Consider the following 225,153-nt stretch of genomic DNA (forward strand, 5'->3'; position numbering starts at 1 on the left):
GATCACCGAGAGCATGCTCATCAGAGACGTGGCGAGCACCCGGGCCACCCTGAGCGCACTGACCGACCTCGGGATCGACATCGCCATCGACGACTTCGGCACCGGGTTCAGCGGGATGGGCCTGCTGCGGACCTTGCCGGTGAGCACCCTGAAGATCGATCGCGGATTCGTCGAAGATCTCGATGTCAGCGCCGACGATCTGGCCATCGTCCGCGCCGTCATGGGACTGGCCGCGGCGCTCGATCTGAACGTTGTCGCCGAGGGCGTGGAGAGCGAAGGCGCGGCCCGGACGCTGCTGAAGGAGGGATGCGTGCGCGCCCAGGGCTTTCTGTTCTGCCGGCCGCTGTCCGCGTCGGCGACCAGGAAGCTGCTCGCCGACGGTGCCATCGACACCGGATTACATTAGCGCGCTTGGGGTTTCACCACGTCGTCGTCGTCCTCCCACAGCAGCAGCTGACGGACGGCAGACCGTGGGCCATAGGGGCGCAGCATCTGACTGGCCGGGCGCGGTCGTACCCGTTGCGGCCACCAGAACCAGCGCCCCAGCAGGGCCGCGATTGATGGCGTCATGAACGACCGCACGATCAAGGTATCGAACAGCAGGCCCAGCCCGATGGTCGTCCCGATCTGACCCAGCACTTGGAAACCACTGAACAGGAAGGCGCACATGGTGACCGCGAAAACGAGACCCGCCGAGGTGACCACGGAACCGGATCCGGCCATCGCCCGGATGATTCCCGTGTTGAGCCCGGCGCCGATCTCTTCGCGGAAGCGGGATATCAACAGCAGGTTGTAGTCCGAGCCGACGGCCAACAGCAGGATCACCGCCAGCGCGAGCACCACCCAGTAGAGCTTGATCCCGAACATGTACTGCCACACCAACACTGACAACCCGAACGACGCGCCGAGGGACAGCGCCACCGTGCCGACGATCACCAGCGCGGCGACCAGGCTGCGGGTCAGCGTCATCATGATCAACAGGATCAGGCTCAGTGCCGCGATTCCGGCGATCATCAGGTCGTACTTGGCACCGTCCTGGATGTCGGCGTAGGTGGCGGCGGTGCCGCCGAGGTAGAACTTCGCCTCGGCCATGGGCGTGCCCTTCACGGCTTCGTGCGCGGCTCTTCTGATCGGCTCGATGTGGGAGATGCCTTCCGGGGTGGCCGGATCGCCTTCGTGCGTGATGATCATCCGGGCGGCCTTGCCGTCGGGTGACAGGAACAACTTCAGCCCGCGCTTGAAGTCGGGGTTGTTGAAGACTTCCGGCGGCAGGTAGAAGGTGTCGTCGTTCTTGGCGGTGTCGAAGGCGCGGCCCAGGGCCGTCGAGTTCTCGATGGCCGCGGCGGTCTGTGCGTAGATCCCGGAAAGGGTGGCGTAATTCGCCATCGTCAGGTCGTGATTGGTTTCCTGACTGGCGATCTGCTGGGGTATGAGGGCCACCAGCTTCGGCTGCAGCGCGTCGAGCTTTTCGAGCGTGGCTGTCAGGTCTTCGAATCGTGACGTGAGTTGATCGATTCCATCCAACGCATCGAGCACCGACCTGATCGCAAAGCAGGCCGGGATATCGAAACAGTGCTTCTCCCAGTAGAAGTAGCTCCGGATGGGCCGGAAGAAGTCGTCGAAGTTGGCGATCTTGTCGCGCAGGTCGTTCATGATGGCGACGGTGTCCCGGAAGCTCTGGGCCTCGCTGTGGGTGGTCGTCGCAAGTTCCTGCTGCAGGGTGTACTGCTGGCGCAGGATGTCGATGCCCTTGGACAGCTCACCGGCCTGCCTGAGCAGGTCGTCCGCGCGGTCACGTTGATAACGCAGGTTTTCGGTCTGGTTGGCGCTCTGCGCGCTGATCTGGAACGCGAGCGAGGTGTGGTTGAGCGGAGTGCCCAGCGGCCTGGTGATCGACTGCACCTGCGCGATGCCGGGCAGATGGAACACCGCTTTGGCGACCCGGTCCAGGATCAGCATGTCGGCCGGGGTGCGCATGTCGTGGTCTGACTCGAGCATCAGGAGTTCGGGTTCCAGGCGCGCGCGGGAGAAGTGCCGCTCGGCGGCGGCGTATCCGACGTTGGCCGCCGCGCTTTCGGGCATGTAAGGACGGGTGTCGTAACTCGTCTTGTATCCGGGCAGGGTGAGCAGGCCGATGAAGGCCAGGGCGCACGCCACCGTCAGCACCGGGCCCGGCCAGCGGACGATCGCCGTGCCGATACGCCGCCAGCCGCGGGTCCGCATCGCGCGTTTGGGTTCGAAGATGCCGACCAGGGCACCCAGGGACACCACGGCCGGCGCCAGGGTGAGCGCGGCCACCAGCGCGACGAGGATGCCCAGTGCGGCCGGAATGCCAAGGCTCTGGAAGTACGGCAGCCGGGTAAAGCTCAGACAGGCCACCGCACCGGCAACGGTCAGGCCCGATCCCAGCACGATGTGGGCGGTGCCGCGAAACATGGTGTAGTACGCCGTATCTCGATCCTCGCCGGCACTGCGGGCTTCCTGGTAGCGGCCCACGACGAAGATCGCGTAGTCGGTACCGGCGGCGATCACCAGCAGAGTGAGCAAATTCGTCGCATAGGTCGACAACCCGATGATGCCCGCGTTGCCGAGGAAGGCGACGATGCCACGGGCGGCCGCCATCTCGATGAGGACGGTCACCAGAACCAGCAGCATGGTCAGGAAGGAGCGGTAGACGAAGAGCAGCATCAACGCGATCACGCCGACGGTGATGCCGGTGACCTTCGCCGTTCCCTTGCTGCCCACGTCGAACTGATCGGCGATCAGCGGAGCCGCACCGGTGACGTAGGCCTTGACGCCGGTCGGCGGCGGTGTGTGCTCGACGACTTCCCGGACCGCGCCCACGGATTCGTTGGCGAGCGCGGACCCCTGATTGCCCGCGAGGTTGAGCTGCACGTAGGCGGCCTTGCCGTCGGTGCTCTGCGATCCGGCGGCGGTCAGGGTGTCACCCCAGAAGTCCTGGACGTGCTCGACGTGCTTGCGGTCGGCTTCGAGCCGGTGGATCAAGGTGTCGTAATAGCGATGTGCGTCGGCACCGAGGGGCTGATCGCCTTCCAGAACCACCATGGCCGTGCTGTCGGTGTCGAACTCGTGAAACTTCTGACCGATGCGCTTGGTCGCCTGCAACGACGGAGCGTCGGCCATGATCAGCGCGACGTTGTGGGTCTTGCCGACCTCTTCCAACTGCGGCACCAGGGCGTTGGAGACTCCCGCCAGCAGCACCCAGAAGATCAGAATCGGCACCGAGAGCCGGCGGATGGTGTGCGGGATTCGCGGCAGTTGTTCGTTGCTCATCCGGACTTGTCCAAACAGAAGGTGTAGGCGTAGGGCGTGTTGACCGTTCGTTCGTCTTTCACGTCGCCGTTGACGGTGATCCGGCACCCGATCGTGTCACCGCTGCCCTGTGCCACAACGTTTCCCAGGACCGCGGGCTCGGTGGTGGTGATGGTGAACGACCACGGCAGCGCGGCATCGACGACCTGCTGCGGCTGCGCGTTGACGTCGAGGTAGTTGATGGTGGCCGTCGCGCCCGGCACGCCGAAGACCTCCAGGACGACATGCTTGGGGTTGAACGGGACGATCTCGTTCGAGACGCCCTGGCCCCTCGACGCATTCTTCCCGGAGTCGAACAGGCCGTGCAGGCGGTAGATGGCAAATCCCGCGGTCACTGCGACCACCAGCGCGACCAGCACCATCCACCCCCTCCTGACCAAGGAGATTCGCGAACTACCCTGCACCCGTTGACCTTTCGATGATCGGGCGATTCCACCGCGACACCGGCGCGCTCCTTGAATATGACAGTACGGTACTGGACCGTACTGCACAAGAGACGCGAGCGTGCACTTTCCAACCCGGCCGCAACGGCGGGCGCAGTCAGCCGGAGCGGGTCAGGCCCGGCAGGAGGAAGCCGTCCACCAGCGCCCGTACCGTGCGACTGTCCGGGGGCCGGCCCGGAATGATGGAGCGGTAGATCAGGTACCCCGGCAGCACGTCCCACAACTCGTCGGCGATCGCGTCCTCGCTGATCTCGCCCCGGTCCACGGCCTGCCGTAACACGTGCCGGATCAATGCTTTTCGCTGATCGAGAAACTGCAGTTGCATGGCTTCACCGAGGGCGGGGTGGCGCGACACCTCCACGAGCACGGCCCGGATGGTGCTGGCCTGCTCGGCGGCATGCTCGCAGATGGTCTCCCCGATCTTGACGAGATCGCCGCGCAGCGAGCCGGTATTGGGCACCACCGCGACCTGGCACACCCCCTCGATGAAGGCGGCCAGCACCAGTTCGGCCTTCGACGGCCATCGGCGGTAGACGGTGGCCTTGCTGGCCCGGGCGGTGGTGGCCACGGCGTCCACCGTCAGCCCGTCATACCCGTGTTCGGCCAGCAGATCCAGCGTCACCGCCAGCAACTCGGACTCGCGCGGCGACCATGGCGAGGTATCCGCGGGAGGTTCGGCCGTGTGGACCATAGCGCCCACGATAGGACGCAGGCATTAGTACGGTCCAGTACCGTACCGACTCGCGGCCCGGCCGTGTCACTGCGCGGCAGGTTCGGCTTCCGGCGGCCCCTCGGCAAGGAGCGTCCGGAACCCGTCCTCGTCGAGGATCGGCACACCGAGTTCGACCGCTTTGTCGTACTTCGAGCCGGGCGAATCCCCGACCACGACGAAAGACGTCTTCTTCGACACCGACCCCGCCGCCTTGCCGCCGCGGCTGACGATGGCCTCTTTGGCGTCGTCACGGGAGAAGCCGGTGAGCGAGCCGGTCACCACGATGCTCAGCCCGGCCAGGGTGCGGGGCACGCTGTCGTCGCGCTCGTCGGCCATCCGCACACCGGCGGCGCGCCACTTCTCGACGATGTCGCGGTGCCAGTCGACGGTGAACCAGTCGGTGACCGCGGCCGCGATCGTGGCGCCCACCCCTTCCACGGCAGCCAGCTGCTCGGTCGTCGCCTCGGCGATCGCATCGAGAGTGCCGAAGGCGGCTGCCAGCGCGCGCGCCGCCGTCGGCCCCACATGACGAATCGACAACGCCACCAGGACACGCCACAGCGGCGCAGACTTGGCATTGTCCAGATTGGCCAGCAGGCGCCTGCCGTTGGCGGACAGGCAGCCGGCCTTGGTCCGGAACAACTCCGTGCCCAGCAGCTTGTCCTCGGTGAGGCTGAACAGGTCGCCTTCGTCGGCGATTGCCCCGGCCTGCAACAGCGCGGCCCCGGCCTCGTAGCCGAGCACCTCGATGTCCAGGGCGTTGCGGCTGGCCACATGGAAAACCCGCTCACGCAGCTGCGCCGGGCAGCCCCGGGAGTTGGGGCAGCGGATGTCGGCGTCGCCCTCTTTCTCCGGCGCGAGAGGCGTGCCGCACTCGGGACATGTTGTGGGCATGACGAATTCGTGTTCGGAGCCGTCGCGCAGATCGACGACGGGGCCCAGCACCTCGGGAATGACGTCGCCGGCCTTGCGGATCACCACCGTGTCGCCGATCAGCACACCTTTGCGCTTGACCTCCGAGGCGTTGTGCAGCGTGGCCTGCGCCACGGTCGAGCCGGCCACCTTGACCGGCGTCATGAACGCGAACGGAGTGACCCGCCCGGTGCGCCCGACGTTGACCCGGATGTCGAGCAGCTTGGTCTGGGCCTCCTCCGGCGGGTACTTGTAGGCGATCGCCCAGCGCGGGGCACGCGAGGTGGAACCCAGCCGGCGCTGCAGCGCGAACTCGTCGACCTTGACCACCACGCCATCGATCTCGTGGTCCACCTCGTGGCGGTGCTCACCCCAGTAGTCGATGCGTTCCTGCACCGAGGCCAGTCCGTTGACGACGGTGGTGTGGGTGGAGACCGGCAGCCCCCACTCCTGCAGCGCGAGGTAGGCCGCGTGCTGGCTGGCCGGCCGAAAACCTTCGGTGTGCCCCAGCCCGTGGCAGATCATCCGCAGCTTGCGGCGGGCGGTCACGGCGGGATCCTTCTGGCGCAGCGAGCCCGCGGCGCTGTTGCGGGGATTGGCGAACGGCGCCTTGCCCTCCTCCACCAGGCTCGCGTTGAGGGCGGCGAAATCGTCCACCCGGAAGAAGACCTCGCCGCGCACCTCGAGAACCGCGGGCACCGGGTACTCCTCGCTGGCGGACAATCGCAGCGGCACGTCGTCGATGGTGCGCGCGTTGAGTGTGACGTCTTCACCGGTGCGACCGTCGCCCCGGGTCGCCGCGCGGGTCAGTCGCCCGTCCCGGTACACCAACGACAGCGCGACGCCGTCGATCTTGAGTTCGCACAGGTAATGCGCCTCAATACTCGAGTCGCCGATCTCGGCTTCAACCCTGGCCGCCCAGGCGTTCAACTCGTCGGCGCTGAACGCGTTGTCCAGGCTCAGCATCCGCTCGAGATGCTCGGCGGCCTCGAACTCCGTCGCGAATCCGGCGCCGCCGACCAGCTGGGTGGGTGAGTCGGGTGTGCGCAGCTCCGGATACTCGGCCTCCAGCGCCTCCAGCTTGCGCAGCAGGCGGTCGAATTCGGCATCGGTGATGATCGGCGCATCGCGCACGTAGTAGCGGAACTGGTGCTCGCGTACCTCCTCGGCCAGGTCCTGCCACTCGTGCAGGACTTCCGGGCGTAGCCCCTCGGGAGACGTCACCTTGGCAGGCTATCGAAGGGGGCCGACGAGGCCTCGCCGAGATTGCCGCAGCGGTCGTGACCACCCGCCGGAACACAGCCGCCACGGCCATCTCGTCCAAACCCGGGTCTCACTCCTCCACGAACGCGCGCAGCCGATCCACCGCAGCGTCCCAGCGGCGGGACAACTGAGCGAGGTAGTCGCCGGCTTGGGCCAGCGGTTCGGCCTGCACCATCCACAGCCGTTCCCGGCCGCGCCGGCTGCTGGTCACCAGCCCCGCGGACTCCAGCAGCAGCAGGTGCTTGGTGGCCGCTTGCCGGGTCACCGGAATGACCTGTGTGACTTGGGTTGTCGAACTCGGACCCGCCTCGCACAGAAGCACCACGATGCGCAGGCGATTGGCATCGCCGAGAGCGTCGAACACGCGGGCGCCGACCGTCTTCACAGGAGTTCCAGATAGCGGCGCACCAGGTCGGTCTGAATGGCCCAGCCCTCGGCGTTCGCCTCGAAGGAACTACCGCGGCGGGGTTCGGGTATCGCGTCGAAGCCCGATTCGACGATGGTGAGCAGCACCCCGTCGAAGACCTCGTCGAGCGTGAACTCCACCAGCGTGGTGGCATTTGCATTTCCCGGGTCGATCGGCCAGCGGTAGGCGAAGCGTCGCGGCGGTTCCACCGCGACGATCTGCCAGCGACTGGTCACACCGACATGGGGTTGCTGACGCTTGGCGACCTCGGCGTCGACCTCGGTGGGGGTGATGGTCGCGGTGACGGTCTTCCCTTCGGCGAAGGGCCCGTCGAAGCGGACGCCGAACCAGCGTCCGAACTGCTCCGCGTCGCTGATCGCCGCCCACACGCGCTGCAGCGGAGCCCGCAACAGCACCTGCTTCTCGATCCGGTCGGTATTCATGCGCAACCTCCTGGTTGCTTATTACGACAGCACAGCGAGCACAGAACCGCAACCAAAAGGTTGCGAATCCTCAGATCGCGTCGGGGTCCGCAGCGAATGCATCCGCGGCGTCGCGGGCCAGACTGACCGCGGTGCGCGCCCACTGCGGGGTCGCGACGGCCAAGCCGCATGCCGGGGTGACACCGACGCGGCCCCGCAGGGGCGAACGCCCGAATCCGAGACGGTCGGTTACCGCGACGACTCTGGTGGCCACCTCTTCGACCGACGGCCGACGGTCGGGGGCACTGCTGTCGACCACGCCCAGCACGAGGGTGCGCCCCGACTCCACAAATGCCGCGACAGCGTCCAAGTCGGCGGCCCGCAGCGTGTTCACATCGACCGAAACCGCCGCAATTCCGCTGCGTGCCAACAACTCCCAGGGAACATCGGGAGCGCAGCTGTGCACCGCGACGTCCACTCCCACCACCTCGACACACATCGCCAGCAAGGCCTCGGCGACCGCCTCGTCGAGCGCGGGCACCGGACTCAGGGCGGTGACCCCGGTCAGTCGGCCGCCGAGGGCGGCCGGCAGCGTCGGCTCGTCGAACTGCACCACAACCGGCGTATCCAGACGGCGGGACAGCGCGGCGCGGTGGGCGGCGACGCCTTCGGCCAGCGAGGCGGTCAGGTCGCGCAGTGCGCCCGCATCGGTGATCGCGCGGTGGCCGTTGCCCAACTCCAGCCCCGCCGCCAGGGTGACCGGCCCGGGCGCCTGCACCTTGACCACCCGGTCGCCGCCGCGCAGGCCCGCGGTCTCCCACGCCTCCTCGAGCGCGTCCATGTCCTCGTCGAGCATGCTGGTGGCCCGGCGCGTCACGACCCCGGGACGAGAGACCAGGCGGTAGCCGCGCGGGACAGTGTCCAGGGCCACGTCGACCAGCAGTGCCGCGGCGCGCCCGAGCATGTCGGCACCCACTCCCCTGGCCGGTAACTCCACGAGATGGGCCAACGCGCCGGCCAACTCGCCGACGACGACTTCGGCGGCCTGGCGCGCCGAGGTGCCGGGCCACGATCCGACGCCGCTGCCCTGTGCGAAAACACTCACCCGGCAACCGTATTCGACATCACAACGGGAGCCACCGGCCAGGGGTGTTTAGCGCTGCCGGACCCGGGTAAGTTCGAGCCGGAAGGGCGGCTCATGGCGAGAAAAACACGGTTGCTCCTGTCGTGTTGCGCGATGCTGCTGGCAACGGCGTGCACTCGCGTGGTCGACGGCGAAGCGTTGCCGGCCTTCGGCGCCCTACCACTGGACGTGCTCGACGTCAGCACGGTGCTGCTGGACCAGTCGAGGATGCGCTCGATCACCGGTTCCGGCGAGCATCTGACGATCATTCCCTCGATGGACGGCCGGTACCCCGTCGACATCGAAGACCTCGCCGCGACCGCCCCGGCGGAATGCCGGTTCGTGTTCGCCGAGACGGCGACGTTCGGCCCCGAGGTGAAGTCGTTCCACAAGACGACGTTTCAGGACCCACCCGGTGGCCGGCTGATTTCCGAGGGCGCCGCGAGCTACCACGACGCCGACATCGCGCGGCGCGCGTTCGAGGGGCTGGTGTCAACGGTGAAGGACTGTGCGGACAGTTCGATGGGCTGGCTGTTCGTCAACTCGTGGGAGACCGGCCCTGACTCGCTGCGCATGCGACCGGGTTCGTGTGGCCGCGATTACCGGGTGCTCTCGGTGGCTCTGCTGGAAGTCACCTTCTGCGGCTTCCCCGAATCGGTGTCGGAGATCGTGATGACGAACATCGCCAAAAATGTGCCGGGAGGCTAGGCCCGCCCGGTGCCGGCGATGGTAGCGCTGCCGATCACCTCGTCACCGTCAGGATCGGGGCGGTACAGCACGAGCGTCTGACCACGGGCCACCCCGCGAAGCGGTGCCCGCAACTGCACGACCAGCTCGCCGTCAACCAATTCGGCTACGCCGTCTGCGATTTCGCCGTGTGCGCGCACCTGCACCGCGCATTCGATCGGACCGGAGGGCGCGGTTCCCGCGGTGAAGACCGGCGCGCGTCCGCGAAGCGTGTGAACGTCGAGTTCGGCCGCACTCCCGACATGAACGGTGGCGGTGTCGGCGTCGATCGCCGTCACATACCGTGGCAGACCGTCCGCCCCCGGACCGGCGATGCCCAGGCCCTTGCGCTGACCGATGGTGAAGCCGTGCACACCGTCATGTTCGGCGAGTACGGCACCGTCCTTGTCGACGACCGCCCCGCGACGGACGCCGATGCGCGCGCCGAGGAACGCCTGGGTGTTGCCGGACGGGATGAAGCAGATGTCATGACTGTCCGGCTTGTCCGCGACCGCCAGGCCACGGCGGGCCGCCTCGGCGCGGATCTGCGGCTTGGGGGTGTCGCCGATCGGGAAGGCGGCGTGGCGCAACTGCTCGGCGGTGAGCACGGCCAGCACGTAGGACTGGTCCTTGTCCCGGTCGACGGCGCGCCGCAACCGTCCCCCGGACAGTCGCGCGTAGTGCCCGGTGACCACCTGGTCGAAACCGAGCGCCAGCGCGCGCGCCGACAATGCGGAGAACTTGATCTGCTGATTGCAGCGCACACAGGGATTCGGCGTCTCGCCGCGCGCATAGGACGACACGAAATCGTCGATCACGTCCGCTTGGAACTTTTCCGCGAAATCCCATACATAGAACGGTATTCCGAGGACATCGGCCACCCGCCGGGCGTCGGACGCGTCCTCCTTGGAGCAGCAGCCACGCGATCCGGTGCGCAGGGTGCCCGGAGCGGTCGACAGCGCCAGATGCACTCCCACCACGTCGTGCCCCGCGTCCACCATGCGGGCCGCGGCCACCGACGAATCCACCCCACCGCTCATCGCGGCGAGAACCTTCACTGGGCCAACCCCGCGGCGGCCAGGGCAGCCCGCCGGGCGCGCGCCACCGCACCGGGAAGCACCTCTAACGCCGCGTCCACGTCGGAGTCGACGCTGTTGTGTCCGAACGAGAGCCGCAACGATCCGCGGGCGCTGGCCGGATCGGCGCCCATCGCGATCAGCACGTGCGACGGTTGCGCCACCCCGGCGGTGCAGGCCGATCCGGTCGAACACTCGATTCCGTTGGCGTCCAGCAGCATCAACAACGCATCGCCTTCACAGCCGCGGAAGGTGAAGTGGGCGTTGCCCGGAAGCCGCAGCGGGTCGCGGGCCCCGTTGACCCGGACGTCGTCGATCTGGGCGAGCACGCCGTCGACCAACCGGTCCCGCAGTTGCCGCAGCCGCGCGCTGTTGGCCTCCAGGCCGTCCACCGCGATGCCGGCTGCGGTGGCCATGCCCACCGCGCCGGCGACATCGGGTGTCCCGGAACGGATATCGCGCTCCTGACCGCCGCCGTGCAGCAGCGGCACACACGCGACATTGCGGCGCACCACCAGTGCGCCCACCCCGGGCGGGCCACCGAACTTGTGCCCGGCCACACTCATCGCCGAGAGCCCGCTGGCACCGAAGTCGACCGGCAGCTGCCCGACCGCCTGCACGGCGTCGCAGTGCATCGGAACGCCGAACTCGGCTGCGACGGAGGCTAATTCAGCGATCGGCATGATGGTGCCGACCTCGTTGTTGGCCCACATCACCGATACGAGCGCGACGTCGTCACCGCCGTCGAGCGCCTCCCGCAGCGCGGCGGCCGACACCGAGCCGTCGGAGTCGGTGGGCATCCAGGTGACTTCGGCGCCTTCGTGCTCGACGAGCCAGTTGACGCTGTCTAGCACCGCGTGGTGTTCCACTTCGCTGGTGACGATGCGCCGGCGGTTCTCGTTCTCGTCGCGGCGGGCCCAGTACAGGCCCTTGACGGCCAGGTTGTCGCTCTCGGTGCCGCCCGCGGTGAAGATGACCTCCGAGGGGCGCGCGCCGAGCTTGTCGGCGATGAGCTCCCGGGACTCCTCGATTCGCCGGCGCGCCGTGCGACCGGTGGTGTGCAGTGACGACGCATTGCCCACGGTGCCGAGCACAGCGGTCATCGCCTCGATGGCAGCGGGGTGCATCGGGGTGGTGGCGGCGTGATCGAGGTAGACCATGACCCGCCCCACGATACCGGCCCGTCCTGCGACGATTCCGGCCGGAACGGCCGGATGAGGAGCCGGACCATCCGGCACCGCCTGCGACGATTGGTGCCCCGAACGGTGGAGCTGCCCCCGATCAATCGCTAAGTTGGTGAACAAAGTGTTCAGTAATTTGCGTGGGGGACGATGACTGCACCGACGACACAGCCGCAAATCGCATGAGCGCCGAGACCCGGCGATGGTGCTTCGCCGATCAGCTCGGCCCCCACTTCCTCGACGATCCCGCCCAGCCGGTGCTGCTGATCGAGTCACGGGCGGTGTTCCAACGCCGCCGCTTCCACCGGCGCAAGGCTCATCTGGTGCTCTCGGCGTTGCGCCACCGGGCGGCTGAACTCGGTGAGCAGGCGGTGTTTCTGCAGACCCGCAGCTACGGTGAAGCGCTCGATCAACTCGACGAACCGCTCAGCGTGTGCCAGCCCACCTCGTGGGCGGCTGACCGATTCGTGCGGTCGCTGCCGTCGGTAGAGGTCCTGCCCGCCCGGGGTTTCTGCACGAGCCGGGAGGATTTCGACGAGTGGGCGAAATCACAGCGCACGCTGCGGATGGAGAACTTCTACCGCACCGCGCGCCGCCGGTTCGATCTGCTGATGGACGGTGACCAGCCGGTCGAGGGACGGTGGAACTTCGACGCCGACAATCGCGAACCCGCGCCCAAGAACACGGCCGATCTGGGCGTTCCACCGCCCTGGCAGGCCGAAGAAGACGAGATCGACGAACAGGTCCGCGCCGATCTGGACCGCTGGGAACGCGACGGCGATGTGTCGTTTGTCGGGCGCGACGGCCCACGCGAGTTCGCCGTCACCGCCGCAGAAGCGCAACAGGCGCTGAAAGTCTTTCTGCGGGACCGGCTGGCGCACTTCGGCCCTCATGAAGACGCGATGCTGACCGGCGACCGGTTCATGGCCCACAGTCTGCTGTCGGCGCCGATGAACCTGGGCCTGCTGGATCCGCTGGACTGCGCCTACGCCGCCGAAGACGCCTACCGCAGCAAGAAGGCACCTATCAGCAGCGTGGAGGGATACATCCGGCAGCTGATCGGGTGGCGGGACTACATCTGGCACGTCTACTGGCACTTCGGCCGGAAGTATCGTCACCGCAACGCATTACACGCGACCAACAGCCTGCCGTCCTGGTTCACCGAGCTGGACGCCGATGCGCTGGAGGCCAACTGCCTCAAGGACGTCCTGGCACAGGTACGCGACCACGGCTGGGTTCATCACATCCCCCGGCTGATGGTGCTGTCCAACTTCGCGTTGCAACGCGGTTGGGATCCGGCCGAGGTCACCGACTGGTTCCACCGATCCTTCGTCGACGGCTACGACTGGGTGATGGTCGCCAATGTGGTTGGCATGTCGCTGCATGCCGATGGCGGGCTGATGGCGACCAAGCCGTACGCGTCCGGCGGCGCCTACATCAATCGCATGAGCGACTACTGCGGATCCTGCCGGTACCAGCCGAGCAAACGGGTCGGTGAGCAGGGGTGTCCGTTCACCGGCGGCTACTGGTGGTTTCTGGCGCGCAACCGAGAAGAGCTGGGACGCAACCGGCGGATGGCTCAACCGATGGCCGGGCTGGGCAGGCTGAAGGACCTCGACGAGGTGGTGGCCCAGCAACGCCGCCTCGGTGACAGCCCCCCGTAAGACCGCTAGGTCAGCAGCTTCTCCATCCGGCGCAACGCGATCTCACACACCGCCAGATAGGCGGGTGCCCACCGCGGCACGCCGAAGGTGATCCGTGCGCCGCCGTCTGCGGGATCCACCCGGTGCCAGGTGGCGGGGATCCCGGCCACCTTCCATGCCCAGCATCGGCCCGGCTCGAACTCGGTGACGACGAACGGCAGCCGCACCAGCAGCGCGGTCTGGACCGTCCCCTTCGCGCCCGCGGTCAGTCGTCTACCCGGCTGGTCGAGTTCGGCGCCGGTGATCGAAGGCCCCCATTGCGGCCAGGCGTCGAGGTCGACGAGAAGATCCCACGCGGCCTGCGGTGGCGCGGCAACGAGCCGACTCACACTGAACGTCATCGCCCTAGTGTTCCCGCTCGCCGGCTACCAACCCATCGATCCCGGAATTCCCTTGAACGGGCCCACGATCCAGCTGTTGATCCAGCCGCCGTAGAAGCCGCCGGGTTGCGGAATGACCTCTTCACCGTTGACCGTGCACCGGTCCACCTCGGCGGCCATCACGGCGATCGCATTCGCGATCGGTGCGAAACCGGCGGTGGGCCGCTCGTAAGTCCAGGCCGCGCGCGAAGCCACCCGCGCCGGCGTTATTAGATCGAAGTAGCTCGCCTGTCCCTTCCATTCGCACCAGGACGAACCGGCAGCGGGCCGCAGCACCCCCTCCGCGAACGCATCACGCGGCAGGTAGTACGTGGGCGGGTGGCTGGTCTCCAGCACCCGCCAGGCGCGCTGCGTCGATGCGATCTGCTGACCGCCCAATTCGATGGTGATCGAACCGGCGAAGTCTTCCAGCCGCGGCGGGCGGGGATAGTCCCACACGGATTCCTGCCCTGGACCGGCAACGTCCGGCTTCGGCCAACGACTCATAGTCACCTCTCCGCACTCGGCTGACGCCCGACGAACGCCATTGTCCCCCGAGGCGGGAGCAGTCAGGCCACCAGCGCGTGATCCAGGTTCACCGGCGCACCCGAGCGCACCGCCGTCTGGCACCGGCGGGCCAGGGCCCGCCGGTCGGCTCCCGGTAGCTGCAGCGACTCGACCCGGACCCGGGCCACGGTGCGGCGTGCGCAGACCACCCGGTAGACCGACCGCAGCAACGGGTCGCAGCCCACGTACGCCGGGTCGGTCGACATCCGCCCGTCCACGTGGTGATAGGTCAGGCGCAACGGCTGCACCGGACGGCCCGCATCGATCGCAGCCTGGAACATGGCCGGGTAGAAGCTGCCGAAGGCCGCGCCGCACCAGGTGGTGCCCTCCGGGAAGGCCACCACCGTCTGGCCGGCACGCAACCGCGCCGCGACCGCGGCCACCACGGCGGGCAGCCGCCGCAGACTGGCGCGCTCGATCGGGATGATCTTCAGGATCCGCGCCACCACTCCGATGGCCGGGCCGCTGAACATGTCGGCCCGCGCGACGAACGAGCCGGGCAGCACCGCCCCGATCGCGAAGACGTCCAGCCAGGAGACGTGACTGCTCACCACCAGGACCCCGCTCAGATTCCGAATCGGGTTGCCCGACACTGAGATTCGCACTCCCAGGCTACGCAGCACCAGCCGGCAGTAGGCGCGCTGAAGATGGCTGGAACCCGGTAGCGGAATGCCCAGTAACGGCAGCCCGGGGGCCAGCAGCAGCACCAGGCCGATGCGCAGGGCGGCCCGCAACCGCACCGGCAGCCGCCGCGCCTGTACCACCTCGTCGAGGCAGCCGATGTCACACGATGCCCGGGGCAGCCACGGGTGCGCGGCCGTCGTGTTCACCGGGCTGCACCGCCCATGTCGGCGGCGGCCGACACCGACCGCAGCCGCTTGAGGTAGCGGGTGTCGGCGTCGCTCTTGCTCAGCAGCACGCAGAAATCGCCCACCCCGAAGTCCGGGTCGTGGGCAGGCTCGCCGCACGCCCGGGCGCCGAGCCGCAGGTAGCCCCGCAGCAACGGCGGGATGACAGGCCGGCCGGGCGGTGCGATGTCGTCGAGCGCCGTGCCGTCGATGCAGACCGGCCGATACGGCCGGACCCGGTAGCGCGCAGGGTGCCGTTGCAGGACGAAGTCACGCACACCGCGGATCTGACGTCCCGGAACGTCGCCCTCGGTTTCGATCGGAACCGACACGCAGCCGGTCACGTAGTCGTAGTCGCAGCGGTCCAGGTAGGCCAGGATGCCCGCCCACATCAGCAGCACCACCCCGCCGTTGCGATGGCCCTCGCGCACCACTGCGCGCCCCATCTCGACCAGCGACGGCCGCAGGGCGTCGAAGTCGCGGACGTCGAATTCGGTTGCGGTATAGAGACCTCCGGCGGCGATCGCGCCGGATGGCGGCAGCATGCGGTAGCAGCCGACCAATTCGCCGGTGTCGTCGTCGCGGACGAGGAGGTGGTCGCAGTATTCGTCGAACCGGTCGACGTCCAGACCCTCGCGGCCGTCGGCCGCGGGGGGCAGCGCGAAGCCGGGTGTGCTGCTGAACACGTCGTGGCGCAGGCGCTGCGCTGCTTCGATCAGGCCGGGGTCGGTGGACAGCAGCAGGGAGTAGTGCGGACCGGATGACGACCGTGTCACCGGACCGCGTGGCTTGTCGCTGGGTATGAGAACGGATGCGATGCTCATGGCACCAACATGAAGCAGGCGTTCAGCTAGCCGGCATCGGCCCGCTGACATGTCGATGCACGTCAGATGAAGCATTCGGCAACGCAAAAGCCCCCGCACGCGGCGGGGGCTTTCACGGATACCGGTCGATCAGCCCTTGCGGGCCTTGACCCCCTCGGTCACCTGCGGGGTGACCTTGAACAGGTCTCCGACCACGCCGTAGTCGGCGATCTCGAAGATCGGCGCCTCTTCGTCCTTGTTGACGGCGACGATGGTCTTCGAGGTCTGCATACCGGCCCGGTGCTGGATCGCCCCGGAGATGCCCAGCGCGATGTACAGCTGCGGCGAGACGGTCTTGCCGGTCTGGCCCACCTGGAACTGGCCCGGGTAGTAGCCGGAGTCGACGGCGGCACGCGAGGCGCCGACGGCACCGCCCAGCGAGTCGGCGAGTTCCTCGACGACGGTGAAGTTCTCCGCGCTGCCCACACCGCGGCCACCGGAGACCACGACGCTGGCCTCCGTCAGCTCGGGGCGGTCGCCGGCCACGGCCGGCTCGCGGGAGGTGATCTTGGTCGCGTTCTCGGCCGGAGCCGGCACCTCGACGTTGACCTGCTCGCCGGCGCCGGCCTTCGGCTCGGCGTCGATGGCACCACCGCGCACGGTGATCACCGGGGTGTCGCCATTGACCTGCGACTCGACGGTGTAGGCGCCACCGAAGATCGAGTGCAGGGCCTTGTTGCCTTCCCGCACCTCGACCACGTCGACCAGCAGACCGGAGCCGATGCGGGCGGCCAGGCGCCCCGCGATCTCCTTGCCGTCGGCGTTGGCGGCCAGCAGCACCGCCGCGGGCGCGTTGGACTCGGCGAGCGAGGCCAGCACGTCGACGAACGGGGTGATGAGGTAGTTTGCCGCCACGTCGGACTCGGCGACGTAGATCTTCTCGGCGCCTGCCTCCTTGAGGCCGTCGACCAGCGGAGCGGCGGTACCCGGCGCACCGACGACGACGGCGGCCGGCTCGCCAAGGGCACGGGCCGCGGTGATCAACTCGGAAGTGACCTTCTTGAGGGCCCCTTCGGCGTGCTCTACAAGCACCAGAACTTCAGCCATGGTTTATTCGCTCTCTACGTGGGGTGGGCTCAGATGATCTTCTGGCCGACCAGGTACTTGACGATCTCGGTGCCGCCCTCGCCCTCGTCGGTGACCTTCTCGCCTGCGGTCTTCGGCGGCTTCGGTGTCGACGAGAGCACCGTCGACCCGGCGTTGGCCAGGCCCACCTCGTCGGGCTCGACGCCGATCTCGGCCAGCGTCAGGACGGTCACTTCCTTCTTCTTGGCGGCCATGATGCCTTTGAAGGACGGGAAGCGAGGCTCGTTGATCTTCTCGTTGACGCTCACCACGGCGGGCAAGCTCGCCTCGAGGCTGAACAGGCCGTCGTCGGTCTCCCGCTCGGCCGTGATCTTGCCGCCCTCGACGGACAGCTTGCGCACGTGGGTGAGCTGCGGCAGGCCCAGGTACTCGGCGATGATCGCCGGCACCGCACCGCCCGAGCCGTCCGTGGACTCGTTTCCGGCGATCACCAGCTCGGTGCCCTCGATGGTGCCCAGCGCGCGGGCCAGCGCCCACGCCGTCTGCACCACGCAGGACCCGTGCAGGCCGTCGTCCTTGAGGTGGACGGCCTTGTCGGCGCCCATGGACAGGGCTTTGCGGATCGCCTCGGTGGCGCGCTCGGGGCCGGCGGTCAGCACGGTGACCGACCCTTCGCCACCCTCCCGTTCCCGGATCTGCAGCGCTTCTTCGACGGCGCGCTCGTTGATCTCGTCCAGGACCGCGTCAGCGGCCTCGCGGTCGAGCGTCCAGTCGCCGTCGGAGAGCTTGCGCTCCGACCAGGTGTCCGGAACCTGCTTAATCAGGACCACGATGTTCGTCATGAGTGTGGTTCGTCCTCCTCGAAGGAGTCCCGCAGCGGTCGACTGCAGGACCTCGGTCACGCGTTTCGCAACCGCTTACGCCATGTTACTAGTGGGTAACTTCTCACGGTCTGCCAACCCACCATAGCGGGTGCTTCCTGGGCAGATCGCCCTGGGCTGCCCCCTTGATCCCCCGTCCGGTTCGCGAATCAGAGGCCAGGCATTAGCCTGCCTTAACAATGAGTGCAATCGTCCCCAATACACCGGACCGGATCGAACACCCGGTCGATCCGGGGTTGCCGCTGACAGGCGAGCGCACCATCCCCGATCTCGACATCGAGAACTACTGGTTCCGCCGCCACGAAGTGGTCTACGAGCGCCTCGCACCCCGCTGCGCGGGACGTGACGTGCTGGAAGCGGGTTGCGGAGAGGGCTACGGCGCCGACCTGATCGCCGGTGTCGCACGAGGGGTGGTAGCCGTCGACTACGACCAATCCACCGTCGCGCACGTCCGGCACCGCTACCCCCGGGTGCAGGTGCTGCACGCCAACCTGAGTGAGTTGCCGCTTCCCGACGCGAGTGTGGACGTCGTGGTGAACTTCCAGGTCATCGAGCATCTGTGGGACCAGGGCCAGTTCGTCCGCGAGTGCGCGCGGGTACTGCGACCGGCGGGCCTGCTGATGATGTCGACGCCCAACCGGATCACCTTCTCCCCCGGCCGTGACACCCCGATCAACCCGTTTCACACCCGCGAACTCAACGCCGACGAACTCACCGAACTGCTGCTGGAAGGCGGGTTCGCCGACGTGTCGATGAGCGGGTTGTTCCACGGGCCGCGACTGCGGGCGATGGATGAGCGGCACGGCGGTTCCATCATCGAGGCGCAGATCGCGCGGGCGGTGGCCGATGCGCCCTGGTCACCGGAGTTGGTGGCCGATGTCGCGGCGGTGGCCACCGCCGACTTCGACCTGCTGGACCGGGCCGAATGTGATATCGACGACAGCCTGGATCTCGTCGCGATCGCGGTGCGCAATTGACCACATCGTCCGGCCGGGTGCCCGGCATGTTCACGTTGGTGCTGCACACCCATCTGCCCTGGCTCGCCCATCACGGTCGGTGGCCGGTCGGGGAGGAATGGCTCTACCAGTCGTGGGCGGCGGCCTACCTGCCGCTGTTCCGGGTGCTGCGCGCGCTGGCCGATGAGGACCGCGGCGGCCTGATCACCCTCGGCATGACGCCGGTGGTCAACGCCCAGCTCGACGACCCGTACTGCCTGAACGGGATGTACCACTGGCTGGCCAACTGGCGGTTGCGCGCCTTCGAAGCGACCACAGTGGCCGCCAGCGTGCGGTCGCTGCCGCGGTCGAAGTCCGCCGGGTATCTGTCGTGCACCCCGGAAGCGTTGCGCGCGTTCGGCATTCGCGAGTGCCAGGAAGCCGATCAGGCGCTCGAGGACTTCGCGACACTGTGGCGGCACGGTGGCAGCCCGCTATTGCGCGGCCTGATCGAAGCCGGCACGGTCGAGCTGCTCGGCGGGCCGCTCGCCCATCCCTTCCAGCCGCTGCTGGCGCCGCGGCTGCGGGAGTTCGCCCTGCGCGAGGGCCTGGCGGACGCGCGACTGCGGCTGTCGCACGATCCGAAGGGGATCTGGGCACCCGAGTGCGCGTACGCCCCCGGCATGGAGCACGACTACGCCGCGGCCGGGGTCAGCCACTTCATGGTCGACGGACCGTCGCTGCACGGCGACACCGCGCTGGGCCGTCCGGTCGGCACCAGCGGTGTGGTCGCGTTCGGGCGTGACCTGCAGGTCAGCTACCGGGTGTGGTCACCGAAGTCGGGCTACCCCGGGCACGCCGCCTACCGCGACTTCCACACGTACGACCACCTGACCGGGCTGAAGCCGGCCCGGGTCACCGGGCGCAACGTGGGCTCGGAGGGTAAGGCCCCGTACGACGCCGAGCGCGCCGACCGCGCCGTCGACGTGCACGTCGCCGACTTCGTCGAGCTGGTGCGCAACCGTCTGGTATCCGAGTCAGAGCGGATCGGCCGTCCCGCCCATGTGGTCGCCGCATTCGACACCGAGCTGTTCGGGCACTGGTGGTACGAGGGCCCGACGTGGCTGGCGCGCATGCTGCGCGCACTGCCCGAAGCCGGGGTCCAGGTGGGCACGCTGCGCGACGCGATGTCGGCCGGATTCGTCGGCTCCCCGGTCGAATTGCCGCCCAGCTCTTGGGGTTCCGGTAAGGACTGGCAGGTATGGAACGGTGAGCAGGTGGCCGACCTGGTCCAGCTCAACGCCGAAGTGGTCGACACGGCGCTGACCACGGTGGACAAAGCACTGGCCCAGACGGCCTCGCTGGACGGCCCCATACCCCGCGATCACGTCGCCGACCAGATCCTGCGCGAGACGCTGCTGACGGTGTCCAGCGACTGGCCGTTCATGGTCAGCAAGGACTCCGCCGCCGACTACGCGCGCTACCGCGCACATCTGCACGCGCACGCCACCCGGGAGATCGCCGGCGCACTGGCGTCGGGCCGCCGCGACTCCGCGCAGCGACTGGCGCAGGGCTGGAACGCGGCCGACGGGCTGTTCGGCGCGCTGGACGCCCGGAGGCTCCCGAAGTGACGTGTCCCGTATGAAGATCCTGATGATCTCGTGGGAATACCCGCCGGTCGTCATCGGCGGCCTCGGCCGGCACGTCCACCACCTGTCTACCGCCCTCGCCCAGGCCGGCCACGACGTAGTCGTGTTGTCCCGCCGGCCCACCGGCACCGACCCGAGTACCCACCCGACCTCGGACGAAGTCCACGACGGGGTGCGGGTGATCGCCGCGGCGCAGGACCCGCACGAGTTCACGTTCAGCACCGACATGATGGCCTGGACGCTGGCCATGGGCCACGCCATGATTCGCGCCGGGCTGTCCCTCGGCACCGGCCGCCGGCCGTGGCGCCCCGACGTGGTGCACGCACACGACTGGCTGGTCGCACACCCCGCCATCGCGCTGGCCGAATTCTACGACGTACCAATGATTTCCACGATTCACGCGACGGAGGCCGGCCGGCATTCCGGCTGGGTCAGCGGAGCGATCAGCCGGCAGGTGCACGCGGTGGAATCCTGGCTGGTGCGCGAATCCGATTCGCTCATCACGTGTTCGGCGTCGATGCGCGAGGAGATCACCGAACTGTTCGGGCCCGGCCTGTCCGAGACCACGGTGATCCGCAACGGAATCGATGCGGCACGCTGGCCCTTCGCGGCCCGCCGACGGCGCACCGGCCCGGCTGAACTGCTCTACGTCGGACGGCTGGAGTACGAGAAGGGCGTGCACGACGCCATCGCCGCACTGCCCCGGATCAGGCGGGCCCATCCCGGCACCACCCTGACCATCGCCGGCGACGGCACCCAGCAGGACTGGCTCATCGAGCAGGCGCGAAAACACAAGGTGCGCAAGGCGACCCATTTCGTCGGGCACCTCCATCACGACGAGCTGCTGGCCGCGCTGCACCGGGCCGATGCCGCGGTGCTGCCCAGCCATTACGAGCCGTTCGGACTGGCCGCGCTGGAGGCCGCCGCGGCCGGTATTCCGCTGGTGACCTCCAACACCGGTGGCCTGGGTGAGGCCGTGATCGACGGCGTCACCGGCAGGTCGTTCGCCCCTCGCGATGTCGCCGGGCTGGCCGCGGCGGTTGGCGCGGTCCTCGACGACCCGGCGGCGGCCCAGCGCCGGGCCCGGGCCGCCCGCGAGCGGCTGACGTCAGACTTCGACTGGAAGACCGTGGCACACGAGACAGCCCAGGTCTATCTGGCCGCCAAACGCCGTGAGCGCCAACCGCACCCGCGGCGGCCGGTCGTCGAGCACGCGCTGCCCGATCGTTAGTCCAGGCCGGTCGCGTCGGCACAGTAGCGCCACATCCGCTGCAGGTCGTCGTCGGTGTACCAGGTAGTGGGCAGGTAGTGCTGCGGCCGGGGCCGCCGGTCATGCCAGAACAGCCCGGTCGGCGGGGCCGGTTTGGTCGCGGCCAGCCAGATCGCGGTGTCGGCGCCCTCCTCTGCGGTGCGCAGCAACGGGCCGGTGAGGCGCCGAAAGCCCGGCAGGGAGGACGCCACCCCGGGCGTGTCGGCCCAGCCGGGATGCATCGAGTACACCCGGATGCCGGCCCAGCGGCGGGCCAGGATCGACGTGAACGCCACCTGGATGCGCTTGCTGCGGGCGTAGGCGATGGCGCCGCGGTAGCGGCCCGTGCGGTATTCGGGGTCATCGACCGGCAACTGCTGGGTGTACATCCCGCCGGAGGACATCAGGATCACCCGCGGATCGCTGGACGCGCGCAGCAACGGCAACAGGCCCTCGGTCAACAACAGCGGACCCAATACGTGAGTGGCCAAGGTGATCTCGTGCCCGTCCGCGGTCTCCGTGCGCTCGGCCGGCAGCAGTCCTGCGTTATGGATCAGCACGTCCAGGCCGGCCATCCGCCGGGCCAGGTCCTTGGCGAACGCACGCACGGCGGCCAGGTCCGACATGTCGCACACTTCGACGCGGAGGTCTGCGTCGGGGTGCTCGGCGAGGATCTCCGCCCGCGCCTGCTCCCCCTTCGCCCCGTCGCGCACCGTCAGCAGCACGGTTGCCCCCAGCCCGGCCAGGCCGGCGGCAATGGCTTTACCGAGGCCCCGGTTGGAGCCGGTGACCAGCGCGGTGCGGCCACGCAGTGCGTCCGCCGGCGGGTCGTCCGCCCACTCGAGGGTTCGAAGCCGGTAGCCGATCCGGGTGTAGCCGGGAACTACGGCCCGGTCCAACACGGCGTCGAGCAGCGAAACGATTCCGTCGCGAACACCCATGCTGACAAGAATGCCGCACGCGCATGCCGTCGCATTCGTCGGTAACGTCACACTCATGGGCCTGATCTATTCGAGCGTGATTGACGCGCCGCGCGACGAAGTGTTCGCCTGGCACACCCGCCCCGGAGCCTTCGCCAGGCTTTCGCCGCCCTGGTCGCCGATGCGGCTCATCAGCGAAGCCGCATCGCTGAAGGACGGCCGCGCCATCCTCGGCCTGCCCGGCGGGTTGCGCTGGGTGGCCCAGCACCAGGCGGATTCCTACGATCCGCCAAGGCGTTTCGTCGACGTTCTCAGCAGCGACGGACTGGCTTCGCTGCCCCCGCGCATTATCGGGCAGTGGCGGCACACCCACGATTTCGAAGAAGTCGGCGCGGGGCAGACCCGCGTCATCGACCGTGTCGAGACGCCGGTGCCCGAGCGGGCGCTGCACCCCATGTTCGTGTACCGGCACCGGCAGTTGGCCGACGATCTGGCCGCGCACAAGCGGGCGGCCCAGCACGGTCTGGAGCCCTCGACCGTGGCCGTCACGGGCTCGTCGGGCTTGGTCGGCACCGCTCTCGCGGCATTTCTGAGCACCGGAGGCCACCGCGTGATCCGGTTGGTTCGCGGCACTGCGCACGGCCCCGACGAGCGGACCTGGAATACCGATGACCCCGATCCCGACCTGCTGGCCGGTGTGGACGCGGTCATTCACCTCGCGGGCGCCTCGATCGCCGGCCGGTTCACCGAGAAGCACCGAAAAGCGATCCGGGACAGCCGGATCGGACCCACACGCCGGCTGGCCGAACTGGTCGCCAGGACCGGAACGCCCGTGTTGATCTCCGCCTCGGCCATCGGGTTTTACGGATACGACCGCGGCGAAGAGCCGCTCACCGAAGACAGCGCGCGCGGCGACGGCTTCCTCGCCGATGTCGTGACCGACTGGGAAGACGCTACCGGCGCGGCCGAGCAGGCCGGAGCCCGCGTGGTGAAGGTGCGCACCGGTATCGTCCAGTCCCCCGCCGGAGGCACATTACAACTGATGCGGCCGCTGTTCAGCGCCGGACTTGGCGGCCGCCTCGGCGACGGGCAGCAGTGGTTCTCCTGGATCGGGATCGACGACCTGATCGACATCTACCACCGTGCGTGGTGGGACAGCGAATTGTCCGGTCCGGTCAATGCCGTTGCGCCGCAACCTGTCCGGAATTCCGAGTACACCCGCACCCTGGCGCATGTGCTGCACCGTCCCGCGGTGCTGCCGGTGCCGTCGTTGGGACCGCGCGTGCTACTCGGGGCGCAGGGCGCGCGCGAACTCGCACTGGCCAACCAGCGGGTCACACCCTCGCGCCTGAGCCTGGCGGGCCACCACTTCCGTCAGCCGGACCTCGAATCCGCCTTGCGGCACCTGTTGGGTCGCAGCGGGTAGCGCGCTCGATCGGGCCACGGCACCGGTCGGGTGGTGAACGAAGGGTCGGACACATCGCGCGACAGCGCGGTGCGCAACGACCGCGGCCCGCCTGGTCACTCGCGCGACTCCCTCCCGTTCCGGCTGCGCGCATACGTACTTGCCCGCAGATCGGCCAGCCACCCGGGATAGAGCGTCACGCCGGGCGCGGTATTGAGCACCGGATCGAACGAAACATCCTGTCCCGGTTGCAATTCGACCACCCCCGTCAACGAAAGGCGGCCTAGTTCCCGGAAGTCGGAGCTACCACAGGCCTGATCGAGCACCACCCGGACACCGGCGCTGTCGATACACCGCCGGATGTCGCCGAGCGAGAGGCCGGCCCCGTCGACGCCGCTGTCGATCCGCGCCCGCAGCCACCACTTTCTGTCGCCGTAACTCAGGGGCATCAGGGTGGTCATGTCATGCCCTGACCATGAGGAGACCGGCCGCAACGCCACCGCGCGGGTCAGCACTCCGGATCCGGCGGAGACCAGCAGGATGTCCCACGGCCCGGCTCCGGAGTCGACGCGCAGCGCGAGTCCGATGAAATCGGGCAGTCCCCCTGGTGTGCCGGTCGCTTTGGAGAAACGCGCAACCACGTCGCAGGAAGGAATCGGTAACCCGTCACCGTCTGGGGCGACTCGTTCGAAAGAGCCGTGGGCCACCACCCCGAGTGGATGAAAGAAACGCTTGCCCCGAACGGCGGAACCCCACTGGAACGGCAGAGCAACAAGATCAGAAACGTTCACCGGCGGCGGGTTCCCCGTCCCTAGGGAGGAAAACCCGCTTGAACCTAAACAGGCTCTGCTACGTGTGCTCAATAGTCGGCGGCCGACCCGCACGACTGGCGGACCTGAGAGTCATTCATTAAGTTAACGATTAAATAAGTGAAGATAATTATCCGACCCGGCCACCGCGACCAGCCCGTGGTTTGGCATCTCGTCAAGGGGGTACCAGCGCGTGAATCTGAGCCGTCCGGTATCAGCGGCTGACAGTGTCGAGGGAGTCGCTGTGGGAGATGTACGAGAATTTCCGCGGGTGGCGCTCGCGGAAGCCCGTCAGGGTGCGGCGGGCCTGTCTGCAGCCGACCAGTTCGACGATTGGCGGAAAAACCTGCGCCAGGCGGTCCTGGACCAGGTCGAGACGTTCGTCGCGGCCCGCTGCACCGACACCCTGGTTGATTGCGGCGTCGATTCCGCTGGTGAGGTCCTGCTGGAGTTCGTCCGCGGCGGCAAATGCCTGCGGTCGACCTTTATGTACCTGGGCTGGCTGTCCGGTGCCCCGGCCAGCGAAGCGGCCCTTTCGGCGACCGCGAGCTTAGAATTGCTACACGCTTTTGCTCTGCTGCAGGACGATGTGATGGATGACTCACCGTCGCGGCGCGGGCTGCCGGCCGCACACATCCAGTTCGAGCGCTGGCACCGCCAGCGCGGGATGTCCGGCTCGTCTCGCCGGTTCGGCGAGTCCGCGGCGGTGCTCCTCGGTGACCTGTGCCTGATCTGGGCCGAACAGATGCTGCGTGACTGCGGGCTGAGCCGCCACCAGCTGCAGCGGGCCTGGCCGCGCTACGACGCGATGCGCACCGAGCTGGCGGTCGGCCAGTTCGCGGACCTGACCCTGGACATCCGCAGACTCCCCACCTTGGATGCAGTGCTGAACGTCGCGCGGCTGAAATCCGGCAATTACACCGTGCGCCGGCCACTGGAGATCGGGGCCGCCATGGCCGGCTGCAGTGAGCACACCCTGGCACGGCTGGGCGAATACGGCAGCGCCGTCGGCGAAGCGTTCCAACTGCGCGACGACATCCTCGGCGTCTTCGGCGCGCCGGACACCACCGGCAAGCCCAACGGCGGTGATCTGCTCGAACGCAAGGCCACCAGCCTGATGGTCGCGGCCTATGAACTCGCCGATGCCTCGACGCGACGGCAATTCGGGGAGCTGGTGGAAAGCAACCACCTCACCGACGCGGACCTCGAGCATTGGCGCTCCCTGATCTTCGCGACCGGAGCGGTGCAGCGCATCGAGGAACTCATCAGCGATCGCGTGGAGATAGCTCAGAAGGCGTTGGACAGCAGCGGAATCGACGGCCCGATCAACGGAGCGCTGGCCAGCATGGCCGGCGTCTGCACGAGGCGTGCCGCATGATCCCAGGGAAGGGGTGCTGATGCGTACGGTGCGAGGCCGGACCGATCGGGTCGTGGTGGTGGGAGCGGGACTTTCCGGACTTTCGGCCGCATTGCATCTAGCGGGCCGGGGCCGTGACGTCACCGTGGTCGAGCGCGAGCCGTGGCCCGGCGGGCGAGCCGGTCGCCGCGATATCGGCGGCTACCTGATCGACACCGGTCCAACGGTGCTGACCATGCCCGACCTCATCGACGAGGCCTTCGCCGCCGTCGGGGAATCCCTGTCGCAGCGTCTTGACCTGCTGCCTGTCGACCCGGCCTATCGGTCCATTTTCGCCGACGGCGCCGCCCTCGACGTCCACACAGACGCCGAGCGGATGACCGCTTCGGTCCGGGAATTCGCCGGGCCGCAGGAAGCCGCCGGCTACCGGGCGCTGCGGGACTGGCTGGACCGCCTCTACCGGACGGAGTTCGACGGTTTCATCGCCTCCAACTTCGATTCGCCGTTGTCGATGGTGACGCCGCAGCTGGCCCGGCTCGCCGGACTCGGCGGCTTCCGCCGCTGGGAGACGATGGTCAAGCGCTACATCAGCGACCCCAGGCTGCGGCGGGTGTTCACCTTCCAAGCCCTGTACGCGGGCGTCGCGCCAAAGGACGCGCTGGCCGTGTATGCGGTGATCGCCTACATGGACACGGTGTCGGGAGTGTTCTTCCCGCGTGGCGGCGTGCGGGCCCTGCCCGACGCGCTTGCCGCCGCAGCCCAGGACGCCGGGGTGCAATTCCGGTACGGGTCCCCCGTCACCTCCCTGGAGCGCAACGGTGACCGCGTCAACGCGGTGATCACCGCTGAGGGCGACCGGATCGCCTGCGACGCGGTGGTGCTGACCACCGAGCTACCGCTGACGTACGAGTTGCTGGGCCGGCGGCCCAGGCGCCCGCTGAAGTTCCGCGCGGCGCCGTCGGCCGTGGTGATGCACGTGGGTTGCCGCGCCATCGAACCGCCTCCGGCGCACCACACCATCCTGTTCGGCGACTCGTGGGACCAGACGTTCACCGACATCATCGACGACGGCCGCCTGATGCGGGATCCGTCGCTGCTGGTGACGCGGCCGACGGCCAGCGATCCCGGCCTGGCACCGCCGGGTCGCGATCTGCTCTACATCCTCGCGCCGGCGCCCAACCTGGACCGGGGACGCGTGGACTGGTCGAACACCGCCGGCCCCTACGCTCAGACCATGCTGGATGCGGTGGAGCAGCGACTGTTACCGGGGCTGCGCGAGGATGCCGAGGTGCTGCACGTGGACACTCCCGCCGACTGGGCACGCGCCGGCATGTTGGCGGGCACCCCGTTCGCGCTGGCGCACACGTTCGCTCAGACCGGACCGTTCCGGCCCTCGAACATGGTGCGCGGTATCGACAACGCGGTGCTGGCCGGTTCGTCGACCACCCCAGGTGTGGGGGTGCCGACCACCTTGATATCCGGACGATTGGCGGCCGACCGCGTCACCGGGGTGGCGGACCGGGATTCGACGCACCTGGATCTGAAAGCCCGGTCGCGATGATCCGCACCGAGCTCGACGCGGCGGGCATCGACGACCCCGGATTGCGCGCGGCGTATCGCAGTTGCCGCAAGATCGCGGCGCAGAACGGCCGCACCTATTTCCTGGCGACCCGCTTGCTGGCTCCCGACCAGCGTCCGGCGATCCACGCGCTGTACGCCTTCGCCCGCCTGGCCGACGACATTCTCGATGAGTTCAATCCGAACCTCGACGCGGCGGCACGGGCGGCCCGGCTGCAGCTGCTGTCGGACCGGTTCTTCGCCGGCGGCGAGCAGCGCGACGAGCCGGTGCTCACAGCGGTCGACCACACGGTGAACCGCTACCGGATTCCGGCCGAGCTGTTCGTGGACTTCCTCGACTCCATGCGCATGGACCTCACCGTCACCGCCTATCCGGATCGCGACGCGCTCAACCGCTATATGCGCGGTTCGGCAGAAGTCATTGGCCTGCAAGTGCTTCCGGTCCTGGGAACGGTCACCGACACCGACGAGGCGGCACCGTACGCCGAAGCATTGGGGCGCGCCTTCCAGTTGACGAACTTCCTGCGGGACGTCGACGAAGATCTGTTGCGCGACCGGATCTATCTGCCCGCCGACGAACTGGCCGCTCACGGAGTAGACCGCGAGTTGATGCTGTGGTGTCACATGCACCGCCGCACCGATGCGCGGGTTCGGGACGCGCTGGCCGAGCAGCACAAGATCACCCGAGAGATCTACAGCTTTGCCGCGCAGGGCATTCCGTTGCTGGCACCACGTTCACGTCCGTGTGTGGCAACGGCGTTGACGCTCTATTCGGAGATTCTGGACCGTATCGAAGACAGCGACTTCGCCGTGTTCACCCACCGCGCCACCGTGGGCAAGGCGCGCCGCATCCAGGTGGCCGGCGGTGCGCTGTTCCAGTCCTGGCGTATCCGTCGATCTCTGCCCGAAAGCCGGAAGCCCGGTGCCGCGTGAGCGACCATTGGCAGTACCTGATCGTGCTGGGCCTGTGTCTGCTGATCACGTTGCCGCTGGAAGTGTTCGGCAAGGGCGTGTACCGCCAGCCCGGCCGCCTGTTGCGCGCGCTGGTGCCGTTCGCGGCGGTGTTCCTGGTGTGGGACGCCATCGCGATCGCCGCCGGAATATGGTGGTACAACGGCGAATACATCACGGGCATCGAGATGCCGCCTCGCATACCCATCGAGGAGGTGCTGTTCTTCGTGGTGATTCCGATCTGCGGGTTGCTCACCTACAGCGCGGTGAGCACCATCCTCGCCTGGAGCAGACGCCGATGACCGGACTGGGTTACACCGTTCCGGCCGTGGTGTCTGTGCTGGCGGTGTGCGCACTGGAATTCACGGTGTTGCGTACCGGCCTGTTCCGGAAACTGGCCTACTGGTTGTCGATGGTGATCGTGCTGGGCTTCCAGGTTCCGGTCGACGGCTGGTTGACAAAGCTCAGCGCGCCGGTGGTCATCTACGACGAACGGCAGACCAGCGGCCTGAGATTTCCCTTCGACATTCCGGTCGAGGACTTCCTGTTCGGCTTCGCGCTCGTCACTGGGGTGTTGCTGCTGTGGGAGTATCAACGTGTACGGCGGTGATGATGGATAAAGCAGGTCTTGCCCGCGGCGACGTCCCAGACGCGTTCGACGTCGGCGCCGACGCCTACGACCGGCTGGTCGGGGCCAACCCCGGCTACCACAGCAACCTGCGGCGTTCAGCGCAGCGCATGGGCCTACCGGACAACGGCCGCGGTCTGCGACTGCTCGATGCCGGGTGCGGCACCGGAGCGTCGACGGCCGCCCTGCTCTCGGTGGCGCCGGAAGCCGAGATCGTCGCCGTCGACGCCTCGGCCGGCATGCTCGAGGCGGCGCGCGCCAAGTCGTGGCCGGCGTCGGTTCGGTTCGTGCACACCCCCATCGAGGAACTCGGCGACCACGGAATCACCGGCCCGTTCGACGGCATCCTGGCGGCCTACCTGCTGCGCAACCTCGCCGACCCGGACAGCCAGTTGCGCGCCTTCGCCGAAATGTTGCGGCCGGGCGGGACATTGGCGGTGCACGAGTACTCGGTGCGCGATTCCCGCGCCGCCATCAGGATCTGGCACGCGGTGTGCTGGGGCATCATCATCCCGTCGGGCTGGTTGCGGACCCGCAGCACCACCCTGTATCGGCACCTGTGGCGCAGCGTCCTGAGTTTCGACGGGGCGCAGCGTTTCCGGCAGCGGATGTCCGATGCAGGTTTCACTGCAGTCCGCGGCGAAACCATGCCAGGCTGGGAACGCAACATCGTCCATACCTTTATCGGGGAGGTGCCGCTGTGACCGACCGACGCCGCGAACGACACTCGGCAACGCCCGGGCTGGCCGACGCCACCTCGCTGGCGTCGCGCCCGCGCGTCGTTGTCGTCGGAGCCGGGATCGCCGGCCTGGCCGCTGCCACCGGACTGGCCGAGCGCGGCGTCGACGTCGAGGTGGTGGAGAAGGAGTCCTATCTCGGCGGGCGGGTCGGCGGCTGGACCGAACAGACCGACGGCACCGAAACCCCGATGAACCGGGGATTCCACGCCTTCTTCCGCCAGTACTACAACTTGCGGGCGCTGCTGAGCAGGGTGGACCCCCAGCTGCGCATGCTCACACCGGTCACCGACTACCCGTTGATCGATGGCGCGGGCCGGCGCGACACCTTTCGCGGACTGCCCCGCACACCGCCCTGGAACGCACTCGTGTTCGCGCTGCGCAGCCCGACGTTCCGGCTCTCCGACCTCGCGCGCATCGACGCCCGCGCGTCGGCGCCGCTGGCCGCGGTATCGGTTCCCGAGATCTATCACCAGCTGGATCACCTCGACGCCGAGACATTCCTGAAAAGCATCAACTTTCCGGAGTCGGCGCGCCACCTCGCCTTCGAGGTGTTCTCGCGCAGCTTCTTCGCCGAGCCGACGCAACTCTCGGCCGGGGAACTGGCGACCATGTTCCACATCTACTTCCTGGGCTCCAGCGAGGGCCTGATCTTCGACGTCGCGAACGCCAATTTCGATGTCGGCCTGTGGAATCCGTTGCGGAAGTATCTCGAAGGACGCGGTGCCCGCTTCCGGGTCGGCGCGCCGGTGCAGCGCGTCGAGACCGTCGACGGCGGTTTCCGGGTGCACACCGCCGACGATTCCCTGGCCGCCGACGCGGTGGTGCTCGCGCTCGATGTTGCTGGCCTGCAACAGATTGTCGCCACCTCGCCCGACCTCGGGAACGACCTGTGGCGAGCGCAGATACGGCGGCTGCGCACCGCGCCTTCGTTTGTGGTTCACCGGCTGTGGCTCGACCGCCCGGTCAGGCCGGACCGGGCTCCGTTCCTGGGTACGGCCGGCCATCCCCCACTCGACAACATCAGCGTGCTGGACCGCTACGAGGCCGAGGCCGCCGCCTGGGCCCGCCGTACCGGTGGCTCTGTCGTTGAATTGCACTCCTATGCAATGGATTCCGCGACTCCCAGCGAAGCGGCGATCGAGCAGTTGCACAAGCTCTACCCGGAGACCGCCGGTGCCACGGTGGTGGAGGAACGCGTGCTGCGCCGAAGCGACTGCCCGTTGTTCACCCCGGGCACCTACACCCGCCGCCCCACTGTGGCCACACCGCAACCCAATTTGGTGCTGGCCGGCGACGGCATCCGGGTGGACCTGCCGGTGGCGCTGATGGAGCGTGCCGCCACCACCGGCTGGGTCGCCGCCAACCAACTGCTGGCGCGGTGGGGTGTGTCCGGTCACGACCTGCTCACCGTTCCCACCCGGGGCCGGTCGGCATTGCTGAGATCGCTGGCGCTGCGCCAAATTAGAGGGCGCGCATGAGCGTCGGCGATCAGTTCCGCGACCGGTGGCCCAAAGACTGGCCGCTGCAGCTGGTTCCACGTGCGGCGTGGACGCAGCAGCGTCCGACCTACGGCCAGGCCCAACCGTCGATCATCAATGCCGCCCTGGAACGGTCGCAGCGCCGGCCCACCGGGAACTGGTACGTGTTCGCGGCCAGCACTGACGTGCGCAGCACTCGTCCACTCGGCGCGCGCGTGGCCGGCGTCGAACTCGTCGCCTGGCGCGATCGGCTCGGTCATCTGACGGTGGGTCCGGCGAGCTGTCCGCATCTGGGCGCAGATTTGGCCACCGGCACGGTCGCCGACGGGGTGTTGTTCTGCCGCTGGCATGGGCTGGCGCTGGAAGGCAATTCGTGCAAGTTGGGCTGGGCACCACTGCCGAGTTACGACGACGGCGTGCTGGCCTGGGTGCGGCTGGACGCTGTCGGCGGGGAAACACCGCGGGACGTGCCGGTCATCCCGGAACGGCCCACCGGAACCACGCTGCCCGCCGTCGCCCGCGTCGACGGCACCTGCGAACCGCAGGACATCATCGCCAACCGCCTCGACCCCTGGCACGGCAGCTGGTTCCACCCCTACTCGTTCACCCGGCTCGAGGTGCTCACCACCCCGACCGAGGAGGACGACCGATTCGTCGTCTCGGTCACCTTCCGGGTCGGGCGCTTCGGTGTGCCGACCATCGCCGAATTCACCTGCCCCGATGCGCGCACCATCGTGATGCGCATCGTCGAAGGCGAGGGCGCCGGCAGCGTCGTCGAAACTCACGCCACCCCAATCGGTCCGGGGCCCGACGGGCATCCCCGCGTCGCCGTGATCGAAGCGGTCGTCGCACATTCGCAGCGCCCGGGGTTCAAAGCGGCTCTTTCGGTGGCGCCCCTGGTGGCACCGCTGATGCGCTACGCGGCCAACCGCCTGTGGCGCGACGACCTGGCCTACGCCGAACGCCGGTACCGGCTGCGAAGCGGCGACTGACCCGCGCACCGCTGCCCAGTCATCTAGGCTGAATCAGCGATGAAGAGAAGATATTTCGCCCTTGTGATCGCCACCGCAGCCGCGCACTTCGCCTACCTCGCCTACCTGCCGAGCGGCGGCTTCCTGGCATTGCGCTGGCGGCGCACCTTCTGGCTGCACCTTCCGACCGTCTGCTGGGGAGTCGCGGTGGTCACGCTGGATCTTCGGTGCCCGTTGACCACCCTGGAAGACTGGGCGCGCGCCCGGGCCGGCATGGGCGCCTTGCCGGAGAACGGCTTCATCGGCCGCTACGTAGACGGTGCCGTCCTGCCTTCCAACCGCACCGGCATTGCGCAAGGACTGGCGTTCGCCGCGGCCGCGCTCTCCTGGATCGCGTTACTGATCCAGGGCCGGCGGGTACCCGCCTGAGAAACGACGGAAGCGAGCTCAGGTGAGCGACGACAATCTGCGCAAGGGCGACAAGGTCGAATGGAAGAGCCACGGCAACACCGTCGAAGGCACCGTGGAACGGAAGATCACCTCGGACACCGAGGCGGCGGGCCGCACCGTGCGGGCCTCCAAGGACGACCCGCAGTACCAGGTGCGCAGCGACAAGACCGGTAAAGACGCGGTGCACAAGCCGGATGCGCTGAAGAAAAGCTGACGATCGCGCGCGACGACCACTGCACGCGGCACCGCTCGAACGCCCTTCGCGGAACCACGACCCGACCCCGAGCTAAAGCCGGGGGTACCGGCTAACGCACCATCGGGCGGGAACGCCGTACTCTGAGTGGTTGATGAAGGGGTGCGGGTAGGTGACCAAGCGCGGCGCAACTGAGCCGCCGCCGAGGCGGGCGGAGCTGGAGAGGCAGCTCTCGGCCGACATTCGCGCGATCACCGCCCGTTCTGATCGGGTCGGACGGCACTACGCCCGCGTCAACGCCGTCAGCAATAGCGATTTCCACGCCCTGCTGCACATCATGGTGGCCGAAACCGCGGGTAAGCCGCTCACCCTGGCGGAATTGCGGCAGCGGATGGACGTATCGCCACCGGCCATCACCTACCTGGTCGACCGGATGATCGAGGCCGGCCACATCCGGCGCGAGCCCGACCCCGACGACCGCCGCAAGTGGCTCTTGCGCTACGAGACGCGCGGCATGAGTCTGGCCCACACGTTCTTCAGCCCCCTCGGCGCACACATCAGGGCGGCCCTGGCCGACATGCCGGACAAGGACCTGGTGGCAGCGCACCGGGTGTTCCTGGCGATGATCGACGCGATGGCCACGTTCGAGGACGAACTAGCCGACGTGGAGCACCACGAGGAATCAGCGGAACTCGGACGAAGCGCTTCGACCGCCCGCCGGCGGCAGGGGGCCGCCCGGTCCGACGTGCCGCGACGCTGAGAGCAACCGCTGCTCGATCAGATCGGCGCCCCGCGCCACGCCCCCGGTCGCGGCGAACCCGGCGGCCACCCGCCGCGCCCCGTCCGTCATCGTCGCCGCTCTGAGCACCGCGGCCCGCAGTCGTGCCGGTGTCAGCCGCTTGGGTGGTAGCCGGGTGCCACATCCGGCCATCTGCACGCGACGCGCGACCTCGCCCTGGTCCCGGGCGAAGGGCACCACGCAGACCGGTACACCCCGGTTCAGCGCCTTCACGGTGGTCCCCATGCCGCCATGTGTGACGACACACGCGGCCCGCTCGAGCACCGGCCCGTGCGGCACGAACTGACACACCGTCGCGTTCGACGTCCGGGGAAGGCCCGCCGGCACGCCGGCCGGGAAGGTCGCTACGACGTGAACGGGTTCGTCGGCCAGTGCCTTCAGCGCGACGTGACCCAACTTCGCGTCGGCCTGGGCGATCGAGGAGGTACTCACCAGCACGATGGGCCGCTCGACCGCATCCAGCCAGTCCGGAGCAGCCGACACCGTCTGCTCGAACACGCACGCACCGATGAAGTGCACCGTGTCGGACCAGTCCGGGTGTGGATACTCGAACGGCTCGCCTCCGACCGCCAACAGCAGCGGCGCCCGCCTCATCAAGGCGTCCACCGAATTGATCAGCGGCGCGCCCAGTTCGGCGCGGAGCGCGTTGATCCGCGGCAACATCGGGCGATCGAACAGGTACCTGACGAAGGGCCGCATCGAGGCGTCCCGGACCCGCCCGATCACTCCCGGCAGCGGTCGCAGGCCGGGTCCGAACGGTGGCGCCGTCCGCGAATGGAGATAGGGCGTGAACGGTGAGAACACCGCCCACGGCAACCCACTGACGTCGGCCGCCGACATCGCGCCCCAGCAATTCGCATCGACGATCACCGCATCGGGCGCTGTCTCGGCGATCGCGCATCTGAGATCGTCCACCTCGAAAACGGCCCGTCGGCAGAGCACGTCGATCGACCGCTTGAGAACTCCTAAAGCGTTGTGCGCCAGCCAATCATCGCCCACGATGGCTTCGATTCGCGGATCCACCGGATCGGTCTTCACGCCAAGCGCCCGCATGGCGACGACTTCGCTGCTCATGGTGCGCAGATGCACCTGGTGCCCGCGGGCACTCAACTCCTGCAGCAGTGCGGCCATCGGATAGAGATGACCCAGCGCGGGCGAACCGTAAGCCAGAATGATGGCCATGCGTGAGCCTAGCTGACAGGCAGCGCGCCGAGCGTGCGCAGCGAAGGCAGATCGGCCGCACCACATCCGTGCAGGCAGACGCGCAGTTCGTCGATGAAGCTCTGCAGCCACGCGGTTGCCGCATCGGCCGACTCGATCGCGGAGGTGAGCAGGGGGCGGGCGACCGCCACCACGTCGGCGCCCAGGGCGAGCGCTTTCGCCGCGTCCATACCGGTCCGGATACCACCCGAGGCGACCAGCGGGATGCGCGGAAGCGCCGCACGCACCTCCAGCAGCGCTTGCGCCGTGGGTATACCCCAGTCGGCCAGATCCGGGTAGCGCAGTTCGCCATAGCGGACCAGCTGCTCAACCCGCGACCACGACGTCCCGCCGGCCCCTGCCACGTCGATGGCCGCCACCGGCGGTTCTCCGGTCGAGCGCAGCAGTTCGGCAACCGCGGTGGCGCCGAGGCCATGGCCGACTTCCTTCAACAACACCGGGTAATCCAGCATCGGGATCAGGTCGTGCAGCCGGTCCAGAGATCCCGCAAAGTCGGTGTCGCCGTTGTGCTGCATCGCCTCTTGCAGTGGATTGGTATGCACCGCAAGTGCATTGGCACCCACCCGGTGGAGCGCCGCATTGATCTCCGGTATCGCGTCCTTGACGAACTGGGACAGTCCGATGTTCCCCACCAACAACACATCTGGGGCCACGTCGCGCACGGCGAAGCTCGGCGCGGCCTGCTCGCCCAGGGCACTTTCCAACATCACCCGCTGAGAGCCGAGCATCATTCCGATGCCCAGCCGCTGCGCGGCGGTCGCCAGATTCCGGTTGATGGTGCCCGACAGCTCGGCACCTCCGGTCATGGCGCCCACCAGCACCGGCGCACGCAACGGGCACCCGAGGAACTGCGCCGACAAGTCGATGTCGGCCAGATTGGTCTGTGTCAGCGCGTTGTAGGGAAGCCGATACCGTTCCAGGCCCGTAGTGACCCCGTGATAGTTCACGTCCCCGTCCAGGCACACGTCGATGTGACGCAGCTTGCGGGTCGCCATCTCGCGCGGCTGCGCCATCACGGAACTCCGGCCCTAGCGGTCAGCAACACTCAGACCTCACTCCTGGGTTTGACCGGTACGGCGATCTCGTTGCGGCGCAAGGCAGGAACCGTCCACGGCGGGTCGTAGAACCAGGCCGCCGGGGAGTCCGTCGCCTCGAATCCCAACTCCCCCAAGGTGTTCATCAGCTGTTTGGTGTGGGACTCGACGGAGCGCTTGGTGGGGATGCCGCTGAATTTGTGCACCGCGACGGTCGCGGGCGGCACGTTCACCAACTTGACGTCGCCTTCGTCCGGCGCGGGAAGGGTGTCCATGGTTTTGTGCGACGGCATGAAGAATTGAATCACCCATTCGCCCTTGGTGCGGGATTCCTGCGCCACCGGCGCGGTCATCGCGATCTTGTCGCGATTGTTGTTCGCGCCGAAGATATAGCGCGCGAGCCGGCGGAACCCGACATTGCGTGCCGACTCCTCGTCGGCCACAACGGTCGTCTGAGCCGCGATCCGATCGCCGTAATGACGGATCTCCACGTCGCGGGTGAGCTTCTCGGTGGTGTGAGCAGGCTCCTCAATGCCGTGCCGGTAGCCCACGACCATGCCGGCGGCTTCGGCGAATTGCCCCACCACTGCACCAATCGATTTCAACAAGGTGGCCTCTTTCCCCTATCAGTCCATGGTGTCGCGATTTTCCGGCGCCCACAACTGAGCCAGTGCTCAGACCGGCGTCGTCGTTGCTGAACCACCACCCGGGCAGTACGCCTCGGCAGTCTCGAGCATACGCGCGATCCACGATTTTGTTAAGTTACTGAATGTTTAAATCAATTAAGCTATCCCCCCTTGAGCTGTGCCCGCGTCAGCCGGAAAACGAAGACGTCCCGCCACTCGTTCACCCTTCCTGCTTGCGGAATACCCGGCCCAGGTGGCCCGATGACCGGCAAGCCTCGTGTTGCCATGGTCACTCACCGAAACCCACGGGCCGGATTGCGTCTAGGCTGGTGTCAGTTGAGTCCGCAGCTACATTCCTGAGCTCTGGAACCGCTCATCCGCTGGTTCCGCCCACAACTTGATAGGCAACACCGATGCACGCTGTAGATTCACCAGACCAACGCCGCCCCCGCTACCGCTACGTGGTCAATTGCGATGGGGCACAAATGTTCGTATACGCCCGCCGGCTGGCCACCGTGGTCCGTGTGGACGGCGGCGTCGACGCCGCCAACGCCGCGCGGATCGCCGCGGAGATCCGACGATTCACCAGAGCACGCACGCCGCTGATCGTCGATCTCAGCCACCTCGATTTCCTAGGTATCGAAGGATTCCAGCAACTGCTCGCCCTCAACCATCAGCATCGCGCCGCCGGCCTGTACTGCTCCGTGGTGAGCGGTCCCGCATTGGGCCCGCTCCTTCGAGTGGTCAAGGACCACGGCCTTGCCCTGGTCCGATCCGTACCGGAGGCACTGCAGATGATCGAGGACGCCGTCGCCATCCGACGATCGGCTCCGGGGTTGGTGCGGTAGCGCGATGGCCTCGAAACGGCACCTGGACCGTACGTTCCCGTATGAATACGACCTACGCCTGGTGCCGTTCTGGCTGCCCTTCCGCTGGCCCGGCGAGCAAGGTGTGACGCTGACTCAAGACGGCCGCTTCGTCGCCCGCTACGGCCCGTTGCGTGCCGAAGCGCCGCTGTCCCACGTGGTGGAAGCGCATATCACCGGTCCGTACCGCTGGTGGACTGCCGTCGGCCCGCGCCTGTCGATGGCCGATGACGGGCTGACCTTCGGAACCAATGCCGACGCCGGGGTATGCATTCATTTCCAGCCACCGCTGCGCAGGGTCATCGGATTCCGGGACCATTCGGCACTAACGGTGACCGTAGCTGATTCGCGCGGTTTGGTAGCAGCACTAATCTCCGGGTAGTGAATTCCACGGCAACTTCGTTGTCGCACATGGCAAGTAACGCAACCTTATTTCTCGCTCGGCTGGCAACCAACGCTTCATTGGATTAATGTTTAATAAACTGAACTGTCGTTTCGGTTGGTAGCGAAAGTTCGAGGGACGGAACATGTTGTCGGGACTTGTCCGAGCCTGCGTCGCCGCGCCGCGACGGGTGATCGCCGGCGCGATTCTGGTGATGATTGCGGCCGCCGTTTTCGGCATACCCGCTGCCGGCAGTCTGTCTGGGGGTGGATTCCTCGATCCCAACTCTGAATCGGCCCGGGCATCGGCCATGCTCACCAACACCTTTCACCAAGGTGACATGGAACTGGTGTTGCTCGTCAGCGCGGAAAACGGCGTGAAGACCGGCAATGGCCACCTGGTCGGCACCGAGCTGGCACGACAGCTTGCTGAATCGCCGTTCGTCTCTCAAGTGGCCTCACCCTGGCAACCGCAACCCACCCCCGGAACGGTCAGTGGTGACGGCAAGTCCGCGATGATCATCGCCGCACTCAAGGGTGACGAGAACACCGCCGCCAAACACGCCCAGACGCTGGCGGACCGTTTTGCCGGAGAACACGACGGCGTCACGGTACAAGCCGGTGGGTCGGCCATGGTCTATGCGCAAATCAACCAGCAGACCGAAAAAGATTTGCTCCGAATGGAAGTCATCGCCATTCCGTTGAGTTTCCTCGCCCTGGTCTGGGTCTTCGGCGGTGTGCTGGCGGCCGCGCTGCCGGTGGCGGTGGGCGGTTTCGCAATCCTGGGCTCACTCGCCGTCCTGCGCGGGATCGCATTGGTCACCGACGTGTCAATCTTCGCACTCAACGTCGCGGTCGCACTGGGATTCGCTCTGGCCATCGACTACACCCTGCTGATTATCAGCCGCTACCGCGACGAACTTGCCGACGGAGTACCACCTACAGAAGCGGTGGTGCGAACCATGTCGACGGCCGGGCGAACCGTCCTGTTCTCGGCGATGACGGTGGCACTGGCGCTGCTCGGAATGATCTTCTTCCCGATGTACTTCCTCAAGTCTTTCGCCTATGCCGGCATCGCGGTGGTCGCTTTCGCCGCTGCCGCTGCCGTGTCGGTCACACCGGCCGTGCTGCTGTTGCTCGGCAACCGGATCGACGCGTTCGACGTACGGCACCTGGTACGTCGCCTGCTGCGCCGGCCGACACCTTCTCCGCGGCCGATAGAGCAGACCTTCTGGTACCGATTGGCGAAATTCGTTATCAGACAAGCGATACCGCTGGGGCTACTGCTGGTTATCGTGCTGCTTGCGCTGGGCACGCCCTTCCTCGGGGTCAAATGGGGCTATGCCGACGACCGCGTCCTGCCCGACACGTCGTCCGCGCGATTGGCCAACGAACGGATCCGAGCGCAATTTCCGTCCAACTCGGCCACCCGCCTCAAGGCGGTCATTCCCGACACCACCGGGTTGAGCCGCCCGGATCTCGACACCTACGCCGCCGCGTTGTCCCGGGTGCCGGATGTGTCGTCGGTGTCCTCACCAACCGGGACCTTCGTCGCCGGCGAGCCCAAGGGACCACCCTCAGCGCCAGCCGGAATGGCCGACGGCGCAGCGTTTCTCACGATTGACAGCACCGCCCCGCTGTACACCGAGGCATCCGAGCAGCAACTGGCCCGGGTTCACCAGATCGCACTGCCCGCGGACAAGCAAGTCCTGATCACCGGTCTGGCGCAGACAAATCAGGACTGCGTGCGCGGCATCACCTCGCGCTTGCCCCTGGTGTTCGGCTTCATTGCGATTGTCATGCTGGTGCTGCTGTTCCTGCTGTCCGGCAGTGTGGTGCTGCCGATCAAGGCGGTGCTGCTCAACATCTTGTCGCTTACGGCGACGTTCGGTGCGCTGGTGTGGATCTTCCAGGAAGGCCACCTCGGCGCGGCCGGCACGACTCCCACCGGGACCTTGGCGGTTAATGTCCCGGTGCTGATGTTCTGCATCGCGTTCGGGCTGTCGATGGATTACGAGGTGTTCCTGCTGTCCCGCATCCGCGAATACTGGCTCGCCTCATCGCAGACCCATGCCGACAACGACGAAAGCGTCGCGCTGGGCATCGCTCGCACCGGTCGGGTCGTGACGGCCGCGGCGCTGCTGATGTCGATCTCGTTCGCCGCCCTGATGTCCGCCGGCGTGTCGTTCATGCGAATGTTCGCCGTCGGGCTGACGATCGCGATCCTGGTGGACGCCACCGTGATCCGCATGATGCTGGTGCCCGCGTTCATGCACGTGCTCGGCCGGCTCAATTGGTGGGCACCGAAACCACTGGCGGCTTGGCACCGCCGGACGTTCACCGCCCTTCCCGAACACGGGCAACCGCCCGCCTATCAGGAATCGGTGGGGCCCAGCTCAGCCTGAAACCGGCGCATCGCGGCGAGCAGCGCGTCGAAAACCCGATGCGCCGCAGCCAGATCCGCGTCGGGCAGATCGGCCATCGCTTCGTGGGTGTGCTCCCCGAGTGGGGTGAAGAACAATCTTGCGGTGTTCATACCGGGCTCGGCGTGGCGCAGGATGACCTTGCGCCGATCCGCCGGATGGGAGTCCCGCCGAATGTGACCGGAGTCGATCAGGCGATCGACGAGGTAGGTGATCGCCGCACCGGACAGACCCATCCGCTGGCTGAGATCCCCGGACGTCATCGGTTGACCCGCTGTCTCGGCGACCATGATGTGCAGCAGAGCCCGAAAATCGGTCGGCCGAACATCGTGGGAGACAGCAAAGATCCGGCCGATCTGGTCGGACTCAGACGACAACTCCCGCAGATCAGCAGCGATCTGCGATTCCAGGGCGGTTCGCTGGCACGCCTGCTCGTCGGGTTCCATACCGATGAGCAGCATATCTGGTTTCTGACCGAATTTCAGTTGATTAATATTTCAGTTACTGAAATGCTTGGTGCTGTGTGGGACGGACTTGCCGCGACTGTGACCCGACGACTCTCCTGGTTGCTCGCACTCGGCGTCTTCGTACTGGGCGTCGGTTTCATGGTGCTGGTGGGCGGGAATGCCGCAGCGGGGCAGGCGCCGCTGTCGGTGCCTACCGAATCGGATTCGGCGAAGGTGCAGAAGCTGTCCAGCCAGTTTCCCGGTGGAGACCGGGTACCGCTCATCGTGGTGGTCAACGGTGCCGCCACCGACAGTGCGGGCGCCCTGAAGCAGGCGTGTGAAGGCGCCCGCGACCGGATGCAGACGGAGCTCAATTCCGGCATACCCGCGGCGCCGGTCCTGGTGTCGGCCGACGGCAAGGCGGCGATCGGGGTGGTGCCGGTCAGCGCCGAACTGTCCGGCTTGCCCCTCAGCGACGCGGTGGACGCGCTGCGCACCGCCGCCAATCGAGGCCTGCCCACCGGCATGACCGCACATGTCACCGGCGGACCGGCGTTCGGGGCGGACATCGCGAACGCGTTCAGCAACGCCAACGTCACCCTGCTGGCGGTAACCGCGGCGGTGGTGGCCCTGCTCCTGATTGCCACCTACCGCTCGCCCGTGCTGTGGCTGGTGCCGTTGGTGGTGATCGGATTCGCCGACCGCCTGGCCAGTGCGGTCGGTGTCGCGGTGGCGTCGCTGACCGGGTTGACCTTCGACGGCTCGACCTCAGGCATCACCAGCGTGCTGGTGTTCGGTGCCGGAACCAATTACGCGCTGTTGCTGATTTCGCGATACCGGCAAGAGCTCCGGCGACATGACGATCACCGTGACGCGTTGCGGCGCGCGGTCCGGATGGCCGGGCCGGCGATCGTGGCCAGCAACGCCACCGTGGTGCTGGCTCTGCTCACCCTGATCTTCGCGTCCACGCCCAGCACGCGCAGCCTGGGAGCGCTGGCGGCCTGCGGTTTGTTGGTTGCGGCGGTCTCGGTCCTGCTGCTGTTGCCGCCGCTGCTGGCCGTGTGTGGACGGCGGCTGTTCTGGCCGTTCGTGCCGCAGCCCGGCGACACCCAGCACAGTGACACCGATACCGGCATCTGGCATCGCGTCGCCGAATCCGTTTCGCGCCGTCCGGTTTTGGTCGCTTCGGTCACGATCGCGCTGCTGGCCGTGCTGGCCACCGGACTGCTGACCACGCGCATCGGCCTCTCCCAAACCGAACAGTTTCGCGTCAAAGCAGATTCGGTGACGGGCTTCGACATCGTGGCCCAGCACTTTCCGGCCGGCCTGGCCAACCCCACCGAGGTGATCGCGCCGGCCGACAAGGCGCCGGAGGTGCAGCAGGCGATCGTCGGCACTCCCGGCGTCATATCAGCGAACCCGTCCGGCACCTCGGCGACCGGGCTGACCAAGTGGTCGGTGGTGACCGATGCCGCACCGTCTTCTCCGCAAGCATTCACCACCATTGCGGCACTGCGACATTCGACCAAGGCGGTGACACCCGACGCCATAGTGGGTGGGCCGGACGCTCAGGCGCTGGACGTGCGAGACGCGGCGGTACACGATCGGATCCTGCTGATACCGGCGATCCTGCTGGTGATCCTGGTTGTCCTGTACGCGCTGCTGAGGTCCGCTCTGGCACCGCCGACATTGCTGGCGGCGACGATCCTGGGCGCACTGGCCGCGCTGGGCCTGGGCGGCTGGGCGAGCATGCATGTGTTCGGATTCCCGGCGCTGGACAACATCGCGCCGCTCTACGCCTTCCTCTTTCTGGCCGCACTCGGGGTGGACTACACCATCTTCCTGGTCACCCGTGCACGCGAGGAGGCAGCCGAGCACGGGGCGCGGGACGGCATGGTGCGCGCGGTGTCGGCCACCGGCGGCGTCATCACCAGCGCGGGAATCGTTCTGGCCGCGGTCTTTTGCGTCCTCGGCGTCCTGCCGCTGATCGTGATGACCCAACTGGGCATCATCGTCGGCCTGGGGATCCTGCTGGACACTTTCGTCGTCCGCACCCTGGTGATCCCCGCACTCTTCGCTCTGATCGGCGACCGTATCTGGTGGCCGGCTGACCTTAATCACGCCAAAACCGAAGGGAGACATCATGAATAAGTCAACTCTGGCCGGCACCGCGCTGGCCGTCACCGCGGCTGCGGCGTCCGGGAGCGTCGCCAGCCCCAACCGGACACCGGGTTGGTACGACCGGCTCCGCAAGCCTAGTTTCCAGCCACCCAAGGTGGCCTTCCCGATCGCCTGGACCAGCCTGTACACCGACATCGCGGTCACCTCCGCGAACACCATCGACCGCTTCCGCGAGGACGGGCGCGACGCGGAAGCCCGCAACTACGCCGCGGCCCTCGGCGTCAACCTGGCCATCAACGCGGGCTGGAGCTGGCTTTTCTTCCGCTACCACAAGCTGGGCCCCTCTGCGGTGGGCGCCGCGGCGCTGACCGCCAGCAGCGCCGACCTGGTGCGGCGCGCCGTCGACGCCGACCCACAAAAGGGCTGGGCCCTGCTGCCCTACCCGCTGTGGTGTGGATTCGCCACCGTATTGGCCACGAGCATCTGGCGGCTGAACCGCTGAAGGAGGGCCGACCATGCCGGCACTGTTGTGGTTTCGACGCGACCTTCGGTTGCGTGATCACCCCGCGCTTGCGGCCGCATCGGAGAACGACGAAGTGCTGGCCTGTTTCGTGCTCGATCCGCGACTGGAGGCGTCGTCCGGACCGCGGCGCCTGCAGTTTCTCGGTGACTCGCTGCGCCGGCTTAATGACGATCTAGGCGGTCGGCTGCTGGTGACACGCGGGCGCCCGGAGGAGCGAATTCCATTCCTCGCCAAGTCGATCGAGGCCGCTGCGGTGCACATCTCGGAGGACTTCACGCCGTTCGGGCGGCGCCGCGACGAGCGGGTCCGCGATGCGTTGGACACGGTGCCACTGGTCGCCACGGGCTCGCCGTACCTGGTTTCGCCCGGGCGGGTCACCAAGGACGACGGCACGCCCTACAAGGTGTTCACGCCCTTCTTCGGCAGGTGGCGCGAAACCGGTTGGCGCTCCCCAGCCTCTACCGATGCCGACAGCGCACGCTGGATCGACCCGTCGCAAGTGAAGTCCCGCAAAGAGGTCAAGGCGCCCGATCCGGGCGTCGAGCTGGACCTCGCGGCCGGCGAGGCGGCGGCCCTGTCCCAGTGGGCGTCGTTCCTCGAGGCTGGGGTGCAAGGCTACGCCGACGACCGCAATCGGCCGGATCTGCCCGGCACCAGCCGGATGTCGGCGCACCTGAAATTCGGCACCATTCACCCCCGGACGATGGTCGCCGACCTCAACCGGCGGCGCCAGGGCGACTCAGCCTACTTGCGGGAGTTGGCATTTCGCGATTTCTACGCCTCGGTGTTGCATCACTGGCCGCACAGTGTCTGGTGGAATTGGAACCGCGACTTCGACGCCATCGAAACCGACACCGACGCGCAGGCCAAGCGCAAATTCGAGGCATGGAAGGCGGGCGAAACCGGCTACCCGTTCGTGGACGCCGGGATGCGCCAACTGCGCGAGACCGGGTTCATGCACAACCGGGTGCGCATGATCGTGGCCTCGTTCCTCGTCAAGGACCTTCACCTGCCCTGGCAATGGGGCGCCCGCTGGTTCCTCGAGCAACTGGTGGACGGAGATATGGCCAGCAATCAGCACGGCTGGCAGTGGAGTGCCGGCTGCGGCACCGACGCGGCACCGTACTTCCGGGTGTTCAACCCGACCAAACAGGGCGAAAAGTTCGATCCCGCAGGCGATTACATTCGCCGGTGGGTACCCGAACTGGCCGATGCCGACGATGTCCACCTGGCCAAGGGGAAGCGGCCGAAAGGCTATCCCGAACCCATCGTGGACCACGCGGCCGAGCGCACGGAGGCGCTGCGGCGCTACCGGGACATCAGCTGAGGCAGCCATTTGGCTGATTCGCTTTTCAGATGGTCGCCGGCGTGCCATTATCTCCCCGACTCATCACGGGGTTCTACACACGCCAGGGAGGCGCTATGGCTCGGATCGTTCGGACGTTGCTGGTCTCGGGTGCCGCCGTCGGCCTGATGGCCAGTGCCGGGGCCTGCTCGTGTTCGGTCGGATCGTCGGGCCCCAAGACGGTGAGCAAGAAGGACGTCGCCGGCCAGATCATCACCAAGATGACCGACTCCAACGGCAACAAGCCGAGTTCGGTGAGTTGCCCGGACGACCTGCCGGCCAAGGTGGGCGCGCAGACCAACTGCGAGATGAAGGTCAAGGACGAGACCTACAACGTCAACGTCACCGTCACCAGCGTCGAAGGCAAGGACGTGAAGTTCGACATGGTGGAGACGGTCGATAAGGACCAGGTCGCCCACATCATCAGCGACAAGCTCTACCAGCAGGTCGGTCAGCGGCCCGACGCGGTCACCTGCCCGGAGAACCTGAAGGGCTACGAAGGCGCCACGCTGCGCTGCCAGCTCACCGACGGCAGCTCCAAGTACGGCATCAATGTCACCGTCACCAACGTGGTCGGTGGGGACGTCAACTTCGACATCAAGGTCGACGACCACCCCGAATAGGCCGATCCCCGGGTGTGCGTCCGCCGAGATTGACGCTGCGCACAGCCGGCGCGGCGTGTCGTGTGCGTACGGTCAGTGTCGCGCAGTCCGCAGGCCAAGCGGTTTCTACTGAGCGGCCTTCTTGCGTTCGATATCGGCAAGTGCCGCAGCCAGTTCGGCGCGTTGGGCGGCTGAGGTTTCCCACGACAGCTTGCGGTTCTTGACCACCTTGGCCGGCGCGCCGACCGCGATCGAATAATCCGGGATGACGCCGCGGACCACCGCGTGCGACCCCAGGACGCACCCTCGGCCGACGGCCGTGCCGCGCAGCACCGATACCTTGACCCCGATCCAGGTGTCGGGGCCGATCCGCACCGGGGACTTGATGATGCCCTGGTCCTTGATCGGCAGCGTGATGTCGTCCATCCGGTGGTCGAAGTCGCACAGGTAGCACCAGTCGGCCATCAGAGCGGAGTCGCCGAGCTCGATGTCCAGGTAGCAGTTGATGACGTTGTCGCGGCCCAGCACCACCTTGTCACCGAACCGCAGCGAGCCCTCGTGCGCCCGGATCGTGTTCTTGTCCCCGATGTGCACCCAGCGCCCGATCTCCAGCTGCGCCAATTCGGGTGTGCAGTGGATCTCGACGCCCTTGCCCAGAAACACCATGCCGCGGGTGATGATGTGCGGATTCTGCAGCTTGAACTTCAGCAGCCGCCAATATCGCACCAGGTACCACGGGGTGTACGCCTTGTTGCGCAGTACCCACCTCAGCGAGGCGAGCGTCAGGAATTTCGCCTGGCGCGGATCCCTGAGCCGCCCTCCCCGCCACCTGCGATGCAGCGGAGCACCCCACATGCTCGTCATGTGCCGAAGCCTACCGACGACGGAGCCGCCCGGACCGGCGGGCTGCGGAGTTGGGCGATCGGCCGCCCGCGATACCCTCACGTGTGCTCGCGCGACGTCTCCTGACGCCTGTCCTGGTGGCCATCCTCACCCTCGGGCTCGGCGGTTGCGGTAACACGGACTCCTGGGTGGACGCCGCACCCGCGCTGGGCTGGCCGGCGCAGTACGGTGACGCCGCCAACAGCAGCTACAGCCCCACGACGGGCGCCGGCAAGCTCGTCCTGCGGTGGACTCGCTCGGCCAAGGGAAGCGTGGCGGCCGGCCCCGCCCTCGGAGCACGCGGCTTCCTGGCGCTCAACGCACAGACCCCGGGTGGCTGCTCCTTCATGGAATGGGAGATCGGCAACGGCCGGCAGCGCTGGTGCACCCGCCTGGTGCAGGGCGGCGGCTTCGGTGGCCCGCTGTTCGACGGCTTCGACAACCTCTACGTCGGGCAACCCGGAGCCATCATCTCGTTCCCGCCGACCCAGTGGACGCGCTGGCGGCAGCCGGTGATCGGGATGCCGACCACCCCGCGGTTCCTGGGCGACGGCCATTTGCTGGTCAGCACTCACCTGGGACAGCTACTGGTTTTCGACACCCACCGCGGTGCCGTCGTCGGGACCGCGCTGGATCTGGTGGAGGGCGTCGACCCGGCCGATGCGACACGCGGACTGGCCGACTGCGCGCCGTCCCGCGCGGGCTGCCCGGTGGCGGCTGCGCCCGCATTCTCGCCGGCGAGCGGGACGGTGGTCGTCAGCGTCTGGCAGCCGGGGGCACCGGCAGCTGGACTGATCGGGCTGAAGTACCGCGGCGGGCAGCTGTCCCGCGAGTGGACTAGCGACGCCGTCAGCGCTGGCGTGCTGGGCAGTCCGGTGCTGTCCGCCGACGGCACCACCGTCTACGTCAACGGCCGCGACCAACGGTTGTGGGCGCTGCAAGCCGCCGACGGCAAGGTCAAATGGTCTGCGCAGCTGGGCTTTACGGCGCAGACGCCACCGTCGGTCACGCCGCAGGGTCTGATCCTTTCCGGCGGTGGCCCCGATGCCCGGCTGGCCGCCTTCCACGACAAAGGCGATCATGCCGACTCGGCCTGGCGACGCGACGACGTCACCCCGCTGTCGACCGCGTCGGTGGCCGGCGGCAGTGTCGGCTACACGGTGTCGGCCGGGATGAACCTGCTGGTCTTCGACCCGGGCGATGGCCACACCGTCAACATGTATGCGCTGCCGGGAGCCACCGGATCCCCGGTCGGAGTGTCGGTGGGCAAGGACCGGCAGGTGGTGGTCACCACCAGCGACGGCCAGGTGTACTCCTTCGAGCCCGCCTGACCGTTGGCTCGGCGTTGAGGGCGCGCGCTACTCGCACTTCGTCGCCACCGGCGCAGAATGAACGGCACTAAATCGCCAGCGGCGGGATCGAGCTGCGAGGCACCTGCACCTGGGTGGCGCCGGCGAAGGACGGCAGCAACTCGCCCTGGGCGAAGTAGAAGATCAGCGCGTCGTCGGTGATTGCGAAGTTCTGGTAGTTGGTCGGGTCGTGACCGGCACCCGGCGAAATCGTCACACCCAGTCCGGTCTGGTGTTCCAGTTCCCGTTGCACGATTGGGAAGATCGCGTCCAGCGCGTTGGTATTGGGCGCAAACAGCGTGTCGAACGTGATGGGTTGCTTGCTCCCCAGGTTGTAGTTGAACGCCTTGAACCAGTTGGACGGCCGGGCCCCGCCGAGATCCTGGAAGAACTTCAGCACCACGCTGCGGGTGCGGGGCGGCTGTCCGGAGCTGTGTTGCTCGTTGGTGGCGTCCATCTGATAGGGCTGGTCACGCCGGCCGCCCGAACTCTGCGCGACGTTGACGAACCCGTCGCGGTTCTGCGTGATGTAGTCGGTCAGCGCCTGCTGGTCGGGATAGTCCACGGGAAAGGTCATGTCCAGTGTGTAGGTGGCGCTGGATTGGTGGATATGGCACATCTGGGCAGCCTCCAACGAGCCGCCCAGTGCGGCACACGACGGCGGGGCGGCACTCGCCGGCCAGCCAACCACGGCGGCGGCGGCCAGCGCTGCGGCCGCTATCAGATAACGCATCTCTGTCCTTGTACCGAGTCCTTGCACACCAAAGTGGCGTAAGTACGCCCTATGGGGTAATCGCCGTCAGCGTACCCGGCGTTACCGAGACGGCTGGCAAACGTAGGCCACCGCGTGACTGGCACTCTTCGAGCCGCTGCGCCCGATCCTGGCGATGACCACCGAGAGCGCTCTGCCGCCGTGCAACCGCAGTCGGCGACGCAACTGGTCAGGGTCCACCTGTACCCCGCGTACCAGGATTTCGGCCGCCCCGCAGTCCAGCGCCGACAGGGCCTGCCGCAACCGCCGCTCGTCGAAGGCCAGCTGCTCGAGAACTTCGAAGCCACGGACTCCGGGCGGCAGCCGATCACCGGACAGGTAGGCGATCTCGGGGTCGAGCTGCCACAACCCGTGCCGGGCGCCGTAGTGACGCACCAGGCCGGCCCGGACGACGGCGCCATCGGGGTCGATGATCCATCGGCCCGCCGTCCGCACCTCGCAGTCGTCCGGATCGGCGGAGGTGAGGTGTTCGCCGAGGTCGAGGATGCTCGCGCGTCGCCGCACACCCGGCTGGGCCAGGTCGCCCGACCACAGGCAGGCCTCGCGGACCGAGCCGCGGTAGGACGTCACCTCGATCTCCCCGTCGAAGCCGAGTCGGCCGACTTCGTCGAAATCGATCCCCGGAGCACACTTCACCGCGCTGTCCCGGCCGCGGTAGACGGTCAGCAACGGTCCCAGGGCGGGCTGGTAATCGGCCGGATTGAAACGGCGGCGGCCGCTGCCACGCCGGGCCGGGTCGACGATGACGGCCGCGCCGCGGGTGACCGGGTGCAACGCATCGGCGCGGCACAGAGCTGTCGTCGCTCCGAGGTTGTGGCGCGCCATCGCCAGCCGGACGGGGTCGATGTCACTGCCGATGACCCGCTGCGCCACGCCGGAAAGCGCGGCAAGCTCGGTGCCGATCGAGCATGTCGCGTCGTGCACCACCCGCCCGGCCAGCCGGGCCGCCCGGTGCAGCGCTACCGGTGCGGCGGTGGCCTGCTGCAGCGCTTCGTCGGTGAACAGCCAGCCCGAGACGTCACCCAAACCGGCCAGCTTCTCGGCCGCCTTGCGGCGCAGCAACGTCGTCTCCACCAGCGCCGGAGCACGCTCACCGAACCGGCGGCGCACCGCGTCGATGTCGGCAATCCGGGTGGCGTCACTGAACTCGAGGCCGGTGACAATCGCCAAAGCCTCGCGGCCGGCTTCCGAGCGCAGGTATCTGACGTCGCCGGTATCGAACGGGCTCAGGAGGGTTTGACCCCGGTGACCATCACGTTGTAGAACCAGCCCTTCGGGGCGATGTGCCGCCAAACGTTGGCGTCCACCCAGCTCAGCGCCTTCCAGCCGTTGAAGGCGAACTTCGCCCAGCCCCAGCCCAGCTTCCCCGGCGGTACCGTCGACTCGAACGTGCGGACCGGCCAGCCGAGCATGGCGGCGGTGAACTCCTCGCTGGCGGTCTTGACCTGCACCGCGCCCGCGTTGGTGGCCATCCGCTCCAGGTCCTTGGGGTCGAAGGTGTGCAGGTCGACGATCCACTCCAGCGCCGCGGCCCGCGAGTTCTCGTCGATCTCCTCCTGCGGGCGGCGCCAGCTGCCCAGCCCGGGCAGCTTGACTGCCCGGATGGTGACGTTCCAGGTGAGGTCCGCCAGCGCCCGGGCGTAGCCGTTGCCGACGGTGGTCGGCTCACCGGCGAAGACAAACCGGCCGCCGGGCTTGAGCACGCGCAACACCTCGCGCAGCGACAGCTCGACGTCGGGAATGTGGTGCAGCACGGCGTGCCCCACCACCAGGTCGAAAGTGTTGTCGTCGTACGGGATGCCTTCGGCGTCGGCAACCCGGCCGTCGATGTCCAGGCCCAGCGACTGCCCGTTGCGGGTGGCGACCTTGACCATGCCGGGCGACAGGTCGGTGACCGACCCGCGCCGCGCCACCCCGGCCTGGATCAGGTTCAGCAGAAAGAATCCGGTGCCGCAGCCGAGTTCCAGCGCGCGGTCGTAGGGCAGCTCGCGGGTCACCTCTTCGGGAACGATGGCGTCGAAGCGGCCCCGGGCGTAGTCGATGCAGCGCTGGTCGTAGGAGATGGACCACTTGTCGTCGTAGCTCTCGGCTTCCCAGTCGTGGTAGAGCACCTGGGCGAGCTTGCTGTCGTGCCGGGCCGCCTCCACCTGTTCGGCGGTGGCGTGCGGGTTGGGTGCCGAGTCGGCGGGAATCTCAGAACTCCTCGTCATGCAGGGCAGCCTAACCGCCGTCGCTGCCGCCTCTCGCGTCAGCGTCCTGACCAGCGGCGAACACCTCGACGTAGCGACGGTCGTCGGCGGCGTGGCGTTCGCGGTCTCCAGGGGTCTCGTAGACCGCGTTGATTCCCGCTTTGGCGGCGGCCAGTGCGGGTCGCGGACCGTCCAGGAACCGCCTGGCCCACGTCGCCGCGGCGTCGTAGACGTGGTCGGGAGCCACCATGTCGTCGATCAGACCCAGCGCCAGCGCCTCTTCGGCATCGAAGAACCGGCCGCTGTACACCAGCTCTTTGGCCCGGCTCGGTCCGACCGCGCGGGTCAGGCGGGCCATTCCGCCGCCACCGGGGACCAGTCCGGCCAGGATCTCGGTGGCGCCGAATTTGACGTTGTCACCGCTGACCCGCCAATCGGCGGCCAGCGCCAGCGTCAGCCCCGCGCCCAGGGCGTATCCGGTGATGGCGGCCACAGTGGGCTTCGGGATGGACGCGACCGCGTCGACGGCCTGGCGCCGCACCCGGGCCGCGGTGCCGGCCTCGGCCGGGCTGAGCGTCCGCAGTTCGGGCATGTCGTCGCCGGCGGAGAAGATCTCGTGACCGCCGAACAGGATCACGGCGGCGACGTCATCGCGCCGGCCCAGCTCCTCGGCCGCGGCGGCGATCTCCCGATAGACCTGCCGGGTCATCGCGTTGGTGGGTGGCCGCGACAGCAACAGCATGCCCAGCCCGGCGTCTTGCGAGCCGTCGCTGACCACGACGCTCACGAACTCGTTCAAAGCGGCCACTTCATCGATCCGCCGGCTTCGCGCGCCCGGTGGTAGCGGTCGGAGTCGAAAAACTCGAAGACCCAGTTGTCGCCCCGCTTTTCCAGCAGCGGCTGGATGGGCACGATCTGGCGTTCGACGGCCAGTACCTCGGCGACGGTGCGGCCGGCCAGCGAATCCAGCTGTGTCCAGGTCGGCGGCAGCAGCACATTGCGCCCGGCTTCGAAGTCGGCGATCGCCTCTTGCGGCAACGCCCAGCCGGACAGATCGGACTCGGTGTTCTCGCCGTCGGCGCGCTGTCCTTCGGGAAGGGCCGCCACGAAGAAGTAGGTGTCGTAGCGGCGGGTGCGCTCGGCTTCCGGGGTGACCCAGTTCGCCCACGGCCGCAGCAGGTCCGAGCGCAGCACCAGTTGCTCGCGGCGCAGGAAGTCGGCGAAGGACAGCGTGCGGTCGGCCAGCGCGTGCCGGGACTCGCGGTAGACGGAGGCGTCGCCCACGATACTGTCCGGGTCGTCGGCCGATCCGGCGAACAGCACACCGGATTCCTCGAATGTCTCCCGTGCCGCGGAGCAGACCAGGGCGATGGCCAGGTCGGTTTCGATGCCGAACCGCTGCGCCCACCAATCGGGAGGCGGACCGGCCCATGCGATATCGGCGTTGCGGTCGCGGTCGTCGACGCCGCCGCCCGGGAACACGATCACCCCCGGGGCGAACTCCATCGCCGAGTGGCGACGCATCAGGAAAATGTTCAGGCCGCCGGGCGCGTCGCGCACCAGCATCACGGTTGCGGCCGGTCGCGCCGGCAGCGGAACGTGCGGTTCGTTCATGGTCGCCTCCGATGAGCTGCGCGGGTGCGAACGCGGCGGGCGAAATAACGTCCGTCGACCACATCGAGCGCGATCCGCTGCCCGAACGCGGTGGAGAGATTCTCCGCGGTCAGCACATCGGGCAACAGCCCGGACGCGACGGCCTCGCCCTCCGACAGCAGCAGGCAGTGACTGAACCCAGGTGGCACTTCCTCGACGTGGTGGGTGACCAGCACCAGGGCCGGCGCGTCGGGGTCGGCGGCCAGATCGGCCAGCCGGGCCACCAGTTCTTCGCGGCCACCCAGATCCAGGCCGGCGGCGGGTTCGTCAAGCAGTAGCAGCTCGGGGTCGGTCATCAACGCGCGGGCGATCAGCACCCGCTTGCGTTCGCCTTCGGACAGCGTCCCGTAGGTGCGATCGGCGAGGTGCTCGGCGCCCAGGCTCTCCAGCATGTCGACCGCGCGCCGGTAGTCGACGTCTTCGTACTGTTCCCGCCAGCGGCCCAGCACCGAGTAGCCGGCCGACACCACGAGGTCGCGCACCACTTCGTCGGACGGGATCCGCTGCGCGAGCGACGAGGAGCTCAGGCCGATCCGTGACCGCAACTCGCTCACGTCCACCCGGCCGAGCCGCTCCCCCAGCACGAACGCGGTGCCACTGGTCGGATGCTCCGAGGCGGCGGCGATGCGCAGCAGCGAAGTCTTTCCGGCGCCGTTCGGGCCGATGATCACCCAGCGTTCGTCGAGTTCGACGGCCCAGTCCAGCGGGCCCACCAGAGTTCGCCCGCCACGGCGCAGCGACACATTTCTGAAGTCGATCAGCAGGTCGGGATCGGCTTCGAGAGAGCCGGGTTCGGGCACCCGCCCATCGTGCCGTACCGCGTCGCGGCTGTGGTTGCCGGGTCGCGTTACCCCGCGAGCAGACACAAAATCACCGTGGAGCATTCGCTCCAGCGGGATTTTGTGTCTGCTCGCGGTCAGAGGTCGTTGCCGGCGTAGGAGAGGTTGAAGCTCTTGTTGGCCAACGGGAAGTCCGGAACGATCGTGTCGCCCATCGCGACCGGCAATGCGGGCCAGTTAAACCAGGACGGGTCGACCACCTTGCACCGGGTGACCACCCCGGCGTCGACCTCGACGCGGTGGACCACCGTGCCCCGCCACCCTTCCACGATGCCCACCCCCGAGGTTCCGGCCGCCGGTAGCGGCGTCTGGAAGTCGAGGGGGCCGCGGTGCCCCTCGATCAGCGTGCAGATCAGCCCGACCGACGCCGCGAACTCGTCGCGCCGGATTGTGTAGCGGGCCAGCACGTCACCCTCGTCGCGACCGACCGGGACCAACGGCAGCGCGGTGGTCGGATGATCCAGGCGGGCATCGGTGCCGATGCCACTGGCGCGGGCCACATAGCCGAGGCAGCCCAGCGCCTGAGCGTCCTCGCGGTGCAGCACCGCGGTGTCGGCGAACCGGTCGTAGATCACCGGATTGCCCAGGGTCAGCTCGCTGATCTCCGCAACCTCCCGAGCCAGCGTGTGTAACTCCGCGGTATCCGGAAGTTGCTGCAGCACAACACCTCCCGGACGGATCGCGCCGCGCAGCAAGCGATGGCCGGTGACCCGGGCGTTGATCCGCAACAGGCATTCGCGGACGCGCTGGGCGTGCGCGTTGGCAAGGGCGAAACCGACGTCGTTGGCCAGCGCGCCCAAGTCGGTGGCGTGGTTGTACAGCCGTTCCAGCTCGACCAGCAGCGCCCGCAATTCGTGCACCGGCTCGGGAATATCGATTCCCAGCGCATCCTCCACCGCCAGGCTGTAGGCGAGCGCATGGGCGGCCGAGGTGTCGCCGCTGATCCGCTCGGCCGGTGCGATGCCGTCGGCGACGGTCCCTCCCTCGAAGAGCTTCTCAATTCCCCTGTGCACGAACCACAGTCGTGCCTTCAGGCGCAGCACCGATTCGCCGATGACCGAGAACCGGAAGTGCCCCGGCTCGATCAGGCCGGCGTGCACCGGTCCGACCGGGATTTCGTAGACTCCGGCACCGTCGACGGTGACGAACGGAAATCCGCCTACCGTCGCGAATTCGGGCGGGTGTCCGGCCTGCCGGCGCATCGGATGCCAGTCCTGCGGCCAGTGCGCGTGGCTGACCAATCGCCGCGGCTGCGGATGCCCCACCGGTTCCACCCCGTACAGGTCCATCATCTCCCGCTCGAAGCGGCCCGCGGGGATCGACAGATGCCCCAGGGACGGCACCGACGGACCGGCCGCGTCGGTGGTCACCGTGAGCTCGGTTCTGCGGTCCGGGCCGCCGGCCAGCAGCAGGTACACAATGCGTATCGCATCGCCGTCATCGTGAGCGGCCACCAGCGCCAACCGAAAACCGTTGTCCAGCAGGTCCCCTACCGCACCGGGAAGCTCGTCGGCGCTGACCTCACGCCGCTGCATCACCCGGCTCCGAACTGGCCGGCCGCCGCGTTGAACAACCCGGTGAGCGGTCCCGCCGTGACCCCCAGCACCAATGAGGCCACCACACCGCTCACCAGGGCACCCGCTACGGCGGCCGGCACCACGATCGGTGGCGCGTGGTCACCCGGGGGTCCGAGCAGGATCCGGCGGGAGTTGCTGACCAGCACCGCGAACGCCACCACCATGAGCAGCAGCGCGGCGCCGAGCACCCAGGACATCCGGGCATCCGCCAGCGACCGCGCGATCGAGATTTCGCTCGCGAACATGGCGAATGGCGGCAGTCCGAGCAGGACGACCACTCCGACGGCGAACGACACACCTACCAACCGCGAGCGCGACAACACGGCGCTGATATCGGCGATCGCCGTCGAGCCGTGCGCGGCCTGCAATTGCCCACCGGCCAGGAACAGCACCGTTTTGCCGACGCCGTGCGCCAGCACGTGCAGCAGCAGCGCCGCGATCGCCAGCTTGGTGCCCGCGGCCGCCGCCACCGCGATCAACCCCATGTTCTCCATCGAGGAGTAGGCCAGCATCCGCTTGAGATCACTTGCGACAGTGAGCAACAGCGCGGCGATCAACACCGTGGCCAGTCCCACCGTCAACAAGCCGGCACGCAGGAAGCCCGGCCCCACTGCGGCGTCGACGATCGGCCGCAGCCGCAACAGCACCGAAAAGGCCACCGAGAGCAGCACTCCGCTCATCAGCGCCGACACCGGGGCCGGCGCCTGGCTGTGCGCATCGGCCAGCCAGCCGTGGAACGGAACCAGTCCGACTTTCGCGCCGTATCCGATCAGCAGCAGTCCGCCGGCCAACCGGGTGACCGCCGGGTCCAGATGTGCGGCGCGGGCACCCAGCACGTCGAGGTTGAGGGCGCTGGCCCCGTCGGCCCCCGCGTGCCGCGCGACGAAGTAGAGCAGCACCGTCCCCAGAAAAGCAACGGCGATGCCGACCGAACAGATCACCACGTACTTCCAGGTGGCCTCCAGCGCGGTGACGTTGCGACGGTGCCCCACCAGGAACGCCGTGATCACCGTGGTGGCTTCCACAGCCACCCAGACGACGCCGATGTTGTTGGCGGACACCGCGACTGCCATGGCCGCCAGGAATGCGGGGGTCAGCGCCCCGTACACCCGCGCGTCACGTGGGTCGGTGTGACCGTGCGCCAGCTCGGCGTCGATGTAACCGATGCTGGCCCAGGTCGCCAGGATGCCGACGACGCCGATGACGACCAGCATGGTCAGTGAGAGCGCGTCGGTGCGCAACAGTCCGCCCAGGGCCACGTGCGGCAGCGCCCCGGTCTGAAGACCCAGCGCCACAGCACAACCCAGCACGACCAGTGCGGACAGCGTGGTGAGCACCGCGGTCCCGCGGCGCCATCCGGCGACCGCCGCGACGGCGGCGGCAAGGGCGGGCGCCAGGATTGGCGCCAGAATCAGCTCCGTCGTCATCAATCCCGCAATCTCTGGAGGCCGTCCAGGTCGGCGCCACCGAGCATGCGCCGGAGCCGGCCGGTCAGCACACCGAGCACGATCAGCGCGAACAGCACATCCAGCGAGGCACCGAGTTCGACGATCAGCGGAACGCCGGCCGTCAGCAGGAATGCGGTGGCCGCAATGCCGTTGTCCAGCATCAGGAAACCCGCGGCCTGGGAAATGGCGTGCCGCCGGGTGACCATCACGAACATCGCGATCAGCACCACCGCCATCCCGGCCGGCACGGCACTGACGGCGGGGCCCGGATCGAGGTCGACCACCGGACGGGTGACGGCCAGCGCGACCACGGTGAGCGCCGCGGCGATCAACAGGGACGCGGTGCTGTTCACCAAGGGTGTCGCTTCGCGCTGTTGGCGCTCCTCGGCGCCCAGCGCACGCGCGAGCAGCGCAGGCAACACCACCCCACGCAACACGAAGAGGGCCGCGCCGACGCCGACCAGCTCCCAATCCCCGCTGTGCACACCGAGAATCAGCGGAATCGCCGCCAGCGCGATGCCCTGCAGCGCCAGCAACCGCACGATGGAACGCAGGTCACGCCGCCACACGATCAGCACCGCGGTCAGCACCAGTCCGCCCGGGGCCAGGTCGAGCACGCCCGCATACGACTCGGTCATCGCATCACCCCTGCACCGCGAAGAAGTTCGCGGAACTCACCGCCAGCAGAGCCATCAGAAAAGAGCCGGCCAGCAACTCAGGCACCCGGAACAGCCGCAACTTGGCGATGAACACCTCGGCGCCGGCCAGGACGACGGCAGCAACGGCGACCTTGATCGCGATGGCCGCGATACCGATGACCACGCCGGGCAGGGTCGGCTGATCGCCGGCAATACCCCAGGGCAGAAACAGGTTCGCCAGCAACGCCAGCAACACCGTCAGGCGCATGGCGCCGGCCCATTCGACGAGTGCGAGCCTGGGTCCGGCGTACTCGAGCACCATCGCCTCGTGCACCATGGTCAATTCCAGGTGCGTGGCCGGATTGTCCACCGGCAACCGTCCGGTCTCGGCGATGACCACGACGACTAGGGCGACGAAAGCCAGGATGCCCGCCAGCGACACCACCTCGCCCGGACTGGCGAGCGTGAAGCCGACGATGGCGCCGAGGTTCGCCGAGCGGGCGGGAATGGACAGCGCGAAGACGGCCAGCAGAATCGTCGGCTCCACCAATGCGGCGATCGTGATCTCCCGGCTGGCGCCCATACCCCCGAAGGACGTCCCGGTGTCGATGCCCGCGAGTGTCAGCGCGACCGTGCCCAGGAAGAGCAGCCCGACGACACCGAACAGGTCGGCGACCGGGTCCAGCGGGGAGCCGGTGGCCACGATCGGCACTATTGCGGCGATCAGCAGCGTGGTGGCCGCCAGTACCACCGGCGCGGCGGCGAATACCAGCGTGGTGCCCGACGGAGTGACCTGCTGCTTGCGCAACTGCTTGCGAATGTCACGCCAAGGCTGCAAAATGCCTGCGCCGCAACGCCCCTCCGAGCGGGCCCGGACCTGGCGCATCAACCCCAGCACCAATGGTGCGCCCGCGACGACACCAACGATCTGCACCGCGCCGGCCACCGCCGACATGACGTTCACCGCGCCACCACCAGAACGATCAGCACGCCGAGGAAGCCGTACGCCAGATACAGATGCACACTTCCGTTGTGGGCGCGGCGGACGGCCCGGGCGCCCGCGGCGATGGCGTGTATCACCGGCGCGTAGACCCGGTCCTCGACGGCGTCGGTGACGTTGATCCGGTACGCGATTCGCGCGACGTGGTAGCGGGTCTCCTCCAGATGTGTCACCTCGATACCGGTGTCGGGACGCAGCACGTCGTCGAAAACGCCTTGCAGCGGTTGCGCGAAAGAGGTTGCGGTGTACTGCATTCGCGGCGTCAGACCGTCAGCGCCGCAGGCCCACAGCGGCGACGTCACCGGCTCGGGGCGATGCCGCGCTCCCCAGCGGGACAGGGCCACCACGACCAGCAGCGCCCCGGCCAGGGCCGCGGTCAGCAGGATGGGCGACACAGAGCCGTCGATCCCGGGCAGCCGCAACACGAGACCGAGTCCGCTCAGGTCGGCGTTGCGGGCAGCCGGCAGGCTGCGCAGCACCGACTGCAGCGGCGCGGTCACGACGAACGGCAGTACCGCGACGACGGCGCATCCGAGGCCCGCCCCGGCCATGCCGATGAGCATGCTGACCGGCGCCTCGCACGCCTGCTCGGCCCGCTGCGAGCGGGCGCGCGCCAAAAAGCCGGTACCGAATGCCTTGACCATCGCCGCCACCCCCAGCCCCGTCGTCAACGCCACAGCGCCGACGCCGACCGGTGTCACCAATCCGAGCAGCGAATTGTGTTCGGGGCGGGCATGAATCAGCGACTGCACCAGAAGCCATTCGCCGACGAATCCGGCGCCCAGCGGCAACCCCGACGCCCCGAGCGCGGCCACGCCGAAAAGGGTCGTGGTCACCGGCATCCGCCGTGCCAACCCGCCCATCCGGTCGAGGTCACGTTCACCGGTGGCCACCAGTACCGATCCGGCGGCCATGAAGCCGAGGCTTTTGAATGCGGCGTGCGCGATCAGGTGCAGTAGCGCCGCTGTCATCGCTATCACCGCGGCCGCACCTGCGCCGCAGGCGGCCAACAGGGTGGCCGCCCCGAGCGCCAGCACGACCAGTCCCATGTTCTCGATCGTCGAATACCCCAGCAGCCGTTTGAGATCGGCGGCCACCGACGCCTGCAGCACGCCGTACATGGCCGAGACGGCGCCGACGGCCAACAGGACGGCTCCCCACCATCGGGGCCCCGGTCCGAGCAACTGCAAGTCGACCTTGACGATTCCGTAGACACCGAGGTTGACCATGGCGGCGCTCATCAACGCCGACACCGGACTCGGCGCTTCGGGGTGAGCGCGGGGCAACCAGGCGTGCAGCGGCAGCAGGCCCGCCTTGGAGCCGAACCCCAGCAGCGTCAGCAGGAAAACCGCGTTACGCGACGTCTCCGGGATACCGGTCATGTCGGCGAACCGGTCGGTGCAGGCTGCCGCGGCCGCCACCATCAGGCCGAGCAGGATCGCCGCGAAACCGATCTGCGTCATCACCGCGTAATAGACTGTGGCGGAACGTACTTCGGTACGATGGTGATCGGAGGCCAGCAGGATCAGCGAGGCCAGTGCCATCAGTTCCCAGGCCAGCAGGAAGGTGCTCACGGTGGCGGCGGCGGGCACCAGCAGCATCGCCGTGACGAACGCCGGCAACGTCAGCTGCGCGACCGCACCATGCCGCTCGCGGCGCAGGTAGCCGATGCTGTACACACCGACGACGACGGCCACCGCTCCGGTGAGCGCCATGAAGAACCCACCGAGCCGATCGGCGGCGAATTCCACGCCACTGAGCGGCAGCAGCCACGGCACGCGTACCTGAGCCTGCCAACCGGATACCGCGGCCAATCCCAGCGCCGCACCGACGACACCGATCACCGCCGTCGCAACGCCGCTCACCGATGCGCCAATTCCGTTCCGGTGCAACATATCCGGCGCGGCTTCGGGCGCCAGGGTCGCCGTCACCTGCCCGTCACCGATCGCAGGGCTGCCACGACCTGATCGGGAGTCGGCGGGCAGCCGGGGATCTCGACGTCCACCGGAATCACTTCACCGACCGCACCGACCACCCCATAGGCGTCCGCGAACACGCCCCGGTTGAGCGCGCAATCCCCGCACGCGATCACCACCCGCGGCAGGGGCGTGGCGGCCAGGGTATTGCGCAGCGGCTGTGCCATGTTGCGGGTCACCACGCCGGTGACCAGCAGCGCGTCCGCATGCCGGGGCGATGCCACCAGCCGGGCACCGAACCGCTCGGCGTCATATACCGGCCCGAACGCCCCAGAGATCTCCACCTCGCAGCCGTTGCAGGAGCCGGCGTCGACGTGGCGCACCTGCACCGACCCGGCGACCCCGGTCGGTGGTACGACGGCCGCGACGGGCTTGGGCGCCGCGCTTTCGGCGACCCGGCCCAGCCGCTGTATCCGGCCGATCCAGCTCATCGCTGTGCCGTGGGGACGTCGGCGCGCAGGTCCTCGAGCATCGCGACCTGCCCGGTCAGCATGCCGGTGAGCACCCGGCGGGCCACGGCCATCAGCTCGGCGATCAGCGGCGAGGTGATCGAGTAGATCACCGTGTTGCCGGCCTTGCGCGCCGTCACCACCCCGGCGCGGCGCAGCACGGCGAGCTGCTGGGACAGATTGGAGGACTCCAGGCCCACTTCAGGCAGGAGTTCGGCCACTGTGTGGTCCCGTTCCGACAGCAGTTCCAGGATGCGCACCCGCGCCGGGTGGCCCAGCGTCTTGAAGAACTCCGCCTTCAGCTTGTACAGCGGCTCGGACACCGACCCTCACTAAGAATTCATCAATTTAACAGTTGAAGAATTTATCAGATGTTGGGCACCTCAGTGGCGCGAGCAGACGCAAAATCACCTTGGAACGTACGCTCCAAGGTGATTTTGCGTCTGCTCGCCAGAGTTATTCGGCAGGGATTTCGACCCGGCGCACCACGCCGTCCACCGCATCGGCGGCTTCGATCTCGCCGCGCGTCACCCCCAGCAGGAACAACACCGTGTCCAGATAGGGGTGGCTCAACGATGCGTCGGCCACCTCGCGCAGCGCGGGTTTGGCGTTGAAGGCGATCCCCATACCCGCCGCTGCGAGCATGTCGATGTCATTGGCCCCGTCGCCGACGGCGACCGTCTGCTCCATCGGCACGCCGTACTGCTCGGCAAACGCACGCAGCGCGGTGGCCTTGCCGGCCCGGTCGACGATGGTGCCCACCACGCGACCGGTGAGCGTGCCGTCGACGATCTCCAGCTCGTTGGCCGCGACGAAGTCCAGCTTGAGTTCCTCGGCCAGCGGCTCGATGATGCGCCGGAAGCCGCCGGAGACCACACCGCAGCGAAAACCCAAGCGCTGCAACGTACGCAGCGTGGTCCGGGCCCCCGGCATCAGCTCCAATTGGCCCGCGACGTCGTCAATCACCGAGGCGGGCAGCCCGGCCAGGGTGGCCACCCGCTGCTCCAGCGACTCCGCGAAGTCCAGTTCACCGCGCATCGCGGCCTCGGTGATCGCCGCGACCTTCCCCTCGGCACCGGCGCGGGCCGCCAGCATCTCGATGACCTCGCCCTGCACCAGCGTCGAATCGACGTCGAACACGATGAGCCGTTTGGTGCGCCATTCCAGGCCGTAGTCCTCGAGCGCGACGTCCACCTGCTCGTCTGCGGCCACCTTGGTCAGTGCGCTCTGCAGCGGACCGTAGGCGCCGGGCGGCACTGAGACCCGCAGCTCCAGACCGGTGACCGGGTAATCGGAGACGCCGCGGATGAAGTCGATGTTGACGCCGAGGTCGGCGACTTCCCGGGCGACCGCACCGAACGCGCCAGCGGTAACCGGGCGGCCCAGCACGAAGATGGTGTGGGTCGACGGCTCCCGGATGATCTCGACGTCGTCGCTGCGCTCGATCGTGACGTCCAGGCCCACCTCGCGGATGGCGGCTTCGACGTCAGCACGTAACGCATCGAGCTCGCCGTTCACGGGATCCAACGGGCACGACACCAGTACGCCGAGCGTGAGCCGGCCACGGATGACCACCTGTTCGACGTTGAGCAGCTCGACCTTGTGCCGTGCGAGGACACCGAACAGCGCAGACGTCACACCGGGTTGGTCGACGCCGGTGACCGTGATCAGTACCGAGACCCTGGGTGGCTTACTCACCCGCGCCGGCCGTCATCAGGTGCGAACGCTGACGTCGTCCGCTCTGGTGACATCACCGTCGGCCGGACCGTGACTGCGCCCTACATGGGCTTCGGCACGCAACCGCTCGACCATGTGCGGGTAGTGCAGTTCGAACGCCGGCCGCTCCGAACGGATCCGGGGCAGCTCGGTGAAGTTGTGCCGCGGCGGCGGGCAACTGGTCGCCCATTCCAGCGAGTTGCCGTAACCCCACGGGTCGTCGACGGTCACCACCTCGCCGTAGCGCCAGCTCTTGAAGATGTTCCAGACGAACGGCAGGACCGAGACACCCAGAATGTAGGCACCGACGGTGGAGATCATGTTCAGGGTGGTGAAGTTGTCGGTCGGCAGGTAGTCGGCGTAGCGGCGCGGCATGCCCTGGTCACCGACCCAGTGCTGCACCAGGAACGTGGTGTGGAAGCCGATGAACGTCAACCAGAAGTGCACCTTGCCGAGCCGCTCGTCGAGCAGGCGGCCCGTCATCTTCGGGAACCAGAAGTAGATGCCCGCGTAGGTCGAGAACACGATGGTCCCGAACAGCACGTAGTGGAAGTGCGCGATGACGAAGTAGCTGTCGGTGACGTGGAAGTCCAGCGGCGGGCTGGCCAGCAGGACACCGCTGAGGCCACCGAGCAGGAACGTCACGGCGAAACCGACCGAGAACAGCATCGGCGTCTCGAAGGTCAACTGTCCCTTCCACATGGTGCCCACCCAGTTGAAGAACTTGATGCCGGTGGGGACCGCGATCAGGAAGGTCATGAAGGAGAAGAAGGGCAGCAGCACCGCGCCGGTCGCGAACATGTGGTGTGCCCACACCGCAACCGACAGCGCGGCGATCGACAGCGTCGCGTACACCAGGGTGGTGTAGCCGAAGATCGGCTTCCGGGAGAACACCGGGAAGATCTCGGAGACGACACCGAAGAACGGCAGCGCCAGGATGTAGACCTCCGGGTGGCCGAAGAACCAGAACAGGTGCTGGAACAGCAGCACGCCGCCGTTGGCGGGGTCGTAGATGTGAGCGCCCAGGTGCCGGTCGGCGGCCATGCCGAACAGGGCGGCCGTCAGCAGCGGGAAGGCGATCAGCACCAGCACCGACGTCACCAGGATGTTCCAGGTGAAGATCGGCATCCGGAACATCGTCATGCCCGGTGCACGCATGCACACGACGGTGGTGATCATGTTCACGGCGCCCAGGATGGTACCCAGACCACCGACGATGATGCCCATGATCCACAGGTCGGCACCCGCGCCCGGGGTGTGGACGGCGTCGCTGAGCGGGGTGTAGAAGGTCCAGCCGAAGTCGGCGGCGCCACCCGGGGTGATGAAGCCGGCGGCCACGATGAGACCACCGAGCAGGAAGAGCCAGAACGAGAAGGCGTTCAACCGGGGGAAAGCCACGTCCGGCGCCCCGATCTGCAGCGGCAGCACCAAGTTGGCGAAGCCGAACACGATCGGCGTCGCGTAGAACAGCAGCATGATGCCGCCGTGCATGGTGAACAGCTGGTTGTACTGCTCGTTCGACAGGAACTGAAGGCCGGGTACGGCCAATTCGGTTCTCATCAGCAGGGCCAGCAGCCCACCGATGAAGAAGAACATGAAGCAGACGACGCAGTACATGATGCCGATCAGCTTGTGATCGGTCGTCGTGATCATCTTGTAGATCAGATTGCCCTTGGGTCCGGTGCGAGCCGGGTAGGGACGGACTGCCTCGAGTTCTCCCCGTGGGGGCGCTTCGGCTGTCAACAGATCCTCCAAACATCCATCCGGACAGGGGCGCACATCAAGTGCTGACACGAATCTTAGCCCGCGTTCAGCCTGCCGGTAGTCCTGGTCCTACAAACTGTCGTAATTGCGTCGGCGGGCACGCGCCGACCGGCCGGCCGGCCGGGTCTGAGCAGGCCGGATGTTAACGTCGGACACGTGCAAACCGGCGGCCTGCGAATCAGTCTGGGCGCCGTAGCGGCGGTCGCGCTGGTCCTGACATCGGCCTGCGGTTCGGACAAGCCGACGTCAGCGTCGTCGATGGTCACGCCGACCACCCAGATCGCGGGCGCCGGTGTGCTGGGCAACGACCGCAAACCCGACGAGTCATGTGCGCGGGACGCGGCCGCGCCGGACCCTGCTCCCCCACCCCCGGCGCGCAACGCGGCGGGGGTCGTTCCGGGCGAGACTCAGGTGCCCGCCGATCCCCAGCGCATCGTCGTGCTCTCCGGAGACCAACTGGACTCGCTGTGCGCGCTGGGCCTGCAGTCCCGGATTGTCGCCGCGGCGTTGCCGGACGGTTCGTCGAGTCAACCGTCGTACCTGGGCAAGGTGATTCACGATGCGCCGGGCGCCGGTTCGCGCAACGCACCGGACCTCAAGGCAATCGCGGCGGCCCACCCGGACCTGATCCTGGGCTCGGTGGCGCTGACGCCGACGCTGTATCCCCAACTGGCGGCGATCGCACCGACCGTGTTCACCGCGGCCCCGGGTGCGGCCTGGGAAGACAACCTGCGTGGCGTCGGTGCGGCGACCGCCCGCGGCGCCGCCGCCGAGGCGGTGATCACCGGATTCCGGCAGCGCGCCACCGATGTCGGCGCCAAGCACGACGCGCCCCATTTCCAGGTGTCGGTGGTGCAACTGACCGCCAGCACGCTGCGCGTCTACGGGGCCGACAACTTCCCCGCCAGCGTGCTGAAGGCGGTCGGGGTGGATCGGCCCGCGGCGCAGCGGTTCACCGACAAGCCCTACCTCGAGTTCGGTGCCACCGACGCCGACCTGGCCAGGAACCCGGACTTTTCCGCCGCCGACGCCGACATCATCTATGTGTCGTGCGCCTCCCCGGCCGCGGCCGAACGCGCGGCGACCGTCCTGGACAGCGGCCCGTGGCGCCGGCTCGGCGCCAACCGCGACAACCGGATCTTCATCGTCAACGACGAGATCTGGCAGACCGGTGAGGGAATCATCGCCGCCCGCGGCATCGTTAATGATCTGCGTTGGATCAACGCGCCCATCAACTGAGAGTGATGAGCGCAACGCCGCCGCAATTGGCGTGCAAACCGTTAACTTAGCTAACCTATATGAGAGCGTAACTAGATCCCAGAGGATGATGATGAGCACCGTTTCCGCATATGCCGCCACGTCGGCCACCGAACCGCTGACCAAGACCACGATCGAACGACGCGAACCCGGCCCGCACGATGTGGCCATCGACATCAAATTCGCCGGAATCTGCCACTCCGACATCCACACCGTCAAAGCCGAATGGGGCGTACCGAACTATCCGGTGGTTCCCGGCCACGAGATCGCCGGCGTCGTCGCCGCCGTCGGGTCCGAGGTGACCAAGCACAAGGTCGGCGACCATGTCGGCGTCGGCTGCATGGTCAACTCCTGCGGCCAGTGCAGCAGCTGTCAAGCCGGTCTCGAGCAGTACTGCAAGAAGGGTGCCACCTTCACCTACAACTCGACCGACAAAGACGGCACCCCGACGCAGGGCGGCTACAGCCAGGCAGTGGTGGTGGACGAGAACTTCGTCGTCCGCATCCCCGAGTCTCTGCCGCTGGACGCGGCCGCCCCGCTGCTGTGCGCGGGCATCACGCTGTTCTCACCGCTGCGGCACTGGAAAGCCGGCCAGGACACCCGGCTGGCCATCATCGGTCTGGGCGGACTGGGCCACATGGGCGTCAAGCTGGGCGCGGCGATGGGCTGCGAGGTGAGCGTGCTGTCGCAGTCGCTGAAGAAGATGGAAGACGGATTGCGTTTGGGCGCAAGCAATTACTACGCCACCTCCGACCCGGACACTTTCAAGAAACTGCGGGGCAGCTTCGACCTGATCCTCAATACGGTCTCGGCGAACCTGAATCTGGGCCAGTACCTGAATCTGCTTGACGTCGACGGCACCATCGTCGAGCTCGGCATCCCCGAGCACCCCATGGAGGTCCCGGCGTTCGGTCTCGCGCTGGCGCGGCGCAGCCTGTCCGGGTCGAACATCGGCGGTATCGCCGAGACCCAGGAGATGCTCGACTTCTGCGCCGAACACCACGTGACGCCCGAAATCGAGGTCATCGCAGCCGATTACGTCAACGAAGCCTACGAGCGCGTGCTGGCCAGCGACGTGCGGTACCGCTTCGTCATCGACATCTCGACGTTGTAGGACAGGCCGGTCAGCCCTGAGCGGTAGCCCGGATCCGGGCCGCCACCTCTTCGGCCGCTTCGCCGTCCTCATCACCGGGGATCACCTCGCTGACATCGATACCGGCCAGCGGCCAACCGGCGGCGGCCAGGGTGGCGGCGACGCGCCGGACGTTCTCCGGACCGGGGTCGCGGTGCGTCAATTCTGCGATCTGTTCCGCGATCTCGTTTCCGTCGATGACACCGTCGGCGACCGCGGGCGAGCCTTTCGCGCTGAGGTTGTCCACGACTTCCCTGAGCTGATCCGCGGTCAGCGGTGTGCTGCGCAGCAGTGCGAAGAGCGGGACGCGATCGGGCCCGGGCACGCCTTCGGGATAACCCGCCTGCAGCCAGCGGATCACCGACCGAAAGAAGTTGGGGTGGGCGCAATCGGAATTGTCTTTCGTCACCCGGTCAGTGTCGCGAAACGAAGGACACCGCCGCCACTTGCCGGGGCCCGCTGAGCGGACAATTCATGCTTCGTTCACGGCGCGCACACGTGCGGGCCGGTTGAGGTGGCTCCTGCGTTGTCGATCGGGTGCTGATCTACCGCGGTCAACCGGATCCGTTCGCGTTGGTCGCTGGGCGGACGTGGTCAGATGCCGCCACCCTCTCGATATCGGAGATCAAGGCACGCATCCTGGCGTCCTTGACGAGAAGACCGTCGACGACAGGATTGAGCACTCCGCGCAGCAGGCTGTACAGCCGCCAACCGGCCGGGGCGATCGTGGTCGCCGCACGATCGGTGATTCCCCGCGCAATCGACGAGGCGGCCCGCTCAGCGGTGATCCGCCTGCTCAGCGGCCACGGCATCGTCGGGGTTCATCGTGCGCAGTGTCGCCGGTGCCGGCGTGACCCCGGCGTTGGCGACGACGATGTCGAGGGCCCCGAAGTGACGGACCACCGCCCCGACGACTTCTGCCATCGCGCCCCGATCGCGGACGTCGGCGGCCAAACCGCATGCGCGACTGCCCAGTTCACTCGCCGCCTGCCGGGCGGCAGCGCCGTCGACATCGAGCAGGGCGACATTCGCGCCGCGCGCATACAAGTGCCGCGCCAGCGCAAGGCCGATGCCCTGGCCTGCACTGGTGATCAGCGCGACCCGGGCGTCCAGCGCGAGCCGTTGTCTCCGGGTGCCTAGCACGGGCCGCCCTGCCGTCCCGCCAGTTCGTAGTCTTGGCGATTGAATCGCTTTGTCCGTGAGGAATATTCGAAGCTGCAGCCCGGGTACATCGAGAACACGGTCAAGGCGGCCACACCACTGGTCGGGGCCATCGCCGTCATCGGTGACCGGAAGCCCTACAACACCGCGCTGATCGTGCTGGATGCCGAAACCGTCGGCCCCTATGCCCGCCAGCACGGGTTGGCGGACGCGTAACCGGCCAGCCTGGCCGCACATCCCGCGGTCATCGAGGCGATCACCGCCGGGGTGGCCGCCGCCAACGAACGGCTGGCACGCGTCGAGCAGGTGAAACGGTTCCGCGTGCTGCCGGTCTTCTGGGAGGCCGGCGGCGACGAAGTCACACCGACGATGAAGTTGAAGCGCAAGGTGATCGCGAGCAGATACGCCTGCGAGATCGACGAGCTGTACCAGTCCGAGGAGCGCCCTATCGACGTGCACGAGCCGGCCGCCGCGTGGTGACGGCCTGCGGCTGCTGCGCTCCGACCCACAGGGAGAGCATGCGAACGACCTCGACGATGTGTCGTTCTCGTTCCGCATGATCGGTCACCGACAGCGCGATCCACGGGGCGAAGTTGGCGACGACCCGCGTCGAGATGGTGGCGGCCAGCTCGACGTCGTCGACCGTCAGATGGTCGGCGTGCGCCAGCAAGTAGGTGCGCGCGATGGCGTGGACGCGCTGATAAAGGGCGTGGTCGCGTGAATTCGGCTGCGGCGCGACGGCTCTGGAGGCCAGCATGGCCGTGATTCCCGGTTCGGCCTCGCAGAAGGCGATGGTCGCGCGCATCATGGCATCGGCCGCCTCAGGGTAGGAACGATTCTTGAGCGCTTCCATCCTGGTCGCGGCCAAGGCCTCCAATCGGTGCAGGCGATCGTCGAGCAGCGCATCGATCAGCGTCTCCTTGTTCGGGAAGTACTGATAGATCGAGCCGATCGCGACACCCGCCCGCGCGGCGATCTTGTTGGTACTCGTGGCTTCCAGCCCGACGTCCCCGATAACCTGAGCGGTCGCTTCGATGACCTTGCGGACCAACTCCGCCGATCGCTCCTGCGACGGTGTTCGACGCTGAGAACCGGCTGTTCGCCGGGGCTTCCGGGCGCGCGCGTCGGGCACGATCACCCCCTTCCGCTGCGCAGGGTTGACATGAGTAGTAGCTCATATTTTAGCCTGGGCATGGCAGCGTCGCCAGTGCCGGAAGGGGTGCCCACCATGAGTGACCTCGTCGTCCGCCATATCCCGTTCGAGTTTGACGGGGTGGAGTTCATCTGGAACCCCGCGAATCCCCGGTTCGCGATGGGCATGAATGTCCTGTCCTTCTGGGCGATCGGCCTGGAGCGGTACCTGGTGAAGACGATGAAGGATGCCGACGCGGTGATCACCGACGCCGCGGTGCGCCGGGAAGCGCGGCTGTTCCTGCAGCAGGAGTCGGTGCACACGTCGTGTCACCGCCGCCACGTCAAGGCCCTGATCGAGCGGCACCCGGGCCTGCAGGTAGCGCTGGACAAAGCGATCGCGCACTATGACGCGCTGCACCGCGACAAGGATCTGCGTTACCTGCTTGCCTATGCCGCCGCGCTGGAGGGCACCTTCACCCCGATCTTCAAGATGATCATCGACAATCGCGCCAGCCTGTTCGCGGCCGGTGACGCGCGGGTCGCCTCGTTGTGTCTGTGGCATTTCTGCGAAGAGGTCGAGCACCGCAGTTCGGCGGTTACGATCTACGACCACGTCGTGGGCGACCCCGGCTACAAAATCCGGTCCTTTTTTCCCACCATGCGCCACGTCCTGCGATGTCACCGAATGTTGCTGCGGGAGTTCGGCGATCAGCTACCCGACGTCCAGGAACTCTGCACGAAGCCCTACGGCGCCTTCGCCACTGTTCCTGTCCGCCAGCAGGTTTCGATGTTGCGACGCTCGTTTGCCTCGATCCTTCCCGGCTACGATCACGACAACCAGCCGCTGCCGGAGTGGGCGGCGACGTGGTTCGAACACTGGGAGCGCGGCGAGGACATGACGATGTTCTACGGCGTTCGGCCGCTGGCGGCACCATGAATCCCAGCGACAGATTCCTGGAGCTCGCCGGCCGGCTCGGCGGCATTTCCTTCCGCGCGCTGCAGCACTTCTTCTACCTGCGCAGCCCGTTGAGCCTGCAGAACTGGACGCTGAACGTGATCGAGCTGCTGATGATCGCCGCGGCTGCGCTCGGTCTGGCCCACGCAATCAACATCTTTCGCCGTAGCGGCGACAGTTCCTTCCTCGGAATCTGGGGCGCGGCGGCGTTGTACTGCATCGTGATGGAGGTGCCGATCTATTTCTTTCCGGCGGCGCTCGGGCTCGCAGACGGGGGGGTCATCTTCATCCACAACGAATTCACCGCCGGCGCCTTTTACGGCCGGATGCCGCTCTACATTCTGGCTTTGTATCCGGCGCTGCTCTACCCGGCGTACGTGCTGGTGCGCCAGCGGGGACTGTTCGACGGACGCTGGGGCCTGATCCGCGGCGCGGTCTGCGTCGGGTTCGTGCACCACTGCTTCTATCAGGTGTTCGACCAACTCGGACCGCAACTCATGTGGTGGCTGTGGGACTACCAATTGCCCGGAATCGGAGGCATCACCCTCGCATCGGTGCCGCTGTTCAGCCTGGTCAACTTCTCCCTGGTCGACCCCATCGCGTTCGCCTTGCTGGCGCACGCACTGCTGGGCAGCCGTCGCCCGCGCGCCGTCGGCCGCAGCGTGCTGATCGGGGTGCTGACTCCGGCGCTGGGCGCGGCGTTGTCGGTCAATCTGCTCGCCGACCGACTGTTCGGGCACCACCGCATGGTGGTCGCCGGGCTGGGATGGGCGATGCTTGCCGCCGCGGTGTTGTTCGCGCTCAAGGCATTCTGGGGCAACCGCTCGCGACCGTTGCCGACCGACGACGGGTTCGCGACGAGCTACCTGCCGCTGTTCGCGTCGATCTATCTGGTCACCCTGGCCGCGCTCTGGGCGGTGTCGCTGCCCGAATACTTGGGTGCGGCCGGCGGTGTCACGGCGAGGGGCACACCGATCGGCTCGCTGCCGTACGCGCTGGCCTGCGCGGTGGCGTGCGCGTGGCTCGTCACCCCGTATCTCACACGGCTGCGCCATAACGGAGCTCACGCTGAGATCCATTGAAACGCAGAAGTTCTACACCCCTGGATCCGCTGGCGTCGGCATCGCCGCCGACCGCCGGGGCGACCCGCAGGCTCCCGCTGTGGTGTTCCTGCACGGCGCGGGGCAGACCCGCCGATCGTGGGCTAAGGCTGCCGCCTCCGTCGCCCGGCGCGGTTGGCAAGCGGTGACCGTCGACCTTCGCGGCCATGGCGAATCGTACTGGGCAGCCGACGGCGACTACCGAGTCGTCAGTTTCGCCGGTGACGTCCTCGAGGTGCTTGCCGCGCTGCCCCCGCAACCGGTGCTGGTGGGCGCCTCGCTCGGTGGTTTCACCTCGATGCTGCTGGCCGGGGAGTTGTCGCCCGGTATCGCGCGCGCCGTGGTGCTCGTCGACATCGTGCCCGAGATGGACGAGTCCGGTGCCAGAAGGGTTTTCGACTTCATGGCCGACGGCATGGAGTCGGGCTTCAGCTCACTGGACGAGGTGGCGGACGTACTCGCCCGGTTCAACCCGCACCGGCCCCGCCCCACTGACCTCGCCGGCCTGGCCGGCAACTTGCGCCGGCGCGGCGACCGCTGGTACTGGCATTGGGATCCGCGGTTCATCACCGGCATGCAGACCCGGGGACCGATGGAGATCGGTGAGCACGACCGTCTCTACGCCGCGGTCGGAAGAATTCTGGGCGGAGGCGTCCCGATGCTGCTGGTGCGCGGCCAGATGAGCGATCTGGTCAGCCGACCGCAGGCGGACCGCTTCCTGCAGCGCTTCCCCGACGTCGAGTTCACCGATGTCCGCGGCGCCGGCCATATGGTCGCCGGCGACCGGAACGACATATTCGCCGACGCGGTTCTCGACTTCCTGGCGCGCCGCGTTTGACGGGCTGTTGTCGTCGCCCTTCCCTATCATCGGTTCGTGCAGACGGCTCCCCCGACGACCCGCGCATGACAGCAGCCTTGCTCGCCATCCCACTGATCGTCGCGGCAGTCGCCGGAATCACCAGGCACAGCCTGGCGGCTGCCGTCCTGGCGTTCTACCTAGCTCTGCTGTGCGTGGTGCTGGACGGGTGGCTGGCCAATCGGAAGTGGCCGCGCCGCGCGGCACGCGTCACGAGTCTGCGAGACATCGACGCGATGGACGGTGCCGAGTTCGAAAGCTACGTCGCCACCCGCCTTGGCCGGGCGGGATGGCAGGTCACGTTCACCCCGCCCGTCGGTGACTACGGCGTGGACCTGGTCGCCGAAAAGGACGGCCGGTATGTCGCGGTGCAATGCAAGCGGTACGCCAAACCGGTGGGCGTCGCGGCCGTCCAGGAAGTGGTGGCAGGCGCCCGACACCACGGCTGCACCCGCAGCATCGTCGTCAGCAACCAGGAATTCACCTCAGCCGCAAAGCAATTGGCGCGCACCCACGGCTGCCAGTTGATCGGCCGGAAGGTTCTGCAGACCTGGGTGCCGCAGCCGGTCGGTCGGCTCGCCACCCAACCCGGCGAGTCCCCGGCGCAGTCGTAGCGCAGTTCCGCAGTCACGCCCGCGCAATGAGGTAGTCGGGTACTTAAGCCGGGCCAGTCTTACCTTGCGAGGCTGGATTCATGCGCAAACGACTGCGCGTCGATTTGCCATTGCGGCGATGAACCAAAGGGGCGGAGATGACATATGTGATCGCAGCGCCGGAGCCGATAGCTGCGGCTGCAACGAATTTAGGCGCCATTGCTGCAACGCTCGAGGCCGCCCACCTGACGGCGGCGGCCTCGACCCAAGCGTTGCTGCCGGCGGCCGCCGACGAGGTCTCGGCGGGCATCGCGCACCTGTTCTCCGGTTATGCCGAGGACTATCAGAAGCTGGCCACCAGGGCGGCGACATTTCACCAGCAGTTCGTGGAGCACTTGACCGCCAGTGCGGGCTCGTATGCCATGGCCGAGTCCGCCAACGTCGCCTCGTTGCTGCACCCCGCGATTGCCGCCACGAACTCAGTCGCCGCGGCGGCCACGGACCCGTCGGCCATTTCCTACTACGTGGGTGAGGCAGTGCGTCGCATCGGTTTTATTGCCAGTTCTATCCCGGCTCTGGCGGGGCAACTAGGTCAGCTCTACCTCACCAACCCCGACTACTTCTATAGCGCGCTACCGTTGTTCCTGGTAGGTGGACCGCTGGCTGCCGGTCTCTATGTCTCCGGCCCCCTATTACGCCTGTGGGTTGACTTGATCAGGCCGCTTTACGATACGTATCCAACTCTGTACCAAGCACTTCTGGCGCCCTTCTTCCCACTGCTGCTCGTCCATCTCATTACGTTTGGCGCCTTCTTGTAGACGAGGAAGAAGCGGTCACTGCCGGAAACCGACTCTAGAAGTCCCAGTCCTCGTCTTCGGTGACCACGGCCTTGCCGATCACGTAGCTCGACCCCGACCCGGAGAAGAAGTCGTGGTTCTCGTCGGCGTTCGGTGACAACGCCGACAGGATCGCCGGGTTCACGTCGGTCTCGTCGCGCGGGAACAGTGCTTCGTAGCCGAGGTTCATCAGCGCCTTGTTGGCGTTGTAGCGCAGGAACTTCTTGACGTCCTCGGTAAGCCCGACCTCGTCGTAGAGGTCCTGGGTGTACTCCACCTCGTTGTCGTACAGCTCGAACAGCAGCTCGTAGGTGTAGTCCTTGAGCTCGGCGCGCTTGGCCTCGTCGACCAGCGCCAGGCCGCGCTGGTACTTGTAGCCGATGTAGTAGCCGTGCACGGCCTCGTCGCGGATGATCAGCCGGATCATGTCGGCGGTGTTGGTCAGCTTGGCCCGGCTCGACCAGTACATCGGGAGGTAGAACCCGGAGTAGAACAGGAAGCTCTCCAGCAGCGTCGAGGCCACCTTGCGCTTGAGCGGCTCATCGCCGCGGTAGTACTGCAGCACGATCTCGGCCTTGCGCTGCAGATTGGGGTTCTCCTCAGACCAGCGGAACGCGTCGTCGATCTCGGCGGTCGAGCACAGCGTGGAGAAAATCTGGCTGTAGCTTTTGGCATGCACCGACTCCATGAACGCGATGTTGGTGTACACGGCCTCTTCGTGCGGAGTCAGCGCGTCGGGAATCAGGCTGACCGCGCCGACGGTGCCCTGGATGGTGTCCAGCATGGTCAGGCCGGTGAACACGCGCATCGTCAGCTGCTTCTCGCTGGGCTTCAACGTGCCCCAGGACGGGATGTCGTTGGACACCGGCACTTTCTCGGGCAGCCAGAAGTTCCCGGTCAACCGGTCCCAGACCTCTGCGTCTTTGTCGTCTTGCAGACGGTTCCAGTTGATCGCCGAAACGCGGTCGATCAGCTTTGCATTTCCACTCACCGAAACCCCACTTCACCAGGCCGATTTGGCTGCCGGCAGCGCCGGACGTGCTTAGGCCACAAACACTACCCCTGGTGTCCGACAAGCTGCCGCAACACAACAACTTGTGTTTTGCGCGTGTCGCTGCCAGCCACTTCTCACATGCCGAAATGCGTTCGCGCCCTGGCGGCAACGGCCTGCGGCGCCCCGCCCACGCCCGCCTGCGCTGCTGCTTTGCGGCCGAGGAGGTAGCACCGTTGACCCGGGCCGGCCAACACCAGGCACTCCGGCGGAATCTCAGCGGCCAAGGCACTACGGCTCGATGATCTGCACCACGCCCGCGGTCACCCCGGCGACGAACAGCCGCCCGGAATTCGGGTCCACACCCACGGTGTAGGGATTTTGCACCGTCGGAAAGCGTCGTACCTCGCGCGGCCTCGTGTCGCTCATGTCGTAGCCGACGACTTCGTTGGTCCCCGATGACGCCACCCAGAGCCGGTCGCGCGCCGCGTCGTAGGTGATGCCGTACGGTCCGCCCGGCTGAGCCACCGTAGCCACCTCCCGCGGGACCGGGAGCGGGGTGAACACCCGCACCGCGTCACCGCGCGTGTCGGCGGCGATCATCCGCCCGTGCCGGTCGGCGAGCAGGTGGGTCGGCCCCGCGCCGGCCGGCGCCGACCCCACGATGGTCAGCCGTTCGGCGTCGTACACGGTGAGGTCGTTCTTGCGTACGTCCAGGACCCCCATCGCGGTCCCGACCGGCGCCGTCCCGGCCGGCTGGACATTGTCGGCGAAGATCTTGACGACCTGATCACCGCGGACGACGGCCACCGTTCCGCCGTGTTCGTTGGCGACGAAGACCGTACCGTTGGCCGCCGCGGCGGCGTCGTGCGGATGCTCGCCGGTGTGGATGGCCGGCTGCGCCTTGCCTTGCGGCAGGTCGACACGGATCAGTACGTCGGCGGTTTCGACCGGCACCAGAACCGGTCCCCCGGGAGCGGCGAGCTGGAGGTGTCGGACACTTCCCGGAAGCGGCACCCGGCCGGTGACGGCACCGGTGTCGGCGTCCAGCAGCACCAGCTCGTCGGGGTCGCGCACGGCGACGGCGACGGTCCGCGTCCGCGGGTCGACGACGATCCCTTCCGGCGAGCGGCCCACCGAGACGGTCCGCCCGAGGACGGGATCGGTGGGTGGCGGCGCCTGGCGGGGTTCGGCGGCCTGCGGCAGCCCGGCGTCCGGCGGGCGACTGCCCTCGGTCGGCACGGTGGCCGAACCCGCCTGCGGCGTGCCGCCGTGACCGCAGCCGGTGACCAGCAGCGCCGCCAAACACAGCCCGCCGAGCAACCGCCTTGCCCGACTTTCAGCGGTCATGCGTCTCCCGTCGCGCCCGAGAGCAGAGCAATCATCGTGTCGACGAGTTCCTCCGCGTCGGTGTGCCACTTGTCCAGGTCCAGGTGGCCACTCAGATCCAGGCCCGCTATCCCGTGGGCGCTGGCCAGCAGGAGCGCTCCGTAGCGCCGGGCGTGTTGCGGACCGGTGAGGCGGCCGACCATGTCGATGAACAAATGTTGTGTCCGCTCCCCCGCCTGCGCCGCCGCGGTCAGGTCAGCCGGCGGGGTGGTGAAGATCAGCCGGTACAGGTGCGGCCGGTCGCGCCCGAGGGCGATCAGCGACAGCAGGGCCGACCGCAACGCCGCCTCGGGCGACAAGTCACCGGCTGCCAATTCCTCGAGCGAATCACCCAATTCGTTCAGCGCATCCGACGCCAGCACCGCGAGCAGAGACTCCTTGTCCGCAAAGTGCCGATACGCCGCCGAGCGCGACACCCCGGAGCGGGCGCCCACCTCACGCAACGTCACCGCCTCGACTCCCCCGCGGTCGAGCAACACCGCCGCGGCCTCGAGCAGCGACCGGCGCGTTGCCGCCGCACTCTCCGCTCGTGACATCACCCGCCGAGCATAAGCCGAACTTGAGTTGACAACGTCAACTCAACTGCTAGCTTTGAGATGACAGCGTCAACTCAAATGCCCACGGAGGCCGCCATGACATCATCCGATCGCCGCAACGAACTGATCGTCGTGACCGGCGCTTCCACCGGCATGGGAGCCGCCACCGCTGAAGAATTGGCGCGCAGGGGATTTCACGTGCTGGCCGGGGTGCGCCGCGAGGCCGATGCCGACGCGCTGCGCGCCGACGGGATCGAGCCGCAGATCCTCGACATCACCGTCGAATCCGACATCGCCGCGATCGCCGACCGCGTCACGCGCGACCCGCGCCCCCTGCGCGCGCTGGTCAACAACGCCGGGATCGCGATCAATTCACCGGTTGAGACGCTGCCGATGGCGCAGTGGCGACGACAGTTCGAGGTCAATCTGTTCGGCCACATCGCCATCACGCAGGCGCTGCTGCCCGAGCTTTTCAAAAGCTGCGGCACCGTCGTGAACATCAGCTCGGTCGGCGGCAAGGTGGTGCTACCGACCTACGGCGCGTACGCGGGCTCGAAGTTCGCCCTCGAGGCCGCCAGCGATGCGTTACGGCGCGAAGTCTCCGACCTGGGGGTCAAGGTGGTGGTCGTCGAGCCCGGCGCGGTCAAGACCGCGATGCCCGAGCGCGGTATCGCGACGGCGCAAGGACTCATCGCGGACATGACCGCCGCGCAACTCGAGCGATATGGCGATCTCAATGCGGCCGTGACGGCACAGGCGCGCTCGTTCCTCGACATCGGCGTGCCGGCCGAGCACGCCGCCAAGGTGATCGTCAAGGCCGCCACCGCGAGTCGGCCCCGCACCCGCTACACCATCGGCCGCGACGCCGCGGTCCTGGTGCGGCTCAGCCGGGTGCTACCCGACCGGGCGCTGGACCGGATCATGCGCCGCAACCTCCGGTCGTTCGCCGGTGAGTCCGCGAATTCGGTTGTGAGCGTTCAGAACTGAGCGCTTCTCCTCAGGCGGCTTTCTTGCCCGACTTGGTGCGCAGGCCCAGGAATTGATATTCCTCGGGCTTCACCGAACGGGTGGCCATCCAGTATTGCCAGGTGTAGCCGCCCCACAGCACCGTATTCTTGCCGTGCTCGTCGAGGTACCAGCTGCTGCAGCCGCCGCTGTTCCACACCGAACCGGACAGCTTCTCCTGCAATTCGGCGTTGAAGCGGTCCTGCGCCTCGCGGGTGGGAGCCAGCGCCTGGGCACCCATCTTGTCGCACTTGGCAATCGCGTCGGCCACGTACCGGATCTGGGACTCGATCATGAACACCACCGAGTTGTGACCCAGCCCGGTGTTGGGCCCCAGCAGGAAGAACAGATTGGGCACGTCGGCGACGGTGATGCCGCGGTGGGCGCCGATGCCCTCGCGGTTCCACCGGTCCACCAGATCCTCGCCGCGCTGGCCCTTGATCTGAACGTAGGTGTAGGAGTCGGTTACATGGAAACCAGTGGCGTACACGATCACGTCCGCCTGGTGTTCGCGACCGTCGGCGGTGACGATGCCGTCGCGGGTGATCCGGGTGATGCCCTCGGTGATGAGTTTCGTCTTCGGATCGGCCACCGCGCGGTAATAGGTGGACGAGTTCAGGATCCGCTTGCAGCCGATGCGGTATTTCGGCGTCAGCTTGCGCCGCAGTTCGCGGTCCTTCACCGAACGCCGGATGTTCCACTTGCAGTACGCCTCAATGAATTTCAGCGCGTTGGGGTGCTTGGTCATGCCGAAGGCAAGCGCCTCCTGGCCCCAGTAGATAGCCAGTCGCGCCAGGGCACGCAACCCGGGGACGTTCTCCATGGCCGCACGCAACGCCGGCGGAATCTCGGGGTTGGACCGCGGCACCACCCACGGCGGGGTGCGCTGGTAGAGCTGGAGTTCGGCGACCTGCCCGACGATCTCGGGCACGATCTGAATCGCGCTGGCGCCGGTGCCGATGATCGCCACCCGCTTCCCGGTCAGGTCGACGCTGTGGTCCCATTCCGCGGAATGGAAAGCGGCACCGGCAAATTCGTCACGCCCTTGGATGTCGGGCACGGACGGGATGTGTAGTGCCCCGGCCCCGGAGACCAGGAATTGCGCCACGTACTCCCGCCCGTCGACGGTGAACACGTGCCAGCGGTACTCGTCGTCGTCCCAGTAGGCACGGTCGACCAGCGAGTTGAAATGGATGTAGCGGCGCAGCCCGTACTTCTCGGTGACGCCCTTGAGGTAGTCCCAGATCTCCGGCTGGAACGAGAACGGGTTCTTCCAGTCCGGCTTGGGCTCGAAGGAGAACGAGTACAGATGCGACGGGATGTCGCACGCGCAGCCGGGGTAGCTGTTGTCGCGCCAGGTGCCGCCGACGTCGTCGGCCTTTTCCAGGATGACGAAGTCCACGCCCTCCTTCTGCAGCGCAATGGCCATACCCAGGCCCGAGAACCCGGTCCCGATGATCAGGGTGCGGGTGTGTGTCGGTTGGGACTGCGATTTCTCGGCGGATTCGGTAGCCGAGGTCACGACGTCGGTCATGGTGGATCTTTCCTGTTGTGGCCGCTAGTGGGCGGGCGTGCTCGTTGAGACGCAGATACCCAGTACCCGGGGTATCGGATATATCCGAGTGTCATGGATAGCCACGACGATGTCAACGTCGCTGCGGCTCAGCTCACGGCAGGGCGGCCGGCAGCGCATCGTGGATCGGCTTGTCTGGGTCCATCGCGATGCCCAGCGTTTCGGCGGTGCCGACGATGACGCCCATCATGATGGTCGTCAGCTGGCTGACGAACTGCTCGCGCGTCATGGACCGCGGGCTGTCCGGCTCGGGACCCAGCCACCATTCGGTGGCCGATGCGGCGCAGCCGAACGCCGAGAACGCAGCCAGTTCCAGGGCGGCGGCGTCGAGCTCCATGTCCCGCAGCTCGTTGTTGAACATCTCGGCGATGGTCAGCGTGATCTCGCGGCCTTCGTTCAGGGTTCGCACCGTCGCCTTGGACTGGGCGCTGGAGCTGCCCTGGATGAAGACCCGCATGACATTGGGATGCTGGTCAAGCAGGGTGACGAACTCTTCAACGGCGCGGTGGATGACCTGGCGGGCGGAGTCGGTGGCCAGGTTGATCGACGGGAAGATCGCCGCCCACAGCATGTCGCGCAGCCGTTCGCCGATGGCGAGGAAGAGGTCGGACTTGTCGGTGAAATGGCGGTAGATCTTCGGCTTCGCGGTACCGGCCTCTTCGGCGATCTCCCGCACGCTCAACTCCGGGCCCAGCCGGTCGATGGCACGGAAGGCGGCGTCGACAATTTCGGCGCGCACCTTCTTGCGGTGTTCGCGCCACCGTTCGCTGCGCGCGTCGACTTTCACACCCGGCTTGGGGACCGGGTGGGGCAAAGCGGGTCGAGGCATTCTCACCACGTCATGCACCTTACCGCTTCGGAGCCGCTGACCTGCGCAGACCGGGTGTCTACCGCCCGGCCGGCCGTGAATCTGCCGACGCGACACGCGCATTGAGCGTCATAAGATTCACCGTCGGCCGAGGCCATACAACGCACAATCACCGAATGCACCGAATACGACTCGTCGCCAATGGACTCCGATCGACACGCCGCGCAACCATCTGCGCATGCCTCGTGCTCGCCGCCGCGGGCACCGCATGCCAGACCTCGAAGGCGCCTACCCGGCCGGATTCTTCGGCGGTGGGGTCGCCCAGCGCTGCAGCTTCCACACCCGCGGCCGCCAAAACGCAGGTCATCAATGTGGTAGCGGTCGTTGACGGACAACCCGCCAACGGCTACCGAGACGTGACAACCGGAGAAGTGAGCGGCACCGTCTCGATGTGTGACGCCTCGCCCTCCGCCGTCGACCCCGGCATCTATCGATGCTCACCGTCAGCAGCGGCCGCCGACGTGTGCTGGAAATCGACGGCGCAGACCCTGTTGTGCGTCGACGATCCGTGGAGGAAACAACTTCACCGGGTGACCGTGACCGATGCGCTGCCTTCCATCCAACCGGTGTCGTTGCCGACGCCGTTCGCGCTGCTACTCGACAACGGTGTGCAGTGTCGAATCCGCAACGGAGGTGCCTGGGGTGGTCGCGACGACGACCTGGTCGGCGCCTACGGATGCAACGGCGAGGACGTCGTCTTGGAGTCAACCGACGATGGTGCGGTGCCTATCGATCGTTCCCGGCCGGTGTGGACCGTCAAGGTGGGCCCACTCGGAGCCGGCCCCGTTCATTTCCCGCCCCCGCAGACGCACTCGGTGACCACGGCTTGGTTCGCGGCAACGTTCGCCACGTAGCCCCGCCTGGGGGTCGTCGCGGCCTCAGTCCACGGTCATGGTCACACCGAGAATGCATCGTCGTCGCGGGTCGGGATGCGCGCCCAGTCACTCATCGGTCGGCCGAGGATGGCCATGTCCGCCAATTGTGTGGTGGCATCGGCCAATCCGCCTGACGGGGATGGCTTAACCGCTCCGCGACTCCTAGCCTTCGGTCAGTGTCAGGGGTCGCCGGCCACCAACCGCGCTTGCCAACCGGCCGCGGCTTGACCTAGGAGAATTAGATGACCACCTTCGTGCCGAGTCTGTGGCTGAGCGACACCCCGCGACGCGGGCCTGACCTGCAGAACGACGTGCACTGCGAGGTGGTGGTCGTCGGGGCCGGCTACACCGGCTTGAGCGCCGCGATCGCCTTGGCCGACGCAGGGGTGGACGCTGTCGTCCTTGAAGCGGAGTACGCGGGTTTCGGTGCCAGCGGACGCAACGCCGGGCACCTCACCCCGACTATCGGCAAGGACCTGCCGAGCGTCTTGAAGATGTACGGCCCGGGCACCGGCGGCGCGCTGGCGCGACTGGCCGACGAGGCCGTCGAGCACACCGAGGACACGATTAAGCGCCACGGCATCGACTGCGACTATGTGCCGAACGGCAATCTGATCGCCGGTATCCACCCGGGTCACGAGAAGCGTCTGCGCGCCGCCGTCGCAGCCGCGGGCGAGCTCGGCGCCTCGGTTCGCATGGTCGAGCGTGACGAGCTGGACGCGCGCGGCATCCCCGCGTTCGTCAACTGTGCGGCACTCGAAGAGCGCGGCGGCGTGCTCGATCCGGGCAGGTATGTGCGTGGACTCCGCAAGGCCGCACTGCGCGCGGGGGCCCGCATCTACGAAGGAACGCCGGCGCTCACCATCGACGAACACGTCCGTGGAGTCCGGATATCGACACCGCGTGCATCGGTGTCCGCGGCGACAGTCGTGCTGGCCACCAACGCCCACACACCGCAGATGGGTCTGCGGTACGGCCATGTCACCCCGGTCAACGACTGTCTGTTCGTGACCGAGCCGCTGACCGAAGAACAGCGTGATCGGATCGGCTGGAACGGCAGCGAAGGGATCTACACCGCCCACGAGGCGCTGGAGAACTATCGGATCACCGCGGACGGTCGGATCTCCGGGGGCTCACGCTACGTGGGGTACCGCTACGGTGGCCGCTTCTCCCCCGACGATCAACCAAGAACGTTCGCCAAAATCGAGCGCAATTTCCGCGCCCGGTTTCCTGAACTCGCAGACCTGCCCATGGCCGGCTTCTGGTCGGGGCACATCGCGATGAACCTCAACTTCCTGCCTTTCATCGGCCGTGTGGGCCGACACGAAAGGATCGTTGCCGCACTGGGTTATTGCGGTCATGGCGTCGCCTTGGCCGGACTGCTCGGAACGGTCGCAGCCGGCATCGCCACCGGCAGCGCCCAAGCCCCCGCGGTCCTCACGCAAAGCCGCCGAATCCCGATGCCACCAGATCCGTTGCGCTGGCTCGGTGTCAAGGGTCTGGCGGCGGCGCTGGAGGCTCTGGACCGTCGTACCGACCGGCTGGCCACGCCGCGTCATTGACCGCTTTCGCCTTTCATACCGCGCTCTGCACCCGGTGTTCGCCCGGTCCACCGCAGATAGGCGCGGCGGAACTCGCGGCTGTCGCTGTATCCGACCTGCCGGGCCACCGCCCCGATCGGCAGCGTGGACTCGCGCAGCAGGGCCGCGGCCCGCTCCAACCGCACGCGGTCGCGGATCTCACCGAATCTGAGGCCGGCATCGGCCATTCGCCGGTGCAGCGTGCGCTCACTGATCATCAGCCGCTCGGCGACCATCGCCGCGGTGACTGGTTGCGGAAGCCGTTCCCGGATGACCCCTTCCACTGCGGCGACCGTATCGGGGCGGCGGTCCCCCGGGTCGGCGAGCTGGCGAGCCGCCGAGACCGCGACGGCGAGTTGTGCGGGATTGGCGGTGGGAATCGGCCGATCAAGGAGGCCCGACTCGAAGCACAGACGAGTTGCGACAGCGTCGAACCGCAACGGGCAGCGGAAGAACTTCCGGTACACATCTGCATAAGCCGGTGCGGGATAGGCGAATTCGATGCGGGTGGGCGCGAGATTCGCGCCGTGAACGGAGCGCATCAGAGTTAAGGTCGCCGCACACGCCTCCTCGCAGAGGAACGGCAACAACTCCGGGTCAGGGTTGCGTTCGATGATGCGCAGCTCGAATTCTGCTCTACCAAAGCGGATTTCATAATTGAGCAGAGTCCCGGCCGCCTGATGCAGTCCCAGTCCGAGCTGGACCGCCTCTCGGGTCGACCGGCAGGACCGGACGGCGAAGCCAAGAATGCCCCATGACACCAACACGTCCCGGCTCCCGACCTGCATGCCGATCGGTCCAGCAGGCATTGCGCGCAGCGCTTGGCGCAGGATGGAGATTGCCTGCCGGAACGACAGGCGGGTAGCCGGCAGATCGAGTTGTGTCCGGGTCAGTCCGGTTCCTGACAGCCAGACGTCGGTCCGGACGCCACGCTGTTCGGCGATATCCAGAACGCCGGTGACGACGCTGGGCGGGATGACCGCGTCCTGCAGGGCCGCACCTGCCGGCGAGGGATCAGATCCGTTGTGCGTCGTCGTGCCCATCAGTCGGGATTGTCGAGTTCGCCCGGACCCGGAGCCCGAGTGCGGAGTCCTTGACCAGTGCGGACACCGGAGGAACGTATCACGATGGGCCCGTTCGCAGATCGGACTGCCGATCGACTGCGTCAGCGAACCGCTTCGGCGATCGCCGCGGCGATCCTCCCCGTCGCCGCCCGTGCCGCCGGACTCACAGCCGTCATCCAGATGTACGCGTGCACGAGCCCGCCCTCTCGGAAAAGACGGGTCGGCACTCCCGCTGCGGTGAGGCGTTCGGCGTAGGCGATCCCTTCGTCGCGGAGCGGGTCGAACCCGGCAACGGTGACCACCGCCGGAGGCAGCCCGCCGAGGTCGTCGGCGAGCAGCGGCGACGCGCGCGGATCTTCAGCATCGGCGGTCGTGCTCAGATAATGGTCGATGTACCAGCGCATCTGCTTCGCGCTCAGCGCATTCTGGTCGGCGAACTCGACGTAGGACGGATGCTCGCTCGACATGTCGGTCACTGGGTAGATCAGCACCTGCAGCGCGGGCTGGATGTCCCGCCCGCGCAGCTGCAGGGTGAGCACCGCAGCGAGATTGCCTCCGGCACTGTCCCCGCCGACGACAATACGGTGTGGGTCGAGTCCCCATTCCGGTGCTCGGCCAAGGACGTAGTCCCACGCGGTGAGGGCGTCCTCCACCGCCGCCGGGAACCTGTGCTCGGGTGCAAGGCGGTAGTCGACGGACAAGACGTCAACACCGGCGTGGACCGCGAAGAAACGCACCGCGGATTCCGTGCTGGCCCGGCTTCCCAATACGAACCCGCCGCCGTGGAAATAGAGCAGCAAGCCCCGTGACGTCGCGCCGGCCCGGTAGCGGGTCGCCTTCAGGCCGCCCGGCATGACGAGGTCCTCCTCGACGACGAACGGGGGAAATCGCTCGGCGAGCACCTGCGCTTCCTGTTCGACGATCAGGCGGGCCCGCGCCGGATCGCACGTGCTGAAGTCCGTCGCCGCCATTGTCAGCAGGGCGATCTCCGGCGCCATCTGCTCGTCGTCGTTGTTGAGTGGTGAGCGGATCAGGCGCCGCACAACCGACCGGGGGAGGCGCGCCGCAGCGTGAGCGGCGGCGCGCTTGATCCGGCTCACCGGTGTCAGCGGTACTGCCGTCGATGCGCTCATGGCCGCAGGCTAACGAGGCGGTGGCGGCGGTGACGAGGGGTTATTGCGCCAGAAGGGTGGTGAAGAGCGCCAATCCCTCGTCATAGCATGACCGGGCACGGGTCTGGCCTCGGCCCGGCGGATTGACGCCGGACCACACGAACTGTGCAGGCCGGCATTGCCACCCGGCGCAGAGGTAGGTTGCACCCTATCCGGAAATAGAAGCAGGTCAGGGGGCATTTCCCCTGACCTGCGACGTGACCGAATGACACCTACAGCATGCAGGACACGCAGCCCTCGACCTCGGTCCCTTCCAGCGCCATCTGACGCAGCCGGATGTAGTACAGCGTCTTGATTCCCTTGCGCCAGGCGTAGATCTGCGCCTTGTTCACGTCACGCGTGGTGGCGGTGTCTTTGAAGAACAATGTCAGCGACAGACCCTGGTCCACGTGCTGGGTGGCCGCGGCGTAGGTGTCGATGATCTTCTCGTAGCCGATCTCGTAGGCGTCCTGGTAGTACTGCAGGTTTTCGTTGGTCATGTAGGGCGCCGGGTAGTACACACGGCCGATCTTGCCTTCCTTGCGGATCTCCACCTTCGACACGATCGGGTGGATCGAGGACGTCGAGTGGTTGATGTAGGAGATCGACCCGGTCGGCGGCACCGCCTGCAGGTTCTGGTTGTAGATGCCGTGCGTCTGCACCGACTCCTTGAGCCGCTTCCAGTCGTCCTGGTTCGGGATGCGGATGCCGGCGTCGGTGAAGAGCTGGCGTACCTTCTCGGTGGCCGGCTCCCACACCTGGTCGGTGTACTTGTCGAAGAACTCACCCGAGGCGTACTTGGACCGCTCGAAACCTTTGAAGTGCGTGCCGCGTTCGATCGCGATGCGGTTGGAAGCGCGCAACGCGTGGTAGAGCACCGTGTAGAAGTAGATATTGGTGAAGTCGATGCCCTCTTCGGAGCCGTAGAAGATCTCTTCGCGAGCCAGGTAGCCGTGCAGATTCATCTGACCCAGGCCGATCGCGTGGGAGTCGTTGTTGCCCTGCTCGATTGACGGCACCGACGTGATGTGGGTCTGGTCGCTCACCGCGGTCAGCGCACGGATGGCCACCTCGATGGTCTGAGCGAAGTCCGGCGAGTCCATCGTCTTGGCGATGTTCAGCGAACCCAGATTGCACGAAATGTCTTTGCCCACTTTGGCGTAGGACAGGTCATCGTTGAACAGCGAGGGCGTGGACACCTGCAGGATCTCCGAGCACAGGTTCGAGTGCGTGATCTTGCCCTCGATGGGATTGGCCCGGTTCACCGTGTCCTCGAACATGATGTAGGGGTAGCCGGACTCGAACTGCAGCTCGGCCAGCGTCTGGAAGAACTCGCGGGCCTTGATCTTGGTCTTGCGGATACGCGCGTCGTCGACCATCTCGTAGTACTTCTCGGTGACCGAGATGTCGGCGAATGCCACGCCGTACACCCGCTCGACGTCATAAGGCGAGAACAGGTACATGTCCTCGTTCTTCTTGGCGAGCTCGAAGGTGATGTCCGGGATGACGACGCCCAGACTCAGCGTCTTGATGCGGATCTTCTCGTCGGCGTTCTCCCGCTTGGTGTCCAGGAAGCGGTAGATGTCGGGGTGGTGGGCGTTGAGGTACACCGCACCGGCGCCCTGCCGCGCACCCAGCTGGTTGGCGTAGGAGAAGGAGTCCTCGAGCAGCTTCATGATCGGGATGACACCCGAAGACTGGTTCTCGATGTTCTTGATCGGCGCGCCGTGCTCACGAATGTTGCTCAGCAGCAACGCAACTCCCCCGCCCCGCTTGGACAGCTGCAGCGCGGAGTTGATGGATCGCCCGATCGACTCCATGTTGTCCTCGATGCGCAGCAGGAAGCACGAAACCGGCTCTCCCCGCTGCTTTTTGCCCGAGTTCAGGAAGGTCGGGGTGGCCGGCTGGAACCGGCCGTCGATGATCTCGTCGACCAGCTTCTCGGCCAGTCCGGTGTCGCCCGCGGCCAGGGTGAGCGAGACCATCACGACGCGGTCCTCGAAGCGCTCCAGGTAGCGCTTCCCGTCGAAGGTCTTCAGGGTGTAAGAGGTGTAGTACTTGAAGGCGCCCAGGAACGTCGGGAAACGGAATTTCTTCGCGTAGGCGCGGTCGAGCAGACTCTTGACGAAATTGCGCGAGTACTGGTCGAGCACCTCACGCTCGTAGTAGTTCTCGCGGATCAGGTAGTCGAGCTTCTCGTCCTGGTTGTGGAAGAACACCGTGTTCTGGTTGACGTGCTCCAGAAAGTACTGGCGTGCGGCAAGCACGTCCTTGTCGAACTGGATCTTGCCGTCGGCGTCGTACAGATTCAGCCGCGCGTTCAGCGCGTGGTAGTCCGTCTCGTCGGGCAATCCGTGCACGCCGGCGGTTACAGGCTCTGCAGTGACGGTTGGTGGCACGTCTGTTCCTTCCAATATTGAGCCCAGAACTGAGCGAGGCCGGCGCGGACGGCGGCCACGTCGTCCTCGGTCCCCATGAGTTCGAAGCGGTAGAGGTACGGAACACCGCACTTGCGGGAGATGACGTTGCCCGCATAGGCGAATTCGGCACCGAAGTTGTTGTTGCCCGCAGCGATGACGCCACGGATCAGGGAGCGGTTGTGCTCGTTGTTCAGAAAAGCGATGACCTGCTTGGGGACGTAGCCTCCGTCGTTGATGTTCGGAGTCGCCCGTCCGCCACCGTAGGTGGGCAGCACCAGCACGTACGGTTCGTCAACCTCTATGCGGCCGTGCAGCGGTATCCGCGTGGCGGGAACACCCAGCTTCTGCACGAAGCGATGGGTGTTCTCCGACACGGACGAGAAATAGACCAGATTGCGCCCCGTGATCTCCGAGATGTCCATCGGGCACCGCAACCTTCCTTGATCTATCCGTTGGCCGAACTAGGCGCTCAGCGCCGACTCGGCGAGCGCCTTGATGCGGTCCGGCCGGAAGCCGGACCAGTGTGCGTTGTCGGCCACCACGACGGGCGCCTGCAGGTAGCCGAGCGCCATCACATAGTCGCGGGCCTCAGGGTCCAGCGTGATGTCGACCTTCTGGTAGTCGATGCCCTGCTTGTCCAGCGCCTTGTAGGTGGCGACGCACTGCACACAGGCGGGCTTGCTGTAAACGGTGATGCTCATGGGCGTACCGCTCCTTTGCGGAAGAGGGGATGACGGGACTGGCAACGACTAGGGGGTACATCCGCGCTATATTCAGCGCCCCGGCGAGCCCCCAGATTCCCATCCCGCGGGCGCGTCTTTCGAGCTGACCTGGCTCGAGGTGCGCCCTGCGTTTCCGGGAAGCTCATCGCGCCCCGCTGGGTCGGTTGGGACCTGGTTGGGGCTTGGTGAACCTGGGATCTGCCGGTCCTCGAAACACTACACCTAGGGGGTGACAACGCGAAGAGATACAAGATGTTCTGAATAACATTTCTGAAATTCCCTGGTAGTAAGCCCTCTCGGGCGTGTCGCTTCGGCGTGTCGCAGATCACACAATCGCGGCGTCGGTGTATCTGCGCGGGCAGCCGGGCGTGCATGCTCAGAGGTATAGCAGCGGGCACCGACAAGTCGGTCGCGCCCAACCCGGCCGCTCGATACCAGCAAAGCCGCCGGCGAGTCCGCCGACGGCTTTGACTAGAGCGTTAAGCCGGGTGAGGCCGGCTTGATGCAAACGGGCTCAGCCGACCTCGGCGGCCAGCTTGCCGACGACGTCGCGCACGTTCTCCGACAGTTCGGCGCTCTCGGCGGGGGCGCTGCCACCCAGCGTCCGGAACGACACCGAAAGCTTGATCGCGTCGCTCACCCGGGCACCGGCGATACCGAACGACTTGCGGGTCTCGTCATGCGCCCAGACCCCGCCGTACTGCCCCATCGAGCCGCCGATCACCGCCAGCGGCTTGTCCTTCAACGCGCCGTCGCCGAACGGCCGCGAGAGCCAGTCGATCGCATTTTTCACCACGGCAGGGATCGAGCCGTTGTACTCGGGCGTGACCACCAGGGCGGCGTCGGCTTCGGTGGCCGCGGCGCGCAACGCCACCACCTGCGCGGGCGCCTGGTCCAGCTCGCTGTTCATCGCGTCATCGATGTCCTCGTTGTAGAAAGGAACCTCCCCCAGCCCCTCGAACACCGTCACGGTGACCCCCTCGGGGGCCAGTTCGGCCGCCAGTTCGGCGATCTGCCGGTTGACCGAGCCCGCACGCAGGCTGCCTACCAGCGCCAAGATCTTGATATCTGCCACTGTCCCGTTCCCTTCGGATTTGAAAGTCCATCTTCGCACGGTTAAAACGGACTATAGTCCGCTTTATTCCCGCCGCGTTACAGTGCAGGGGTGAGCGGTGCCGAGGACAAGGACGAATTGCGCCTTGTCGCGCACGAGGACCTGGCCGTTGAGTCGCTGCCTGAACGAAGCGACGCGGCGCGCAACCGGGCACTGCTGCTGGAGGCGGCACGGCAGCTGGTTGCCCAGCGCGGCGCCGGCGCGGTCACCATGGATGACATCGCCGCTGCCGCCGGCGTCGGCAAGGGAACCCTGTTCCGCCGGTTCGGCAGCCGCTCGGGCCTCATGCTGGTGTTGCTCGACGAAGACGAGAAGGCCAGCCAACAGGCGTTCCTTTTCGGCCCGCCGCCGCTGGGTCCCGATGCGCCGCCACTAGAGAGGCTGATCGCGTTCGGCCGCGAACGCATCCGCTTCGCATGCGCCCACCGCGAGCTGATGTCCGCGGCAAGCCGTGACCCGCATATGCGACACGTCGGCGCCGCCTTCGTACTGCGCACTCACGTCAGAGTGCTGCTGCAGGCCGCCCACACCACCGGGGACCTGGACATCCAGACCGATGCCCTGCTCGCTCTGCTCGACGTCGGCTACGTCGACCATCAACTCACCGAGGGCGGCCACACCACCGAGACCCTGGCAGAGGCGTGGGCGAGCCTGGCCCGCAAGCTGTGCGGACGCTGATCGCCGACATGACGCGGTGGGTCCTGCACGTCGACCTCGATCAGTTCCTCGCCTCGGTGGAGTTACGCCGGCATCCCGAGCTGGCCGGGCGGCCGGTCATCGTCGGAGGCAGCGGCGACCCCACCGAAGCCCGCAAGGTCGTCACCTGCGCGTCGTACGAGGCGCGCGAATTCGGCGTGCACGCCGGCATGCCGCTGCGTGCGGCGGCGCGCCGCTGCCCGGACGCCACGTTCCTGCCCTCCGATCCCGCCGCGTACGACGAGGCCTCCGAGCAGGTGATGGGCCTGCTGCGCGACCTGGGACATCCCGTCGAAGTATGGGGTTGGGACGAGGCCTATGTCGCGGTGCCGGCCGACCCGGTCACGGCGGCCGAAAACATCCGCAGCGTCATCTCGGCCGAGACCGGACTGTCGTGTTCGGTGGGCATCAGCGACAACAAGCAACGCGCCAAGGTTGCCACCGGTTTCGCGAAACCGGCCGGGGTGTTTGAGCTGACCGATGCCAACTGGATGGAAATGATGGCCGGCCGGCCCGTCGACGCACTCTGGGGCGTCGGACCGAAGACATCGAAAAAGCTTGCCGCCCTTGACATCAACACCGTCGGACAACTCGCCCGAACCGACGGCGAGCTGTTGACATCGACGTTCGGGCCCCGCACCGGTCTGTGGCTACTGCTGCTCGCCAAGGGCGGCGGCGACACCGAGGTCAGCGCCCAGCCCTGGGTACCCCGTTCCCGCAGCCATGTCGTCACCTTCCCGCGCGACCTCACCGAGCGCACTGAAATGGATTCGGCGATCACCGAATTGGCCCAACAGGCCCTCGACGACGTGGTGCGCATGCCTCCCGGGGGGCGGATCGTCACGCGAGTCGCGGTCACCGTCCGTACCGCGACTTTCTACACCAGAACCAAGATCCGCAAACTCGACGCTCCCACTACCGATTCCGGCGTGATCACCGCGACCGCCCTCCGCATCCTGGACCTGTTCGAACTCGACCGCCCCATCCGACTGCTCGGGGTTCGCCTGGAACTGGAAATGCCTTCCTGATCCCGCTCGAGCCGAGTAGCGAAAAAGCCCGTACCACAGCGGATATCGCACTGACATTCACGGCGGGGGTGGTGCGGCAAGGCCTAAATCAGCCGGCGGGACCGCTCCGGGGTCAGTCTTGGGCTGCCGCAAGACGGCGGCACCGTGGCGCTGACAGGCGAACAGTGCAAGCTCGACGTTGCGCTTGTCCTCGATCGGACGGCCCCGCCTGGCGACAGCTCGCCGCACGTCATTCTTGACAGCCTCGAGCGGCACCTGCAGTTCCTCCGCGACCCGGTAGGGCCGACCGTAGTACAGATAGATCCGCAATATCTGACGCAGTCGGGAATCGTCGTCGTTATCGAACGCCAGCGGGCCCAGGACGTCGGCCACCCATCCGCGTATCTCCTCGACGTCCGCGTCCAGCAGCGCCGCCGAAACGATGCCGGCATCGGTTGCTGCGACCACGTCGGCCGGTTGACCGAGCGCCTCGGCGGCCGTGCGCGCACGCAGCGCCTGACGATGAGAGCGACGGAACCCTTCGATGCCGCAACCCATCGCCCCGATCGCGAGGCTGGGCGCATCCGCCCGCAGCCGGACGAAATCCCGGATGTTCGCGACGGCGTCACCCGGCACCAGACGGTAGGGCAACCACACCCACCAAACAGTGCGCTCGGCGCCGACCAACAGCGGGCGTGCCGTCGCGTCGGCGGCCACAGCCAACGCGCGTACGAATTCCCCCAGGCTCGCGCCCCGCTCGTGTGGACCGTCGACGGCTGGGTACCATGCGATGAGCGCCAGGTGCTCCCCGCTCAGCGGATAACCGAGGGTCGCCGAAACATCCTCGACGTCATAAGCTTTGGCGCTATCGAGCAGGTCGCGGATCTGGGTTTCACTTGCGATGCGCTGAGCCGTCAGCCGCAGCGCGTACTCGCCCTGGTAGGCCGCAAGGGCCTGCTGTGACAGCACGTCGACGTATTTCGACAACGTCCTGGCGAGGCTCTCGACGACGGCGACCTGGGTCTCCGGAGCCATGCCGGCGGCCTGCAGTTCGGCGAACACCGTCTCACCCAACCGGCGCTGCCCGAGCCGGTGGGCGCGCATCATCGCATTGATCGGAATGTCGCGACGGGCAAGGGATCTGGCGTACTCGGTATGTGTTGGCGGCACGGCGATCTCGGTGACATCGATGTCCGAGAGCAGGGCGCGGCATATCGTGTGGAGCTGGTCGCGCATAGCGGCGCGCATCAACTCGCTCATCCGTTCGTCGCGGGGAAGCTCCGGCACATTGTCCTGGGCGAGGGTGCACAGGGCATCACTGAGCGCGGCAGCCTGCTCGTCGAGGCGCGCAACAATCCGTGCGACGTCGCTGTCCACGCCAACCTCCGCCGATGGTGTCGGCCCCCATGGAGACCGTAGATCGCCGGCGGGGGTTACCGGAAGACAAACCGCCGCCGGACCGAAATCTCGGCGTCGCGAACCTAGCGCTCCAATTGCGGCGGTGCGGGCCGCAAGGCTCGCGTGAAGATCGCATTGACTTGCCGCATGGCCACGCTGTAGGGCCACCACGCCAGCCGCTTGAACGCGTACAGCGCCCTGATGTCCGGAGAGGTGTAGATCAGGTAGCGCTTCTTCGCGACTCCCGCCAGGATTTTCTCGGCGGCACGCTCCGGCGAGACGGCGTGGCCGCTGAAGCGGTCCACCCAGCGAGCCACGTGCGGGTCTTCGCGGTCCACGCCGGCGATTTCGACGGTGTTGACCAAGGGAGTCTTCACGGCGCCGGGCACCACCACCGACACCGCGATGCGGTGCCGGGCGAGGTCGAAACGCAGTACTTCGGACAGTCCGCGCAAGCCGTACTTGCTGGCGCTGTAAGCGGCATGCCATGGCAGCGCGACGATTCCGGCTGCCGAGGAAACATTGACCACGTGCCCGCCCCGGCTGGCCGCGATCATCTGCGGAACGAACGACTCGATCACGTGGATGGGGCCCATCAGATTGATCGAGATCATTTTCTCCCACTGCTGGTGGGTCAAGCGGTCGACGGTCCCCCACGCCGAGACGCCGGCGATGTTGAGCACGACGTCCATGCTGGAATGCCCCGCGTGGATGTCCGCCGCGAATGCCGCGACCTCGTCGTACTTTGAGATGTCAAGCACCCGGTGGGCGGGCACCTGTGCGCCGAGCGCCCGGGCGTCGGCCACGGTCTGCGCCAGGCCGTCGGCGTCGCGGTCGGTCAGATACAGCTCGGCGCCGTGCGCCGCCAGCCGGAGCGCGGTGGCACGGCCGATGCCACTGGCCGCGCCGGTCACGAAACACCGCTTGCCCGCGAAGTACTCGGTGGAGCCGCTCTGCACCATGATCGGCAACGATACCTACCGCGCCGGACCGCCCCACAGCGCGTTGAGCCACATCTTCTCGAGCACGCTTACCCGGCGCTCGAAGTCACTCTCACTGCCCACCATCAGCGGGTCGCCCGTCAAAGCGAGCGCCGTGGCCCCCGTCAGGGTGCGAATCAGCGTAGGGATGTCGTCGCTGATCGGCCGGGCGGTGCCGGCCTTCATCTCGGCATCCACCACGCTGACGATCTGGCGGAACACCACGTCGAACTGCCGGTCGAGAATCTGCTGGATCTCGACGTCGGTGTGGCGAGCGGCGTCACACGCCCGCACCACCGGGTCGTTGTCTGTGTAGACCGCCGCGGCACTGCCGACCATCCGCTTGGCGAACTGCTCAGGTGATTCCCCGGGCTGACGCGGAGCGAAGAAGTGCGTCAGCTCCTCCAGTTCCTCGGCCGCCTCGGCCAGCATCTGCGCGAGCACCGAATACTTGGAATCGAAGTAGAAGTAGAAACCCGAGCGCGCCACCCCGGCCCGCAGGCTGATGGCGCTGACCGAGAGCTCCGAGAACGGACCCTCCTGTAGGAGCTCACGAACCGCCTGCATGATCGCCTGCCGGTGCTTGTCACCGCGCCGGCGTGACGCCGGCGCGCCCTGCCCCTCGTCGGCGGCCGGACTACTCACTCGCGATCACTCCTTGACCATGCACCACACCAATCCAAAAAGAAAACTTGACAGGCGTCAAGTTTTTCCGAAATAGTGAAAAAAGTGACGGTGACCACAACCGGTTAGGAGCGCGCGTCAATGGCGACGACCATCAGCACCCCCGACTATCTGCTCGATCAGGCCAAACGTCGGTTCACCCCGTCGTTCAACAACTTTCCGGGCATGGGCCTGGTGGAACGTAGGCTGCGCAACACCCAGTTCCCGGAGAAGAAGCTCGCCGACCCACCTCCGGGCAGCGGACTCAAGCCAATCGTGGGCGACGCGGGCCTGCCGATCCTCGGGCACATGATCGAGATGTTGCGCGGCGGACCGGAATACCTGCAGTTCCTGTACGAGACCAGGGGCCCGCTGATCTTCGGCGACTCGCCATTCCTGCCGTTTGTCACGGCGCTGGGGCCCGATGCGGCGCAGGCCATCTACTCCAACCGCAATAAGGACTTCTCCCAGCAGGGCTGGACCCCGGTGATCGGCCCGTTCTTCCGCCGCGGACTGATGCTGCTCGATTTCGAGGAGCACATGTTTCATCGGCGAATCATGCAGGAAGCGTTCATCCGGTCCCGTCTGGTCGGCTACCTCGAGCACATCGACCAGGTGGTGCAACACGTCATCGCCGATGACTGGGCGACCAACGACCCACGCTTCCTGCTGTATCCGGCGATGAAGGAGATGACGCTGGACATCGCCTCGATGGTGTTCATGGGCCACGAGCCCGGCACCGATCGCGAGCTCGTCACCAAGGTCAACAAGGCATTCACCACCACCACGCGCGCCGGCAACGCCGTCATCCGCACCGGCGTGCCACCGTTCACCTGGTGGCGCGGCCTCAAGGCGCGCGAGCTGCTGGAGAACTACTTCGCCGAGCGCGTGAAGGAGCGTCGCGGCAAGGAAGGCAATGACCTGCTGACCGTGTTGTGCCAGACCGAGGACGAGGACGGCAACCGGTTCTCCGATGAAGACGTCATCAACCACATGATCTTCCTGATGATGGCCGCACACGACACCTCTACGTCGACCGCCACCACGATGATCTATCACCTGGCCGCGCACCCTGAGTGGCAACAGCGCTGCCGCGACGAGTCGGACCGCCTCGGCGATGGGCCGCTGGACATCGAATCGCTGGAGAAATTGGAATCGCTCGACCTGGTGATGAACGAGTCCATCCGCTTGGTCACTCCCGTCCAGTGGGCGATGCGGCGGACGGTACGCGACACCGAACTGCTGGGCTACTACCTGCCCGAGGGCACCAACATCACCGCGTTCCCCGGGGTGAATCACCGGCTGCCCGAGATCTGGACCGACCCGATGAAGTTCGACCCCGAACGGTTCACCGAGCCGCGCAACGAGCACAAACGACACCGGTACGCGTTCACGCCGTTCGGCGGCGGCGCGCATAAATGCATCGGAATGGTGTTCGGGCAGCTGGAAGTCAAGACGATCCTGCACCGGCTGCTGCGCCGCTACCGCCTGGAACTGCCGCGGCCCGACTACCAGCCACGCTGGGACTACGGCGGCATGCCGGTGCCGATGGACGGCATGCACATCGTGTTGCGTCCGCTCTGAACCGGCCGTCTCCCCGGGAGACGTGGACTCAGCCCTGAGAGCCGGCCGCCAACCGGTTGGCGCAGGCGATCACCGCGCGCAACGCCGACTCGGTGGAGTCCCGGCCCCACCCCATCGCCCACTCGGAACGCACGCCGTCGGTGCCGCGGACGAAGGTAGCTGTGTCGTTTCCTGCGCACATCTGGTGAAAGTTCAGGGTTTCCACGTGGATTCCGCGGGCATGAAGCATCGCGGTAAGCGCGGCGACCGCTCCCCCGGCCGCCGCGGTCGACGTCGCGATGCGGTCGCCGACAGCGATCACCGCACGGAAGTTGCGCGCCTGCGGCCCCATCCGCGCCGGATGGCGCTCGACGTCGACGCATGACCACTGCCCCAGGCGCACCGGCCCGGCGGTCTGGCCATAGACGGCGACGAAGCGCTCCCACGACAGGGCGGCGGCCTGATCGCGTAACCCCCGTGGCAACGCGACCCCGAAGTGGCGATTGAACCACCCGGTGGCGGAACCGGATTCACTGAAACCGTGGCGATGTGGGCTGAGGACTGTCATTGCGCCGGCCTTATCTGGCTCGAAGGAGCGACCGACGGTAGTAGCTTCCGACCCACAGCGGGGGGTCGGTCTGGATCAGACCCCGCTGCGGGTGCTGGCTACTACGGCAAGCATGAGACGACGCACGAGCGAAGACGCTAGACGGCGTGCCCGGTCGAGCGCAACCGCATTTTTGACTCAGCCGATTTCGGAATCTCATTCGACGAATTAGTCCGGATCGCCGGAAAACGGCTCGAGGGATGCATTGCCGGAGTTAGCATCCTGATAGCGATTAGATTCGCTAAATGGGGTAAACAGCCACACGAAGGGGGAAGCCGATGAAAGTACGCAAATCTGGCAGGGGGATTCATTCGGTGAAGGTTGTCGCCGCCGTGCTGGCCGCCGCTTTTGCTTTGACGGCAGCGGGTTGTACTGCGCAAACCGGCGCCAGCGTCGGTGGAACCATCGGCAATCCGCCTCCGACCGTCGCGCCGTAGGACACCCCCTGGGAAACGTCGGGGGAACCCGCTGGGAACCGCTGTACTCGCAGTCGGTTCCCAGCGGGCTGACGTACCAAATGAATGCATATCCCGGCGGGGCATAATTAGCACACCTGACTATTCGGGATATTCGTTCCAAAACTTTTTGCGCATTTCCGAAAACCGGTTCCCCAGTCGTCGCGCGGGGTTAGCATCACAAGCGCCAAACGTTCCATGCAGCACGACACCGGCGGAGAAAGGCCAGACCCATGCGCACTCACCCGAAGACCGTTCAGGTTGTCGGAGCCTTGATCCTGGCGGCATTCGCACTCTTCGCCGTCGGCTGCAGCAAGCCGATGGATCCGGTAATCCAGCCCAACCAGGGCGAGATGTTCACCGGCCGGTAGCTGCCGGCACGCACAGATCACGCAAACGCCGACGCCGGCACAATCGCGGCAACCAGAACGCCGCACCGGCGCGGCCCACCGCCGCTTGCCCCGGCACGGATTTCATCGCGGGATCCGTTGAGTGACAACAGATTTCCTGTAATTCCAGGTATTCCCTTGGCGTCATGTTCGCGCTAATGTGACGCAGGTAACATCCTTACGGCGGTCGCTGCCGCCAGCCCACGTTCGGGAGGGGCAAAATTATGAGCGCAAGTACCAGAGTGAAAGCCGCGATCGGCGCCATCTTGTTCGCCGGATTTGCCGTGCTGTCGGTCGGCTGCAGCATGAAATCACCCGTTACCCCGGTCGCCCCGGCGCCGCCGCCCGTCGAGCAAATTCCCCAGTAGCCCGGGTGCGGTGACGCGGGTTCCGGGTCAGCAATCCCGGGACGCGTCCAACCTCAGGTACGCCTGAATGGTGGTACCGGTCGCCGTGGTGTGAGTGCGCACCAGATCCGCCATCGCGTTGACCAGAAACAAACCGCGACTGGCGGTGCCGCTGGCACTCGGGCGCTTGAGCCCCACGAAGGCGTCATCGAGTCGCCCACCGTCGCGGGCCTCGCAGATCAGGTGCTCCTTGTCCCGCCAGAAGGCCAGCCGACAGGAGCCCCCGGCGTACTGAAGGCTGTTCGTGGCCAGTTCCGTGGCGATCATCTGCAGGTCGTCCAGACCGTCCTTGGACAGCCCGACCCAGCCGGCGTAGTCGGCGGCGAACGACCGCGCCGGCCGCAGGTCGGCGCTGCGCCGAACCGTGTAGGTCACCGCTCCCGGGTGAGCGGGCAGCGGCTTGTTGCAGCGCGCCAGCACCTCCTCCGGCGCGTAGTCGTCGCTGGGATACGCCGATTCCCCGTGCCACAGCAGAGGATGGGTGCTGCGGGCGTCTGCCAGCACATCGTCGGGCAGGTGCGTGGCGTCGAACAGACACAACCCCGTCAGGTTCCGGGTCTTCAGCGCCCCGTTGATGAATGCCTCGTGCTCCATACAGGCCAGACACTCGTCTGCGGTGCGGCCACGCCACACGAGTTGACTCACGATGCGGACGGTGCGGTCGGCGTGCCTCTCGGCGAACGCCGTTTCCATCGCCAGGAACCGACTCGGGTTTCGCGCCGCCTCGGTGATGTCCACCAGACGCAACTCGCCGTCTGACCCGGCGCGCGCCGCATGCAGTTCGGGACCGAGCATCGCCAGCCTGTCACCGGGGACAGCGACCAGTACCGGCTCGTCTACCGCGAAACCGTCGGCGGCAAACCGCACCACAAAATCCAGACATTCCCGCTCGGACTGATAGAACAGCGCAGAATGTACAAAGCCATTCGTCGCGTCCGGGGGCCTGATCTCCGTGCTCGTGGTCATACGACTCCCACCCAACCTCAGCCGGCACGCCGCTGTACCGCCTGTCACTTGAGTATTGCTGTACCCCAGGCAAGGCTTTGCTAAGCAGGGCCGTGCCGCTGCGGGTGTCGCGGCTAGAGCCACCACGACGCCGCGGCGTCCAGGTGCCGGCGGATCCGGTATCGCGCCAAGCTGTCGTCACCGGACTCGATCGCGTCCAGTATGCGCAGGTGTGCCGTTTCGACGGCAACCACGTCGGTCGACGTCAACTGTGCCTGTCCGGTCGTGGACCAATGCCGGCGGAACAGCTCAACGATGATTCGCAGGAATAGGTCGAGCAGCGCGTTGCCGGCAAGGCGCGCCAGGCCGACGTGAAAGCGGAACTCTTCGATCGCCGCGTTGCGCGCGTCGTCGCTGCCTTCGCCCGCCACGCTCGACCAGCCCTGCGGGTCCAGGAAGTCCGCCACCTCCGGTTCGGCGCGACGCTGCACGACCTTGGCCACATTGTCGATCTCGATGGCATCGCGCACGCAGCGCAGGTCCTCCCGCGTGGGCTTGCGGTACTGGAGGTAGAGCGCGATGGTGTCGATGCTGGCCTGCGCCCGCGGCTTCGCGACGACCAGCCCTCCGCCGGGGCCCCGGCGCATGTGTGCCACTTCGTGATATTCCAGGAGTCGCACCGCTTCCCGCAGTGCCGCCCGGCTCACCCGGTAGCGCTCCAAAAGCGCCGACTCGGTGCCGAACACCGAACCAACCTGCCAGCCGCTGACGGCGATGTCGTCGGCGATGCCGGCAGCCAGGACTTCGGCGAGCTTGCCACGCGGCGCCTCGGTGGCCAGGCGCTTGCCGAGCGACCCGGGCCGGGCTCGACGTGCCGGGTCGCGGTGTTCGGCCAGCCAGGCGGTGACGCGTTCCACGTGCCGCTCGCTGAGCGTCTTGGCCCGGGCCGAATCACCGGCGGTGACGGCGGCGACGATGTCGGCGTGGGCACCGCGCATCCGGTGGGCGGCATCGGCGGCCTCGGCCGCCGAACCGGTCCGCGAGGCGCGGGCATAGCGTTTGGTCAGCCTCATCAGGACATCGATGAAGAGTTGCAGGACTGGGTTTTTCGACTGCTCAGCGAGCGCGATGTGGAACTCGTCGCTAGGCGCCGGCAGTCCGGGGCGCCACTGCTCCTCGGCGCTCAGCACCGATCGCAGCCGCCCTATCCCGGCTTCGTCGATGCGTTCGGCCGCCAGCGCGGCGGCCAGCGGCTCGAGCACCAGCCGCGCGTTGAGCAGATCAGCCAGCGTGGTGCCGAGATATTCGAGGTAGATCACGACGGCGCGGGTCGCCGGGCCGGCGTCCGGCTCGCAGATGATCAGCCCGCCGTTCGGCCCGCGCCGCATGCGCGCCACCTGGTGGTGTTCGACCAGACGGACTGCTTCGCGCAACACCGAGCGGCTCGCGCCATACCGTTGTTGCAGAGCCGCCTCCGAGCCGAGCGACTCCCCGACCGCCCAGCCGCGGCGGACGATGTCTTCTTCGATGCGACGGGCGATCTTCGCGGCTCGCTTATCCGCCCTGACCTGGTCCGGTTCGACGGTCACTGCCGGCTCAACACGTGAGCAGCATGCAGCCCGCGACCGGACCGCCGCCCACGGACACCACGCCGACCTCGGGGCGCCGCGCCACCTGCCGCTCCCCCGCCTCGCCACGCAGCTGCAGGCATCCCTCGTGCAATGCCCAGTAGCCGTGCATACGGCCGGCCGAGAGCTGGCCGCCATAGGTGTTCAGCGGCAGCTGGCCATCCCTGGCGATACGGGCGCCGCCTTCGACGAACGGCCCCGCCTCGCCGTCGTCGCACACTCCGAGAGCTTCCAGCCACGAGAGGGTGAGGAAAGTGAAGCCGTCGTACAACTGGGCGACGTCGAGGTCCGCCGGCGTCAATTCCGTCCGCGACCACATCTGCGCGGTCGCGTCCGACATCGCCATCTTCGGGTAATCCGGCCGGTGAAACCATCCGCCGGCGCCGTCGGAACCGCCGATGGCCTCGACGTTCACGGCGCGGTGCGGGCAGTCGCCGGCGTACTCGGCGTGCGAAACCACCACCGCGATCGAGCCGTCAATGGGCACATCGCAATCCAGCAACCCGAACGGCGTCGATACCGGGCGGGCGCCCAGGTAATCGGCCATCGTCATCGGATCGCGGTAGACCGCAAGGGGATTCAGTGCCGCGTTGCGGCGGCCATTAAGGGCGATCCAGCCCAGTTGCTCCTTGGTCGTTCCGTAGAGATCCATGTGCCGCCGGCAGTTCAGCGCCAGCCAATTGGCTGCCGAATACGCGTGCGCGGCAACCAGATCGTTGATGTCGTCCATGGCGCCGACGGCCGGACGCTCACCTGCGGGTGCGTCGAACATGCGAGCCAGTGGTGGAGCAGGGGCGTCCTTGTCCTGCAGGACGGTGCCGCCCAGCATCTGAATGGTGCGGTAGACGACGACATGGCGGGCCCGTCGCTCGGCAACCGCACGGCACGCCGACATCACCGGGCTCAGCAGACCGCCGGTGCCGAACCCACTTCCGCAATCGGCGGCGTCGATCCCCAGTTCGGCGTTGACCTCGGCGGCCGGGGTGTCGCCCAGTGTCGCGATGCCGTCGATGTCGGCCGCGCGCAGTCCGGCGTCCTCGATGGCGGTCCGCACCGCCTCCATCGTCAGATCCCGCCCCGGAATACCGGTGCGACGGCCGATGCGCGAGATACCGATGCCGGAGACGATCGCGTCTTTTTCGAAGTACTTCATCTGCACCGTCCGTAGGCCAAACACTCGACGTACCAGTGAGAATTGAGTGTACTGTATTCCTCGTGTCGACCTCTTCGTTGCTTGTCGAGCACTGCGACAGCTGCGCGCACTGGGTGCATCCCGCGGCCGGCGAATGCCGCGACTGCGGCGGGCCGCTGACAGCCAAGCCGGTGTCCGGCCGTGGAACGGTGTTCACCTACACCGTCAACCATCACCCCTACAACCCAGAGATCCCGACACCGTACGTGATCGCGCTGATCGAACTGGCCGAACAGAGCGGCCTGCGCGTCGCGGCCAATATCGTTGACTGCGAACCGGATTCGGTGACGTGCGGGATGCCCGTTGTGCTGCGGCCGGAGCGGGGCTCGGGCGGCGCCCCCCAGTTCGCTCCGGCGCCCTGAGTGCCCGGGCCGCAGCCGATCAGTTGATCAGCGGGTCGCGCGGCATACCGAGAATCCGCTCGGCGATCTGATTGCGGGTCACCTCCGAGGTGCCACCCGCGATCGCCATCCCGCGCGCGCCCATCACCATGCGGCCGGCCAGCGCGGCCGGCCCGTCCAGCAGCGCGGTCTCCGGTCCGGCGAGTGCCGTCGAGATCGCGGCACCCTCGATCATGTGGTCGGCCAGCTTCAGCTTGGTGACATTGCCTTCCGGCCCCGGGCCCGCACCCTCGACGCTGCGGGCGGCACGGCGCAGGTTCAGCAGCCGCAGCGCATTCTCCTCCGCGAGATAGGTCCCCACCCGAATCACCGCGCCCGCCAAGTGATCTGAACGCCGTTGCGCCTGCTTCACCAGTTCGCCGGCCAATCCCTCGTAAAACGAGCCACTGCCGCCGATGCTGACCCGCTCATTGCCGAGCGTGGCCCGCGCCACCGTCCACCCGGAGTTGGGCGCCCCGACCACGTCCTCGTCGGGCACGAACAGGTCGTTGAAGAACACCTCGTTGAACTCGGCGCCGCCGGTGATCTGCCGCAGCGGACGCACTTCGACCTCCGGGGCCTTCATGTCCACGATGACGGTGGTGATGCCGGCGTGCTTGGGCGCCTCCGGGTCGGTGCGCACGGTGGCCAGACCGCGCGCGCAGTACTGCGCCCCGCTGGTCCACACCTTCTGCCCGTTGATCTTCCATCCGCCCTCGACCCGGGTGGCGCGGGTCTTGACCGACGCCGCGTCCGAGCCGGCCTCCGGCTCGGAGAACAGCTGGCACCAGATCTCGTCTTTGCGCAGCGCCTTCTCTACGAATCTTTCGATCTGCCAATCGGTTCCGTGCTGGATCAAGGTGAGGATGACCCAGCCGGTGATTCCGTAGTCGGGCCGCTTGATACCGGCTGCGCGGAACTCCTCTTCGATGACGAGCTGCTCCACGGCGTCGGCGGCACGGCCCCACGGCTTGGGCCAGTGCGGCATCACGTAGCCGGTCTCGATCAATTTGTCACGCTGCGCCGTCTTCTCCAGGGCGGCGATTTCGGCGGCGTCGGCGCGGATCTGGGTGCGCAGCTCCTCGGCCTCCGGCGGCAGGTCCAGACTGTTCTCCCGCACCGTGCCGGCCGCGGTGAGGTCGAAGACGTCGCGGGCCGGGGCGTCCCCGCCGAGCAGCGCCGACGTCACCAGGGCGCGCCGCAGGTGCAGGTGTGCGTCGTGCTCCCAGGTGAACCCGATGCCGCCGTGCACCTGGATGTTGAGCTCGGCATTTCGCGCGTAGGCCGGGAACGCCAGCGTGGCGGCCACGGCCGACACCAGCCGGAACTGTTCCTCATCCTCCGAGGCGGCCCGGGCAGCGTCCCACACGGCGGCCAGCGCGGATTCGGCAGCCACCAGCATATTCGCGCAATGATGCTTCACCGCTTGGAAAGTCGCGATGGTGCGACCGAACTGCTTGCGCACCTTGGCATATTCCACCGCCGACTCGACACAGTCGGTCGCACCGCCGACCGCTTCGGCGGCCAGCAGCGTCCGCGCCCGGGCCAGTGCCGACGCCGCCGCACCGGGCAGGATGTCGTCGTCGGTCACTGTCACGTTCTCCAGGCGAACGCGTCCGGAGCGCCGTGTCGGATCGAGGTTCTCCGGCACCTCCACGGAGATGCCGGACCTGCCGCGGTCCAGCACCAGCACATCCTCACCCGCCGCGAGCAACAGCACATCGGCCAGTCCGGCACCGAGCACCACCCCGGCATCGCCGTTGGCGGCACCGTCGGAAACCCGCACGCCGCCAACCAGTCCCACGCCTGCGGTGACGGTTCCGTCGATCAGACCCGGCAACAGCCGCGCCTGCTGGTCGGCGGTGCCGTCCCGGGCGATCACCGCCGAGGCGATCACCGTCGGTACGAACGGACCTGGCGCCACCGCACGGCCGAGCTCTTCGATCACCACCACCAATTCGGGCAGCCCGTAACCGGATCCGCCGTGCTCTTCGCCGATGTGCAGGCCGAGCCAGCCCAATTCGACGATGCCCTGCCAGAACGCGGGCCGCGCCTCCTCCGGCGCGTCCAGCAGCGACCGCGCCGCCGCGCGAGCCTTCTGCGAGGTCAAGAACCCGCGCGCCACCTCGGCGAGTTCGCGATGGTCGTCGGTCAGTGCGATACCCATGCGGGCCCTCCTCGCGGCGCTGCTGATTCCGTAAAGAGTGTACTCAATGCGCCGCGAGGGCCGGCCCCGGCCGGGGTGCTACTTCGGCGCGAACCGCTGCCCCGCGTCGAGCCGCAGGCACTGGCCGTTGAGCATCGGGTTGTCCACGATGGCGGCGACCAGCTTGGCGTACTCCTCGGGCCGGCCGAGGCGCTTGGGGAACGCCGCGTCCTTCGTCAGGGCCGCGGCGAATTCGTCGGGGATGCCCTGGGTCAGTCCCGTGGCGAACAGGCTCGGCGCGATCGCCAGCACCCGGATCCCCAGCGAGCCAAGGTCGCGCGCCATGGTCAGGCACATGCCCGCGATGCCGGCCTTGGCGGCGGTGTACGCGACCTGTCCGATCTGGCCCTCGAAGGCAGCGATGGAGGCGGTGTTGATGATGACACCGCGCTCTTCGTCCTCCGGGTCGTTCTTGGCCATGTGCGCGGCGGCCAGTCGGCTGATGTTGAACGTCGCGATCAGGTTCAGGTCAATGACGGACTGGAAGGACTCGAGGTCGTGCGGGCCGGACTTGGTCATGGTCCGCTTGGCGATGCCGCCGCCCGCGGTGGTCACCGTGACGTGCAGGCCGCCGAGGTCGTCGACCGCCGCCTGCAGCGCCTGCTCGGTGCCGGCGAAGTCGGTGACGTCGACCGGATAGAACTTGCCGTCCAGACCGTCCGCGACGGCCTTGCCGTCCGAACCCTCGCGATCGAGCACCGCGACCCGGGCGCCACGCTGGTGCAGGAGTTCGGCGCTGGCCCGTCCCATCCCCGAGGCGCCGCCGATGACGACGACCTTCTTGCCGCTGATCTCCACCCGAACCTCCAATATCTGGGTTGTCACTTTGACTGGAATTTGTAACGTTAACCCGTCACGGTAGCGCGTCCGGTGCGGCACCGTGTCACCGAGCCGTGCCAAGCTCGAAACCGTGCTCCTTCTCGACGTAGCAAGCACTTCGCTTAACGTGGGCGCGACCTCGTCGCGCCTGAGCAAGGTCGCCCGCATCGCAGAGCTGCTGCGCGGCGCCGCGGCCGATCCTGAGCTGGTCGCGACCGTCGTGTCCTGGCTTTCCGGCGAGCTTCGGCAACGCCAGATCGGCGTCGGCTGGGCCGCGCTGCGATCGCTGCCTCCGCCCGCGCCGGATCCCACGCTGACCGTGGGCCGGGTGGACGCAACCTTCACCGAGATCGGCGCCGTCGCAGGCAAAGGGTCCCAGGCGCGCCGCGCCGCCCTGCTCAGCGGCCTGTTCGCCGCCGCGACCGAGACCGAACAGACCTTCCTGGTCCGCCTACTCGGCGGCGAGCTGCGTCAGGGCGCGCTGATCGGCATCATGACCGACGCGGTGGCCAAGGCCGCCGGGCTTCCTGCCGCCGTGGTGCAACGAGCGGCGATGCTGGGCGGGGAACTGCCGGCCGTTGCGGCGGCGGCGCTGACCGGCGGATCGCTGGACGCTTTCACGCTGCAGGTCGGACGGCCGGTCGGGCCGATGCTGGCGCAGACCGCGACCGATGTCGCAGGTGCGCTTGAACGCCACGACGGCACAACGATTTTCGAAGCGAAGCTGGACGGCGCGCGAGTGCAGATCCACCGCCGCGGCGACGACGTCACCGTCTACACCCGCAGCCTCGACGACGTCACCGCACGGCTGCCCGAGGTGGTAGAGGCCACGCTGGCCCTGCCCGTGACGGACCTGATCGCCGATGGCGAGGCGATCGCGCTGCGTCCCGACAACCGTCCGCACCGCTTCCAGGTCACCGCGTCCCGCTTCGGCCGATCGGTGGACGTCGCCGCCGCGCGCGACAAGCAGCCGCTGTCGGTGTTCTTCTTCGACATCCTGCACCGGGACGGCGCCGATCTGCTCGACGCGCCGACCAGCGAGCGGCTCGCCGCCCTGGACGAGCTGGTGCCGACGCAGCATCGGGTGGATCGGCTGGTCACCTCCGACGCGAACGCCGCGGCCGGCTTTCTGGACGCGACGCTCGCCGCGGGTCACGAGGGCGTGATGGCCAAGGCGCCGGACGCGCCGTATCAGGCCGGCCGGCGCGGGGCGGGCTGGTTGAAGATCAAGCCGGTGCACACCCTGGATTTGGTGGTGCTGGCCGTGGAGTGGGGTTCGGGACGCCGCCGCGGCAAGCTGTCCAACATCCATCTCGGCGCACGCGATCCGGAGTCCGGCCGGTTCGTGATGGTGGGTAAAACCTTCAAGGGCATGACCGACTCCATGCTGGAGTGGCAGACCCAGCGGTTCACCGAGCTCGCGACCGACGGCACCGACGGCTACGTTGTGCGGGTCCGGCCCGAACAGGTGGTGGAGATCGCCCTGGACGGGGTCCAGGGCTCGAGCCGCTACCCCGGCGGCGTGGCGCTGCGGTTCGCGCGGGTGGTGCGCTACCGCGACGACAAGAGCCCCGCCGAGGCCGACACCATCGACGCCGTGCGCGCCATGTACTGACCCCCGCGCCGGGCCCGCGCCGACTGTCCATCGCACGACGCGACACACCCGCGGCGGCATCGGTAGATTCACACTCGCTATCGGCCGCCGCTATCGGCCGCTGGAAGGGAGCCCGGGTGGACAGCGACGTCAGCTACATCCGCACCGAGCCCGACCTGCCACCCGTCGCCATCATCGACCGCTCCCCGATCACGCTCAGGCACAAGATCCTCTTCGGTGTGATCGCGGCGACCGGTGCCGCCGCCTGGGCGATCATCGCGTTCGTTCGCGGCGAGACGGTCAACGCCGTGTGGGTGGTGGTCGCCGCGGTCTGCACTTACGTGATCGCCTTCCGTTTCTACGCACGGTTCATCGAAGCGACGATCGTGCAGCCCCGCGACGACCTCGCCACCCCAGCCGAAATCCTGGAGGACGGCACCGACTACGTGCCCACCGATCGCCGAGTGGTGTTCGGTCACCACTTCGCCGCGATCGCCGGCGCGGGCCCGCTCGTCGGGCCGGTGCTGGCCACCCAGATGGGTTACCTGCCCAGCAGCATCTGGATTGTGGTGGGCGCGGTACTCGGCGGTTGCGTGCAGGACTACCTGACCTTGTGGATCTCCACCCGCAGACGTGGCCGTTCGCTGGGTCAGATGGTTCGCGACGAGCTCGGCGGCGCCGCCGGAACGGCAGCCCTGCTGGGCATCCCGGTAATCATCACGATCATCATCGCCGTGCTCGCGCTGGTCGTCGTTCGTGCGCTCGCGCAAAGTCCGTGGGGTGTCTTCTCGATCGCCATGACCATCCCGATCGCCCTCTTCATGGGTTGCTACCTGCGGTTCTGGCGCCCCGGGAAAATCTCGGAGGTGTCGGCGATCGGGGTGGCACTGCTCCTGCTTGCGGTGATCTCCGGCGACTGGGTCGCCCGAACATCTTGGGGCGCAAGCTGGTTCACGCTCTCGCCGGTCACCCTGGCCTGGCTTCTCATCATCTACGGGCTCGCAGCCTCGGTGCTGCCGGTGTGGCTTCTGCTGGCGCCGCGCGACTATCTCTCAACGTTCATGAAAGTCGGCACGATCGCGCTGCTTGCGATAGGCGTGTGTGTCGCGCGGCCGGCCCTGGAAGCGCCCGCGGTGTCGCGGTTCGCCATCAGCGGCGACGGCCCGGTGTTCGCCGGCTCATTGTTCCCGTTTCTGTTCATCACCATCGCGTGCGGCGCCCTGTCGGGTTTCCACGCGCTGGTCTGCTCCGGCACGACGCCGAAGTTGCTGGAGAAGGAAGGGCAGATGCGGCTGGTCGGCTACGGAGGCATGCTCACCGAGTCGTTCGTCGCCGTCATCGCCCTGCTCACCGCGTCAATCCTCGACCAGCACTTGTACTTTGCGATCAACGCACCGTCGCCGCAGACTCACGACACCGCGGCCGCCGCAGCGCGGTATGTCAACGGACTGGGCCTGGCGGGACCGCCGGTGACCGCGGACCAGGTCCGCCAGGCCGCTGCCGACGTCGGCGAGAAGACGATCGTCTCGCGCACCGGTGGCGCCCCGACGCTGGCGTTCGGTATGTCGGAGATTTTGCACCGGGTGTTCGGGGGCGCCGGCCTCAAAGCGTTCTGGTACCACTTCGCGATCATGTTCGAGGCGCTGTTCATCCTGACCACCGTCGACGCCGGCACCAGGGTCGCGCGTTTCATGGTGTCCGACGCGCTCGGTAACTTGGGCGCCCCGATGCGCAAGTTCCGTAATCCCAGCTGGCGGCCGGGCGCCTGGCTGTCGAGTCTGGCGGTCGTGGCCGCCTGGGGCAGCACGCTGCTGCTCGGGGTGACCGATCCGCTGGGCGGCATCAACTCGCTGTATCCGTTGTTCGGAATCGCCAACCAACTGCTTGCGGGCATCTCGCTGACCATCATCACGGTGATCGTCATCAAGAAGGGCCACCTGAAATGGGCCTGGATCCCCGGTGTCCCGCTGTTGTGGGATCTGTCCGTTACCCTCACCGCGTCATGGCAGAAGATCTTCTCCGGAGACCCCAAGCTCGGTTACTGGACGCAGTATTTTCAGTACTCGGCGGCCCGCGACGCCGGCAAAACGTCCTTCGGTTCGGCCGTCAACGCGCGTCAACTCGACGACGTGGTCCGCAACGCCTTCGTGCAAGGAACGCTGTCGGTCGTCTTCGCCACGGTGGTCGTCGTCGTGGTCGCCGCAGGAGTTGTGGCTTCGTTCAAGGCAATTCGCGGCTCCGGCCGGCCGCTGACCGAAGATCACCCGGTGAACTCCAAGCGGTTCGCCCCGTCGGGTCTGATTCCCACCGGCGCCGAGCGCGATGTGCAACGCCGGTGGAATGCGATGTCCACCGCGCAACCTGACTGATCACTCAGCTTCCGGGCGGCAGCAGCATCGACTGCCAGGTACGTGGGCCGGCGGGAGCAAGGTCGGACTGGGTGTAGACGCGTCCGTCGGGGCCGACGTAACTGCCGGTAGCCGGATCGTATTCGGCAGCCGGGACTGGAAGCGGCGACAGCTGCGGAACAGGAAGCGGCGACAGCTGCGGAACGGGAAGCGGCGACAGCTGCGGGACTGGTTGGCCCGACAGCGTCGCGTTCGGGTCACCTTTCCAGTTGTAGCCGTCGTTGAGCGGTATGTAACTCTGGTCGCTCTCGCACATCGCGACCGTGGGAGCCCGTTTGCCCGGCTGTTCGACGCACGGTGTATTGCGAACGCCGCGAACGTTATTCGGCGAGTCCTGGGGCACCCGGCAGTACAGGTCGCCCGGCGGTCGGTCCGGGTGGTCCTCCCAGGACGGCACCCGCTGCTGCTGGGCCGGCAGGTACCCCGTGGTGCACGGCGGCGGCAGGTTGAGCCGCAGATTGAAACTCAGGAAGGCTCCCCGGTAGGCCTGTTTGGTGTTTCGGTTGGGGACGCCGATGGCTTGAATGGTCGCTACCGCCTGGGGAAGCAGCACCAGCAGCTGTTCGATCCCGGCGTGGTAGGTCAGCGCGACCTGGCCGACGCCGATCAGGTTGGACAGCAGGATCGGCAGCGTCGGGTTCAGCCGGTCCAACAGCCGGCGCGCCTCGGCGGCCGCCGGGCCCGCGTCGCGCAGCACGTCCCGCAGGGCGCCGTCGTTTCGTTGCAGCCCCGAGCTGATGTCGGCGAGGTGAGCGGCCCACTGCGTTACCGCGTCCGGGGACGCCGCCTGGCTGTCGAGCACCGGCTTGGATTGGTCGATGAGGGTGAGCAGCGGGCCCAGGTTCTTGCGGGCGTCGCTGGACAGCGTGCTGGTACCCGTCACCAATCGGGACAGTTCCGGCCCCAGGCCACCCACGGCGGTGAAGGACTCGTCCACAACGGTTTTCAGGCTGTCGCGCGGGATCGCTTCCATACCCCGGTTGACCGAGTCCAGCAGGGTATCCAGGTCCGGTGGCACCGACACGCGGTCTCTGGTGATCACGTCGCCGTTGCGCAGCGGGCGGGAATCCCGGCGCGGCAACAACGCCACGTACTGCTCACCGACTGCCGATTGGCTGTGCACCTGAGCATCGAGATCGGAGGGGATGTCGACGCCCGATTTGAGCGAAAGCACGGCCGCGACACCGGTGTCGGTGAGGCGCACGCTCTCGACCCGGCCGACCTCGGTGCCGCGATAGGTGACGTTCCCGCTGACGTAGAGGCCGGCGGCCTGGGGCAACTGCACGGTGACTTGGTAGCGTCCCACCCCGAACATGGCCGGTAGCTGCATATAACCCAGGGCCATCACGGTGCCACCCACCACCGCGACGATCCCGAAGATCGCCAGCTGGATCAGGATTCGTCTCGTCAAGGGTGGCATGTCAGGGCCCCTGGTCCCAATGGTAGGGAGCAACAAGGGGATTGCCCGCGGTGGCGGGACTGGGCATCTGGCCGATCGTTCGGCCCCACTGCAATTCGAGTTCGGTCAGATTGCCCTCGAAGCGGGTGCCGGTGAGGAAGGAGGCGTCCAGCCGGCTCAAGGTCAGGTCGATGATCGCGGTCAGGTTCGCGTAGTCGCCGCGGGCCCACTTGCTGATCGTGTCCTTAGGGAACGGGTAGGTGGGCAGCAGACCCAGGGAGCGCGTCAGAGCCGGGCCGGCGTTGGCTAGTGATTCCAGCACCGGCCCCAGCTCCTTCAGCTCTTTGACCAGAGCGTCTTTGGTCTGGTTGACGGAGTCGGCCGCCAGGGCGCTGATCTTGCCGATCTGATCCAGGGCATCGACCAGTTGTTGGCGCTCTTGCCGAAGAGCCGCAAGCGCATTCGGCACCGTCGCGAGCGCGCGGTCGAGCACGGGCCGCTGGTCGGCGAGCTGGCCGACCAGATTGTTAAGGCGTTCGGTCGCGGACAGGATGTCGCCGGTCTGATCGTTCACGGAACCGGTGAACCGGTCCAGCTGCTCGATCAGGCTGCGCAGGTCGTCGGCACGCCCGGACAGAGCCGTGCTCAACGACTCGGTGATGTCCTGAATCTGTCCGATACCACCGCCGTTGAGCAGCAACGAGATAGCCGCCAGGGTCTGCTCCGTCGACGGGTAACTGCCGGCCGACGCCAGGGCGATCAGCGATCCCTCCCTGAGCTTGCCCTGCGGTGGGACGTCGGCCGGCGGGGCCAGTTCGATATGCAACGAGCCGAGCAGGCTGGTCTGCCCGATCGTCGCGGTTGCATTGGCCGGCAGGTCGACGTCACCGTTGAGCCTGATGGTCAGCAGTGCATGCCACGCCTGCCGTTCGATCCTGGTGACGTTGCCAACCGTCACGTCGCCCACCTGGACACGGGAGTTCTGCTCGAGGGTGCCCACGTCGGGCAGTTGGACGTGGATCGTGAAGGAGCCGGGGCCGTTCCCGGTACTGCCCGGCAGCGGTAATGAATTGAGGCCGCGCCATCCACAACCGCCCAGACCCAGCATGACTAGAGCCAGCAACAGAGCTGCGGTCCCACGGCGAATCATCGGCTAGCGCCTTCCGGTAGCAGCAGTCCCGGTAGTCCGTCGGCGGGGTCGGTGGCGTGAATTTCGGCCGGCAACGGCGCAAGGCCAACACCCAAGGGCGTAATCGGCTGTGGCGGTACGTAGTCCGGCCGCAGCCAATCCTCGCTGTAGGTCACCTCATTGGGGCGCGCGGTGGCGCCGACCACCGTGTTCTCCCCCAGCGGCGGGAAGTTGTACTGCCGGTTCTTGATGATCGGCGCCAGATACTGAACACACAACTTCGCCGACTGTTGATAGCCCAGCCTCGACGCCGCCTGTATGGCCCCGCAGAGAAACGCGATGGGGTTCGCGAAGTTGTTGAACGCCGGCGCACCGCTGAGCGTGCCCTGCGCCGGCTGGTAGATGTTCATGAAGTTCTGCAGTTCGGTCGGCGCGATGTGCAGCGCCTGCTTGATATCGCCCAGACTGCCGTTGAGCACCTGGGAAACCGACGCCAGCTTGTCCGCCGAGGTACCCAGCGCTTCTCGATTCTCGGCCACGAACCCGGTGACGTCGCGGGCCACCTCGGCGACGGCCGCTACGGCGTTGCCCACCTCGTTCGGGTCGTTGGCCAGCAGTCCGGTCACCGCGGCGAGATTCTGGTTGAGTTGTGTCATCAGGTCCGCGCTGCTCTGCAGCGCCGAAACCAGGATCGACAAATTGCGCACCGTGCTGAAGAGGTCGTTGCTGTGGTCCGCGATCGCTGAAACCGCTTGGGAGAGTTTGACGAGGGTATCGCGGATGCTCGCGCCCTGACCCCGCAGGTTACTGGCGGCGGTGTTGACCACCGCCCCCAGTGCGCTGACATTGCCCGGACGGGTCGGCTGCAGCAGCTGCGCGAGTCTTTCCAGATCCGAGCGCAAGTCGTCCCACTCCACGGGAACGGCGGTGCGCTCCAGCGGGATCACCGCATTGGTATGCAATTGCGGTCCGCCCGTGTAGGCCGGTGTCAGCTGGATGGCACGCGACGTGACGAGTGACGGCGACAGGATCACCGCTTTCGCGTCGGCGGGCACCTGGTACTTCGAGTCGTAGAAGAAGGTGATCTTGACGCGTTGCGGCTGCGGCTCGATGGTGTCGATCTTGCCGACGGCCACACCCAGGATGCGCACCTCGTCACCGGCGAAGATCCCGTTGCTGTTCTGAAAATAGGCGACGACTCTCGTTTTGCCGGGCGTCGCCAGCCCGTGCCAGGCCGCCGCGACTCCACCGATGAGGGTCAGCACCAGCAAGGCACCCAGTCCGATTCGAATAAACGGTCCGATTCGAATAAACGGTCCGATTCGAATGAGCGGTCCGATTCGAATACCAGACCCGACGCGAATACCCGACTTGATGCGAATAATGTTGCTGTTCATCGTTGTTCCCCCGGAGCAGGCACGAACACCGGCGGGTGGGTGGGTACCGGCGGCGGGGCGGTCTGGCCGGGCGCCAAGGCCGGCGGCCCCGGTGGCGGTCCGCCGGGCGGCGGTGCGGGTGGCGGTTCCCGGTAGGGATAGCGGGGATCGCCAGGATTGCCGGTGATCGCGTCGGGAAGGGTCAGCCGCGGCTCACCGCCCTGGCCGGTGCGCGGGTACGGCATCGGCAGTGCCGGGGTGCCGGGCTGCCCGACCTCCGGGTCGGTGAGTTGTGAAGGCAGCAGCACATTGGGGTCCAGACCGAGGTCGGAGAACGCGGCGTCGACGAAGGGCTGAATGAACTGGCCCGGGATCAGGTTCGCGATGTAGAAGTTGAACCATGGTCCGGTGGACATGGACTCGCCCAGCGACAGCGCATAATCGTTGAACTTCTTGATGGCCAGCGCAATCCGTTCTTTGCGGTTGTCGACGATCGCCAGCGCCGCATTGAGCCTGTCCAGCGTCGGCCTGAGGGTCTGCCGGTTTTCGGCGATGAAGCCTTTGAGTTGACGGCTCGCCGCCTCGATGTTGCCGGATAGCTCGTCCAGCGCACGGCTCTGGCTGCGCAATTGGGCCAGGACCGCGTTAGTGTCAGCGACCAGGCGCACGATCTGGTCGCTGCGCTCGGCAAGCACCGTCGTCGCTTTGTTCGCGTTCGACAACAGGTTTCGCAGTTGCGCGTCCCGGTCGGCCAGTACCGCGGAGAACCGGGCTACCCCACTCAGCGCGACCTTGAGATCGGGCGCGGTGCCGGAGAAGGTGTCCGCCAGCACGCCGAGTGATTCGGAGAGCCGGTTCGTGTCCAGTCCGCTGATGGTCGCCGCGAGATCCCCGAGTGCGTCGGGTAGCTGGTAGGGCGATGTGGTGCGCTCGAGCGGAATCGGGCCGCGCAGCCTGCCGTCGCCCCGGGGGGTGACCTCCAGGATCTTGGCGCCAAGCAGGCTTTTGGTCTTGATGGATGCCTCGCTGCGTTCGCCGAGCCGGATGTGTTTGTCGACCTCGAAGGTGACCAGCACCCGCGGCCCGTCCAGGGCAATGCTGTCGACCTTGCCCGCCTTGTATCCCGAGACCTGCACCGCGGTCCCGATCAGCAGCCCGCCCGCTTCGGCGAAGTAGGCCGAATACTCTTTATTGGACTTGAAGAACGGCAGCTTGCTGTACGTCAGGGCGGTCACGACCGCCGCGGCGACGACCACCACCCCGACCGCGCCGACGATAAGCGGATTGCGCTCCGAGAAATACTTCATCGCGGCGTGCACCTCCCCGACGGCTGACCGATCACCTTGACGTAAACCGGTTGCCCTCCTTTGCCGTTCACCTTCAAGATCAGGTCACACAGGTAGAAGCTGAAGAAGTCGCCGTGTAGGCCCTGCCGATTGAGCATCTGATAGGCATCGGGCAGCGTGTTGAGCAGATCGTCGAAGTAGTCGTGATCGGCCAGGACGAGACCCGCGATCCGGTCCGACTCGTGCAAGGTCTTCCCCAGCGGCTGCCGTCCCCGTGCCAGCAGATCGGTGATGGAGCCGGCGGCCGCGTTGGTGTAGGCCAGTGACGTGCTGAGGTCCTGTTTGTGGTCAGCCAGCGTGGCCAGCAATTGCGCCAGGGCGTCAACGGCTTTGGCGAACTGGGTGCTCTGGTCGCCGAGCGATCCGAGCACGGTGTCCAAGTTGGCGATGACCTGCCCGATCAGCCGGCCCCGATCCGCGAGCGTGTTCGTCAGCGCCGCGGTGCGCACCAGGACTGAGCTGATGGTGGCGCCCTCACCCTGGAATGCCTTGATCAGCTCGCTGGACAGCACGTTGACCTGGTTGGGATCCAGCGCGTGGAACAGCGGCCGGAAGCCGCCGATCAGGGCGTCCAGATCCAGGGCGGGAGCGGTCCGGGTCAGCGGGATCGTCCCGCCGGGTGCGAGTTGCCTTGTGCCGCCGCCCCCTTCCTCGAGAGCGAGATACCGACCGCCGATCAGATTCTGGTACCGGATGACCGCCCGGGTGCTCTCGGTCAGTACCACGGAATCGTCAGTGCTGAAGTCGACCAGGGCGGTGCCGTCGTCCTGGATCGAGATCTTTTTGACCTGGCCGACTTCGACTCCGGCGATGCGCACGAAGTTGTCCGCCTCCAGCCCCGAGACATTGCTGAACGTTGCCCGGTATTGCTTCTCTTTACCGAACCGCAGGTCGGCGAAGATGGCCAGCATGGCGACCAGGCCCAGCACGCACACGGCCATGAAGATGGCGAGCCGCCAGATCGCGTCTAGCACAGTCATTCTCACGTGGGCTGCTCCTATGTCCTAGTGCCCGCTCGGGGTGGGCTGCACCTGGGCGGGCGCCGGTGGCACGAACGGCTCGGATCCCGGTGGCGCCGGGCCGGGTTCACGCGGCGCACCGGGCGGGGGCGCCGGCGGCAGACCCGGGTAGAGCGGAGTCCCGTCCGGGGCGTATTGCGCGGCGCCGTAGGGCGGCGCCCCGGGATACGGGATGGGTCCGGGCGCCGGCCCGCCCGGGTAGCGGATGCTGGGCGGCTCGGGCACCCCCCGGGTGATGGGGAGGTAATCGGCGTACGCCGGGAACGCGATGCCGGGATTGGGCCGGATGTCGAGGCCCGTTCCCCAGCCGGTGTCCGTGATGAGTTGCCGCAGCGGCCAATTGGCGGCGACGTCGGGCAGGGAGCCGCAACCCGGCTTTCCGCCGGGGCCGCCCTTGGCCCCGACGATCGGCAGGTTCTGGGGATATCGGTATTGATCGGCGCCGAACAGTGGAGTGCTGTCGATGACCAGGGAGTACCCGTTCGCGCCTCCGGTTGCCTCCAGGTAGCCGGTATCCAGGGCGAGCTTGGCGCCGACCAGCATGCACGTCAGCCCGGGGTTGTATTTCATCAGCAGGCTCGTGGTGGGCTCCAGCAGGTTCGCGGCTCGAATCAGGTTGTCCCGGTTCGCTCCCAGAACTTGGGTACCGCTGCGCGACAACCCGATGACGTTGGCCAGCAACGCATCCAAGTCGGGTGCGTCCGAGATGGTCGAGCCCGTGACACTGGCGCCGTCCAGTGCCCGCAGAATGTCTTGTGCGGCAGCGCTGTACGTGTCGGCGACCGTTGCGGCCGCGCGGGTGTCGGCGCGGATGGTCTCCGCTCGCGGGTTGACCGCCAGTAGCACCTCATTGGCGTCGGTGATGCCCTGGCCGATGGCTGCGCCGTGACCGCGCAGAGAGTCGGCCAGCGCCGAGAGCACACCGTTCAGCTTGGCCGGGTCGATCTGACTCAGTACCTTGACCAGGTTGGCGAACATCGTGTTGACCTCGGTGCCGACACTGTCGACTTTGATCGCCGCGCCGGCGGCCAGCCGTCGGCGATCCGGATCGCTGGGGTACACCAGGTCAACGTATTTCGCGCTGAACAGCGTGGTCGCCCGGATGCGGGCCCGCACGTTCGCCGGGATGTATCTGATCTCCCCCGGGTACATGTCCAGCCTGATGCGTACCTCGTCTTTGCCGGTGCTGATGGCGCCAACCCGGCCCACCTGCACGCCACGCATCTTGACCTTGCCGCCGCGATCCATCACCAGACCCGCCCGGTCCGAGATCAAGGTCACCGGAACATACGATTTGAACGACCCGCTGAACAGCGCCGAGGTCGCCACGACGACGCCGACGGTCGACACGAGCAGTATCAGGGTCCACCACGCGGGATGCATTCCCCCCGGGCGTGATTCCTGCATGGCTACCCCGATCTGCCCGCTAGCCCGACAAGTTGAAATGACCGGACTGGCCGTGGACGGACAGCGAGATCGCCAGCACCACAAGGGTCAACACGATCAGGGAGGTGCGTACCGAGTGGCCGACCGCCTCCCCCACTCCGGCGGGCCCACCGCGGGCCGTGTAGCCGTAATAGGTGTGCACCAACATGATTGCGATCGCCGCGACGATCACCGTGACGAACGACCAGAGCAGGTCGATCGAGTTGAGGAAGGTGTGGAAGTAGTGGTCGTACACCCCGGTGGACTGCCCGTACAGCCTGGTGGTGCCGAATCGTGCGGCCTGGAAGGCGCACACCACGGCCACGCAATACAGCGGGATCACCACGACGACTCCGGCCACCACCCGGGTAGAGACCAGGTAGGCCACCGACCGGACAGCCATCACCTCCAGCGCGTCGATTTCATCGGCGATGCTCATCGCGCCCAGTTGCGCGGTGGAACCGGCTCCGATGGTGGCGGCCAGACCCACGCCGGCCACGGCCGGTGCGATGATCCGGACGTTGACGTAGGCCGAGATGAAGCCGGTCATCGCCTCCACACCGATGCCCGAGAGCTGGTTGTAGCCCTGCACGGCGATGACGGCTCCGGTCGACAGGGTCAGGAAGCCGACGATGACCACCGTCCCGCCGATCACTGCCAGCGCACCGGTTCCCATGCTCATCTGGGCGACGAGTCGTACCATCTCTCTGCCGTACCGCCGAAAGGCCGTGCGCATCTCGGTGAACGTCCGGGCGTAGAAAGCCACCTGGGCGCCAACGTGATTCCAGCTCGCCACCAAACTCATTGCGGCCCCGTGTAGAAGACCGCCGTGGCGACGATGTTGATCAGGAACAGGGCGATGAAGGAGTAGACGACCGTCTCGTTGACGGCGTTGCCCACACCTTGCGGCCCTTTGCTCACGGAAATGCCCTTGTAACAGGCGATCAGCGCCGCCGCCATCCCGAACAGCGCTCCCTTGACCAGTCCGAGGATCAGATCGGGCAGGTGGGTGATCAGCGTCAGGCCCGCGGCGAAGGCGCCCGGGGTGACGTGCTGAACGAACACCGAGAAGACGAAGGAGCCGGCCAGCCCCACCAGGGTCACCAGCGACACCAGGGACACGGCTACGACGGTGGCGGCCAACACCCGGGGCGCCGCCAGCCGGCGAATGGGATCGACGCCCATCACCCGCAACGCGTTGAGCTCATCGTGGATCGCGCGGGAACCGAGGTCGGCACACATTGCGGTGGCTCCGGTACCGGCGACGACGAGAACCGTCACCACCGGCCCGATCTGGGTCACCGACGCGGTGGCCGCCCCGGTGCCGGAGAAGTCGGCGGCGCCGAAATCCACCAGCAGGATGTTGAGGGTGAATACGACCAGCACCGTGAACGGAATGGTCAGCAGCAGCGTCGGAATCAGCGAGACTCGTGCGACGAACCAGCTCTGCAGCAGGAATTCGCGCCACGGAAATGGCAGCTTGAACATCGCTACCAGCGTGTCCAGTGACATCGCGAAGAACTCGCCGACCGCTCGCAGCGGCTGGGTGACCCTCGCCAACTCAACTGAAACCATCGGCGGCTTCCTCTACTTTGCGCGATGCCGGCCGGTTCAGCTTGCGTAACGCGCGCGCCGCCTCACTAGGGTCTTAGGTCGCCAACTTACGTCCCCGAAAACACTTGCGTACTGGCTGGCCACGGACTATTCCGCGGCGCTCCCCACTCACGGCGCTGCGGGGTGGTGGGGGCCCGAAACCGATCACCCGACCCTCGGCATCTCAGAGTTCTGTGATTCTCGTTCGCCGGGCACCAGTTCACGGTCCACGTCGGGTGGCTTCCTGCGCGAGTTGCACTCGCGAAGACAAGTCGAGCTTGGTGTAGACGTGTGTGAGATGGGTTTCGATGGTGCGTGGCGAGACGAAAAGCCTTGCGGCGATGTCTTTGTTGCTCAGCCCTTCGCTGACGAGGCGTATGACGTCGCGTTCTGTGGGTGTGAGCGAAGCCCAGCCGGAGGACGGGCGCTTACGTTCACCGCGACCGCGCCGTGCGTAAGCGATCGCCTCCCCCGTCGACAGCGCGGCGCCCTCGGCGTGGGCAGCATCGAAGTCGCTCTGGCCCATGGCATCTCGAAGCGCAGCAACTGAGGCTTCGTAGTCAGCTTGGTGGATCTTGTATCGGGCCTCGCCGGTGCGTTGCCGGATTGCTGTTGCCGCACCGAAGAGTCGGGCCGCTTCCCGGTAACTCACGGCTCGGGCGGCCAGCCCCGCAAGATTTTCGATAACGTCGGGCACGCCCAGCCGTGCCCCGCAATCGGCCGCAAGCGCCAGTGCTTGGTACGCGTCCCTTTCGGCCTCCTCGATGCTCTCCGGGTGGCCTTCGGCAAGGACCACGCGGGCATGAGTATTCAGCGCTAGCGTTCGGTGATATCCCGCAGTTGCCGACACCGCTTGATCGGCCCAGAGCCGGGCCGCCACGAGATCGTTCGCCGCGAGTTCCGTTTCGGCTCTCCACATCAAGTTCGTTGCAGACCAGCCGGCGTCCGGGATGCGGCCGTAAGCCGCAGCGAGAGTATCCCTGGCAGCCGCAACATCTCCCGCGGCCAGGAGCGTCCAACCCAACGCGAGATAGCCGAGTCCCTCGATCGCTGCCCCGAGCTCGGCGGCGGACTCGACCGCCGTTTCGGCGGCGGCGAGCGCCGCGGCAGTGTTGCCGTGCCATCCCAGCACGAAGCTTTGCGCCATCAGGGCGTTGAACTTGGTCAACAGATCGCCGGCCGCCTCGGCATCGGCGAGTAGTTCCCGTAATTCGTCCTCGGCGCCTTGGAGTTCGCCGCGCATCGCCCGCCCGCCGGCGATACCCCAAAGCCGGCACTGACCCGAGGCGACTCGGTCACCGATCGAGTCGGCGAGGTCGCGCCCTTCGACGGCCGCGCTCTCGGAGATAGCGCCTCCTGCCATGGCGGCCGCGTACGCCTGGAAGCCGAGCAGCTGGCTCAATCTCCACTTGTCGCCCAGATCGCGGGCCAACTCAATGCCCTCGGCGAAGTATGTCGCCGCCTGTTCGGGATTGAAGGCGCCCGTACCAACGCAGGCGGTAAGGGCACGGACCAACAGGGATGGGTCGTCGAGTTGGCGGGCGATCGCGAGCGCCTCGTTGGCCTGCTCCCTGCGCTCCGGCACACCGACCCACCCGTCGAACAGCGCCGCGTCGGCCAGCGCCCTCGCCAGCACTGCCGGCGCGACCTCGCGGTCTATCCTGCCCAGGTCCGCCAGCGCCTCATCGATCCAGCTCATTCCTTCGCGCAGGCGGCCGCGTGTCAGCCACAGCGGCTGCAGCGACGACGCGAGCTGCAATGCCAATTCGATGTCGCCGCTTTCCCGACTCCAGGCGAAGGCCGCCCGCAGGTTGTCGAGCTCCGATTCTGTTTGCTCGACTCTGCGTTGGTGTCCGGTGGCGGCCGGCGCGTCGAGCGCCGCCGCCATCGCGGTGTAGTAATCGCGGTGACGGGCTCGCACCTCGGCCGCCTCGCCCGACTCGTCGAGCTTCTCCAGAGCGTACTGGCGAACGGTTTCCAGCAGGCGATACCGGGTTCGGCCCCCGGTGTTGTCGGCCACCACAAGAGATTTGTCCACGAGCAGCGTGAGCTGATCGAGCACCTGGAAGCGTTCGATATCGGTGCCTCCCGCGACGGCCCTCGCGGCGGCGAGGTCAAAGCCCCCCATGAACGCCGCAAGCCTGCGGAACAACACCCGTTCGGATTCCATCAGCAGCGCGTGCGACCAGTCCACCGACGCTCGCAAAGTTTGCTGTCGGCGCACTGCAGTGCGCCCGCCGCCGGTCAATAACCGGAACCGGTCATGAAGACTGGCCACGATCTCGTCAAGCGACAACGCCCGCATCCGAGCCGCCGCCAACTCGATGGCCAGCGGCATGCCGTCGAGGCGACGACAGATCTCCTTGACCGTCTCGACGTCGTCGTCGGCGATCCGGAGGTCGGATCGCGCTCGCCGCGCCCGGTCCAGAAACAGCGCCACGGCATCGTCCTCGAGCGAAAGGGACGGCACGCGCCAGGTCACCTCGCCGGGCACGTCTATCGGCTCGCGGCTGGTCGCCAAGAACGTCAAGGCGGGGCAGGCGGTCAACAGGGCGGCTGTCAGCGAGGCAACCGCGTCGAGGAGGTGCTCGCAATTGTCCAGTACCACCAACATCCGTCGGTCCCCCACGAACCGGACCAGCGCGGCGGTTGTCGAGCGGCTCGGCTGATCCGCCAGACCCAGAGCACCCGCTGTCGCGACCGGCACCAAATCGGGGTCGGTGATCGGCGCGAGGTCGACATACCAAGCGCCATCCGCGAAATCGGCGGCCACCTGGCCCGCAACCTGTATGGCGAGCCGCGTTTTGCCCACGCCGCCGGCGCCGGTCAGGGTCACCAGCCGGTCGTCGGCGAGGGTCCGCCGCACGCCGCCCATCTCGACGTCGCGCCCGACAAAGCTGGTGAGTTGCACCGGCATATGTTCGGCGGCAGCGGATTTCGACGTCCTAAGCGGCGGAAAGTCGTTGCGGACACCGGATTGGCACAGCTGCGCCACCCGCTCGGCACGCGCGATGCCGCGCAATTCGTACCTGCCCAGGTCGGTCAGCCACGCGTCAGCGGGAAGGGTGTCGGCTACCAAGTCCTCGGTGGTGCCGGACACCACCGTTTGCCCACCGTGAGCCAGATCGCGCAGCCGCGCCGCGCGGTTGATCGTCGCTCCGACGTAGTTACCCTCATCGCGCAGTTGCACCTCGCCGGAATGCACGCCGATACGCAACCGGATCGGGGCCAACGGCGCCCGCTGCAACTCCATGGCGCACGCGACCGCCTGACTCGCGCGGGCGAACGCGACGACGAAGCTGTCACCCTCCCCCTGTTCGACCGGCCGCACTCCGCCGTGGGTGGAAAGCAGGTCAACCAGCGTGCGGTCAAGGCGCGCGAGGGCCGCCGTCATCTCCTCGGGTTGGGTCTCCCACAGCCGCGTCGAGCCCTCGACGTCTGCAAGCAGCAGCGTCACCGTCCCGGTTGGCAGCTCGCCCACGCCCAGCACACTCCAATCCACCGGCGGGATGTCCGCGCGCAGATCAGTTTCCGTCATGCTAGCCAGCATCTAGCGGCTGCCGGCGGCAAACATCAGTGAAATCCCGTACTGGGCGACCGTTCGTCCTCGAAGCAGCCGGTCTGTCGGGCCGATCGTGCAGAAACCCGCAAAAAACACACCGGCGTCCGGCGACCTCAATTACGCGTTGTCCCCGACGATCCGGCGCCGGAGAAACGCCACAGTCGAGTCAGCCGAGTCCGCAACCCGCCCGCAGAGGAGCATCATGACCGAGACAATGGATGGTCGCTCAGGCAGCCCGAATGTTTTCGAAGCCGGGCTGCCGACGATCAACTACGCAGCCGCTCAACATCCCGACGAAGCCCACGCAATCATCAGCCAGGCCCGTGAGCAGAGCCCGATCGCGATCGGTCCGTACGGGCCCGAGTTGCTGACTTATGACCTGGTGCGGACCGTGCTTCACGACCCCCGATTCCGGGTGCCGCAAGGAATGTTTCTTGCCGCGCAAGGCGTCACCTCCGGACCCCTGTGGGACCGCGTCACGGCCAACATTCTGAGCCTCGACGGGGATGAACACCGGCGGCTACGCCGATTGGTTTCCGGAGCCTTCACACCTAAAGCGACCGCGCGACTGCGCACCGTGGTCGTCGACATCATCACCGGACTGATTGACCGGCAGACCCCTCGCGGGCACTGCGACGTTGTCACTGACATCGCGCGTCAATACCCGATCCAGGTCATCTGCGCGCTACTCGGTGCACCGCCCGAGGACTGGGATCTGTTCTCCCGCTGGGCAGATGACATCATCAAGGCCTTCAGCTGGGACGCCGTTGCCGAGGCGCCGGCCATCCTCACCGCCTGGGATGCCCTGGACGCCTACCTCGACGACATGCTCGCCGACCGGCGCCACGCGTTGACCGACGACCTGATCTCCGAACTGATCCGCGCCGAAGACGGCGGTGATCGCCTCAGCTCCGACGAACTCAGAATGCTCGTCGCCGCCCTGCTGATGGGAGGCAACGACACCACCCGCCGCCAGCTGGGCGCAGCAGTACACGTGCTGTGCGACCACCCCGGTCAATGGTCACTGCTGGGTCAGCATCCGGAACTGGCGGTCAACGCTGTCGAGGAAGTCATCCGCCATTCGCCGATCACGCTGATCACCCTGCGTACTGCCGTGGAAGTCGTCGATCTCGCGGGTCTCACCATCGCGGCGGGCACCTTGGTCGTCGTCAACACAGGGGCCGCCAACCGGGATCCCGCCGTCTACGACGATCCCGATCGGCTCGACATCCGCCGGGTGGCGGCCCCCGCGATTCAGACGTTCGGCGCCGGCACCCACTACTGCCTGGGAGCAAATCTTGCCCGTCTCGAGCTGGCCGAGGCTCTGTCCGTCATCACCCGCCGCATGCCCAACGCCCGCCGCACCGGCGCGGCCCCGTGGGCGCCGCTGACCGCGCTGACCGGCCCACTGAGCCTACCCATCGCATTCGATCCATCCGCCCAAACCACGAGTTGCCCTCAGCCGGGCATCAGACCTCAGCCGAATCGCAGTGAGTCCTCGCCCACCGGGCGGCGACCCTGACGCGGTAGCCGCGGCGCGCTGGGGCCTGCTGGTGTCGAACTGCGTTGCCGGTCCCTAGAATTGTGCGGAATGAGAGTCGGTATCGACTTCGGCACCACCCACACCGTCGCAGCGATTGTCGACCGTGGCAATTACCCGGTCGTCGCCTACGACGGTGTCGACGCGTGGCCGTCGCTGATCGCGGCCAACGCCGACGGCGAGTTGCGCTTCGGGTTGGATGCGGCGGCCGTGCGCCACGAGCCGGGCTGGGAGGTGCTCCGGTCGTTCAAGCGACTGCTGAACGACGCCGGGCCGCAGACCACCGTGCAACTGGCCGGCCGTGAACACCGATTGGCCGATCTGCTAGCCGGGTTTCTGGCGCAACTGAAAAGCGACCTGACCGAGCGCTCCAATGCCGGGGCCGCCAGCGGTGAGGCCGTGCAGGCGGCGATCAGCGTACCCGCCAATTCGTCCAGCGCCCAACGCTTTATGACCCTCGACGCCTTCGCCGCGGCGGGGTTCGAGGTCGTCGCGCTGTTGAACGAGCCGTCGGCCGCAGGACTGGAGTACGCGCATCGGTACCGCTCCACGATCACGGCCAAACGCGAGTATGTGTTGATCTACGACCTGGGCGGCGGCACGTTCGACGCCTCGCTGCTGAAGATGGCCGGGCACGTCAACGAGGTTGTGGTCAGCGAGGGAATTCAGCGCCTCGGCGGTGACGACTTCGACGACGCGATCGCGCAGTTGGTGCTGGCCGACTCACAGCTGCCGACGCTGCAGGGCGCACCCTACGACTTGCTCGTGGAAGAGTGCGCCACGCGCAAGGAGGCGGTCGGCCCACAGACCCGGCGTTTCCTGGTAGACCTCAGCGTCATCGACGGCGTCGACCGGCCACCGTTCTCCTGTCCGATCGACGACGTGTATGCGGCGTGCGCATCACTGGTCGACAGGACGACGGAGCTGCTGGGGCGCGTCCTGCACGACCCCGTGGGTGACGGCAGGGACGTCCCATGGTCGGAGGTGGCGGGCATTTATGTGGTGGGCGGTGCGGGCAGCTTCCCGATCGTTTCGCGGATGCTGCGCGCGAGTTTCGGCGACAAGCGGGTCAAACGCTCGCCGCACCCGTTCGCCGCGACGGCGATCGGACTCGCCGTATTTCTGGACACCGAGTCGGGTTTCGTGCTGTCCGAACGATTTTCGCGGCATTTCGGGGTGTTCCGAGAGGCGCACGCCGGAGCGGACGTGGTCTTCGACCCGATCGTGCCCAAAGACGCCGCACTTCCCGCCGACGGCCGCACCCCGCTGGTCGTCAGCCGAAAGTACCGGGCGGCGCACAACATCGGGCACTTCCGGTTCGTGGAGTGCAGCCGCGTTGTCAACGGACGACCCGACGGCGACGTCACGCCCTACGATCCCGTTCTGTTCCCGTTCGACCCGGCCCTGAGCGACCGTGACGATCTCGGGCGCCAACCGGTGGGCCGTTGGCACGACGGGCCCGACGTCGAGGAGATCTACACGGTCGCCCCTACCGGTGCGGTGGAAGTCACCGTCACTACCCAGCCGACCGGCATTCAACGCACCTTCCGGCTGGAACGGCGGGGCCATGGAGTTCTATGACGTGCTGCGAAGCACTTTCGCCGCAAGGGAATTCACCGACGATCCACTGCCCGACGACGTCCTGTACCGCATCCTCGACAACGCCCGGTTCGCGCCCAGCGGCGGCAACCGGCAGGGCGCGCACATCACGGTGGTGCGTGACGCCGGCACCCGCCGCCGGCTGGCGGAATTCGGGACGCCCGCCGCCCGCCGCTATTTCGCCCAGCTGACGGCCGGTGAAAACCCTTGGAATCCGGTGCATCCCAGCGCGGTGCCGCAAGACGTCATCGATGACACCGAAATTCCCCAGACGTTTGTCGCTCCGATGATCAACGCCCCCGTCGTCCTGGTCGTCTCCGTCGACCTGACCGTGGTGGCCGCCCTGGATCAGGGGCTGGACCGCGTCGGGCTCGCCGGCGGAGCCTCGGTGTACCCGCTGGTGTGGAGCATCCTGCTGGCCGCCCGTTACGAAGGCTATGGCGGCACCATCACAACGATGGCCATCCCACGCGAAGACGCGATCCGCGAGCTGTTGGCAATTCCGGCCACACACGCGATCGCGGCGCTGGTGCCGCTCGGCAAACCTCCGCGTCAGCTGACCAAACTGCGCCGCCGCCCGGTCCCCGATTTCGTCTCTCTGGAGCGCTTCGACGGTGGGGCCTTCACCCGCTGACCCGGCCTCTCGACGGCCTCTGACCCGGCCTCTCAGACGGCCTCTCAGACGGCCTTGGTGGTGCCGACGTAGGACACCACCACGTCAGACTCATCGGTGATGCGGGTCAGAGTGGAGTACGAGCGGATGAAGGACTGACCCACGCATCCGTCGATCTTGATGTGGAAGTCGCTGATCATGATCCAGGGGTTCGGACCTTTGAACTCTTTCCGCACCACCGGCACCACGACCACGAAGCCGGGCTTCATGCCCACGCTGACGACCCCGTTATACGAGCCGGTGATCAGCGGCAGTAGCACCGGGCGTTGGCCGGGCCCCAGGGGCAGCTCCGCACCGAGCGACGGAGCGATGCCGCCGCCGTTGGCCATGGTGACGCCGTTGGCGGTGCTCATGTCTATCCCGCAGCCGATCTCGTAGCCCACTTCCAAGATGCCGTGCGGCGGTTCGGGCCCGATCAGCGACGCGACGAAGACTCCGCTGGACAGGTATTCGCGGGACGATGCCGCGGTGGTCAGCGGCGCGACGGGAACCTGTTTCTCGTCTTTCGCGCCGAGGGCCAGCGTCCAGCCATCGGGGGTGTTGACCCGCGCGGGCGTGCCGGGGGGCAGGACCCCGTCGGCCGGCGACCCCGTGCCTGACACCGGTTCGGCACCGGGCTGGGCGGTCGCCGCAGCCGCGGGCGTCATCAAGAGAAGGCACACAGCGAATACCGCAGCACGGCGAACAACCGCGAACATCGGCATCACGGCCTCCACGCTAAGCACGGGCTGATCGGTCTCGGGTTTGGCCGGGGCGGCAACTCGAAGTCGTTGCACGTTTGTGGCTGGTTCGCGATGCAAACACGGGAGGCTGGACAAACCGCGTGGCGAGTAGACTCCGCAGGTAGCCGGGATCGTGCCCATCGGCAGGAAGGGCGACCAATGACACGTCACAGGTTCGCTTCAGCACTGCTGGCCGTCCTGATCGCAATGACGGCGTTGCTGGGCTGCGCCGGCGTGGCCCGCGCCGACCCGGAGGATGCGGCGCCTCAGATCATCGACGATCTGCTCATCATCGTTCCGGGATTGACGATTGATCCCCGTGACCGGGACGCCACTGAGAAGGGTCCCGGGCCGAAGGAATGGACCGGTAGCGGAATGTACTGTCAGAACCGAAACGTCAAGTGCCAGAAGATGGGATTCTAGGCCGACCGAGACACGTCGCGAATTCCGTTCCGCCTGCTGGCTTTAACGCCTTCGACCGGAAGGAAGTCGCCGATGTCCACCTGGCTCATCACGGGTTGCTCGACCGGCCTCGGCCGCGCCCTCGCCGAAGCGGTTATCGACGCCGGCCACAACGTCGTCATCACCGCACGCGACATCTCGAAAATCGCCGACCTGGCCGACACCGCATCCGAGCGCACGCTGGCCGTAGCCCTCGATGTCACCGACGCCGAACAGGTCAGCGCGGCGGTACAGCAGGCCCAGGAGCGGTTCGAGGGCATCGACGTCCTGGTCAACAACGCCGGCTACGGGTATCGCGCCGCCATCGAAGAAGGGGACGACGACGATGTGCGCGCCCTGTTCGAGACTCACTTCTTCGGCACCGTCGCGATGATCAAGGCCGTGCTGCCGGGCATGCGGGAGCGCCGCTCCGGTGCGATCGTGAACATCTCCTCTATCGGCGTACAGCTGACACCGGTGGGATCGGGTTACTACTCGGCCGCCAAAGCCGCCGTGGAAGGCATGAGCGGAGCACTTCATGGTGAGCTTGCGCCGCTGGGCATTTCGGTCACCGTCGTCGAACCCGGGGCTTTCCGAACGGATTTCGCCGGGCGTTCGTTGACCCAGTCGTCCGCCGTCATCGACGACTACGCCGACACCGCCGGGCGACGTCGCATCGAGAACGACACGATGCACGGCAGTCAGGCCGGTGATCCCGCCAAGGCGGCCGGGGTGATCATCACGGCAGTCGAGTCCGACGAGCCCCCTGCCTTCCTGCTGCTCGGCGAGGATGCCTTGTTCTCCTACCGCCACATCGCCGAACGCCGAGCGGCCGAGATTTCGGCGTGGGAAGAGTTCACCACCAGCACCAACCTGGACAGCTGATGCAGGCAGCGGTGATGGCGGCGGGAGTCATCGGCGCACTGGTCTGCACCGCGCTGGGTGTGCCCCTGCTGATCATCGGATTGCGCACTCGTTCGGCGCGGCGCAGTCAGGCCCCCATCGGTTACCCGCCGGGCTACCTGCCCGGGTACCCGGCCGGTTATCCGCCCGCGTTCCCCGGCTATCCCGGTGGCGGTTATCCGCCGGTGCCGCAGCCGCCGCGTAAGTCCGGCACCGGCTTGATCGTCACCGGCGTCGTGCTTCTCGCCTTGAGCGCCCTCGGCGTCGTGGGCACGGTGGCCCTGGCCGCCGGCCGGAGTTCCCGACTGGCGGTGGGCGACTGCTTCAGCAACGAGATCCTGGATAAGCAGCGCTGGAAGTCCAAGAGCTGCAGCAGTCCGGAAGCAGTGCTGGAATATGCCGCCACCGCGGACGCCGGGGGGAATTGTCCCGACGGCAAGCTGGACAGCAGCTCGTATCTATCCGTAGAGCATGACGGTTCGCGGCGGTGCTTCATACCCAATCTCCTTGTCAGCCATTGTTATTCCTCCGATCACAATGGCGAGACCATCCGCGCGGTGAGCTGCGGCGCCGGCGGCACCGTCGTTCGAATCACCACGCGGCTGGACAACACGGTGGACACCTCGGCCTGCCCCTCGGGAGCACGCACCGTCACCTTCCCCCAGCCCAGACGGACCTACTGCAGCGAACGCGTCGCCGGAATCATCTGAGCCGCAACCGCTTACCGCCCACCGCGTACCGGCCCGGCCCCATGAAGACCAACAGCAGGAAGCCGAAGCAGAACAAAATCGCCGGAGTTCCCCCGTTGCCGTCCGGCGGATTACTGATCGGCCAAAGCGCCAGCGGTTGATGCATCCAGAAGTACGCGACCGCCATCTGGCCGGAGGCCACGAACGCGGCGACACGGGTGAAGAACCCGAGAGCGATCAACAGCCCGGTGACGAGTTCGATCACGCCGGCATACCAGCCCGGCCAGTCGCCGACCCGGATGGGATGCCCGGACGGAACGGGCCAGTCGAACAGGATCATCGAGCCGTAGCCGGCGAAGAGAAGGCCGTAGACCAACCGGAACAGGCTCAGGACTTCCGGCGACAAGCCGGCCACGCGGTGGTTGAGGTCGTTCGTCATGGTGCCCACGTTACGGTTGCGGCCCGACATGGCCGAAATAGTGGGATCGGTGTCTGCTGCGCCACTCACACCCACACCGCCGCGGCTCGTACAGTCGTGCTCATGCAAACGATACCCTCCCTCGTCGACTCCCAAGTTGCTTGTGCTGCAATAGAATTAGCTCGGTCCACCGAGTCGTCGGCGGTTTTCAACCACAGCGTCCGCAGCTACCTGTTCGGCGAACTGCTCGCCGCACACGAAGGCCTGCAACCCGGATCAGATTTCGACAGCGAGACTCTGTTCCTGGGCTGCGTCCTGCACGATCTCGGCGCCGGCACCGCCGCCGCCGGCAAAGAGCGCTTCGAGGTCGAAGGCGCGGATCTAGCGGCGAAGCTGCTGACCGAGCAGGGCTGCGACCGGGCGGTGGTCGATGCGGTATGGGAAGCCATTGCGTTGCACAGTTCGTTCGGAATCGCCCAGCGCCGCGGGCCGATCTGCTATCTGGTCAACGGAGGCGTCGGAATCGACTTCGGGCGCAACGCCGACTTCATTGATGAGCAGTCGGCCGCTGCCATCCACGCAAGCTACCCGCGTCTATCGATGGCGAAGTCCCTGATGGACGCGATCGCCGCCCAGGCCCAGCGCAGTCCCGAGGCGGCACTGCCCTACACGATGGCCGGAGAGGTCTTGCGCGAACGTCTCGACGGCGGAATCACCCGGTTGGAACAGATGGCCGCGCTCGGCCGCTGGGGCGCTTGACGGTCGCGCAGCACGCCACGCCACAGCCCGCCACAGTGCTAGTGTACATTTGTACATGTATATCTGTGCACAAGGGAGAGTTGTCGTGGCTTATGCGTTCCTCCTGGTCGCCATCTTCGCGGAGGTCGCGGCGACCAGCCTGCTCAAGAGCACGGAAGGTTTCACCCGACCGTGGCCGACGGTGATCTGCCTGCTCGGCTACGCGGTGTCGTTCGCGCTGCTCGCGCTGTCCATCTCGCGCGGGATGCAGACCGACGTCGCCTACGCATTGTGGTCGGCGATCGGGACGGCCGTCATCGTGTTCATCGCGGTGGTCTTCCTCGGGTCACCCCTGTCGGCGGCCAAGCTGATCGGTGTCGGATTGATCATCGGCGGGGTGGTCACGCTGAACCTCGGGGGTGCGCATTGAGTGCTGCACCCGAACGCCGGCCGCGCGACCCGGCCGGTCGCCGTCAGGCGATCGTCGAGGCGGCCACCAGGGTGATCGCCCGCCGCGGGCTCGGCCAGCTGACGCACCGCCTGGTGGCGGCCGAGGCGGACGTCCCGGTGGGGTCCACAACCTACTATTTCGCCGACCTAGGCGAACTGCGGGAAGCAGCCCTGGCGCACGCAGCCACCGCCTCGACGGAGCAGCTGGAGCAATGGCGTCGGGAACTGGACGCCGACGCCGACCTGCCCGCCGTGCTGGCGCGGCTCACCGCCGACTTCCTCGTCGATCACGACCAGTATCGGACCCTCAACGAGTTGTACCTGGCAGCGAGTTACCGGGATGAATTGCGGCCCCTGGCCCGGATATGGAACGAGGGTCTCGTCGCACTGCTGGAACCGCGCGTCGGACGACGGGCCGCGGACGCCATCGCGGTGTTTCTCGACGGCGCCATGCTGCATCCGCTCGCGACCGGCACCCCGCTGAGCACCGACGCGCTGACCGACGCCATCACCCGCCTGGCGGACGACCGTTAGGAAACGTGGGAGCCGATCCTGCCCAGATAGGACAACCACAGCAGCCCGCCGAGAACCGTTCCCACGATGGCCCACGTCTTGGCCGTGTTCGCGGACCTGCTCGCCTCTGCCCAGCGCCCCTGCGCCCACAACCCGTCAACCTTGCTGGAGTACACCGTGGCCACGATGCCCGGAATCATGCACAGGAAGATCGTGATGATGGACCACACCAGGTAGTTGTTGGGCTTCATCGGCTGCCCGTAGGGCCCTTGCGGAGAGAACCCGCCATATGGCTGCGGCGACGGCGGCGGGTAGCCGCCATAGGGCCCTTACGGTGGTGGCGGCTGGTAACCGCCGCCCTGATACGGCGGATAACCCTCGGGCGGCTGGTAGCCACCGTACGGATTGTCGGGCGGCGGTCCGGTCATGGCGACTCCAGACGACGAATTGGAGCTCAAAGCCTTTTTCAAGCCCTTTTCACCTTATAACGGCTCCGGGGGCTTGCGGCAAGGCCCGGTTCATGCCGCACAATTGCTGGCCGGACGTGCTGGCCGGACGCCGCTGCCTGAGTTGGGGTCCATGGATTGGGGGGTGAATTGCGGGAGTCAGCTACCAACTTCGACGACGAACTGCGGTTGGAACAGGACTACGTCACCGGCCTGTACGCCCGGCTCGACGCCGAACGGGCGCAGGCGAAGTCGAGGTACAGCACCGCATTGCGGGGCGACGGCGAGACGCCGATGGATCGCGATGTCGAGGTGCGGGCACTGGCGCGACGGATGAAGCGACTGGATGTCGCCGACGACGGGTTGTGTTTCGGTCGGCTGGACGGCATTTCGGGCAGCCGGGCCTACATCGGACGCATCGGCCTGCTCGACGAGGACAACGAGTACGAACCGTTGTTGATCGACTGGCGGGCGCCGGCGGCACGCCCGTTCTACACAGCCACCGCCGCCAACCCGGAGGACATCAGGCGGCGCCGCCAGTTCCACACCCGCGGACGTCGCGTCGTCGATTTCACCGACGAAGTGCTCGGCCGGCCGGGCGACGGTGACCAGCGCGAAAGTTCAAGCGACGCAGCCCTGCTCGCCGCCATCAACGCCCCCCGTGGCGACGGGATGCGCGACATCGTGGCAACCATCCAGGCCGAACAGGACTCGATCATCCGCCTGGATCACTCCGGCGTGCTGGTGATCGAGGGCGGTCCCGGCACCGGCAAGACGGTGGTCGCACTGCACCGCGTCGCCTATCTGCTCTACACCCAGCGCGAGCGGATGGAACGGCACGGCGTGCTGGTCATCGGTCCCAATCCGGCGTTCCTGGACCACATCAGCCGCGTCCTGCCGTCACTTGGCGAATCCACCGTGGTCTTCATGACCATCGGCGACCTGGTTCCCGGACTGCACATCACCGACGAGGACGAGCCAACGGCCGCGCGGCTCAAGGGTTCCCTGGAAATCCTCGATGTGCTCGCCGCCGCGATCGCCGATCATCAACGGCTGCCGGAGGATCCGCTGTTCATCAAGCTGTCCGATGTGACTTTGCGCATCGACGCCGAGACGGCGCAGTGGGCCAGGGAGGAAGCGCGCGCCACCGGACTGCCGCACAATGCGGCCCGCGCCGCTTTCACCGACATCGTCACCTGGGTCCTGACCGAGCGCGCGATCGGCAGGATCGGGCGGGGCTGGCTGACCCGGTCGGACCGGGACGCGTGGGAGAAGCTTCGCGAGGAGCTGATCGAGGAACTCGCGGACAACACCGCGTTCGCCGCCGCCCTCGACGATCTCTGGCCGATATTGACTCCGGATGCGCTGTTGTCCACGCTGTTCGAGTCACCAGAAAGGCTGCGCGCGGCCGGTGCCGATCCAGCGCTCTGGCGGGAAGTCGGCGATGCGTGGACGGTGTCCGATGTGCCCCTGCTGGACGAACTGGTGGACCTGCTGGGCGTCAACAAGGAAGCCGAGGAACTCGCCAGACGGACCGCTGAACGCGAGCAGGCTGAAGAGGCGGCATATGCGGCCGGGGTGCTCGACCTCATGGTCAGCCGGGAAGACCTGATGGACGACGAAGACCAGTTGCTCGCGCAGGACCTGCTCTATGGCGCGGACCTGGCCGACCGGTTCGTCGAACACGACCTGCGTGAACTGGCGGAACGAGCTGCGGCGGACCGGAATTGGACCTACCGGCATGTGGTGGTCGACGAAGCGCAGGAACTGTCCGAAATGGACTGGCGGGTGTTGATGCGACGCTGCCCGGCCCGATCCTTCACCGTGGTCGGCGATCTCGCGCAACGACGGTCCGCGGCCGGAGCGACGTCCTGGGACGCGATGTTGCGACCGTATGTGCCCGGCCGCTGGGTGTACCGGTCGCTGACCGTGAACTACCGCACGCCGGCGGAGATCATGGCCGTCGCCGCGGCGTTGCTGGCTGAGTTCGCACCCGATGTCGTGGCGCCCGAGTCGGTCCGCGCATGCGGTGTCCCGCCGTGGTCGCGGCAGCTACAAGAAGGCCAATTGGCTTCGGCTATAGCGGAATTCGTGCAGTACGAGGAGTCCCGCGAGGGCACCAGCGTGGTGATCGGGCCACCCGGCGTTCCCGGCGCGGTGCCTCCGTCGGCGACCAAGGGGCTGGAATTCGACGCCGTTCTGGTGGTGGATCCGCAGCGGATACTCGCCGACGGCCCACGCGGCGCCGCCGAACTCTACGTCGCGCTCACCCGCGCCACGCAACGCCTCGGCGTCCTGCATCAGGAACCGCTGCCCCCGGTACTGGCCGGCCTGGCGACCACGTCTCCGTCGATGTACCGCTGAATATTGGGCGCGACGGCGGCTACCACGTCCTCCTCGGACATCGAGGCGACGGGTTCGATTCTCCAGATGAAGCGAATCAGGGCGAAGCCGATCAGCTGACTGGCGATCAACCCGCTGCGCCGCAACCGATCCGTCTCGTCGGTACCCAGTGTCGATCCGCCGATGAGGCTGCGCTCGACCACCGCGCGCAGCTTCTCCCGGGTGCGCTCGTCGTGCGCAGCCGTCAGCACCACCGCGCGCAATACCGGGCCGATCTCGTCGTCGGCCCAGGCGCCGAGCACGGCCCGCACCAGCTGGGTGCCCAACTCGGCGCGGGGCGTGGCCCACGTCGCGGCGACGGTCTCCAGCCATTTGGCCGGCGGGTCGGTCGCCGCGTCGAGCAGGCGCTCCTTGGAACCGAAGTAGTGATACACCAGCGCCGGATCGACGTCGGCGGCGCGGGCGACAGCCCTGATGGTGGTCCCCGCCCAGCCGTGCGTGGCGAATTCCTGCCTGGCGGAGTTGAGGATTCGTGCTTGCAGCACCCCGCGCTCGTCGCGCGGCCCGGGAGTCACCGCCTTCTTGGCCATCTGTTTCATCGTAGCGTGAGACTAATGCATAACGAGTACATAGCCCGCTGTTCATGTTTCGGAAGGCATTCGCGTGCCGGGTGTGCAAACATCGCTGACAGACTGTCTGCCGGTCTTCTGCCATGTTTCGGTGCGATTCCTAGGGAATAGGACCCACGATGACTGATCTCGATCAGACACCCTCCGACGAAATTCCTGCCGCCGGGAGGGCCGAACTGACCGAGCACTCCCGTACGGGGATGGGCGCCGCCGCGCTGCAACGCGCGATCACCGATCATCTGCGCTACTCGATCGGCCGCCCGGCGGCGGCGCTGCGGCCCGAGCACTACTACAAGGCACTCGCACTGGCCGTGCGCGACCGGATGCAGGACCGCCGGGTGGCCTCCACACAGGTGTCCCTCGATCTCGGCCGCAAGGTGACCTGCTATCTGTCGGCCGAATTCCTGATGGGTCCCCAACTCGGCAACAACCTGCTGAACCTGCGCATGGAAAGGGCGGCCAAACAAGCATTGTCGGCGATGGGCCAGAACTACGAGGAGGTGCTGGCCTGCGAAGAGGAACCCGGTCTGGGCAACGGCGGCCTGGGCAGGCTCGCCGCGTGCTACCTGGACTCGCTGGCCACCCTCGAGCGCCCGGCGATCGGCTACGGAATCCGCTACGAATTCGGCATTTTCGATCAGGAGATTCACGACGGCTGGCAGGTCGAGCAGACCGACAACTGGCTGGACAGCGGAAACCCTTGGGAGATCGCCAAACCCGACGTCAACTACCTGGTCAAGTGGGGCGGTTACGTCGAGCACTACACCGACGACAGCGGCCGCGAACGCGCCCGGTGGGTGCCGGGCCTGATGCTCAAAGGCGTCGCCTACGACACCCCCATCCAGGGTTACGGCGTCAACACCTGCAACGTGCTGACGCTGTGGAGCGCCCGCGCGGTGAAGTCGTTCGCGCTGGAAGCCTTTAACACCGGCGATTACTACAAGGCGGTCGAGGACGAGGTCACCTCCGAGACGGTCACCAAGGTGCTCTACCCCAACGACGAGCCGGAAGCGGGCAAGCGGCTGCGACTGCTGCAGCAGCACTTCTTCGTGTCCTGTTCGCTGCAACACGTGCTGCACATCATGGACGATCTGGCCGACGTCTCGGTGCGCGAACTCCCCCAGCGATTTGCCCTGCAGCTCAACGACACCCACCCGTCGATCGGGGTTGCCGAACTGATGCGGCTACTGCTCGACGAGCGCCACCTGGACTGGGACGAGGCGTGGGACATCACCGTTGCCACGTTCGCCTACACCAACCACACGCTGTTGCCCGAGGCGCTGGAAACGTGGCCGTTGGAGATGTTCGGCGAGTCGCTGCCCCGTCATCTCGAGATCATCTACGAAATCAACCGCCGGTTCCTCGACGAGGTGCGTATCCGGTTCCTCGGCGACCACGACCGGGTCCGCCGGATGTCGCTGATCAGTGAGGACGGTGGCCGGAACGTCCGGATGGCGCACCTGGCCACGGTCGGCAGCCACGCCGTCAACGGTGTCGCCGCGCTGCACAGCGAACTACTGAAAGACAGTGTGCTGAAAGACTTTTACGAGATGTGGCCGGAGCGGTTCAGCAACAAGACGAACGGGGTGACGCCACGCCGTTTCCTGGCGCTGGCCAATCCCGGCCTGCGGGAACTGCTGGACCGCACCATCGGCGACGGGTGGCTGACCGATCTGGGCCGGCTGCGGGGACTGGAGCAGTTCGTCGACGACTCGTCCTTCCGGGAGCAGTGGCGGGACATCAAGCGCAACAACAAGGCCCGCCTGGCGTCTTTCGTGCGTTCGGCGACGGGAGTGGAGCTGAATCCGGAATGGATCTTCGACATCCAGGTCAAACGGATTCACGAGTACAAACGTCAGCACCTCAACGTGTTGCACATCATCGCGCTCTACTATCGGCTCAAGCAGAACCCCGAACTGTCGATTCCCCCGCGCGCCTTCATCTTCGGGGGTAAGGCGGCGCCCGGGTACTTCCTTGCCAAGCGGATCATCAAGCTGATCAACGCCGTTGCGGAAACGATCAACAACGATCCGGAGGTCAACAAGTTCCTGAAGGTGGCGTTCATCCCGAACTTCAACGTGCAGAACGCCCATCTGATCTATCCGGCGGCCAATGTGTCCGAGCAGATCTCAACCGCCGGTAAGGAAGCCTCGGGCACCGGCAACATGAAGTTCATGATCAACGGAGCCCTCACGGTCGGCACCCTGGACGGCGCCAATGTCGAAATCCGCGAGGAGGCCGGACCGGAGAACTTCTTCCTGTTCGGCCTCGACGTGCAGGAGGTCGAAGCGCTCAAGGCGAGCGGTTACCGACCCTCGGATTACATCGACAGCAACGAGGAGCTCACCGCGGTCTTGGACCTCATTTCCGGCGGGACGTTCTCGCACGGCGATCATCAGGTATTCCGGCCGCTGGTCGACAACCTGCGCTACCACGACTCCTTCCTGGTGTGCGCCGACTTCGCGTCCTACGTCGAATGTCAGGAGCGAGTGAGCCGGGCATGGCAGGACCGCGATGCCTGGACCAAGATGTCCATCCTGAACACCGCGCGTAGCGGAAAGTTCTCCTCGGACCGCGCCATTGCCGAATACTGCGAAGACATCTGGAAAGTCTGGCCGCTGACCGTCAAGATCTGAGAAGACTCAAGGGGGCTCAATGACCGAGTTTCGCGAGGAATACGGCTACGAGCCCGAGCTCAAGCGCACGCTGGGCTCCTTCCAGGTGTTCGCGGTCTCCTTCGCCTTCATTTCGGTGGCGGTGGGCATCTTCGGAACCTACGACGACCTGTTACGCAACTCGGGCCCGGTGGGAATCTGGACGTGGATCGTCGCGGCGGTCGGTCAACTGCTGATCGCGTTGGTGATCGCGCAGTTCGCGGCGCGCATCCCGCTGAGCGGTTCGTCCTACCAGTGGGGATCCCGGCTGGCCAACCCCAAGATCGGCTGGTTTTTCGGCTGGCTCACCTTCTGCTATCTGATCACCGGGTTGATGGCGATCGACAGCGCGATGGCGAGCACGTGTCTGATGCCGTTGTTCAACGTGGCGCCCGATGAGGGCACCGCGCGCCTGATCACCGTGACGGTCATGGTGATTCAGGCCGTGCTGGCGATCGCCTCGACACGGCTTGTGGCACTGATCAATTCGGCGGCCGTGGCGATCGAGTTGTCCATCGTGGTGGTGTTGGCCATCGCGCTCGTGGTGGCCGTCTCGGTGACGGGGAACGGCTCGGTGGGCAATCTGACGTCGCGCGGCATCACCGAGGGGGCCCCGAATTACTTCGCCTTCGGCGGCGGGTTGATGGCCGTCATGATCGTGGGCCTGGGAACGCTGGTGGGCTTCGACTCCGCGGCCAATATGGCCGAAGAGGCCAAGGACCCTTTCCGCAGTGTCCCGCGCGCCATCGTGGGATCGGTGGCGGCCGCCAGCGTGCTCGGCCTGCTGTTCCTGATCGCATTGACGATCGCCATCGACGACATCCCGCATGTGTCGGCCGCCGGTTCACCGGTGGCGATGATCATGCACGATCAGCTCGGCACGGTGACCGAGCGAATCTTCCTGGTCGCCATAGCGATTGCCTTCTTCGGCGGTGGAATGGTCACGCTGACCAGTTGCTCGCGCATGATTTTCGCGATGTCGCGCGACGATCGTTTCCCCGCGCACCGGCTCATGCGACGGGTGAATTCCCGCACCCAGACGCCGATTCCGGCGACCGTCGTGCCCGTCGTCATAGGAATCGCGGTGCTGGCGGTGCTGCCGGGCGACGCCCTCTTGGAGCTCATCACCTCCGGCACCGTGTTTCCGGCACTGACGTACGGCATGATCGTCGTTCTGTATTTGGGGGTGCGGAAGCGACTCGATCGTCAGGAGGGAGCCTTCGACATCGGGCGGTTCGAGCTACCGATCGCGATCGCTGCGCTCATCTGGTCGGTCTGCGCGCTGGTCATCCTGCTCTCCCCCGACGCCGCAACGGTCCCGATGATCATCGTGGCCGGCCTGCTCGGCACGGGCGCCCTCTACTTCGGGTACATGATGATCTTCAACCGCGAGGTGCTCGAGCACGAACCCGGAGACCTCACCGTCTTCTCGCACTGACGAGGGGTCAGGTCAACCGATCTCGTTGGCGACCCACACCGCGACGTAACCGATGGGAATGCCGGTCTTGCGCGCGATGCACTGCCGCGCTGCGAGTTCGACTGCCGACCGGCGGGCGGCCCGGGCGAACCCGTCCACCTCGGGTATCCGGATCAACCATCCGTCGGCGTCCCGGGTGATGTCGATGTCGAAGCACTGGCCAACCGTTACGCAGTTCATACGCTGTGTACGACCTCTGCGCGCGGAATGTGGGCGGCGCAGAGTGGGCTGAAGAGGCATAGGTGAGTTCCTGAGTCGATGACGGACCGCGCGCAAGACTAATGCGACTTGGGAGTAAAACCTAATCGGAACCCGTCGAAGGAGGCAGCGTGTCGATTGTTCTGGTGCATGGCAATCCGGAGACGGACGCCCTCTGGGGTCCGCTGGTCGAGGCGCTGGGGCGCGAGGACGTGGTGCGGCTGTCCCCGCCCGGATTCGGCGCTCCCCTGCCGCAGGACTTTCCGGCGACCTACCTTGCCTATCGTGACTGGCTCGAGGGCGAGCTGGAGCGGATCGGCGGCCCGATCGACCTGGTCGGCCACGACTGGGGCGGCGGGCACGTGATGAATGTGGTGATGCACCGCCCTGAGCTGGTCCGCAGCTGGGCGAGCGACGCCGTCGGCCTGTTCGATGCGGACTACGTGTGGCACGACATGGCCCAGGTCTGGCAGACGCCCGGTGACGGCGAGCAACTGGTCGACACCATGCTGGGCGGGACGGTGGCGGACCGGGCCGCCCAGATGGGTGCGCTCGGCATACCACCCGACATCGCCACCTCGATTGCCCGCGAGCAGGACGCGGCGATGGGCCGGGCGATTCTGGCGCTCTACCGCTCGGCCGCCCAGCCCGCGATGGCCGAAGCGGGACGCGCACTCGAGAACGCCGCAACCCGGCCCGGGCTTTCGTTGCTGGCGACCGACGACCCGTACATCGGCGGTGAAGAGACGCGGCGCCGCGCGGCTGACCGGGCCGGCGCTCGCACCGCAGTGCTCGATGGCCTCGGGCACTGGTGGATGGTGCAGGACCCCGCCCGCGGCGCGGCCGCGCTGACCGAGTTCTGGAATTTGCTGGACTGAGCGCTGCCGACTCGCGCCGAGGCCTTACGCTTCGTCCCGTGGGGAAATATCTCGTGCTGTATTCGTCGGCCCACCGAACCGGCCAGGAACTTCGGTGGCGCCTCGCCGAGGACGCCGATGCCACCGACGTACGCCGTCGCCTCGACAAGGCGCAACCAGGCGAATTCGTTACGGTCCCCGTGGTTCTCGAGGACGAACTGGACACGCTGCTACTGCGCGTGCAGCCCCACCATTTCGGGGCGTGGCTCGTCCTCGACCTGCCGGAGGCACAGCGCTCGACCGCCCCACTGCCCGCCGCACGCGCCCGAGTGCCCGACTTCGGGCAGATCTTCCGCGATGCGGCCGAGGCGGTGCGCGAATCCACCCGCCAGCAGCGCAAGTGACGCAGCCCGCGGTGGGGAGTCATTTTGCTGCGTTCCTGGGTTTTCGCTACGTGCCGTCCGAGGGGCAGGACGCGATTGTGGAGGCCCTGCCGTCGGCCGAGCACTGCAACGAGCGCGGCACCATCCACGGCGGATTCCTTGCGGCTCTGCTGGACACCAGCACCGGCCTGGCGGTTCACTCTGCGCTCGCTGACGGAGTGGCGGCGCCGCACTTCGACCTCACCATCCAGTACCTGCGACCGGCGGTTCCCGGGACCCTGTTGACCTGCACAGCACGCACGACGAGGGTCGGCCGCCGCGTCGTTGCCTCGGAGGCGGAGGTCTTTCAGGACGGCAAGCTGATCGCCCGTGCGATCGGCAGTCACGCCGTCGTCTGATCCAGGCGAACGATGACGGTGACGCGGCCGTTGTCGTCACGGGTGGCCACCGCGTGCCCGGCGCGCGCGATCCCGTTGAGTCGCAGGGTCAGCGGGCCGCCCTCGCCGAGAAAGTTGCGCCACCACGTCTTCGTCTGAGGCAGGTTGGCGTGGATGATGACCTGTTCACCGCTGCGCCGGTAGGCCACCGGGATGCTGAACTCGCGCCCGGACTGCCGCCCGGTGTAGGTCAGCATTGTGATGTTGCGATTCACCAGCCCGCCGAATCGGCGCGAACCGGCCGCCGCGGCCACCGGCGCATTGATCAGAGGTGCGGCCCGCATGAGAAGGCGCCCAACGGTTTTCGGTGCGTTTATCATTCGGGTGCACTTTCCCGATCAGGCGATCATGGCCAGGCACAGCGCGACGAGCGCGAGTCCTTGCAGTAAGGCGCGTGCGTCGATGATCCGATCCCAATCAGCCTGCAGTGCTCGCAAATTCGGCAACACCCGGCCGTCGTCGGCGGCGGCGGTGAGCTTTCGGTTGATCGGCGCACTCACGCGGAGGTATAGCAGCAGCCAGGCCACCAACAGCACCACAGCCACCCCGGCCGAAATGGCCTGGGTCCACTGCGCGGCCAGTGCGGCGAAAACGGCGCTGATGGCGGCCATGGCGACGCCGAGCACCCCCGGCACGGGCATCCGCCGGTCACCATAGCGGTGCACGAATCCACTGACCGCGGACAGGGCCCGGTCGTCAACTTGGGCCAGCGCCGGTCGCAAGACGATCGCGCAGAACACATCGGTGCCGTAGACAACCCCGTTGCCGACTACGGCGAGCAACGCCGCAAGTTGTGCGAGGTGGGAAAGGGGCATATTAGGCACTCCTCGTATCGACGCTAGACATGCTAGCGATGCTAGGTAGCGCGTCCTGGGCTGTCAATAGCGACGCTATTAGTTCTAGCGATGCTATCGTCGGGTATGTCAGCTGAAGATCGCCGTAGCCGAGAGCGAGCCGCACGCCAGCGGCTGATCGTCACCACCGCGCGGCGGCTGGCGGAAACCGAAGGCTGGGACGCCGTTACTACTCGGCGGTTGTCCAACGAGATCGAATACAGCCAGCCCGTGCTCTACTCGCACTTCACCAACATGGACCAGCTCGCGCGGGCTGTCGCTCTGGAGGGGTTCAGCGAACTAACCGAGAAACTGCGCGCTGCGCGCTCGGGCGCGCAGGCCACCACCGACGCGCTAAGTCGACTCGCGGACGCCTACGTGGACTTTGCCCGCGAGAATCCCGCGCTCTATGACGCGATGTTCACCCGCACGACCACCCTGCACTTCGCCGACGAAGACACCCCGCCCGAACTCGCAGCAGCCTTCGCCGAGTTGCGCGCAGTTGTCGCACCACTGGCCGAGCACGGAGACGCCGACACCCTCGCCGAAGTGCTCTGGTCGGCGCTGCATGGACTGGTCAGCCTCGGCCGCACTGGCCGGCTTCGTGCCGATTTTGAGGCCGAACGCGTAGCGCTTCTGATCGCTCAGCTCTCCGGATAAATCCGCCGGCTCCCCGCGCCCAATGCCGATGCATGAGGAGGCATAGAAAGCCCGGCACCGGGTAAACACCTGTGCAATAGACGCCTTGCAGAACCGGAGGACAGCGCAGTGAGGTGGGTGTTGGGTGTGCTGGGCACCGCGGCCGTGCTCGGAGCGCTGTTCGGACTGTCGCTGCCGCTGTCGCTGCACGTCGTCGATCGCAGTGGCGCACCGATCGCCTGTGGCACCGGATTCCACCCCGACCATCGCCGCGCAGCCCGCGAAGACGACGTCAATCAGGACCTGCACGCCAGCTTCGGCGCACCGTACGAACTCAGCGATTACACCGATCAATGTGACGCACTGGTAGCCGCCCGGCGCAGCATCTCGCTCGATGTCATTGCCGTTGGCGGCGCGTTGCTGGCGACCACGTGCCTGCTGGGTTTGCGCGCAGGCGGATACCTGGACCTCTCCCGCGCCGGTCGACCGGGGCAATGGGTCGGCGCCAGTGCCTCGCAGCCGTCCGTCCCCTACTGCGATGATCTGCACCAAGCCCTCGGCACCATCGGCATCCGCGTCCAGCACTGAGCCGAGGCCCGAAGGCGGCGATTGGACGGACACCGCCGACACCCGGTGACACCATATTGAGGTGGGCCCCAAGGTGGACGACGGTCGCGGTGTGCGGACGGCCGCGCTCCGGTCGTGCGGGTCGTGTGGGACCCAGCTCTCGGCGAACGCCAAATTCTGCAGTGAGTGCGGTACGCAGGTCACGCGCGTCGGCCCGGCGGCTCAGTACAAACAGGTGACAGTGCTCTTTGCCGACGTGGTGCGCTCGATGGACATCGCCGCCGCCCTGGACATGGAGCGGTTGCGCGAGGTCATGACGGAGCTGCTGGTGCGCTCGGCCGCGGTGGCACGCCGTTACGGCGGCGGGACCGTCGAGTACACCGGTGACGGCTTGATGGTTATCTTTGGCGCCCCAGTTGCGTTGGAAGATCACGCTTTTCGCGGGTGTCTCGCTGCCCTGGCGATCCAGAAGGAAGTCGACCGACTGGCGGCGGGGGTCGCGCAGCGCGACGGCGTGGCACTGCGGTTGCGGGTGGGCATGAATTCCGGCCGGGTCATCGTCGGTGAAATGGGTGCGTCGACGTACGCCGCCACGGGTGAGACCGTCGGGTTCGCGCACCGGATTCAGTCCGTGGCACCCCCGGGCGGAGTGATGTTGTCCGAGGCGACCGCGCGGTTGGTCGAGCGCACGGTGCAGCTGGCTGAGCCCGAATGGGTGCAGATCAAAGGCGTCGACGACCCGGTGCGCGCCCAGCGACTTCTCGCAATCGACCCGCGCGATGGCCTGGTCGGGCGCGTCGAGACCAGTCTCGTCGGGCGGCGCTGGGAGGTGGCGGCCCTCGACGCGATGCTCGAGCGCACGATCGGCCGGCGCGGCGGGGTGATCAATGTGGTCGGACCGCCGGGCATAGGCAAGAGCCGACTGGCTCGAGAGGCTGCGGCCTTGGCGGCCGCTCGCGGGGTGGAGGTGTCCTGGGGATTCTGCGAATCTCACGCCCGGGATATCCCATTTCACGCCCTGACCCGGCTGCTGCGTGCGCGAACCGGCGTGGCCACCCTGGACGACCGGGCCGGCCGTGCCCTTTTGCGGCGGCAGCTGTCCGACGCGGACCCGCAGGACCTGCTGCTGCTCGATGACCTGCTTGGCATCGCCGACCCGGATGCGCCCTTGCCCCAGATGGACCCGGACGCCCGGCGGCGGCGGTTGACCGCGTTGGTCAAGGCTTATGCGCTGGCACAGACGCGACCGGCGCTGTTGATCGTCGAGGACGTGCACTGGATCGACGCGGTCAGCGAGTCGATGCTGGCCGACTTCCTGGCGGTGACTCCGCACACTGCGTCCATGGTGCTCATCACATCCCGCCCGGAGTATGCGGGGGCACTTCTGGGGGCGCCGGGCGCTCAGACCATACCCGTTGCGCGACTGAGTGATTCGCAGACCACCGTGCTGCTGCAGGAGCTACTGGGGTCGGACCCGTCGGTCGCACAGCTCACCGCGGTGATTGCCGAGCGCGCAGCCGGAAATCCGTTTTTCGTCGAGGAGATGGTGCGCGAGTTGGCTCAGCGCCGGGTGCTGGCCGGTGACAGCGGTGACTACACATGTGCCGCCGCCGTCGGCGAGGTGAGCGTGCCGGCCACGGTAGCGGCGACAATCGAGGCCCGCATCGACAGCCTGAGCCAGGCGGCGCGGCGGACGCTGCACGCGGCGTCGGTGATCGGAGCCCGCTTCGGGGCGGAGCTGTTGTCCACCCTGGGTGTCGAGGCGGAGTACGACGAGTTGCTGCGCGCCGAACTCATCGATCAGATGCGATTCGGCCAGCGCCCCGAATATGCCTTCCGCCACCCGTTGATCCGGTCGGTGGCCTACGAATCGCAGCTGAAGTCCGATCGCGCCGAGTGGCATCGGCGCCTGGCAACCGCCATCGAAACTGGTGCGCCGGGTTCGGCGGACGAGCATGCGGCGTTGATCGCCGAACATCTGGACGCGGCGGGCGAGTTGCACGGCGCGTACGCCTGGCACATGCGCGCCGGCGCGTGGTCAACCAACCGCGATCTCGTGGCGGCCCGGCTCAGCTGGGAACGGGCAAGCCGGATCGCCGATGCGTTGCCGGCCGATGACCGCGACCGGCTGGTCATGCGGATCGCGCCCCGGACCATGTTGTGTGCCACCGACTGGCAGGCCCGAGAGGCTCAGGAAAGCCAGGAACGTTTCGCGGTGTTGGGTGAGCTGTGTGAGGCGGCCGGCGACAAGGTGTCGCTGGCCATCGGCATGACTGGGCCTGCGACCGAGCACTGCTATGCAGGGCGCACGCATGCGGCGGCGGCTGTTTCCTCCCGGCAGATGGAGCTGCTCGAGTCGACCGGTGATACCACCCCGGCCATGGGGCTGGTAGGCATCGCGTTCGTCAATTGGATCGGGGTTGGCGCGTTCGACAAGATCATCCGGTGGTCGCAGATCGTCATCGACCTGGCCGGCGGCGATCCCGGCAGAGGCGCCGGCTTTGGTGTGGCCTCACCCTTGGCGATCGCGTCGGCGTGGCGTGGCACCGCCCGTTGGTGGCTGGGCCGTACGGGATGGCGCGAGGATCTCAACGACGCCATGACTATTGCTCAACGCAGCAATGCTGAGACCTTCTCCGGAGCCTCCGCGTGGGCCTACGGTTTCGCGCTGCAGTACGGGGTCCTGCGGGCCGAAGACTCCGTGGTGCGGCTGAGCGAGGACGCACTTCGGACGGCCCGGGCGGCCAGCAGCGATCGCGCCATGGGTCTGGCCGCCTACACGTTGGCTGTCGGACTTCTCAATCGAGACGCCGCCGCCGAACGGCAGCGGGGCCTGGAACTGATGATGCAGACCCGCGACATCTGGCTGCGCAAGCGAGCCCTCTTCCTCATCCCCGTCACCGACATGTGGGCCGCTCGCGAAACGTCACTTCGCGGCGACCTCGCAGCCTCGATTCCGGTGATGCGTCAGGCGGTCGGTGAGTTGCGCCGGGCGAGACACCTCTTCTACGGCGTATGGGCCGCCGGCGTCCTGGTCCAGACGCTGCTGCAGCGCGGGGCGGAGGATGATCTGGTCGAAGCTCGAGAGGCGATCGACTGGTTGGCGAGCCTGGCGGCCGAGGTCGATTCGGCGATCCTGGAGGTCATGCTGCTGCGACTGCGTGCGCTGCTGTGCCGAGCCGTCGGCGACCAGGGCGTCTACCGCGACGTGGCGGAACGGTACTGCGCAAGGGCGACAGATTTGGGCTTCGAGGGTCATATGGACTGGGCGAACGAGATGCTGCAGGTCGGCCCGGCCGGAGGTTAGCGCATCGCGAGTCGGGCGCCCGATCGCGCGGCGCAGTGCCTATTCTCAGCGCATGGTCGACACCGTCAGCGACATCGTCGTCATCCACACCGACGGCGGGTGCAGACCCAACCCCGGTCCCGGCGGGTGGGGTGCCGTGCTGCGCCAACGGCACCACGTCCGCGAAATGTACGGCGGTGAGTCCACTGCGACCAGCAACAACCGGATGGAACTGACGGCGCCGATCATGGCGCTGGAGGCGCTCACCCGCGCGGTGGAGGTCCATCTCTATACCGACAGCACCTACGTCCGCAACGGCATCACGAAGTGGGTTCTCGGCTGGGAGCGCAACGGCTGGATGACCGCCGCCAAGCAGCCGGTGAAGAACGTCGACCTCTGGATGAGGCTGCAGGCGGCGTGCGCGCGACACCGAGTCGAGTGGTTCTGGGTCAAGGGGCACGCGGGTGTCGCCGACAACGAACTCGCTGACCAACTAGCCACCCGGGGTTTGCAGGAGGCGATCGGCCTGGCTCGGTGAGCGGGGCTGAGGATAAGCGGCCCTGTGGCTCTGGCCGGTGAACGACACGGACCGATTTGGTATCAGCTGTCAAACGCCACTTCTGTTAGCAACAGTCACATACTTAACATCGCGCGATGCAGGACTTGTCGTTTCAATTTTGCCTCCGGCCGCCGCGCCCCCTTGCTCGCCGTGACGTTTTGCGCTACGCCGTCGCGATGTCCGCACTGCCAGGGCTGTCGGCGGCACTCGCCGCCGTTCCTGCTTCTGCCGCCGCCGCACCCAAGCTGATCGACTTCGCCATGCACCAGATTGCAGCAGAGCACATCAAAGCTGCCGGCTACTCCGGGGTCATCAACTACGTCTCACTCTCGCGTCCCGGGTCGTCCTTCGGCGCGAAGCCGATCACCCGGCCCTACGCCGAAGAGCTGACCGCTGCCGGTCTGATGATCGTGAGCAACTACCAATACGGCAAGCCTGGCGGGACAGCACAGTCGGACTTCAAGCGGGGGTTCGAGGGCGGCGTCGACGATGCCCGCACCGCGTGGAAGCTGCATACCGCCGCGGGTGGCGGCCAGAGCGCCCCGATCTTCTTCACCATCGACGAGGACATCAACCGCGACACGTGGAACAACGTGGCGCTGAAGTGGTTTCGCGGAATCAACTCCGTGCTGGGCGTGCAGCGCACCGGTGTCTACGGCGGCATCGCCGTGTGCCAGTGGGCGGCTGCCGACGGGGTGATCGGGAACTCGCGCACACCCGGCAAACGCTGGGCCTGGCAGACCAAGGCCTGGTCGGGCAGCAAGATCGACCCCGCCGCGGTCCTGTACCAACGGGTGGTCAGTACGGCGTCGAACCCGGGCCCGAAAGTGGGGGGACAAGAAGTGGACGTCAACGACGTGCTTGCCGCGGATTGCGGTCAGTGGCACCTGCATCGCTGAGCGCGGCACGGCGACCGGCAGCTCTTAAATGCCCGCCTGGGCGTAGATGTTTTTGTGGATGGTTTCGCAGATGTCCTCGAGGGGAAGGTCATTCGCGTCATGCCCGAAGGGGCTCTCGATTTCGACGCCGATTTCCTCGATGCCGAAAAATGTGTACGCGATGATAAGGACGTCGACAATGGTCGTCCAGCCGAAGGTGTCGACCATGGCAAAGGGCAGGGTGAAGCAATAGAGGACTAGCGCCCGGCGCAGATGAACGGCGTAGGCGAAGGGCATCGGCGTTTTGTGAATTCGTTCGCAACCACCGAGGTAGTCCACCAGGAGCTGAATGTTCTGGTCCATCGACGTGAGCATGATGTCAGAGATCAGGCCCCGCTCGTGCGCTTCCCGGAGGCAACCGGACATGTTGCCGGCAACAGCGAGAGCGGGATGCTGGGCGTTGATCGCCTCCTGCACCTCCGTGGGCGGAAGTTCGGGGATTTGTGGTCCGAGGCCTTCGGTACCGCGTAGGCGGTGCATGGCCGCCCAGGCAAAGGCAGCTGTCCATCGGGTGAGTCGGGCGACCAGCGCTGGATCCCCTGAGATGTATACGCTGGCGCTGCGGACGAGGTTGCGTGATTCGTTCACGATCCCGCCCCACAGCTTGCGCCCCTCCCAGAAACGTTCATAGCTGGAGCTGGTGCGAAAAACCAGAAGGAGACCGAGGGCGAGGCCCATCAGTGTGTGCAGCTGGATGGGCATGCCGACCGGTGCGACATATGTGTGAAAGGCGACAACCGCCGCCGACCAAGCGACGCACAGGGAGACCCGACCGATGATCTCCCGGACCAGCGAGCCGCGGATGTCAAAAAAGTGGTCCAGCCATTTGTGCGAATCGTATTCAATCATGGTCTATTTCGCGTTGTTGGGATAAACGGAGTCAGCAAGCGTGGGTTCTTCGGGTGCGTTCCATGGACTGCTACGACGGGACAGCTATGGCGCGATCCAACTGCGATCATGCCGCTTCCGCGCCGCCGCCGGATGGTTTCAGATTTCGGTGTCTGGCGCAACACCTTCCACCTCGTGGTTTCGCGAGTCCCACGCCGTTCTCTCCAACGCTTGGTGACCTGGCTAAACTCCGCGTTCAACTGGCAGCAATCCTCGATCGACGGCGCTGACCAATGCGGCGTGGTCTTTTTCGGTCTGATCGGCGTAACGCCGCGCGAAGGTGCACAGCGCCTTGTCGACCCGGGCGGAACTCCCCAGGTAACCGGCAATCATCGAGGCGCCGCTTGTCCTGGCGTGCCCCTTGGCCAGAAGCTGACCCACCACTCCGGCATAGTCAGCCAGCGCGGCCGCATCGATCGCCTCTAAAGGTATGCTTCCCTTCATGTTTCGGAACTGGCGCACGTAGTATTGCAAGCCGCCCATCGTGGTCCAACCCAGCAATGGATCGCTCACCGTCTGCAGTGACTGTTGGTATTCCACCACCCGTTGCCCCTGGTGCGCGTGCCATGCAGATTCACCGTGCACGTAGCGCGCAAGCACCGATCGACGAGCTTGCTTGAGCTGCAGAAAAACTACGTCCTCTTCCGACGAGCCTTCCAACAGCGCCACGTAGGCGCGCAGGCCGACACTGCCCACCCCGACGACCTTGTGTGCAACGTCGACCAACGTGTAGCCACCGAGCACGCGTCGCCAGTACGACGGCAGGGTTTCGACATACTCGTCGAGTGCTTCCGCCAGTAACGCGGATTCACCGGAGGACACCCGGGTGATCAAAGGTGGTTCCTCGACAATCTTCCGCTCGCCATCGACCTCATGGGTGAAGCGTGGCAACGCCCGGTCGCCGGTGCGGTGGCGTGCCCGCTTTGCCGATCCCACGACCTGTTTCCTGAGCCGACCTGACGTCTCGGCCGCCAGCCTGTCAACATCAAGCCTAACGAAAGACCTTGTGAATAAGGGCAAGTCGGCAAGCCGCCGCACTTCGTGACGATACGAAGCCACGCAGGACCGCACGGCATCGCAGCAGTCCTCTTCCGACGTCCCGTTCTGGCGCCCGGCCACCCAGATGCTCGCGGCCAACCGTCGCAGGTCCCACTCCCAGCTGCCTGGGTGGGCCTCGTCGAAGTCGTTGAGGTCGATCACCAGATCCCGCTCAGGAGATGCATAGAACCCGAAGTTGCCGACGTGCGAGTCACCGCACACGACGGGTGTGATACCGGTTGCCGGCAGATGCGCGACGTCCTCGGCCATCACCACGGCAGCGCCGCGCAGAAATCCGTATGGCGAGTCGACCATGCGGCCGACCCGGATCGGGATCAGCCGGTCGTCCCTCCCCTGGTGACTCATGTTGACCAGTTCCACGGGGTCGGGACGGTCGGAGGGCGCCGTCCAGTCGGCCAGCGACTTGCGCGGCACACGCTTACGCAGACTCTTCCCAAGCGCGTAGCGCTCGGCCCGTGTTACCGGTCGCTGCCGCAACGACCGATACGCGGCGGCGTCGGCGTCGGCGAGTACGGTGTGCACGCCGGCGCCTGCATCGCGATCCATATCGGCTAGATACCCCGATCGTTACGAGGTAAGTCCAGCAAAACCTGGCGAACGCTGACCCCGGTGCCATCGGGGCTGCGTCATCCACATCGGCCAAGCTAACCTTCAACGTCGTGGAGTCGCCGATGCGGGCAAAGCTGGCCGATGGCCGCGACTTGCTGTTTTTCTCGTTGCCCGGGCACCGTCCAGCACCGGTTCCGGATCGCCGGCCTTTGCCTCCGCAAGACCCCGACCAGTCGGAGTTGCGCTTCGACCGGTCAACCGGACAGTGGGTGATCATCGCCGCGCTACGCCAGGGCCGCACCTACAAGCCGCCCGCCGACCAGTGCCCGCTGTGTCCGGGTCCGACCGGACTATCCAGCGAGGTGCCCGCCCCCGACTATGACGTGGTCGTTTTCGAGAACCGGTTCCCGAGCCTCTCCGGCGCCGCACGGTCTACCCCGGCGTCACATGCCGCACGAATCCTGGCGCCTGCGGATGGCGGCTTTGTGTCCGCGCCGGGACACGGTCGATGCGAGGTGATCTGCTTTTCCAGCAAACACTCCGGGTCGTTCGCGGATTTGGAGCCGGCCCATGCCCGATTGGTCGTCGAGGCGTGGCGGCACCGCACCGCTGAACTGATGGCCGAACCGGGCATCGAGCAGGTGTTCTGCTTCGAAAACCGCGGCGAGGAAATCGGGGTGACGCTGACCCACCCGCATGGTCAGATCTACGGCTATCCCTTTCTGACGCCGCGGCTCACCGAGATGCTGGGTCAGGCACGCGAATTTCGGATGCGCCACGGCGGCAACCTCTTTGCCGACCTGTTGGCGCGCGAGGTGGCCGACGGCAGTCGCGTAGTGGCGCGCACCGAGCACTTCACCGCATTCGTGCCGTTCGCGGCGCGCTGGCCGGTTGAGGTACACCTCTACCCGAACAGGTTGGTGCGCAGTCTGGTCGATCTTGAGGACGACGAACTGGACGGGTTCGCGCAGCTCTACCTCGATGTCCTGAAGAGATTCGACAACATGTACGCCCCCACTCCGCTGCCCTACATTTCCGCCCTGCATCAGTTCACCGCGACCGAAGCCCAAGCCGACGGCTACTTCCACGTCGAGTTGATGTCGATCCGGCGCAGCGCCACCAAGCTCAAATACCTGGCGGGCTCCGAGTCCGGGATGGGGGCGTTCATCAGCGACGTCACGCCCGAAAGCGTGGCCCAGCGGCTGCGGGAACTGGGATGACGGTCCGCTTCGCCGCACCCGGGCGGATCAACCTGATCGGGGAGCACACCGATTACAACCTCGGCTTTGCACTGCCTATTGCGCTACCGGAGCGCACCACCGTCTCTTTCACCCCCGACGACAGCGATGCGATCACGGTCAGCAGCGATCGCGCGGACGGCTCCGTGCGCATTCCGCTGGGTACCGCACCGACTGACCCCGAGAGCTACATCGAGGGCTGGGCCGGCTACATCGCCGGGGTGATGTGGGCGCTGCGTGAAGCCGGCCACCCGGTGCCCGGCGGCGCGATGTCGATCACCAGCGACGTGCCGATCGGATCGGGCCTGTCTTCGTCGGCTGCGTTGGAGTGTGCGGCGCTGGGGGCGATCGCGTCGGCCGCCGATGCACACATCGACCGAATGGAACAGGCGCGGCTTGCGCAGCGCGCTGAGAACGACTATGTCGGCGCGCCAACGGGTTTGCTTGACCAGTTGGCATCGCTGTTCGGTGAACCGGCCACCGCTGTGCTGATCGATTTTCGCAACCTCACCCTCACACCAGTCGCATTCGACCCGGACGCTGCCGGCGTCGCGCTGCTGCTGATCGACTCCCGAACACGCCACCGTCATGCCGGCGGAGAGTATGCCGCCCGACGCGCATCGTGCGAGAGAGCGGCCCAAGATCTCCAGGCGTCATCACTGCGTGAGGTTCAAGACCGAGGACTGTCGGCCTTGGCCGCGGTGACCGACCCTGTCGCTGCCCGGCGTGCTCGTCATGTGCTGACCGAGAACCGCCGGGTACTTGACTTTGTTGTCGCCCTGGGTGATTCGGATTTCGCCCAAGCCGGCCGGATCATGACTGCCTCCCACGTGTCGATGCGTGACGATTTCGGCATTACCACCGAGCACATCGACCTGATCGTCGACGCCGCCATCGATGCCGGGGCTCTGGGTGCCAGGATGACCGGCGGCGGCTTCGGGGGCTCTGTGATCGCGTTGGTGCCGATCGACCGGGCGGATATGGTCGGCGAGGCGGTGCGCCGGGCGGCGTGTGACGCCGGGTTCGTGCGGCCGGTGATCACCCGAACCCGGGCTGCCGGGGGCGCCGGGGCGCTCGGGTGAGTATCCGGAAGCATTGGCGCCCTAGTACCGTCCATGCCAGCGCACCTCAAATGGTGGAAATCGTTTAAAGCTGCGCAATCACCTCATCCGGGGAACTATCGTCAATTCGTGCGGCGTCGAACGGTGCTGAAGCTGCCGGCGCTGCTGGCGGCGGGGCCCACACTGACGCGCGCGCCCCGCGCCGCCGCACAGCAGAGCCGGTGGTCGGCTGACCGGGCCAACCGCTGGTATCAAGCGCAGGCCTGGCCCGTCGGCGCCAACTACATCACCTCGAACGCCATCAACCAGCTCGAGATGTTTCAGGCCGACACCTTCGACCCACAACGCATCGATGTCGAGCTCGGCTGGGCCCAGCTGCACAAGCTGAACACGGTGCGGGTATTCCTGCACGATCAGCTCTGGGCCCAGAATCCCTGGGGCTTCCGAATGCGTCTGGCGGAGTTTGTCACCATCGCGGCGAAACATCGCATCAAGCCGATCTTCGTCTTCTTCGACTCCTGTTGGGATCCGTTCCCGAAGTTGGGCCCGCAGCGCGCACCGACGCCCGGCGTGCACAATTCCGGCTGGGTGCAAAGTCCGGGGGCTCAACACCTCGACGACCTGGACTACCGCCGCACGCTGCACGACTACGTAACGGGAGTGCTGAACCAATTCCGCTCCGACGATCGCATTCTGGCTTGGGATCTGTGGAACGAACCCGACAATCCATCGCGTGCGTACCGCAAGGTCGAGCGGAAAGACAAGCTGGAGCGGGTCGCCGACCTGCTCTCGTTGGTATTCGATTGGGCACGTTCGGTGGATCCGAGTCAGCCATTGACGAGTGCCGTGTGGCAAGGCGAGTGGGGAAACTCTAACCGCCGCAGCACAATTGCCAATATCCAACTGGACAATTCCGATGTGATCACATTTCACAGCTATGACCGGCCAGCGGCATTCGAGGCTCGGATCGCCGAACTCTCCCCGCTGGGGCGGCCGATGATCTGCACCGAGTACCTGGCCCGGACGCTCGGCAGCACCGTCGAGGGAATACTGCCAATTGCCAAGCGCTACAACGTAGGTGCGATCAATTGGGGCCTCGTCGCCGGGAAGACCCAGACCTACCTGCCCTGGGACTCATGGGATCATCCGTACACGACGGATCCCCAGACCTGGTTTCAAGACCTGATCCACCCTGACGGAAAGCCATACCGAGACAGCGAGATTCAGACCCTCGCCAAACTGGCCACCCCCGACGACGGCGGCAACCGCCGCCCAGGGTGACCGTCGCTCCGAACGACGGTCACGTGATCAAATGCTGGCCAGTGCTTTCCGGCCCCGATTTTCCTTTGCGCCGCGGCTTGAGTTGACGCCCCAGCTTCCCGCTGATGTCCGTGGTCGTCACGACGAGGGCAGTGATGAATTCGATGAGTTCGGTTCGGCTGACGCTGATTTGGTGTCGATACCACTGCGTGACGAGTTCAAGTAGACCGCTGATGACGGTCAACGCCGTCAGTCTGAGGTTTTCGTCGGTTCCGGCGGCGTCACCGAGTAGTGCGCGTGCTTGGCCGACCATGATCTGAACGAGGACATCGATGATCTCGTGGCGCCGTTCGACAAGCGCCTCGGCGGTCTGCAGCTCGATCAGCAGCCGTGGTCGCCGCGGATCCTCGTCGATGAACGCCAACACGAACTCGAGGACGGCCTTCGCGCGGGGTTGCAGTTCGGGTGGCGAATCGGCGACCGTTCCCATGATTCCGGTCAGTGCGCGGGTGAACTGGTCATCGAAAGTGGCGAGAAGTAGCGCCTGGCAATCGGGAAAGCTCTCGTAGAAGTAGCGGTCGTTGAGTCGCGCACGTGCACTGATGGCGCGTACCCGTAGGGTGCTCACACCGTGTTCGGCAATCGCGTCGAGGGCCGCCTCCATGAGTTGCCGGCGACGTTCTTCACGCCGTTGATCGGCGGTTCGGCCGCGATGGATGCTCATCGACGCGTCGACGCTCCTTTAACTCTGCGGACACGGCTTGCATTGCCGCGCCGATTTGGTGAAGAATATCACCAATTACTTTGGTGAAGTACTTCACCATCAGGGGGGTCGACAATGACACGGGATGGCCAGCCGCTCCAAGACCCGCCAGCGTTGCGCGCGTCTCCCCCAGCTGAAGCACCGACGTCGGAGGTCGAAGTTCGGCTCATTGCCGGCGGTTTGGCGTGATGCGGTCAAACGGGAGGACAACCCTTGATTCGCCCCGAAGTGGCCCGACGGGCCTGAGCCCGCTGCGTGAATCCAGCGGTGAGTACAGCGCTCGCCTCGCGGCGCTGGGTGCATTCGCCCTGCGGCACAAAGCGCTGGTGATCGGGGCGTGGATCGGTGCGGCGGTCATCCTGGCCGTGGTCTTCCCCCAGTTGGAGACGGTCGTGCGTCACCAGTCGGTACAGCTGCTGCCCAATGACGTCGCGTCGTTTCGCGCCGTCGACGACATGGCGGCCGCGTTTGACGAGCGGGGCGCCAAGACCACGGTCGTCATCGCAATGGAAGACCCCGCAGGTTTGACCCCGTCGGCACGGCAGCGCTATGACACGGTTGTTTCCGCGCTGCGCGCCGATCAAGCGCACGTCCTGCTGGTACAGGATCTCCTGGCTGACCCCGTCACCCGAACCGGCGCGGTGAGCACAGACGAGAAAGCGTGGTTCCTTCCGGTCGGGATCGCGGGCACAGTCGGCGACCCCAAGTCAGCCGCGTCGGTCGACGCCGTGCGCGCGACCGTCGCCTCGGTATTCCACGGATCTCCGACTACCGCGTATGTGACCGGGCCCGCCGCGACGTTTCACGATCAGATCGCCGCCGGCGAGCACGACGCACTGATCGTCTCGGTTGTCACCGCCGTTCTCATCGCGCTGATATTGCTGCTGGTCTACCGATCGGTGTTCACCGCACTGCTACCGCTGCTGGTCATTGGCGTCAGCGTGGCCGTCGCCGGCGGTGTCCTGTCGGCGCTCGGTCAACTCGGTGTGCCCGTCTCACAATTCACCATCGCCTTCCTGGTTGCCATCCTGTTGGGCGCCGGGACCGACTACACCGTGTTCTTCCTCAGCCGCTACCACGAACAACGACGACAAAACGTCGACCCGGAACAGGCGATCGCCCACGCGTGCGGCAGCATCGGACGCGTCATCCTGGCCTCAGCAGCCACCGTCGCGCTGGCGTTCGCCGCAATGGTGTTCGCCCGTCTCAGTGCCTTCAAGGGTGTCGGCCCGGCTTGCGCTGTGGCCGTGCTGCTCGGATTTATGGCTACCGTCACGCTGCTCCCGCCGGTGTTGGCACTCGCCGCCAAGCGAGGTATCGCCGAGCCCCGCGCCGACCTCTCCCGCCGGTACTGGAACCGTGTTGCGGTCGTGGTGGTGCGGCGGCCGGGCCGAATGCTGGCCGCCAGCGTAGTGGTGTTGCTGGCTTTGGCCGGCGTCGTGGCCGGGATGCGGATCACCTATGACGACCGGGCAGGCCAGCCCGCAAGCACCGGTAGCAACCTGGGGTACCAGCTGCTAGATCGACACTTCCCCAAAGACACCGCCATCCACGAGTTCCTGCTCGTCCGATCCAGTACCGACATGCGCACCGCGAAGGGCCTCGCCGACCTCGACGAACTGGCGTCCCGGGTCGCGCAACTCCCCGGCGTGAAGCGTGTTTCCGGCGTCACCCGCCCCACCGGAAAACGGCTCGACGAAGCGCAATTGTCATGGCAGAACGGACAAATCGGCGACAGAATGGCTGGTGCGGTCGCCGACGGACAAGCCCACCGAGACGACCTCGCCAAGCTCACCAATGGAGCCGACCAACTCGCTGCCGGCCTCGGGCAACTCGACACCACGCTACGGCGCGCACTGGCTCCGCTGACCGGCCTGCTCAGCCAAGCGCAAAGCGCCGGCCAGAATGTGCAGAACGCCCGTCCCCTGCTGCAACAACTCAACGCCACCGCGCCGGGTCTCGATCAAGCCGTGCGCAGCGCCGGAGGACTGCGGCCACTGGCCGAACAAGCCGCGACCGCTATTGCGGTCATCGAGCCCCTGGTCCAGAGCCTCGACACCTCTGCGTGGTGTGCCACTACCCCCGAATGCCTGCAACTGCGCGACCAAACCCGGGTACTCGTCACGCTGCGCAACGGCGGATTCTTCGATCAGATCGTCGGCCTGAGCGACCAATTCAGCCAGAACACATCCCTGGCCAGCACGCTCACCGGCATCGAAAACGCCGCCACCACCATGCAACAAACCCTCGGCGCCGCAGGGAACCCCGCGGACCTCGTCGGCAACATCCACCGCCTGCAAGACGGCGTCAGCCGTCTCGCCTTCGGCGCCCAGGCACTGGCGACCGGAGTTCACACCCTGGCCGACAGCAACATCCAACTGCTCGGCGGCATGAGCAAGATCGCCACCCAGCTGCAGAACTCTGCACGCGCTGCCTCCGGATCAGACGCCGCCTCTGGCTTCTATCTGCCACCAGATGCATTCGGCGACCGCCGATTTGGCGATTTGGCCCGCCAATTCGTGTCTCTTGACGGGCGCACGGCCCGGTTCGCCATCGCCTCGTCCTATGATCCCTACTCGGCCGACGCCATGGCCTTGAACCGCACCATCGTCGACACGGCCAACGCCGCCAGGCCCAACACGTCGCTGGCGAACACTGCGATCTCCATGGTCGGCTTTCCCGCCGTGAACTCCGACCTGCAAAATCTGCTGTCCACCGACTTCATCCGCCTGGCCACCGCTACCCTGCTGGTCGTCGGGATCGTCTTGATTCTGCTGTTGCGCGCTTTGATCGCCCCGCTCTACCTGCTGGGCACCGTCGTGCTGAACTACTTCGCCGCCCTGGGGCTGGGACTTCTCGTGTTCCAGTATGGGTTCGGCCACGACATCGCCTGGCCCGTACCGGTTTTGGCCTTTATCCTGCTGGTCGCCGTCGGTGCCGACTACAACATGCTGCTGGTATCCCGACTCCGCGAGGAAACGACCAGCAATATGCGCGTCGGCGTCCTGCGCACCGTCGCCAACACCGGGTCCGTTATCACCTCGGCGGGAATCATCTTCGCCGCCAGCATGTTCGGCATGATAATCGGATCAGTCGGCATGATGATGCAAGCGGGGTTCATTATCGGTTGCGGCCTTCTGCTGGATACCTTCGTCGTCCGAACCGTCACTGTGCCTGCCATCGCCACGCTGTTACGTGAGAAGAGTTGGTGGCCACATCGATGAGGCCAGCTGAGGTCGGTCAGGCCTCCGGCGTCCTGCAACAAACGTGCCGATAGCAGGGAACCCAGTCGGCTAGATCCGACCCATCAGCAGTCGGTCATGCGCTTTGGCCGGGTGCGCGGAGCGCTGTCGGTGCTAGATGTCATGCTGCCTTGGGGGGAGAACAGCGCATGGCGGTGAACGGAACTGGCGGCAACGGCTCGATTAGGAAAAGCCAACGACCGACTCCTCCAAGACATTCGACCGCCTGCACTAGAAGGAGGATCAAGCGGCAATGAGTGAACCAGCGAAGAAGATCACTGTCGTCGGCGCCACCGGTCTGATCGGGCGCCAACTCGTCCCCCTGCTCAGCAACGCCGGCCACGACGTCACCGAAGTGTCCCGCTCCTCCGGCGTCGACCTGCTCACCGGCGACGGCCTTGACAATGCCCTCGTCGGCGCCGACGTCGTCATCGACGTGATCAACTCCCCCACTCCCGAAGACTCCTCCGAAGCGTTCTTCATGCAGACTTCGGCCAACTTGTCCGCCGCCGCCGCCAAGGCCGGGGTCGGACATTACGTCGTCCTGTCGATCGTCGGCGCGGACGTAATGGCGCCTCACGCCGGATACCTGCGCGGCAAGGTTGCACAGGAAAGCGCGGCCGCGACCTCGGGACTTCCCTGGACGGTCGTGCGGGCCACACAGTTCCACGAACTAGCCGAATCCATCACCGAATCGCTCACCGTCGGCGACGAGGTGCGCGCACCGGTGGCTCTGATACAGACCATTGACTCCGCCGAGGTCACGGCGATCCTGGCACGCATCGCGACGGGCCAATCGCGAAACGCCATCCACAACATCGGCGGCCCGCAGAAAATTTCATTCGCCGACATGGCCCGCGCGGTCCTGCTCCATCAGAGCCGAACGCTCGATGTAGTCGACGACCCGTCGGCGACGTACTCCGGGCTGCACGTAGACGACACGACGCTCGTCACCGACGATGACGCCGAACTGGGCACCATGCGGCTGGCCGACTGGCTGGCGCGCCGCTGACCTGCTCGGACGATCTGCGCGTCCGGCTTATCAACGTGCCATGTGGGGAAGCCGGCTCTGCGCATTGGGGAGCGTCAGCGTGGGGCCTTCAGGTGTTCCACAAACGCTCGAATAGCGAAAGTCGTCAAGACTGCCGTTAGCTGCGCAACAGACGGTCCCTGTGCAAATGAGTGGAGCTAAGGGGACTCGAACCCCTGACCCCCACACTGCCAGTGTGGTGCGCTACCAGCTGCGCCATAGCCCCTCGTGCTCATCGAAGCTACACCACCGGCCACACGCGTTCAAAACCGCTGGTGAGCATGGCGCGATATCACCGGTGATATCGCGTTCGCCGATGAGCCTCCACTTCCCCGGAGGTACTGGTGTGACGCATGTGACGCCACGCCGCCTAGCCAATCACGGAATTGACCAGCTCCCGCGCCACCGCCTGCACCTGCGCCAGGTGCTCCGGCCCCAGGAACGACTCGGCATAGATCTTGTAGACGTCCTCAGTCCCCGACGGCCGGGCGGCGAACCAGGCGTTCGCTGTGGTCACCTTGAGCCCGCCCAACGGCGCACCATTGCCCGGCGCGGCCGTCAGCTTCGCCACGATCGGCTCCCCCGCCAGCTCCGTGGCGGTCACCTCCGAGGCCGACAACCGCCCGAGCCGGGCCTTCTGCTCACGGTCGGCGGGCGCGTCCACCCGCGCATACACCGGCGCGCCGTACTTGGCGGTCAGCTGGGCATACCGCTGCGACGGCGTCAGACCGGTCACCGCGAGGATCTCCGAGGCCAGCAGCGCCAGGATGATCCCGTCCTTGTCGGTGGTCCACACTGAGCCGTCACGGCGCAGGAACGAGGCCCCCGCCGACTCCTCACCGCCGAACCCGATGGTCCCGCCGATCAGCCCGTCGACGAACCACTTGAATCCGACCGGCACCTCCACCAGCTCGCGGCCGATGCCCGCCACCACGCGGTCGATGATCGACGAACTGACCGCCGTCTTGCCCACGCCCACCCCGGCCGGCCACGACGGCCGGTGGGTATAGAGGTAGTCGATCGCCACGGCCAGATAGTGGTTCGGGTTCAGCAGCCCACCGTCGGGTGTGACGATGCCGTGCCGGTCAGAGTCCGCGTCATTGCCGGTGGCGATCTGGTATCGGTCCCGGTTGGCAATCAGAGACGCCATTGCGTCCGGCGAGCTGCAGTCCATCCGGATCTTGCCGTCGTGGTCCAGCGTCATGAACCGCCACGTCGCGTCCACCAACGGATTGACCACCGTCAGATCCAGACGATGCCTCGAGGCGATCTCGGCCCAGTAGTCCACGCTGGCGCCGCCGAGCGGATCCGCGCCGATGCGCACCCCCGCCCCACGAATCGCGTCGATGTCGACCACATTGACCAGATCATCGACGTAGGCACTCAGATAGTCGTGCCGCTGCACCGCCGCCAACGCACGAGACAGCGGCACCCGCCGCACCAATGACAAGTCTCGCAGAATCTCGTTGGCGCGCTTGGCAATCAGACCTGTCGCGGCACTGTCGGCGGGTCCGCCGTTGGGCGGGTTGTACTTGAATCCGCCATCGGCCGGCGGGTTGTGTGAGGGAGTCACGACGATCCCGTCGGCCAGGCCCTCGGTCCGGCCCCGGTTGTAGGTCAGGATGGCATGGCTGATGGCCGGCGTCGGGGTATAGCGGTCCCGGGAATCAATCACCGCCACAACATCATTGGCGGCCAGTACCTCCAGCGCCGAGACCCAGGCCGGCTCGGAGAGACCATGGGTGTCGCGGCCGATGAACAACGGGCCGGTGGTCCCCTGCGCCGCGCGGTACTCGACGATCGCCTGAGTGGTGGCCAGGATGTGCGCCTCGTTGAACGCACCATTCAATGCCGAACCCCGGTGACCCGAGGTCCCGAACACCACCTGTTGAGCGACGTCGTCGGGATCGGGGGTAATCGTGTAGTACGCCGTCACCAGGTGAGGCAGATCGACGAGGTCTTCGGGCTGGGCCGGCTGACCGGCTCGCGGGTTGGCCATGGTCAACAATTCTGCCCGTAACCCGCGACACGCTTTAGGCTGCGTAGGCGCACAGTTGGCAGACCGGAAGGAAACAGCCCGTGGCACGGCCTGACTATCGCGAGTTGGCGGCCATCTTCGCCGGCGGTGCGCTCGGCTCGCTGGCCCGGGCCGCCCTGGCCACCCTGGCCGTCCCCGATCCGGCGCGCTGGCCGTGGCCGACGTTCGTCGTCAACATCGTCGGCGCGTTCCTGGTGGGGTACTTCACCACAAGACTGCTGGAACGGCTGCCCTTGTCGAGCTATCGGCGCCCGCTGCTCGGAACCGGATTATGTGGCGGCTTAACCACTTTCTCCACCATGCAGGTCGAAACCATCAGGATGATCGAGCACGGTCACTGGGCGCTGGCTGCCACCTACACCGTCGTCAGCATCGCAATGGGACTGGTGGCCGTATACCTGGCCACCGCCCTGGTACGCCGGGTGCGCATCCGATGACGACGGTCCTGGTCTGGCTGGGCGTCATGCTCATCGGCGGTATCGGCTCGGTGACACGGTTTCTGGTGGATCGCACGGTGGCCCGTCGCGTGAGCCGCCCGTTCCCCTACGGCACCCTGACCGTCAACATCACCGGTGCCGCCCTGCTCGGGTTCCTCAGCAGCCTGGCCCTGCCCAAGGACGTGTCCCTGCTGATCGGAACCGCGTTCGTCGGCGCCTACACCACGTTCTCCACCTGGATGCTGGAAACCCAGCGCCTCAGCGAGGAACGTCAGATGCTGGCGGCGTTCGCCAACATCGCCGTCAGTGTGCTGCTCGGACTGGGCGCGGTGCTGCTGGGACAATCGATCGCGGGGTTGATATGAGCGAGAAGTGCCTCAAGCTGACCGCGTACTTCGGCGAGCGCCAGCGTGCCGTCGGCAAACCACGGCGCTTCCTGGCCGACGAAATGCTGGACCTGTTCGGCGCTCGCGGCCTGGCAACCAGCGTGATGATGCGTGGGGTCGCGAGTTTCGGACCCACCGGCGGCCTCCACAGTGACGTGTCGTTGAGCCTGTCCGAGGATCCACCGGTGACCATCGTCGCCGTCGACGTCGAATCCAAGATCCGGGGCCTGGTGGACGACGTCACCGCCATGACGGGCCACGGGCTGGTCACCCTGGAACGCGCCCGCCTCATCACCCGCGACAGCGGAACCGACGCACTCAGTGAAATCGACAGCCGCACCGGAGACGCCGCCAAGCTCACCATCTACGTGGGCCGACAGGTACGCGTCGCCGGCAAGCCGGCCCACCTGGCCGTCTGCGACCTGCTCTACAGTCACGGATTCGCCGGCGCCACAGTCCTTCTCGGCGTCGACGGCACCGCATACGGCCAGCGGCAGCGGGCCAGGTTCTTCGGCCGCAACGTCAATGTGCCGCAGATGATCATCGGCATCGGGCTGCCCCCGCAAGTCTCGGCCGCGGCCGCCGAACTTGCCACCGTGTTGCCGAACCCATTGCTGACGATCGAGCGGGTGCGGCTGTGCAAACGCGACGGCGAATTGTTCGCCCGCCCACAGGAGCTACCGCCTACCGACAGCCAGGGACGCACGTTGTGGCAGAAGCTGATGGTGCACACCGCCGACGGCGACAGCGACGAGGGCCAGCCCATCCACCGGGCGATCGTGCAGCAGCTGATGCGCTCCCGGACGGCCCGGGGCGCCACGGTGCTACGCGGCACCTGGGGTTTCCACGGAAACCATAAACCGCACGGAGACAAGCTTTTTCAGATCACCCGCAAGGTGCCACTGATGACGATTGTGGTCGACACCCCCGATGCGATCGCCCGCAGCTTCACCGTCATCGACGATGTGACGGCCCGCCACGGACTGGTCACCAGCGAGATGGTGCCGGCGGCCATGTCGCTGGACGGCACGCCGCGCAACCCCGAGACACCGCTGGCCGAATACGACTACTGAGCCTCACGCAGGGTCCCGGTCTGTTCATAGCGCGGATTTCCATTCGGCCGCCAAATCCGAAATCCAGTCGGGCACGGCGTCGGCGCTGCCCGGTGGTGACTCGACCAGTACCAGCTCGTCGACACCCAGCTCGGCCAGGGCGCCGACATCGTCAACCCGGGGTGCCGCCAGGGCGACCGCAAGCCGCAAGCCGGCCGGGTCGCGTCCGAATTCGCCGACCAGCCTCTTGAGCCGCCCGATGCGGTCGCGCACCTCGTCGAGGCTGTCGAGGTTGAACCCGTACCAACCGTCGCCCCAGGCAGCGACACGACGCAGCGCGGCCTCGCTGTTACCCCCGACCACGACGGGGATACCCTGCTTCGCAACGGGTTTGGGGTTCACCCTGATCGAGTCGAAGGCGGCGAACTGCCCGTCGAACGACGCGATGTCCTCGCGCCACAGGGTGCGCATGGCGGCGACGTACTCGGCGGTGCGCGCCGCGCGCCGCTCGAACGGAACCCCGAGTGCTTCGAACTCCTCCCGCGACCATCCGACGCCGATACCGAGCGTCAGCCGCCCGCCGCTGAGCCTGTCCAGGCTGGCCGCCTGCTTGGCCACGATCACCGGGTTGTGCTCGGGGAGCAACAACACGCCGGTCGCCAGCCGGATCCGGCTGGACGCGGCCGCGGCAAAGCTCAGGGCGATCAAAGGGTCCAGCCAGTCAGCTTCTGCGGGAACTGCGATCACACCGCTGTCGGAGTACGGGTAGCGGGACGTGGCATCGTCCACCATCACGACGTGCTCGCCCGCCCAGAGGGTGGCAAACCCGTGGCGTTCCGCCGCGGCGGCGACGGCGTCGATCACCCTGCGGTCAGCGCCGGACCCGATTCCCAGCGCATGCAATCCGAGTTGCATGCGCTGATCGTCTCACGGGAGTCAGCGGGTCTCGAGGAGCTTGGCCAGGACGGCGGCATCACTGCCCTGCAGGTCCCGGCTCGCGGTCACCAGGGTGACCGTGCCCCGCCGGGCCAGTTCGCGCAGATCTGCCAGCGCCGCGTTGCCGGCCAGCTCGGCCTCGTAGCGGGCCGCGAACTCGTCGAACCGTTCCGGCTGGTGGTTGTACCACCGCCGCAGTTCGCTGGACGGCGCAACGTCCTTGCGCCAGATGCCCACCCGCGGGTCGTCCTTGCGGATGCCGCGCGGCCAGAGCCGATCGACGAGGACACGCTGTCCGTCCCGCGGTGTGACGTCAGCGTAGACCCGGTCGATGCGAACTGCGGGCACGGCCGATCAGTAGTGATAGGTGTCCGAGGGCGCCGGCGAGTGCACCTGTTCGTCCTCGAACTCCGATGCCACGATGCCGTAGGACCTGGCCAGATCGAGGATCTTGGTGGCGCGGGCGATGCGGGGCAGGTCCGATCCATTGCGGATCTCTCCCCCGTCACGCTCAAACTCGGCGAAAAACTCCTTGGCCCAACCGATTTCATCCTGAGACGGGGACAGACCCTCATTCACCACGGCACACTGGTCCGGTGACAGGCAAATCTTTCCGGTCATGCCGAACTCGACGGAGACCGCGGTCGCCTCGATCAGCTTCAGCGGTTGGGAGCCGATGGTGGGGCCGTCGATCGCACTGGGCAGCCCCGCCGCCTTGGCCGCGATGGTGAACCGGGAGCGCGCGTAGGCCAGGGTGGCCGGTTCTTCGCCGAAGCCGGTGTCACGCCGGAAGTCGCCAATGCCGAAGGCGAGCCGGAAGGTGCCCTTGGCCGCCGCGATCTCGGTGATGCGCTCGAGCCCACGGGCGGTTTCCACCAGCGCCACGATCGGCACATTCGGCAGGCGCTTGGCGGTCTCGGTGACGTGATCCACCGATTCGACCATCGCCAGCATCACCCCGCCCACCGGCGTATCGGCGAGTTTCGCGAGGTCGTCCGCCCACCAGGGAGTGCCGAAACCATTCACCCGGACCCAGTCGTTGCGGTCGTCGCCCAGCCACCGGACCACATTGTCGCGGGCACTGACCTTGTCCTTGGGCGCCACCGCGTCCTCGATGTCGAACACCACGATGTCGGCGCGGGAGTGCGACGCCGCCTGGAACCGGTCGGCATGCGTGCCGTTGACCAACAGCCAGCTCCGGGCCAGGACCGGATCGATGCGTGAGCCGACGTCGGCGGGATCCGTCGCGTCGTAATTGGCTTGGTCATACATTGCGTGCTCTGCCGCCTTTTTCTGCCGGTCGGTGTCGTGATCGCCCATTACCGTAGCGACAGTGCGGCCGTCCTGGGAAAACCAGACCTCCCCCGGGGCACCTTCACGCAGGAGAAAACGCAGCTAGCGGGCACTCGGTGCGGCTCGCCGGGTCCCACCGCCCGAATGACGCTCGATTCCGAATCCCCGACAACCGTGACGCCATGGTGTTGGATGGCGGGCGTGGGAGATATCAGCCGCAGTCGGACCATCGCGGCGCAGCCGCAGGCTATCTGGGATGTCCTCGCCGACTTCGGCGCGCTGAGTTCCTGGGCGGACGGCATCGACCACTCCTGCATCCTCAATCACGGTCCCGACGGAGGGCCGCTGGGCACCACCCGCCGGGTACAGGTGGGCCCCAACACCCTGGTTGAGCGCATCACCGAGTTCGACCCGCCCGCGACGCTCGCCTACGACATCGAAGGCCTGCCGGCGCGGCTACGCAGGGTGGCCAACCGCTGGACGCTGCGACCGGTGGGCGCCCAGACCGCGGTCGCCCTGATCAGCACCGTCGAGGTGGGCACGAACCGCCCGGCCCGCATGGCTGAATGGGTGGCGCTGCGGGTGCTGGCCAAGCAGTCCGATGCGCTGCTTGCCGGATTGGCACAACGAATGGAGAACGCGCATGTCTGACCGCCCCGACATCGTCATCGTGATGACCGACGAGGAACGGGCGGCCCCGCCGTACGAGACCGACGAATTGTCGGCCTGGCGCCGGCAGACTTTCACCGGTCGTCGCTGGTTCGACGAGCACGGCGTGAACTTCACGCGGCACTACACCGGCTCGCTGGCCTGCGTGCCGAGCCGTCCGACGATCTTCACCGGCCACTATCCCGACCTGCACGGCGTCACGCAGACCGACGGCATCGGCAAGCGCTTCGACGACTCGCGACTGCGCTGGCTGCGCCCGGGCGAGGTGCCGACGCTGGGCAACTGGTTCCGCGCCGCGGGCTATGACACCCACTACGACGGCAAGTGGCACATCTCGCACGCCGACCTCGAGGACCCGGCGACCGGCGGATCACTGGCCACCAACGACGACGACGGCGTCGTCGACCAGGCCGCGGTACAGCGCTACCTCGACGCCGACCGACTGGATGCGTACGGCTTCTCCGGCTGGGTGGGCCCCGAACCGCACGGTGCCGGCAACGCCAACAGCGGCTACCGCCGCGACCCGCTGATCGCCGACCGGGTGGTCGCCTGGCTCGAAGACCGATATGCCCGGCGCCGTGCCGGCGACGCGGATGCGCTGCGGCCTTTCCTGCTGGTGGCCAGCTTCGTCAACCCGCACGACATCGTGCTGTTCCCGGCCTGGGTGCGGCGCAGCCCGATCCAGCCCTCTCCGCTGGACCCACCGCAGGTGCCACCGCCGCCCACCGCGGATGAGGATCTGTCCACCAAGCCGGCCGCGCAGATCGCCTTCCGCGAGGCCTATTACTCCGGGTACGGTCCGTCGCCGGCGATCAGCCGCACCTACAAGCGCAACTTGCAGCGCTATCGCGACCTGTACTACCGCCTGCACGCCGAGGTGGACGCGCCGATCGACCGGGTGCGCCGTGCGGTCACCGAGGGCGGCTCGGAGAACGCGGTGCTGGTGCGTACCTCCGACCACGGTGACCTGCTCGGAGCGCACGGCGGCCTGCACCAGAAGTGGTTCAACCTGTACGACGAGGCCACCCGGGTGCCGTTCGTGATCGCCCGCATCGGCGCGGATGCGACTGCGGCGCGCACCGTTGCGGCACCGACGTCCCACGTCGACCTGGTGCCGACGCTGCTCGGCGCGGCCGGCGTCGACATCGACGCCGTGGCGGCCCAACTTGCCGAGTCATTCTCCGAGGTGCACCCGTTGCCCGGCCGGGACCTGATGCCGGTGGTGGACGGTGCTCCCGCCGACGAGGACCGCGCCGTCTACCTGATGACCCGCGACAATGTGCTCGAAGGCGACACCGGCGCGTCGGCGCTGTCCCGGCAACTGGGCCGTGACGTGAACCCTCCTGCGCCACTTCGGATTAAGCTTCCCGCGCACGTGGCCTCCAACTTCGAGGGCCTGGTCGTGCGGGTGGCGGTTGAGGACGGCGGCTCGGGGCATCTGTGGAAACTGGTGCGCACCTTCGACGATCCGGCCACCTGGACCGAGCCCGGCGTGCGTCACCTGGCCGCCAACGGGATCGGCGGCGAGGCCTACCGCACCGACCCGATCGACGACCAGTGGGAGCTCTACGACCTGACCGTCGATCCCGTTGAGGCACAGAACCGTTGGACCGACCCCGAGCTGCACGACCTGCGGCAGCACCTGCGGATGCAACTCAAGCAGGCCCGGGCCTCGGCGGTGCCGGAGCGCAATCAACCGTGGCCGTACGTCAACCGACAGCCTCCGACCGGCGAGTCCGAGGGCCTGGTGCGCCGGGTGCTGGGGCGCTTCCGCTAGGGCTGGCATCGAAATTGCGGTAGTGGTCGCGTCTTCGCCATAGTGACGACCGTGGCGGCAATCTCGGCGCGGGCGGCCATCCGAGGGCACTTCGTGCGAAGGTGGCACGGTGCCTGACAGCGTGGCAGTGATCGGAGCCGGGCCCGGCGGGCTCGTCGCGGCGCGCTGGCTGCTGGCGCACGGGTTTGAGGTGGCGCTCTTCGAACAGGCGCCGACGCTTGGTGGGCAATGGGCAGGCCTTGAAGGCAGCAGCGGCGTGTGGCCCGCGATGCATACCAACAGCAGCCGGGTCCTCACGGCTTTCAGTGACCTCCCACCCGAAGTAGCCACGGCCTATCCCTCGAACCGCGACATCCTGGCCTACCTGTGCCGCTACGCCGACATGTTCGGCATTACCCCGCGCATCCGCCTGGGCACCCGTGTCGATCTGCTCCGGCGCACCGGCAACGCATGGCTGCTCAGCCACTCCGGCACCCGTGAAAAGTTCGAGCGCGTCGTGCTGGCACCAGGCCGGTTCCATACCCCCGCGATCCCGAAAGTTCCAGGGCTGCAACAGTTTTCCGGCCAGCTCGGCGCGACGTCCACGTATCACTACCGTGGGCCGGCACCGTACCGGGGCCGGCGCGTGCTGGTGGCCGGCGGTGCGATCAGTGCCCTCGATGTTGCCACCGATCTCGCCCGGGGCGGCGCACACGTGACGGTCACGCAGCGGCGCCAACGCTACGTGCTGCCGAAGTTCGTGGGCGACGTGCCGTCGGACCACCGGATGTTCACCCGCTACCACGCCCTGGCCGGCGAATCGCTCCCGGCAACAGAATTCGACTGCCAGCTCAAGCAGTTCGTGGTCGGAGCGGGCGGAAACCCTGCGGACTTCGGGGCTCCGGCACCGCATCCGTCGCTGGCCACCGCTGGTGTCACCCTGAACGACGGATTCCTGCCGCTGGTCGCCGAGGGCCGAATCACGGTGCGGCCGTGGATGAAATCCGTCCATGGCTCGCGGGTGACGTTCTCCGACGGACACGATGGGCAGTTCGACGCACTCGTGTTCGGCACCGGATACCAGCTGAGCCTGCCGCTCCTCGACGCGCGCACCCGGGCACTGCTGAACGTCGGTGCAACGCATTTCGATTCCGACCGCCATACCTTCCACCCCGATCTGCCTGGGTTGGCTTTCGTCGGGCTGTGGGATCAGTCAGGTGGTTACTTTGTGCCGTTGGAGCTTCAGGCCCGCTGGATTGCGTACACCTGGAGCGGTGCGATCTCTGCTCCGGCCGAATCCGACCAGCGGAGGTCTATTGAAGCGAGTCGCGGCAGCCAGAAGGCACGCATGGACCGTGTTGCGCTGACGTTCGCCCGCGCGGCCGGCGTGGAGCCGCAGCCGGATCACTGGCCGCAACTGCGCCGCGCGCTGCTGTTCGGCCCGCTGGCACCGAGCTGCTTCCGGCTCGAGGGCCCCGATGCACGCGCCGACGCGGCACGGCACTTCACTCGCGATGCCGCCGAGTTCGGTGCGATCACGTCCAATGAGCTAACCGAGCTGGAACGCAGCCGCTGGTCGCGACTGGCACCGGCCGGGTAGTCAGGTTGTGGCGCGTTGCTGGCGCGCCGCATAGAGGATCGAGCCCGCGGTCTGAAACGGCACCGTGTCGCGATGAGCGCTGGCGACGGGCAGGTCGGCAGCCCGGCGCAACATCATCAACGCGAGCGTGCCATTGGTGGAGTAGGGCACGATCAGGACGTTGGCCAGCGCGTCGGCACCCGTCACCGTCATCACATGCTGCTGCTTGTGCTGCCAGCCCTGCCAGTTCAAATCGGGCGGTCGTTGCAGTGGCGGCCAGTTGACCGCGATGTTGGTGATCTCGCCGAGCCGGGCACGCAGCGCCAGAATGAGATCCGGCAACTCGACGCCGATCCGGTCGGTCCGGGGCCACCAGGCTCCGTCGATGTCATTGCCGAGCTCAGTCGCCAGGGTGAGGCGTATCGGGGTGGACTGGCGTCGCACCCCCAGCGAATGGTTGACGAGATTCACCGGGGCTTTTCCTTCATGCTCGGCATCGTCCGCCCCGCGGCTGCGGGACGCCGGAGGAATCGCATTGCCCTGAGGAACGGCCCGTAGCTGGCTACTGGTCACCATCGCTGACAACGAAAAGGCTCGGCCATGACGGTACGCCACCTGCAGCACCGCAGAACCTTCGGCCGTAATGCTGATTGGTAACGGTTGCCCGCGACATAGGGGAGGATGGTCACATGGCCACAGACAATTGGTGCGATGCACCCGAGATTCATCCGTCGGAGATCCGGGTAGGTGACACCATTGGCACGGCGGCTCCCGACCATCGCCCGTACGAAGTCAGGATGATCAGCACGCCGCAAGCCGGCTCTACGCGCTGGACCTTCTTCGGTCGCGACAAGAACGGCCAACAGCACTCGGACACCTTCCGGGACGGTCAACTGGTCCGCCGGTACGCCAAGGCGTCCTGAGAGAGGTTAAAAGCGGATGCCGAAGTTCTCGCTGCCCGAGGAGAAGCCCGACGGGCTGGCCTCCCCCGCCACAACGAAGATCATCAAGTACGCGTCGAAGGCGCACGTCGCGATCTTCAAGCTGACCAATGGCCGCATCGGCAACAAGTGGCGCATCGGCGCCGGATTCGACAAGCCGGTGCCGACATTGCTGCTCGAACATCGTGGCCGCAAATCGGGAAAGTCGTTCACCACTCCCCTGCTCTACCTGCGCGACGGGGCCAATTACGTCATCGTCGCCTCACAGGGCGGCCATCCCAAGAATCCGCAATGGTACTTCAACCTCGTCGCCGCCCCCGATACCCGGATTCACGTGAAAGGCCAACGCAATCTTGAGGTTTCGGCACGGGTCGCCTCCACCGACGAGCGCGCCGCGTTGTGGCCCCGGCTCGTCGAACTCTATGCGGATTTCGAGAAGTACCAGCGATGGACCGAGCGCGAGATTCCGGTGATCATCCTCTCGCCGCGCTAGCGGTCAGCCGGAACAGGGCGCGGTCCAGCGTCGGCAAGATGTCGGTGATCGGGATCTCGCCGGCAGCGAACCGTGCGACCAAGCCGTAGGCGAGGTTGGACACGATCGGCGGCAGCTCCTCGACCAGGTCGGGTTCGGCGCCGGTAAGCACGGCCATCGCCGCGGGTATCACGGCGTCCAGGCCGTGGCTGACCAACTCCTGACCTCCGGGAGCCGACCGCGCCCGGAAGTACGCACGCAACATGTCCGGGTGACGCTCCCAGGGCTCGAAAATGGTCCGGAACACCCGCATCAGACCGTCGTAGACCGATTCGCCGGGCTCCGGTGTCTGTGAGGCCAGACCGGCATACCGGTTCTCGTCCATCCATCGCTGCAAGGCGGCCAGGATCAACGTGTCCCTGGTGGGAAAACGCTTGTAGATGGTGGTCAACGAGGTGCGCGCCCGCTTGGCGACTTCACGCAGTTGGACGGCGTCATAGCCCTCGGTCTCGAGGATCTCGACGACCACATCCAGGATCGGATCGGACTCGTCGGTCATGACCTCGGCGCTAACCACATCCACCCTTACTTCGAGTCTTGCCTCAACCCAGTAACGTGGTTACTGTACCGGGAGTAACCATGTTACTCAATCAGGAGGATGCCGATGCCCGGCCGAGTAGCAGGCAAGGTCGCATTCGTCACCGGCGCGGCGCGGGGCCAGGGTCGCAGCCACGCGGTGCGGTTGGCCCAGGAAGGCGCCGACATCATCGCCGTCGATGTCTGCCGACCGTTCGACAACTCCCCGGCACCCGCCTCGACGCCGGAAGATCTCGCCGAAACGGCCGATCTGGTCAAGGGTTTCGACCGCCGCGTGGTCACCGCCGAGGTCGACGTCCGTGACTACGACGCGCTCAAGGCCGCCGTCGACAGCGGCGTCGAACAACTCGGCCGCCTCGACATCGTCGTCGCCAACGCCGGAATCGGCACTGGCGGTGTCCGGTTGGACCGGATGGATGAGGAACTCTGGCAGGAGATGATCGACGTCAACTTGACCGGAGTGTGGAAATCGGTGAAAGCCGCTGTGCCCCATCTGCTTTCCGGCGGCGGCGGTTCGATCGTGCTGACCAGCTCGGTGGCCGGCCTGAAGTCTTACGCGCACACCGGCCATTACGTGGCGGCCAAGCACGGCGTGGTCGGGCTGATGCGGTCGTTCGCGGTGGAGCTCGGTCCGCGCAACATCCGGGTCAATTCGGTGCATCCCACCCATGTGAACACACCATTGCTGATCAACGAGACCACGTTCCGGCTGTTCCGGCCCGATCTGGAAAATCCGGGACCCGATGACCTGGCGCCGATCTGCCAGAGCTTCCACACCCTGCCGATCCCGTGGGTCAACGCCGAGGACATCAGCAACGCGGTGCTGTTCCTGGCCTCCGACGAGGCCCGCTACATCACCGGCGTCACCCTGCCGGTGGACGCGGGAAGTTGCCTGAAGTAGCGAAAGGACCTGTCGTGACCATCACTTCGGAGACCGACGTCTACTACGACCCCTATGACGTCAATATCACCGCCAACCCGTACCCCACCTTCGCCCGGCTGCGCAACGAGGCCCCGCTGTATTACAACGAGCGGTACAACTTCTGGGCGATCTCCCGCCACGCCGACGTCGAGAAGGCGCTGTCGGACTGGGAAACGTTCTCCAACAGTCGAAGTGACATCTTGGAGCTGATCCAGTCCAAGTTCCCCATGCCTCCGGGCGTGATGATGTTCGAGGACCCGCCGACGCACACCATGTTGCGTGGGGTGATGTCGCGGGTGTTCACGCCGCGCCGGATGGCGGCGATCGAGGACCAGATCCGGGCCTACTGCGTCCGGTGCCTGGATCCCCTCGTCGGCTCGGACGGTTTCGACATCATCGCCGAACTCGCGTCGATGATGCCGATGCGTGTCATCGGCATGTTGCTGGGCATCCCGGAGGACGACCAGATCGGGGTGCGCGACGCGAACGACGCCAACCTGCGGACCAAACCCGGCACCCCGATGAAGGTGGCCGACCCGGACTCGATTGCCGACGGGCGTATCTACGCCGACTACGTGGACTGGCGCGCCAAGAATCCCTCGGACGACCTGATGACCGCACTACTCAACGTCGAGTTCGAGGACGAAACAGGCGTGACGAGAAAGCTAACCCGCAAGGAGGTACTGCACTACACGCAGGTGGTTGCCGGCGCCGGTAACGAGACGACGGGCCGGTTGATCGGTTGGCTGGCCAAGGTGCTCGCCGAGCACCCCGACCAGCGCCGGGAAGTCGAGCGGGACCGGTCCCTGCTGACGCGCGCCGTGGACGAGACGCTGCGCTTCGAGCCGACCGGCCCGCACGTCGCGCGCTACACCATCCGCGACTTCGAGGCATACGGCACCACCGTGCCGGCGGGCAGCGCTATGCTACTGCTCTTCGGATCAGCGAATCGGGATCCGTTGCGCTACAAGGATCCTGACACATTCAACGTGCACCGGGACAACATCTCCCACCTCACTTTCGGCAAGGGGGTCCACTACTGCCTGGGCGCGAATCTGGCACGCCTGGAGGGCAGGGTGGCGCTCGACGAACTGCTGAACCGCTGGCCTGAATGGGACGTCGACTACGACAGCCTCAAGCTGGCCCCGACCTCGACGGTGCGCGGATGGGAAAGGCTGCGCATCGTCTTTCCCTGATGCCTCACGTCAACCGCGCGAGCTCGGCCAACTCGTCCAGCTGGCGCAGCGACTGGTCGCGTGGCGCGGTGTCCAACCCGAGTAGGACACGCTCCACTCCCAGCGGCGCGTAACCCTCCAGGGTCTGCGCGGTGGCTTCACCCCACTGGCACACCGTCACCGGGACATCGGGACCGGCGACCGCACGCAACTCCTCCAGCGGACCCGCCAGCGATTCGAAGCCCCGCTCTTCGAGCGCCGGGCCCAGCTCGGTCGGGCGGATGCTCTCGTCGGTGATGAATGTCAGAATTCCGTAGCGCATTTTCGTCCCTCTCCTCGGGTTCACTCTGGCAAGAAGACCCGGCTATGGGAATTAATTCCTGACCTGGGCGGTAGAACAACGCATGAAGCTCAACGACGCGGCACGCCAACTGATCGGCAACGGCGCCGACGCCACGCTGGTCACCCTCAATCCTGACGGCAGTCCCCAGGTGAGCCTGGTGTGGGTCGCGCTGCAGTCCACACCGGACGGCGACGAACTCGTCACCGCGCACCTGGCCGAACACAAGAAGGTGCGCAACGTCCGCAACGATCCGCGCGTTGCCGTCACGATCGTCTCGACCGGCGACCCGCACGGGGACATGCGGCCGTACCTCGCGATCAACGGGACGGCGCGCATCGTCGAAGGTGGTGCGCCGGAATTGTTGAAAGAGCTCGCGCAGACGTTGTCGGACCCGCAGGTGTTCCCGCCGGCCGGTGCGCCGCCGGGATTCCTCACCCGCATCCGCATCGACAAGGTAGGCGGCATCGGCCCCTGGAGTTAGGCGTTGGAGTTAGGCGTCGACGGCCACCTGGGGAACCCGCTTCGCCGGGCGTGCCGCGCCCCAAAGCCCAACGCCCACACCGACAATCGCGCCGCCGAGGCCGATGACCTGTTGGGAGCGCGTCAAGTCGTGATGCACGCTCATCCCGCCAAGTAGGTCGGCCGCGTCCGCTCCACCCGACGCCAAGAACCACCCGCGGGTGTTTCTGCCACGCAGCGCAGCCGTGGCAAGCAGCCCGCCGATCAATGCGTCTCGGTATCCCATAGAGCGCAACAGCAGTCGTGCTTGCGCGTCCGGCTGGTGCGGGGTGCCCCATAGCCGGTTGGCACGGTCGGGGTCGACGAGGAAGGAGATCCCTGAAGCGAGTCGGATACTGCCCGCGATGAGAGCGGCACGATCGATGGCCATGGCGGCAGCTTAGAGTCTTCCCACACCACAGGAGAAGGAGTCTGGGATGACGTGGCAGATCGTGATGTTCGTCGTGAGCCTCATCGTGGCCGGCGTTGCGGCCCTGGGTTTGCTGCTCAGTCGCGACGACAAAGCCCGCAGCCGTCGCAGGACGGCGGTCTTCGGAGCTCTGGGCGGCGCGGTCCTGTTCTTCCTGTTGGGCTGTTTCACGATCGTCGGCACCCGGCAGATCGCGATCGTCACCACCTTCGGGCGCCCCACCGGGGTGAGTCTGAACAACGGATTCCACGGCAAGTGGCCGTGGCAGATGACGCATCAGATGGACGGTGCGGTGCAGATCGACAAGTACGTCAAGGACGGCAATCACGACGAGCGCATCATGGTCAGACTGGGCAACCAGTCCACCGCCTGGGCCGACGTGAGCATCCGCTGGCAGCTCAAACAACACGCCGCCCCCGAGCTCTTCCAGCAGTACAAGACCTTCGACAACGTGCGCGTCAACCTGATCGAGCGGAACCTGTCCGTCGCGCTCAACGAGGTGTTCGCCGCGTTCAATCCGCTGGACCCGCAGAACCTCGACGTCTCTCCGCTGCCCAATCTCGCCAAGCGCGCCGCTGACCTGATGCGCCAGGACGTAGGCGGACAGGTCGACATCTTCGACATCAACGTGCCCACCATCCAGTACGACCAGGGCACCGAGGACAAGATCAACCAGCTCAATCAGCAGCGCGCCCAGACCTCGATCGCAGTGGAGTCCCAGCGCACCGCGGAAGCCCAGGCCAAGGCCAACGAAATCCTGTCCCGCTCCATCAGCAACGACCCCAACGTGGTTGTGCAGAACTGCATCACCGCGGCGATCAACAAGGGCATCAGCCCGCTGGGTTGCTGGCCGGGTACCACGGCAATGCCCACGGTGCCCGTCCCCGGACGGTAATCGCACCCGGAGCCACCCATGAGAGGGTGGTTCCTCATGGAGATCCCGTTCGCCGACGTGCTGCGCGCCCGTTTCGGACCTGGCAGGGGACGCCACGTGCCCGAGTTTGATCTCACGCCGGCTGCCGAGGACCTCGAAGACCTCGAAGACCTCGAAGACCTCGAGACCAAAGCGACCGATGCCGCGTTGGACACCGTCGACCTGCCATCGGCGGACCCGGCCCTGCTGCTGCAGAAAATGGAAAACCGGCTGGTGCGCAATCACCTGGCCAATCCCGATGTGCTCAGCGACGAGCAGCTGCGCAGACTGCGCTACATCCTGAATTTCGCCCGGCTCGCCGACTTCGAACCCGGCGCCGCCGGCCCGGGCGGCAGCCGGGGCCGCGGTGACATCTCGGTGGGCGCGGAGATCGGGCCGTGGCGCTCGAGGGTCGTCGATGCGTTGTTCGTACCGTTGCGCGAGGAACCCGATCCGGTCAAGGCGTTGACGGCGGCACGTGAACTGCTGGGGGGCCTGGCCCAGGATCAGGACGACCAGCGCCAGGTGCTCATCGACCGGCACCGCAATGACTTCTCGGCCGCCGAACTGGACGCCGAAGTGGGCTTCAAGAAGCTCGTCACCGTGCTCGGCGGCGGCGGTGGCGCGGGCTTCGTCTACATCGGCGGCGTGGCGCGATTGTTGGAGGCCGGCCAGGTACCCGACTACATGATCGGCTCGTCGTTCGGATCCATCATGGGCAGTTTGGTGGCCCGCGAGCTGCCGGTGCCGATCGAGGAGTACGTGGCGTGGGCGAAGACGGTGTCCTATCGCGCCATCCTCGGGCCGGAACGGGTCCGGCGCCGCCACGGCATGGCCGGTCTGTTCACGTTGCGTTTCGACCGGTTCGCGCACACCCTGCTCAGCACCGAAGACGGCGAGCGCCTGCGCATGTCGGACCTCGCGATTCCGTTCGACGTGGTGGTTGCCGGGGTGCGCCGGCAGCCGTATGCGGCGCTGCCCTCCAGGTTCCGCCGGCCCGAGCTGGCGGCGCTGCAATTGCGCTCAATTCCTTTCCGGCCCATCGGGATCGGGCCGTTGGTGGCGGCGCGCATGTGGCAGGTGTCGGCGTTCATCGACCTGCGGGTGGTCAAGCCGATCGTGATCTCAGGTGACGATCCGGCACTCGACTTCGACGTCCTGGACGCGGCATCGTTCTCCTCGGCCATCCCCGGCGTGCTGCATCACGAAACAAGTGACGCCCGGATGCTGCCACTGCTGGAAGACTTGTTCGCCGAGCGGGAGATCGCGGCCCTGGTCGACGGCGGGGCGGCCAGCAACGTGCCGGTCGAACTGGCGTGGAAACGGGTCCGCGACGGCAAGCTCGGCACCCGCAACGCCTGCTATCTCGCCTTCGATTGTTTTCACCCGCAATGGGATTCGCGACACCTCTGGCTGGCCCCGATCCTGCAGGCGATCCAGGTGCAGATGCTGCGCAATCTGCCCTACGCCGACCACCTGGTCCGCTTCGAGCCGACCCTGTCGCCGATCAACCTGGCCCCGTCGGCCACCGCGATCGACCGCGCCTACCGGTGGGGAAGCGCCAGCGTCGAGCGGGCGATCCCGGTGACATCGGCGCTGTTGGCGCCGACCTGGTGGGTGGGCGATGCACCGCCGGTTCCCGCCGCACAGCCGCAGGAGCACGCGAAGTCTGTCGCGTCGTCGATGGGCTCGGTGATGGCGGCGATTCAGGCGCCGAGCGGCCGCCTGACCCGCTGGCGAAACCGCCACCTGACCTGACACGCGCCGCGCCGACTACCATGACCCCCATGGTCGACCGGGTCGGAGGCGCCGACTACAACGCTGGCGAAACGGCAGACTCGGCAAACCTGGCCTGGTCCAGCGGTAACGAACTCCCCGACATCCAGGACGCCCCGGCGGCCCCGGCCAGCCGGGCGAATCCCACCGCACCGCCCGACGACGTCGAGCAGTCCTGGACCACCGCGTGGACCCGGGCCGCCACCGTCCTGCTCATCTGCCTCGCCCTGGCCGTCGTGATCGTCGTCGCGGGTTGGCTGATGCACCAGAACAACACATCCGAGAAAGCTGCAGAGCCGGCGCGGACCACGACCGCGCCGGTGACCACCACCGCGCCGGCCACCACCGTCTCGTCCACCGCGGACCAGGACAGCCGGTACATCGCCTCGCTCAACGAGAAAGGCATCCAGTTCGCCAACCCGGAAGCCGCCGTCTTCAACGGCAAGACGGTGTGCCAGAACATCGGGCAGGGCATGACGGTGCAAGAAGTGGTCGCGCAGTTCCGGTCCAGCAGCCCGGACTTCGCTGTGCACGCCGAAGACTTCGTCGCCATCTCCGTCCGCGCCTACTGCCCCCAGTACAGCAAGCTGGTCGCCGCTATCTGATCAGCCGGTGATCGCGCGGAAGGCACTGACCAGCTCCGCCAATACCTCCCGGGCCTGATCCGGATCTGAGGGCAGGGACCCCGAGAACCGGATGTCGGTGGCGCCGTCGGCGAGAATGCGCGGAACCACCGCCACCGAAGCACGCACATCGATTCTTCGATCGGAACCCTTCACCAAGGCCGCCGAGCCCTGAACCTCGAGACCACTCGGATCGGTACCGGTGTCGGCGATCGCACGTTTCATTGCCGGCACGGCGCTGCCGAGGTCGGTGATCGCCGGTCCCCACGGAATCCAGCGCATGCCGAACCTGCTCAGCCGCCGCGCGACGGCGGGGTTGACGGTCCCGCTGACCCAGATCGGAACACCATTGGGCTGCAACGGCTTTGGCATCTGATGAATGCCGTCGAAGGACAGCTCCGGAGAGTCGTAGGTGGCACGCTGCTGCGTCCACAGCGCCTGGCACACCCCCAACGTGTGATCGAGCAGGCGGCCACGGCGCTCGAAGGGCAGTCCGGCGGCCTGGTACTCCTCCCGTTGCCAGCCGATTCCCACGCCGAGATCGATCCGCCCACCTGACAACACATCCATGGTGGCCAATTGTTTGGCCAGCACGGCCGGCCGTCTCAGCGCGGCCAGCAACACCGAGGTTCCCAGCCGGATACGGGTGGTGGTCGCGGCGATAGCCGTCAGCAGGATGAGCGGTTCCAGCCATTGGCCGTCGGGGCCGGTCGGCTGTCTACCACCGGTGGTGCCCCCTACCGCCGGATCGGCGTAGGCGTCCAGGTTCTCACCGAACACCACGTGGTCGGACACCACGACGCGGTCGACGCCGACGGCATCCATGGCGCCGGCCACCTTCAGCGTCGGCGTCCAGTCCACGTCCGGGCCGTCACCGAAGTTGCGCAGATAGAGCGTGAGTTTCGGATGACCCGTCATACGCCGATTCCCGTCACCCACCGAGTATCTCGGATGCGCCGTCAGCGGCCCGCAGTGCCCGCGTCAAGTGAACCGAGATCGGGCGCCGTCAAGCTCTCCAAGACGGTTATGCCGACAGGTTCGACGGCCAACAGCGGTATCACGGCGTAGCGGTCCGCGTACCTGTCTCGCACAGCGGCGATTTCGTCGATCTCGGCCGAGGCACGTTGTCGCAACAGCGCACTGGTGGGCGCGGCCGCCGCCAGAGAGCTGTTCACGACCCACGCCCATGGATGGATGCCGGCGCGCTCGAGATCGCTCTGCAGGGCGGCCGCTTCCAGTACCGGGGTGGTTTCGGCCAGCGTGATCAACAGGATCTTGGTCAATTCCGGATCTTGAAGGCGCATGAGTGGAGTGGTGTAGCGGCCACTGTCTCCCATCTGGCGCGCAATCTCGCGATGGTAGGAGCCGGTGGCATCGAGTAGCAGCAGAGTGTGTCCGGTGGGAGCCATGTCCAGAATGACGAACGTGCCGCGCGACTCGTGGATGACTCTCGAGAACGCCTGAAAGACGGCAACTTCCTCGGTACAGGGTGAGCGCAGGTCCTCAGCAAGGGTGGCGCGGCCGGCCGCATCGAGGTGGGCCCCCTTGCTAGCCATCGCACGCTCCCGGTACTGCCTGCCCGCCTCTCCCGGATCGATGCGCGAGACGCGCAAGTGCTCGAGGCTGCCTTGAAGAGTCTCTGCCAGGTGTGCGGCGGGATCGGTGGTGCTGAGGTGGACGTCATGGCCGCGGCTGGCCAGAGCCACCGCGATGGCGGCGGCGACAGTGGTCTTGCCGACGCCACCCTTCCCCATGCACATCACCAATCCCTTTCCACCGCGCTCGATCTCGTCAACAAGGTCACGCAGCGGCGCATCGGCGATCATCGGCAAAGTGGCGCGCGGCGAATGGGCGGCGCGCATGACAGGTGTGGTGTCGAACAGCCCGCGCAGCGCATCGAGGCCGACCATGTTGTCGGCTTTGAGGTCGATGCGGTCCTGCGGGAGTGCGCTCAGCGTCGTAGGCATGTCGGCCAGCGCGACGGCTTCGCGGCGGTGAACTGCCGTGGCGAGCGGATCGGTGTCATCGCCGGGTTCCGGCATCACCGCGTTGAGGACGACGTACTGACGGTCCATCCCGAGTGCAGCCAATTCGCGACTGGTGCGGTCGATCTCGCGCAGCGCTGAGCGCGATGGACGGGTGACCAGCACCAGGCGGGTGCGAGCCGGGTCTGCCAGCGCTGCGACCGCGGCGGCGTAGGTGCTCTTCTGCTTGTCCAGTCCGGCCAGCGGGCCCAAGCAGGACGTGTCACCCTTGCCGGTCTCCAGGAACTCCATCCAATTCCCGGGTAGCTGCAACAGGCGGATGGTGTGCCCAGTCGGGGCCGTATCGAAGAGGACATGGTCAAAGTCGGCCACGGCGCCATCGGCGTCTGTGAGCAGCGCGGTGAACTCATCGAAGGAAGCCACTTCAGTGGTGCAAGAGCCGGACAGTTGCTCCATCGCCGAAGCGATCTCCGCATCGGGCAGTTGTCCTCGCATGGGCCCAACGACGCGCTCCCGGTAGTCGGCGGCGGCGGCCTCCGGATCAATTTCCAGGGCGGCCAGCCCGGTCACGGCCGGGATCGCGGTAATGGTGTTGCCGATCGTCACGCCGAAGACCTGTCCGACGTTGGAGGCCGGGTCGGTTGACACCAGCAGCACACGCTTGCCGGTGCAGACGAGCGCCAGTGCCGCCGCGCATGCGATCGAAGTCTTGCCGACGCCGCCCTTGCCCGTGAAGAACAGAAACCGTGGCGCGTCGACGAGGAAATGCAGTTGAGCGGACGTCACAAAAGCGAACCTCCGAGCGGTTCTGGTGCGAAGACGCAGGCGTCGGTTTGACGGCTGATTTGATCACTATCAATATAGACACGTGTCGATGACCGACAAACCCTCAGTACTGTTCGTGTGCATCCACAATGCCGGACGCTCGCAGATGGCCGCCGGCTTCCTCGCGGCGCTGGCCGGCGACGCCATCGAAGTCCGCTCAGCGGGCAGTGCACCGGCCAATGCGGTCAATCCCGCCGCGGTGCGGGCGATGGCCGAGGTCGGCATCGACATCTCCACCGAGAACCCCAAGATCCTGACCGCCGACGCCGTGCAGGCCTCAGATGTGGTGATCACCATGGGCTGCGGAGATACCTGCCCGTTCTTCCCCGGCAAGAGCTACCGCGACTGGGTGCTCGAGGATCCGGCCGGCAAAGGCGTGGAAGCGGTGCGACCCATCCGCGACGCGATCCGGGCACGCGTCGAAGACCTCATCGAGGAGCTTCTGCCCGACCGGCCAGAAGGCTGAAAGCCTTTCTAGGAACAGCAGTTCGGGTCGAGCACTCCGACCAGTGCAGCGACCGCGGCCCGATGAGGGCGGTGGTACACATTCGTGCCGCGTCTGGTGGACTCGACCAGGCCGGCATTTCGCAGCTGGGTCAGATGATGACTGACCGTGGACTCGCCCACGCCGATCGCCGCCGCCAGTTCCCCGCTGTTGCATCCCTCCTCGGCGCCGCCGAACAGCAGCGACATGATCTTCACCCGCGCCGGATCGGCCAACGCCTTGAGCCGCAGCGCGATGTGCAGGGCGTCGTCGTCGCTCATCGCCCCTGCCGCCACCGGTGCACAACACACCGGCGCGGAGATGTCGATCACCGGTAACGCTTTGGGCATGGGTCCATCATGCCAGAAGGTTTGACATATATCGAAAAAGTGGCATGCTGGTCCTCGTCAGTTAGTTCGACATATGTCGTAAAGGTTGTCAGGAGGCATTCCATGTCCCGTATCCAATTGGCTCTCAACGTCGATGACATCGACGAGGCCATCGCGTTCTACTCCACGCTGTTCAACACCGCGCCGTCCAAGGTCAAGCCCGGCTATGCCAACTTCGCCATCGAGGAGCCGCCGGTGAAGTTGGTCCTGCTGGAGAACCCCGGGCAGGGCGGCACGCTCAACCACCTCGGGGTAGAGGTCGAATCCAGCGACCAGGTGCACGCCGAGATCGCCCGCCTGGCCGCGCAGGGCCTGCTGACCCAGGAGGAAATCGGCACCACCTGCTGCTTTGCCACTCAGGACAAGGTGTGGGTAACCGGCCCGGCCGGCCACCGCTGGGAGGTCTACACGAAGCTGGCCGATTCGGAGACCTTCTTCGCGCCCGAGCCGGACGGCGAAGAGGCCCGTTGCTGTGGCGCCGAGGCGGGGGCGCAGTGAGGTCGGCCGTCGGCGAACACGCACCCTCGGTGTGGACGCCCGACGATTTCCCTGACGAGGCGCTATGGTCATTCGACCTGTCCCCGGCCGAGCGGCAGGCACTGGTGAGTTACGGCCGCGGTGGTGAATTCACCGATCTCACAACCCAGTTTGGTACGTTCGCGCAGCGCTGGAGTGAACTGCTGACCCATGGTCCCGGTTTCGTGCGGCTGCGGCGGTTCCCCATCGACCTGCTGACCCAAGCCCAGACAGAGGTGGCCTACCTAGGTCTTGGCCGACTGCTGGGCGAGCCGGTCGGACAGGACCGGGACGCCAACGTCCTCACCCACATCCGGGATGAGCGCCTGCCCGCGGCCGCGGGCGTGCGCAAATACCGCACCAACCTGCGCCAGGACTTCCACAGCGACGGCTCCGACCTCGTCGGCCTGTTGTGCCTGCACCCGGCGCAGTCGGGTGGGGAATCGAGGATCGTCAGCGCACACGCCGTCTACAACGAAATGCTGCGTCGCGCACCACATCTGGTCGATGTGATGTATCAGTCGATGCCCTGGGACCGCAACGACGAGCAGGGCACGGGGGAGCCGCCGTTCTTCGAGCTGCCACCCATCACGGACCTCGGCGGCACGCCGCGGTTGTTCTTCATCGCCTGGTACATCCGCGATTCCCAACGCCACCCCGACGCTCCCCGCCTGTCCGATGATCAACTCGCCGCGCTGGACCTGGTCGAGGCCATCGCCAACGACCCGGCCTTCCACATCGAGATGCGCTTCGAACCCGGCGACGTTCAACTACTGAACAACGCCGTCGTTCTGCACTCGCGCGAGGCGTACACCGACACCGAGGACCCTTGGCGCCGAAGGCATCTGCTGCGGCTGTGGCTGAAGACCGCCTCGGCCACCACCCATCAACTGTTGCGCGGCGGAATTCCGCGACAGAACAACCATTGAGCCGTGCCGGGACGCGACTTGCCCCAGTATTCGATGCCTGTCAATATCGATCAGTGTCGAAACGCCGCACGCCCGTCACCGACGACTGCGAGGTCGCGCCGCTGTTCGCTCAGCCACTGTCGGCCGAGGCCGCGGCTGATATCGCCGTGAAACTCAAGGCTTTGGCCGACCCGGTCCGGCTGCAATTGTTCAGCGCCGTAGCAAGCCGCGCCGGCGGCGAGTCCTGCGTATGCGACATCTCCGCAGGCATCGCCGTCTCTCAGCCGACCATCTCGCACCACCTCAAGGTGCTGCGTGACGCCGGATTGCTGACGTCGGAGCGCCGCGGCTCGTGGGTGTACTACGCGGTCGTTCCCGAGGCAGTGCGCATCCTGTCGGCAGCCCTCGCGGTCCACAACGAGAGATATTCAGGAGCACCCGCGTGAGCGACGCAAGCGCATCAACGGAAACCCATGGACCGGTGGTGGCCAAACTCTCCACCCTCGATCGGTTCCTGCCGGTATGGATCGGTGTCGCCATGGCCGCGGGCCTGCTGCTCGGCAGGTGGATACCAGAGCTGAACACCACTTTGCAGAAGGTTCAAATCGACGGGATTTCGCTGCCGATCGCCCTGGGCCTGCTGATCATGATGTATCCGGTGCTGGCAAAAGTGCGCTACGACCGCCTCGACACGGTCACCGCCGACCGCAGGATGCTGGTCAGTTCCCTGCTGCTCAACTGGGTGCTCGGACCGGCGCTGATGTTCGCCCTCGCCTGGTTGTTGCTGCCCGATCTGCCCGAATATCGCACCGGCCTGATCATCGTCGGATTGGCCCGCTGCATCGCCATGGTCATCATCTGGAACGACCTGGCCTGCGGTGACCGCGAGGCGGCCGCGGTCCTGGTGGCGCTCAACTCGATCTTCCAGGTGCTCATGTTCGCTGTGCTCGGCTGGTTCTATCTGTCCGTGCTGCCCGGCTGGCTGGGTCTGTCCCAAACCACGATCTCCACCTCGCCGTGGCAGATCGCCAAATCCGTTCTCATCTTCCTCGGCATCCCGCTGCTGGCCGGTTACCTGTCCCGCCGGCTCGGTGAACGCGCCAGGGGCCGCGATTGGTACGAGACCCGCTTTCTGCCCCGCGTCGGGCCCTGGGCTCTCTACGGATTGCTGTTCACCATCGTGATTCTCTTTGCGCTACAGGGGAAACAGATCACCAGCCGCCCCGCGGATGTCGCCCGTATCGCGCTGCCGCTACTGGCCTATTTCGCCATCATGTGGGGCGGCGGCTACGCGTTGGGCGCCGCGCTGCGCCTGGGCTACGAACGCACCACCACGCTGGCCTTCACCGCCGCCGGCAACAACTTCGAATTGGCCATCGCCGTGGCGATAGCCACCTACGGCGCCACCTCGGGGCAAGCCCTTGCCGGCGTCGTCGGACCACTCATCGAGGTACCCGTCCTGGTCGCCCTCGTCTACGTGTCGCTGGCCCTGCGGCGACGGTTCCCGCCGCGGAGCGCAACCGCCGGGGTGCATGCTTGACACCGTGAAGGTCGGCGTCCAGATTCATCCGCAGAACACGACGATGGCCGCCCTGCGGGCGGCGTGGCAGACCGTCGACGAACTCGGGGTGGACAGTCTCTGGACGTGGGATCACTTCTTCCCGCCGCTCTATGGAGCCGCCGACGAAGCCCACTTCGAGGGCTGGCAGGTTCTGGGTGCGATGGCGGTCACCGCGTCGAACGTGTCCCAGATCGGGATGCTGGTCACCGGCTGCGGCTACCGCAATCCCGACCTGCTGGCCGACATGGCCCGCACCCTGGATCACCTCTCGGAGGGCCGCGCGGTGCTGGGGATCGGCTCGGGCTGGATGGACAAGGACGAGAAGGAATACGGCTACCCCGTGCGCACGCCCGCGCAACGGCTGGACCTGCTCGCCGAGTCGCTCCCCCGCATCCGCCGGCGTCTGGGCCTCTTACAGCCGGGGCCGATCGGCCCACTGCCGATATTGATCGGGGGAAACGGGGAACGCCGCACGCTTCGTCTGGTGGCCCAGCACGCGGACATGTGGAACGGCTACGGCGACGCCGCCACCATCCGGGCCAAGAATCAGGTCATCGATCGGTGGTGTGAAGAAATCGGGCGCGACCCGCGGGAGATCGAGCGCACTGTGTGGATCGAGCGCGCAGACCCCGAGGCTATGGCGGCGCTGGCCGAAGCCGGCGCCGAGCACCTGATCCTCGGCCTGCGCGCGCCGTATGACACGGACGAGGTGGAACGCCTGGTCGCCCACCGGCTGGCGTTTTAGCGCCCAGTTGCCCGGGTATGCGCCGACAAGCGGTGCACAGCCCCCCGCCCGCAGTTTCCGAGCCCCCGCACCGGAGGTTTTCTGGTATGTCCGAAATGATTGTTGAAACACCCGAAGAAGTGATCGCCTTCCTCAAGGCCCAGCACGACCTGATCGAGGACATGTTCGACCAGGTCCTGCTCGCTTCCGACCCGCAAGCCCGCGAGAAGCCGTTCATCGAGTTGCGACAGCTTCTCGCCGTGCATGAGACCGCGGAGGAGATGTTCGTCCACCCGCGCGCCCGGCGCGAAGTCGACTCCGGCGAAGCGATCGTCGACAGCCTGCTGGCCGAAGAGCACTCCGCCAAGGAACTGCTGTCGAAAATCGAAAGCCTTGACATCACCTCTGAAGAATTCATCGACGAGCTCACCACGCTGCGCGAGGCCGTGCTGGCTCACGCCGAACACGAGGAACTCGAAGAATTCGAGCAGTTGCAGGCTGACATCGGCCCGGAGGAACTCAAGCGGATGGGAACGGCGGTGAAACTCGCCGAGGCCATCGCGCCGACGCGGCCGCACGCCGGCGTGGAATCGGCCAAGTTGAATTTCGCCGTCGGCCCGTTCGCGTCGATGCTCGATCGCGCGCGCGACTTGATCAAACACGCCGTCAGCTAGGAGATACATGAGCCACCCCGAAACACCGGAAGACCCGGAAAGTCCCGACGAAAGCGGCGACGACAGCATCGTGTCACCGCCGGCCTACCCGGCGTACTCCACGCCTCCGCCGGAAGGTCTGGCCACCAACGAGGACGGGTGATTCTCCGTAGTGTGTGACAAGTGAGCGTTACTCCCGACACCACGATCGCCCTGCAGAATCGCTTCGCAAGCGAGTTGCCCGAGATGGCGGTCTCCTGGCAGGCCGACGTGCCGCCAGAGGCTCGGCTGCTGGTGCTCAACGACGCGTTGGCCGCCGACCTCGGTTTGGACGCCGACTGGCTGCGCAGTCCGGATGGACTGCGGTTCCTGACGGGGAACTTGGTCCCCGCGGGTGCTGCGCCGGTGGCCCAGGCCTACGCCGGGCATCAGTTCGGTGGCTACGTGCCCCGGCTGGGTGACGGGCGCGCCCTGCTGCTCGGTGAGCTCACCGACGCCGAAGGCCGACTGCGCGACATCCACCTGAAAGGCTCCGGGCGCACACCGTTCGCCCGCGGCGGCGACGGCTTGGCCGCCACCGGTCCGATGCTGCGCGAATATGTCGTCAGCGAGGCCATGCACGCACTCGGGATTCCGACGACGCGATCGCTGGCCGTGGTGGCCACCGGACGACCGGTGGCCCGCGAGATCATGCTGCCGGGCGCGCTGCTGGTCCGGGTGGCGAGCAGTCATCTCCGAGTTGGTAGCTTCCAATATGCCTCTGCCACAGGAGATCTCGATCTATTGCGCCGGCTCGCCGACCATGCTATTGCCCGCCATCATCCGGAGGCGGCGAGCGCCGAGAATCCCTACCTCGCGCTCTTCGAAGGGGTGGTCGCCGCTCAGGCGTCGCTGGTGGCGCGCTGGATGATGGTCGGTTTCATCCACGGGGTGATGAACACCGACAACATGACGATCTCCGGCGAGAGCATCGACTACGGGCCGTGCGCGTTCATGGAGGCCTACGACCCCGACACCGTCTTCAGCTCGATCGACGCATGGGGCCGCTATGCCTACGGCAATCAACCGACGATCGCCGCCTGGAACCTCGCACGCTTCGCCGAGACGCTGCTGCCGTTGTTCGGAGAGGACGTCAACGAGTCGATTGCCTTGATAGAGCATGCATTCGACGGTTTTCATGCTTACCACTCGGCGTGGCTTTCGGGCATGCACGCCAAGCTCGGGGTGCCCACCAACGTGGATGCCGTGCTGCCACTGCTCGACGAATTGCTTCCGATGCTGCAGGAGAGCCACGTCGACTTCACCTCGTTCTTCCGCCACCTGGCCCGCGCCGCCCGCGGCGACGACGAAGCTGCGCGGGGACAGTTCGTCGACCCCGCGCAGTTCGACAACTGGGTGCAACGCTGGCGGGCCCTGGCACCGGACGCCGACGCGATGGACCGGGTGAACCCGATCTACATCCCGCGCAACCACCTCGTCGAGGAGGCGCTGACAGCGGCGACCGACGGCGATCTGGCCCCGTTCGGCCGGCTCCTGGACGCGATCCGCGCGCCGTATACCGAGCGGCCCGGATTCGAACGGTACGCATCGCCCGCGCCGACGGATTTCGGCGTCTACCGAACCTTCTGCGGCACCTGAGCGGGGGCATTCTCCTTGGTGGAGGCCGTGATTCCGATCGCGATCATGATGTCGATGTAGGTGATGAACAGGCCCCACCAGTACGCCCACTTCATCTGCGGATCTGTTGGGGCGGAAAAGAAGATGATCAAGAAGATCGGGCCGACGATGCCGCACACAAACACCATCGCCTGGATGACGAGGTAGCGCTTGAAGGTGGACACCGCCAACAGCATATCCCGCACAATGAGCGACATGGCCGACGTCTACCGCGCTCCCCTGCGCTCCCGCGACGACAGCATCGATCCGCGAGCCACCATCGGGCGCGCCCGCCGGCTGGGCCGGTGCGGCTTCGGACAGCAGGTGCGCAACCCGGCCGAAGCGGAACGTCTGGCCGCTCGGGTCGACCGCTTCGCCGCCGCGGCCGACGGGTCATTCGTGTGGACCCGTGACCAGGATGGCCTGTTCTGGCTCGGTCGCCTCGACGGGCCGTACTTCCGCGACGATGACGACGACGCGGTGGCCGTCGATTTGGTGCATGTGCGGCCCTGCTCCTGGCTGGCTGAGCCGTTGCTGGAAGCCGAGGTGCCCGCCGCGGTGATCGCAACCTTCCGGCGTGGCGGACGCAACTTTCAACAGACCCATGATGGGTCGGTGAGCCAACAGACACAACGGATCTGGGATCGCCGGCGCCCGCAAGGCTAGGCCTTCGAGCGTGACCGCCGAATCCGCTGAAACACGTTCACGACGGCCAGGACGAGCGCTCCGACCACCGATCCGACCACCGCAGACATCGCGGTGTTGACCAACCAGCCCAGGACGGCACCCACTCCCTGCACCGCGTGATGGGCCCATTCCTCAGCGTGGTGCACCAGGCCGTAGGGCATGTGCCAGCCCAGGTGGTCGGCGCCCATCAGCAGGATGTGTCCGCCCACCCACAGCATCGCCACCGTCCCCACCACCGACAGCACCGCCAGCAGTTTGGGCATCCCGGTCACCAGGGCACGGCCCACCGCCCTGCCGACCCTCGACGAGGTCTTGGCGAGGTGCAGACCGACGTCGTCCATCTTCACGATGCCCCCGACGACGCCGTAGACCGCGACCGTGATCACCAGCGCAACGACGATCAGAATCACCAGTCGCGGCACGAACGCCAGGCTCGCGACCTCGTTGAGCGCGATCACCATGATCTCGGCGGAGAGGATGAAATCGGTGCGGATTGCGCCGGCCACCACATGACGCTCGTTCTCCGGCTGCTCGTCTTCGTCGTCGTGACCGCGCAGGCTGCTCCAAACCTTCTCGGCGCCTTCGTAACACAGGTACGTGGCGCCGAGCATCAGGATCGGGCTGAGTAGCCAGGGCGCGAACTGGCTGAGCAACATCGCACCGGGCAGGATGAACAGCAGCTTGTTGCGTAGTGATCCCAGCGCGATGCGCTTGATGATCGGCAGCTCACGCTCGGCGGAGATTCCGTCGACGAATTGCGGCGTCACCGCCGTGTCGTCGATGACCACTCCGGCGGCCTTCGCTGTCGCACGTCCCGCCGCGGGGCCCACGCCGTTGAGCGAGCCGGCGGTCAGCCGAGCGAGCGTCGCCACGTCGTCGAGAAGGCCGAACAGACCCGCGCTCATGGCGTCTGCCTCATGGCGTTGCAGCGTACCGGGCTGCGCGCCGATCGGCTCATCACTGCGCTCATGAGGGGGGCCGGCTGCCGACCTCGAGGCCGGCCAATGTCGAAGTGCCCTCGAAGATCACGCGACCCCATTCCCGCACCCGGCAGTGCAGCGTGCCGGCCAGATATTCGTAGTCGGTGTCGATGTTGCGGCGCTCGGCCGGCAAAGGCACGGGCAACACGTGCGGCCCGTCCGGTGTGCCATGGCCCTCGAGTTCGACGCGGTACCGCAGGGTGCGGGCGTCGATGTGCCACCGCCGCACGTCGCAGCTGGACGACACCAAGGCGGGCGGAGTGATGCGTAGGACCCGATCACCAAGTCGCACAACGACTCCTGTGACGTCCCGGTTGAGGGGACCGAGCTCGAGCAGACCGCCGGAGAACGCCACCGAGACGTCGTCGTCGCCGAAGTCGTGCGCCTGTCCCCACCACCACCGCAGCGGAAAGCCGGCTCCCCAATTTCGCTCGCAGTACAACGCGGCGTCGGTGAATTCCCAACGCTGGTCTTGGTGCGTCACGGTGCCGGAGGCTTTGCCACCCAGTCGGTACGGGTGCCAGTACTGGTTGAGGAACGGTACCGAGGAGAACACTCCTCCGCCGCCGAACGGCTTGGGCCACTGATAGGGATGGTGAAACTTCAGGTCGACCGCGGTGTCGCCGAGAATCATCCGCAGGCGTTCTGTGCTCGCGTCGATCACGTTCCCGTCCGACTCCGCCTGCACGCTGAACCGCGCTTGACTCGCCGTCACACCCTCGACCGCGGCAGAACGCACTACCCCGCCCGGGTGCAGCGCGATCGCAGCCGTCGACCAGTCGCCGTCGGACTGCCGGTTCGCGCTGCACAGAGCCACCACCACGCGCCCCTCGTCCCGGTCGGACAGCCGCCAGAACCAGCCCTCCATCTCGGTGCCGTGCGACGGGACCGGATCCCCGAACGGCACGTCGGCGCCCGTCCGTCGATACAGCGACACCAGGCGGGAAAGCAGACCACTCACTCCCCCTTGGTACCCCACCGGCGGCCGGTATGAACGCGCAAGCCCGAGCCCACTCCCCACCCCCTCGCGCTGCCAATTTGAGATAACGTTGACATTTAAATACTGTCGTCATCTAATTGCCCTTATGCCTCGTTTGAGCAGAGCAGAGCAGGTCGAGCGCAATCGGGAAGCGGTGTTGTCCGCGGCGCAGCGGGTGTTCGTCGCCCGCGGCTATGCCGGCGCCACGTTGGAGGCCATCGCCGACGAAGCCGGCTTCTCCCGGGGTGTCGTCTACTCGCAGTTCGGCAGCAAAGCGGACATGTTCTTCGCGCTGCTCGATCGCCGGATCGCCAAGCGAGCCGCCGAGAACGAGCGAATTGCCAAAGAGTTCGCCGGCGCCGACGGATTGCGCCGATTGATGAGCGCGGCCCAGCAGGACGCGGCTGCCGAACCCGGATGGCCTCATCTGCTGGTGGAATTCCGCGCGCTGGCCATGCGCGACCCCGACCTCAACCAGCGCTACGCCGAGTCTCATACCCGCACCGTCGACGGTATCGCCGACGCACTGGAGCGTCTGTACGAACCAACCGGCCTGCGGCCGCCCGTTCCGTTCCGCTCGATCGCGGAGTTCTTCCAGGCAGGTGCCGCCGGTGTGGCCCTGGAACGAGCCGCCAACCCCGATGCGCTTCCAGAGGAGGACATCGTGCGCCTGTCGGTTCGTGCGCTGGGACTGCCCGAGCAGGATCAGCAGCAGTCATGACCGGATGGCAGCACTTCCGCGACGATGTCGTCGATGCGGTGAACGGCAAGATGGTGGAGCACTTCAATCGGCGGCACTGGAGCGCGCAGCAGATTCACCAGACCCAGCGATCGGGCCTGCACGCCTTGATGGCGTACGCCGCCGAACACTCCCCGTTCCACCGTGACCGCCTGCGCCACATCGACCTCGCCGCCCTCGACCCGATCGACCTCTCCGATGTACCGGTGATGACCAAGGCCGAGATGATGGCGGCGCTGGATCAGGTCTTCACCGACCGCCGGCTGTGTCGTCGCGACATCGAATCGGCAGTGGCGGCGACCCACGACCGGCCCATCCCCATCCGCGACGAGTTCGTCGCCCTGGCTACCGGCGGTTGTTCCGGCCATCGTGGGTTATTTGTCTACGACCGACCGGGAATCGCGTCATTCATGTCCGCCGTCGCTCGGCCACCCGTGGAATCGGAGCCCTCGCCCACCGCCGAGCGTCCCCGTATCGCAACGGTCACCGCACCGTCAGCAGTGCACGCAACGGGACTCACGATCGCGCTCACCACTGGTGGCCGCACACCTGTGCATGCCGATCCCATTCCCGCCACGCTGCCGATCGACGTTATTGTCAGTCGCCTCAACGCCTTACAACCCGGTGAGTTGAGCGGGTATGCGAGCATGCTGGTTCGGCTGGCCGCCGAAGCCGATGCCGGCCGCCTGCGGATCGCCCCGACTCAGGTGACCTCGACCAGCGAAACGCTGCTGCCCGAAATGCGCTCGGCGGTGCGAGAAGCGTTCGGGGTAACCGTGTTTGACAGCTTCGGCTCAACTGAGGGCCTGGTGGGCAAGGCCGGCCCGGACAGCGACGTGCTCGTCTTCAACACCGATATGTGCATCGTGGAACTCGTCGACGCCGACAACAGACCCGTGCCTCCCGGCGCGGCGTCCGCCAAGGTGCTGGTGACCAACCTCTACAACTTCGTCCAACCGCTGATCCGCTATGAGCTCACCGACTCATTCGTGCGCCAGCCGGATGCCGTCGAACATGGGTACCTGAGGGCCCGGGTGCGGGGTCGCAGCGACGACTCGCTGCACTACCGGGATGCCACTATTCACCCGATCTCGATCCGCTCGGTCATGGTTCACAACCCACAAGTCGTGGACTACCAGATACATCAAACCGACTGCGGTATCGACGTTTTGGTGGAATCCGCCGGCGATCTCGACCGCGGCGGGCTGTCGGACCGGCTGCGGCAAGCACTGAGCGACGCGGGCCTGAGCCGGCCCGTCGTCACCGTTCACTGCGTCGACAGCCTCGAACGGCACCCGGTCAGCGGCAAGTTCCGCCGCTTCGTCCCTGCCGCCCAGCCCTACCCGGCGCCGGCGGATTCCCCCAAGTAAGCCACGATCGCATTGGTCAGCCCCCGCCGCGCCTCGTCGAGGTCGGCGTAGCTGCCGAGTTGCCGTTCCGAAACCAGGCCGCGCATCGCACCCGGGATCAGCGTCGCGATCTCGCGGACGCGCTGCGGATCGACCTGCAGATCGGCGAACGCCTTCTGACACGTCGCGTGCCAACCCTGGCCCCACGACCGCAATTCCGCCGCGGTGCGCGGGTAGAGCCGATCCAACTCGCTGGGTTCTCGCGGCAACGCGGCGCGCAGGTTCTCGATCGCCCGCGAGTCGGGCGCTGTCAGTCCGTCATACAGGGTGTCGATGATCTCGGCGACCCGCTCCTGCAATGACGCCCCGGTATCGGGGTTGGCGAACACATTGGCCCGCCGCTGCGCGGTGTGGTGCAGCACCGCCGCCCAGAACCCGTCGGCATCCCCGAACTGGTATTGCACTGTGCCCCAGGTGACCCCGATCTGTTTGGCGATCCGATTCGCTGACACCGCGCCGGGATCTCCCGAGGCCAGCGCGGTCACGGCGGCGTGCAGCATCGCCTCACGGGTGGCCAACCCGCGTTTGTTGGCTCTGCGATTCGCGCTGTCCGCCACTGCCATGTGCCGCATCGTAACGCGCGAAACGCGGTTTCGTTGACTCATCTATGACTTTTTCATAGAGTGCTTGATGATCGGATCGAGAGGACCGCATGCATGGCGAAGCCGCCTTTGTCGATGAAACCCACCGGCTGGTTTCAGGTCGCGTGGTCCGACGAGATCGGCGTCGGCGCTGTTCACACCATGAAGTACTTCGACCAGGAACTGGTCGCCTGGCGCGCCGACTCCGGTCGGCTCACGGTGATGAACGCCTACTGCGAGCACCTGGGCGCCCATCTCGGCTACGGCGGCAAGGTTGTCGGCGAGGTGCTGCAATGCCCGTTCCACGGCTGGCAGTGGAGCGAACAGGGCCGCAACGTCTGCATCCCGTATCAGGACCGCCCCAACAAGGGGCGCCGCATACGCACCTATCCCGTGGTGGAGCGCAATGACTCGGTGTACATCTGGCACGACATCGAGGGCCGCGCACCGTTTTTCGAAGCACCCGACATCTTCGCCGACTTCGGCGACGGCCGTTCGCGCGCCGACTACTACCCGCAGCAACGACTCTTCCAACCGGGGTTGGAGTTGCACCCGCAGTACGTGCTGGAGAACGGTGTCGACTTCGCCCACTTCAAGTACGTCCACAACACGCCGATCGTCCCGATCTTCACCCGGCACGACTTCGACGAACCGGTGTCCTACGTCGACTTCACCATCACCTTCGAAGGTGACGACCAGCAGAGCATCGAGGATGTCCGCAGCGGCGTCGAGGCGATCAACGGCGGACTCGGGGTGGCCGTCACCCGCAGCTGGGGCATGGTCGACAACCGCACCATCTCGGCGATCACGCCGGTCGACGAGCGCACGTCCGACGTCCGGTTCATGGTCTACATCGGCCGGGTTACCGGCAGGGACGACGAACGCGCCGAAACCAAGGCCCGCATGTTCGGCGAGGAGGTGATCCGGCAGTTTTCCCAGGACGTGCACATCTGGTCGCACCAGCGCTATTCCGACCCACCCGCCCTGGCGAACGCGGAGTACGAGGGGTTCACCGCGATCCGCAACTGGGCCAAGAAGTTCTATCCCGATGGAAAGGGCGGCACCGCCGCCGAACTCAGCAACTCCGGAAAGGCACCCGCATGACGTCCCCGATCAAGGTCTTCCAGGTCGCCACCGGCAACGTCGGCTCCGAGATGATCAAGCGCATCGCCGCCCATCCGGACCTGGAACTCGTGGGAGTGCACTGTTACTCACCTGAGAAGGTCGGCCGCGACGTCGGCGAGCTGGTCGGACTGGCGCCCAACGGCGTCACGGCGACCGGCAGCGTCGAGGAGATCATCGCCGCGAAGCCCGATGTGCTGACATTTCATGGCGTGTTCCCCGACGAGGACCTCTACGTGAAAGTGCTTGAGGCCGGGATCAATATCGTCACCACCGCGGACTGGATCACCGGCTGGCACCGCGACCGCAACCATCCGCACCACTCAGGCAAACCGGTCACCCAGCTACTGGCCGAGGCCTGCGCGAAGGGCGGCTCGACGTTCTACGGGACAGGCATGAACCCCGGCGTCAACCAGATCCTCGGCGTGGTGTGTTCGGCCGACGTCGCCGCGATCGAGAATGTCACCACCATCGAGTCGGTCGACGTGTCGTGTCATCACTCCAAGGACACCTGGATCGAGGTGGGTTACGGCTTGCCCGTGGATGATCCGTCCATCCCGGGAAAGTTGGAGAAGTACACCCGCGTCTTCGCCGACAGCGTGCTGATGATGGCCGACTGCTTCGACCTGCAACTCGACGAGGTGAAGTTCGGTTACGAACTCGGCGCCTGCACCAAGGACGTCGACCTGGGCTGGTACACCCTGCCCAAGGGCTCGCTGGGCGGCAACTACATCAAGTACCAGGGCATGGTGGACGGCGTTCCCCGGGTCGAGACGCACCTGGAGTGGCAGATGACCCCGCACACCGACCCCAGCTGGGATATCAAGGGCTGCTACATCACTCAGATCAAGGGCGACCCGTGCATCTACAACAAGCACATGATCTTCCCCAAGCCCGGCGTTGATCTGTCGAACCCGGACAACTTCGCATCCATCGGCATGACAGTCACCGGGTTGCCTGCCCTGAACTCGATCAAGTCGGTGGTCGCCGCTCCCCCAGGGCTGATCACCAGTGCCGACCTGCCACTGCGCGCGTTCGCGGGCCGGTTCGCGATCTAGATGCTCCGCGTCATCGCCTGGGGCACCGGCGCCGTGGGCCGTGAGATGCTCACGGCCATCATCGATCACCGCCACGACATGCGCATCGTCGGCGCCCGGGTCTATTCAGCGGACAAGAACGGTGTCGACGTCGGCACCCTGGCCGGCCGGGATCCCATCGGCGTCGCCGCCACCACCGACGTCGACGACATCCTGGCTCTCGACGCCGATTGCGTGCTGTACACGCCCCGCCTGGCCCGCCTTGACGAGGTGTGCGCCCTGCTGGGGAGTGGCAAAAACGTTGTCACGACGGCCTTTCTATTCCACCCGCACCGCATCCCGCCCGCCGACCGGGACCGGCTGGCGACGGCGTGTAAGACCGGCGGAACCTCGATACACGGCAGCGGACTCAATCCCGGCAACCTGTCGGGCGTCCTGCCCCTGGCCCTGTCCGGGATGAGCCGCACCATCGACAAGATCACCCTGCAGGAGCGCGCGGACTGGTCGGTGTACGAAAGCACCTCGATCACGTTCGACAACATGGCTTTCGGTCAGCCGGTCGATCGGATCAGCCCCACCGCAAGCGAATTCCTGGCCTTCAACAGCTCGATCTTCGAGAATCAGGTCTGGTTCCTCGCCGACGAGTTGAACGCCGGCATCGACGAGGTGGTCACGGAAGTCGACGCGGTGCCCGCCCGGGAGGATCATCAAATCTTCGAGCATCTGCTGCGCGCCGGAACCACCGCCGGTCAACGCTGGACATGGTCGGGCCGGCGCGACGGAGAGACGCTGATCGAGATCGAGGCGTTGTGGACGGTCGGCGGCGAGTATCCCCCGCACTGGCCCAAACCCGAGCACGGCTGGACGCTGACCATCGAGGGCGACCCATCCATGCGAGCCCACTTCTTCGCGCTGGCCAGCTTCACCCGGGCTGCCGACATGGCCGAGCATGTGCGCTCGGCCAGCGTCGCCACCGCCATGCAGGTGCTCAACGCCGTACCAGCGGTGTGCGCCGCCCCGGCCGGGTTCGCGACCAGTGCCGTCCTGCCACTTGTACGCAGCCACACAGGGTTTGGGAACTCAGCCGTCCGTCTCGACGACTAACACCTCGGTCTTCGCCTTCCGTTCGACCGCCTTCGGGACCGATCCGATGACCTTGCCGACGATCGAATTGGCGCCGACGTTGCCGACCACCAAGAGGTCGGCGTTGACGTCTTCGGCCAACTGCACCAGCGCGTCCACCGGCACGCCTTCCACGGCGCGCTCCTCGACGTCGGAGGCTCCGGCCTCCTTGGCCCGGTCGGCCGCGGCCCGCAGCATGTCGTAGACAGGTGCGTTGCCCTGAGTGCGGTACTCCACGGTACGAAGCTGATCCGGGTCCGTGCCGCCCCGGTCACCATCCCCGTCGAGGAACGCCGAAGCCACGATCAGCTTCGCCCCGGATTCGGCCGCAATCGCCGCAGCGCGATCGACCGCGCGGAACGACGTATCCGACCCGTCAGTGCCGACTACCACGACCTGGTATTTGCCCATACCAGGTATCTAGCCGTCGTCGGCGCAAATCAAACACCTCGGCGTCAGGAATCGAGTGCCAGGATCAGTTTGCCAGTGTTGTCGCCCCGGAACAGTCCGAGCAGCACCTCGGGAAAGTCGGCTACGGTGCCCTCGATAATCTGTTCCCGCGAACGCAACTCGCCGGTGCGCAGCCAATCCGCAAGCTGCACAACCCCTTCGCGGTAACGATCGGCGTAGTCGAAGATGACGAAGCCGGTCATGGAGGCCCGAGCGACCAACAGCTGCATATAGTTCGCCGGACCACGCAATTCATCGCTCGCGTTGTATTGCGAGATGGCACCACAGATGACGACGCGGGCACCCCGGGCCAGCCGGGACAACGCGGCTTCGAGGGTGGCGCCCCCGACGTTGTCGAAGAAGACGTCGATGCCGTCCGGCGCGTGCGTTCTCAACTGCTTGCGCAAGTCGCCCGCCTTGTAGTCGATCGCGGCATCGAAGCCGAGTTCCTCGACCAGCCAGCGGCACTTGTCCTCACCACCCGCGATGCCGATAGACCGGCACCCCTTGATGCGGGCGATCTGGCCGGCGCTGCTGCCCACCGAACCGGCGGCGCCCGAAACGACCACAGTCTGGCCCGGCTGCGGCCTGCCCACGTCGAGCAGCCCGAAGTAGGCGGTCAAACCGCTGATGCCCAGTGCACCGAGGTGCACCGGAGCCGGCGCCAACGTGGTGTCGACCGGGGTGACGTCACGGCCGTCCGAGACCGCGTAGCGCTGCACCCCGAAGGTGCCGAACACCTCGTCGCCGGTGGCGAAATCCGGGTGCCGCGACTCGACGACGCGCCCGATGCCGCCGGCCCGCATCACCTCGCCGATCTCCACCGGCGCCACATAGGACCGTCCGGCGTTCATCCAGGTGCGCATTGCCGGATCGACCGACAGGTACTCGACCTGCACGAGGAACTCGCCCTCCCCCGGCGTCGGGACGGCTTCGTCGCCGATCTGCCAGTCGGAGACTTTCGGCAGTCCGACCGGACGGGCAGCCAGCCGGCACACGGTGTTGACGGGCGTCATGGCATCTCCTGACTCAAGGCGGTGAGAACCCTGCGGCCGCCGGGATCTTCGGCGGTCGACGGGACCACCGCGACGCAGTCGGCGCCCGCGTCCCGGTAGGCGCGGATGCGCTCGGAGATCCGCTTCGCGGGACCCAGGGCGCAAACGGTGTCGAGCAACTCGACGGGAATCGCGGAAGCCAGTTCGCGGCGGGAGACGCCGGTCCGGGCCCGCTGCACCAGATCGCCGAATCCCAACGCGCCGAACATCTCTCCATATCCGGGTGGCGCCAGGTAGACGCCGAGTTGACCGGCCAGCTGTGCGTGCGCGGCGGGGCCGGGATCGACTGCGACCGGCACCCACACCGTGAGACGAGGCGCGGGCCGTCCGCCCGCGGCGTGGTCGACGGCGTGACGCACCTCGGCCACCCGCGCGGGCGACGCGAGGTTGAGCACCACTTCGTCGGCCTGTTGCGACCCCAGCGCGATCATGCCGGGGCCGAACGCGCCCAGAGCGATTCGCGCCTCCGGGACGGGATTGCGCAACCGGAAACCATGGCTGCTGACGTGCCGGCCGGCGTAATCGACGCGCTCGCCGGCCAGCATCGGTCGCAGGCATTCGATGGTTTCTCGCATGACCGGGACGTGGTGAGCCCAGCCGCGGTTGTGCCAGCCGGTCACGATCGCCGGGCTGGAGGCTCCCAGGGCGAGGTCGACGCGGTTGCCGGTGAGGGAGGCCACGGTGCTCACACCGAGCGCCAGCGTCACCGGGCCACGGACACCGACGGCCAGCGGGCCGACCTTCAGCGGCAACTCCGACGCGCGCAGCCCGATCGCGGTCGCCAGGGCGAACGCGTCATAGGTGGCCATCTCCCCGATCCAGAGGGCCTCGAAACCACAGGAACCGGATTCGGCCACCGTCCGTGCGATCTCCAATGCCTCACGGTCCGGCCGGTCGAGCCAAAACGGAAGGACAACTTCGAGTTTCGTCACAGCATCGAGGTGTCGGCGTGCTGCTCGAGCAGCAGGCGGCCGGGCAGTTCGCGGGACGCTTCATTCACCTGGAAGTGGGCGGTCGCGGTGAATGCGTCGCGGAACCGGCGCTGCAGCGGCGAGGTGTCGTAGATGGCGGTGCCGCCGGCCAGGTCGTACATACTGCGCACCACGTCGGCGGAGGTGCGGGCGGCGTGCGTAGCCGCCAGCCGCAGCCGGTTTCGCAGGGCCACCGGAACACGATCGGGGTCCTGGCTGGCCTGCCACGCGGTTTCGGTCGCCTCGTAGTACCACGCGCGGGCCGCACCCAGTGCCGACTCCGCCGTCGCCACCGCGGCCTGGGTCGCCGGACGCTCTGCCAGGGTGCGCGTCGACCCGAGTCCCTTTTTGCCCCCGGCCAACTCGACGAGATCGTCGATAGCCGCACGGGCATTGCCCAGCGCCGCCGCGGCGACCGACAGGGCGAAGAAACCGAACACGGGAAAGCGATACAGCGGACGGTCGACGGCCGGCCCGTCGAACACCGAGAGCACCCGGTCGGCGGGCACGAAGACCTCCTCGGCGACGGTGTCGTGGCTGCCGGTGCCGCGCAGCCCCAGGGTGTGCCAGTTGTCGAGCACCCGCAAGTCTTCCTTGGGCAGCGCGACCACCGCGGGCACCCGGCTCTCGTCCACGAAACAACCCGCAAACAGCATGTCCGCGTGCGTGATTCCGCTGCAGAAAGGCCAGCGCCCGGACACGACCACGCCCCCGTCGACGGCCTTCGCCTTACCCCGCGGTGCCCACACCCCGGCGGCGACGCCTCGTCCACCGCCGAACATCTCCTCGCGCGCGGCTTCGGGCAGGTAGGCCACCAACAGCGCGCTGGTAATCGCGATCGACACGCACCAACCTGTCGCCGCATCACCCCGCGCGATCGCCTCCGCACACCGCAGTGCCGTGGGCGGCGACAGTTCCAGTGCATCGACCTCGCGTGGCATGGTGGCGCGCAACAGGCCGGCCTCGTTGAGGCGGGCCACGAGCTCGGGCGGAAGCCTGCGCTCCCGGTCGATCTCGGGCGCCATGTCACGGGCCGACAGCGCGATTTTCTCGGCAAGGACCTCTGGGGTGTCTGCGTGATTCATCGGCGGCTCCCGGTGCTGATGTCGTGCGGTCAAGGTATCACGTGCAGTTCAGTAATTGAACCGGTACAGTAACTGAACTATGACGTCCGCCGACCTGTCCCACCGCTTCGAGGGGGAATCGGTCGGCCGGGCGCTGGAATTGGTGGGCGAACGCTGGACATTGCTGATCCTGCGCGAGGCGTTCTTCGGGGTGCAGCGGTTCGGCCAGCTCGCCCGCAACCTCAGCATTCCGCGGCCGACGTTGTCGTCGCGGCTACGCATGCTCGTCGACGCGGGGCTTCTCGAGCGGGTGCGCTACTCGCAGGATCCGGAGCGCTACGAGTATCACCTGACCGAGGTCGGCCACGATCTCTTCGGCGCGGTCGTGGTATTGATGCGATGGGGCGACCAGCACCTGCCCAACCCGGACGGGCCGCCAATCCTGTTGCGGCACCAGGTTTGTGGTGAGGTCGCCGATCCGCGGCTGATCTGCGCACACTGCACCGAGGAAATCACCGCGCGCAATGTGACTCCTGAGGCGGGACCGGGTTTCTCAGCCCCGGCGTAAGGGGCGGCGGCACGCCGAGAATTGTGACTTTGGTCCCTACCCCCATGGGGTATGCGCCGTCACACTGGCATTATGACGCACGTTCCAGAATCTGCCGAACCGACCACCGGGACAGAGCAGTTGGGTCACCCGCGTTTCGCCGATCGACACAGCCGGCTCGATCATGCCTGGACCGTTGTCAGCATCACCGCCGGGGTCGTTTTCATCGTGGCGGTGATCTTCTTCTCGGGATTCTTTCTGGGGCGTAGCACATCCGGCCCCTACGGCGTGCACCGCGGCTACGGCGGCGAGACGGGGAGCACGTGCCCGATGATGGGTTCCGGCGGGGGCACCGGACCCGGGATGATGGGCCCGGGCGGCTCGATGGAGCCCCGGCAATCGACTGGCCCATCGCCATCAGTCCCCCACCCCTGACGCGAGAAATATTGACGCCCAGAGCAATTAGCTTCCGCATGCCGCGCGTCTCACCAGATCTGAACCCACAAGTAGTTCGAGAAGGGAGTTCAGATGAGGAATAAGCGTCGCCACCGAATCGCGTTCACCGTTGCCAGCGTAGGGGCTACAGCGGGCCTGATGATCGTCGCGCTTCCGCTGGTCGGGCAGGTGGGCGCCGATCTCGACAACGCTGCGGTCGCGGAGATGGGCATGCGGCCGGAAATGCCCGTCCCGCATGTGATGCGCTATGGCGCAATCGCCTACGCGCCGAGCGGCGCCTGGGGCCGATCGCAGGGTTACTCGGTCAAGGCCAAGGCAGAGCAAGTGGCGTTGCAAAACTGCGGCCAGAAGGACTGCCGAGTGATCATCAGCTTCAACCTCTGCGGCGCAGTGGCTTCCGACGGTTCGAATTACCAAGGTGGAACCGGTTACACCCGTGCAGCCGCGGAAGCCGACGCCCTGGACCGCCTCGGCGGCGGCCAGATCGTCAACTGGGTGTGCAACTGAACCGTGTATTGCGTCCCGCCGAGTCTCCTTGCATGCTGAACCGGGAAACCCGAGGAGGCACGGCATGATTCGCGCGGCAGTCGCAACGGCGTTCACCTTGTTCGCGGCCGGTATCGCTGCGCCCGCGATCGCCGATCCCGGTGCGGGTCGCCAGTACGTGAGAACCCAGTCCGGCGCGGTACGGTGCATCGTCATCTCGGCCGAACTGAACGACGGTGACTCGATGGTCACCTGCGAACACGGCCCGGGCTTTCCGCAGGCACCGGTAGGTCCGTACGGCGAACACTTCGACGAGGCCGTGATCCGGGCATCGGGCGCCTTCAGCTGGAACAACGCCAATCTCGGTGGCGGCGGCACGCCGCAGAACGACCTGGTGCTGAACTACGGCCAGACGTACCACGTGCTCGGCTGGACGATCGTTGCGAGCAGCGACGGCACCCGCTTCACCAATGGCGGCACCGGCCACGGTATGTTCGTCAGCATCGATAACGTCAAATCGTTTTAGGCACAGCGTTATTCACTGCTTCGCCGGGCACGCTGCGGCGATCTGCAACGACGCCGGCCACAGCGCTGCCGCCGCACCGAACGCCGCGACGTCCGCACCCACCGGCGAGACTGTCGCGATTCGCATCCTGATCTGCTCGACCTGACCGGGGTGCAGAGACGCCCACAGGAAGCCGACCACCAGATATGGGATCGCCAGCCACACGGCGATCTCGATGAGCGCGCCCACACTGAGCTGATAGTTCAGCACCCGACGCAGTCGCTCCATGCCCGGCCTCAGATCAGCGGACGGTGCCGTCGTACCCGGCGGCGCATGTCGGCGAGCAGCAGCTGACTGGCGCCCTGGCGGATGAACGGCGGCAGAAACCGGTTGACGAAGGCAACGAGAAGAAACAGCCGTTCGAATCGGCGCTGCTGCGCGTCGCTCCAGGAGATGTCGAGCGCGTCGCGAAAAACCGGGGCGAGAAAGCCGGCGGTCAGGAACTTCAGCAGCCGATGGAACGGAAGGCGCAGCAGCGGATTGACCATCTGCAGGTCGATGAGATTGCGCAGGTAATCCGCCACGACGTCATCGATCACCACGTGCCGGCATGCATCAATCCAGTACGCGTCGAATGCTTTTCGGGTCGGCGGCCATTGATCCTCGCGGACCTGCAAGGTGGTGCCCAGTGTCGCCGCCGAGCGGTAGAACTGTTCGGCCTGATCCTCGGTCATCGGCCCGCGCAGCAGTTGATAGGTGTCTTCCAGCCCGACGAACAGGCAGGCGGCCACCCACATCTGCAGGTTGCGGTCAAAGGCGTTGTAGCGCACCGGACTCTCGGCTGTGGACCTGACGTGTCGATGCGCACCGTCGACCGCGGCACGGAACGCATGGCGGTCGTCCGGCGACCCGAAGACCGCCACGGCCAGATACTGGAACGTGGTGCGCGCCCGCTTCCACGGGTGCTTGAGCAGGTTGCCCGAATCGACCGTGGATTCCACGACCCCATGGCCCACCTCGGGCCAGGACAACTGCATGATCACATTCGCCGCACCCGCGGCGAATGCCCAGAAGTCCATCGCCTCGCCGACGTCCACCTGCCCGCTGCTCCAGCGGGCTGTATGCCGGGCCACATGGATCCGCGTGTCGTCGAGCGACAGCAACTGCGGTTGCGCCCCGCCATGCGAAACAGCCATAAGCCACCCCCGGACCCAGGAATCGCCATTAACATAGCACTGCGTCATCACCGGCCGGGCCGCATTTCGAACAGGGGGTACCGATGCTGACAAAACTTCGCAGCGTGCTGGAGTACAAGCTGACCATCGCCGAACTGCTCGGCCTGGCGGTCATGCTCGGGGTCCCGTATCTCGTCGTGGGAGTGGTCTGGTCCTCGAGCCACACCGATCACCTCAGCCAGATGCACGGCGCCGACCTGGTCGTGTCCTACCTGGGTTCGATCGTGTCCTGGCCGGTCCTGCTGTTCTCCAACGTGTGCATGACCTGAGCGCCTCAGCCGGTCAGTTGTGCGATCTGAATGAGGTTTCCGCATGTGTCGTCGAACACCGCGGTGATCACCGGTCCCATGGCGACAGGTTCCCGGGTGAAGCGCACGCCGAGACCGGCAAGCCGCTCGTATTCGGCCCGGGCGTCGGCGACGGCGAAAGACGTGAAGGGGATGCCGTCGGCAACCAGTGCTGCCTTGAAGGGCTTGACCGCCGGATGGGCGTCGGGTTCCAGCACGAGTTCGACGCCGTCCGGATCTTCCGGTGACACCACGGTGATCCAGCGTGCGCCGCCCATCGGGATATCGGCCTTCGGCGTGAAGCCGAGAACCTCGGTGTAGAAGCGCAGGGCCTTGTCCTGGTCGTCGACGAGGATGCTGGTGAGATTGATTCTCATTGGGGATGACCGGCCAGGTAGTCGCCGACGGGAATCCGCTCGGAGGCGATGTAACCGACAGGCAGCAACACGTCGCCCGAGGTCGTCAGGTAATACACGTCCCAGCGGTGGTAGCCGGGCAGGACGGCGGGATCGGCGGCGATCGTCGCGGCGTAATCCTTCACCGCTCCGACGTAGTGACTGGAATGGTTGTAGCTGTAGACGGCGCCGTCGCGATTGCCCGCGAAGCCGTTGGCGGCGAGCATGCGCCCGGCGGCCATGATGCTGTCGCGCGGGGAGTGGATGTCGCCACCCTCGGCGTACGCGGCGAAGGTCGACGGCAGGAACTGCATGGGCCCCTGCGCGCCGGCGGTGCTGACGCCGTTGATGCGGCCGAAGTCGGTCTCGACCATGTTGATCGCCGCGAGGTAGTTCCAGTCGACGCCGGATGCCGCCGCGGCGGCCTGATAGTCGGCGACGAGTTCGCCCAGTGGTGCCGGCGCGTCGATGCGCCAAGCAGGCAGGGTGGGTTTGGCTTCTCCGGCGTTCAGGGCCATCAGGTGGTGGCGCGCGTCGACGTTCAGGTCGTAGATCCCGACGAGTGAGGCCGGGATGACGGGCCGGATGATCGGCTCCCACTCGGGGTGACGTCCGATGGCGCGGTAGGCGGCCTGCTGACGAAGGGCGGCCGCCTGCAGCACCGCATCCGAGGAGGACGGGTCACGCAGCGCCTGCTCGTCGGACACCAGGTCGCGGGCCAGCAGCGCCGGCTCGGCAGCCAGCGCCGGCTGCAAGGGCAGCGGAGCCGCCGAAGCTCGTCCTGGCGCTACCAGCGCGGCGGATGCGACCAAAATTGCTGCGCTGTAACGCAATAACCACGTTTGCCAGCAACCACCCCGGTGGCGCACAACCATATTCTCGACCTTCAGACATACGAACCGACATCGTCGGCCCGTGCGGGCATTCCGCTCTACATCTTGTCCGCTGCGCGCCGTTTGACCAAGCTAAGGCAGCAGCAACCCGTCTGCAGGACGATATGCGCCAGCCGCTTGTCGATCTTCATCGCTCACCAGGCGGGAGCCGGGTCCAACATCGCGACGTGGTCGTTCTGCCATTGGTATCGCACGGTGGTGATCGGTCCCGGGCATGCCGTGCAGACCTCCCTGCCGTCCTTGTAGTCCAAGGCGACGGTGTCATCGGTGGTCTTGGCCGCATTCAAGCTGGTGAATGCATACGCCTTCAACGTCGCCACGCCGGCGTAACTGCCCTTGTGGAACAGCAACGCCATGTCGGGCGAACTGCCGGTGGCACCGACGACGGTGACGATGACCGTCGACAGCGTTGCGCACGGGTTGTAGTTGCTGCTCGGGTCGAAACTCTTGACGTTGTGATCCCACGCGGAGCCCTCCGGCAGCGCGGGTAACGAACCGAGCGCCGTTTCGATCTGGGGCGCATTCAGGTTCACCCCGCACGTCGACGTCGGATCGGCGCGAGCGGGCGATGCCAGCGGATTCAACACACAGAGCGCGGCGATCAGCGCGCTCAGGACAACTGCTCGCATCGAAACACTGCCTCCTTCTCGGCTGCAGTCAATCGTCGCGCTGTTTCCATCCCAGCTGGTAGGACCGCGATGACATTGTGTCGAAGAAGTGACCAACGCGCCGGGTTAGCGCGCGGGCTGATTGGGCACGCCGGGGAACAGCTGCTCGGTCGGGCCCGACGTCACCCAGCCACCCAGTTTCGTCACCAGGTGAGGCGCAAAGACGGCCCCGTACATGAAGTTTCCGGCGATCACCACGGCCGCGACGGAAAGCAGTGCAGACTGCCGGGAACTCGTCGACCGTTTGTCAGCCCACGCTTCGATGACGTTTCGGCCTTCGGAGTCGGTGCGCCCGAGCAGGTAGGTGAAGACCATCATCTGCACACCCATCGCCAGCGAGTCGTAGATCGGGTACTGGTGCCGCGTCCCTTCGAAGACAGCAAGGCCGGGGATGACATAGCCGTAGTAGAAGACACCCAGGCGGGCGCCGACGAACGCGTTGAAGACGAAGGCCCAGCAGAAGCCGACGACGAGTCCGACCGTGAGGAGTGTGAGGGGTCTTCTCCAGCCGAACCGCCGGCTGATCCGCTGCCCGAGGAAGGCGCCGATCGTGGCCGGCAACACGAAATAACCGATGTAGCCCACGGGCACCGACGACGGCAGTCCGCCCCACGTCATGTTCAGCGGCCACCACGACGGCATCCGCGGGAGAGCCGGCGGGAACTGCGCATACATCGCCCAGTCGTAGGGCGCTTCGATCCAGGAAAACGAGATCGCCGAGATGCACAGCAACAACAGCGGGTGCAGCCGCCGGCGGCGAATGCTCAGGTAGACGCCGGCCGCGGTGAACAGGATGCCGCTGCCCCAGCCGAAGATGACCGCGCCGGTGAGCAGCGGCGTCAACCCCGTGCTCATCGCCGGGCTTCGGGATCGAAGTAGCAGACCACGCCGTAAATGACGACGATCAGCCCGATCAGCGTGCCGAGCATGATGACTGCGCCCACAATTAATAGTGGACACTATCTTAATCGTGAGGTCAACCGGACTATCGTCGAAAGCCGTGTCCCAGCGCCCTTCTGAACGCGGGCCTGCCGCGGTCCGCCGGCCGCGCGGCGAACCGCGCCGACTGCTGCTCGATGCGGCCCGGGAACTGTTCGCGCGCAAGGACTACCGCAGCACCACCACCCGCGAGATCGCCGCGGCCGCCGGGGTCACCGAATATCTGCTCTTCCGCAACTTCGGTTCCAAGGCAGGCCTATTCCGGGAAGCCCTGGTCGTTCCCTTCACCAGCTTCGTCGACGATTTCGGCCGGACCTGGCAACAGGTGGTGCCGGAGGAGACCGACGAGGACGAGCTGGCGCGCCATTTCGTCGGACAGCTCTACGACGTGATCGTCGAGCACCGCGGCTTGCTGGTGACCCTTGCCGCCTCGGAGGCCTTCAGCGAAGAGGACTTCGCCGATGCCGGTATCGCCGACATCCGGCAAGCCATCGCGGTGCTCGGGCAGATCAGCAGCGAAGGTATGCGGTTGCGAGGACTGCGCTCCGCGCGGCCCGAACTGCCCGCGCACTCCACGGTGGCGATGATCGTCGGCATGGTGGCATTGCGGTCGGCCTTCTTCGGCGCCGAGCAACCCTCACGCGACGCGATCGTCGAGGAACTGGTACAGGCCAGCCTGCACGGATTTCTGCACCGGCACAGCTGAATTGGCGAGCGACCGGGCTGCGTCAGGTCAGCAGCCCGGTGAAGCCGTTGAGCCCGTTGACACCGATCCGCGGCCCGGCCGCGCCGCCCTGACCGCCCGCACCGACGGTACCGGGGGCCGCGGTGTCCCCGCCGTTGCCGCCGTTGCCTCCGTTACCGATCTGTCCAGCGCTGCCGCCCATACCGCCTTTGCCGCCGACGCCGTTGACACCGGTGAGTTCGGGGGCGTTGCCGCCCGCGCCACCAGCACCGCCGAAGCCGACGATCCCCGGCGCCGCACCGCCGTTACCGCCGTTACCGCTGACAGCGAGAACGCCCACCGCGCCGGCACCGCCGGCACCGCCGATCCCATTGAACGCCCCGGCCCACCCGCCGTTACCGCCGCTGCCGCCGATGCCGATGAGGCTGACCCCACCGCCACCGCCCGCGCCCCCAGACCCGCTGTACAGGGCATTGCCTCCGGCACCGCCCACGCCACCGACACCATTGCCCGTGACGCCGCCGCTCCCGCCGGCTCCGCCGTTGCCGAGCCATTTGGCGTAGCCGCCGGCCCCCCCGGCCCCACCGTCGGATATGGCGCCGGCCCCGCCTGACCCGCCCGCTCCGCCGTCGCCGAATCCGAGTGCGTTTCCACCCGCCCCGCCGGTCCCGCCGGTGAAGACACTGGCTCCGCCGTATCCACCCGCACCGCCCCGGCCGAAAAAGCGGCCGCTGTCGCCACCGGCACCACCGGCCCCGCCGAAGCCGTTGGAACTGGCCCCACCGGCCCCGCCCGTGCCACCGTTGCCGAACATCGTGCCCGCGCCGCCGGCCCCACCGGAACCGCCCCCCAGGGTGCTGCTGGCCCCACCCGTCCCTCCGGTCCCGCCGTTGCCGAATACCCCGGCGACCCCGCCGTTTCCGCCGGCGCCGCCGACGCCGTTGATGCTGCCGCCGCCGAGGCCGCCGGCACCCCCGTTGCCGATCAAGCCCGCTGCGCCGCCGACACCGCCGGCACCGCCGGTCCCGCCGGGTGCGCCATTGCTGGCTCCGCCGGCGCCGCCGGCACCGCCGGCGCCGTAGAGTGCACCCGCCGCCCCACCGCCGCCGCCCGTCCCGCCGTCGCCGCTGGTGGAGCCGCCGAGCCCACCCGCACCACCGACGCCGCCGGTGCCGGTCAGCGGGCTGGCACCGCCGAGTCCGCCGGTCCCGCCAACCCCGGTCACACCGCCCGCGCCGCCGGCTCCACCGGCTCCGCCGTACCCGCCGAACAGCCCGCCTTGGCCGCCGTATCCGCCCGCACCGCCCGCGCTGCCCAGGGCACCCGCGCTGCCGCCGGTACCGCCGGAGCCGCCCGCCCCGTACAGCAGACCGCCGAATCCGCCGTTACCGCCGAACCCGCCGGGTCCGGTTGTAGTGCTCGCGCCTCCGGCCCCGCCGGAGCCGCCCGCGCCGAAAGGCCCGGCGTTGCCGCCATGACCGCCCGACATGTTGGCAGCACCGGAACCGCCTGCGCCACCGTCGCCGAACAGCCAGCCACCAGGCGTGCCGTCAGCTCCGCTGCCCGCTGCGCCGGGCGTGCCATTGCCGATCAACGGTCGCCCGGTCAGAGTCTCGAAGGGCGCATTGACCGCGTTCAGAAGCTGTTGTTGCGCGGTGTGCAGCGGCGAGGTGCTCGCTGCGGCGTTAAATCCGTCCAGACCCAACAGCAGCCCGCCAGTACCGCCGACACCGGTGCTGCCCGTGGTGTCACCGGTCCCGCCGACACCGGCGTTGCCCCCGTTCCCGATCAGCGCACCGCTGCCGCCGGCCCCGCCGGAACCGCCGGCCCCGGCACCGGCGCCCCCGGCGTTTCCTTGCCCGCCGGCCCCGCCGGCCCCGCCACTGCCGATCAGCAAAGCACCCTTGCCGCCGGCTCCGCCGTTGCCACCGGCCGCGGCTTCGCTCACTCCGCCGGCGCCGCCGACCCCGCCGGCACCGTTCACCGCGCCGCCGGCCCCACCGCTGCCGCCGTTTCCTCCGGGTCCCGCCTCGCTGAATCCGCCGGCGCCGCCCGCGCCGCCGGAACCGCTGAATGCGGTGCTGCCCCCGGCCCCGCCGTCACCGCCGCTACCGGCGTTGCCGCTGCCGCCGGCCCCGCCGGCCCCGCCGGTGCCGAACCCGATCGCGTTGCCTCCGGCCCCGCCGTTACCGCCGGTAGCCGAGCTGGCACCGCCGATGCCTCCCACACCGCCGGCGCCGAAGACAAACCCGCCGCTACCACCGGCACCGCCGACTCCGCCGGCTGCGGAAACGCTGGCACCACCCGCACCTCCCGATCCGCCGTCGCCGAACACCCCGCCGGCGCCGCCGGCACCGCCCACCCCCCCGACGTTGCCCACACTGCCGCCGCCGGCACCACCGGTGCCGCCCATTCCTACGAGCAATCCCGCGCCGCCGGTCCCGCCGGCACCGCCGACGCCGAAGTTGCTGCCGCCACCGGCACCACCGGCTCCGCCATCACCGAACACCCCGCCGGCTCCACCAGCGCCGCCAGCTCCGCCGGCGCCGGCCAAGGTGCCGCCACCAGAACCGCCCGCGCCGCCGTCGCCGAACAGCGCACCAGACCCACCGACCCCACCGGCGCCACCGTTGCCGACCACGTTGCCGGCGCCGCCGGCACCACCGGCACCCGCGGTGCCGTACAACGCGCCGGCCGCGCCGCCGGCCCCACCGGCCCCGCCGTTGCCGCCGCCCAAGCCCGCGATGCCGCCGTTCCCGCCGTTGCCGCCATTGCCGAACAATGGGCTGGCGCCGCCGCGGCCGCCCATACCGCCGGCGCCGTTGGAGCCACCATCGCCACCGGCCCCACCGGCCCCGCCGTAGCCGCCGAACAGCCCGCCGACACCGCCGGCCCCGCCGGTGCCGCCGGCGATGCCCAGAGCCCCGCCGGGGCTCGCGCTACCGCCGACGCCGCCCGCCCCGCCGGTGCCGTACAACAAGCCACCGGCTCCACCGGCCCCGCCTACTCCACCGACGCCGCCGGCAACCGCACCCCCGCCGGCCCCGCCGGCACCCCCGGCGCCGAATAGGCCTGCGGCCCCACCGGCCCCGCCATTCTGGCCCGCCGCGCCGGACCCGCCGGCTCCGCCGTTGCCGAACAGCAAACCGCCGGCTCCGCCGGCCGCACCGGTTCCCGGCGCGCCGTTCGCCCCGTTGCCGATCAGCGGACGCCCGAAGAGACCCTGCGCGGGTGCATTGACGACATTGAGCAGTACCTGCAGCAAACCATCCAGCGGTGCGGCACTGGCGACCTCCGCAGTCGCATAGGCGCCTGCACCCGCATTCAGAGCCTGCAGGAACTGGCCGTGGAAGGCCGCCGCCTGCGCGCTGACCGCCCGGTATTCCTGCGCGTGCGAACCGAACAGGGCGACGATGCTCACCGACACTTCGTCGGCCGCCGCTGCCAGCAGGTCCGTCGTCGCGCCCGCTGCGGCCGCATTGGCGGTGCTGAGCGCCGAACCAATGCCGGCCAGATCCGAAACGGCCGCTTCCAACATTGACGGCGCCGCAATAACAAATGACATGACATCTCCCGAATACGACCAGCCCGATAGGTCCGAACAAGAAAACGTCACGGCTCCCGAATACCGAACCGCAGAAACGGAGAATAGCGCCATCTGAACCGAACATTCGGGTTTTCCCGAATTCAATATTTGCGGATTATCGCGAGAGCAGTTGCTGCGTTTCCGCGGACGCGGGCGCGGCAAGAAATCCCGCGAGACCGTCTACCACGCCCGCAACGAACAGTGCGAAAGGCACCACGGCGTCGTTGCGCCGAATCGCGCGCTCGCGTTCGGCAGCGAGGTGCACGGCGAGATCCTGCGCCTGCTGAATCCGTAGCGAGCGCGCCGGCTCCGGAATGTGCCCCAGCAGGCGCTGCATCCCGGAAACGAACTCGTCCTGTGACTTCATGGCATCGGATTGGCGCAGGAATACCTCCACCTGGCCGGTTCGCTGCAATTGATCGATGAACGACACGTAAGAACTGTCCGGGGATTCCGCCAACTCGATCAGCGGGACGATATGTGCCTCCAATTGCGCTCGAAGATCGTCGGGGCGTGCCCGGGCCCGCAACAATGCCCGGCGCTGCATGAGGTCTCCGAGGCGGTAGGTGAAGATCGCGCGCAGCAGATCATCCTTGGAACCGAAGTGGTACCGGATGGCCGAGTTGTTCGAGGAGCCGGCCTCGACCGAGATCTGCCGCAGCGAGACGCCGGCGAGCCCGTGTTCGGCGAACAGCCGCTCGGCCGCCAGCAGCAGCTGCAGGGCGGTTGCCGGAAGGGGGCCGTTCCGTGGACTCACCGTCAGATCATTGCGCATTGAGGCGCTTCATCGCGTCGACGGTGTTGGCCGCAACCTGGACGACCTCGGCGGAATCACGACCGGCCAGGTCCGCGAGCAGGTCGACGTCCTTGGCCAGCAGGGAACCCGCGAGTTGAGCCATCACCGCCAGGCTGTGTCCGGAATTGCCGATCACTTCGGCCGCGTAACTGCGGCCGCTGCCCTTCGACAGCACCGTGTTGAGGGCGTCGTTGTCTACGCCGAGCCGGTCGGCCAGAGCGAAGACGCTGGCGGCCAGTCCCAGATGCGCACTGAACAGCGCGTTGTTCAGTAGCTTCGCCGCCTGCCCGGCACCCAGACCCCCAAGGTGCACAAGCGGATTCGCGAATGTCGCCAGCACCGGCCGGCAGCGGTCGACCACGTCGCCGTCGCCGCCGACCATCACCAGCAACGCCTTTGCCGCAGCCATGTGCCCGCCACCGGACACCGGGGCGTCGACGACATGCAGATGCGGGAAGTCGGCTTGCAGGCGCCGGCAAGTGTCCGGGTGGACGGTGCTGTGAATCACGACGATGCCACCGGCCGCCATCCCGGCCAGCGCGCCCTCGTCGCCGCGCAGTACCTCGTCGACGTCCGCGTCACCAACGACACAGAGGCACAACACATCCGAGGCAGCACCGAGCGCCCGACGATCGGATGCCACCGCGGCACCGGTGCCGGCAAAGGGTTCGACCGACTCGGGGCGGCGCGCCCATAGCGTCGTCGGGAACCCGTCCTCGACAATCCGCCTTGCCATCGGGCCGCCCTGTGACCCCAGACCCACGAAACCGACCCGCAAGCCGCTCATCCCTGCGCCTCGATGGTCGCCCGGATGTAGGCCTCGATATCGGTGGCGCGCTGCATGAGTGCATCGTGCACCTCCGGAGCCGTCACCACCAGGAAGCGCCCGGCCTCCACCGCGTCGGCCGTCAGCTTCCCGACATCGTCGGCGCCAACGATCTGGTGCGCCGGCGCGCGCGGGGTCGGCGCCGCATCCCCGTACACCGTGATGCCTTCCAGGATGTTGGTGATCACCCCGGAAGGGCAAAGGCAGGTGACACCAACGCCTTTGGGCCCAAGATAGGCCGCCAGCGCCTCGGAGAGCCCGACGATGGCGTGCTTGGACGCCACGTAGGGCAACCGGTCGAAGCCGTACGCGAGCAATCCCGAGGCCGACGCGGTGTTGATGACATGACCGCTGCCCTGCGCGATCAGTCCCGGCAGGAAAACCCGGTTGCTGCGCGCAATGCTGAACAGGTTGACGTCGATGGTGCGGGTCCACGCCTCCTCGGGCAACGTTTCGGGCGCGCCGATCGCCAGGACGCCCACGTTGTTCATCACCACGTCGACCCGGCCGAACCGCCGCAGGGCGGCGTCGCGCAGTTGCTCGAGCTCGGCTTCCGCCGTCACATCCGCGCGCAACCCGATCGCCGGCCGGCCCAGCGCGGTGAGCTGGTCGACGACCTCGGTGACCCGCTCCTCCGACAGATCGCTCACCACCACGGAAGCCCCACGACCGGCGAATTGCAGGGCGGTCGCGCGGCCGATGCCGCTGCCGGCACCGGTGAGCACCGCGACCGCGCCGTCCAGACTCAACGGCCTGCTCATGCGATGCCGACCGCCTTGGTGCGCAGGAACTCGAACAGTCCCTCCTCGCCACCTTCGCGGCCGTATCCGGAGATGCCCACTCCGCCGAAGGCGAGTTCGCAGCCGGTGACCGGGCTGGCACCGTTGACGTAGACACCACCGGCCTTGAGCGCGGACACCATTCGCTGCACCCGGCCGACATCACGCGTGTAAACGTAAGCGGCAAGGCCGTATTCGGTGCAGTTCGCCATCTCGATCGCCTGTTCCTCGGTCTCGAACCGCATCAGCGAGAGCACCGGCCCGAACACTTCGACCTGTCCGAGTTCGGAAGCCGGGTCCACGTCGCCGAAGACGGTCGGCTCCACGAAGAAACCCTGGGACAGATAGTCGGGAATCCCACCGCCGGCCAGCAACTTCGCGCCGTCGGCCTGCGCTCGCTCGATCATCGCCAGGATCCGCTGTTGCGCCTGCCGGGTCACCACCGGGCTGATGAGCGTCGCCGGGTCGAACGGGTCGCCACATCGCATGCCGGAGACCATTGCGACAACCCGATCCACGACATCGTCGTAGACGTCGTTGTGCACGATCATGCGCGACGGGATCGCGCATCCCTGACCGGCCAGGGTGCCCAACACGCTGAAGGTGTTGACGGCGACCGCCGTATCGAGATCGGCATCGGGAAAGAGCACATTGGCGGACTTGCCGCCGAGCTCGAGGACGGCCGGTTTGAGGTATTCCGCGCAGGTGGCCAGGATCGTGCGCGCGGTGGCCGGACCACCGGTGAAACTGACCTTCTGCACCAGCGGGTGGCGTACCAGCGCATCCCCCGTGTCGGCTCCGCCGAGCACGAGATTGACCACCCCGTCGGGGATTCCGGCTTCTCTGATGAGCCCCATCAGGTGTTCGGTCGCGTACGGAGTCAGCTCGGAGGGCTTCATGACCACGGTGTTTCCGGCGGCCAGTGCGGGAGTGAGTTTCATGCCGACCGAGACGACCGGGCCGTTCCAGGTCAGGATGATGCCGACGACGCCGTAGGGTTCGGGCAACGAGTAGGCGAGTTCGCGCTGGTTGGCCGGGAACGAGGTGACGCGGCCTTCCACCTTGTCGGCCCAGCCGGCGTAGTAGGCCGTCCAGTTGACCATGATCCCGACGAGCGGTTGGCCCATTCCGGCGGTCATTCCGTTGTCCAGCACCGAAAGCCGGGCGATTTCGGCGGTGTCGCGCTCCATGAGTTCGGCCAGCCGGCGCAGGACGCGGGCCCGTTCCGCGGGCCGCCATGCCCGCCACTCCCCGTACGCCCGGTGCGCCGCCTGCACCGCGGCGTCGACGTCGTCCGGGCCGGCCAGCGGCACCGGACCCTGCACTTCCCCGGTCGGGGGATAGACGTGGTGGTGCACGCCGCCCGAGCCGCTGGTGCGGGCCTCTCCCCCGATGTGCAGATGCACGACGGGAACACTCAGGTCGACGGTCATCGCATCCTCCGGCCGCTCGATTAAGCCATGCTACTTATTAATAAGGCACTTGACTTCATTAATCAAGTGGTGCCTAATGCTCGAATGGACGTGACACAACTCTTCGACCTCACCGGCAAGGTTGCCGTGGTCACCGGCGGCGCCGGCGGTATCGGTGAGGTCTACGCCGAGGCGCTGTGCGCGGTGGGCGCTGCGGTGGTGATCGCCGATATCAACCTGCAGGCGGCGCAGCGCACCACCGATAGTCTGCGAGACAAAGGTTTTCGGTCGCTTGCGGTGCACCTGGACGTCACCTCAGCCGAGTCGGCCACCGCGATGGTCGCCGCGACGACGGGCGCGTTCGGTGGCATCGACATCCTGATCAACAACGCCGCGATCATGACCGACCTGCCGCCCTACGGGTTGTCGAATATGCCGGTGGCGGACTGGGACCGGGTACTCAACGTGAACCTGCGCGGTCCGTTGCTGTGCACCCAGGCCGTCGTCGAGTCGATGGCCTCGCGCGGTGGTGGACGGGTCGTCAACGGTCTGTCGGCCGGCGCATTCATGGCCGGCGGCATCTACGGGGTTTCGAAGTATGCGCTGCACGGATTGACCTGCAACCTGGCCAGCGAACTGGGATCGCGTGGCATCAACGTCAACGGGATCGCGCCCGGACTGGTCGACAACGACAGCGCATACGTCAGCCTGCCGAAGGACTCGCCGATCCGCGACATCCTCGGCGCGCAGATCCCCGGCAAGACTTCCGGGCCGCCGGCCGACCTGGTCGGCACGATGCTGCTGCTGTGCTCACCCGCCGGAGACTGGATCAACGGCCAGACCATCTCCGTCGACGGCGGCTGGATCATGCGATTGTGATGGCGCAGTGGAGGACTCGCGAGGAACGGCGAGCGGTTGCGCGCGCCGAGTACGAACGCATCATGACCACCGCGAGCCCCGAACCGGCCGGGGCCTACCTCGAGGCAGGGGTCATCGGGTACGTCTTCGGTGAGATGTGGCGCCGCGGTGTCCTCACTGCGCGCGACCGCCGCTGGATCACCTTGACGTGCGTCGGCGCGGCAGGGGCGATCACCCCGATCGAAACCCACGTCTACGCGGCCCTGAAGAGCGGTGATATCAGCTACCCGGAGTTCGACGAGTTCGTCCTGCATTTCGCGACCCAGGCCGGTTGGCCCAAGGCCTCAGTCATGCAGGTGTACGGAATGATGAGCGCCTACAAGATCGCCGAGGAGTCCGGCTCCCCGGTCGAGGCGCCGGACTTCGAGCCCTGGGCGGAACCGGTCGACGACGACGTCCGCCGCGACCGCGGCATCTCGGCCTACCGGCTGGTCCACGGCGACGCGCCGCCGCAGGCCCGGACTGGCTTTCAAGGTCGTGCCCGCCTGGACTATCTGTACGGCGAAATATGGAGTCGGCACGGCTATCTCACCCGTCGCGACCGGCGCATCATCAGCATCTGCGGCGCCGCATCGGCCGCGATCGACGAGGAGGTCACCGAGCACCTGCGGGCTGCCCTGACCCTCGGTGACATGACCCGCACCGAACTCGAAGAACTCGTCGTGCACTTCGCCGTCTACCTCGGCTGGAATCTGGCCCGGCGACTCGACGACCTGTTGGTTGCGGTGGACGGCGGGACTGGCGACGGCTGAGGCGCTTTCGAACCGCCATGGCAGGATTTGTCGCTATGGCAGAGAACAGGGTCGGCAGAGTCGCCGGCAAGGTCGCTTTGATCACCGGCGCAGCGCGCGGCCAGGGCCGCGAACACGCGATCCGGCTGGCCGAAGAAGGCGCAGACATCGTCGCGGTCGATGTCTGCGCAGATATTGAGGGCGTCGCCTATCCCGGTGCCACCGACAGCGACCTTGCCGACACCGCCGACCTGGTGGAAAAGGCGGGCCGCCGCATCGTCACCGCGAAGGCCGACGTGCGGGATCTGGGGGGTCTGCGCGCTGCGGTCGCGCAAGGGGTCGACGAGTTGGGGCCACTCGACATCGTGGTGGCCAACGCCGGCATCAGCGGGATTCCCGCGCCCGCGGCGATGATCGAAGAAGCCGCGTGGCAGACGATGATGGACATCAATCTGACCGGCGTGTGGCACACGGTCAAAGTCGCACTGCCGCACATGACCAACGGCGGGGGCTCGATCATCCTGGTCAGCTCCATGCTGGGCATCCGCGGCGGCGGCTACATGGCGCACTACGCCTCAGCCAAACACGCCGTCGTCGGCTTGATGAACTCGCTGGCCAATGAGCTTGCCCCGCAATGGATCCGGGTCAATTCGATTCACCCGGGCAATATCTTGACGCCGATGCTGGACAACGACTGGTTCGTCCGGACGCTGCGGCCGGACCTGCCGAACCCCACCGTGCAGGATGCCGGAGAGATCATCGGACAATTTCACCTGTTGCCCAAGCCGCTGATCGAGGCGCGCGCCGTCAGCAATGCCGTGTTGTTCCTCGCCTCCGACGAGGCGCAGTACATCACCGGGGCGGCGCTGCCGGTCGACGCCGGCGCGGTGGCGAAGTTCTGACGAACTCACCCGCTGTGTGCGGCCTCTTCCGGTGAGCACCGCGCAAGGCGGTAGAGCCGGTCGGAGTCGGCTTCCACACAGAGGTAGGGCTGCCCGTCCGCGGCGGTGGCGACACTGAGTGGGAGTTCGTTCGCCCCTGCGGAGTCAGGTTCCACGAGGAGCTCGAGTTCGTCGGAGGCGACGTACAACAGCGCATCGTCATTGGACAGCTTCCACGGCCGGCCATCGGTGGGCCACTCGCCGCCGATCGTCCGAATCGCTTGAAATTCAGCACCTTCGGACTCCTCGGTGTGCAGGCAGCTCACCCACAACTTCCCTGGCAGCGGGCGGAAGTACACCGCCAGGCGCTGCCGGTTGAGGTTGACGTCGACCGGTATCCCGATAGGAGGCAACGAGGTTCCGTCGGGCTGGTCGTTCAGCGACTTCTTGACCTCACGCGACCCGATCCCGGTGCCGAACCAGTCGATCGTCAACACGGTGGTGAGGTATTGAGCGATCGCCAACGTCAGCAGGCCGCCCGCCCCGGCCACACCGACTCCCGCCGCTCCTGCCGCCGCGGTGACGGGGAGCGCGATCAGGCCGGCGACGGCCACCGCGCCGGCCGCCGTGGCAACCTTTCCCGCCGCCGTCAGACTGAACTCCGGATTCACTTCGGGCTCAGGCGGATTCTGCATCGGTCGCACTCCCACGGTGCGCGGCAGTTCGTCGAAAAGCTCGCTGACTCGCTTGACCTCCGCCTCGTACTCCTCGCCGCTGAGCTCACCCGCGCGCTTCTTCTCTCCCGCCGATTGCAGCGCCTCCTCGAGGCTTTCGACGGTCTTGAGGTTGGCGCGCCGGGTCTCCTCCACTTTCGGGTCGCGCGGTATCTCGTCGAGACCCATCTCGTAGGTGACCTTGAAGCCGGCCTTGAAGTCGTAGAGCTTGGTTTCGGCACTGACGGTACCGTCGACCACCAGCCGGCCATCTCCGGTGCGCGGCAGGATGTCGGCGTCCAGGGCGTCCAGGCTGCGCTCTTCGCCGCCGATGACAACGGTTCTGGGCCCCTGCAACAGACACGGCGCGTCGGGGTCGAAGTCGCTCTCGTCGAGTTCGAAGCTGTTCCTCACGGTGTCCCGGACCTGACGCAGGATGCCCCACCCGCTGACGGCCAATCCCGTTTTCTCTTGTGGGTTTTCGGCAAGAATCGACGGTGGGAGCTGCTCACCGGCGGGGAGCTCGCGCAGGGTCTGCAGCTGAACCACCATGGATTCGTGGACGGTTTCCCCGATCTCGAAGCGGTGCACGACCGCGTCGAGATCCTTCACCGTGCTGTCGTCCTGCGCCTGGGGATCGACGTCCAGCGGTGTGGGCAACAGGGATTGAATGCCGTCGTCGCCCATCTCGGCCAGCTGCGGGCGGACCGCATCGGCGATCTGTGTGGCGAGCGAGTCGAGCACCCTGGTCTGCGCCTCATCGTCGGAGAGGCCGGGATGTTGCAGCCGCTCCATGTTCACCAGCAGTTGGCCGGCGATGCTGTGGGTGATCCAGTGAACCTCGGCATAGTCGAGTTCCCAGCTGATCCGCGGGTCGCCCCCGGTGAGTGCGGTGGTGCCGTCGGCACGGCGCTCGACGTTCGGCCCGAACAGCCGGGCCGCGAAGGGGTCCGGCAGCGCATCCGCCAGCAGCACCGACGCATCCTGCTCGGTGAAGTTCAGCGCGATGGTGTGCTTGCCCGGCTCGGATTCGTGCCGCTCGAGCTGATCGTGAATGGTCAGTCGCCCGAACAGTGGGATCTCGTTGTAGGGAATCTCGCGGGACTCCCCGGCCCGGGGCCCGTCCGGGATCGTGACCGTCGCCGGCGGCAGTTCCACCAGGGGGATGCAGGTCACCGAGTCGATCACGATCCTGGAATCGAAGACCACCAGGTCGATCGCGAAATGCCGCAGCGGATCCCGCGTTTCGCCATCGTGCTCTTCCTGCCACGCCCGCCCGTGGGCGTCGACGATGAACCACACCCGGTCGAGGGTGAGGTCGAGCGTGGCGGTTGCCGAATACCCGGTGCCATCCACGGACTCGGTGCGCTTGTCGCCGCTGAACATCTCGACCGTCTGGTCCTGCACGCGTTCACGATGGATTTCGATGATCGTGTCGGGGCGGTCCATGTCGGATGCTGTACCCACAAAAAGACCGCCGCCAACCACGCCGGTCAGGGGTTCTGGCGGCCCAGCAGCTCGGAGACGAAGCGGTCGATGAAGTCGTCCGGCGGCGCGGCGCCGACCGGTCCGCTATTTCAGTCCCGGCCTAGTCCCGGCCCCCGGAGAAGGTCGGTGAAAGCGTGCACGGCGGTCGCGACACCGGCATCGTCGTCGGTGGCCACCAGGTCGAGCAGCAGTCCACGGGTGACGGCTAGGCCCAGTCGTACCAGCGCCGGGTCGTAGGCGGCGCCGGCGACCTTCGCCGCTTCGGCCAGCCAGCCGTCGACGGCGCCGGGCACCATCCGGGCAAAGGGCTCCTCACCCTGGGCGCCGCGGGCGTAACACTCGAAGAACAGGCGCTCGAAAGGACGCAAGTCAGGGCGGCACAGGGTGGCCCACATCGCGGCGAAACTTCCCGCCGGGTCAGTCGGCAGCTCCGCCAGCACCGTCATCTGCCGGTTTTCCACCTCCTCGACGATCGCCAGCAACATCTCGTCCCGGGATGCGAAGTGGTGTAACAGCATCCGATGACTGGTTCCCACTGCGGCCGCCACGTCGCGCAGTGACCGGTCGCCGATTCCGCCGGCCGCGAATTCGTCGATCAGGGCATCGAGCAGCTGCCGGCGCCGCCCGACGTCAGTGCGGGCCAAGTGAATGCCGCAGTTGCTCGCTGCGGGCCTTGAGCCCCTGGCCTTCCATCTCCAGGTAGCGGCGCGTGGTGCGGATCATGAGCCTGGCGATGAGCGCGCCTACCGGGCCGCCTTGATCGAGCACCTGACGCACGAGGGTCCTGTCATCGCCGATCGGGGTCAGCGAGTGCAGCGCTGAGGTGATGCCGCCCGGGGACCGCTGGACCCAGGTCCACGACACCCCAGGGACCACATCGGTCACTTCCCAGACGAGCTTGGGCAACTTGGGTTGCCTGATCTGGAACCGCTTGCCGAGGGCGAGGCCGGGGCCGTCCAGGGCGAGCAGTTCGGAGACCGACGCGGTCCATTCGGGCCAGCGCTCCACATCGCTGAAAACGTCCCACACCAGGGGCGCCGGCGCGTCGATTTCGACGCCACTCTCAGTAATCATGTACCAAATGGTACATGAGCGGCGGGCCTGCGCACAGTCCCTTCAACGCAATCGTTCACCTTGGGTTTGACGAACAGTCACCGTCCAGGCAATCCTTTTCACCATGCCGCCGCGCGCACGGATCAGTGAGCAGTCCCGGATCGCTGAGATCGAGCGCCGCCTCAAGGAACAGTTCCCCGCGGTCAGCTTCGAGGTGCTCGACGCCGCCGTCCGCGAACACCATTCCCGATTCCAGGCGAGTCCCATTCGGGACTTCATCCCACTGCTGGTGGAGAAGCGCGTTCGTCAGGAACTCGCCGACGCCTCGCCGAGCCAGCCGGTAGCCTGACGCCCGGTGCCCCGCCGTTGACGCCGGCCATAGTCTCTTGGCATGGACTTCGAAATACTTCGCAAGGATCTGCACCAGACCCGCTTCGTCTCCGGTGCCGCGCCGTCGCCGGCCGACGGTGAAGCCCTGTTGCGGGTCGAGTCCTTCGGGCTGACCTCGAACAACATCACCTACGCAGTCTTCGGCGAAGCGATGCGCTACTGGGATTTCTTCCCCGCGTCGGACCCGGACTGGGGGAAGCTGAATGTCTGGGGATACGCCCACGTCGAGCAATCGCGACACCCCGACCTGGCGCCGGGCATACGCGTCTACGGCTACTTACCGTGTGCGAGCCACCTGCTGATCGTCCCGGACCGCATCAATGAAAAAGGGTTCATCGACGCCGCGCCCCACCGGCTGCCGCTGCCGTCGGCCTACCAGAGCTACCGCGACGTCACGACCGACCCCGTCTATGCCGCGAACCGGGAGGCGGAGCACATCCTGTTCTTCCCGCTCTTTTTCACCTCGTTCCTCATCGACGACTTCGTCGCGGACGAAGGCTTTTTCGGCGCCGACACCATCGTGATCTCCAGCGCCTCGTCGAAGACCGCCATCATCGCTGCGTACCTGCTCGCCAAGCGCGACGGCATCAACGTGGTGGGCCTGACCTCGGCGGGTAATCGCGCCTTTGTCGAAGGACTCGACGTCTATGGATCAGTTCAGTTGTACGACAACATCTCTGAGCTGCCCGGTGACCGCGCCGTGTACATCGACATCTCCGGCGACGGCGCGGTGCGCGCCGGCGTCCACGCCCGCTACGGCGACCGCCTCGCCCACAGCTCCGCCGTCGGGATGACCCACTGGACCCAGATGACACAGGGCAGCGGCAACCTCGCCGGGCCGAAACCCGTGTTCTTCTTCGCGCCGGACCGCATCAAGAAGCGCGGAGCCGACTGGGGCACCGCGAAGCTCGACCAGAATGTCGCCGACTCATGGGCGCCGTTCGCCGTTTGGGCTTCCAAATGGCTTCGCGTCGAACGGATTTCGACTGAGGACGAGATTCAGCGCGGCTACCTCGACCTGCTCGACGGAAAGGTCGACCCCGCGGCCGGGACCATCGTCGACCTGTGATCGCCGGAGTGTCAGGAGGCACCAGTGACAGCAGCAGTGATCGCGGCAGCTGCGGTGTTCTTTCTCGGCATGGGCAGCTACGCGCTGGCCGCCCCGGCGAAGATGATCGAGGTGTTCGGCATCACGTTGCCGCAGCGCGAGTCCCGCTCGGAGGTACGGGCCGTCTACGGCGGCTTCGGCCTGGCAATCGCAGGCGTGCTGGCGTTTGCCGCTACCAGTGCCGGCCCGATGCGGACGGGAATCGTGGTCACCGTCGGGTTGGCGTTGGCCGGTATGGCGTTCGGCCGTATCGTGTCGGCCGTCGTCGAGGGCAAGACCCCGTTCTACCCCAATTGGTTCTACTTCGTCGTGGAAGTGGTCATCGCCGGCGCTCTGCTGCTGACCGCCCAAGGATGAGTCGGCAGTGTTCGACGCGCTAGACCACGTCATCGTCGCCGTGCGCGACCTCAGCGACGCCACGCGCCGCTACGCCACGTTGCTGTCCCGGAGCCCGTCGTGGCGCGGCGATCATCCGGGCTGGGGCACGGCCAACGCGTTGTTCAAACTCGACAACACCTATCTCGAGCTGATCAGCCCCCACAGCGAGGGGCCGCTGGGCCGCACGGTCGCGGCGCACTTGGACCGGCGTGGCGACGGACCGATCGGCCTCGCGTTCGCCACTTCCGACCTCGATGCCGCCCGCGCCCGGCTGGTCGCCAACGGCCTTGCGCCACCACCTGTCTCGCCGGGTGAAGGTCGCGACACCGACACCGGGATGATCCGGCACTGGCGCAGCATGCTGCTCCCGCAGGCGAGCACCCGCGGCGTGCTGGTCATCGCGATCGAGCACGAATCCCCGAATCGCCTTCCCGAGGCCGTGCCGGCGGGATCCGCAGATGCCGTGGTCACCGGAATCGACCATGCGGTGGTGCAGACCGCCGACGCGGATGCCGCGATCGCGTTCTACGGCGACGGGCTCGGCCTGCGCCTGGCGCTGGACCGCAGTTTTCCGGACTGGGGCATGCGGCTGGTCTTCTTCCGCGTCGGCGGCGTCACCGTCGAGATCGCTCAGCCGCTCGGTGACGCGCCGTTGCCGGCGCACACCGACCAGCTCTGGGGCCTGTCCTGGCGCGTCCCGAACGCCGACGCGGCCCGTGCGCGGCTCGCCGCAGCCGGTCTCGAGGTCTCGGAGGTTCGCCCCGGACGCAAACCCGGTACGCGGGTGCTCAGCGTGAAGGACGGCACCTGCGGGGTTCCGACGTTGCTGATCGAAGCGCGTTGAGCTCCCGGCTGGTAGCGGTCACCCTGCTCGCGCTGCTTCCCGTCCTGGCGCAGTGTTCCCGTGCCGCCCCACCCCACGCGGCCGCCCCGACCACTTCGCCCCAGTCCTCGTCGGCCGCTGCGGGACCGACCACCGCGGCGGTCGAGCCGGTCACTGCCACCGAGCTCGGAGCGAGCTGGCATCCGGGCTGCCCCGTGGAACCCACGCAGTTGCGGCGAATCCACCTCGGCTACAGAGGTTTTGACGGCCAAACTCACCAGGGCGAACTGGTCGTGCACGAAGACCTTGTCGCGGATGTCACCGAAATCTTCACGCTGCTCTACCGGCTGGGCTATCCCGTCGAGCGGATGCAGACGGTCGACCACTACCCGGGAGCTGACGACGAGCTGTCGATGGAGGACGACAACACCTCGGCGTTCAACTGCCGCACCATCCCGGGCACCGACCGATGGGCTCAACACGCTTACGGCCGGGCGATCGATCTCAACCCACGTCGCAACCCCTGCCGCTATGCCAACGGAACGTTCGAGCCGCACAACGCGGCACCGTATTTGGACCGCAGTCGCCCCGATCCCGGGATCCTGCACACCGGCGACGCGGCGGTGCGGACCTTTACGGATCGCGGCTGGCGATGGGGCGGCGACTGGACCACTCCGGTTGACTACCAGCACTTCGAACGTCCCTGAATTCAGAGGCCGAGTGCCCGCGCCGCCGCCGTCGCGACCTCACCCCGCAAGGTCGACATCGGCGGACTGCCCCGGGTGTGGATCGAGTTGGAGAGCAGCACGATGTACGTGTCGGAGCCGGGGTCTATCCACAGCGAGGTCCCGGTGAAGCCGGTATGCCCGAAACTGCCGACCGGAAAGACCGCACCCCGCGGTGCCGACTGGCCGGTGTCGATGTCCCAGCCGAAGCCGCGCAGGTTCTGCCCCGCAATCGCCGGGTAGCGCGCAGCGAGCAGCGGCTGAGGCCGATTCGACCGTTGCGCAAGGGCTTTCCGGGCGGCCTGGTTGGCCGCATCGACCTGTTGGGGCGAGTGTCCGGGCTGCTGGGGCGTGGTCATCATCACCAAAGTCGCTTGTTGCAAGGGGAATTCGCTGGGACGGCCGGCGAGCCGGTCGAGGAGCGCTTGCGCGAAGACGCTGACGTCGTGGGCCGTGGAGAAAACGCCGGCATGGCCGGCCACCCCGCCCATCCGGCGCGCCGTCGTGTCATGCACGGTGCCGCGCAGCAGGTGATCCAGATCGGGGTTGCTGCGGGGGTCGGCTCTGCCCTCTTCGTCGCGTGCCGTCGGTGCGATACGCGCCAGCAGGCCGGTGTTCCAGGTTCCTTCCGGACAGGTGGTCGGCAGCTGGCCGGCCCCGGGTGCCCACGCGACCGCGGATCCGTATGTCGTGTGCGGACCACAGGCTTTGGCGGGCGGGAGGAAGCCGCTCTCGTCCATGCCGAGCGGATCGAAAATGTGTTGCCGCGCATACACATCCAGAGCTTCGCCGGAGACCTTCTCCACCAGCGCCCCCAGCAGGATGAAGTTGATGTCGGAGTAGCGGAAACCCTCGCCGGGCCCGGACTGCAGCGGCGTGCTGAGCGCCCGGTGGATGCCCTCGGCCTTGTCGGGCCCGTTGAGTCCCCAGGGATCTCTGAGATCGACGTCGCCCGGTTCGCCGGAGGTGTGCGTGAGCAGCATCCGGACCGTCACCCTGGCGCGCCGCGGATCGTTCGCGGGGTTGAAGTCCGGCAGATGCTGCTGTGCGGGATCGTCGACCTGCACCGTGCCCTGCTCGACGAGCTGCATGACGGCGGTGGAGGTGACCAGGTTCTTCGTCAGTGACGCCAGATCGAAGATGGTGTCCTCGGTCATCTGCTCCGCGGGGGCCGGCACCCCGTCCAGCCCGGGCTCACCGGCGTGCTTGCGCAACCCGTAGGCCCGGTGGAACGCGACCGCGCCCCCGTGCCCGATCTCGACCACGGCGCCGGGCAGCTGGTCGGCCGCGATCGCGTCGTTGATCAATGAAGAGACGGCGCCGAAGGCAGGTGCGTCCGCCATCTCGGGGAGCTGGCGTGGCGCCGCGTGAACGCGAGCAGGGGCCTGGTTCGGCGGGCCGCTGCTCACCGCAATCTGTGCCGCCGAGTCGTGCGTGCAGCCCGGGACGAGCGCCAGCAGAACCGTTGCGACTGCGATGGCGTTTCGCTTCACGTGATTCCCCGTGTTCACGGTCAAGGGCTGAGCAGTTTCAGCTTAATGTGGTCAGGAGTACTACCCGAAGGACCGCATGAACATCGACGAAGAGTCCGTGACGACGCTCGAAGACCTGCGGGGTGATCTGGCGCAGCGGCACAAATGGACGCCCAGCGGTGGCAGCTCTGTCGAGGGCGCGGTCGTGGAAGCCGACATGGCGGCCCTGGCCCGCGACGGCTACGTCGTCTGGGAGAACCTGCTCAGCGCCGAGCAGTGCCGGGAGATCCGGGATGCGGTGCGCCCCTGGCTGGCGCATACCGGGCGCAACTCCTTCGAGGGCCGGCGCACCCAGCGCGTCTACAGCGTGCTGAGCCGCACCCGGGTGTGTGACCGGCTCGTCGACAATCCGCGGGTGCTGGCGGTGCTGGATCGCCTGCTGATGCCCAACTACCTGCTGTCGGCATTGCAGGCCATCAACATCCAGCCCGGCGAGTCCGCACAGCTGGCCCACCACGACGACGGGTTCTACCCCATTCCGCGTCCACGGGAGCCCTTGGCGGCGGCGACGATCTGGGCGATCGACGACTTCACCGCCGATAACGGCGCCACCGTGGTGATACCGGGTAGCCACCGCTGGGGTAAACACCGTCCTGGCCCGGAAGATCCTGCGATTCCGGTCGTGATGCCCGCCGGATCGTGTGTCTTCTTCGTCGGCACGCTGTGGCATGGCGGCGGCGCGAACACGACCACGGGCGACCGGCTGGCCGTCACCGCCCAGTACTGCCAGCCGTGGCTGCGACCGATGGAGGCGTTCACCCTGTCGGTGCCGCGTGACATCGCGCGAACGGTGTCCGACGACATCCGGCGGATGATCGGCTACAGCATCCACCCGCCGTTCGTCGGCGCCGTGGATGGCCTGCACCCGTTGCGGCTGTTGGGAACCGAACAGGACTAGGCGGCGATGCCCAGTTCCTGGTTGATCTGCGACCAGTACTGCGGGCCGTCCAGGGTGAGGATGATCCAGTCGTGAATCTGGCCGTTCGCCAGCACGAAGTTGAACGGCGCGGCAACCGCCCTGGCCGCATCCTGCAGACGCAGGACATCGGGGGAAAGTATGTCGAGATTGCCTGAGTAGACGTAGGTCTGCGGGAGGCCGGTCATGGCGCCGTAGAGCGGGCTCACCAAGGGGTTGGTGACCGACAGGTTGCCCGCCCACGCCCTGCCGATCTGCTGCGCAGGGCCGATCGGCAACAGCGGGTCCTGGACGAACGCGATGTTCGGATTGGTCATCGACACGTCCAGCCACGGCGACAGCAGCACCATCGATCCCGCCTGGTTGAGCCCGTTGCCCGCGATGTACTGGGTGGCCGCCAGCGCCAGGTTGCCACCCGCGGAGTCGCCGATGACGCTGACGTTGGTGGGCCCGTGCAGGGCCACCTGCTCGGAAATGAGGTTGGCCATGGCAGGCACCACGAGGCCGGCGGTACCGCCCTGCTGCAGCAGCGGATAGATCGGCACCTGGACGGTCGCTCCGGTTTGATACGACATCACCGAGTAGTGGATCCAGTGCAGGAATGACGGCGGCAGGATGAAGGCGCCCCCGTGGATGGCGACGACGTATTCGCCGGTCGGATGAGCCGGCGTGATCTGGACGACGCTCATCCCGTTGGAGGTGGTGTAGGAGACCGTCTCGCCGAGCAGCAGGTTCAGGAACGGCGGCGGAGAGTTGCCGATGAACCAGGACAGCGGCGGGACATCACTGGCGATCAGCGACAGGATCGGCGAACCCGTCATCGACAGCTGAGGCTCGAGCCCGGACAGACTCAGCAGTGGTTTGACCGGGTAGAGCAGCGCTTCTTCGAGCCGCGTGATGAGTGAGGGCGAGCCGGTGAAGGTTCCGGTCTGGTCGGCCGCGAACGGCGGAGCGGCCGGCGCTCCGAAGATCCCGGTGACAATCTCGTTGGCCAGCCGGTTGAACCCGCCGGCCAACGCCGCCGGTGCTTGCTGGATTTCCTGGGCAACGGCCTCGAAGGTGTTCAGCAGCGCGGCGTTGGACGCCTCGGCCGCGGCGTACGCCCCGCTTGCGCCGTTCAGCGCCTGCACGAATTGGTCATGGAAAACCGCCACCTCGGCGCTGAGCAACTGATAGCTCTGACCGTGGGCGGAGAACAACGACGCGATCGCAGACGACACCTCGTCCTCGGCGGCGGACAGGACCGCTGTCGTGGCAATGGCCACGTCCCGGTTTGCTGTCGCGACCACCGAGCCGATCGACACCACATTCGTGGCCGCGGCGGCCATCACCTCGGGCAACACAAGCACGGATGACATCGAGCTCAACCCACCCCTCCGGGCAACCCCCACGATGCCCAGCCAGTAACGATCGCCGAATTACCGAAGCTTATGACGCCGCGGCGGACCCACAAGTCAATTCGCCCGAATCTATTGTTTAGCCCATGGACAGTGACGCGGACTCCGTCAGCCGCCGCCGGCTGTTGTCGCTCGCCGGCGGCCTGGGCCTGACGGCCACCATCGGGGCGTGCGCCGGGCGGACCGCTGCGGATCCTGCCCCGGTGCAGTCCACCACGTCCGCCGTCCCCGCGACACCCTCGTCAACCGCTTCGGCACAGCGGGCCGCCCCGGCGTCGGCGCTTTGCCGCGACGCGTGGGGCGCCCGTCCCGCCAAGCCCGGCGGCACACCCCAGACCATCGGCCGCATGACGCTGCACCACGCCGCGGTGGTGCTGGGCGCCAACAGCAATGCTCCGGCCCGCTTCCGCGCGGACCAGCGTTACCACCAGGACACGCTCGGCTGGATCGACATCGCCTACCACTTCGGTGTCGACGCCAACGGCAACATCTACGAGCTGCGCCGACCCGACATTGCGGGCGACACGGCCACCGACTACAACACGATCGGCCACTT

The 225,153-nt window shown here is 66.9% G+C and carries 227 protein-coding genes, 1 tRNA gene and 3 pseudogenes (2 of these 231 running past the window's edge); 115 read left to right on the top strand and 116 right to left on the bottom strand.

Features of this window, described 5'->3' with window-relative positions; genetic code table 11:
• Nucleotides 1-406: the final stretch of a bifunctional diguanylate cyclase/phosphodiesterase gene (locus tag QXH22_RS04195; RefSeq protein WP_306274986.1), read on the top strand. The gene continues 1,442 nt to the left of window position 1, outside the view; the window shows 406 of its 1,848 coding nt (coding positions 1,443-1,848); the start codon falls outside the window, past its left edge; the stop codon is at nt 404-406.
• Here the strand turns inward: QXH22_RS04195 and QXH22_RS04200 are convergent.
• The 7 genes from QXH22_RS04200 to QXH22_RS04230 form a co-directional block, all read right to left on the bottom strand.
• The gene (locus tag QXH22_RS04200; protein WP_306241489.1) at nt 403-3,294 is read right to left on the bottom strand and encodes an RND family transporter; all 2,892 of its coding nucleotides are present in this window, start codon (nt 3,292-3,294) and stop codon (nt 403-405) included. The two genes, QXH22_RS04195 and QXH22_RS04200, sit on opposite strands and share 4 nt — an antisense overlap.
• The gene (locus tag QXH22_RS04205) at nt 3,291-3,737 is read right to left on the bottom strand and encodes an MmpS family transport accessory protein (protein WP_306241490.1); all 447 of its coding nucleotides are present in this window, start codon (nt 3,735-3,737) and stop codon (nt 3,291-3,293) included. The genes QXH22_RS04200 and QXH22_RS04205 overlap by 4 nt, the downstream gene beginning before the upstream one ends.
• Nucleotides 3,738-3,873: 136 nt before the next feature.
• The gene (locus QXH22_RS04210; protein WP_306241491.1) at nt 3,874-4,467 is read right to left on the bottom strand and encodes a TetR/AcrR family transcriptional regulator; all 594 of its coding nucleotides are present in this window, start codon (nt 4,465-4,467) and stop codon (nt 3,874-3,876) included.
• Between the two features lie 66 nt (nt 4,468-4,533).
• Nucleotides 4,534-6,624 (bottom strand): NAD-dependent DNA ligase LigA, encoded by a 2,091-nt coding sequence (gene ligA, locus QXH22_RS04215; RefSeq protein ID WP_306274987.1) that lies wholly within the window; start codon nt 6,622-6,624, stop codon nt 4,534-4,536.
• Between the two features lie 109 nt (nt 6,625-6,733).
• A complete protein-coding gene (locus QXH22_RS04220) occupies nt 6,734-7,048 on the bottom strand; it encodes a helix-turn-helix transcriptional regulator (protein ID WP_306241493.1) in 315 nt (104 codons plus the stop codon).
• Nucleotides 7,045-7,512: an SRPBCC family protein gene (locus QXH22_RS04225; protein WP_306241494.1), complete on the bottom strand. Its 468-nt coding sequence runs from the start codon at nt 7,510-7,512 to the stop codon at nt 7,045-7,047. Before QXH22_RS04225 ends, QXH22_RS04220 begins: the two co-directional genes overlap by 4 nt.
• A 70-nt stretch (nt 7,513-7,582) precedes the next feature.
• Nucleotides 7,583-8,596, bottom strand: coding sequence for a methionine synthase (locus tag QXH22_RS04230; RefSeq protein WP_306241495.1), 1,014 nt, complete (start codon nt 8,594-8,596; stop codon nt 7,583-7,585).
• Nucleotides 8,597-8,689: 93 nt separating this feature from the next.
• On the opposite strand from QXH22_RS04230, the gene QXH22_RS04235 reads away from it, so the two are divergent.
• Nucleotides 8,690-9,322 carry a sensor domain-containing protein gene (locus tag QXH22_RS04235; RefSeq protein WP_306241496.1) on the top strand — a complete coding sequence of 211 codons (633 nt, stop codon included), beginning with the start codon at nt 8,690-8,692 and terminating at the stop codon, nt 9,320-9,322.
• Here the strand turns inward: QXH22_RS04235 and mnmA are convergent.
• Nucleotides 9,319-10,398, bottom strand: a complete 1,080-nt coding sequence (gene mnmA, locus QXH22_RS04240) for a tRNA 2-thiouridine(34) synthase MnmA (RefSeq protein ID WP_306241497.1) — start codon at nt 10,396-10,398, stop codon at nt 9,319-9,321. The genes QXH22_RS04235 and mnmA overlap by 4 nt on opposite strands.
• Nucleotides 10,395-11,576, bottom strand: a complete 1,182-nt coding sequence (locus tag QXH22_RS04245) for a cysteine desulfurase family protein (protein WP_306241498.1) — start codon at nt 11,574-11,576, stop codon at nt 10,395-10,397. The genes mnmA and QXH22_RS04245 overlap by 4 nt, the downstream gene beginning before the upstream one ends.
• A gap of 203 nt (nt 11,577-11,779) precedes the next feature.
• Between QXH22_RS04245 and QXH22_RS04250 the strand changes: the two genes are divergently transcribed.
• Nucleotides 11,780-13,261 carry a cryptochrome/photolyase family protein gene (locus QXH22_RS04250; RefSeq protein WP_306274988.1) on the top strand — a complete coding sequence of 494 codons (1,482 nt, stop codon included), beginning with the start codon at nt 11,780-11,782 and terminating at the stop codon, nt 13,259-13,261.
• A 5-nt stretch (nt 13,262-13,266) separates the two neighbouring features.
• Here QXH22_RS04250 and QXH22_RS04255 read toward each other — a convergent pair whose 3' ends face one another.
• From QXH22_RS04255 to QXH22_RS04280, 6 genes are all read right to left on the bottom strand, one after another.
• A complete protein-coding gene (locus QXH22_RS04255; RefSeq protein ID WP_306274989.1) occupies nt 13,267-13,641 on the bottom strand; it encodes an SRPBCC family protein in 375 nt (124 codons plus the stop codon).
• A gap of 24 nt (nt 13,642-13,665) precedes the next feature.
• Nucleotides 13,666-14,166 (bottom strand): DUF427 domain-containing protein, encoded by a 501-nt coding sequence (locus tag QXH22_RS04260; protein WP_306241501.1) that lies wholly within the window; start codon nt 14,164-14,166, stop codon nt 13,666-13,668.
• A 62-nt stretch (nt 14,167-14,228) separates the two neighbouring features.
• The gene (locus QXH22_RS04265) at nt 14,229-15,056 is read right to left on the bottom strand and encodes a 1-acyl-sn-glycerol-3-phosphate acyltransferase (RefSeq protein WP_306241502.1); all 828 of its coding nucleotides are present in this window, start codon (nt 15,054-15,056) and stop codon (nt 14,229-14,231) included.
• Nucleotides 15,053-15,898, bottom strand: a complete 846-nt coding sequence (locus tag QXH22_RS04270; RefSeq protein WP_306241503.1) for a GNAT family N-acetyltransferase — start codon at nt 15,896-15,898, stop codon at nt 15,053-15,055. The genes QXH22_RS04265 and QXH22_RS04270 overlap by 4 nt, the downstream gene beginning before the upstream one ends.
• Nucleotides 15,899-16,027: 129 nt before the next feature.
• Nucleotides 16,028-16,984 carry an electron transfer flavoprotein subunit alpha/FixB family protein gene (locus tag QXH22_RS04275; RefSeq protein WP_306274990.1) on the bottom strand — a complete coding sequence of 319 codons (957 nt, stop codon included), beginning with the start codon at nt 16,982-16,984 and terminating at the stop codon, nt 16,028-16,030.
• A 29-nt stretch (nt 16,985-17,013) separates the two neighbouring features.
• Nucleotides 17,014-17,805, bottom strand: a complete 792-nt coding sequence (locus QXH22_RS04280; RefSeq protein ID WP_306241505.1) for an electron transfer flavoprotein subunit beta/FixA family protein — start codon at nt 17,803-17,805, stop codon at nt 17,014-17,016.
• 218 nt (nt 17,806-18,023) lie between these two features.
• Between QXH22_RS04280 and QXH22_RS04285 the strand changes: the two genes are divergently transcribed.
• Genes QXH22_RS04285 through QXH22_RS04295 form a run of 3 tightly spaced genes read left to right on the top strand, consistent with a single transcriptional unit; the run spans nt 18,024 to nt 21,659 of the window.
• A complete protein-coding gene (locus QXH22_RS04285) occupies nt 18,024-18,821 on the top strand; it encodes a bifunctional 2-polyprenyl-6-hydroxyphenol methylase/3-demethylubiquinol 3-O-methyltransferase UbiG (protein ID WP_306241506.1) in 798 nt (265 codons plus the stop codon).
• 26 nt (nt 18,822-18,847) lie between these two features.
• Nucleotides 18,848-20,410: a 1,4-alpha-glucan branching protein domain-containing protein gene (locus QXH22_RS04290; RefSeq protein ID WP_371934205.1), complete on the top strand. Its 1,563-nt coding sequence runs from the start codon at nt 18,848-18,850 to the stop codon at nt 20,408-20,410.
• Nucleotides 20,411-20,420: 10 nt separating this feature from the next.
• Nucleotides 20,421-21,659, top strand: coding sequence for a glycosyltransferase family 4 protein (locus tag QXH22_RS04295; protein ID WP_306241508.1), 1,239 nt, complete (start codon nt 20,421-20,423; stop codon nt 21,657-21,659).
• Here the strand turns inward: QXH22_RS04295 and QXH22_RS04300 are convergent.
• On the bottom strand, nt 21,656-22,618 hold the full coding sequence (locus QXH22_RS04300; protein ID WP_306241509.1) for an SDR family NAD(P)-dependent oxidoreductase: 963 nt from the start codon (nt 22,616-22,618) through the stop codon (nt 21,656-21,658). The genes QXH22_RS04295 and QXH22_RS04300 overlap by 4 nt on opposite strands.
• Before the next feature lie 55 nt (nt 22,619-22,673).
• On the opposite strand from QXH22_RS04300, the gene QXH22_RS04305 reads away from it, so the two are divergent.
• Nucleotides 22,674-24,023 (top strand): TIGR01777 family oxidoreductase, encoded by a 1,350-nt coding sequence (locus QXH22_RS04305; protein WP_306275958.1) that lies wholly within the window; start codon nt 22,674-22,676, stop codon nt 24,021-24,023.
• A gap of 95 nt (nt 24,024-24,118) precedes the next feature.
• On the opposite strand, the gene QXH22_RS04310 is transcribed toward QXH22_RS04305, so the two are convergent.
• Nucleotides 24,119-24,793: a phosphodiesterase gene (locus tag QXH22_RS04310; RefSeq protein WP_306274991.1), complete on the bottom strand. Its 675-nt coding sequence runs from the start codon at nt 24,791-24,793 to the stop codon at nt 24,119-24,121.
• A gap of 289 nt (nt 24,794-25,082) precedes the next feature.
• On the opposite strand from QXH22_RS04310, the gene QXH22_RS04315 reads away from it, so the two are divergent.
• The 11 genes from QXH22_RS04315 (at nt 25,083) to QXH22_RS04365 (ending at nt 33,917) form a co-directional block, all read left to right on the top strand.
• Nucleotides 25,083-26,189 (top strand): polyprenyl synthetase family protein, encoded by a 1,107-nt coding sequence (locus QXH22_RS04315; RefSeq protein WP_371934206.1) that lies wholly within the window; start codon nt 25,083-25,085, stop codon nt 26,187-26,189.
• Between the two features lie 19 nt (nt 26,190-26,208).
• Complete coding sequence (crtI, locus tag QXH22_RS04320; RefSeq protein WP_306274992.1) at nt 26,209-27,729, top strand: phytoene desaturase family protein; 1,521 nt, start codon at nt 26,209-26,211, stop codon at nt 27,727-27,729.
• Nucleotides 27,726-28,679, top strand: coding sequence for a phytoene/squalene synthase family protein (locus QXH22_RS04325; protein WP_306241512.1), 954 nt, complete (start codon nt 27,726-27,728; stop codon nt 28,677-28,679). The genes crtI and QXH22_RS04325 overlap by 4 nt, the downstream gene beginning before the upstream one ends.
• Nucleotides 28,676-28,999: a lycopene cyclase domain-containing protein gene (locus QXH22_RS04330; RefSeq protein ID WP_306241513.1), complete on the top strand. Its 324-nt coding sequence runs from the start codon at nt 28,676-28,678 to the stop codon at nt 28,997-28,999. The genes QXH22_RS04325 and QXH22_RS04330 overlap by 4 nt, the downstream gene beginning before the upstream one ends.
• Nucleotides 28,996-29,307 (top strand): lycopene cyclase domain-containing protein, encoded by a 312-nt coding sequence (locus tag QXH22_RS04335; protein WP_065047943.1) that lies wholly within the window; start codon nt 28,996-28,998, stop codon nt 29,305-29,307. The genes QXH22_RS04330 and QXH22_RS04335 overlap by 4 nt, the downstream gene beginning before the upstream one ends.
• A gap of 2 nt (nt 29,308-29,309) precedes the next feature.
• Nucleotides 29,310-30,029 (top strand): class I SAM-dependent methyltransferase, encoded by a 720-nt coding sequence (locus QXH22_RS04340; RefSeq protein ID WP_306241514.1) that lies wholly within the window; start codon nt 29,310-29,312, stop codon nt 30,027-30,029.
• Nucleotides 30,026-31,543, top strand: a complete 1,518-nt coding sequence (locus tag QXH22_RS04345) for an NAD(P)/FAD-dependent oxidoreductase (RefSeq protein WP_306241515.1) — start codon at nt 30,026-30,028, stop codon at nt 31,541-31,543. The genes QXH22_RS04340 and QXH22_RS04345 overlap by 4 nt, the downstream gene beginning before the upstream one ends.
• On the top strand, nt 31,540-32,535 hold the full coding sequence (locus QXH22_RS04350) for a DUF5914 domain-containing protein (RefSeq protein WP_306241516.1): 996 nt from the start codon (nt 31,540-31,542) through the stop codon (nt 32,533-32,535). The genes QXH22_RS04345 and QXH22_RS04350 overlap by 4 nt, the downstream gene beginning before the upstream one ends.
• Before the next feature lie 39 nt (nt 32,536-32,574).
• The gene (locus QXH22_RS04355) at nt 32,575-32,943 is read left to right on the top strand and encodes a DUF2784 domain-containing protein (RefSeq protein ID WP_306241517.1); all 369 of its coding nucleotides are present in this window, start codon (nt 32,575-32,577) and stop codon (nt 32,941-32,943) included.
• 22 nt (nt 32,944-32,965) lie between these two features.
• Complete coding sequence (locus QXH22_RS04360; RefSeq protein ID WP_306241518.1) at nt 32,966-33,178, top strand: DUF2945 domain-containing protein; 213 nt, start codon at nt 32,966-32,968, stop codon at nt 33,176-33,178.
• 151 nt (nt 33,179-33,329) lie between these two features.
• The gene (locus QXH22_RS04365) at nt 33,330-33,917 is read left to right on the top strand and encodes a MarR family winged helix-turn-helix transcriptional regulator (protein ID WP_306241519.1); all 588 of its coding nucleotides are present in this window, start codon (nt 33,330-33,332) and stop codon (nt 33,915-33,917) included.
• Here QXH22_RS04365 and QXH22_RS04370 read toward each other — a convergent pair.
• From QXH22_RS04370 to QXH22_RS04380, 3 genes are read right to left on the bottom strand one after another with little or no spacing between them, the layout of a single operon-like run.
• The gene (locus QXH22_RS04370) at nt 33,840-35,138 is read right to left on the bottom strand and encodes a glycosyltransferase (RefSeq protein ID WP_306274993.1); all 1,299 of its coding nucleotides are present in this window, start codon (nt 35,136-35,138) and stop codon (nt 33,840-33,842) included. The genes QXH22_RS04365 and QXH22_RS04370 overlap by 78 nt on opposite strands.
• Nucleotides 35,139-35,146: 8 nt before the next feature.
• Nucleotides 35,147-36,190 carry a type 2 isopentenyl-diphosphate Delta-isomerase gene (fni, locus tag QXH22_RS04375; RefSeq protein WP_306241521.1) on the bottom strand — a complete coding sequence of 348 codons (1,044 nt, stop codon included), beginning with the start codon at nt 36,188-36,190 and terminating at the stop codon, nt 35,147-35,149.
• 32 nt (nt 36,191-36,222) lie between these two features.
• A complete protein-coding gene (locus tag QXH22_RS04380) occupies nt 36,223-36,819 on the bottom strand; it encodes a heme-binding protein (protein ID WP_306241522.1) in 597 nt (198 codons plus the stop codon).
• A gap of 503 nt (nt 36,820-37,322) precedes the next feature.
• On the opposite strand from QXH22_RS04380, the gene QXH22_RS04385 reads away from it, so the two are divergent.
• From QXH22_RS04385 to QXH22_RS04395, 3 genes are all read left to right on the top strand, one after another.
• The gene (locus QXH22_RS04385) at nt 37,323-37,685 is read left to right on the top strand and encodes an STAS domain-containing protein (protein WP_306274994.1); all 363 of its coding nucleotides are present in this window, start codon (nt 37,323-37,325) and stop codon (nt 37,683-37,685) included.
• 4 nt (nt 37,686-37,689) lie between these two features.
• The gene (locus QXH22_RS04390) at nt 37,690-38,085 is read left to right on the top strand and encodes a hypothetical protein (RefSeq protein WP_306274995.1); all 396 of its coding nucleotides are present in this window, start codon (nt 37,690-37,692) and stop codon (nt 38,083-38,085) included.
• Nucleotides 38,086-38,230: 145 nt separating this feature from the next.
• The gene (locus QXH22_RS04395) at nt 38,231-40,489 is read left to right on the top strand and encodes an MMPL family transporter (protein ID WP_306274996.1); all 2,259 of its coding nucleotides are present in this window, start codon (nt 38,231-38,233) and stop codon (nt 40,487-40,489) included.
• Here QXH22_RS04395 and QXH22_RS04400 read toward each other — a convergent pair.
• Nucleotides 40,459-40,968 (bottom strand): MarR family winged helix-turn-helix transcriptional regulator, encoded by a 510-nt coding sequence (locus QXH22_RS04400; protein WP_306241526.1) that lies wholly within the window; start codon nt 40,966-40,968, stop codon nt 40,459-40,461. The genes QXH22_RS04395 and QXH22_RS04400 overlap by 31 nt on opposite strands.
• A gap of 48 nt (nt 40,969-41,016) precedes the next feature.
• Between QXH22_RS04400 and QXH22_RS04405 the strand changes: the two genes are divergently transcribed.
• The 4 genes from QXH22_RS04405 (at nt 41,017) to QXH22_RS04420 (ending at nt 45,565) form a co-directional block, all read left to right on the top strand.
• Entirely contained in the window at nt 41,017-43,104 is a 2,088-nt protein-coding gene (locus QXH22_RS04405; RefSeq protein WP_306241527.1) for an MMPL family transporter, read from the top strand.
• The gene (locus tag QXH22_RS04410; protein ID WP_306274997.1) at nt 43,097-43,576 is read left to right on the top strand and encodes a TspO/MBR family protein; all 480 of its coding nucleotides are present in this window, start codon (nt 43,097-43,099) and stop codon (nt 43,574-43,576) included. The genes QXH22_RS04405 and QXH22_RS04410 overlap by 8 nt, the downstream gene beginning before the upstream one ends.
• A gap of 13 nt (nt 43,577-43,589) precedes the next feature.
• Entirely contained in the window at nt 43,590-44,924 is a 1,335-nt protein-coding gene (locus QXH22_RS04415) for a deoxyribodipyrimidine photo-lyase (protein ID WP_306274998.1), read from the top strand.
• Nucleotides 44,925-45,019: 95 nt separating this feature from the next.
• Nucleotides 45,020-45,565: a DUF4333 domain-containing protein gene (locus QXH22_RS04420; RefSeq protein ID WP_306241530.1), complete on the top strand. Its 546-nt coding sequence runs from the start codon at nt 45,020-45,022 to the stop codon at nt 45,563-45,565.
• Between the two features lie 105 nt (nt 45,566-45,670).
• On the opposite strand, the gene QXH22_RS04425 is transcribed toward QXH22_RS04420, so the two are convergent.
• Nucleotides 45,671-46,408, bottom strand: a complete 738-nt coding sequence (locus QXH22_RS04425; RefSeq protein ID WP_065047913.1) for an acyltransferase — start codon at nt 46,406-46,408, stop codon at nt 45,671-45,673.
• 83 nt (nt 46,409-46,491) lie between these two features.
• On the opposite strand from QXH22_RS04425, the gene QXH22_RS04430 reads away from it, so the two are divergent.
• Entirely contained in the window at nt 46,492-47,757 is a 1,266-nt protein-coding gene (locus QXH22_RS04430; RefSeq protein ID WP_306241531.1) for a PQQ-binding-like beta-propeller repeat protein, read from the top strand.
• 67 nt (nt 47,758-47,824) lie between these two features.
• Here the strand turns inward: QXH22_RS04430 and QXH22_RS04435 are convergent, their stop codons facing one another.
• The 15 genes from QXH22_RS04435 to ctaD form a co-directional block, all read right to left on the bottom strand.
• A complete protein-coding gene (locus tag QXH22_RS04435; RefSeq protein WP_306241532.1) occupies nt 47,825-48,508 on the bottom strand; it encodes an esterase in 684 nt (227 codons plus the stop codon).
• An 81-nt stretch (nt 48,509-48,589) separates the two neighbouring features.
• A complete protein-coding gene (locus QXH22_RS04440; RefSeq protein ID WP_306275960.1) occupies nt 48,590-49,816 on the bottom strand; it encodes a class I SAM-dependent methyltransferase in 1,227 nt (408 codons plus the stop codon).
• Entirely contained in the window at nt 49,774-50,757 is a 984-nt protein-coding gene (locus QXH22_RS04445) for a class I SAM-dependent methyltransferase (RefSeq protein WP_306241533.1), read from the bottom strand. Before QXH22_RS04445 ends, QXH22_RS04440 begins: the two co-directional genes overlap by 43 nt.
• 10 nt (nt 50,758-50,767) lie before the next feature.
• The gene (locus QXH22_RS04450) at nt 50,768-51,535 is read right to left on the bottom strand and encodes an enoyl-CoA hydratase (RefSeq protein WP_306275961.1); all 768 of its coding nucleotides are present in this window, start codon (nt 51,533-51,535) and stop codon (nt 50,768-50,770) included.
• The gene (locus tag QXH22_RS04455) at nt 51,532-52,350 is read right to left on the bottom strand and encodes an NUDIX hydrolase (RefSeq protein ID WP_306274999.1); all 819 of its coding nucleotides are present in this window, start codon (nt 52,348-52,350) and stop codon (nt 51,532-51,534) included. The genes QXH22_RS04450 and QXH22_RS04455 overlap by 4 nt, the downstream gene beginning before the upstream one ends.
• Nucleotides 52,347-53,189, bottom strand: coding sequence for an ABC transporter ATP-binding protein (locus tag QXH22_RS04460; RefSeq protein ID WP_306275000.1), 843 nt, complete (start codon nt 53,187-53,189; stop codon nt 52,347-52,349). Before QXH22_RS04460 ends, QXH22_RS04455 begins: the two co-directional genes overlap by 4 nt.
• Nucleotides 53,190-53,305: 116 nt before the next feature.
• Entirely contained in the window at nt 53,306-54,763 is a 1,458-nt protein-coding gene (locus tag QXH22_RS04465; RefSeq protein ID WP_306275001.1) for an NADH-quinone oxidoreductase subunit C, read from the bottom strand.
• A complete protein-coding gene (locus tag QXH22_RS04470) occupies nt 54,763-56,232 on the bottom strand; it encodes a proton-conducting transporter membrane subunit (RefSeq protein ID WP_306275002.1) in 1,470 nt (489 codons plus the stop codon). The genes QXH22_RS04465 and QXH22_RS04470 overlap by 1 nt, the downstream gene beginning before the upstream one ends.
• A complete protein-coding gene (locus QXH22_RS04475; protein WP_306275003.1) occupies nt 56,232-56,891 on the bottom strand; it encodes a hypothetical protein in 660 nt (219 codons plus the stop codon). The genes QXH22_RS04470 and QXH22_RS04475 overlap by 1 nt, the downstream gene beginning before the upstream one ends.
• Nucleotides 56,892-56,895: 4 nt before the next feature.
• Nucleotides 56,896-57,846: a respiratory chain complex I subunit 1 family protein gene (locus QXH22_RS04480; RefSeq protein ID WP_306275962.1), complete on the bottom strand. Its 951-nt coding sequence runs from the start codon at nt 57,844-57,846 to the stop codon at nt 56,896-56,898.
• 5 nt (nt 57,847-57,851) lie between these two features.
• Nucleotides 57,852-59,786, bottom strand: coding sequence for a proton-conducting transporter membrane subunit (locus QXH22_RS04485; RefSeq protein ID WP_306275963.1), 1,935 nt, complete (start codon nt 59,784-59,786; stop codon nt 57,852-57,854).
• Nucleotides 59,787-59,818: 32 nt separating this feature from the next.
• Entirely contained in the window at nt 59,819-60,298 is a 480-nt protein-coding gene (locus tag QXH22_RS04490; RefSeq protein WP_306241539.1) for an NADH-quinone oxidoreductase subunit B family protein, read from the bottom strand.
• Nucleotides 60,295-60,639, bottom strand: a complete 345-nt coding sequence (locus tag QXH22_RS04495; protein WP_306275004.1) for a helix-turn-helix transcriptional regulator — start codon at nt 60,637-60,639, stop codon at nt 60,295-60,297. Before QXH22_RS04495 ends, QXH22_RS04490 begins: the two co-directional genes overlap by 4 nt.
• 133 nt (nt 60,640-60,772) lie before the next feature.
• On the bottom strand, nt 60,773-62,014 hold the full coding sequence (gene serB / locus QXH22_RS04500; protein WP_306275005.1) for a phosphoserine phosphatase SerB: 1,242 nt from the start codon (nt 62,012-62,014) through the stop codon (nt 60,773-60,775).
• A gap of 15 nt (nt 62,015-62,029) precedes the next feature.
• Nucleotides 62,030-63,775: a cytochrome c oxidase subunit I gene (gene ctaD / locus QXH22_RS04505; protein WP_306275006.1), complete on the bottom strand. Its 1,746-nt coding sequence runs from the start codon at nt 63,773-63,775 to the stop codon at nt 62,030-62,032.
• 192 nt (nt 63,776-63,967) lie between these two features.
• Here ctaD and QXH22_RS04510 point away from each other — a divergent pair, with 192 nt between their 5' ends.
• Both QXH22_RS04510 and QXH22_RS04515 read left to right on the top strand, forming a co-directional pair.
• Nucleotides 63,968-65,035: an iron-siderophore ABC transporter substrate-binding protein gene (locus tag QXH22_RS04510; RefSeq protein ID WP_306244329.1), complete on the top strand. Its 1,068-nt coding sequence runs from the start codon at nt 63,968-63,970 to the stop codon at nt 65,033-65,035.
• A 91-nt stretch (nt 65,036-65,126) separates the two neighbouring features.
• Nucleotides 65,127-66,167 (top strand): NAD(P)-dependent alcohol dehydrogenase, encoded by a 1,041-nt coding sequence (locus QXH22_RS04515; RefSeq protein WP_306241543.1) that lies wholly within the window; start codon nt 65,127-65,129, stop codon nt 66,165-66,167.
• Between the two features lie 10 nt (nt 66,168-66,177).
• On the opposite strand, the gene QXH22_RS04520 is transcribed toward QXH22_RS04515, so the two are convergent.
• The 3 genes from QXH22_RS04520 to QXH22_RS04530 all read right to left on the bottom strand — a co-directional run bounded on the left by QXH22_RS04520 (nt 66,178) and on the right by QXH22_RS04530 (nt 67,328).
• Nucleotides 66,178-66,594: a DUF3349 domain-containing protein gene (locus QXH22_RS04520; protein ID WP_306241544.1), complete on the bottom strand. Its 417-nt coding sequence runs from the start codon at nt 66,592-66,594 to the stop codon at nt 66,178-66,180.
• Nucleotides 66,595-66,739: 145 nt separating this feature from the next.
• Entirely contained in the window at nt 66,740-66,997 is a 258-nt protein-coding gene (locus QXH22_RS04525; protein WP_306275007.1) for a hypothetical protein, read from the bottom strand.
• Entirely contained in the window at nt 66,963-67,328 is a 366-nt protein-coding gene (locus QXH22_RS04530) for an SDR family NAD(P)-dependent oxidoreductase (protein ID WP_306275008.1), read from the bottom strand. Before QXH22_RS04530 ends, QXH22_RS04525 begins: the two co-directional genes overlap by 35 nt.
• A 72-nt stretch (nt 67,329-67,400) precedes the next feature.
• Here QXH22_RS04530 and QXH22_RS04535 point away from each other — a divergent pair.
• Nucleotides 67,401-67,826, top strand: a pseudogene (locus tag QXH22_RS04535) (long-chain fatty acid--CoA ligase); the annotation flags it as partial.
• Here QXH22_RS04535 and QXH22_RS04540 read toward each other — a convergent pair.
• Nucleotides 67,792-68,478 (bottom strand): TetR/AcrR family transcriptional regulator, encoded by a 687-nt coding sequence (locus QXH22_RS04540; RefSeq protein ID WP_306275009.1) that lies wholly within the window; start codon nt 68,476-68,478, stop codon nt 67,792-67,794. The pseudogene QXH22_RS04535 and the gene QXH22_RS04540 overlap by 35 nt on opposite strands.
• Before the next feature lie 96 nt (nt 68,479-68,574).
• Here QXH22_RS04540 and QXH22_RS04545 point away from each other — a divergent pair, with 96 nt between their 5' ends.
• From QXH22_RS04545 to QXH22_RS04565, 5 genes are all read left to right on the top strand, one after another.
• A complete protein-coding gene (locus QXH22_RS04545; RefSeq protein WP_306275010.1) occupies nt 68,575-69,417 on the top strand; it encodes a metal-dependent hydrolase in 843 nt (280 codons plus the stop codon).
• Nucleotides 69,414-70,517 (top strand): hypothetical protein, encoded by a 1,104-nt coding sequence (locus QXH22_RS04550; protein WP_306275011.1) that lies wholly within the window; start codon nt 69,414-69,416, stop codon nt 70,515-70,517. The genes QXH22_RS04545 and QXH22_RS04550 overlap by 4 nt, the downstream gene beginning before the upstream one ends.
• The gene (locus QXH22_RS04555; protein ID WP_306275964.1) at nt 70,513-71,373 is read left to right on the top strand and encodes an alpha/beta fold hydrolase; all 861 of its coding nucleotides are present in this window, start codon (nt 70,513-70,515) and stop codon (nt 71,371-71,373) included. The genes QXH22_RS04550 and QXH22_RS04555 overlap by 5 nt, the downstream gene beginning before the upstream one ends.
• Before the next feature lie 65 nt (nt 71,374-71,438).
• Nucleotides 71,439-72,005 (top strand): restriction endonuclease, encoded by a 567-nt coding sequence (locus QXH22_RS04560; protein WP_306275012.1) that lies wholly within the window; start codon nt 71,439-71,441, stop codon nt 72,003-72,005.
• A 137-nt stretch (nt 72,006-72,142) separates the two neighbouring features.
• Nucleotides 72,143-72,802, top strand: a complete 660-nt coding sequence (locus QXH22_RS04565) for a PE family protein (RefSeq protein ID WP_306275013.1) — start codon at nt 72,143-72,145, stop codon at nt 72,800-72,802.
• Nucleotides 72,803-72,836: 34 nt separating this feature from the next.
• Here QXH22_RS04565 and nrdF read toward each other — a convergent pair whose 3' ends face one another.
• From nrdF to QXH22_RS04580, 3 genes are all read right to left on the bottom strand, one after another.
• The gene (gene nrdF / locus QXH22_RS04570; protein ID WP_306241547.1) at nt 72,837-73,811 is read right to left on the bottom strand and encodes a class 1b ribonucleoside-diphosphate reductase subunit beta; all 975 of its coding nucleotides are present in this window, start codon (nt 73,809-73,811) and stop codon (nt 72,837-72,839) included.
• Between the two features lie 291 nt (nt 73,812-74,102).
• On the bottom strand, nt 74,103-75,161 hold the full coding sequence (locus tag QXH22_RS04575; protein WP_306275014.1) for a YncE family protein: 1,059 nt from the start codon (nt 75,159-75,161) through the stop codon (nt 74,103-74,105).
• Entirely contained in the window at nt 75,158-75,736 is a 579-nt protein-coding gene (locus QXH22_RS04580) for a TetR/AcrR family transcriptional regulator (RefSeq protein WP_306275015.1), read from the bottom strand. The genes QXH22_RS04575 and QXH22_RS04580 overlap by 4 nt, the downstream gene beginning before the upstream one ends.
• 96 nt (nt 75,737-75,832) lie before the next feature.
• Here QXH22_RS04580 and QXH22_RS04585 point away from each other — a divergent pair, with 96 nt between their 5' ends.
• The gene (locus QXH22_RS04585) at nt 75,833-76,723 is read left to right on the top strand and encodes an SDR family oxidoreductase (protein WP_306275016.1); all 891 of its coding nucleotides are present in this window, start codon (nt 75,833-75,835) and stop codon (nt 76,721-76,723) included.
• A 10-nt stretch (nt 76,724-76,733) separates the two neighbouring features.
• Here QXH22_RS04585 and QXH22_RS04590 read toward each other — a convergent pair whose 3' ends face one another.
• Both QXH22_RS04590 and QXH22_RS04595 read right to left on the bottom strand, forming a co-directional pair.
• Nucleotides 76,734-78,275, bottom strand: a complete 1,542-nt coding sequence (locus QXH22_RS04590) for an NAD(P)/FAD-dependent oxidoreductase (protein ID WP_306241552.1) — start codon at nt 78,273-78,275, stop codon at nt 76,734-76,736.
• A 133-nt stretch (nt 78,276-78,408) separates the two neighbouring features.
• Entirely contained in the window at nt 78,409-79,152 is a 744-nt protein-coding gene (locus tag QXH22_RS04595) for a TetR/AcrR family transcriptional regulator (protein ID WP_306241553.1), read from the bottom strand.
• 341 nt (nt 79,153-79,493) lie between these two features.
• Here QXH22_RS04595 and QXH22_RS04600 point away from each other — a divergent pair, with 341 nt between their 5' ends.
• Nucleotides 79,494-80,036, top strand: coding sequence for a hypothetical protein (locus tag QXH22_RS04600; protein WP_306275017.1), 543 nt, complete (start codon nt 79,494-79,496; stop codon nt 80,034-80,036).
• Nucleotides 80,037-80,299: 263 nt separating this feature from the next.
• The gene (locus QXH22_RS04605; protein WP_306275018.1) at nt 80,300-81,619 is read left to right on the top strand and encodes an FAD-binding oxidoreductase; all 1,320 of its coding nucleotides are present in this window, start codon (nt 80,300-80,302) and stop codon (nt 81,617-81,619) included.
• Here the strand turns inward: QXH22_RS04605 and QXH22_RS04610 are convergent.
• From QXH22_RS04610 to QXH22_RS04635, 6 genes are all read right to left on the bottom strand, one after another.
• A complete protein-coding gene (locus tag QXH22_RS04610; protein ID WP_306275019.1) occupies nt 81,613-82,680 on the bottom strand; it encodes an AraC family transcriptional regulator in 1,068 nt (355 codons plus the stop codon). The genes QXH22_RS04605 and QXH22_RS04610 overlap by 7 nt on opposite strands.
• Before the next feature lie 122 nt (nt 82,681-82,802).
• A complete protein-coding gene (locus QXH22_RS04615) occupies nt 82,803-83,834 on the bottom strand; it encodes an alpha/beta hydrolase (RefSeq protein WP_306241557.1) in 1,032 nt (343 codons plus the stop codon).
• Nucleotides 83,835-84,085: 251 nt separating this feature from the next.
• Nucleotides 84,086-86,251, bottom strand: a complete 2,166-nt coding sequence (gene nrdE, locus QXH22_RS04620) for a class 1b ribonucleoside-diphosphate reductase subunit alpha (RefSeq protein ID WP_306241558.1) — start codon at nt 86,249-86,251, stop codon at nt 84,086-84,088.
• Nucleotides 86,221-86,694 carry a class Ib ribonucleoside-diphosphate reductase assembly flavoprotein NrdI gene (gene nrdI, locus QXH22_RS04625; RefSeq protein ID WP_306241559.1) on the bottom strand — a complete coding sequence of 158 codons (474 nt, stop codon included), beginning with the start codon at nt 86,692-86,694 and terminating at the stop codon, nt 86,221-86,223. The genes nrdE and nrdI overlap by 31 nt, the downstream gene beginning before the upstream one ends.
• Nucleotides 86,695-86,733: 39 nt before the next feature.
• Complete coding sequence (locus tag QXH22_RS04630) at nt 86,734-86,973, bottom strand: redoxin NrdH (protein ID WP_065136920.1); 240 nt, start codon at nt 86,971-86,973, stop codon at nt 86,734-86,736.
• A gap of 535 nt (nt 86,974-87,508) precedes the next feature.
• Nucleotides 87,509-88,108 (bottom strand): NAD(P)H-dependent oxidoreductase, encoded by a 600-nt coding sequence (locus QXH22_RS04635; protein WP_371934152.1) that lies wholly within the window; start codon nt 88,106-88,108, stop codon nt 87,509-87,511.
• 51 nt (nt 88,109-88,159) lie between these two features.
• On the opposite strand from QXH22_RS04635, the gene QXH22_RS04640 reads away from it, so the two are divergent.
• Both QXH22_RS04640 and QXH22_RS04645 read left to right on the top strand, forming a co-directional pair.
• Nucleotides 88,160-88,786 (top strand): TetR/AcrR family transcriptional regulator, encoded by a 627-nt coding sequence (locus QXH22_RS04640; RefSeq protein ID WP_371934153.1) that lies wholly within the window; start codon nt 88,160-88,162, stop codon nt 88,784-88,786.
• Between the two features lie 8 nt (nt 88,787-88,794).
• Nucleotides 88,795-89,832 carry a DNA polymerase IV gene (locus QXH22_RS04645; RefSeq protein ID WP_306275020.1) on the top strand — a complete coding sequence of 346 codons (1,038 nt, stop codon included), beginning with the start codon at nt 88,795-88,797 and terminating at the stop codon, nt 89,830-89,832.
• 57 nt (nt 89,833-89,889) lie between these two features.
• On the opposite strand, the gene QXH22_RS04650 is transcribed toward QXH22_RS04645, so the two are convergent.
• The 3 genes from QXH22_RS04650 to QXH22_RS04660 all read right to left on the bottom strand — a co-directional run bounded on the left by QXH22_RS04650 (nt 89,890) and on the right by QXH22_RS04660 (nt 92,834).
• Nucleotides 89,890-91,188 (bottom strand): PucR family transcriptional regulator, encoded by a 1,299-nt coding sequence (locus QXH22_RS04650; RefSeq protein WP_306275021.1) that lies wholly within the window; start codon nt 91,186-91,188, stop codon nt 89,890-89,892.
• A gap of 104 nt (nt 91,189-91,292) precedes the next feature.
• Nucleotides 91,293-92,171: an SDR family oxidoreductase gene (locus QXH22_RS04655; protein WP_306241565.1), complete on the bottom strand. Its 879-nt coding sequence runs from the start codon at nt 92,169-92,171 to the stop codon at nt 91,293-91,295.
• Nucleotides 92,172-92,186: 15 nt separating this feature from the next.
• Nucleotides 92,187-92,834, bottom strand: a complete 648-nt coding sequence (locus QXH22_RS04660; protein WP_306241566.1) for a TetR/AcrR family transcriptional regulator — start codon at nt 92,832-92,834, stop codon at nt 92,187-92,189.
• Between the two features lie 120 nt (nt 92,835-92,954).
• Here QXH22_RS04660 and QXH22_RS04665 point away from each other — a divergent pair, with 120 nt between their 5' ends.
• The gene (locus tag QXH22_RS04665; protein ID WP_306275022.1) at nt 92,955-94,436 is read left to right on the top strand and encodes a cytochrome P450; all 1,482 of its coding nucleotides are present in this window, start codon (nt 92,955-92,957) and stop codon (nt 94,434-94,436) included.
• A gap of 28 nt (nt 94,437-94,464) precedes the next feature.
• Here QXH22_RS04665 and QXH22_RS04670 read toward each other — a convergent pair whose 3' ends face one another.
• Nucleotides 94,465-94,983, bottom strand: coding sequence for a homocitrate synthase (locus tag QXH22_RS04670; RefSeq protein ID WP_306275023.1), 519 nt, complete (start codon nt 94,981-94,983; stop codon nt 94,465-94,467).
• A gap of 353 nt (nt 94,984-95,336) precedes the next feature.
• On the opposite strand from QXH22_RS04670, the gene QXH22_RS04675 reads away from it, so the two are divergent.
• Nucleotides 95,337-95,459: a hypothetical protein gene (locus tag QXH22_RS04675; protein ID WP_306241569.1), complete on the top strand. Its 123-nt coding sequence runs from the start codon at nt 95,337-95,339 to the stop codon at nt 95,457-95,459.
• Between the two features lie 251 nt (nt 95,460-95,710).
• Entirely contained in the window at nt 95,711-95,848 is a 138-nt protein-coding gene (locus QXH22_RS04680) for a hypothetical protein (RefSeq protein WP_306275024.1), read from the top strand.
• 413 nt (nt 95,849-96,261) lie between these two features.
• Here the strand turns inward: QXH22_RS04680 and QXH22_RS04685 are convergent, their stop codons facing one another.
• The 3 genes from QXH22_RS04685 to QXH22_RS04695 form a co-directional block, all read right to left on the bottom strand.
• Entirely contained in the window at nt 96,262-97,239 is a 978-nt protein-coding gene (locus QXH22_RS04685) for a sensor histidine kinase (RefSeq protein WP_306275025.1), read from the bottom strand.
• Nucleotides 97,240-97,352: 113 nt separating this feature from the next.
• A complete protein-coding gene (locus tag QXH22_RS04690) occupies nt 97,353-98,807 on the bottom strand; it encodes a FadR/GntR family transcriptional regulator (RefSeq protein ID WP_306275026.1) in 1,455 nt (484 codons plus the stop codon).
• Between the two features lie 7 nt (nt 98,808-98,814).
• Complete coding sequence (locus QXH22_RS04695) at nt 98,815-99,999, bottom strand: thiolase family protein (protein ID WP_306275027.1); 1,185 nt, start codon at nt 99,997-99,999, stop codon at nt 98,815-98,817.
• Between the two features lie 62 nt (nt 100,000-100,061).
• Here QXH22_RS04695 and QXH22_RS04700 point away from each other — a divergent pair, with 62 nt between their 5' ends.
• On the top strand, nt 100,062-100,400 hold the full coding sequence (locus QXH22_RS04700) for a Zn-ribbon domain-containing OB-fold protein (protein ID WP_306241575.1): 339 nt from the start codon (nt 100,062-100,064) through the stop codon (nt 100,398-100,400).
• Between the two features lie 19 nt (nt 100,401-100,419).
• On the opposite strand, the gene QXH22_RS04705 is transcribed toward QXH22_RS04700, so the two are convergent.
• Nucleotides 100,420-102,585: an acyl-CoA dehydrogenase gene (locus QXH22_RS04705; protein WP_306241576.1), complete on the bottom strand. Its 2,166-nt coding sequence runs from the start codon at nt 102,583-102,585 to the stop codon at nt 100,420-100,422.
• Nucleotides 102,586-102,663: 78 nt separating this feature from the next.
• Entirely contained in the window at nt 102,664-103,422 is a 759-nt protein-coding gene (locus QXH22_RS04710) for an SDR family NAD(P)-dependent oxidoreductase (RefSeq protein ID WP_371934207.1), read from the bottom strand.
• Between the two features lie 112 nt (nt 103,423-103,534).
• Between QXH22_RS04710 and QXH22_RS04715 the strand changes: the two genes are divergently transcribed.
• Entirely contained in the window at nt 103,535-105,058 is a 1,524-nt protein-coding gene (locus QXH22_RS04715) for an ATP-dependent DNA ligase (RefSeq protein WP_306275028.1), read from the top strand.
• Between the two features lie 116 nt (nt 105,059-105,174).
• Nucleotides 105,175-107,406: a carbon starvation CstA family protein gene (locus tag QXH22_RS04720; protein ID WP_306241578.1), complete on the top strand. Its 2,232-nt coding sequence runs from the start codon at nt 105,175-105,177 to the stop codon at nt 107,404-107,406.
• Between the two features lie 4 nt (nt 107,407-107,410).
• On the opposite strand, the gene QXH22_RS04725 is transcribed toward QXH22_RS04720, so the two are convergent.
• The 9 genes from QXH22_RS04725 to QXH22_RS04765 all read right to left on the bottom strand — a co-directional run bounded on the left by QXH22_RS04725 (nt 107,411) and on the right by QXH22_RS04765 (nt 120,282).
• A complete protein-coding gene (locus tag QXH22_RS04725; protein WP_065162329.1) occupies nt 107,411-108,865 on the bottom strand; it encodes an MCE family protein in 1,455 nt (484 codons plus the stop codon).
• Nucleotide 108,866: 1 nt separating this feature from the next.
• Complete coding sequence (locus tag QXH22_RS04730; protein ID WP_065162328.1) at nt 108,867-109,994, bottom strand: virulence factor Mce family protein; 1,128 nt, start codon at nt 109,992-109,994, stop codon at nt 108,867-108,869.
• Nucleotides 109,991-111,238: an MCE family protein gene (locus tag QXH22_RS04735; protein WP_253872622.1), complete on the bottom strand. Its 1,248-nt coding sequence runs from the start codon at nt 111,236-111,238 to the stop codon at nt 109,991-109,993. The genes QXH22_RS04730 and QXH22_RS04735 overlap by 4 nt, the downstream gene beginning before the upstream one ends.
• 128 nt (nt 111,239-111,366) lie before the next feature.
• Nucleotides 111,367-112,656, bottom strand: a complete 1,290-nt coding sequence (locus tag QXH22_RS04740; RefSeq protein ID WP_065162353.1) for an MCE family protein — start codon at nt 112,654-112,656, stop codon at nt 111,367-111,369.
• On the bottom strand, nt 112,653-113,675 hold the full coding sequence (locus QXH22_RS04745) for an MCE family protein (RefSeq protein WP_156772747.1): 1,023 nt from the start codon (nt 113,673-113,675) through the stop codon (nt 112,653-112,655). Before QXH22_RS04745 ends, QXH22_RS04740 begins: the two co-directional genes overlap by 4 nt.
• A 24-nt stretch (nt 113,676-113,699) precedes the next feature.
• Nucleotides 113,700-115,121, bottom strand: coding sequence for an MCE family protein (locus QXH22_RS04750; protein ID WP_065162326.1), 1,422 nt, complete (start codon nt 115,119-115,121; stop codon nt 113,700-113,702).
• Nucleotides 115,122-115,140: 19 nt separating this feature from the next.
• Nucleotides 115,141-115,944, bottom strand: coding sequence for an ABC transporter permease (locus QXH22_RS04755; protein WP_065043015.1), 804 nt, complete (start codon nt 115,942-115,944; stop codon nt 115,141-115,143).
• On the bottom strand, nt 115,941-116,714 hold the full coding sequence (locus tag QXH22_RS04760; RefSeq protein ID WP_306241579.1) for an ABC transporter permease: 774 nt from the start codon (nt 116,712-116,714) through the stop codon (nt 115,941-115,943). Before QXH22_RS04760 ends, QXH22_RS04755 begins: the two co-directional genes overlap by 4 nt.
• Nucleotides 116,715-116,952: 238 nt before the next feature.
• Complete coding sequence (locus QXH22_RS04765) at nt 116,953-120,282, bottom strand: LuxR family transcriptional regulator (protein ID WP_306241580.1); 3,330 nt, start codon at nt 120,280-120,282, stop codon at nt 116,953-116,955.
• 214 nt (nt 120,283-120,496) lie between these two features.
• On the opposite strand from QXH22_RS04765, the gene QXH22_RS04770 reads away from it, so the two are divergent.
• The 3 genes from QXH22_RS04770 (at nt 120,497) to QXH22_RS04780 (ending at nt 124,067) form a co-directional block, all read left to right on the top strand.
• Nucleotides 120,497-121,816: a cytochrome P450 gene (locus QXH22_RS04770; RefSeq protein ID WP_306241581.1), complete on the top strand. Its 1,320-nt coding sequence runs from the start codon at nt 120,497-120,499 to the stop codon at nt 121,814-121,816.
• Nucleotides 121,817-121,885: 69 nt separating this feature from the next.
• Entirely contained in the window at nt 121,886-123,415 is a 1,530-nt protein-coding gene (locus QXH22_RS04775; protein WP_065162324.1) for an Hsp70 family protein, read from the top strand.
• Nucleotides 123,402-124,067 (top strand): nitroreductase family protein, encoded by a 666-nt coding sequence (locus QXH22_RS04780; protein ID WP_065162323.1) that lies wholly within the window; start codon nt 123,402-123,404, stop codon nt 124,065-124,067. Before QXH22_RS04775 ends, QXH22_RS04780 begins: the two co-directional genes overlap by 14 nt.
• Before the next feature lie 44 nt (nt 124,068-124,111).
• Here QXH22_RS04780 and QXH22_RS04785 read toward each other — a convergent pair whose 3' ends face one another.
• Entirely contained in the window at nt 124,112-124,810 is a 699-nt protein-coding gene (locus QXH22_RS04785; RefSeq protein ID WP_306275029.1) for an MspA family porin, read from the bottom strand.
• Between the two features lie 177 nt (nt 124,811-124,987).
• Between QXH22_RS04785 and QXH22_RS04790 the strand changes: the two genes are divergently transcribed.
• The 3 genes from QXH22_RS04790 to QXH22_RS04800 all read left to right on the top strand — a co-directional run bounded on the left by QXH22_RS04790 (nt 124,988) and on the right by QXH22_RS04800 (nt 126,882).
• Nucleotides 124,988-125,251 carry a hypothetical protein gene (locus QXH22_RS04790; protein WP_306241582.1) on the top strand — a complete coding sequence of 88 codons (264 nt, stop codon included), beginning with the start codon at nt 124,988-124,990 and terminating at the stop codon, nt 125,249-125,251.
• A 72-nt stretch (nt 125,252-125,323) separates the two neighbouring features.
• Complete coding sequence (locus QXH22_RS04795) at nt 125,324-126,154, top strand: oxidoreductase (protein WP_306241583.1); 831 nt, start codon at nt 125,324-125,326, stop codon at nt 126,152-126,154.
• Nucleotides 126,154-126,882, top strand: coding sequence for a hypothetical protein (locus QXH22_RS04800; RefSeq protein WP_306241584.1), 729 nt, complete (start codon nt 126,154-126,156; stop codon nt 126,880-126,882). Before QXH22_RS04795 ends, QXH22_RS04800 begins: the two co-directional genes overlap by 1 nt.
• On the opposite strand, the gene QXH22_RS04805 is transcribed toward QXH22_RS04800, so the two are convergent.
• Nucleotides 126,875-127,300, bottom strand: coding sequence for a DoxX family protein (locus QXH22_RS04805; RefSeq protein WP_306241585.1), 426 nt, complete (start codon nt 127,298-127,300; stop codon nt 126,875-126,877). The two genes, QXH22_RS04800 and QXH22_RS04805, sit on opposite strands and share 8 nt — an antisense overlap.
• A gap of 102 nt (nt 127,301-127,402) precedes the next feature.
• Here QXH22_RS04805 and QXH22_RS04810 point away from each other — a divergent pair, with 102 nt between their 5' ends.
• The 3 genes from QXH22_RS04810 (at nt 127,403) to QXH22_RS04820 (ending at nt 129,001) form a co-directional block, all read left to right on the top strand.
• Nucleotides 127,403-128,038: an HD domain-containing protein gene (locus QXH22_RS04810; RefSeq protein ID WP_065162319.1), complete on the top strand. Its 636-nt coding sequence runs from the start codon at nt 127,403-127,405 to the stop codon at nt 128,036-128,038.
• Nucleotides 128,039-128,123: 85 nt separating this feature from the next.
• Nucleotides 128,124-128,447: a multidrug efflux SMR transporter gene (locus tag QXH22_RS04815; protein ID WP_082977773.1), complete on the top strand. Its 324-nt coding sequence runs from the start codon at nt 128,124-128,126 to the stop codon at nt 128,445-128,447.
• Nucleotides 128,444-129,001 carry a TetR/AcrR family transcriptional regulator gene (locus QXH22_RS04820; protein WP_065162318.1) on the top strand — a complete coding sequence of 186 codons (558 nt, stop codon included), beginning with the start codon at nt 128,444-128,446 and terminating at the stop codon, nt 128,999-129,001. Before QXH22_RS04815 ends, QXH22_RS04820 begins: the two co-directional genes overlap by 4 nt.
• Here the strand turns inward: QXH22_RS04820 and QXH22_RS04825 are convergent.
• Entirely contained in the window at nt 128,998-129,231 is a 234-nt protein-coding gene (locus QXH22_RS04825) for a CD225/dispanin family protein (RefSeq protein WP_133436723.1), read from the bottom strand. The genes QXH22_RS04820 and QXH22_RS04825 overlap by 4 nt on opposite strands.
• Before the next feature lie 345 nt (nt 129,232-129,576).
• Between QXH22_RS04825 and helR the strand changes: the two genes are divergently transcribed.
• Nucleotides 129,577-131,790, top strand: a complete 2,214-nt coding sequence (helR, locus tag QXH22_RS04830; protein WP_253872619.1) for an RNA polymerase recycling motor ATPase HelR — start codon at nt 129,577-129,579, stop codon at nt 131,788-131,790.
• On the opposite strand, the gene QXH22_RS04835 is transcribed toward helR, so the two are convergent.
• Entirely contained in the window at nt 131,727-132,368 is a 642-nt protein-coding gene (locus QXH22_RS04835) for a TetR/AcrR family transcriptional regulator (protein ID WP_370530860.1), read from the bottom strand. The two genes, helR and QXH22_RS04835, sit on opposite strands and share 64 nt — an antisense overlap.
• Nucleotides 132,369-132,517: 149 nt before the next feature.
• Here QXH22_RS04835 and QXH22_RS04840 point away from each other — a divergent pair, with 149 nt between their 5' ends.
• Nucleotides 132,518-135,034 (top strand): glycogen/starch/alpha-glucan phosphorylase, encoded by a 2,517-nt coding sequence (locus QXH22_RS04840; protein WP_371934154.1) that lies wholly within the window; start codon nt 132,518-132,520, stop codon nt 135,032-135,034.
• Nucleotides 135,035-135,053: 19 nt separating this feature from the next.
• Entirely contained in the window at nt 135,054-136,490 is a 1,437-nt protein-coding gene (locus tag QXH22_RS04845; RefSeq protein ID WP_306241586.1) for an APC family permease, read from the top strand.
• A 12-nt stretch (nt 136,491-136,502) separates the two neighbouring features.
• Here the strand turns inward: QXH22_RS04845 and QXH22_RS04850 are convergent, their stop codons facing one another.
• Nucleotides 136,503-136,709 (bottom strand): long chain fatty acid-CoA synthetase Faa4p, encoded by a 207-nt coding sequence (locus tag QXH22_RS04850; RefSeq protein WP_306241587.1) that lies wholly within the window; start codon nt 136,707-136,709, stop codon nt 136,503-136,505.
• Between the two features lie 149 nt (nt 136,710-136,858).
• Here QXH22_RS04850 and QXH22_RS04855 point away from each other — a divergent pair, with 149 nt between their 5' ends.
• The 3 genes from QXH22_RS04855 to QXH22_RS04865 are packed head-to-tail and all read left to right on the top strand — an operon-like array spanning nt 136,859 to nt 138,365.
• Nucleotides 136,859-137,605, top strand: coding sequence for an alpha/beta fold hydrolase (locus tag QXH22_RS04855; protein ID WP_306275030.1), 747 nt, complete (start codon nt 136,859-136,861; stop codon nt 137,603-137,605).
• A 38-nt stretch (nt 137,606-137,643) separates the two neighbouring features.
• Nucleotides 137,644-137,988 carry a hypothetical protein gene (locus QXH22_RS04860; RefSeq protein ID WP_306241589.1) on the top strand — a complete coding sequence of 115 codons (345 nt, stop codon included), beginning with the start codon at nt 137,644-137,646 and terminating at the stop codon, nt 137,986-137,988.
• Complete coding sequence (locus QXH22_RS04865; RefSeq protein WP_306241590.1) at nt 137,985-138,365, top strand: PaaI family thioesterase; 381 nt, start codon at nt 137,985-137,987, stop codon at nt 138,363-138,365. Before QXH22_RS04860 ends, QXH22_RS04865 begins: the two co-directional genes overlap by 4 nt.
• On the opposite strand, the gene QXH22_RS04870 is transcribed toward QXH22_RS04865, so the two are convergent.
• Together QXH22_RS04870 and QXH22_RS04875 are read right to left on the bottom strand one after the other, a co-directional pair.
• Nucleotides 138,350-138,688, bottom strand: a complete 339-nt coding sequence (locus tag QXH22_RS04870) for a nitroreductase/quinone reductase family protein (protein WP_306275031.1) — start codon at nt 138,686-138,688, stop codon at nt 138,350-138,352. The genes QXH22_RS04865 and QXH22_RS04870 overlap by 16 nt on opposite strands.
• 54 nt (nt 138,689-138,742) lie before the next feature.
• Nucleotides 138,743-139,219 carry a DUF1772 domain-containing protein gene (locus QXH22_RS04875; RefSeq protein WP_306275032.1) on the bottom strand — a complete coding sequence of 159 codons (477 nt, stop codon included), beginning with the start codon at nt 139,217-139,219 and terminating at the stop codon, nt 138,743-138,745.
• 105 nt (nt 139,220-139,324) lie between these two features.
• On the opposite strand from QXH22_RS04875, the gene QXH22_RS04880 reads away from it, so the two are divergent.
• The 5 genes from QXH22_RS04880 to QXH22_RS04900 all read left to right on the top strand — a co-directional run bounded on the left by QXH22_RS04880 (nt 139,325) and on the right by QXH22_RS04900 (nt 145,187).
• Complete coding sequence (locus tag QXH22_RS04880) at nt 139,325-139,897, top strand: TetR/AcrR family transcriptional regulator (protein WP_306275033.1); 573 nt, start codon at nt 139,325-139,327, stop codon at nt 139,895-139,897.
• A 108-nt stretch (nt 139,898-140,005) separates the two neighbouring features.
• Entirely contained in the window at nt 140,006-140,464 is a 459-nt protein-coding gene (locus QXH22_RS04885; RefSeq protein WP_306241594.1) for a hypothetical protein, read from the top strand.
• Nucleotides 140,465-140,555: 91 nt separating this feature from the next.
• Complete coding sequence (locus QXH22_RS04890; protein ID WP_306275967.1) at nt 140,556-143,750, top strand: AAA family ATPase; 3,195 nt, start codon at nt 140,556-140,558, stop codon at nt 143,748-143,750.
• Between the two features lie 52 nt (nt 143,751-143,802).
• A complete protein-coding gene (rnhA, locus tag QXH22_RS04895; protein ID WP_306241595.1) occupies nt 143,803-144,267 on the top strand; it encodes a ribonuclease HI in 465 nt (154 codons plus the stop codon).
• Nucleotides 144,268-144,383: 116 nt separating this feature from the next.
• Nucleotides 144,384-145,187 carry a DUF1906 domain-containing protein gene (locus QXH22_RS04900; RefSeq protein WP_306275034.1) on the top strand — a complete coding sequence of 268 codons (804 nt, stop codon included), beginning with the start codon at nt 144,384-144,386 and terminating at the stop codon, nt 145,185-145,187.
• A gap of 24 nt (nt 145,188-145,211) precedes the next feature.
• On the opposite strand, the gene QXH22_RS04905 is transcribed toward QXH22_RS04900, so the two are convergent.
• Both QXH22_RS04905 and QXH22_RS04910 read right to left on the bottom strand, forming a co-directional pair.
• Nucleotides 145,212-146,075: a bestrophin family protein gene (locus tag QXH22_RS04905; protein ID WP_306241597.1), complete on the bottom strand. Its 864-nt coding sequence runs from the start codon at nt 146,073-146,075 to the stop codon at nt 145,212-145,214.
• A gap of 222 nt (nt 146,076-146,297) precedes the next feature.
• Nucleotides 146,298-147,719: a DUF2252 domain-containing protein gene (locus QXH22_RS04910; RefSeq protein ID WP_306275035.1), complete on the bottom strand. Its 1,422-nt coding sequence runs from the start codon at nt 147,717-147,719 to the stop codon at nt 146,298-146,300.
• A gap of 125 nt (nt 147,720-147,844) precedes the next feature.
• Between QXH22_RS04910 and galT the strand changes: the two genes are divergently transcribed.
• The 3 genes from galT to QXH22_RS04925 all read left to right on the top strand — a co-directional run bounded on the left by galT (nt 147,845) and on the right by QXH22_RS04925 (nt 151,302).
• Nucleotides 147,845-148,942 (top strand): galactose-1-phosphate uridylyltransferase, encoded by a 1,098-nt coding sequence (galT, locus tag QXH22_RS04915; protein ID WP_306241599.1) that lies wholly within the window; start codon nt 147,845-147,847, stop codon nt 148,940-148,942.
• The gene (locus tag QXH22_RS04920) at nt 148,939-150,042 is read left to right on the top strand and encodes a galactokinase (RefSeq protein ID WP_306241600.1); all 1,104 of its coding nucleotides are present in this window, start codon (nt 148,939-148,941) and stop codon (nt 150,040-150,042) included. Before galT ends, QXH22_RS04920 begins: the two co-directional genes overlap by 4 nt.
• A gap of 108 nt (nt 150,043-150,150) precedes the next feature.
• Nucleotides 150,151-151,302 (top strand): cellulase family glycosylhydrolase, encoded by a 1,152-nt coding sequence (locus QXH22_RS04925; protein ID WP_306275968.1) that lies wholly within the window; start codon nt 150,151-150,153, stop codon nt 151,300-151,302.
• A 19-nt stretch (nt 151,303-151,321) separates the two neighbouring features.
• Here the strand turns inward: QXH22_RS04925 and QXH22_RS04930 are convergent, their stop codons facing one another.
• Entirely contained in the window at nt 151,322-152,005 is a 684-nt protein-coding gene (locus QXH22_RS04930) for a TetR/AcrR family transcriptional regulator (RefSeq protein WP_306241602.1), read from the bottom strand.
• Between the two features lie 227 nt (nt 152,006-152,232).
• Here QXH22_RS04930 and QXH22_RS04935 point away from each other — a divergent pair, with 227 nt between their 5' ends.
• Nucleotides 152,233-155,268, top strand: coding sequence for an MMPL family transporter (locus QXH22_RS04935; RefSeq protein WP_306275036.1), 3,036 nt, complete (start codon nt 152,233-152,235; stop codon nt 155,266-155,268).
• A 271-nt stretch (nt 155,269-155,539) separates the two neighbouring features.
• A complete protein-coding gene (locus tag QXH22_RS04940; RefSeq protein ID WP_306241603.1) occupies nt 155,540-156,298 on the top strand; it encodes an SDR family oxidoreductase in 759 nt (252 codons plus the stop codon).
• 171 nt (nt 156,299-156,469) lie between these two features.
• Here QXH22_RS04940 and QXH22_RS04945 read toward each other — a convergent pair.
• Together QXH22_RS04945 and pgm are read right to left on the bottom strand one after the other, a co-directional pair.
• Nucleotides 156,470-156,542, bottom strand: a tRNA-Ala gene (locus QXH22_RS04945).
• Nucleotides 156,543-156,686: 144 nt separating this feature from the next.
• Nucleotides 156,687-158,315: a phosphoglucomutase (alpha-D-glucose-1,6-bisphosphate-dependent) gene (gene pgm, locus QXH22_RS04950; protein WP_306275037.1), complete on the bottom strand. Its 1,629-nt coding sequence runs from the start codon at nt 158,313-158,315 to the stop codon at nt 156,687-156,689.
• A gap of 80 nt (nt 158,316-158,395) precedes the next feature.
• Between pgm and crcB (QXH22_RS04955) the strand changes: the two genes are divergently transcribed.
• Genes crcB (QXH22_RS04955) through QXH22_RS04965 form a run of 3 tightly spaced genes read left to right on the top strand, consistent with a single transcriptional unit; the run spans nt 158,396 to nt 160,250 of the window.
• Nucleotides 158,396-158,791: a fluoride efflux transporter CrcB gene (gene crcB / locus QXH22_RS04955; RefSeq protein WP_306241690.1), complete on the top strand. Its 396-nt coding sequence runs from the start codon at nt 158,396-158,398 to the stop codon at nt 158,789-158,791.
• Entirely contained in the window at nt 158,788-159,156 is a 369-nt protein-coding gene (crcB, locus tag QXH22_RS04960) for a fluoride efflux transporter CrcB (protein ID WP_306241691.1), read from the top strand. Before crcB (QXH22_RS04955) ends, crcB (QXH22_RS04960) begins: the two co-directional genes overlap by 4 nt.
• Nucleotides 159,153-160,250, top strand: coding sequence for a DUF190 domain-containing protein (locus QXH22_RS04965; RefSeq protein WP_306275038.1), 1,098 nt, complete (start codon nt 159,153-159,155; stop codon nt 160,248-160,250). Before crcB (QXH22_RS04960) ends, QXH22_RS04965 begins: the two co-directional genes overlap by 4 nt.
• Before the next feature lie 24 nt (nt 160,251-160,274).
• Here QXH22_RS04965 and QXH22_RS04970 read toward each other — a convergent pair whose 3' ends face one another.
• Genes QXH22_RS04970 through QXH22_RS04980 form a run of 3 tightly spaced genes read right to left on the bottom strand, consistent with a single transcriptional unit; the run spans nt 160,275 to nt 162,437 of the window.
• Nucleotides 160,275-161,144, bottom strand: coding sequence for an LLM class F420-dependent oxidoreductase (locus QXH22_RS04970; RefSeq protein WP_306241693.1), 870 nt, complete (start codon nt 161,142-161,144; stop codon nt 160,275-160,277).
• 21 nt (nt 161,145-161,165) lie between these two features.
• On the bottom strand, nt 161,166-161,513 hold the full coding sequence (locus QXH22_RS04975) for a DUF488 domain-containing protein (RefSeq protein ID WP_306275039.1): 348 nt from the start codon (nt 161,511-161,513) through the stop codon (nt 161,166-161,168).
• Between the two features lie 6 nt (nt 161,514-161,519).
• Nucleotides 161,520-162,437: a CoA ester lyase gene (locus QXH22_RS04980; protein ID WP_306275970.1), complete on the bottom strand. Its 918-nt coding sequence runs from the start codon at nt 162,435-162,437 to the stop codon at nt 161,520-161,522.
• 213 nt (nt 162,438-162,650) lie between these two features.
• Between QXH22_RS04980 and QXH22_RS04985 the strand changes: the two genes are divergently transcribed.
• From QXH22_RS04985 to QXH22_RS04995, 3 genes are all read left to right on the top strand, one after another.
• Nucleotides 162,651-163,109 (top strand): SRPBCC family protein, encoded by a 459-nt coding sequence (locus tag QXH22_RS04985; protein WP_306275040.1) that lies wholly within the window; start codon nt 162,651-162,653, stop codon nt 163,107-163,109.
• Nucleotides 163,102-164,904: a sulfatase-like hydrolase/transferase gene (locus QXH22_RS04990; RefSeq protein ID WP_306275041.1), complete on the top strand. Its 1,803-nt coding sequence runs from the start codon at nt 163,102-163,104 to the stop codon at nt 164,902-164,904. The genes QXH22_RS04985 and QXH22_RS04990 overlap by 8 nt, the downstream gene beginning before the upstream one ends.
• Nucleotides 164,905-165,013: 109 nt before the next feature.
• Nucleotides 165,014-166,483, top strand: a complete 1,470-nt coding sequence (locus tag QXH22_RS04995; RefSeq protein ID WP_306275042.1) for an NAD(P)/FAD-dependent oxidoreductase — start codon at nt 165,014-165,016, stop codon at nt 166,481-166,483.
• Here QXH22_RS04995 and QXH22_RS05000 read toward each other — a convergent pair whose 3' ends face one another.
• On the bottom strand, nt 166,484-166,912 hold the full coding sequence (locus QXH22_RS05000; RefSeq protein ID WP_306275971.1) for a DUF5994 family protein: 429 nt from the start codon (nt 166,910-166,912) through the stop codon (nt 166,484-166,486).
• A 239-nt stretch (nt 166,913-167,151) separates the two neighbouring features.
• Here QXH22_RS05000 and QXH22_RS05005 point away from each other — a divergent pair, with 239 nt between their 5' ends.
• Nucleotides 167,152-167,385 (top strand): hypothetical protein, encoded by a 234-nt coding sequence (locus tag QXH22_RS05005; protein ID WP_306241698.1) that lies wholly within the window; start codon nt 167,152-167,154, stop codon nt 167,383-167,385.
• Nucleotides 167,386-167,401: 16 nt separating this feature from the next.
• Nucleotides 167,402-167,896: a nitroreductase family deazaflavin-dependent oxidoreductase gene (locus tag QXH22_RS05010; RefSeq protein ID WP_306241699.1), complete on the top strand. Its 495-nt coding sequence runs from the start codon at nt 167,402-167,404 to the stop codon at nt 167,894-167,896.
• Here the strand turns inward: QXH22_RS05010 and QXH22_RS05015 are convergent.
• Nucleotides 167,877-168,434 (bottom strand): TetR family transcriptional regulator, encoded by a 558-nt coding sequence (locus QXH22_RS05015; protein WP_306241700.1) that lies wholly within the window; start codon nt 168,432-168,434, stop codon nt 167,877-167,879. The two genes, QXH22_RS05010 and QXH22_RS05015, sit on opposite strands and share 20 nt — an antisense overlap.
• Before the next feature lie 105 nt (nt 168,435-168,539).
• On the opposite strand from QXH22_RS05015, the gene QXH22_RS05020 reads away from it, so the two are divergent.
• Nucleotides 168,540-169,373 (top strand): mycofactocin-coupled SDR family oxidoreductase, encoded by an 834-nt coding sequence (locus QXH22_RS05020; protein WP_306275043.1) that lies wholly within the window; start codon nt 168,540-168,542, stop codon nt 169,371-169,373.
• 14 nt (nt 169,374-169,387) lie between these two features.
• A complete protein-coding gene (locus QXH22_RS05025; RefSeq protein WP_306241702.1) occupies nt 169,388-170,590 on the top strand; it encodes a cytochrome P450 in 1,203 nt (400 codons plus the stop codon).
• Between the two features lie 4 nt (nt 170,591-170,594).
• On the opposite strand, the pseudogene QXH22_RS05030 reads toward QXH22_RS05025, so the two are convergent.
• Nucleotides 170,595-170,807: pseudogene (locus QXH22_RS05030) on the bottom strand (LLM class F420-dependent oxidoreductase); the annotation flags it as partial.
• A 166-nt stretch (nt 170,808-170,973) separates the two neighbouring features.
• Between QXH22_RS05030 and QXH22_RS05035 the strand changes: the two are divergent.
• On the top strand, nt 170,974-171,393 hold the full coding sequence (locus QXH22_RS05035; protein WP_306241703.1) for a PPOX class F420-dependent oxidoreductase: 420 nt from the start codon (nt 170,974-170,976) through the stop codon (nt 171,391-171,393).
• Nucleotides 171,394-171,402: 9 nt separating this feature from the next.
• Here QXH22_RS05035 and QXH22_RS05040 read toward each other — a convergent pair whose 3' ends face one another.
• Nucleotides 171,403-171,801 (bottom strand): DUF4267 domain-containing protein, encoded by a 399-nt coding sequence (locus QXH22_RS05040; RefSeq protein ID WP_306241704.1) that lies wholly within the window; start codon nt 171,799-171,801, stop codon nt 171,403-171,405.
• Nucleotides 171,802-171,847: 46 nt separating this feature from the next.
• Between QXH22_RS05040 and QXH22_RS05045 the strand changes: the two genes are divergently transcribed.
• From QXH22_RS05045 to QXH22_RS05055, 3 genes are read left to right on the top strand one after another with little or no spacing between them, the layout of a single operon-like run.
• Nucleotides 171,848-172,735 (top strand): SPFH domain-containing protein, encoded by an 888-nt coding sequence (locus QXH22_RS05045; protein ID WP_306241705.1) that lies wholly within the window; start codon nt 171,848-171,850, stop codon nt 172,733-172,735.
• Between the two features lie 36 nt (nt 172,736-172,771).
• Entirely contained in the window at nt 172,772-174,511 is a 1,740-nt protein-coding gene (locus tag QXH22_RS05050; protein WP_306275044.1) for a patatin-like phospholipase family protein, read from the top strand.
• A gap of 29 nt (nt 174,512-174,540) precedes the next feature.
• The gene (locus QXH22_RS05055; RefSeq protein WP_306275045.1) at nt 174,541-175,134 is read left to right on the top strand and encodes a DUF732 domain-containing protein; all 594 of its coding nucleotides are present in this window, start codon (nt 174,541-174,543) and stop codon (nt 175,132-175,134) included.
• On the opposite strand, the gene QXH22_RS05060 is transcribed toward QXH22_RS05055, so the two are convergent.
• Both QXH22_RS05060 and arsA read right to left on the bottom strand, forming a co-directional pair.
• Nucleotides 175,135-176,070, bottom strand: coding sequence for a TIGR03619 family F420-dependent LLM class oxidoreductase (locus tag QXH22_RS05060; protein WP_306275046.1), 936 nt, complete (start codon nt 176,068-176,070; stop codon nt 175,135-175,137).
• Between the two features lie 41 nt (nt 176,071-176,111).
• Entirely contained in the window at nt 176,112-177,923 is a 1,812-nt protein-coding gene (arsA, locus tag QXH22_RS05065; RefSeq protein ID WP_306275047.1) for an arsenical pump-driving ATPase, read from the bottom strand.
• An 88-nt stretch (nt 177,924-178,011) separates the two neighbouring features.
• On the opposite strand from arsA, the gene QXH22_RS05070 reads away from it, so the two are divergent.
• Nucleotides 178,012-178,428 carry a heat-shock protein HtpX gene (locus QXH22_RS05070; protein ID WP_306275048.1) on the top strand — a complete coding sequence of 139 codons (417 nt, stop codon included), beginning with the start codon at nt 178,012-178,014 and terminating at the stop codon, nt 178,426-178,428.
• Nucleotides 178,429-178,436: 8 nt separating this feature from the next.
• On the opposite strand, the gene QXH22_RS05075 is transcribed toward QXH22_RS05070, so the two are convergent.
• On the bottom strand, nt 178,437-178,796 hold the full coding sequence (locus QXH22_RS05075; protein ID WP_306275049.1) for an Rv2640c family ArsR-like transcriptional regulator: 360 nt from the start codon (nt 178,794-178,796) through the stop codon (nt 178,437-178,439).
• A gap of 102 nt (nt 178,797-178,898) precedes the next feature.
• On the opposite strand from QXH22_RS05075, the gene QXH22_RS05080 reads away from it, so the two are divergent.
• The 8 genes and pseudogenes from QXH22_RS05080 to QXH22_RS05115 all read left to right on the top strand — a co-directional run bounded on the left by QXH22_RS05080 (nt 178,899) and on the right by QXH22_RS05115 (nt 184,835).
• Nucleotides 178,899-179,333, top strand: a complete 435-nt coding sequence (locus tag QXH22_RS05080) for an ArsI/CadI family heavy metal resistance metalloenzyme (RefSeq protein ID WP_306275050.1) — start codon at nt 178,899-178,901, stop codon at nt 179,331-179,333.
• Nucleotides 179,330-180,280, top strand: a complete 951-nt coding sequence (locus tag QXH22_RS05085) for a TauD/TfdA family dioxygenase (RefSeq protein ID WP_306275051.1) — start codon at nt 179,330-179,332, stop codon at nt 180,278-180,280. The genes QXH22_RS05080 and QXH22_RS05085 overlap by 4 nt, the downstream gene beginning before the upstream one ends.
• Nucleotides 180,281-180,333: 53 nt before the next feature.
• Complete coding sequence (locus tag QXH22_RS05090) at nt 180,334-180,705, top strand: metalloregulator ArsR/SmtB family transcription factor (RefSeq protein ID WP_306275052.1); 372 nt, start codon at nt 180,334-180,336, stop codon at nt 180,703-180,705.
• Nucleotides 180,702-181,781, top strand: a pseudogene (arsB, locus tag QXH22_RS05095) (ACR3 family arsenite efflux transporter); the annotation flags it as partial. The gene QXH22_RS05090 and the pseudogene arsB, both read left to right, overlap by 4 nt.
• 22 nt (nt 181,782-181,803) lie before the next feature.
• Complete coding sequence (locus QXH22_RS05100) at nt 181,804-182,565, top strand: LLM class F420-dependent oxidoreductase (protein WP_306275053.1); 762 nt, start codon at nt 181,804-181,806, stop codon at nt 182,563-182,565.
• Nucleotides 182,566-182,651: 86 nt separating this feature from the next.
• Nucleotides 182,652-183,218 carry a hemerythrin domain-containing protein gene (locus tag QXH22_RS05105; protein ID WP_306275972.1) on the top strand — a complete coding sequence of 189 codons (567 nt, stop codon included), beginning with the start codon at nt 182,652-182,654 and terminating at the stop codon, nt 183,216-183,218.
• Nucleotides 183,219-183,225: 7 nt separating this feature from the next.
• Complete coding sequence (locus tag QXH22_RS05110) at nt 183,226-183,360, top strand: hypothetical protein (protein WP_306241716.1); 135 nt, start codon at nt 183,226-183,228, stop codon at nt 183,358-183,360.
• 83 nt (nt 183,361-183,443) lie between these two features.
• Entirely contained in the window at nt 183,444-184,835 is a 1,392-nt protein-coding gene (locus QXH22_RS05115) for a YdiU family protein (RefSeq protein ID WP_371934208.1), read from the top strand.
• Here the strand turns inward: QXH22_RS05115 and QXH22_RS05120 are convergent.
• Nucleotides 184,811-185,071 carry a hypothetical protein gene (locus tag QXH22_RS05120; RefSeq protein WP_306275055.1) on the bottom strand — a complete coding sequence of 87 codons (261 nt, stop codon included), beginning with the start codon at nt 185,069-185,071 and terminating at the stop codon, nt 184,811-184,813. The genes QXH22_RS05115 and QXH22_RS05120 overlap by 25 nt on opposite strands.
• On the opposite strand from QXH22_RS05120, the gene QXH22_RS05125 reads away from it, so the two are divergent.
• Nucleotides 185,070-185,519 carry a GAF domain-containing protein gene (locus tag QXH22_RS05125; RefSeq protein ID WP_306275056.1) on the top strand — a complete coding sequence of 150 codons (450 nt, stop codon included), beginning with the start codon at nt 185,070-185,072 and terminating at the stop codon, nt 185,517-185,519. The genes QXH22_RS05120 and QXH22_RS05125 overlap by 2 nt on opposite strands.
• Here the strand turns inward: QXH22_RS05125 and QXH22_RS05130 are convergent.
• Nucleotides 185,516-186,445: a DUF808 domain-containing protein gene (locus QXH22_RS05130; RefSeq protein ID WP_306275057.1), complete on the bottom strand. Its 930-nt coding sequence runs from the start codon at nt 186,443-186,445 to the stop codon at nt 185,516-185,518. The two genes, QXH22_RS05125 and QXH22_RS05130, sit on opposite strands and share 4 nt — an antisense overlap.
• 61 nt (nt 186,446-186,506) lie before the next feature.
• Nucleotides 186,507-187,481, bottom strand: a complete 975-nt coding sequence (locus tag QXH22_RS05135; protein ID WP_306275058.1) for a tocopherol cyclase family protein — start codon at nt 187,479-187,481, stop codon at nt 186,507-186,509.
• A gap of 124 nt (nt 187,482-187,605) precedes the next feature.
• On the opposite strand from QXH22_RS05135, the gene QXH22_RS05140 reads away from it, so the two are divergent.
• Both QXH22_RS05140 and QXH22_RS05145 read left to right on the top strand, forming a co-directional pair.
• A complete protein-coding gene (locus tag QXH22_RS05140; protein ID WP_306275059.1) occupies nt 187,606-188,220 on the top strand; it encodes a TetR/AcrR family transcriptional regulator in 615 nt (204 codons plus the stop codon).
• The gene (locus QXH22_RS05145) at nt 188,217-189,608 is read left to right on the top strand and encodes a phenylacetate--CoA ligase family protein (RefSeq protein WP_306275060.1); all 1,392 of its coding nucleotides are present in this window, start codon (nt 188,217-188,219) and stop codon (nt 189,606-189,608) included. Before QXH22_RS05140 ends, QXH22_RS05145 begins: the two co-directional genes overlap by 4 nt.
• On the opposite strand, the gene QXH22_RS05150 is transcribed toward QXH22_RS05145, so the two are convergent.
• Complete coding sequence (locus QXH22_RS05150) at nt 189,578-190,210, bottom strand: TetR/AcrR family transcriptional regulator (RefSeq protein WP_306275061.1); 633 nt, start codon at nt 190,208-190,210, stop codon at nt 189,578-189,580. The two genes, QXH22_RS05145 and QXH22_RS05150, sit on opposite strands and share 31 nt — an antisense overlap.
• A 93-nt stretch (nt 190,211-190,303) precedes the next feature.
• Here QXH22_RS05150 and QXH22_RS05155 point away from each other — a divergent pair, with 93 nt between their 5' ends.
• From QXH22_RS05155 to QXH22_RS05165, 3 genes are read left to right on the top strand one after another with little or no spacing between them, the layout of a single operon-like run.
• Nucleotides 190,304-191,332 (top strand): Rieske 2Fe-2S domain-containing protein, encoded by a 1,029-nt coding sequence (locus tag QXH22_RS05155; protein ID WP_306275062.1) that lies wholly within the window; start codon nt 190,304-190,306, stop codon nt 191,330-191,332.
• Nucleotides 191,329-192,408 (top strand): dihydrodipicolinate reductase, encoded by a 1,080-nt coding sequence (locus tag QXH22_RS05160; protein WP_306275063.1) that lies wholly within the window; start codon nt 191,329-191,331, stop codon nt 192,406-192,408. The genes QXH22_RS05155 and QXH22_RS05160 overlap by 4 nt, the downstream gene beginning before the upstream one ends.
• Entirely contained in the window at nt 192,409-193,491 is a 1,083-nt protein-coding gene (locus tag QXH22_RS05165; protein WP_306241725.1) for a dihydrodipicolinate reductase, read from the top strand.
• Here QXH22_RS05165 and QXH22_RS05170 read toward each other — a convergent pair.
• The 4 genes from QXH22_RS05170 to QXH22_RS05185 are packed head-to-tail and all read right to left on the bottom strand — an operon-like array spanning nt 193,468 to nt 197,070.
• On the bottom strand, nt 193,468-193,920 hold the full coding sequence (locus QXH22_RS05170; protein WP_306241726.1) for a universal stress protein: 453 nt from the start codon (nt 193,918-193,920) through the stop codon (nt 193,468-193,470). The genes QXH22_RS05165 and QXH22_RS05170 overlap by 24 nt on opposite strands.
• 44 nt (nt 193,921-193,964) lie before the next feature.
• The gene (locus QXH22_RS05175) at nt 193,965-194,975 is read right to left on the bottom strand and encodes an NADP-dependent oxidoreductase (RefSeq protein ID WP_306241727.1); all 1,011 of its coding nucleotides are present in this window, start codon (nt 194,973-194,975) and stop codon (nt 193,965-193,967) included.
• Nucleotides 194,972-195,946 (bottom strand): LLM class F420-dependent oxidoreductase, encoded by a 975-nt coding sequence (locus QXH22_RS05180; RefSeq protein ID WP_306241728.1) that lies wholly within the window; start codon nt 195,944-195,946, stop codon nt 194,972-194,974. Before QXH22_RS05180 ends, QXH22_RS05175 begins: the two co-directional genes overlap by 4 nt.
• A complete protein-coding gene (locus tag QXH22_RS05185; protein WP_306241729.1) occupies nt 195,943-197,070 on the bottom strand; it encodes an acyl-CoA dehydrogenase family protein in 1,128 nt (375 codons plus the stop codon). Before QXH22_RS05185 ends, QXH22_RS05180 begins: the two co-directional genes overlap by 4 nt.
• Before the next feature lie 79 nt (nt 197,071-197,149).
• Here QXH22_RS05185 and QXH22_RS05190 point away from each other — a divergent pair, with 79 nt between their 5' ends.
• The 4 genes from QXH22_RS05190 (at nt 197,150) to QXH22_RS05205 (ending at nt 199,064) form a co-directional block, all read left to right on the top strand.
• A complete protein-coding gene (locus QXH22_RS05190) occupies nt 197,150-197,617 on the top strand; it encodes a helix-turn-helix domain-containing protein (protein WP_306241730.1) in 468 nt (155 codons plus the stop codon).
• Nucleotides 197,618-197,689: 72 nt separating this feature from the next.
• Complete coding sequence (locus tag QXH22_RS05195; protein WP_306241731.1) at nt 197,690-198,031, top strand: hypothetical protein; 342 nt, start codon at nt 197,690-197,692, stop codon at nt 198,029-198,031.
• Nucleotides 198,032-198,190: 159 nt separating this feature from the next.
• A complete protein-coding gene (locus QXH22_RS05200; RefSeq protein ID WP_371934155.1) occupies nt 198,191-198,559 on the top strand; it encodes a DUF4189 domain-containing protein in 369 nt (122 codons plus the stop codon).
• A gap of 64 nt (nt 198,560-198,623) precedes the next feature.
• On the top strand, nt 198,624-199,064 hold the full coding sequence (locus tag QXH22_RS05205) for a hypothetical protein (protein ID WP_306241733.1): 441 nt from the start codon (nt 198,624-198,626) through the stop codon (nt 199,062-199,064).
• Between the two features lie 12 nt (nt 199,065-199,076).
• Here QXH22_RS05205 and QXH22_RS05210 read toward each other — a convergent pair whose 3' ends face one another.
• Both QXH22_RS05210 and QXH22_RS05215 read right to left on the bottom strand, forming a co-directional pair.
• Entirely contained in the window at nt 199,077-199,331 is a 255-nt protein-coding gene (locus tag QXH22_RS05210; protein ID WP_306241734.1) for a hypothetical protein, read from the bottom strand.
• 8 nt (nt 199,332-199,339) lie between these two features.
• Nucleotides 199,340-200,239, bottom strand: a complete 900-nt coding sequence (locus QXH22_RS05215; RefSeq protein ID WP_306241735.1) for an oxygenase MpaB family protein — start codon at nt 200,237-200,239, stop codon at nt 199,340-199,342.
• Nucleotides 200,240-200,322: 83 nt separating this feature from the next.
• On the opposite strand from QXH22_RS05215, the gene QXH22_RS05220 reads away from it, so the two are divergent.
• Nucleotides 200,323-200,547 (top strand): hypothetical protein, encoded by a 225-nt coding sequence (locus tag QXH22_RS05220; RefSeq protein ID WP_306241736.1) that lies wholly within the window; start codon nt 200,323-200,325, stop codon nt 200,545-200,547.
• 5 nt (nt 200,548-200,552) lie between these two features.
• Here the strand turns inward: QXH22_RS05220 and QXH22_RS05225 are convergent, their stop codons facing one another.
• The 4 genes from QXH22_RS05225 to QXH22_RS05240 form a co-directional block, all read right to left on the bottom strand.
• Nucleotides 200,553-200,942, bottom strand: coding sequence for a VOC family protein (locus tag QXH22_RS05225; protein ID WP_306241737.1), 390 nt, complete (start codon nt 200,940-200,942; stop codon nt 200,553-200,555).
• Nucleotides 200,939-201,772 (bottom strand): lytic transglycosylase domain-containing protein, encoded by an 834-nt coding sequence (locus QXH22_RS05230; protein WP_306275064.1) that lies wholly within the window; start codon nt 201,770-201,772, stop codon nt 200,939-200,941. Before QXH22_RS05230 ends, QXH22_RS05225 begins: the two co-directional genes overlap by 4 nt.
• Nucleotides 201,773-201,987: 215 nt before the next feature.
• Nucleotides 201,988-202,482: an LppP/LprE family lipoprotein gene (locus tag QXH22_RS05235; protein WP_306241739.1), complete on the bottom strand. Its 495-nt coding sequence runs from the start codon at nt 202,480-202,482 to the stop codon at nt 201,988-201,990.
• A 105-nt stretch (nt 202,483-202,587) separates the two neighbouring features.
• Nucleotides 202,588-203,376, bottom strand: a complete 789-nt coding sequence (locus QXH22_RS05240; RefSeq protein WP_306275065.1) for a spirocyclase AveC family protein — start codon at nt 203,374-203,376, stop codon at nt 202,588-202,590.
• 145 nt (nt 203,377-203,521) lie between these two features.
• On the opposite strand from QXH22_RS05240, the gene QXH22_RS05245 reads away from it, so the two are divergent.
• Nucleotides 203,522-204,166, top strand: a complete 645-nt coding sequence (locus QXH22_RS05245; RefSeq protein ID WP_306275066.1) for a TetR/AcrR family transcriptional regulator — start codon at nt 203,522-203,524, stop codon at nt 204,164-204,166.
• 22 nt (nt 204,167-204,188) lie between these two features.
• Here the strand turns inward: QXH22_RS05245 and QXH22_RS05250 are convergent, their stop codons facing one another.
• From QXH22_RS05250 to QXH22_RS05270, 5 genes are all read right to left on the bottom strand, one after another.
• On the bottom strand, nt 204,189-207,710 hold the full coding sequence (locus QXH22_RS05250) for a PE family protein (RefSeq protein ID WP_306275067.1): 3,522 nt from the start codon (nt 207,708-207,710) through the stop codon (nt 204,189-204,191).
• Between the two features lie 136 nt (nt 207,711-207,846).
• Nucleotides 207,847-208,488 carry a TetR/AcrR family transcriptional regulator gene (locus tag QXH22_RS05255; protein WP_306241743.1) on the bottom strand — a complete coding sequence of 214 codons (642 nt, stop codon included), beginning with the start codon at nt 208,486-208,488 and terminating at the stop codon, nt 207,847-207,849.
• 7 nt (nt 208,489-208,495) lie between these two features.
• Nucleotides 208,496-209,314, bottom strand: a complete 819-nt coding sequence (locus tag QXH22_RS05260; protein WP_306275068.1) for an NAD(P)-dependent oxidoreductase — start codon at nt 209,312-209,314, stop codon at nt 208,496-208,498.
• Nucleotides 209,311-210,114, bottom strand: coding sequence for an SDR family oxidoreductase (locus tag QXH22_RS05265; RefSeq protein ID WP_306275069.1), 804 nt, complete (start codon nt 210,112-210,114; stop codon nt 209,311-209,313). Before QXH22_RS05265 ends, QXH22_RS05260 begins: the two co-directional genes overlap by 4 nt.
• Nucleotides 210,111-211,565, bottom strand: a complete 1,455-nt coding sequence (locus tag QXH22_RS05270) for an aldehyde dehydrogenase (protein WP_306275071.1) — start codon at nt 211,563-211,565, stop codon at nt 210,111-210,113. The genes QXH22_RS05265 and QXH22_RS05270 overlap by 4 nt, the downstream gene beginning before the upstream one ends.
• 84 nt (nt 211,566-211,649) lie before the next feature.
• Here QXH22_RS05270 and QXH22_RS05275 point away from each other — a divergent pair, with 84 nt between their 5' ends.
• The 3 genes from QXH22_RS05275 to QXH22_RS05285 all read left to right on the top strand — a co-directional run bounded on the left by QXH22_RS05275 (nt 211,650) and on the right by QXH22_RS05285 (nt 214,095).
• Entirely contained in the window at nt 211,650-212,423 is a 774-nt protein-coding gene (locus QXH22_RS05275; protein WP_306241747.1) for an SDR family oxidoreductase, read from the top strand.
• Between the two features lie 62 nt (nt 212,424-212,485).
• Complete coding sequence (locus QXH22_RS05280) at nt 212,486-213,214, top strand: carboxymuconolactone decarboxylase family protein (RefSeq protein WP_306241748.1); 729 nt, start codon at nt 212,486-212,488, stop codon at nt 213,212-213,214.
• Nucleotides 213,215-213,249: 35 nt separating this feature from the next.
• On the top strand, nt 213,250-214,095 hold the full coding sequence (locus QXH22_RS05285; RefSeq protein ID WP_306275072.1) for a mycofactocin-coupled SDR family oxidoreductase: 846 nt from the start codon (nt 213,250-213,252) through the stop codon (nt 214,093-214,095).
• A gap of 5 nt (nt 214,096-214,100) precedes the next feature.
• On the opposite strand, the gene QXH22_RS05290 is transcribed toward QXH22_RS05285, so the two are convergent.
• The 3 genes from QXH22_RS05290 to QXH22_RS05300 form a co-directional block, all read right to left on the bottom strand.
• Nucleotides 214,101-216,236 (bottom strand): hypothetical protein, encoded by a 2,136-nt coding sequence (locus tag QXH22_RS05290; protein WP_306275073.1) that lies wholly within the window; start codon nt 216,234-216,236, stop codon nt 214,101-214,103.
• Nucleotides 216,237-216,364: 128 nt separating this feature from the next.
• Nucleotides 216,365-216,919, bottom strand: a complete 555-nt coding sequence (locus QXH22_RS05295; protein WP_306275074.1) for a TetR/AcrR family transcriptional regulator — start codon at nt 216,917-216,919, stop codon at nt 216,365-216,367.
• Nucleotides 216,906-217,349, bottom strand: a complete 444-nt coding sequence (locus tag QXH22_RS05300; RefSeq protein WP_306241752.1) for an SRPBCC family protein — start codon at nt 217,347-217,349, stop codon at nt 216,906-216,908. Before QXH22_RS05300 ends, QXH22_RS05295 begins: the two co-directional genes overlap by 14 nt.
• Before the next feature lie 103 nt (nt 217,350-217,452).
• Between QXH22_RS05300 and QXH22_RS05305 the strand changes: the two genes are divergently transcribed.
• The 5 genes from QXH22_RS05305 to QXH22_RS05325 are packed head-to-tail and all read left to right on the top strand — an operon-like array spanning nt 217,453 to nt 220,734.
• Entirely contained in the window at nt 217,453-217,677 is a 225-nt protein-coding gene (locus QXH22_RS05305; protein ID WP_306275075.1) for a three-helix bundle dimerization domain-containing protein, read from the top strand.
• Nucleotides 217,678-217,719: 42 nt separating this feature from the next.
• The gene (locus QXH22_RS05310; protein WP_306275076.1) at nt 217,720-218,787 is read left to right on the top strand and encodes a DUF2855 family protein; all 1,068 of its coding nucleotides are present in this window, start codon (nt 217,720-217,722) and stop codon (nt 218,785-218,787) included.
• 24 nt (nt 218,788-218,811) lie between these two features.
• Nucleotides 218,812-219,183, top strand: a complete 372-nt coding sequence (locus QXH22_RS05315) for a DUF4345 domain-containing protein (RefSeq protein WP_306241755.1) — start codon at nt 218,812-218,814, stop codon at nt 219,181-219,183.
• Between the two features lie 7 nt (nt 219,184-219,190).
• The gene (locus QXH22_RS05320; protein ID WP_306275077.1) at nt 219,191-220,048 is read left to right on the top strand and encodes a VOC family protein; all 858 of its coding nucleotides are present in this window, start codon (nt 219,191-219,193) and stop codon (nt 220,046-220,048) included.
• Nucleotides 220,045-220,734 carry a M15 family metallopeptidase gene (locus QXH22_RS05325; protein ID WP_371934156.1) on the top strand — a complete coding sequence of 230 codons (690 nt, stop codon included), beginning with the start codon at nt 220,045-220,047 and terminating at the stop codon, nt 220,732-220,734. The genes QXH22_RS05320 and QXH22_RS05325 overlap by 4 nt, the downstream gene beginning before the upstream one ends.
• A gap of 2 nt (nt 220,735-220,736) precedes the next feature.
• Here QXH22_RS05325 and QXH22_RS05330 read toward each other — a convergent pair whose 3' ends face one another.
• Complete coding sequence (locus QXH22_RS05330) at nt 220,737-222,095, bottom strand: serine hydrolase (RefSeq protein WP_306275974.1); 1,359 nt, start codon at nt 222,093-222,095, stop codon at nt 220,737-220,739.
• 226 nt (nt 222,096-222,321) lie between these two features.
• Between QXH22_RS05330 and QXH22_RS05335 the strand changes: the two genes are divergently transcribed.
• Nucleotides 222,322-223,182, top strand: coding sequence for a phytanoyl-CoA dioxygenase family protein (locus tag QXH22_RS05335; RefSeq protein ID WP_306275078.1), 861 nt, complete (start codon nt 222,322-222,324; stop codon nt 223,180-223,182).
• On the opposite strand, the gene QXH22_RS05340 is transcribed toward QXH22_RS05335, so the two are convergent.
• A complete protein-coding gene (locus QXH22_RS05340) occupies nt 223,179-224,558 on the bottom strand; it encodes a PE domain-containing protein (protein WP_306275079.1) in 1,380 nt (459 codons plus the stop codon). The two genes, QXH22_RS05335 and QXH22_RS05340, sit on opposite strands and share 4 nt — an antisense overlap.
• Before the next feature lie 125 nt (nt 224,559-224,683).
• On the opposite strand from QXH22_RS05340, the gene QXH22_RS05345 reads away from it, so the two are divergent.
• A protein-coding gene (locus tag QXH22_RS05345; RefSeq protein ID WP_306275080.1) for an N-acetylmuramoyl-L-alanine amidase crosses the window boundary here: on the top strand, nt 224,684-225,153 show its 5' portion. It continues 298 nt past the right edge of the window; the window shows 470 of its 768 coding nt (coding positions 1-470); the start codon lies at nt 224,684-224,686; its stop codon lies off the right edge, out of view.

It is taken from the genome of Mycobacterium sp. TY814 (assembly GCF_030755175.1).
GTDB lineage: Bacteria > Actinomycetota > Actinomycetes > Mycobacteriales > Mycobacteriaceae > Mycobacterium.

What these genes read in the sequence shown, in the direction of transcription:
- QXH22_RS04825 (WP_133436723.1), bottom strand. Translation starts at nt 129,231, where the DNA reads ATGAAGCCCAACAACTACCTGGTGTGGTCCATCATCACGATCTTCCTG.
- QXH22_RS04335 (WP_065047943.1), top strand. Translation starts at nt 28,996, where the DNA reads ATGACCGGACTGGGTTACACCGTTCCGGCCGTGGTGTCTGTGCTGGCG.
- QXH22_RS04390 (WP_306274995.1), top strand. Translation starts at nt 37,690, where the DNA reads ATGGCCTCGAAACGGCACCTGGACCGTACGTTCCCGTATGAATACGAC.
- QXH22_RS04370 (WP_306274993.1), bottom strand. Translation starts at nt 35,138, where the DNA reads ATGGCCATCATTCTGGCTTACGGTTCGCCCGCGCTGGGTCATCTCTAT.
- QXH22_RS05285 (WP_306275072.1), top strand. Translation starts at nt 213,250, where the DNA reads ATGGCAGAGAACAGGGTCGGCAGAGTCGCCGGCAAGGTCGCTTTGATC.
- QXH22_RS04695 (WP_306275027.1), bottom strand. Translation starts at nt 99,999, where the DNA reads ATGAAGTACTTCGAAAAAGACGCGATCGTCTCCGGCATCGGTATCTCG.
- QXH22_RS04880 (WP_306275033.1), top strand. Translation starts at nt 139,325, where the DNA reads ATGTCAGCTGAAGATCGCCGTAGCCGAGAGCGAGCCGCACGCCAGCGG.
- QXH22_RS04900 (WP_306275034.1), top strand. Translation starts at nt 144,384, where the DNA reads ATGCAGGACTTGTCGTTTCAATTTTGCCTCCGGCCGCCGCGCCCCCTT.
- QXH22_RS05220 (WP_306241736.1), top strand. Translation starts at nt 200,323, where the DNA reads ATGCTGACAAAACTTCGCAGCGTGCTGGAGTACAAGCTGACCATCGCC.
- QXH22_RS05150 (WP_306275061.1), bottom strand. Translation starts at nt 190,210, where the DNA reads ATGGCAGTGGCGGACAGCGCGAATCGCAGAGCCAACAAACGCGGGTTG.
- QXH22_RS04630 (WP_065136920.1), bottom strand. Translation starts at nt 86,973, where the DNA reads ATGAGCATCACCGTTTACAGCAAGCCCGCCTGTGTGCAGTGCGTCGCC.
- QXH22_RS04545 (WP_306275010.1), top strand. Translation starts at nt 68,575, where the DNA reads ATGAGTGACCTCGTCGTCCGCCATATCCCGTTCGAGTTTGACGGGGTG.
- QXH22_RS04325 (WP_306241512.1), top strand. Translation starts at nt 27,726, where the DNA reads ATGATCCGCACCGAGCTCGACGCGGCGGGCATCGACGACCCCGGATTG.
- QXH22_RS04935 (WP_306275036.1), top strand. Translation starts at nt 152,233, where the DNA reads ATGCGGTCAAACGGGAGGACAACCCTTGATTCGCCCCGAAGTGGCCCG.
- QXH22_RS04340 (WP_306241514.1), top strand. Translation starts at nt 29,310, where the DNA reads ATGGATAAAGCAGGTCTTGCCCGCGGCGACGTCCCAGACGCGTTCGAC.
- QXH22_RS04560 (WP_306275012.1), top strand. Translation starts at nt 71,439, where the DNA reads ATGACAGCAGCCTTGCTCGCCATCCCACTGATCGTCGCGGCAGTCGCC.
- QXH22_RS04940 (WP_306241603.1), top strand. Translation starts at nt 155,540, where the DNA reads ATGAGTGAACCAGCGAAGAAGATCACTGTCGTCGGCGCCACCGGTCTG.
- QXH22_RS04550 (WP_306275011.1), top strand. Translation starts at nt 69,414, where the DNA reads ATGAATCCCAGCGACAGATTCCTGGAGCTCGCCGGCCGGCTCGGCGGC.
- QXH22_RS04840 (WP_371934154.1), top strand. Translation starts at nt 132,518, where the DNA reads ATGACTGATCTCGATCAGACACCCTCCGACGAAATTCCTGCCGCCGGG.
- QXH22_RS04515 (WP_306241543.1), top strand. Translation starts at nt 65,127, where the DNA reads ATGAGCACCGTTTCCGCATATGCCGCCACGTCGGCCACCGAACCGCTG.
- QXH22_RS04775 (WP_065162324.1), top strand. Translation starts at nt 121,886, where the DNA reads ATGAGAGTCGGTATCGACTTCGGCACCACCCACACCGTCGCAGCGATT.
- QXH22_RS04260 (WP_306241501.1), bottom strand. Translation starts at nt 14,166, where the DNA reads ATGAGTCGTTGGCCGAAGCCGGACGTTGCCGGTCCAGGGCAGGAATCC.
- QXH22_RS04770 (WP_306241581.1), top strand. Translation starts at nt 120,497, where the DNA reads ATGACCGAGACAATGGATGGTCGCTCAGGCAGCCCGAATGTTTTCGAA.
- QXH22_RS04805 (WP_306241585.1), bottom strand. Translation starts at nt 127,300, where the DNA reads ATGACGAACGACCTCAACCACCGCGTGGCCGGCTTGTCGCCGGAAGTC.
- QXH22_RS05115 (WP_371934208.1), top strand. Translation starts at nt 183,444, where the DNA reads ATGGCGGTCTCCTGGCAGGCCGACGTGCCGCCAGAGGCTCGGCTGCTG.
- QXH22_RS05120 (WP_306275055.1), bottom strand. Translation starts at nt 185,071, where the DNA reads ATGTCGCTCATTGTGCGGGATATGCTGTTGGCGGTGTCCACCTTCAAG.
- QXH22_RS04525 (WP_306275007.1), bottom strand. Translation starts at nt 66,997, where the DNA reads ATGCCGTGGCCGCTGAGCAGGCGGATCACCGCTGAGCGGGCCGCCTCG.
- QXH22_RS04410 (WP_306274997.1), top strand. Translation starts at nt 43,097, where the DNA reads ATGAATAAGTCAACTCTGGCCGGCACCGCGCTGGCCGTCACCGCGGCT.
- nrdI (WP_306241559.1), bottom strand. Translation starts at nt 86,694, where the DNA reads ATGGACATCTCGGAGATCACGGGGCGCAATCTGGTCTATTTCTCGTCC.
- QXH22_RS04300 (WP_306241509.1), bottom strand. Translation starts at nt 22,618, where the DNA reads ATGGGTGTTCGCGACGGAATCGTTTCGCTGCTCGACGCCGTGTTGGAC.
- QXH22_RS04420 (WP_306241530.1), top strand. Translation starts at nt 45,020, where the DNA reads ATGGCTCGGATCGTTCGGACGTTGCTGGTCTCGGGTGCCGCCGTCGGC.
- QXH22_RS05210 (WP_306241734.1), bottom strand. Translation starts at nt 199,331, where the DNA reads ATGGAGCGACTGCGTCGGGTGCTGAACTATCAGCTCAGTGTGGGCGCG.
- QXH22_RS04565 (WP_306275013.1), top strand. Translation starts at nt 72,143, where the DNA reads ATGACATATGTGATCGCAGCGCCGGAGCCGATAGCTGCGGCTGCAACG.
- QXH22_RS05335 (WP_306275078.1), top strand. Translation starts at nt 222,322, where the DNA reads ATGAACATCGACGAAGAGTCCGTGACGACGCTCGAAGACCTGCGGGGT.
- QXH22_RS04400 (WP_306241526.1), bottom strand. Translation starts at nt 40,968, where the DNA reads ATGCTGCTCATCGGTATGGAACCCGACGAGCAGGCGTGCCAGCGAACC.
- QXH22_RS05125 (WP_306275056.1), top strand. Translation starts at nt 185,070, where the DNA reads ATGGCCGACGTCTACCGCGCTCCCCTGCGCTCCCGCGACGACAGCATC.
- QXH22_RS04575 (WP_306275014.1), bottom strand. Translation starts at nt 75,161, where the DNA reads ATGACCGCTGAAAGTCGGGCAAGGCGGTTGCTCGGCGGGCTGTGTTTG.
- QXH22_RS04610 (WP_306275019.1), bottom strand. Translation starts at nt 82,680, where the DNA reads ATGGGCACGACGACGCACAACGGATCTGATCCCTCGCCGGCAGGTGCG.
- QXH22_RS04415 (WP_306274998.1), top strand. Translation starts at nt 43,590, where the DNA reads ATGCCGGCACTGTTGTGGTTTCGACGCGACCTTCGGTTGCGTGATCAC.
- QXH22_RS05235 (WP_306241739.1), bottom strand. Translation starts at nt 202,482, where the DNA reads ATGCGAGCAGTTGTCCTGAGCGCGCTGATCGCCGCGCTCTGTGTGTTG.
- QXH22_RS04655 (WP_306241565.1), bottom strand. Translation starts at nt 92,171, where the DNA reads ATGGTGCAGAGCGGCTCCACCGAGTACTTCGCGGGCAAGCGGTGTTTC.
- QXH22_RS04405 (WP_306241527.1), top strand. Translation starts at nt 41,017, where the DNA reads ATGCTTGGTGCTGTGTGGGACGGACTTGCCGCGACTGTGACCCGACGA.
- QXH22_RS05240 (WP_306275065.1), bottom strand. Translation starts at nt 203,376, where the DNA reads ATGAGCACGGGGTTGACGCCGCTGCTCACCGGCGCGGTCATCTTCGGC.
- QXH22_RS04255 (WP_306274989.1), bottom strand. Translation starts at nt 13,641, where the DNA reads ATGACGTTCAGTGTGAGTCGGCTCGTTGCCGCGCCACCGCAGGCCGCG.
- QXH22_RS04350 (WP_306241516.1), top strand. Translation starts at nt 31,540, where the DNA reads ATGAGCGTCGGCGATCAGTTCCGCGACCGGTGGCCCAAAGACTGGCCG.
- QXH22_RS04480 (WP_306275962.1), bottom strand. Translation starts at nt 57,846, where the DNA reads ATGTCGGCGGTGGCCGGCGCGGTGCAGATCGTTGGTGTCGTCGCGGGC.
- QXH22_RS04980 (WP_306275970.1), bottom strand. Translation starts at nt 162,437, where the DNA reads ATGTATGACCAAGCCAATTACGACGCGACGGATCCCGCCGACGTCGGC.
- QXH22_RS04850 (WP_306241587.1), bottom strand. Translation starts at nt 136,709, where the DNA reads ATGAACTGCGTAACGGTTGGCCAGTGCTTCGACATCGACATCACCCGG.
- QXH22_RS05110 (WP_306241716.1), top strand. Translation starts at nt 183,226, where the DNA reads ATGAGCCACCCCGAAACACCGGAAGACCCGGAAAGTCCCGACGAAAGC.
- QXH22_RS04875 (WP_306275032.1), bottom strand. Translation starts at nt 139,219, where the DNA reads ATGCCCCTTTCCCACCTCGCACAACTTGCGGCGTTGCTCGCCGTAGTC.
- QXH22_RS05050 (WP_306275044.1), top strand. Translation starts at nt 172,772, where the DNA reads ATGGAGATCCCGTTCGCCGACGTGCTGCGCGCCCGTTTCGGACCTGGC.
- QXH22_RS04795 (WP_306241583.1), top strand. Translation starts at nt 125,324, where the DNA reads ATGTCCACCTGGCTCATCACGGGTTGCTCGACCGGCCTCGGCCGCGCC.
- QXH22_RS04725 (WP_065162329.1), bottom strand. Translation starts at nt 108,865, where the DNA reads ATGCCACCCTTGACGAGACGAATCCTGATCCAGCTGGCGATCTTCGGG.
- QXH22_RS05260 (WP_306275068.1), bottom strand. Translation starts at nt 209,314, where the DNA reads ATGAGCGGCTTGCGGGTCGGTTTCGTGGGTCTGGGGTCACAGGGCGGC.
- QXH22_RS05105 (WP_306275972.1), top strand. Translation starts at nt 182,652, where the DNA reads ATGTCCGAAATGATTGTTGAAACACCCGAAGAAGTGATCGCCTTCCTC.
- QXH22_RS05140 (WP_306275059.1), top strand. Translation starts at nt 187,606, where the DNA reads ATGCCTCGTTTGAGCAGAGCAGAGCAGGTCGAGCGCAATCGGGAAGCG.
- QXH22_RS05310 (WP_306275076.1), top strand. Translation starts at nt 217,720, where the DNA reads ATGGACTTCGAAATACTTCGCAAGGATCTGCACCAGACCCGCTTCGTC.
- QXH22_RS05340 (WP_306275079.1), bottom strand. Translation starts at nt 224,558, where the DNA reads ATGTCATCCGTGCTTGTGTTGCCCGAGGTGATGGCCGCCGCGGCCACG.
- QXH22_RS04760 (WP_306241579.1), bottom strand. Translation starts at nt 116,714, where the DNA reads ATGGTTTCAGTTGAGTTGGCGAGGGTCACCCAGCCGCTGCGAGCGGTC.
- QXH22_RS04810 (WP_065162319.1), top strand. Translation starts at nt 127,403, where the DNA reads ATGCAAACGATACCCTCCCTCGTCGACTCCCAAGTTGCTTGTGCTGCA.
- QXH22_RS04790 (WP_306241582.1), top strand. Translation starts at nt 124,988, where the DNA reads ATGACACGTCACAGGTTCGCTTCAGCACTGCTGGCCGTCCTGATCGCA.
- QXH22_RS05155 (WP_306275062.1), top strand. Translation starts at nt 190,304, where the DNA reads ATGGCGAAGCCGCCTTTGTCGATGAAACCCACCGGCTGGTTTCAGGTC.
- QXH22_RS05290 (WP_306275073.1), bottom strand. Translation starts at nt 216,236, where the DNA reads ATGGACCGCCCCGACACGATCATCGAAATCCATCGTGAACGCGTGCAG.
- QXH22_RS04870 (WP_306275031.1), bottom strand. Translation starts at nt 138,688, where the DNA reads ATGCGGGCCGCACCTCTGATCAATGCGCCGGTGGCCGCGGCGGCCGGT.
- QXH22_RS04785 (WP_306275029.1), bottom strand. Translation starts at nt 124,810, where the DNA reads ATGCCGATGTTCGCGGTTGTTCGCCGTGCTGCGGTATTCGCTGTGTGC.
- QXH22_RS04395 (WP_306274996.1), top strand. Translation starts at nt 38,231, where the DNA reads ATGTTGTCGGGACTTGTCCGAGCCTGCGTCGCCGCGCCGCGACGGGTG.
- QXH22_RS05165 (WP_306241725.1), top strand. Translation starts at nt 192,409, where the DNA reads ATGCTCCGCGTCATCGCCTGGGGCACCGGCGCCGTGGGCCGTGAGATG.
- QXH22_RS04755 (WP_065043015.1), bottom strand. Translation starts at nt 115,944, where the DNA reads ATGAGTTTGGTGGCGAGCTGGAATCACGTTGGCGCCCAGGTGGCTTTC.
- QXH22_RS05250 (WP_306275067.1), bottom strand. Translation starts at nt 207,710, where the DNA reads ATGTCATTTGTTATTGCGGCGCCGTCAATGTTGGAAGCGGCCGTTTCG.
- QXH22_RS04645 (WP_306275020.1), top strand. Translation starts at nt 88,795, where the DNA reads ATGACGCGGTGGGTCCTGCACGTCGACCTCGATCAGTTCCTCGCCTCG.
- QXH22_RS04765 (WP_306241580.1), bottom strand. Translation starts at nt 120,282, where the DNA reads ATGCTGGCTAGCATGACGGAAACTGATCTGCGCGCGGACATCCCGCCG.
- QXH22_RS05070 (WP_306275048.1), top strand. Translation starts at nt 178,012, where the DNA reads ATGACCGACAAACCCTCAGTACTGTTCGTGTGCATCCACAATGCCGGA.
- QXH22_RS05190 (WP_306241730.1), top strand. Translation starts at nt 197,150, where the DNA reads ATGACGTCCGCCGACCTGTCCCACCGCTTCGAGGGGGAATCGGTCGGC.
- QXH22_RS04920 (WP_306241600.1), top strand. Translation starts at nt 148,939, where the DNA reads ATGACGGTCCGCTTCGCCGCACCCGGGCGGATCAACCTGATCGGGGAG.
- QXH22_RS05040 (WP_306241704.1), bottom strand. Translation starts at nt 171,801, where the DNA reads ATGGCCATCGATCGTGCCGCTCTCATCGCGGGCAGTATCCGACTCGCT.
- QXH22_RS04745 (WP_156772747.1), bottom strand. Translation starts at nt 113,675, where the DNA reads ATGACTGTGCTAGACGCGATCTGGCGGCTCGCCATCTTCATGGCCGTG.
- QXH22_RS04235 (WP_306241496.1), top strand. Translation starts at nt 8,690, where the DNA reads ATGGCGAGAAAAACACGGTTGCTCCTGTCGTGTTGCGCGATGCTGCTG.
- QXH22_RS04455 (WP_306274999.1), bottom strand. Translation starts at nt 52,350, where the DNA reads ATGAACGAACCGCACGTTCCGCTGCCGGCGCGACCGGCCGCAACCGTG.
- QXH22_RS05270 (WP_306275071.1), bottom strand. Translation starts at nt 211,565, where the DNA reads ATGACCGTCGACCTGAGTGTTCCCGTCGTGCATCTGCACATCGGGGGA.
- pgm (WP_306275037.1), bottom strand. Translation starts at nt 158,315, where the DNA reads ATGGCCAACCCGCGAGCCGGTCAGCCGGCCCAGCCCGAAGACCTCGTC.
- QXH22_RS04670 (WP_306275023.1), bottom strand. Translation starts at nt 94,983, where the DNA reads ATGACAGTCCTCAGCCCACATCGCCACGGTTTCAGTGAATCCGGTTCC.
- QXH22_RS04680 (WP_306275024.1), top strand. Translation starts at nt 95,711, where the DNA reads ATGCGCACTCACCCGAAGACCGTTCAGGTTGTCGGAGCCTTGATCCTG.
- QXH22_RS04425 (WP_065047913.1), bottom strand. Translation starts at nt 46,408, where the DNA reads ATGACGAGCATGTGGGGTGCTCCGCTGCATCGCAGGTGGCGGGGAGGG.
- QXH22_RS04245 (WP_306241498.1), bottom strand. Translation starts at nt 11,576, where the DNA reads ATGGTCTACCTCGATCACGCCGCCACCACCCCGATGCACCCCGCTGCC.
- galT (WP_306241599.1), top strand. Translation starts at nt 147,845, where the DNA reads ATGCGGGCAAAGCTGGCCGATGGCCGCGACTTGCTGTTTTTCTCGTTG.
- QXH22_RS05205 (WP_306241733.1), top strand. Translation starts at nt 198,624, where the DNA reads ATGATTCGCGCGGCAGTCGCAACGGCGTTCACCTTGTTCGCGGCCGGT.
- QXH22_RS04275 (WP_306274990.1), bottom strand. Translation starts at nt 16,984, where the DNA reads ATGGCTGAAGTTCTGGTGCTTGTAGAGCACGCCGAAGGGGCCCTCAAG.
- QXH22_RS05330 (WP_306275974.1), bottom strand. Translation starts at nt 222,095, where the DNA reads ATGGCGGACGCACCTGCCTTCGGCGCCGTCTCTTCATTGATCAACGAC.
- QXH22_RS04285 (WP_306241506.1), top strand. Translation starts at nt 18,024, where the DNA reads ATGAGTGCAATCGTCCCCAATACACCGGACCGGATCGAACACCCGGTC.
- QXH22_RS04930 (WP_306241602.1), bottom strand. Translation starts at nt 152,005, where the DNA reads ATGAGCATCCATCGCGGCCGAACCGCCGATCAACGGCGTGAAGAACGT.
- QXH22_RS04355 (WP_306241517.1), top strand. Translation starts at nt 32,575, where the DNA reads ATGAAGAGAAGATATTTCGCCCTTGTGATCGCCACCGCAGCCGCGCAC.
- QXH22_RS05225 (WP_306241737.1), bottom strand. Translation starts at nt 200,942, where the DNA reads ATGAGAATCAATCTCACCAGCATCCTCGTCGACGACCAGGACAAGGCC.
- QXH22_RS04800 (WP_306241584.1), top strand. Translation starts at nt 126,154, where the DNA reads ATGCAGGCAGCGGTGATGGCGGCGGGAGTCATCGGCGCACTGGTCTGC.
- QXH22_RS05080 (WP_306275050.1), top strand. Translation starts at nt 178,899, where the DNA reads ATGTCCCGTATCCAATTGGCTCTCAACGTCGATGACATCGACGAGGCC.
- QXH22_RS04210 (WP_306241491.1), bottom strand. Translation starts at nt 4,467, where the DNA reads ATGGTCCACACGGCCGAACCTCCCGCGGATACCTCGCCATGGTCGCCG.
- QXH22_RS04835 (WP_370530860.1), bottom strand. Translation starts at nt 132,368, where the DNA reads ATGAAACAGATGGCCAAGAAGGCGGTGACTCCCGGGCCGCGCGACGAG.
- QXH22_RS04270 (WP_306241503.1), bottom strand. Translation starts at nt 15,898, where the DNA reads ATGAGCATCGCATCCGTTCTCATACCCAGCGACAAGCCACGCGGTCCG.
- QXH22_RS04465 (WP_306275001.1), bottom strand. Translation starts at nt 54,763, where the DNA reads ATGCAGCGGCGTGAGGTCAGCGCCGACGAGCTTCCCGGTGCGGTAGGG.
- QXH22_RS04985 (WP_306275040.1), top strand. Translation starts at nt 162,651, where the DNA reads ATGGCGGGCGTGGGAGATATCAGCCGCAGTCGGACCATCGCGGCGCAG.
- QXH22_RS05175 (WP_306241727.1), bottom strand. Translation starts at nt 194,975, where the DNA reads ATGACGCCCGTCAACACCGTGTGCCGGCTGGCTGCCCGTCCGGTCGGA.
- QXH22_RS04845 (WP_306241586.1), top strand. Translation starts at nt 135,054, where the DNA reads ATGACCGAGTTTCGCGAGGAATACGGCTACGAGCCCGAGCTCAAGCGC.
- QXH22_RS05215 (WP_306241735.1), bottom strand. Translation starts at nt 200,239, where the DNA reads ATGGCTGTTTCGCATGGCGGGGCGCAACCGCAGTTGCTGTCGCTCGAC.
- QXH22_RS04470 (WP_306275002.1), bottom strand. Translation starts at nt 56,232, where the DNA reads ATGACGACGGAGCTGATTCTGGCGCCAATCCTGGCGCCCGCCCTTGCC.
- QXH22_RS04990 (WP_306275041.1), top strand. Translation starts at nt 163,102, where the DNA reads ATGTCTGACCGCCCCGACATCGTCATCGTGATGACCGACGAGGAACGG.
- QXH22_RS04435 (WP_306241532.1), bottom strand. Translation starts at nt 48,508, where the DNA reads ATGCGTTATCTGATAGCGGCCGCAGCGCTGGCCGCCGCCGCCGTGGTT.
- QXH22_RS05170 (WP_306241726.1), bottom strand. Translation starts at nt 193,920, where the DNA reads ATGGGCAAATACCAGGTCGTGGTAGTCGGCACTGACGGGTCGGATACG.
- QXH22_RS04295 (WP_306241508.1), top strand. Translation starts at nt 20,421, where the DNA reads ATGAAGATCCTGATGATCTCGTGGGAATACCCGCCGGTCGTCATCGGC.
- QXH22_RS04970 (WP_306241693.1), bottom strand. Translation starts at nt 161,144, where the DNA reads ATGCAACTCGGATTGCATGCGCTGGGAATCGGGTCCGGCGCTGACCGC.
- QXH22_RS05275 (WP_306241747.1), top strand. Translation starts at nt 211,650, where the DNA reads ATGGACGTGACACAACTCTTCGACCTCACCGGCAAGGTTGCCGTGGTC.
- rnhA (WP_306241595.1), top strand. Translation starts at nt 143,803, where the DNA reads ATGGTCGACACCGTCAGCGACATCGTCGTCATCCACACCGACGGCGGG.
- QXH22_RS04225 (WP_306241494.1), bottom strand. Translation starts at nt 7,512, where the DNA reads ATGAATACCGACCGGATCGAGAAGCAGGTGCTGTTGCGGGCTCCGCTG.
- QXH22_RS04485 (WP_306275963.1), bottom strand. Translation starts at nt 59,786, where the DNA reads ATGTTGCACCGGAACGGAATTGGCGCATCGGTGAGCGGCGTTGCGACG.
- QXH22_RS05195 (WP_306241731.1), top strand. Translation starts at nt 197,690, where the DNA reads ATGACGCACGTTCCAGAATCTGCCGAACCGACCACCGGGACAGAGCAG.
- QXH22_RS05130 (WP_306275057.1), bottom strand. Translation starts at nt 186,445, where the DNA reads ATGAGCGCGGGTCTGTTCGGCCTTCTCGACGACGTGGCGACGCTCGCT.
- QXH22_RS04385 (WP_306274994.1), top strand. Translation starts at nt 37,323, where the DNA reads ATGTTCGTATACGCCCGCCGGCTGGCCACCGTGGTCCGTGTGGACGGC.
- QXH22_RS04730 (WP_065162328.1), bottom strand. Translation starts at nt 109,994, where the DNA reads ATGATTCGCCGTGGGACCGCAGCTCTGTTGCTGGCTCTAGTCATGCTG.
- QXH22_RS04965 (WP_306275038.1), top strand. Translation starts at nt 159,153, where the DNA reads ATGAGCGAGAAGTGCCTCAAGCTGACCGCGTACTTCGGCGAGCGCCAG.
- crcB (WP_306241691.1), top strand. Translation starts at nt 158,788, where the DNA reads ATGACGACGGTCCTGGTCTGGCTGGGCGTCATGCTCATCGGCGGTATC.
- QXH22_RS05145 (WP_306275060.1), top strand. Translation starts at nt 188,217, where the DNA reads ATGACCGGATGGCAGCACTTCCGCGACGATGTCGTCGATGCGGTGAAC.
- QXH22_RS04665 (WP_306275022.1), top strand. Translation starts at nt 92,955, where the DNA reads ATGGCGACGACCATCAGCACCCCCGACTATCTGCTCGATCAGGCCAAA.
- QXH22_RS04705 (WP_306241576.1), bottom strand. Translation starts at nt 102,585, where the DNA reads ATGGGTATCGCACTGACCGACGACCATCGCGAACTCGCCGAGGTGGCG.
- QXH22_RS05265 (WP_306275069.1), bottom strand. Translation starts at nt 210,114, where the DNA reads ATGAGCAGGCCGTTGAGTCTGGACGGCGCGGTCGCGGTGCTCACCGGT.
- QXH22_RS05055 (WP_306275045.1), top strand. Translation starts at nt 174,541, where the DNA reads ATGGTCGACCGGGTCGGAGGCGCCGACTACAACGCTGGCGAAACGGCA.
- QXH22_RS05005 (WP_306241698.1), top strand. Translation starts at nt 167,152, where the DNA reads ATGGCCACAGACAATTGGTGCGATGCACCCGAGATTCATCCGTCGGAG.
- QXH22_RS04905 (WP_306241597.1), bottom strand. Translation starts at nt 146,075, where the DNA reads ATGATTGAATACGATTCGCACAAATGGCTGGACCACTTTTTTGACATC.
- QXH22_RS04305 (WP_306275958.1), top strand. Translation starts at nt 22,674, where the DNA reads ATGGGCCTGATCTATTCGAGCGTGATTGACGCGCCGCGCGACGAAGTG.
- QXH22_RS04750 (WP_065162326.1), bottom strand. Translation starts at nt 115,121, where the DNA reads ATGCAGGAATCACGCCCGGGGGGAATGCATCCCGCGTGGTGGACCCTG.
- QXH22_RS05045 (WP_306241705.1), top strand. Translation starts at nt 171,848, where the DNA reads ATGACGTGGCAGATCGTGATGTTCGTCGTGAGCCTCATCGTGGCCGGC.
- QXH22_RS05075 (WP_306275049.1), bottom strand. Translation starts at nt 178,796, where the DNA reads ATGCCCAAAGCGTTACCGGTGATCGACATCTCCGCGCCGGTGTGTTGT.
- QXH22_RS05035 (WP_306241703.1), top strand. Translation starts at nt 170,974, where the DNA reads ATGAAGCTCAACGACGCGGCACGCCAACTGATCGGCAACGGCGCCGAC.
- QXH22_RS04200 (WP_306241489.1), bottom strand. Translation starts at nt 3,294, where the DNA reads ATGAGCAACGAACAACTGCCGCGAATCCCGCACACCATCCGCCGGCTC.
- crtI (WP_306274992.1), top strand. Translation starts at nt 26,209, where the DNA reads ATGCGTACGGTGCGAGGCCGGACCGATCGGGTCGTGGTGGTGGGAGCG.
- QXH22_RS05280 (WP_306241748.1), top strand. Translation starts at nt 212,486, where the DNA reads ATGACCACCGCGAGCCCCGAACCGGCCGGGGCCTACCTCGAGGCAGGG.
- fni (WP_306241521.1), bottom strand. Translation starts at nt 36,190, where the DNA reads ATGGCGCAGCCGCGCGAGATGGCGACCCGCAAGCTGCGTCACATCGAC.
- QXH22_RS04615 (WP_306241557.1), bottom strand. Translation starts at nt 83,834, where the DNA reads ATGAGCGCATCGACGGCAGTACCGCTGACACCGGTGAGCCGGATCAAG.
- QXH22_RS04585 (WP_306275016.1), top strand. Translation starts at nt 75,833, where the DNA reads ATGACATCATCCGATCGCCGCAACGAACTGATCGTCGTGACCGGCGCT.
- QXH22_RS04580 (WP_306275015.1), bottom strand. Translation starts at nt 75,736, where the DNA reads ATGTCACGAGCGGAGAGTGCGGCGGCAACGCGCCGGTCGCTGCTCGAG.
- QXH22_RS05200 (WP_371934155.1), top strand. Translation starts at nt 198,191, where the DNA reads ATGATCGTCGCGCTTCCGCTGGTCGGGCAGGTGGGCGCCGATCTCGAC.
- QXH22_RS05010 (WP_306241699.1), top strand. Translation starts at nt 167,402, where the DNA reads ATGCCGAAGTTCTCGCTGCCCGAGGAGAAGCCCGACGGGCTGGCCTCC.
- QXH22_RS04475 (WP_306275003.1), bottom strand. Translation starts at nt 56,891, where the DNA reads ATGACCGAGTCGTATGCGGGCGTGCTCGACCTGGCCCCGGGCGGACTG.
- QXH22_RS05060 (WP_306275046.1), bottom strand. Translation starts at nt 176,070, where the DNA reads ATGACGGGTCATCCGAAACTCACGCTCTATCTGCGCAACTTCGGTGAC.
- QXH22_RS04740 (WP_065162353.1), bottom strand. Translation starts at nt 112,656, where the DNA reads ATGAAGTATTTCTCGGAGCGCAATCCGCTTATCGTCGGCGCGGTCGGG.
- QXH22_RS04910 (WP_306275035.1), bottom strand. Translation starts at nt 147,719, where the DNA reads ATGGATCGCGATGCAGGCGCCGGCGTGCACACCGTACTCGCCGACGCC.
- QXH22_RS04280 (WP_306241505.1), bottom strand. Translation starts at nt 17,805, where the DNA reads ATGACGAACATCGTGGTCCTGATTAAGCAGGTTCCGGACACCTGGTCG.
- QXH22_RS04590 (WP_306241552.1), bottom strand. Translation starts at nt 78,275, where the DNA reads ATGACCGACGTCGTGACCTCGGCTACCGAATCCGCCGAGAAATCGCAG.
- QXH22_RS05300 (WP_306241752.1), bottom strand. Translation starts at nt 217,349, where the DNA reads ATGATTACTGAGAGTGGCGTCGAAATCGACGCGCCGGCGCCCCTGGTG.
- QXH22_RS04445 (WP_306241533.1), bottom strand. Translation starts at nt 50,757, where the DNA reads ATGACGAGGAGTTCTGAGATTCCCGCCGACTCGGCACCCAACCCGCAC.
- QXH22_RS05015 (WP_306241700.1), bottom strand. Translation starts at nt 168,434, where the DNA reads ATGACCGACGAGTCCGATCCGATCCTGGATGTGGTCGTCGAGATCCTC.
- QXH22_RS04250 (WP_306274988.1), top strand. Translation starts at nt 11,780, where the DNA reads ATGAGCGCCGAGACCCGGCGATGGTGCTTCGCCGATCAGCTCGGCCCC.
- QXH22_RS05020 (WP_306275043.1), top strand. Translation starts at nt 168,540, where the DNA reads ATGCCCGGCCGAGTAGCAGGCAAGGTCGCATTCGTCACCGGCGCGGCG.
- QXH22_RS04490 (WP_306241539.1), bottom strand. Translation starts at nt 60,298, where the DNA reads ATGAGCTGGATCGGCCGGATACAGCGGCTGGGCCGGGTCGCCGAAAGC.
- QXH22_RS05305 (WP_306275075.1), top strand. Translation starts at nt 217,453, where the DNA reads ATGCCGCCGCGCGCACGGATCAGTGAGCAGTCCCGGATCGCTGAGATC.
- QXH22_RS04290 (WP_371934205.1), top strand. Translation starts at nt 18,848, where the DNA reads ATGTTCACGTTGGTGCTGCACACCCATCTGCCCTGGCTCGCCCATCAC.
- QXH22_RS05160 (WP_306275063.1), top strand. Translation starts at nt 191,329, where the DNA reads ATGACGTCCCCGATCAAGGTCTTCCAGGTCGCCACCGGCAACGTCGGC.
- QXH22_RS05185 (WP_306241729.1), bottom strand. Translation starts at nt 197,070, where the DNA reads ATGAATCACGCAGACACCCCAGAGGTCCTTGCCGAGAAAATCGCGCTG.
- QXH22_RS04780 (WP_065162323.1), top strand. Translation starts at nt 123,402, where the DNA reads ATGGAGTTCTATGACGTGCTGCGAAGCACTTTCGCCGCAAGGGAATTC.
- QXH22_RS04685 (WP_306275025.1), bottom strand. Translation starts at nt 97,239, where the DNA reads ATGACCACGAGCACGGAGATCAGGCCCCCGGACGCGACGAATGGCTTT.
- QXH22_RS04605 (WP_306275018.1), top strand. Translation starts at nt 80,300, where the DNA reads ATGACCACCTTCGTGCCGAGTCTGTGGCTGAGCGACACCCCGCGACGC.